This window comes from Klebsiella sp. M041 (genome assembly GCF_059759695.1).
On the sequence record NZ_JCAXWU010000005.1, the window covers coordinates 1 to 227,750 of the forward strand.

Annotated in this window: 205 protein-coding genes, 1 tRNA gene, 1 other RNA gene, 2 pseudogenes and 1 other annotated feature (1 of these 210 running past the window's edge); of the genes and pseudogenes, 97 read left to right on the forward strand and 112 right to left on the reverse strand. The window is 60.0% G+C overall.

Annotated elements, in window-relative coordinates; genetic code table 11:
• Positions 1-496: 496 nt before the first annotated feature.
• Positions 497-1,738 (reverse strand): enterobactin transporter EntS, encoded by a 1,242-nt coding sequence (entS, locus tag AC6CWS_RS07325; protein WP_048334354.1) that lies wholly within the window; start codon positions 1,736-1,738, stop codon positions 497-499.
• A 112-nt stretch (positions 1,739-1,850) separates the two neighbouring features.
• Here entS and fepD point away from each other — a divergent pair, with 112 nt between their 5' ends.
• The 3 genes from fepD to fepC are packed head-to-tail and all read left to right on the forward strand — an operon-like array spanning position 1,851 to position 4,638.
• On the forward strand, positions 1,851-2,858 hold the full coding sequence (fepD, locus tag AC6CWS_RS07330; RefSeq protein ID WP_023288781.1) for a Fe(3+)-siderophore ABC transporter permease: 1,008 nt from the start codon (positions 1,851-1,853) through the stop codon (positions 2,856-2,858).
• Positions 2,855-3,847: an iron-enterobactin ABC transporter permease gene (gene fepG / locus AC6CWS_RS07335; RefSeq protein WP_065882562.1), complete on the forward strand. Its 993-nt coding sequence runs from the start codon at positions 2,855-2,857 to the stop codon at positions 3,845-3,847. The genes fepD and fepG overlap by 4 nt, the downstream gene beginning before the upstream one ends.
• Complete coding sequence (gene fepC / locus AC6CWS_RS07340) at positions 3,844-4,638, forward strand: iron-enterobactin ABC transporter ATP-binding protein (protein ID WP_032455067.1); 795 nt, start codon at positions 3,844-3,846, stop codon at positions 4,636-4,638. Before fepG ends, fepC begins: the two co-directional genes overlap by 4 nt.
• A 64-nt stretch (positions 4,639-4,702) precedes the next feature.
• Here the strand turns inward: fepC and entF are convergent, their stop codons facing one another.
• The 3 genes from entF to fes are packed head-to-tail and all read right to left on the reverse strand — an operon-like array spanning position 4,703 to position 10,034.
• Positions 4,703-8,584 carry an enterobactin non-ribosomal peptide synthetase EntF gene (entF, locus tag AC6CWS_RS07345; protein WP_065882563.1) on the reverse strand — a complete coding sequence of 1,294 codons (3,882 nt, stop codon included), beginning with the start codon at positions 8,582-8,584 and terminating at the stop codon, positions 4,703-4,705.
• Positions 8,585-8,594: 10 nt separating this feature from the next.
• On the reverse strand, positions 8,595-8,798 hold the full coding sequence (locus AC6CWS_RS07350) for an MbtH family protein (RefSeq protein ID WP_032455062.1): 204 nt from the start codon (positions 8,796-8,798) through the stop codon (positions 8,595-8,597).
• A 27-nt stretch (positions 8,799-8,825) separates the two neighbouring features.
• Positions 8,826-10,034, reverse strand: a complete 1,209-nt coding sequence (gene fes, locus AC6CWS_RS07355; protein ID WP_065882564.1) for an enterochelin esterase — start codon at positions 10,032-10,034, stop codon at positions 8,826-8,828.
• A gap of 259 nt (positions 10,035-10,293) precedes the next feature.
• On the opposite strand from fes, the gene fepA reads away from it, so the two are divergent.
• Positions 10,294-12,522, forward strand: a complete 2,229-nt coding sequence (fepA, locus tag AC6CWS_RS07360; protein ID WP_048296999.1) for a siderophore enterobactin receptor FepA — start codon at positions 10,294-10,296, stop codon at positions 12,520-12,522.
• Between the two features lie 66 nt (positions 12,523-12,588).
• Positions 12,589-13,218 carry an enterobactin synthase subunit EntD gene (entD, locus tag AC6CWS_RS07365; protein ID WP_065882565.1) on the forward strand — a complete coding sequence of 210 codons (630 nt, stop codon included), beginning with the start codon at positions 12,589-12,591 and terminating at the stop codon, positions 13,216-13,218.
• Positions 13,219-13,252: 34 nt separating this feature from the next.
• Here entD and AC6CWS_RS07370 read toward each other — a convergent pair whose 3' ends face one another.
• Positions 13,253-14,188 (reverse strand): transketolase family protein, encoded by a 936-nt coding sequence (locus AC6CWS_RS07370; protein WP_032455057.1) that lies wholly within the window; start codon positions 14,186-14,188, stop codon positions 13,253-13,255.
• A complete protein-coding gene (locus AC6CWS_RS07375) occupies positions 14,181-15,011 on the reverse strand; it encodes a transketolase (protein ID WP_032455056.1) in 831 nt (276 codons plus the stop codon). Before AC6CWS_RS07375 ends, AC6CWS_RS07370 begins: the two co-directional genes overlap by 8 nt.
• 382 nt (positions 15,012-15,393) lie before the next feature.
• Between AC6CWS_RS07375 and AC6CWS_RS07380 the strand changes: the two genes are divergently transcribed.
• The 8 genes from AC6CWS_RS07380 to AC6CWS_RS07415 all read left to right on the forward strand — a co-directional run bounded on the left by AC6CWS_RS07380 (position 15,394) and on the right by AC6CWS_RS07415 (position 24,335).
• Positions 15,394-16,344 (forward strand): sugar-binding transcriptional regulator, encoded by a 951-nt coding sequence (locus tag AC6CWS_RS07380; protein ID WP_002893602.1) that lies wholly within the window; start codon positions 15,394-15,396, stop codon positions 16,342-16,344.
• Positions 16,345-16,691: 347 nt separating this feature from the next.
• On the forward strand, positions 16,692-18,212 hold the full coding sequence (locus AC6CWS_RS07385; protein WP_065882567.1) for an FGGY family carbohydrate kinase: 1,521 nt from the start codon (positions 16,692-16,694) through the stop codon (positions 18,210-18,212).
• A 160-nt stretch (positions 18,213-18,372) separates the two neighbouring features.
• The gene (locus AC6CWS_RS07390; RefSeq protein ID WP_023288769.1) at positions 18,373-19,308 is read left to right on the forward strand and encodes a D-ribose ABC transporter substrate-binding protein; all 936 of its coding nucleotides are present in this window, start codon (positions 18,373-18,375) and stop codon (positions 19,306-19,308) included.
• Between the two features lie 43 nt (positions 19,309-19,351).
• Positions 19,352-19,972 carry a DUF2291 family protein gene (locus AC6CWS_RS07395; protein WP_032455053.1) on the forward strand — a complete coding sequence of 207 codons (621 nt, stop codon included), beginning with the start codon at positions 19,352-19,354 and terminating at the stop codon, positions 19,970-19,972.
• A gap of 1 nt (position 19,973) precedes the next feature.
• Complete coding sequence (locus AC6CWS_RS07400; protein WP_023288767.1) at positions 19,974-21,518, forward strand: sugar ABC transporter ATP-binding protein; 1,545 nt, start codon at positions 19,974-19,976, stop codon at positions 21,516-21,518.
• A gap of 17 nt (positions 21,519-21,535) precedes the next feature.
• Positions 21,536-22,603, forward strand: coding sequence for an ABC transporter permease (locus AC6CWS_RS07405; protein WP_023288766.1), 1,068 nt, complete (start codon positions 21,536-21,538; stop codon positions 22,601-22,603).
• Positions 22,604-22,663: 60 nt separating this feature from the next.
• A complete protein-coding gene (locus AC6CWS_RS07410; RefSeq protein WP_002893589.1) occupies positions 22,664-23,461 on the forward strand; it encodes an SDR family oxidoreductase in 798 nt (265 codons plus the stop codon).
• 88 nt (positions 23,462-23,549) lie between these two features.
• Positions 23,550-24,335, forward strand: coding sequence for an SDR family oxidoreductase (locus AC6CWS_RS07415; protein ID WP_023288765.1), 786 nt, complete (start codon positions 23,550-23,552; stop codon positions 24,333-24,335).
• Between the two features lie 52 nt (positions 24,336-24,387).
• Here AC6CWS_RS07415 and AC6CWS_RS07420 read toward each other — a convergent pair whose 3' ends face one another.
• Positions 24,388-24,993: a glutathione S-transferase family protein gene (locus AC6CWS_RS07420; RefSeq protein ID WP_032455047.1), complete on the reverse strand. Its 606-nt coding sequence runs from the start codon at positions 24,991-24,993 to the stop codon at positions 24,388-24,390.
• 253 nt (positions 24,994-25,246) lie between these two features.
• Here AC6CWS_RS07420 and AC6CWS_RS07425 point away from each other — a divergent pair, with 253 nt between their 5' ends.
• Positions 25,247-26,140 carry a LysR substrate-binding domain-containing protein gene (locus AC6CWS_RS07425; protein ID WP_065882569.1) on the forward strand — a complete coding sequence of 298 codons (894 nt, stop codon included), beginning with the start codon at positions 25,247-25,249 and terminating at the stop codon, positions 26,138-26,140.
• Here AC6CWS_RS07425 and AC6CWS_RS07430 read toward each other — a convergent pair.
• Positions 26,137-27,393 (reverse strand): mechanosensitive ion channel family protein, encoded by a 1,257-nt coding sequence (locus AC6CWS_RS07430; RefSeq protein WP_023288762.1) that lies wholly within the window; start codon positions 27,391-27,393, stop codon positions 26,137-26,139. The two genes, AC6CWS_RS07425 and AC6CWS_RS07430, sit on opposite strands and share 4 nt — an antisense overlap.
• 225 nt (positions 27,394-27,618) lie before the next feature.
• Here AC6CWS_RS07430 and ivy point away from each other — a divergent pair, with 225 nt between their 5' ends.
• Positions 27,619-28,065, forward strand: coding sequence for an Ivy family C-type lysozyme inhibitor (gene ivy / locus AC6CWS_RS07435; RefSeq protein ID WP_023288761.1), 447 nt, complete (start codon positions 27,619-27,621; stop codon positions 28,063-28,065).
• A 46-nt stretch (positions 28,066-28,111) separates the two neighbouring features.
• Here the strand turns inward: ivy and betT are convergent, their stop codons facing one another.
• Positions 28,112-30,145 carry a choline BCCT transporter BetT gene (gene betT / locus AC6CWS_RS07440; protein ID WP_023288760.1) on the reverse strand — a complete coding sequence of 678 codons (2,034 nt, stop codon included), beginning with the start codon at positions 30,143-30,145 and terminating at the stop codon, positions 28,112-28,114.
• Positions 30,146-30,273: 128 nt separating this feature from the next.
• Here betT and betI point away from each other — a divergent pair, with 128 nt between their 5' ends.
• The 3 genes from betI to betA are packed head-to-tail and all read left to right on the forward strand — an operon-like array spanning position 30,274 to position 34,025.
• Complete coding sequence (gene betI, locus AC6CWS_RS07445; protein ID WP_065882570.1) at positions 30,274-30,861, forward strand: transcriptional regulator BetI; 588 nt, start codon at positions 30,274-30,276, stop codon at positions 30,859-30,861.
• 13 nt (positions 30,862-30,874) lie between these two features.
• Positions 30,875-32,347: a betaine-aldehyde dehydrogenase gene (gene betB / locus AC6CWS_RS07450; RefSeq protein WP_065882571.1), complete on the forward strand. Its 1,473-nt coding sequence runs from the start codon at positions 30,875-30,877 to the stop codon at positions 32,345-32,347.
• A 13-nt stretch (positions 32,348-32,360) separates the two neighbouring features.
• A complete protein-coding gene (gene betA, locus AC6CWS_RS07455; RefSeq protein WP_065882572.1) occupies positions 32,361-34,025 on the forward strand; it encodes a choline dehydrogenase in 1,665 nt (554 codons plus the stop codon).
• 140 nt (positions 34,026-34,165) lie between these two features.
• Here betA and AC6CWS_RS07460 read toward each other — a convergent pair whose 3' ends face one another.
• Positions 34,166-34,861: a GNAT family N-acetyltransferase gene (locus AC6CWS_RS07460; protein ID WP_023288756.1), complete on the reverse strand. Its 696-nt coding sequence runs from the start codon at positions 34,859-34,861 to the stop codon at positions 34,166-34,168.
• A 205-nt stretch (positions 34,862-35,066) separates the two neighbouring features.
• On the opposite strand from AC6CWS_RS07460, the gene AC6CWS_RS07465 reads away from it, so the two are divergent.
• The 5 genes from AC6CWS_RS07465 to AC6CWS_RS07485 all read left to right on the forward strand — a co-directional run bounded on the left by AC6CWS_RS07465 (position 35,067) and on the right by AC6CWS_RS07485 (position 40,131).
• Positions 35,067-36,635 (forward strand): ABC transporter substrate-binding protein, encoded by a 1,569-nt coding sequence (locus tag AC6CWS_RS07465; protein ID WP_065882574.1) that lies wholly within the window; start codon positions 35,067-35,069, stop codon positions 36,633-36,635.
• 120 nt (positions 36,636-36,755) lie between these two features.
• Positions 36,756-37,778: an ABC transporter permease gene (locus AC6CWS_RS07470; RefSeq protein WP_065882575.1), complete on the forward strand. Its 1,023-nt coding sequence runs from the start codon at positions 36,756-36,758 to the stop codon at positions 37,776-37,778.
• Entirely contained in the window at positions 37,778-38,611 is an 834-nt protein-coding gene (locus AC6CWS_RS07475; protein ID WP_065882576.1) for an ABC transporter permease, read from the forward strand. The genes AC6CWS_RS07470 and AC6CWS_RS07475 overlap by 1 nt, the downstream gene beginning before the upstream one ends.
• Positions 38,604-39,440 (forward strand): ABC transporter ATP-binding protein, encoded by an 837-nt coding sequence (locus AC6CWS_RS07480; RefSeq protein ID WP_080901318.1) that lies wholly within the window; start codon positions 38,604-38,606, stop codon positions 39,438-39,440. The genes AC6CWS_RS07475 and AC6CWS_RS07480 overlap by 8 nt, the downstream gene beginning before the upstream one ends.
• Complete coding sequence (locus tag AC6CWS_RS07485) at positions 39,427-40,131, forward strand: ABC transporter ATP-binding protein (protein ID WP_032455040.1); 705 nt, start codon at positions 39,427-39,429, stop codon at positions 40,129-40,131. The genes AC6CWS_RS07480 and AC6CWS_RS07485 overlap by 14 nt, the downstream gene beginning before the upstream one ends.
• Before the next feature lie 749 nt (positions 40,132-40,880).
• Here the strand turns inward: AC6CWS_RS07485 and AC6CWS_RS07490 are convergent.
• Complete coding sequence (locus AC6CWS_RS07490) at positions 40,881-42,218, reverse strand: aspartate aminotransferase family protein (RefSeq protein WP_032455038.1); 1,338 nt, start codon at positions 42,216-42,218, stop codon at positions 40,881-40,883.
• A 180-nt stretch (positions 42,219-42,398) separates the two neighbouring features.
• Here AC6CWS_RS07490 and AC6CWS_RS07495 point away from each other — a divergent pair, with 180 nt between their 5' ends.
• Positions 42,399-43,163, forward strand: a complete 765-nt coding sequence (locus tag AC6CWS_RS07495) for an SDR family NAD(P)-dependent oxidoreductase (RefSeq protein WP_023288749.1) — start codon at positions 42,399-42,401, stop codon at positions 43,161-43,163.
• Positions 43,164-43,216: 53 nt separating this feature from the next.
• On the opposite strand, the gene AC6CWS_RS07500 is transcribed toward AC6CWS_RS07495, so the two are convergent.
• Genes AC6CWS_RS07500 through AC6CWS_RS07515 form a run of 4 tightly spaced genes read right to left on the reverse strand, consistent with a single transcriptional unit; the run spans position 43,217 to position 46,191 of the window.
• Positions 43,217-43,978 carry an amino acid ABC transporter ATP-binding protein gene (locus tag AC6CWS_RS07500; RefSeq protein WP_498256397.1) on the reverse strand — a complete coding sequence of 254 codons (762 nt, stop codon included), beginning with the start codon at positions 43,976-43,978 and terminating at the stop codon, positions 43,217-43,219.
• Positions 43,971-44,636: an amino acid ABC transporter permease gene (locus AC6CWS_RS07505; RefSeq protein WP_065882578.1), complete on the reverse strand. Its 666-nt coding sequence runs from the start codon at positions 44,634-44,636 to the stop codon at positions 43,971-43,973. The genes AC6CWS_RS07500 and AC6CWS_RS07505 overlap by 8 nt, the downstream gene beginning before the upstream one ends.
• Positions 44,637-44,650: 14 nt before the next feature.
• Complete coding sequence (locus AC6CWS_RS07510; protein WP_002893187.1) at positions 44,651-45,292, reverse strand: amino acid ABC transporter permease; 642 nt, start codon at positions 45,290-45,292, stop codon at positions 44,651-44,653.
• Positions 45,293-45,339: 47 nt separating this feature from the next.
• A complete protein-coding gene (locus tag AC6CWS_RS07515; RefSeq protein WP_022631237.1) occupies positions 45,340-46,191 on the reverse strand; it encodes a transporter substrate-binding domain-containing protein in 852 nt (283 codons plus the stop codon).
• A gap of 240 nt (positions 46,192-46,431) precedes the next feature.
• Between AC6CWS_RS07515 and pdxR (AC6CWS_RS07520) the strand changes: the two genes are divergently transcribed.
• Positions 46,432-47,895, forward strand: coding sequence for a MocR-like pyridoxine biosynthesis transcription factor PdxR (pdxR, locus tag AC6CWS_RS07520; RefSeq protein WP_023288747.1), 1,464 nt, complete (start codon positions 46,432-46,434; stop codon positions 47,893-47,895).
• On the opposite strand, the gene AC6CWS_RS07525 is transcribed toward pdxR (AC6CWS_RS07520), so the two are convergent.
• A complete protein-coding gene (locus AC6CWS_RS07525; protein ID WP_065882579.1) occupies positions 47,892-49,226 on the reverse strand; it encodes an aminotransferase-like domain-containing protein in 1,335 nt (444 codons plus the stop codon). The two genes, pdxR (AC6CWS_RS07520) and AC6CWS_RS07525, sit on opposite strands and share 4 nt — an antisense overlap.
• Before the next feature lie 124 nt (positions 49,227-49,350).
• On the opposite strand from AC6CWS_RS07525, the gene AC6CWS_RS07530 reads away from it, so the two are divergent.
• On the forward strand, positions 49,351-50,259 hold the full coding sequence (locus AC6CWS_RS07530; protein ID WP_065882597.1) for a DMT family transporter: 909 nt from the start codon (positions 49,351-49,353) through the stop codon (positions 50,257-50,259).
• A gap of 34 nt (positions 50,260-50,293) precedes the next feature.
• On the opposite strand, the pseudogene AC6CWS_RS07535 reads toward AC6CWS_RS07530, so the two are convergent.
• The 6 genes and pseudogenes from AC6CWS_RS07535 to AC6CWS_RS07560 form a co-directional block, all read right to left on the reverse strand.
• Positions 50,294-51,562, reverse strand: a pseudogene (locus AC6CWS_RS07535) (Zn-dependent hydrolase).
• Between the two features lie 97 nt (positions 51,563-51,659).
• Complete coding sequence (locus AC6CWS_RS07540; protein WP_044521499.1) at positions 51,660-52,670, reverse strand: ABC transporter ATP-binding protein; 1,011 nt, start codon at positions 52,668-52,670, stop codon at positions 51,660-51,662.
• Positions 52,660-53,697, reverse strand: coding sequence for an ABC transporter ATP-binding protein (locus AC6CWS_RS07545; RefSeq protein ID WP_065882581.1), 1,038 nt, complete (start codon positions 53,695-53,697; stop codon positions 52,660-52,662). Before AC6CWS_RS07545 ends, AC6CWS_RS07540 begins: the two co-directional genes overlap by 11 nt.
• A gap of 3 nt (positions 53,698-53,700) precedes the next feature.
• Positions 53,701-54,594, reverse strand: coding sequence for an ABC transporter permease (locus AC6CWS_RS07550; RefSeq protein WP_023288741.1), 894 nt, complete (start codon positions 54,592-54,594; stop codon positions 53,701-53,703).
• 2 nt (positions 54,595-54,596) lie between these two features.
• Positions 54,597-55,550, reverse strand: coding sequence for an ABC transporter permease (locus AC6CWS_RS07555; RefSeq protein WP_023288740.1), 954 nt, complete (start codon positions 55,548-55,550; stop codon positions 54,597-54,599).
• Between the two features lie 18 nt (positions 55,551-55,568).
• Positions 55,569-57,236 (reverse strand): ABC transporter substrate-binding protein, encoded by a 1,668-nt coding sequence (locus tag AC6CWS_RS07560; protein WP_023288739.1) that lies wholly within the window; start codon positions 57,234-57,236, stop codon positions 55,569-55,571.
• Positions 57,237-57,561: 325 nt separating this feature from the next.
• On the opposite strand from AC6CWS_RS07560, the gene AC6CWS_RS07565 reads away from it, so the two are divergent.
• Positions 57,562-58,677 (forward strand): YbdK family carboxylate-amine ligase, encoded by a 1,116-nt coding sequence (locus AC6CWS_RS07565; protein WP_023288738.1) that lies wholly within the window; start codon positions 57,562-57,564, stop codon positions 58,675-58,677.
• A gap of 47 nt (positions 58,678-58,724) precedes the next feature.
• Complete coding sequence (locus AC6CWS_RS07570; protein ID WP_065882582.1) at positions 58,725-59,444, forward strand: phosphodiester glycosidase family protein; 720 nt, start codon at positions 58,725-58,727, stop codon at positions 59,442-59,444.
• A 759-nt stretch (positions 59,445-60,203) separates the two neighbouring features.
• Here the strand turns inward: AC6CWS_RS07570 and AC6CWS_RS07575 are convergent.
• Genes AC6CWS_RS07575 through AC6CWS_RS07585 form a run of 3 tightly spaced genes read right to left on the reverse strand, consistent with a single transcriptional unit; the run spans position 60,204 to position 67,165 of the window.
• Complete coding sequence (locus tag AC6CWS_RS07575; protein ID WP_065882584.1) at positions 60,204-63,296, reverse strand: efflux RND transporter permease subunit; 3,093 nt, start codon at positions 63,294-63,296, stop codon at positions 60,204-60,206.
• Between the two features lie 13 nt (positions 63,297-63,309).
• Positions 63,310-64,389, reverse strand: a complete 1,080-nt coding sequence (locus AC6CWS_RS07580) for an efflux RND transporter periplasmic adaptor subunit (protein WP_023288735.1) — start codon at positions 64,387-64,389, stop codon at positions 63,310-63,312.
• A gap of 52 nt (positions 64,390-64,441) precedes the next feature.
• Positions 64,442-67,165, reverse strand: a complete 2,724-nt coding sequence (locus tag AC6CWS_RS07585) for a cation-transporting P-type ATPase (protein ID WP_065882585.1) — start codon at positions 67,163-67,165, stop codon at positions 64,442-64,444.
• 501 nt (positions 67,166-67,666) lie between these two features.
• On the opposite strand from AC6CWS_RS07585, the gene AC6CWS_RS07590 reads away from it, so the two are divergent.
• Entirely contained in the window at positions 67,667-67,915 is a 249-nt protein-coding gene (locus AC6CWS_RS07590) for a DUF1158 domain-containing protein (protein WP_002893037.1), read from the forward strand.
• A gap of 17 nt (positions 67,916-67,932) precedes the next feature.
• Here AC6CWS_RS07590 and AC6CWS_RS07595 read toward each other — a convergent pair whose 3' ends face one another.
• Together AC6CWS_RS07595 and AC6CWS_RS07600 are read right to left on the reverse strand one after the other, a co-directional pair.
• Positions 67,933-68,274: a RamA family antibiotic efflux transcriptional regulator gene (locus tag AC6CWS_RS07595; protein WP_004202492.1), complete on the reverse strand. Its 342-nt coding sequence runs from the start codon at positions 68,272-68,274 to the stop codon at positions 67,933-67,935.
• Between the two features lie 30 nt (positions 68,275-68,304).
• Positions 68,305-69,420 carry an MBL fold metallo-hydrolase gene (locus tag AC6CWS_RS07600; RefSeq protein WP_074442613.1) on the reverse strand — a complete coding sequence of 372 codons (1,116 nt, stop codon included), beginning with the start codon at positions 69,418-69,420 and terminating at the stop codon, positions 68,305-68,307.
• A 179-nt stretch (positions 69,421-69,599) separates the two neighbouring features.
• Between AC6CWS_RS07600 and AC6CWS_RS07605 the strand changes: the two genes are divergently transcribed.
• The 3 genes from AC6CWS_RS07605 to nfsB all read left to right on the forward strand — a co-directional run bounded on the left by AC6CWS_RS07605 (position 69,600) and on the right by nfsB (position 71,322).
• A complete protein-coding gene (locus tag AC6CWS_RS07605; RefSeq protein ID WP_023288732.1) occupies positions 69,600-70,184 on the forward strand; it encodes a TetR/AcrR family transcriptional regulator in 585 nt (194 codons plus the stop codon).
• The gene (locus tag AC6CWS_RS07610; RefSeq protein WP_004202487.1) at positions 70,181-70,549 is read left to right on the forward strand and encodes an MmcQ/YjbR family DNA-binding protein; all 369 of its coding nucleotides are present in this window, start codon (positions 70,181-70,183) and stop codon (positions 70,547-70,549) included. The genes AC6CWS_RS07605 and AC6CWS_RS07610 overlap by 4 nt, the downstream gene beginning before the upstream one ends.
• A 119-nt stretch (positions 70,550-70,668) precedes the next feature.
• Positions 70,669-71,322: an oxygen-insensitive NAD(P)H nitroreductase gene (gene nfsB, locus AC6CWS_RS07615; protein WP_023288731.1), complete on the forward strand. Its 654-nt coding sequence runs from the start codon at positions 70,669-70,671 to the stop codon at positions 71,320-71,322.
• Between the two features lie 156 nt (positions 71,323-71,478).
• Here nfsB and AC6CWS_RS07620 read toward each other — a convergent pair whose 3' ends face one another.
• From AC6CWS_RS07620 to AC6CWS_RS07635, 4 genes are all read right to left on the reverse strand, one after another.
• Positions 71,479-71,766, reverse strand: a complete 288-nt coding sequence (locus AC6CWS_RS07620) for a helix-turn-helix domain-containing protein (protein WP_049013658.1) — start codon at positions 71,764-71,766, stop codon at positions 71,479-71,481.
• The gene (locus AC6CWS_RS07625) at positions 71,759-72,076 is read right to left on the reverse strand and encodes a type II toxin-antitoxin system RelE/ParE family toxin (RefSeq protein ID WP_049013659.1); all 318 of its coding nucleotides are present in this window, start codon (positions 72,074-72,076) and stop codon (positions 71,759-71,761) included. The genes AC6CWS_RS07620 and AC6CWS_RS07625 overlap by 8 nt, the downstream gene beginning before the upstream one ends.
• A 184-nt stretch (positions 72,077-72,260) precedes the next feature.
• Positions 72,261-73,304 carry a DUF2157 domain-containing protein gene (locus tag AC6CWS_RS07630; RefSeq protein WP_065882587.1) on the reverse strand — a complete coding sequence of 348 codons (1,044 nt, stop codon included), beginning with the start codon at positions 73,302-73,304 and terminating at the stop codon, positions 72,261-72,263.
• A 515-nt stretch (positions 73,305-73,819) separates the two neighbouring features.
• On the reverse strand, positions 73,820-74,686 hold the full coding sequence (locus AC6CWS_RS07635; RefSeq protein ID WP_023288725.1) for a helix-turn-helix transcriptional regulator: 867 nt from the start codon (positions 74,684-74,686) through the stop codon (positions 73,820-73,822).
• 108 nt (positions 74,687-74,794) lie between these two features.
• Between AC6CWS_RS07635 and AC6CWS_RS07640 the strand changes: the two genes are divergently transcribed.
• Entirely contained in the window at positions 74,795-76,222 is a 1,428-nt protein-coding gene (locus AC6CWS_RS07640; RefSeq protein WP_048296961.1) for an MFS transporter, read from the forward strand.
• 70 nt (positions 76,223-76,292) lie between these two features.
• Positions 76,293-77,537, forward strand: a complete 1,245-nt coding sequence (locus AC6CWS_RS07645) for a mechanosensitive ion channel family protein (protein WP_023288723.1) — start codon at positions 76,293-76,295, stop codon at positions 77,535-77,537.
• A 2-nt stretch (positions 77,538-77,539) separates the two neighbouring features.
• Here AC6CWS_RS07645 and AC6CWS_RS07650 read toward each other — a convergent pair whose 3' ends face one another.
• Positions 77,540-78,520, reverse strand: coding sequence for a LacI family DNA-binding transcriptional regulator (locus AC6CWS_RS07650; RefSeq protein ID WP_017900840.1), 981 nt, complete (start codon positions 78,518-78,520; stop codon positions 77,540-77,542).
• A gap of 248 nt (positions 78,521-78,768) precedes the next feature.
• Here AC6CWS_RS07650 and AC6CWS_RS07655 point away from each other — a divergent pair, with 248 nt between their 5' ends.
• Positions 78,769-79,185, forward strand: coding sequence for an Exc2 family lipoprotein (locus AC6CWS_RS07655; protein WP_023288721.1), 417 nt, complete (start codon positions 78,769-78,771; stop codon positions 79,183-79,185).
• Positions 79,186-79,218: 33 nt separating this feature from the next.
• Here AC6CWS_RS07655 and AC6CWS_RS07660 read toward each other — a convergent pair whose 3' ends face one another.
• The 5 genes from AC6CWS_RS07660 to AC6CWS_RS07680 form a co-directional block, all read right to left on the reverse strand.
• Complete coding sequence (locus AC6CWS_RS07660; protein WP_065882588.1) at positions 79,219-80,370, reverse strand: Gfo/Idh/MocA family protein; 1,152 nt, start codon at positions 80,368-80,370, stop codon at positions 79,219-79,221.
• A 1-nt stretch (position 80,371) separates the two neighbouring features.
• Positions 80,372-81,394: a sugar phosphate isomerase/epimerase family protein gene (locus tag AC6CWS_RS07665; protein ID WP_065882589.1), complete on the reverse strand. Its 1,023-nt coding sequence runs from the start codon at positions 81,392-81,394 to the stop codon at positions 80,372-80,374.
• Positions 81,395-81,410: 16 nt separating this feature from the next.
• A complete protein-coding gene (locus AC6CWS_RS07670; RefSeq protein ID WP_072096478.1) occupies positions 81,411-82,616 on the reverse strand; it encodes an MFS transporter in 1,206 nt (401 codons plus the stop codon).
• Positions 82,617-82,803: 187 nt separating this feature from the next.
• Positions 82,804-84,180 (reverse strand): phenylalanine transporter, encoded by a 1,377-nt coding sequence (gene pheP / locus AC6CWS_RS07675; RefSeq protein WP_065882590.1) that lies wholly within the window; start codon positions 84,178-84,180, stop codon positions 82,804-82,806.
• Between the two features lie 229 nt (positions 84,181-84,409).
• Positions 84,410-85,894 carry an aldehyde dehydrogenase family protein gene (locus AC6CWS_RS07680; RefSeq protein WP_065882598.1) on the reverse strand — a complete coding sequence of 495 codons (1,485 nt, stop codon included), beginning with the start codon at positions 85,892-85,894 and terminating at the stop codon, positions 84,410-84,412.
• A gap of 159 nt (positions 85,895-86,053) precedes the next feature.
• Between AC6CWS_RS07680 and AC6CWS_RS07685 the strand changes: the two genes are divergently transcribed.
• The 4 genes from AC6CWS_RS07685 to AC6CWS_RS07700 all read left to right on the forward strand — a co-directional run bounded on the left by AC6CWS_RS07685 (position 86,054) and on the right by AC6CWS_RS07700 (position 90,092).
• Positions 86,054-87,355, forward strand: a complete 1,302-nt coding sequence (locus tag AC6CWS_RS07685; protein WP_023288715.1) for an NAD(P)/FAD-dependent oxidoreductase — start codon at positions 86,054-86,056, stop codon at positions 87,353-87,355.
• Positions 87,356-87,368: 13 nt separating this feature from the next.
• Positions 87,369-87,734, forward strand: a complete 366-nt coding sequence (locus AC6CWS_RS07690) for a cupin domain-containing protein (protein ID WP_002892824.1) — start codon at positions 87,369-87,371, stop codon at positions 87,732-87,734.
• A gap of 287 nt (positions 87,735-88,021) precedes the next feature.
• Positions 88,022-89,521, forward strand: coding sequence for an APC family permease (locus AC6CWS_RS07695; RefSeq protein ID WP_065882591.1), 1,500 nt, complete (start codon positions 88,022-88,024; stop codon positions 89,519-89,521).
• Positions 89,499-90,092: a DUF3156 family protein gene (locus AC6CWS_RS07700; RefSeq protein ID WP_065882592.1), complete on the forward strand. Its 594-nt coding sequence runs from the start codon at positions 89,499-89,501 to the stop codon at positions 90,090-90,092. Before AC6CWS_RS07695 ends, AC6CWS_RS07700 begins: the two co-directional genes overlap by 23 nt.
• Positions 90,093-90,098: 6 nt before the next feature.
• Here AC6CWS_RS07700 and AC6CWS_RS07705 read toward each other — a convergent pair whose 3' ends face one another.
• The 3 genes from AC6CWS_RS07705 to AC6CWS_RS07715 all read right to left on the reverse strand — a co-directional run bounded on the left by AC6CWS_RS07705 (position 90,099) and on the right by AC6CWS_RS07715 (position 93,205).
• Positions 90,099-91,214: a class II histone deacetylase gene (locus AC6CWS_RS07705; protein ID WP_023288712.1), complete on the reverse strand. Its 1,116-nt coding sequence runs from the start codon at positions 91,212-91,214 to the stop codon at positions 90,099-90,101.
• Complete coding sequence (locus tag AC6CWS_RS07710; protein ID WP_023288711.1) at positions 91,211-92,404, reverse strand: MFS transporter; 1,194 nt, start codon at positions 92,402-92,404, stop codon at positions 91,211-91,213. Before AC6CWS_RS07710 ends, AC6CWS_RS07705 begins: the two co-directional genes overlap by 4 nt.
• A 117-nt stretch (positions 92,405-92,521) precedes the next feature.
• Positions 92,522-93,205 (reverse strand): helix-turn-helix transcriptional regulator, encoded by a 684-nt coding sequence (locus tag AC6CWS_RS07715; RefSeq protein ID WP_032454931.1) that lies wholly within the window; start codon positions 93,203-93,205, stop codon positions 92,522-92,524.
• Between the two features lie 425 nt (positions 93,206-93,630).
• Between AC6CWS_RS07715 and AC6CWS_RS07720 the strand changes: the two genes are divergently transcribed.
• The 4 genes from AC6CWS_RS07720 (at position 93,631) to AC6CWS_RS07735 (ending at position 98,276) form a co-directional block, all read left to right on the forward strand.
• Entirely contained in the window at positions 93,631-94,818 is a 1,188-nt protein-coding gene (locus AC6CWS_RS07720) for an anaerobic sulfatase maturase (protein WP_065882593.1), read from the forward strand.
• A 43-nt stretch (positions 94,819-94,861) separates the two neighbouring features.
• The gene (locus AC6CWS_RS07725) at positions 94,862-96,595 is read left to right on the forward strand and encodes an arylsulfatase (protein WP_023288708.1); all 1,734 of its coding nucleotides are present in this window, start codon (positions 94,862-94,864) and stop codon (positions 96,593-96,595) included.
• Positions 96,596-96,682: 87 nt separating this feature from the next.
• Positions 96,683-97,459, forward strand: coding sequence for an SDR family NAD(P)-dependent oxidoreductase (locus AC6CWS_RS07730; RefSeq protein ID WP_065882594.1), 777 nt, complete (start codon positions 96,683-96,685; stop codon positions 97,457-97,459).
• Between the two features lie 25 nt (positions 97,460-97,484).
• Positions 97,485-98,276: a MoaF C-terminal domain-containing protein gene (locus AC6CWS_RS07735; protein ID WP_065882595.1), complete on the forward strand. Its 792-nt coding sequence runs from the start codon at positions 97,485-97,487 to the stop codon at positions 98,274-98,276.
• A 1,320-nt stretch (positions 98,277-99,596) separates the two neighbouring features.
• Here AC6CWS_RS07735 and AC6CWS_RS07740 read toward each other — a convergent pair.
• The 3 genes from AC6CWS_RS07740 to AC6CWS_RS07750 form a co-directional block, all read right to left on the reverse strand.
• Positions 99,597-100,550, reverse strand: a complete 954-nt coding sequence (locus AC6CWS_RS07740) for an aldo/keto reductase (protein WP_023288705.1) — start codon at positions 100,548-100,550, stop codon at positions 99,597-99,599.
• A gap of 128 nt (positions 100,551-100,678) precedes the next feature.
• Positions 100,679-101,455: a lysine/arginine/ornithine ABC transporter substrate-binding protein gene (locus AC6CWS_RS07745; RefSeq protein WP_065884038.1), complete on the reverse strand. Its 777-nt coding sequence runs from the start codon at positions 101,453-101,455 to the stop codon at positions 100,679-100,681.
• Positions 101,456-101,474: 19 nt separating this feature from the next.
• Entirely contained in the window at positions 101,475-102,653 is a 1,179-nt protein-coding gene (locus AC6CWS_RS07750) for a M20 aminoacylase family protein (RefSeq protein ID WP_065884040.1), read from the reverse strand.
• A 233-nt stretch (positions 102,654-102,886) separates the two neighbouring features.
• Here AC6CWS_RS07750 and AC6CWS_RS07755 point away from each other — a divergent pair, with 233 nt between their 5' ends.
• Entirely contained in the window at positions 102,887-103,474 is a 588-nt protein-coding gene (locus AC6CWS_RS07755) for a lipid-binding SYLF domain-containing protein (RefSeq protein WP_048296942.1), read from the forward strand.
• Positions 103,475-103,534: 60 nt separating this feature from the next.
• Here the strand turns inward: AC6CWS_RS07755 and AC6CWS_RS07760 are convergent, their stop codons facing one another.
• Entirely contained in the window at positions 103,535-103,990 is a 456-nt protein-coding gene (locus AC6CWS_RS07760; protein ID WP_023288701.1) for an RcnB family protein, read from the reverse strand.
• Positions 103,991-104,168: 178 nt separating this feature from the next.
• The gene (locus tag AC6CWS_RS07765; RefSeq protein ID WP_023288700.1) at positions 104,169-104,558 is read right to left on the reverse strand and encodes a KPN_00521 family repetitive protein; all 390 of its coding nucleotides are present in this window, start codon (positions 104,556-104,558) and stop codon (positions 104,169-104,171) included.
• A gap of 269 nt (positions 104,559-104,827) precedes the next feature.
• Between AC6CWS_RS07765 and AC6CWS_RS07770 the strand changes: the two genes are divergently transcribed.
• The 3 genes from AC6CWS_RS07770 to AC6CWS_RS07780 are packed head-to-tail and all read left to right on the forward strand — an operon-like array spanning position 104,828 to position 107,829.
• The gene (locus tag AC6CWS_RS07770) at positions 104,828-105,946 is read left to right on the forward strand and encodes an ABC transporter substrate-binding protein (RefSeq protein WP_065884043.1); all 1,119 of its coding nucleotides are present in this window, start codon (positions 104,828-104,830) and stop codon (positions 105,944-105,946) included.
• Positions 105,947-106,006: 60 nt separating this feature from the next.
• Positions 106,007-107,035, forward strand: coding sequence for a FecCD family ABC transporter permease (locus AC6CWS_RS07775; protein WP_072096506.1), 1,029 nt, complete (start codon positions 106,007-106,009; stop codon positions 107,033-107,035).
• Positions 107,032-107,829 carry an ABC transporter ATP-binding protein gene (locus AC6CWS_RS07780; RefSeq protein WP_065884045.1) on the forward strand — a complete coding sequence of 266 codons (798 nt, stop codon included), beginning with the start codon at positions 107,032-107,034 and terminating at the stop codon, positions 107,827-107,829. Before AC6CWS_RS07775 ends, AC6CWS_RS07780 begins: the two co-directional genes overlap by 4 nt.
• Positions 107,830-107,870: 41 nt before the next feature.
• Here the strand turns inward: AC6CWS_RS07780 and AC6CWS_RS07785 are convergent, their stop codons facing one another.
• The 3 genes from AC6CWS_RS07785 to AC6CWS_RS07795 form a co-directional block, all read right to left on the reverse strand.
• Positions 107,871-109,013, reverse strand: coding sequence for an HlyD family secretion protein (locus AC6CWS_RS07785; RefSeq protein WP_080901322.1), 1,143 nt, complete (start codon positions 109,011-109,013; stop codon positions 107,871-107,873).
• Positions 109,013-109,357, reverse strand: coding sequence for a DUF3302 domain-containing protein (locus AC6CWS_RS07790; RefSeq protein ID WP_065884049.1), 345 nt, complete (start codon positions 109,355-109,357; stop codon positions 109,013-109,015). Before AC6CWS_RS07790 ends, AC6CWS_RS07785 begins: the two co-directional genes overlap by 1 nt.
• Before the next feature lie 136 nt (positions 109,358-109,493).
• The gene (locus AC6CWS_RS07795) at positions 109,494-110,135 is read right to left on the reverse strand and encodes a Crp/Fnr family transcriptional regulator (RefSeq protein ID WP_072420810.1); all 642 of its coding nucleotides are present in this window, start codon (positions 110,133-110,135) and stop codon (positions 109,494-109,496) included.
• Between the two features lie 237 nt (positions 110,136-110,372).
• On the opposite strand from AC6CWS_RS07795, the gene cscK reads away from it, so the two are divergent.
• The 5 genes from cscK (at position 110,373) to AC6CWS_RS07820 (ending at position 116,887) form a co-directional block, all read left to right on the forward strand.
• Positions 110,373-111,296 carry a fructokinase gene (gene cscK / locus AC6CWS_RS07800; RefSeq protein ID WP_065884050.1) on the forward strand — a complete coding sequence of 308 codons (924 nt, stop codon included), beginning with the start codon at positions 110,373-110,375 and terminating at the stop codon, positions 111,294-111,296.
• 164 nt (positions 111,297-111,460) lie between these two features.
• Positions 111,461-112,978 (forward strand): carbohydrate porin, encoded by a 1,518-nt coding sequence (locus tag AC6CWS_RS07805; RefSeq protein ID WP_023288692.1) that lies wholly within the window; start codon positions 111,461-111,463, stop codon positions 112,976-112,978.
• Between the two features lie 104 nt (positions 112,979-113,082).
• On the forward strand, positions 113,083-114,453 hold the full coding sequence (locus tag AC6CWS_RS07810) for a sucrose-specific PTS transporter subunit IIBC (protein WP_023288691.1): 1,371 nt from the start codon (positions 113,083-113,085) through the stop codon (positions 114,451-114,453).
• On the forward strand, positions 114,453-115,853 hold the full coding sequence (locus tag AC6CWS_RS07815; RefSeq protein ID WP_044521387.1) for a sucrose-6-phosphate hydrolase: 1,401 nt from the start codon (positions 114,453-114,455) through the stop codon (positions 115,851-115,853). Before AC6CWS_RS07810 ends, AC6CWS_RS07815 begins: the two co-directional genes overlap by 1 nt.
• Positions 115,854-115,876: 23 nt before the next feature.
• Positions 115,877-116,887, forward strand: coding sequence for a LacI family DNA-binding transcriptional regulator (locus AC6CWS_RS07820; protein WP_017898803.1), 1,011 nt, complete (start codon positions 115,877-115,879; stop codon positions 116,885-116,887).
• A gap of 47 nt (positions 116,888-116,934) precedes the next feature.
• On the opposite strand, the pseudogene AC6CWS_RS07825 reads toward AC6CWS_RS07820, so the two are convergent.
• From AC6CWS_RS07825 to AC6CWS_RS07845, 5 genes and pseudogenes are all read right to left on the reverse strand, one after another.
• Positions 116,935-117,544 (reverse strand): annotated as a pseudogene (locus AC6CWS_RS07825) (hypothetical protein).
• Positions 117,545-117,729: 185 nt separating this feature from the next.
• Complete coding sequence (locus AC6CWS_RS07830) at positions 117,730-118,752, reverse strand: ABC transporter permease (protein WP_004152946.1); 1,023 nt, start codon at positions 118,750-118,752, stop codon at positions 117,730-117,732.
• Between the two features lie 19 nt (positions 118,753-118,771).
• Positions 118,772-120,256, reverse strand: a complete 1,485-nt coding sequence (locus AC6CWS_RS07835) for a sugar ABC transporter ATP-binding protein (protein WP_004202401.1) — start codon at positions 120,254-120,256, stop codon at positions 118,772-118,774.
• A gap of 32 nt (positions 120,257-120,288) precedes the next feature.
• The gene (locus tag AC6CWS_RS07840) at positions 120,289-121,212 is read right to left on the reverse strand and encodes a sugar ABC transporter substrate-binding protein (protein ID WP_002892597.1); all 924 of its coding nucleotides are present in this window, start codon (positions 121,210-121,212) and stop codon (positions 120,289-120,291) included.
• Between the two features lie 429 nt (positions 121,213-121,641).
• On the reverse strand, positions 121,642-122,661 hold the full coding sequence (locus AC6CWS_RS07845; protein WP_065882791.1) for a LacI family DNA-binding transcriptional regulator: 1,020 nt from the start codon (positions 122,659-122,661) through the stop codon (positions 121,642-121,644).
• A gap of 102 nt (positions 122,662-122,763) precedes the next feature.
• On the opposite strand from AC6CWS_RS07845, the gene AC6CWS_RS07850 reads away from it, so the two are divergent.
• Complete coding sequence (locus AC6CWS_RS07850) at positions 122,764-123,771, forward strand: Gfo/Idh/MocA family oxidoreductase (RefSeq protein WP_065882792.1); 1,008 nt, start codon at positions 122,764-122,766, stop codon at positions 123,769-123,771.
• 236 nt (positions 123,772-124,007) lie between these two features.
• On the opposite strand, the gene AC6CWS_RS07855 is transcribed toward AC6CWS_RS07850, so the two are convergent.
• Genes AC6CWS_RS07855 through iolE form a run of 3 tightly spaced genes read right to left on the reverse strand, consistent with a single transcriptional unit; the run spans position 124,008 to position 127,138 of the window.
• Complete coding sequence (locus AC6CWS_RS07855; protein WP_065882793.1) at positions 124,008-125,039, reverse strand: Gfo/Idh/MocA family protein; 1,032 nt, start codon at positions 125,037-125,039, stop codon at positions 124,008-124,010.
• Between the two features lie 9 nt (positions 125,040-125,048).
• Positions 125,049-126,221 carry a Gfo/Idh/MocA family protein gene (locus AC6CWS_RS07860; protein ID WP_023288684.1) on the reverse strand — a complete coding sequence of 391 codons (1,173 nt, stop codon included), beginning with the start codon at positions 126,219-126,221 and terminating at the stop codon, positions 125,049-125,051.
• Positions 126,218-127,138, reverse strand: coding sequence for a myo-inosose-2 dehydratase (gene iolE / locus AC6CWS_RS07865; RefSeq protein ID WP_064157809.1), 921 nt, complete (start codon positions 127,136-127,138; stop codon positions 126,218-126,220). The genes AC6CWS_RS07860 and iolE overlap by 4 nt, the downstream gene beginning before the upstream one ends.
• On the opposite strand from iolE, the gene AC6CWS_RS07870 reads away from it, so the two are divergent.
• Together AC6CWS_RS07870 and AC6CWS_RS07875 are read left to right on the forward strand one after the other, a co-directional pair.
• The gene (locus AC6CWS_RS07870; RefSeq protein ID WP_254915157.1) at positions 127,137-127,265 is read left to right on the forward strand and encodes a hypothetical protein; all 129 of its coding nucleotides are present in this window, start codon (positions 127,137-127,139) and stop codon (positions 127,263-127,265) included. The genes iolE and AC6CWS_RS07870 overlap by 2 nt on opposite strands.
• Positions 127,266-127,711: 446 nt before the next feature.
• On the forward strand, positions 127,712-128,137 hold the full coding sequence (locus AC6CWS_RS07875) for a hypothetical protein (RefSeq protein WP_065882849.1): 426 nt from the start codon (positions 127,712-127,714) through the stop codon (positions 128,135-128,137).
• Positions 128,138-128,213: 76 nt separating this feature from the next.
• Here the strand turns inward: AC6CWS_RS07875 and lysS are convergent, their stop codons facing one another.
• From lysS to AC6CWS_RS07910, 7 genes are all read right to left on the reverse strand, one after another.
• The gene (gene lysS / locus AC6CWS_RS07880; RefSeq protein ID WP_004202393.1) at positions 128,214-129,731 is read right to left on the reverse strand and encodes a lysine--tRNA ligase; all 1,518 of its coding nucleotides are present in this window, start codon (positions 129,729-129,731) and stop codon (positions 128,214-128,216) included.
• A 339-nt stretch (positions 129,732-130,070) separates the two neighbouring features.
• The gene (dtpD, locus tag AC6CWS_RS07885) at positions 130,071-131,546 is read right to left on the reverse strand and encodes a dipeptide permease DtpD (RefSeq protein WP_065882795.1); all 1,476 of its coding nucleotides are present in this window, start codon (positions 131,544-131,546) and stop codon (positions 130,071-130,073) included.
• Between the two features lie 59 nt (positions 131,547-131,605).
• Entirely contained in the window at positions 131,606-133,753 is a 2,148-nt protein-coding gene (gene cadA / locus AC6CWS_RS07890; protein WP_023288680.1) for a lysine decarboxylase CadA, read from the reverse strand.
• Between the two features lie 82 nt (positions 133,754-133,835).
• A complete protein-coding gene (gene cadB / locus AC6CWS_RS07895) occupies positions 133,836-135,170 on the reverse strand; it encodes a cadaverine/lysine antiporter (RefSeq protein WP_023288679.1) in 1,335 nt (444 codons plus the stop codon).
• Between the two features lie 365 nt (positions 135,171-135,535).
• Complete coding sequence (gene cadC / locus AC6CWS_RS07900; protein WP_044521381.1) at positions 135,536-137,104, reverse strand: lysine decarboxylation/transport transcriptional activator CadC; 1,569 nt, start codon at positions 137,102-137,104, stop codon at positions 135,536-135,538.
• A 290-nt stretch (positions 137,105-137,394) separates the two neighbouring features.
• Positions 137,395-137,667 (reverse strand): YdgH/BhsA/McbA family protein, encoded by a 273-nt coding sequence (locus AC6CWS_RS07905; RefSeq protein WP_002892402.1) that lies wholly within the window; start codon positions 137,665-137,667, stop codon positions 137,395-137,397.
• A 100-nt stretch (positions 137,668-137,767) separates the two neighbouring features.
• Positions 137,768-138,688, reverse strand: a complete 921-nt coding sequence (locus AC6CWS_RS07910) for a Kdo(2)-lipid IV(A) acyltransferase (RefSeq protein ID WP_065882796.1) — start codon at positions 138,686-138,688, stop codon at positions 137,768-137,770.
• 508 nt (positions 138,689-139,196) lie between these two features.
• Here AC6CWS_RS07910 and AC6CWS_RS07915 point away from each other — a divergent pair.
• Positions 139,197-140,063: a GNAT family N-acetyltransferase gene (locus AC6CWS_RS07915; RefSeq protein ID WP_023288676.1), complete on the forward strand. Its 867-nt coding sequence runs from the start codon at positions 139,197-139,199 to the stop codon at positions 140,061-140,063.
• A 72-nt stretch (positions 140,064-140,135) separates the two neighbouring features.
• Here AC6CWS_RS07915 and AC6CWS_RS07920 read toward each other — a convergent pair whose 3' ends face one another.
• Positions 140,136-141,440 (reverse strand): citrate synthase, encoded by a 1,305-nt coding sequence (locus tag AC6CWS_RS07920; RefSeq protein ID WP_065882797.1) that lies wholly within the window; start codon positions 141,438-141,440, stop codon positions 140,136-140,138.
• 45 nt (positions 141,441-141,485) lie between these two features.
• Positions 141,486-141,626, reverse strand: coding sequence for a hypothetical protein (locus AC6CWS_RS07925; RefSeq protein WP_032428644.1), 141 nt, complete (start codon positions 141,624-141,626; stop codon positions 141,486-141,488).
• A gap of 324 nt (positions 141,627-141,950) precedes the next feature.
• Here AC6CWS_RS07925 and AC6CWS_RS07930 point away from each other — a divergent pair, with 324 nt between their 5' ends.
• Positions 141,951-142,121 carry a hypothetical protein gene (locus AC6CWS_RS07930; protein WP_023288674.1) on the forward strand — a complete coding sequence of 57 codons (171 nt, stop codon included), beginning with the start codon at positions 141,951-141,953 and terminating at the stop codon, positions 142,119-142,121.
• 78 nt (positions 142,122-142,199) lie between these two features.
• Here the strand turns inward: AC6CWS_RS07930 and uraH are convergent, their stop codons facing one another.
• The 3 genes from uraH to AC6CWS_RS07945 all read right to left on the reverse strand — a co-directional run bounded on the left by uraH (position 142,200) and on the right by AC6CWS_RS07945 (position 143,735).
• Entirely contained in the window at positions 142,200-142,601 is a 402-nt protein-coding gene (gene uraH, locus AC6CWS_RS07935) for a hydroxyisourate hydrolase (RefSeq protein ID WP_008805473.1), read from the reverse strand.
• Between the two features lie 393 nt (positions 142,602-142,994).
• On the reverse strand, positions 142,995-143,288 hold the full coding sequence (locus AC6CWS_RS07940; protein WP_048296911.1) for a hypothetical protein: 294 nt from the start codon (positions 143,286-143,288) through the stop codon (positions 142,995-142,997).
• Between the two features lie 370 nt (positions 143,289-143,658).
• Positions 143,659-143,735: transfer RNA gene (locus tag AC6CWS_RS07945), tRNA-Arg, on the reverse strand.
• A gap of 340 nt (positions 143,736-144,075) precedes the next feature.
• Between AC6CWS_RS07945 and folD the strand changes: the two genes are divergently transcribed.
• On the forward strand, positions 144,076-144,942 hold the full coding sequence (gene folD / locus AC6CWS_RS07950; RefSeq protein WP_004143017.1) for a bifunctional methylenetetrahydrofolate dehydrogenase/methenyltetrahydrofolate cyclohydrolase FolD: 867 nt from the start codon (positions 144,076-144,078) through the stop codon (positions 144,940-144,942).
• A gap of 1 nt (position 144,943) precedes the next feature.
• Positions 144,944-145,156 carry a ribosome-associated protein YbcJ gene (gene ybcJ, locus AC6CWS_RS07955; protein ID WP_004143016.1) on the forward strand — a complete coding sequence of 71 codons (213 nt, stop codon included), beginning with the start codon at positions 144,944-144,946 and terminating at the stop codon, positions 145,154-145,156.
• Between the two features lie 45 nt (positions 145,157-145,201).
• Here the strand turns inward: ybcJ and cysS are convergent, their stop codons facing one another.
• Positions 145,202-146,587, reverse strand: a complete 1,386-nt coding sequence (gene cysS, locus AC6CWS_RS07960; RefSeq protein WP_004204706.1) for a cysteine--tRNA ligase — start codon at positions 146,585-146,587, stop codon at positions 145,202-145,204.
• A gap of 175 nt (positions 146,588-146,762) precedes the next feature.
• Between cysS and ppiB the strand changes: the two genes are divergently transcribed.
• The 6 genes from ppiB (at position 146,763) to mnmH (ending at position 151,287) form a co-directional block, all read left to right on the forward strand.
• Positions 146,763-147,257 carry a peptidylprolyl isomerase B gene (gene ppiB, locus AC6CWS_RS07965; protein WP_004151319.1) on the forward strand — a complete coding sequence of 165 codons (495 nt, stop codon included), beginning with the start codon at positions 146,763-146,765 and terminating at the stop codon, positions 147,255-147,257.
• A 3-nt stretch (positions 147,258-147,260) separates the two neighbouring features.
• Complete coding sequence (gene lpxH, locus AC6CWS_RS07970) at positions 147,261-147,983, forward strand: UDP-2,3-diacylglucosamine diphosphatase (RefSeq protein ID WP_065882798.1); 723 nt, start codon at positions 147,261-147,263, stop codon at positions 147,981-147,983.
• A 107-nt stretch (positions 147,984-148,090) separates the two neighbouring features.
• A complete protein-coding gene (locus AC6CWS_RS07975) occupies positions 148,091-148,429 on the forward strand; it encodes a hypothetical protein (protein WP_065882799.1) in 339 nt (112 codons plus the stop codon).
• 96 nt (positions 148,430-148,525) lie between these two features.
• The gene (purE, locus tag AC6CWS_RS07980; RefSeq protein WP_004151322.1) at positions 148,526-149,035 is read left to right on the forward strand and encodes a 5-(carboxyamino)imidazole ribonucleotide mutase; all 510 of its coding nucleotides are present in this window, start codon (positions 148,526-148,528) and stop codon (positions 149,033-149,035) included.
• A complete protein-coding gene (purK, locus tag AC6CWS_RS07985; RefSeq protein ID WP_065882800.1) occupies positions 149,032-150,099 on the forward strand; it encodes a 5-(carboxyamino)imidazole ribonucleotide synthase in 1,068 nt (355 codons plus the stop codon). Before purE ends, purK begins: the two co-directional genes overlap by 4 nt.
• A 111-nt stretch (positions 150,100-150,210) precedes the next feature.
• The gene (mnmH, locus tag AC6CWS_RS07990; RefSeq protein ID WP_065882801.1) at positions 150,211-151,287 is read left to right on the forward strand and encodes a tRNA 2-selenouridine(34) synthase MnmH; all 1,077 of its coding nucleotides are present in this window, start codon (positions 150,211-150,213) and stop codon (positions 151,285-151,287) included.
• Positions 151,288-151,404: 117 nt separating this feature from the next.
• On the opposite strand, the gene AC6CWS_RS07995 is transcribed toward mnmH, so the two are convergent.
• Positions 151,405-152,550 carry a porin gene (locus AC6CWS_RS07995; protein WP_065882802.1) on the reverse strand — a complete coding sequence of 382 codons (1,146 nt, stop codon included), beginning with the start codon at positions 152,548-152,550 and terminating at the stop codon, positions 151,405-151,407.
• A 91-nt stretch (positions 152,551-152,641) separates the two neighbouring features.
• Here AC6CWS_RS07995 and AC6CWS_RS08000 point away from each other — a divergent pair, with 91 nt between their 5' ends.
• Positions 152,642-152,755: a hypothetical protein gene (locus AC6CWS_RS08000; protein WP_032428640.1), complete on the forward strand. Its 114-nt coding sequence runs from the start codon at positions 152,642-152,644 to the stop codon at positions 152,753-152,755.
• Here the strand turns inward: AC6CWS_RS08000 and ybbP are convergent.
• Together ybbP and ybbA are read right to left on the reverse strand one after the other, a co-directional pair.
• Positions 152,732-155,146 carry a putative ABC transporter permease subunit YbbP gene (gene ybbP / locus AC6CWS_RS08005; RefSeq protein WP_080901324.1) on the reverse strand — a complete coding sequence of 805 codons (2,415 nt, stop codon included), beginning with the start codon at positions 155,144-155,146 and terminating at the stop codon, positions 152,732-152,734. The genes AC6CWS_RS08000 and ybbP overlap by 24 nt on opposite strands.
• Positions 155,143-155,829, reverse strand: a complete 687-nt coding sequence (gene ybbA, locus AC6CWS_RS08010; protein ID WP_102004594.1) for a putative ABC transporter ATP-binding protein YbbA — start codon at positions 155,827-155,829, stop codon at positions 155,143-155,145. The genes ybbP and ybbA overlap by 4 nt, the downstream gene beginning before the upstream one ends.
• On the opposite strand from ybbA, the gene tesA reads away from it, so the two are divergent.
• From tesA to AC6CWS_RS08025, 3 genes are read left to right on the forward strand one after another with little or no spacing between them, the layout of a single operon-like run.
• Positions 155,800-156,423 (forward strand): multifunctional acyl-CoA thioesterase I/protease I/lysophospholipase L1, encoded by a 624-nt coding sequence (gene tesA / locus AC6CWS_RS08015; protein ID WP_050533146.1) that lies wholly within the window; start codon positions 155,800-155,802, stop codon positions 156,421-156,423. The two genes, ybbA and tesA, sit on opposite strands and share 30 nt — an antisense overlap.
• Complete coding sequence (locus AC6CWS_RS08020) at positions 156,413-157,222, forward strand: SDR family oxidoreductase (RefSeq protein WP_072096484.1); 810 nt, start codon at positions 156,413-156,415, stop codon at positions 157,220-157,222. Before tesA ends, AC6CWS_RS08020 begins: the two co-directional genes overlap by 11 nt.
• A gap of 58 nt (positions 157,223-157,280) precedes the next feature.
• The gene (locus tag AC6CWS_RS08025; protein WP_101994825.1) at positions 157,281-158,135 is read left to right on the forward strand and encodes a co-chaperone YbbN; all 855 of its coding nucleotides are present in this window, start codon (positions 157,281-157,283) and stop codon (positions 158,133-158,135) included.
• An 81-nt stretch (positions 158,136-158,216) separates the two neighbouring features.
• On the opposite strand, the gene fetB is transcribed toward AC6CWS_RS08025, so the two are convergent.
• A complete protein-coding gene (gene fetB / locus AC6CWS_RS08030; protein WP_004204721.1) occupies positions 158,217-158,999 on the reverse strand; it encodes an iron efflux ABC transporter permease subunit FetB in 783 nt (260 codons plus the stop codon).
• On the reverse strand, positions 158,986-159,663 hold the full coding sequence (fetA, locus tag AC6CWS_RS08035; protein WP_065882804.1) for an iron efflux ABC transporter ATP-binding subunit FetA: 678 nt from the start codon (positions 159,661-159,663) through the stop codon (positions 158,986-158,988). Before fetA ends, fetB begins: the two co-directional genes overlap by 14 nt.
• A 140-nt stretch (positions 159,664-159,803) precedes the next feature.
• On the opposite strand from fetA, the gene AC6CWS_RS08040 reads away from it, so the two are divergent.
• On the forward strand, positions 159,804-160,721 hold the full coding sequence (locus AC6CWS_RS08040; RefSeq protein ID WP_004204723.1) for an SPFH domain-containing protein: 918 nt from the start codon (positions 159,804-159,806) through the stop codon (positions 160,719-160,721).
• On the forward strand, positions 160,718-161,176 hold the full coding sequence (locus tag AC6CWS_RS08045) for an NfeD family protein (RefSeq protein ID WP_065882805.1): 459 nt from the start codon (positions 160,718-160,720) through the stop codon (positions 161,174-161,176). Before AC6CWS_RS08040 ends, AC6CWS_RS08045 begins: the two co-directional genes overlap by 4 nt.
• Here AC6CWS_RS08045 and cueR read toward each other — a convergent pair.
• On the reverse strand, positions 161,173-161,583 hold the full coding sequence (gene cueR, locus AC6CWS_RS08050) for a Cu(I)-responsive transcriptional regulator (protein WP_004204725.1): 411 nt from the start codon (positions 161,581-161,583) through the stop codon (positions 161,173-161,175). The genes AC6CWS_RS08045 and cueR overlap by 4 nt on opposite strands.
• A gap of 106 nt (positions 161,584-161,689) precedes the next feature.
• Between cueR and copA the strand changes: the two genes are divergently transcribed.
• From copA to ybaK, 3 genes are all read left to right on the forward strand, one after another.
• On the forward strand, positions 161,690-164,191 hold the full coding sequence (gene copA, locus AC6CWS_RS08055) for a copper-exporting P-type ATPase CopA (protein WP_044521405.1): 2,502 nt from the start codon (positions 161,690-161,692) through the stop codon (positions 164,189-164,191).
• Between the two features lie 130 nt (positions 164,192-164,321).
• Positions 164,322-165,116: a TraB/GumN family protein gene (locus tag AC6CWS_RS08060; protein ID WP_065882806.1), complete on the forward strand. Its 795-nt coding sequence runs from the start codon at positions 164,322-164,324 to the stop codon at positions 165,114-165,116.
• A gap of 201 nt (positions 165,117-165,317) precedes the next feature.
• Positions 165,318-165,797, forward strand: coding sequence for a Cys-tRNA(Pro)/Cys-tRNA(Cys) deacylase YbaK (gene ybaK, locus AC6CWS_RS08065; protein ID WP_004204728.1), 480 nt, complete (start codon positions 165,318-165,320; stop codon positions 165,795-165,797).
• Between the two features lie 90 nt (positions 165,798-165,887).
• On the opposite strand, the gene ushA is transcribed toward ybaK, so the two are convergent.
• Positions 165,888-167,540: a bifunctional UDP-sugar hydrolase/5'-nucleotidase UshA gene (gene ushA / locus AC6CWS_RS08070; protein WP_032734896.1), complete on the reverse strand. Its 1,653-nt coding sequence runs from the start codon at positions 167,538-167,540 to the stop codon at positions 165,888-165,890.
• A gap of 369 nt (positions 167,541-167,909) precedes the next feature.
• On the opposite strand from ushA, the gene AC6CWS_RS08075 reads away from it, so the two are divergent.
• Together AC6CWS_RS08075 and ybaL are read left to right on the forward strand one after the other, a co-directional pair.
• Positions 167,910-169,130 (forward strand): MFS transporter, encoded by a 1,221-nt coding sequence (locus tag AC6CWS_RS08075; protein ID WP_023288656.1) that lies wholly within the window; start codon positions 167,910-167,912, stop codon positions 169,128-169,130.
• 225 nt (positions 169,131-169,355) lie between these two features.
• Complete coding sequence (ybaL, locus tag AC6CWS_RS08080) at positions 169,356-171,032, forward strand: YbaL family putative K(+) efflux transporter (protein ID WP_023288655.1); 1,677 nt, start codon at positions 169,356-169,358, stop codon at positions 171,030-171,032.
• A gap of 34 nt (positions 171,033-171,066) precedes the next feature.
• Here the strand turns inward: ybaL and AC6CWS_RS08085 are convergent, their stop codons facing one another.
• The 9 genes from AC6CWS_RS08085 to AC6CWS_RS08125 all read right to left on the reverse strand — a co-directional run bounded on the left by AC6CWS_RS08085 (position 171,067) and on the right by AC6CWS_RS08125 (position 180,453).
• Positions 171,067-172,371 (reverse strand): inosine/guanosine kinase, encoded by a 1,305-nt coding sequence (locus tag AC6CWS_RS08085; protein WP_023288654.1) that lies wholly within the window; start codon positions 172,369-172,371, stop codon positions 171,067-171,069.
• A gap of 63 nt (positions 172,372-172,434) precedes the next feature.
• Positions 172,435-173,397 (reverse strand): ferrochelatase, encoded by a 963-nt coding sequence (gene hemH / locus AC6CWS_RS08090; RefSeq protein ID WP_065882807.1) that lies wholly within the window; start codon positions 173,395-173,397, stop codon positions 172,435-172,437.
• A gap of 128 nt (positions 173,398-173,525) precedes the next feature.
• Positions 173,526-174,170, reverse strand: a complete 645-nt coding sequence (gene adk / locus AC6CWS_RS08095) for an adenylate kinase (protein ID WP_002892184.1) — start codon at positions 174,168-174,170, stop codon at positions 173,526-173,528.
• 222 nt (positions 174,171-174,392) lie between these two features.
• Positions 174,393-176,267: a molecular chaperone HtpG gene (gene htpG, locus AC6CWS_RS08100; RefSeq protein ID WP_023288652.1), complete on the reverse strand. Its 1,875-nt coding sequence runs from the start codon at positions 176,265-176,267 to the stop codon at positions 174,393-174,395.
• A 111-nt stretch (positions 176,268-176,378) separates the two neighbouring features.
• Positions 176,379-176,984 carry a recombination mediator RecR gene (gene recR, locus AC6CWS_RS08105; protein ID WP_002892177.1) on the reverse strand — a complete coding sequence of 202 codons (606 nt, stop codon included), beginning with the start codon at positions 176,982-176,984 and terminating at the stop codon, positions 176,379-176,381.
• A complete protein-coding gene (locus AC6CWS_RS08110) occupies positions 176,984-177,316 on the reverse strand; it encodes a YbaB/EbfC family nucleoid-associated protein (protein ID WP_008805448.1) in 333 nt (110 codons plus the stop codon). Before AC6CWS_RS08110 ends, recR begins: the two co-directional genes overlap by 1 nt.
• Positions 177,317-177,373: 57 nt before the next feature.
• Complete coding sequence (gene dnaX, locus AC6CWS_RS08115; RefSeq protein WP_102004593.1) at positions 177,374-179,281, reverse strand: DNA polymerase III subunit gamma/tau; 1,908 nt, start codon at positions 179,279-179,281, stop codon at positions 177,374-177,376.
• Positions 177,977-178,041 (reverse strand) — a sequence feature (DnaX frameshifting element). It overlaps the preceding gene by 65 nt.
• A gap of 92 nt (positions 179,282-179,373) precedes the next feature.
• A complete protein-coding gene (apt, locus tag AC6CWS_RS08120; RefSeq protein WP_023288650.1) occupies positions 179,374-179,925 on the reverse strand; it encodes an adenine phosphoribosyltransferase in 552 nt (183 codons plus the stop codon).
• Between the two features lie 150 nt (positions 179,926-180,075).
• The gene (locus AC6CWS_RS08125; protein ID WP_004204740.1) at positions 180,076-180,453 is read right to left on the reverse strand and encodes a DUF454 family protein; all 378 of its coding nucleotides are present in this window, start codon (positions 180,451-180,453) and stop codon (positions 180,076-180,078) included.
• 68 nt (positions 180,454-180,521) lie between these two features.
• Between AC6CWS_RS08125 and priC the strand changes: the two genes are divergently transcribed.
• The 3 genes from priC (at position 180,522) to AC6CWS_RS08140 (ending at position 182,202) form a co-directional block, all read left to right on the forward strand.
• On the forward strand, positions 180,522-181,049 hold the full coding sequence (priC, locus tag AC6CWS_RS08130; RefSeq protein ID WP_048296890.1) for a primosomal replication protein N'': 528 nt from the start codon (positions 180,522-180,524) through the stop codon (positions 181,047-181,049).
• A 12-nt stretch (positions 181,050-181,061) separates the two neighbouring features.
• Positions 181,062-181,235, forward strand: coding sequence for a pleiotropic regulatory protein RsmS (gene rsmS, locus AC6CWS_RS08135; RefSeq protein WP_065882808.1), 174 nt, complete (start codon positions 181,062-181,064; stop codon positions 181,233-181,235).
• Positions 181,236-181,302: 67 nt separating this feature from the next.
• Positions 181,303-182,202: an Rpn family recombination-promoting nuclease/putative transposase gene (locus AC6CWS_RS08140; protein ID WP_032454012.1), complete on the forward strand. Its 900-nt coding sequence runs from the start codon at positions 181,303-181,305 to the stop codon at positions 182,200-182,202.
• A 35-nt stretch (positions 182,203-182,237) separates the two neighbouring features.
• Here the strand turns inward: AC6CWS_RS08140 and mscK are convergent, their stop codons facing one another.
• Positions 182,238-185,585: a mechanosensitive channel MscK gene (gene mscK / locus AC6CWS_RS08145; RefSeq protein WP_065882809.1), complete on the reverse strand. Its 3,348-nt coding sequence runs from the start codon at positions 185,583-185,585 to the stop codon at positions 182,238-182,240.
• A 129-nt stretch (positions 185,586-185,714) separates the two neighbouring features.
• A complete protein-coding gene (gene acrR, locus AC6CWS_RS08150; RefSeq protein WP_023288646.1) occupies positions 185,715-186,365 on the reverse strand; it encodes a multidrug efflux transporter transcriptional repressor AcrR in 651 nt (216 codons plus the stop codon).
• Positions 186,366-186,507: 142 nt separating this feature from the next.
• Here acrR and acrA point away from each other — a divergent pair, with 142 nt between their 5' ends.
• The 5 genes from acrA to maa all read left to right on the forward strand — a co-directional run bounded on the left by acrA (position 186,508) and on the right by maa (position 192,698).
• Positions 186,508-187,701: a multidrug efflux RND transporter periplasmic adaptor subunit AcrA gene (acrA, locus tag AC6CWS_RS08155; protein WP_023288645.1), complete on the forward strand. Its 1,194-nt coding sequence runs from the start codon at positions 186,508-186,510 to the stop codon at positions 187,699-187,701.
• 22 nt (positions 187,702-187,723) lie between these two features.
• A complete protein-coding gene (gene acrB / locus AC6CWS_RS08160) occupies positions 187,724-190,870 on the forward strand; it encodes a multidrug efflux RND transporter permease subunit AcrB (RefSeq protein ID WP_065882810.1) in 3,147 nt (1,048 codons plus the stop codon).
• 483 nt (positions 190,871-191,353) lie between these two features.
• Entirely contained in the window at positions 191,354-191,728 is a 375-nt protein-coding gene (tomB, locus tag AC6CWS_RS08165) for an Hha toxicity modulator TomB (protein ID WP_002892066.1), read from the forward strand.
• A 26-nt stretch (positions 191,729-191,754) separates the two neighbouring features.
• On the forward strand, positions 191,755-191,973 hold the full coding sequence (gene hha / locus AC6CWS_RS08170; RefSeq protein WP_002892050.1) for a hemolysin expression-modulating protein Hha: 219 nt from the start codon (positions 191,755-191,757) through the stop codon (positions 191,971-191,973).
• Between the two features lie 158 nt (positions 191,974-192,131).
• Positions 192,132-192,698 (forward strand): maltose O-acetyltransferase, encoded by a 567-nt coding sequence (maa, locus tag AC6CWS_RS08175; protein ID WP_023288643.1) that lies wholly within the window; start codon positions 192,132-192,134, stop codon positions 192,696-192,698.
• On the opposite strand, the gene AC6CWS_RS08180 is transcribed toward maa, so the two are convergent.
• Positions 192,670-192,801, reverse strand: coding sequence for a hypothetical protein (locus AC6CWS_RS08180; RefSeq protein WP_032428629.1), 132 nt, complete (start codon positions 192,799-192,801; stop codon positions 192,670-192,672). The two genes, maa and AC6CWS_RS08180, sit on opposite strands and share 29 nt — an antisense overlap.
• A 33-nt stretch (positions 192,802-192,834) precedes the next feature.
• Here AC6CWS_RS08180 and AC6CWS_RS08185 point away from each other — a divergent pair, with 33 nt between their 5' ends.
• Positions 192,835-193,305: a YlaC family protein gene (locus AC6CWS_RS08185; protein WP_023288642.1), complete on the forward strand. Its 471-nt coding sequence runs from the start codon at positions 192,835-192,837 to the stop codon at positions 193,303-193,305.
• On the opposite strand, the gene pdxR (AC6CWS_RS08190) is transcribed toward AC6CWS_RS08185, so the two are convergent.
• The gene (pdxR, locus tag AC6CWS_RS08190; RefSeq protein ID WP_065882811.1) at positions 193,274-194,731 is read right to left on the reverse strand and encodes a MocR-like pyridoxine biosynthesis transcription factor PdxR; all 1,458 of its coding nucleotides are present in this window, start codon (positions 194,729-194,731) and stop codon (positions 193,274-193,276) included. The two genes, AC6CWS_RS08185 and pdxR (AC6CWS_RS08190), sit on opposite strands and share 32 nt — an antisense overlap.
• A gap of 100 nt (positions 194,732-194,831) precedes the next feature.
• Between pdxR (AC6CWS_RS08190) and AC6CWS_RS08195 the strand changes: the two genes are divergently transcribed.
• Positions 194,832-195,530, forward strand: coding sequence for a GNAT family N-acetyltransferase (locus tag AC6CWS_RS08195; protein WP_065882812.1), 699 nt, complete (start codon positions 194,832-194,834; stop codon positions 195,528-195,530).
• Here AC6CWS_RS08195 and ykgO read toward each other — a convergent pair.
• The 3 genes from ykgO to AC6CWS_RS08210 all read right to left on the reverse strand — a co-directional run bounded on the left by ykgO (position 195,527) and on the right by AC6CWS_RS08210 (position 197,117).
• Entirely contained in the window at positions 195,527-195,667 is a 141-nt protein-coding gene (gene ykgO / locus AC6CWS_RS08200; protein ID WP_002892018.1) for a type B 50S ribosomal protein L36, read from the reverse strand. The two genes, AC6CWS_RS08195 and ykgO, sit on opposite strands and share 4 nt — an antisense overlap.
• The gene (locus tag AC6CWS_RS08205) at positions 195,667-195,930 is read right to left on the reverse strand and encodes a type B 50S ribosomal protein L31 (RefSeq protein ID WP_004204754.1); all 264 of its coding nucleotides are present in this window, start codon (positions 195,928-195,930) and stop codon (positions 195,667-195,669) included. Before AC6CWS_RS08205 ends, ykgO begins: the two co-directional genes overlap by 1 nt.
• 116 nt (positions 195,931-196,046) lie before the next feature.
• The gene (locus AC6CWS_RS08210; RefSeq protein ID WP_023288639.1) at positions 196,047-197,117 is read right to left on the reverse strand and encodes a LacI family DNA-binding transcriptional regulator; all 1,071 of its coding nucleotides are present in this window, start codon (positions 197,115-197,117) and stop codon (positions 196,047-196,049) included.
• Positions 197,118-197,387: 270 nt separating this feature from the next.
• Here AC6CWS_RS08210 and AC6CWS_RS08215 point away from each other — a divergent pair, with 270 nt between their 5' ends.
• On the forward strand, positions 197,388-198,659 hold the full coding sequence (locus AC6CWS_RS08215; RefSeq protein ID WP_023288638.1) for a maltoporin: 1,272 nt from the start codon (positions 197,388-197,390) through the stop codon (positions 198,657-198,659).
• A 136-nt stretch (positions 198,660-198,795) separates the two neighbouring features.
• Here the strand turns inward: AC6CWS_RS08215 and AC6CWS_RS08220 are convergent, their stop codons facing one another.
• The 6 genes from AC6CWS_RS08220 to AC6CWS_RS08245 form a co-directional block, all read right to left on the reverse strand.
• Positions 198,796-199,110 carry a PTS sugar transporter subunit IIB gene (locus tag AC6CWS_RS08220; RefSeq protein WP_023288637.1) on the reverse strand — a complete coding sequence of 105 codons (315 nt, stop codon included), beginning with the start codon at positions 199,108-199,110 and terminating at the stop codon, positions 198,796-198,798.
• A 65-nt stretch (positions 199,111-199,175) separates the two neighbouring features.
• Complete coding sequence (locus AC6CWS_RS08225; protein ID WP_065882814.1) at positions 199,176-201,233, reverse strand: beta-galactosidase; 2,058 nt, start codon at positions 201,231-201,233, stop codon at positions 199,176-199,178.
• 30 nt (positions 201,234-201,263) lie between these two features.
• The gene (locus AC6CWS_RS08230; RefSeq protein WP_032453928.1) at positions 201,264-202,466 is read right to left on the reverse strand and encodes a glycoside hydrolase family 53 protein; all 1,203 of its coding nucleotides are present in this window, start codon (positions 202,464-202,466) and stop codon (positions 201,264-201,266) included.
• A gap of 4 nt (positions 202,467-202,470) precedes the next feature.
• A complete protein-coding gene (locus AC6CWS_RS08235) occupies positions 202,471-203,322 on the reverse strand; it encodes a sugar ABC transporter permease (protein WP_004204761.1) in 852 nt (283 codons plus the stop codon).
• Between the two features lie 10 nt (positions 203,323-203,332).
• On the reverse strand, positions 203,333-204,640 hold the full coding sequence (locus AC6CWS_RS08240; protein WP_048296875.1) for a carbohydrate ABC transporter permease: 1,308 nt from the start codon (positions 204,638-204,640) through the stop codon (positions 203,333-203,335).
• A 62-nt stretch (positions 204,641-204,702) separates the two neighbouring features.
• On the reverse strand, positions 204,703-205,935 hold the full coding sequence (locus AC6CWS_RS08245; protein ID WP_017898899.1) for a maltodextrin ABC transporter substrate-binding protein: 1,233 nt from the start codon (positions 205,933-205,935) through the stop codon (positions 204,703-204,705).
• Between the two features lie 354 nt (positions 205,936-206,289).
• On the opposite strand from AC6CWS_RS08245, the gene AC6CWS_RS08250 reads away from it, so the two are divergent.
• Together AC6CWS_RS08250 and pdeB are read left to right on the forward strand one after the other, a co-directional pair.
• The gene (locus AC6CWS_RS08250; protein ID WP_065882851.1) at positions 206,290-207,399 is read left to right on the forward strand and encodes an ABC transporter ATP-binding protein; all 1,110 of its coding nucleotides are present in this window, start codon (positions 206,290-206,292) and stop codon (positions 207,397-207,399) included.
• Between the two features lie 234 nt (positions 207,400-207,633).
• Positions 207,634-209,193 carry a cyclic di-3',5'-guanosine monophosphate phosphodiesterase PdeB gene (gene pdeB, locus AC6CWS_RS08255; protein ID WP_065882816.1) on the forward strand — a complete coding sequence of 520 codons (1,560 nt, stop codon included), beginning with the start codon at positions 207,634-207,636 and terminating at the stop codon, positions 209,191-209,193.
• A 62-nt stretch (positions 209,194-209,255) separates the two neighbouring features.
• Here the strand turns inward: pdeB and AC6CWS_RS08260 are convergent, their stop codons facing one another.
• Complete coding sequence (locus AC6CWS_RS08260) at positions 209,256-209,528, reverse strand: metal-sensing transcriptional repressor (protein WP_004204767.1); 273 nt, start codon at positions 209,526-209,528, stop codon at positions 209,256-209,258.
• A gap of 164 nt (positions 209,529-209,692) precedes the next feature.
• Between AC6CWS_RS08260 and AC6CWS_RS08265 the strand changes: the two genes are divergently transcribed.
• The gene (locus AC6CWS_RS08265; protein ID WP_065882817.1) at positions 209,693-210,535 is read left to right on the forward strand and encodes a nickel/cobalt efflux protein RcnA; all 843 of its coding nucleotides are present in this window, start codon (positions 209,693-209,695) and stop codon (positions 210,533-210,535) included.
• Positions 210,536-210,579: 44 nt separating this feature from the next.
• On the opposite strand, the gene yczE is transcribed toward AC6CWS_RS08265, so the two are convergent.
• Positions 210,580-211,194, reverse strand: coding sequence for a membrane protein YczE (yczE, locus tag AC6CWS_RS08270; protein WP_032453862.1), 615 nt, complete (start codon positions 211,192-211,194; stop codon positions 210,580-210,582).
• 88 nt (positions 211,195-211,282) lie between these two features.
• On the opposite strand from yczE, the gene yczR reads away from it, so the two are divergent.
• Entirely contained in the window at positions 211,283-212,710 is a 1,428-nt protein-coding gene (yczR, locus tag AC6CWS_RS08275; RefSeq protein WP_065882818.1) for a MocR-like transcription factor YczR, read from the forward strand.
• A 134-nt stretch (positions 212,711-212,844) separates the two neighbouring features.
• On the opposite strand, the gene AC6CWS_RS08280 is transcribed toward yczR, so the two are convergent.
• From AC6CWS_RS08280 to ffs, 3 genes are all read right to left on the reverse strand, one after another.
• On the reverse strand, positions 212,845-213,060 hold the full coding sequence (locus AC6CWS_RS08280) for a hypothetical protein (protein ID WP_004142688.1): 216 nt from the start codon (positions 213,058-213,060) through the stop codon (positions 212,845-212,847).
• Entirely contained in the window at positions 213,057-213,314 is a 258-nt protein-coding gene (locus tag AC6CWS_RS08285) for a hypothetical protein (protein ID WP_023288627.1), read from the reverse strand. The genes AC6CWS_RS08280 and AC6CWS_RS08285 overlap by 4 nt, the downstream gene beginning before the upstream one ends.
• A 309-nt stretch (positions 213,315-213,623) precedes the next feature.
• Positions 213,624-213,720: signal recognition particle sRNA small type (gene ffs / locus AC6CWS_RS08290), an RNA gene on the reverse strand.
• Positions 213,721-213,961: 241 nt separating this feature from the next.
• Here ffs and AC6CWS_RS08295 point away from each other — a divergent pair.
• Complete coding sequence (locus AC6CWS_RS08295) at positions 213,962-214,369, forward strand: hypothetical protein (protein ID WP_017898905.1); 408 nt, start codon at positions 213,962-213,964, stop codon at positions 214,367-214,369.
• Between the two features lie 65 nt (positions 214,370-214,434).
• Complete coding sequence (locus AC6CWS_RS08300) at positions 214,435-214,746, forward strand: MGMT family protein (RefSeq protein ID WP_023288626.1); 312 nt, start codon at positions 214,435-214,437, stop codon at positions 214,744-214,746.
• 37 nt (positions 214,747-214,783) lie between these two features.
• Here AC6CWS_RS08300 and AC6CWS_RS08305 read toward each other — a convergent pair whose 3' ends face one another.
• Complete coding sequence (locus AC6CWS_RS08305) at positions 214,784-215,275, reverse strand: YbaY family lipoprotein (RefSeq protein ID WP_023288625.1); 492 nt, start codon at positions 215,273-215,275, stop codon at positions 214,784-214,786.
• A gap of 216 nt (positions 215,276-215,491) precedes the next feature.
• On the opposite strand from AC6CWS_RS08305, the gene tesB reads away from it, so the two are divergent.
• Positions 215,492-216,355, forward strand: coding sequence for an acyl-CoA thioesterase II (gene tesB, locus AC6CWS_RS08310; protein WP_023288624.1), 864 nt, complete (start codon positions 215,492-215,494; stop codon positions 216,353-216,355).
• 51 nt (positions 216,356-216,406) lie between these two features.
• On the opposite strand, the gene amtB is transcribed toward tesB, so the two are convergent.
• The 5 genes from amtB to AC6CWS_RS08335 form a co-directional block, all read right to left on the reverse strand.
• Entirely contained in the window at positions 216,407-217,693 is a 1,287-nt protein-coding gene (gene amtB, locus AC6CWS_RS08315; protein ID WP_004204781.1) for an ammonium transporter AmtB, read from the reverse strand.
• Between the two features lie 33 nt (positions 217,694-217,726).
• Entirely contained in the window at positions 217,727-218,065 is a 339-nt protein-coding gene (glnK, locus tag AC6CWS_RS08320; protein ID WP_002891893.1) for a P-II family nitrogen regulator, read from the reverse strand.
• A gap of 243 nt (positions 218,066-218,308) precedes the next feature.
• Positions 218,309-220,087: a SmdB family multidrug efflux ABC transporter permease/ATP-binding protein gene (locus tag AC6CWS_RS08325; RefSeq protein WP_032453858.1), complete on the reverse strand. Its 1,779-nt coding sequence runs from the start codon at positions 220,085-220,087 to the stop codon at positions 218,309-218,311.
• Entirely contained in the window at positions 220,080-221,852 is a 1,773-nt protein-coding gene (locus AC6CWS_RS08330) for a SmdA family multidrug ABC transporter permease/ATP-binding protein (protein WP_023288622.1), read from the reverse strand. Before AC6CWS_RS08330 ends, AC6CWS_RS08325 begins: the two co-directional genes overlap by 8 nt.
• 43 nt (positions 221,853-221,895) lie before the next feature.
• The gene (locus AC6CWS_RS08335) at positions 221,896-222,354 is read right to left on the reverse strand and encodes an Lrp/AsnC family transcriptional regulator (protein WP_048296864.1); all 459 of its coding nucleotides are present in this window, start codon (positions 222,352-222,354) and stop codon (positions 221,896-221,898) included.
• 115 nt (positions 222,355-222,469) lie between these two features.
• On the opposite strand from AC6CWS_RS08335, the gene AC6CWS_RS08340 reads away from it, so the two are divergent.
• A complete protein-coding gene (locus AC6CWS_RS08340) occupies positions 222,470-223,522 on the forward strand; it encodes a PLP-dependent cysteine synthase family protein (protein WP_065882819.1) in 1,053 nt (350 codons plus the stop codon).
• Positions 223,523-223,566: 44 nt separating this feature from the next.
• Here the strand turns inward: AC6CWS_RS08340 and cof are convergent, their stop codons facing one another.
• Positions 223,567-224,385 carry an HMP-PP phosphatase gene (cof, locus tag AC6CWS_RS08345; RefSeq protein WP_065882820.1) on the reverse strand — a complete coding sequence of 273 codons (819 nt, stop codon included), beginning with the start codon at positions 224,383-224,385 and terminating at the stop codon, positions 223,567-223,569.
• Between the two features lie 127 nt (positions 224,386-224,512).
• Between cof and AC6CWS_RS08350 the strand changes: the two genes are divergently transcribed.
• Positions 224,513-226,210 (forward strand): SgrR family transcriptional regulator, encoded by a 1,698-nt coding sequence (locus AC6CWS_RS08350; RefSeq protein WP_065882821.1) that lies wholly within the window; start codon positions 224,513-224,515, stop codon positions 226,208-226,210.
• A gap of 66 nt (positions 226,211-226,276) precedes the next feature.
• Positions 226,277-226,978, forward strand: coding sequence for a 7-cyano-7-deazaguanine synthase QueC (queC, locus tag AC6CWS_RS08355; protein ID WP_065882822.1), 702 nt, complete (start codon positions 226,277-226,279; stop codon positions 226,976-226,978).
• Between the two features lie 128 nt (positions 226,979-227,106).
• Here the strand turns inward: queC and AC6CWS_RS08360 are convergent, their stop codons facing one another.
• Both AC6CWS_RS08360 and AC6CWS_RS08365 read right to left on the reverse strand, forming a co-directional pair.
• Positions 227,107-227,508 carry a YbgC/FadM family acyl-CoA thioesterase gene (locus AC6CWS_RS08360; protein ID WP_023288617.1) on the reverse strand — a complete coding sequence of 134 codons (402 nt, stop codon included), beginning with the start codon at positions 227,506-227,508 and terminating at the stop codon, positions 227,107-227,109.
• A 111-nt stretch (positions 227,509-227,619) separates the two neighbouring features.
• Positions 227,620-227,750: the 3' portion of a helix-hairpin-helix domain-containing protein gene (locus tag AC6CWS_RS08365; protein WP_023288616.1), read on the reverse strand. 238 nt of this gene lie beyond the right edge of the window; only the last 131 of its 369 coding nucleotides appear in the window; the start codon falls outside the window, past its right edge — the gene reads right to left on this strand; the stop codon is at positions 227,620-227,622.

Sequence of the window (227,750 nt, forward strand, 5' to 3'; positions counted from 1 at the left end):
GCCACCGGGCATCAGGACGGGTACGCGGTCGGAACACATTGCCGGGCGGCGCTACGCTTGCACCGGCCTACAATGCTTGCGCCCTCCAGGCCAGACCTTCGGCCCGGTAAGGCGCAGCCGCCACCGGGCATCAGGACGGGTACGCGGTCGGAACACATTGCCGGGCGGCGCTACGCTTGCACCGGCCTACAATGCTTGCGCCCTCCAGGCCAGACCTTCGGCCCGGTAAGACGTAGCCGCCACCGGGCATCAGGACGGGTACGCGGTCGGAACACCTTGCCGGGCGGCGCGGCGCTTGTCCGGCCTACTGAGCTTGCACCGACCTGCCGTACCCCAGGCCCGGTAAGGCGCAGCCGCCACCGGGCATCATGACGAGTATGCGGTCGGAACGCTTTGCCGGGCGGCGCTACGCTTGCACCGGCCTACTGAGCTTGCACCGGCCTGCCGTACCGTAGGCCCGGTAAGGCGTAGCCGCCACCGGGCAATCACACCGTACTCAGCTTTCGTTGACTATTTCCGGGCGCTGGAAACGGCGCAGCTCGCGTAGCAGCCCCACCAGCAGCACGCCGACGAGGGCCAGCGCCCAGCCGCTGGCGCTGGCGGAAGCGACCGGCGTCATCACCGCCCCTAACCCGCCGAGCAGCGCCGCGCCGATGGCGTCGCCGGTAACGTTCTGCGCGGTCCACAGACCGTTAATTCGCCCGAGCATATGTTCCGGCGTCTGGGTCTGGATCAGGGTGTACTGCAGCAGCGAGCTAATAGCGCTCAGCCAGCCAAACAGCGCCAGGCACAGCGCGCCCAACGCCCAGTGCGGCATCAGGCTGAACAGCGCAATGGCGACAAAGGAGCACACCGTCGTCGCCAGCATCAGCGCACCCGGCCGCACGGTCTGGGCCAGCTGGCCGCTGGTCAACGCCCCCAGCGCCGCGCCGAGCGGAATCGCGGCGTACAGCAGGCCAATCTGCCCTGCCGACATCTGCCAGCTCCCGGCCAGCGCCGGATAGAGCACCCGCACCGCGCTGGCCATGGTCAGCAGGCCGCCGAGCAGCGCAATCCCGCCGATAAGCGGACTCTGGCAGAGGAAGGTCAGCCCCGCCAGCAGGGAACGCAGCGGATGCTCGCGCGGCTGCGGAGGCGGCGGCAGCTGTGGCAGACGCAGCAGGGTTAAGGTGGTGATAAAGGTCCCCGCCGCCGCCAGGCCGAAATTCCAGGCCACGCCGCCGGAGGCCAGCAGCAGGCCGCCGATCATCGGCGAAATCACCGAGCCCAGACGCACCGTGAGCATAGTGATGGCCCCGGCCTGCATCAGATTTTCCCGCCCCACCAGCGCCGGCGTCGCCGCCAGCAGCGCGGTCACCCCCAACGAGGCGAAGAACCCATCCCAGATCCCCAGCAGGTAGATCGCCGCCAGCGACGGCTCCGGCAGCAGGGCGTTCAGACACAGGCCGACAAAGCCCACGCCGCAGGTGCCGCGCGCCAGCAGGATCAGGCGTTTGCGCTCATAGCGGTCGGCCAGTACCCCCCCCACCATCAGGCCAATAAACATCGACGCGCCAGTCAGCGTCACCGACAACCCGACCTGCCAGGTCGAATGGGTCATCATCTGGATCTGCACCGGGATGGCCACGCCCAGCAGGCCAAGCGACAGAATAGAGATAAAGCGAGCGATAAAAACGGCGCGAAACGCCGGGTGAGTTTTCAGCAGGCTGAGGTTGAGCAGCCAGGATTGTCGGTTCATTACAGCGCCTTGTCGTTATTTTTAATACCCTTTTTACTGTGGGTCATGCTACCATAGCTGAATAAAATCGATAACGATAATTACTATCATTATCATATCAGGGATGTCAGTTATGTCGTTTTCTACGACCGCGGTACGCTCTGTCGCCGTGCCCGGATTGTTGCTGTTACTCGCCTTAGCCGCCGCGCTTAGCCTGACCATCGGCGCCAAATCGTTGCCGATCGGCACGGTATTCACCGCCTTTAGCGGAACCTGTCAAAGCGCCGACTGCACCATCGTGCTGGACGCGCGCCTGCCGCGCACCCTGGCCGGTCTGCTGGCCGGCGTCGCCCTCGGCCTCGCCGGCGCGCTGATGCAAACGCTCACCCGTAACCCGCTGGCCGACCCCGGCCTGCTGGGGGTCAACTCCGGCGCCAGCTTCGCCATCGTCCTCGGCGCTGCGCTGTTCGGGATCACCTCCCCGCAGGAACAGCTGCTGCTGGCGTTTTGCGGCGCGCTCTGCGCCTCGCTGCTGGTGGCCTTCACCGGCAGCCAGGGCGGCGGCCAGCTGAGCCCGGTGCGCCTCACCCTCGCCGGGGTCGCCCTCGCGGCGGTACTGGAGGGGCTGTCCAACGGCATCGCCCTGCTCAACCCGGACGTCTACGATCAGCTGCGCTTCTGGCAGGCCGGTTCGCTGGATATCCGCACCCTGCAGACGCTGAAAATTGTCCTGCTGCCGGTGGCGATGGCGGGGATCGCCGCCCTGCTGCTGAGCCGGGCGCTTAACAGCCTGAGCCTCGGCAACGATACCGCCACCGCCCTCGGCAGCCGCGTCGCCCGCACCCAGCTGATCGGCCTGATTGTGATTACCGTCCTGTGCGGCAGCGCCACCGCCGTGGTCGGCCCGATCGCCTTTATCGGCCTGATGATGCCGCATATGGCCCGCTGGCTGGTGGGGGCCGATCATCGCTGGTCGCTGCCGGTCACCCTGCTGGCCACCCCGGCCCTGCTGCTGTTTGCCGACGTGATTGGCCGCCTGCTGGTGCCCGGCGAACTGCGGGTATCGGTGGTGAGCGCCTTTCTCGGCGCGCCGGTGCTGATCTGGCTGGTGCGGCGCCAGCCGCGCGGAGGTGGCCTGTGATTGCCCCGTCCCGCCGCCTGATAGCCAGCTGTCTGCTGCTGTTGGCCGCCAGCCTGTTGATTTCCCTGCTCGGGCTGGCGCAAGGCCCGGTGCCGCTAACGATTGACCAGGTCTTCTCCGCCCTGTTCGGCGACGCGCCGCGCAACGTCGCGATGGTGGTGAACGAATGGCGGCTGCCGCGGGTGTTAATGGCGCTGCTCATCGGCGCCGCGCTCGGCGTCAGCGGCGCCATTTTCCAGTCGCTGACCCGTAACCCGCTCGGCAGCCCGGACGTGATGGGCTTTAACACCGGCGCCTGGAGCGGCGTGCTGGTGGCGATGGTTCTCTTCGGCCAGAACCTGACGGCGATTGCCCTGGCGGCGATGGCCGGCGGGGTACTCACCTCGCTGGTGGTCTGGCTGCTGGCCTGGCGCAACGGGATCGAGACCTTTCGCCTGATTATTATCGGCATCGGCGTACGCGCCATGCTGGTAGCCTTCAACACCTGGCTGCTGCTGCGCGCCTCGCTGGAGACCGCCCTTTCTGCGGGCCTGTGGAACGCCGGATCGCTTAACGGCCTGACCTGGGGTAAAACCTGGCCGTCGGCGCCGCTGATCCTGCTGATGCTGGTGGGCAGCGCCCTGCTGGTTCGTCGGATGCGGCTGCTGGAGATGGGCGACGATACCGCCTGCGCGCTGGGCGTGCAGGTTGAGCGTTCGCGCCTGCTGCTGATGCTGGTGGCGGTGGTGCTCACCGCCGCCTCGACGGCGCTGGCCGGGCCCATCTCATTTATCGCGCTGGTGGCGCCGCACATCGCCCGCCGCCTGAGCGGCACGGCCCGCTGGGGATTGAGCCAGTCGGCCCTGTGCGGCGCGCTGCTGCTGGCGCTGGCCGATTACGGCGCCCAGCGGCTGTTTATGCCCTGGCAGCTGCCGGTGGGCGTACTAACCGTCAGCCTCGGCGGTATTTACCTTATTGCATTGTTGATTCAGGAGTCCCGCAAAAAATGAGTGCTGTCCCCTCCCGTTTGCGCGGCGAGCAGTTAACCCTGGCCTACGGGAACAAGACCATCGCCGAGTCGCTGAACGTGACCATCCCTGACGGCCACTTCACCGCCATTATCGGCCCCAACGGCTGCGGCAAGTCGACGCTGCTGCGCACCCTCAGCCGTCTGATGACGCCGGCCAGCGGCCATGTCTGGCTCGACGGCGCGCAGATCCAGCAGTACGCCAGTAAAGAGGTCGCCCGCCGCATCGGCTTGCTGGCGCAAAATGCCACCACCCCTGGCGATATTACGGTGCAGGAGCTGGTGGCCCGCGGGCGCTACCCGCACCAGCCGCTGTTCACCCGCTGGCGCAAAGAAGATGAAGCGGCGGTGAATAATGCGATGCGGGCCACCGGGATCAGCGACCTGGCGCTGCAGAGCGTCGATACGCTTTCCGGCGGCCAGCGGCAGCGGGCGTGGATTGCGATGGTGCTGGCCCAGGAGACGGCGATTATGCTGCTGGATGAGCCGACCACCTGGCTGGACATCAGCCATCAGATCGACCTGCTGGAGCTGTTGAGCGAGCTGAATCGCGAGAAGGGCTATACCCTGGCGGCGGTGCTGCACGATCTTAACCAGGCCTGCCGCTACGCCACCCACCTGATCGCCCTGCGCGACGGTAAGATCGTCGCCGAGGGGGCGCCGAAGGAGATCGTCACGGCGGATCTGATTGAACGGATTTACGGTCTGCGCTGCACGATCATTGAGGATCCGGTGGCGCATACGCCGCTGGTGGTGCCGCTGGGCCGCCGGTAATTTCCCCTTTCCCCGGCTTGCGCGACGCTGAGCCGGGCTACCTGCTGTAGCCCGAACTCAACCGTTATCCCAGAATCTCCCTGACTACCGGGCCGATGGCTTCAAAGGCCTGCGGGGAGATAATGTCGACGTGGGCGCAGTTCTGGCTGAACACCTCCAGCTCGCCCACCCACGGGCCCCATACGACCTGCGGATCCATCCCCGCCTGCCGCGTCTTCTCCGCCACGAACAGCGTCGCCTTACCGTCAAACTTCGCGCTGTGCGCGGTGGTTAACAGCCGCACCGCGTCGGCATAGTTGCCTTCGATGGCGCTGAACAGCTCGCCGGAGGCTTGCCCCTGCTGGGCGGCGAGGAACGCTTCGCGCTCGCGGGCAATTTCCGCCAGCACCGCCGGATCCAGCCCGTTCGCCTCTTTCTCCGCCCAGTTTTGCGTCTCCGGCGGCCAGGTATCCAGCAGGCCGAGGAAGGCCACCGCTTCGCCGCGCTGGCGCAAGCGGGCGGCAATGCCCTGGGCTAAGGTGCCGCCGAGCGAATAGCCGAACAGATAATAAGGACCGTGCGGCTGCTGCGCCAACAGCGTTTGCAGATGATGCTCACACACCTCGTCGAGGCTGGCGGCGCCGGCCATCGGCCCCTGCGGGCGCGGCGACTGAATACCGGTAATCGACCAGCGCGGGCTGAGATAGCGCGCGAGCACGCTGAACTGCCAGGCGAAGCCGGAGGCCGGATGGAAACAGAACAGCGTTGGGCCGTCGCTCTCGCGCAGCGGCAGAAGCGCATCCAGCCCCAGGCGCTGAGCCTGCTCATCGCTGAGATCGGCGGCCAGCAGCGCGCTCAGTTTGCCCACCGTCGAGGCCACCATCACCTGCCCCGGGGTCACCTGCCGCGCCAGCTGGCGGCTGAGCTGCGCCGCCAGGCGCATCGCCAGCAGCGAATGGCCGCCGAGGGCGAAGAAATCAGCGTCGATATCATTCACCTCGCAGCCCAGCAGCTGACTGAAGGCGGCGGCGACAACGGTTTCCATCCCGGGCTCCGGCGGCCGGCCGCTGCGCTCGCCGCCGAGGGTCGGCAGCGGCAGCGCTTTGCGGTCCAGTTTGCCATTGGCGCTGAGCGGCAGGTCGGGGAGCTGCATCAGCACCACCGGGACCATATGCGGCGGCAGCTGTTCCGCCAGCCGCGCTTTCAGCGCCGCGGTATCCAGCGGCAGGCCGGAGTCAGAGACCAGATAGCCCACCAGCTGCCGGGCATCGCCGCCGGTCGCCGCCGCCTGGTTGAAGACGCAGGCATGACTCACCGCCTGCGCCACGTCCGGCAGGGCCGACATCACCCGGTCAATCTCGCCAAGCTCGATGCGCTGCCCGCGGATCTTCAGCTGATCGTCGCTGCGGCCAAGATACTCCACCGCGCCGTTCGCCAGCCAGCGCGCCACGTCGCCGGTGCGATACATCCGCTCGCCGGGGGCAAACGGGTCGGCGATAAAGCGGCTGGCGGTGAGGTCCGGACGCCCCAGATAGCCCTGCGCCAGCTGAATGCCGGTGAGATAGAGATCCCCCGCCACCCCCGGCGGCACCGGGCGCATCGCGGCATCGAGAATGCGCAGCCCGGTGTTCCATACCGGCCAGCCAATCGGCACGCTGCTGCCGGTCACCGCCGCCAGCTCAGGCCCGCAGGCCGGATACCAGCTGACGTCCACCGCCGCTTCCGTCGGGCCGTACAGGTTATGCAGCGGCGCGCCGGTCAAGCGCTCCCATTCGCGGCACAATTCTGTCGGCAGCGCTTCGCCGCTGCAGAATACCCGCCGCAGCGTGCGGCAGGCGGCCACGCTGTCGGCATCCAGCGAGGCGACAAACGCCGCCAGCATCGACGGCACAAAGTGGGTGGTGGTCACGCCGTAGTGGGCGAAGAACTGCTGCATCGCCTGCGGGTCGCGGTGCGCCTCCGGCTCGGCCATCACCAGCTGCGCGCCGGCGATAAACGGCCACCAGAACTCCCACACCGAAACGTCAAAACTGCACGGCGTTTTCTGCGCCACCACGTCGTCGGCAGATAACGGATAGCGATCCTGCATCCACAGCAGGCGGTTGACGATGGCGGTCTGGCCGACCATCACCCCTTTTGGCCGCCCGGTGGAGCCAGAGGTAAAGATGATATAGGCGGTATGCTCCGGTTTTGACAGCGCCAGCGGCGCGTCATCCGCAACGGCCAGCGGCTGCTGGTAGCAGAGGCTCTCCAGCCCGGGGATATCGCTGAAGCGGGCCAGCTGCTCCTCCGTGGCGATCAGCAGCGACGGCCGGGCGTCTTCCAGCATCATCCGCAGGCGGTCGTCCGGGTAGCCAGTGTCCAGCGGCAGCCAGGCGGCTCCCGCCTCGACAATGCCGTGCAGCGCCAGGGTCAGGAACACCGATCGCGGCAGGGCCACCGCCACGCTGTCGCCCGGCTTCACGCCGCGCTGACGCAGCAGCTGCGCGAGCGCCACCACCTGCTGACGCATCTCACGATAGCTGAACTGCCAGTTAGCATCCGCCAGCGCCGGAGCATCCGGGGTCTTCCGCGCCTGGTCGGCCACCAGCGCGCTGAGGGTGGTGGCGGGCAGCGGCATAGCGGTATCGTTGACCGCCGCCAGCCGGGCCTGCTCGTCGGCGGAGAGCATCTCCGCTTCGCCGCAGCGTAGCGTCGGATCGGCAGCAAACTGCGCCAGCAGCGCGGTCAGTCGCGCCATGTGGCGACGCAGCTCGGCTTCATCGTACCGGGCCTTGTTAGCGAGGATCTCCAGCGACAGCCCGCCGGTCTCATCCGGGAACAGCGCCAGCTCGAGATCGTTGACCGGGCCGGTGGCGAGGGTGTGAGTCACCGCCTCGACGCCGTCGATATCCACCTGGTAATCAAAGACTTTGACGTTCAGCACCGGGCCGAACAGCGGTTCGTCCCCGGCCGCTTTGCCGCTGTCGCGGACGATCTGCTCGGCGTCATAGCGCTGATGGCGGCGCATCTTTTTCAGCTGCGCGGCGAGGCGCATCGCCAGATCCGCCAGCGTCTCCTGGGCGTCAATATGCACCGCCAGAGGCAGGACATTGAGCACCGGCCCCGTTGAGGTCAGCGCCGCTGAGCCCATCCGGCGCATAAAGATAAAGCCCGCCGCGTAGTCCATCCGGTTGCACAGGCGGCCCAGCCACAGCGTGGTGAGCGCCAGCGCCAGGTCAGCGGGCTGACACTGCGGCGCATGGCCGGCCAGGCGGCGGAAGGCGTCGGCGTTCATCGCCAGCTTCATCCGCCAGATATCGCTCCCGGCGGCGCGTCCGCCCAGCGGGGCGGCAGAGAGCGAGGCGGGAGCCGGTAACGCCTGGCGCTGGGCCTGCCAGAAGGCTTTATCCCGCTGCCAGGCCTCGCTGCCGGCGTAGCGCTGGTACTCGTCCACCACTTCAGCAAAGGGGGTGAAAGGCGATTCCGGGGTGGCTTCTCCACGCTGCCAGGCGCGGTAAATGGCGGCGATCTGTCGGGTAATCGCCGGGAAACTGAAGCCATCCACCAGCAAGTGGTGATAGCGCTGATACCAGTACCAGTGGTCGTCGCCGACGCGCAGCAGCTGATGGCACACCAGCGGGTTGCCGCCGTCGACGCGCAGATCCTGCGCCAGATCCGCCTGCATCCGCTCCGTGGCGGCGCGGTGCGGATCCGGCGCCGTACGCAGGTCAACGATCGGCGGTTCGCCAAAGGTGCGTTCCGCCGCCAGCCACTGCCAGACTTCCCCTTCCTCTTCCTCAAAGCGCAGGCTGAGGGTATCCGCCTGCTGCAGCCCGGCGACAATCGCCTTACCCAGCAGCGCCGGGTCGAGCGCGCCGCGCAGTTCAACATAGTGGGCCACGCTCCAGGCGCCAGGCAGAGTGGAGAGGCGCTCGGCCATCCAGATCCCCGGCTGCGCGGCAACCAGCGGTAAACGAGTGGTCATGGTCAGCTCCTTATGCCGCATGATGGGCGGGGGTCAGTGTCGGCCAGTTGGCCGCCAGCCAGGCGTTGCACGCCTCGACCGACTGCGGAGGACACACCACCGTCCAGCCGGCAGGCAGCGCGCAATGCCCCGGCCACAGGCTGAACTGCCGCTGGTCATTGCGCAGAATGTAAAACTGCCCTTGCGGATTGTCGAAGGGGTTACTGAATTGCATATCAAACTCCTGTCGTAAAGCGCTGTGCTAAGGGGGCGACAGCAGAGGCTGCCAGAGCTGGATCAGCCCCGCCGTCAGCCCGCCGCGCCAGCAAAGCGCATCATGCCCGCCGTCAACCTGACGCCAGAAAATCGTCTGCTGCGTTGTGGTAAGTTGCGCCAGCAGCGCCTGGTTGGCGCGAAAAATAATCGGTTCACGCTGGCCCGCTTCCAGCCAGATGCGCAGCCCGGCCGAGGACGCCTCGCCCTGGCGGAGACGTTCGCCGATAAAGCCCGTCCCGCTGCCATCGCGATGCGGCCACCAGTAGGAGCCTGACTGGCTGAGCACGCAGCCAAAGCGCTGCGGCCAGTTGAGGGCGGCGAACATTGCCGCCAGGCCGCCGAAGCTTTGCCCGGCCACCACCGTCCGCTCCGGGCGGTCGCTGAACGGGACGTGACCGCGGACCAGCGGCAGGAGCTCCTCCTGCACCGCCAGCCAGAAATCGCGATGACAGGGCAGCTCAACCCCGCGGCGCTGGTTGTCGATCGCGTCGATCAGCAGGTAGACCGCCGGCGGCAGCCTCCCCCCGCGGGTCAGCGCGGCCAGCGGCGACCACACCGGCATGCTTTCGGCCCAGAACTGGCCGTCAAGCAGGATCGCCAGGGGCCGCGTTTGCGGGTCGACGGCCTCGCCGGGGGTGTAGATCCAGACCCGGCGATGGTTGCCCAGACGCGCGCTGCGCCACTCAAGGCAACGGGCGGGAGGATGCGCCTCATTAAGCAGATCCCAGCCGGGTTGCGCCGGCGCCTGCGGCATCTCCAGGGCGGAGACGCCATGGCCGCGTCCGCCACGCCAGCTGTGCGGGTTCAGCGGATCGGCTATCGCCCGCGGCAGCAGTTTGCGCCAGCCTTCGCGCAGCAGCGCGCGGTCCGGCTTATCGGCGCTGAACACCTCAGGGGAAAAATCATCGTCACGGTCGGAGGGAATAAAGCAGTAGCTGCCGCGCCAGGTCGGCGACAGCGTGGTTCGCCAGCACCAGGCGTCGGTCCCGGGCAGACGTTGCAGCGATTGCGGTCGCGCATTTTGATGGTGGTCGGTCACGCCGGTGATATAGAGCCATACCCGACGGCGCGGAGAACGCGTTTCATCCCCCGCCAGATCCCGCCACCAGAACGTCACCTCGATGGCGTCATCCACCGCCCGGGACTGCGGCCCCTGCAGGGTTCGCCACCACTCCTCGCTTCCTGTCGTTAACATTCAGTCATTAACCCTATGTATCGCGTGACTTTTTTAATTAATTGTCATTCTTTATTGATAATATTATTGATAACTATTTGCATTTGCAATAGCGTATTAGCGCGCCGTGGGAAGCGCGTCTTTCACAACACATGTCGAAGAGAGCTTATTCAGCTAGCGACGGAGTGCCTTTGCCCTCTTCCGGCAACATTTATGCCGCCTCCCCTCCCGGTGGGAAGGGGCGTTTGGGGAACGTGGCGACAAAAAAGCAGGAATAACAATGAATAACAGGATCAAATCCCTGGCCTTGCTGGTCAATCTGGGAATTTACGGGGTTGCTTTTCCGTTAAGCGCAGCGGAAACCGCCACCGACGATAAAAACAGCGCCGCGGAAGAGACCATGGTGGTCACCGCCGCCGAGCAGAACCTGCAGGCGCCGGGCGTCTCCACCATCACCGCCGATGAGATCCGCAAACGTCCGCCGGCGCGCGACGTCTCGGAGATCATTCGCACCATGCCGGGGGTCAACCTGACCGGCAACTCCACCAGCGGCCAGCGCGGGAATAACCGCCAGATTGATATCCGCGGCATGGGCCCGGAAAATACCCTAATCCTGATCGACGGCAAGCCGGTCACCAGCCGCAACTCCGTGCGTCTCGGCTGGCGCGGCGAGCGCGACACCCGCGGCGACACCAGCTGGGTGCCGCCGGAGATGATCGAACGCATCGAAGTGATTCGCGGCCCGGCCGCCGCCCGCTACGGCAACGGCGCCGCCGGCGGCGTGGTGAATATCATCACTAAAAAAACCGGCGATGAGTGGCACGGCTCCTGGAACACCTATATGAACGCCCCGGAGCACAAAGACGAAGGCTCCACCAAGCGCACCAACTTCAGCCTCAGCGGCCCGCTGGGCGGCGATTTCAGCTTCCGCCTGTTCGGTAACCTCGACAAAACCCAGGCCGACGCCTGGGACATCAACCAGGGCCATCAGTCCGAACGTACCGGGATCTATGCCGACACCCTGCCGGCCGGGCGCGAAGGGGTAAAAAATAAAAACATCGATGGTCTGGTGCGCTGGGAATTCGCCCCGATGCAGTCGCTGGAGTTTGAGGCCGGCTATAGCCGCCAGGGCAACCTCTACGCAGGCGACACCCAGAACACCAACTCCAACGACCTGGTAAAAGAGAACTACGGCAAAGAGACCAACCGTCTGTACCGCAACACCTACTCGGTCACCTGGAACGGCGCCTGGGACAACGGGGTGACCACCAGCAACTGGGCGCAGTACGAACGTACCCGCAACTCGCGCAAAGGCGAAGGCCTCGCCGGGGGGACCGAGGGGATCTTCAACAGCAACCAGTTTACGGATATCGATCTGGCGGATGTGATGCTGCACAGCGAAGTCAGCATCCCGTTCGACTATCTGGTTAATCAGAACCTGACGCTGGGCAGCGAGTGGAACCAGCAGCGCATGAAGGATAAGGCCTCCAACACCCAGGCGCTGTCGGGGGGAGAAATTCCGGGCTACGACAGCACCGGCCGCAGCCCCTACTCGAAGGCGGAGATCTTCTCCCTGTTCGCTGAGAACAACATGGAGCTGACCGACACCACCATGCTGACCCCGGCGCTGCGTTTCGATCATCACAGCATCGTCGGCAACAACTGGAGCCCGTCCCTCAATCTGTCTCAGGGCCTGTGGGACGACTTCACGCTGAAGATGGGTATCGCCCGTGCCTATAAAGCGCCGAGCCTGTATCAGACCAACCCGAACTACATTCTCTACAGCAAAGGCCAGGGCTGCTACGCCAGTAAAGACGGCTGCTATCTGCAGGGGAATGAAGATTTAAAAGCCGAGACCAGCATCAACAAAGAGATTGGCCTCGAGTTTAAACGCGACGGCTGGCTGGCGGGCGTGACCTGGTTCCGCAACGATTACCGCAACAAGATTGAAGCAGGCTATGCTCCGGTCTATCAAAACGGTAAAGGTACCGATCTCTACCAGTGGGAAAACGTGCCGAAAGCGGTGGTGGAAGGCCTGGAAGGTACGCTGAACGTCCCGGTGAGCGAGACCGTGAACTGGACCAACAACATCACCTACATGCTGCAGAGTAAGAATAAAGAGACCGGCGATCGGCTGTCGATTATCCCGGAATACACGCTGAACTCCACGCTGAGCTGGCAGGTACGCGATGACGTTTCGCTGCAGTCGACCTTTACCTGGTACGGCAAACAGGAGCCGAAGAAGTACAACTATAAGGGTCAACCGGTCACCGGCAGCGAGAAGAACGAGGTCAGCCCCTACAGCATCCTCGGCCTGAGCGCGACCTGGGACGTGACCAAATACGTTAGTCTGACCGGCGGCGTGGATAACGTCTTCGACAAGCGCCACTGGCGCGCGGGCAACGCCCAGACCACCGGGGGCGCCACCGGCACGATGTACGGCGCCGGCGCCGAGACCTACAACGAATCGGGCCGCACCTGGTATATGAGCGTCAACACCCACTTCTGATAGCGGGTTCTCCCTGCCCCGCCCTTGCAGGATAAAGGGCGGGGACAACCACGGTATTCTTGCCCTATGCGCATCCATCACGCCCCCCTGCCGCTGGCCGGCTATACGCTGCAGCACGTCGACTTCGACCCGGCGACTTTTCAGGCTGCCGATCTGTTGTGGTTGCCCTACCACGCCAGCCTGAGCGGCTGGGGCCGCAAGCGGCAGGCGGAGCACCTGGCCGGGCGCATCGCCGCGGTGTACGCCCTGCGCGAGGTGGGAGAAAAACAGCCTCCCGCGATTGGCGATCGGCGCCAGCCGCTGTGGCCCGCGCCCTGGTTCGGTAGTATCAGCCACTGCGGCCAGCGCGCGCTGGCGGTGGTCGCTGACCGGCCGGTGGGCGTCGACATCGAGCGCCGGTTTACTCCACAGCTGGCGGCGGAGCTGGAGAGCAGCATTATCAACGAGGCGGAAAAAAAGGTGCTATTGCACAGCGGCCTGCCCTTCCCGCTGGCGCTGACGCTGGCCTTTTCGGCGAAAGAGAGTGGGTTTAAGGCGACGCCGACGGCAGGCCAGCGCGCGCTGGGGTTCACCGATTTCCAGATCGTGGAAATAACGGCAAGCACCTTAGCGCTTCGGTTTGCGGGGCAACGCTATCCGCTGTACTGGACAGCGTCGGAGGAGCAGGTCGTCACGCTTTGCGCATTGCAGCAGTAAACGCCCGCGCTTCACGCGACGGGCGTTCAGACCATCAGCCCCTGTTTTGCACCCGGGCGACGATGGCGGCGGCATCAAACCCGTGGTGTTGGCGCATCCAGCCGCGATCGGCGGCGGCGGCGTACTCCCCGTCCGGGATCCCCAACCGCTGCAGGGCAATGCCCACGCCCGCTTCCGCCAGCACCTCGGCCACCAGGCTGCCCAGCCCGCCGTTGACGTTATGCTCTTCGACGGTGATCACCGCTTTGCACGGCTTCAGCGCCGCCAGCAGCGCGGCGGTATCGCAGGGGCGGATCGACGGCACGCTGACCACTTTCGCCTGAACGCCGAGGTCGGCAAGCTGCTGCGCCGCCTCCACTACCTCATGCACTGTCGAACCGGTGGCTACCAGTGCGACGTCCTCGCCTTCGCGCAGAGTCAGCACGGCGCCGGGAACAAAGCGATACGACTCGTCAAGCAGCTCCGGCAGCGCCTTGCCATCGAGGCGAATATAGACCGGCCCCTGATAAGCAAGGGCATAGTCGATAATCTGCCGACATTCGCGCGGCGTGGAGGGGGCGAAGATCTGGATATTGCCGAAGCCGCGCATCACCGCCAGATCGTCAATCGCATGGTGGGTGCTGGCCAGCGGACCGTAGCTGGCCCCGGCGTTAAGGCCAAACAGCTTCACGTTGGTGTTGTTGTAACAGACATCCACTTTGATTTGCTCATTGGCCCGCGAAATAAGAAACGGCGCGGCGTTACAGGTCACCGCCACTTTGCCGCCCAGCGCCAGACCGGCGGCGGTGCCGACCATACTCTGCTCAGCGATGCCGACGTTCACCAGCCGGCCGGGAAATTGCTTAATAAAGGGGGCGATTTTAGCCGTCGACGTGGAGTCGGCCACCACCGGCACCAGATCGACACCGCTTTCCACGGCGGCGATAAAGGCCTCGACCATGACGTTAGCCAGGTGTTCTGCATTACTCATCTTTCAGTTCCTCCAGCGCCAGAGCGATCTCTTCACCTTTCGGCACCCGGTGGTGCCACTCCGGGCGCCCCTGGATAAAGGAGATCCCCGCGCCTTTCGTGGTGTTGGCAATAATGACGTTTGGTTTACCCTTCTGCTGCAGCCCCTCGATGGCCGCGACCACCGAGGCCATATCGTTACCCTGGCATTCGCTGACCTCCATGCCGAAGGCGCGCCATTTGTCGGCCAGCGGATCGGTATTCATGATTTCGCGCGTCGGCCCGGCCAGCTGGAGGTTGTTCTTATCATTAATAATGACCAGGTTATCCAGCCCGTAGTGCGCCGCCGCCAGGGCGGCTTCCCAGTTACTGCCTTCCGCCAGTTCGCCATCGCCGGTGATCAAAAAAATGCGGCGGGTGCTGTTGCTTTTCTTCGCGGCCAGCGCCAGCCCCACCGCAACAGGCAAACCGTGGCCCAGCGCGCCGGTGTTCAGCTCAATACCCGGCGTTTTCTGCCGCACCGGGTGGCCAGGGAGATGGGAATTGGCATGCTGGTAAGTCTCCAGCCACTCCACCGGGAAGAAGCCGGCTTCCGCCAGGACGCAGTAGTAGCAGCCCACTGCGTGGCCTTTCGACTGGATGTAGATATCGCGCTGCGGGTCGTCGAGCCGATCCGCCGCCACGTTGAGGACCCGGAAATAGAGCGCGGTTAACAGTTCGACCTGCGAAAGGTCGGCCCCGGTGTGGCCGCCGGCCGGACTATTGGCGTTTAAGCGCACAATGTGGCGCCGCACCGCGCGGGCTTTACGCTCCAGCGTCTGAATATCAAATCTGTAGGGATTCATTTCACACCTCTGAATTTATTTTCAGCATGGAATATTTATTCCAGCAAGAACTAAAAAAACCAGATATCCCTATGCCGGGTGGTAAGCCTTCTGCCACAGCGCCCTACTCAGGAACATTCTGCCTCCCGCTCCGGACTTAGCCCGGAGAAACACATTGACTTGAAATCGCCTTGAATATATATTCAATGATGATTCTTTATTCGATTATGACCTGGCTGTTTTGTTTTTGTCCATAGTCGATTTTGAGGATTGGCAAAAGTTAGACGCCTGTCACACTTAAGTGTGATTTTTTTTCGCGTATGATAGAAGCCTCTATACCCTAAATAAAATGGCTGCCGCTAAGCGCCTGAACACAGGCGATAAATGATTTTCGAGGATTAATATGGCTAAGCAGGATGAACAACGGCTATTGGTTAAGATTGCCACGCTTTACTACCTGGAAGGACGAAAGCAGTCTGATATCGCCCAACTTCTCTCGCTCTCACAGTCATTTGTCTCCCGCGCCATCACCCGCTGCCAGAAAGAGGGCGTCGTCAAAATCAGCGTCGTACAGCCGTCAAACATTTTTCTGAAGCTCGAAAAAGGGCTTGAGGATCGCTATGGTCTTAAGCAGGCGGTGGTGGTGGATACCGAAGAAGAGGCCAGCGATCACACCATTAAGCGGGCGATTGGCTCCGCCGCCGCCCACTATCTGGAAACCCGTCTGCGGCCAAAAGATCTGATTGGCGTCTCCTCCTGGAGCTCAACCATTCGCGCGATGGTCGATGAAGTTCATGCGCAGAACCTGAAGGCCAGCGGCGTGATCCAGCTGCTCGGCGGCGTCGGGCCCAACGGTAACGTGCAGGCGACGATTCTTACCCAGACCCTCGCCCAGCGCCTGAACTGCGACGCCTGGCTGCTGCCGTCGCAGAGCATTGAGGGATCCATGGAGGAGCGCAACCGGCTGCTGGCCAGCAAGGACGTCGCGGACGTGGTGTCGCGCTTTGACGAGGTGGATATCGCCATCGTCGGCATCGGCATTCTCGAACCCTCCCAGCTGCTGAAAACCTCCGGGAACTACTATCACGAAGATATGCTGCAGGTGCTGGCGGCGCGCGGCGCGGTGGGCGATATCTGCCTGCACTACTACGACAAAAACGGCCATCCGGTGTTACGCGATGATGAAGATCCGGTTATCGGCATGGCGCTGGAAAAGGTCAAAAAATGCCCGAACGTCGTCGCGCTGGCCGGTGGCACTGACAAAGTCGCGGCCATCAAAGGCGCCCTTACCGGCGGCTACATTGACGTTTTAATCACCGATTATCCTACCGCCCGCATGCTGGTCAGCGACTAACCTGCCGCGCTGTTTTTCCTCTCTGCCGCCCTGACGTGCTTTTTTAACCTCAGGGCTGGCTCTGTTAATACATTTAAATTCAATAATTTAGTCAACCAACCCAGCCGCCTGCCGCCGCTTTTGCCGATCGGCGAAATGTGATTGCCAGCACAATTGATGATTTTTCCGGTAGCCCGTCACCGGGTTTGTGGCTTAAGGTATCAAATAAATAATCACTATCGAATATATATTCAGTGATTAAAAAGATGATAACGAAATGTCACATCATGGCCTGCGTAGACGCATGAGACGGTGGAAAAGATCCCGTCTCCGCTGTTCCAGGACACCGGGTGACCGAGGAGAGCACGATGCAGGCGACAGCAAAAGAGTTCATCATTGCCCTGGATGAAGGCACCACCAACGCCAAAGCGGTGGTGCTGGATAGCCAGGGTAAGGTTATCGTCAAATTCTCGCAGCCGCTGGCGATCCAAACGCCGCGCGACGGCTGGGTGGAGCAGTCGGGCGAGGCGCTGGTGGCCGCCTCGCTGGCGGTGATCGCCAGTGCGATAGCCCACGTCGGCGCGGAAAACGTCGCCGCGCTGGCCATCAGCAACCAGCGGGAAACCGCCATCGGCTGGTATCGCGACAGCGGCGAACCGATTAACGCGGCCATCACCTGGCAATGCACCCGCAGCGCCGCGTTCTGCGACACGCTGCGTCACGATCGTCAGGAACAGCGGATTAAACAGGCCACCGGCCTGCCGATCGCCCCGCTGTTCTCGGCCTCCAAAATGCGCTGGCTGCTGGATGCGACTGCCGATGGCCACCTGCGCGCCGAACGCGGCGAGATTTGCCTCGGCACCATCGACAGCTGGCTGCTGTGGAATCTGACCGCCGGAGACGCCTTCTGCTGCGACTACTCCAATGCCGCCCGCACCCAGTTGTTGAATCTGCACCGCGGCGAGTGGGACGACGAGATGCTGGCGCTGTTCGGCATTCCGCGCGCGGCGTTACCAGAAATTAAACCGTCGAGCGGCCTCTTCGGCCATACCAAAGGGCTGGCCGCCATTCCGGACGGTATTCCCATTATGGCGATGATCGGCGACTCCCACGCGGCGCTGTTCGGCCACGCGCTCGGCGAAGCGGGCTGCGTGAAAGCCACTTACGGCACCGGTTCATCGGTGATGGCGCCAGTCAAATCGGCGCAGTGCGATATCGAGGCGCTGGCGACCACTGTCGCCTGGCACGATGGCGACCAGCTGGTGTGGGGTCTGGAAGGTAATATTCCCCACACCGGCGATGCCGTCGCCTGGATGGCGGACAGCACTGGCCTGAGCGAGCTCTCTGCCGCCGAGCTGGCCCATGAGCTGAACACCCTTCCCGCCTCCGTTGATTCGACCCTCGGGGTGTACTTCGTGCCGGCGCTGACCGGCCTCGGCGCCCCCTGGTGGGACGACAGCGCCCGCGGCGTGATCTGCGGCCTGAGTCGCGGGGTGAAACGCGCGCATCTGATCCGCGCGGCGCTGGAATCCATCACCTATCAGATTGCCGACGTGGTGGTGGCGATGCGGCAACATGAAGAGTTTACCCTAACGGCGCTGATGGTGGACGGCGGGCCGACCAACAATGACTGGCTGATGCAATACCAGGCCGATCTGCTCGGCTGCCCGGTGATGCGCAGCGACGTACCGGAGCTGTCCGCCATCGGCGCAGCGTTGCTGGCGCGCAAAGCGCTCCATCCGGGGTCGACCGCCGACCTGCAGGCCTTCTTAACCGAACACAGCACCTTTCAGCCCGACATGGCCCGCCACCAGCGCTTGCAAACTCGCTGGCAGGAGTGGCGCCATGCGGTCGACCGAACATTATGGAAACCGGACTCGCCAGCCTGACCGCCGGACTGCGCGACGACATGCATTCACTTATTACAGGAGAAACCCGGCCCATAACGATATCGCTAACCCTGAATGTATTCAGGGGAAATTTCAGACCGTAAAAGCCTGCCCGCTCAGGGGCTCATTTGTTCGAATATAAAAATACAGGAACAGAGTCATGAAATTACGTAAAACCCTTTTAACCGCTGCTACCCTGACCGCCTTATCCTTTGCCGCGCACGCCGCGGAGAAAGGCACCATTATGATCATGGTCAACTCGCTGGATAACCCGTATTACGCCTCGGAAGCCAAAGGCGCCAGTGAAAAAGCGCAAGCTCTCGGCTATAAAACCACCGTGCTGTCCCATGGCGAAGATGTCAAAAAGCAGAATGAGCTTATCGACACCGCCATTGGTAAAAAGGTGCAGGGCATTATTCTTGATAACGCCGACTCCACCGCCAGCGTCGCCGCCATTGAAAAGGCCAAAAAAGCCGGCATTCCGGTGGTCTTAATTAACCGTGAAATTCCGGTTGATGATGTGGCGCTGGAACAAATTACCCACAATAACTTCCAGGCCGGCTCCGAGGTCGCCAACGTCTTCGTCGAGAAGATGGCGGAGAAAGGCAAATACGCCGAGCTGACCTGCAACCTCGCCGATAATAACTGTGTCACCCGTTCTAAATCTTTCCATCAGGTCATTGACCAGTATCCGGATATGGTCAGCGTAGCCAAACAGGATGCCAAAGGCACCCTGATCGACGGCAAGCGCATCATGGACAGCATTCTGCAGGCTCACCCGGACGTGAAAGGCGTGATCTGCGGCAACGGGCCGGTGGCCCTCGGCGCGATTGCGGCGCTGAAGGCGGCCAACCGCAGCGATGTGATCGTCGTCGGCATCGACGGCAGCAACGATGAGCGCGACGCCGTGAAGGCCGGCACCCTGCAGGCGACCGTGATGCTGCAGGCGCAGGCCATCGCCGCTCAGGGCGTCACCGATCTGGATAATTACCTGCAAAAAGGCGAAAAGCCGGCTAAACAGCGCGTGATGTTCCGCGGCATCCTGATTACTCAGGATAACGCCGATAAAGTCCAGGATTTCAACATTAAGTCCTGAGTTCGGGTGGTTGCGCCCCTGCGGGGGCGCAGAGGAGAGCATTATGTTTAAGAAAACCTGTCTGACGCTGGCCGTGCTGGCGCTTGGGGGCTGTCGCATCGTCTCGCAGCAGGAGCTGGCAGACCTGAAATCGCCGCCCAACCCGCATATGGCAAATATGGATAAAACCTGGCAGCAGAGCATCGTACCGCAGGTGGTGACGAAAGCGCGCCCGGCGGCGGAATTGATGAGCGCGCTCAAGGCGGCAAAAGACATTGATAGCGCCTGCAAAACCCTCGGCTACCGCGCGCAGGACGAAAACCCCTGCATCTTCTACGTCAAGGTTTCAGGTACTGTCAGCAAACTCGATACCGCCTCGCGCAGCGGCAAGATGACCCTGTCCGACCCCAGCGTCGGCAAGGTGACGGTGCAGATTGGCCCCACCCTGCGCGGCACCCAGCTGCGCGACGGCTACAGCGGCGCCAGCTATCAGGACTTTAATGACCAGGTGCTGTTCGGCGAGTACAGCAAGAATATCAACAGCCAGGCAGTCAAAATGATTCAGACCGCCAACCTCAAAACCGGCGACAGCGTGGAGGTCTACGGCGTCTTCTCGGCCTGGGATATTCCGCCAACTCTCCCGGAAATTACCCCGGCGAAAATCGTTCACGCGGGGGGGCAATAATATGGCGCCGCAAGAACTCGTCGCTCCCCAGCCCGCTGAGTCCGAAGTGATTATCGAAACCCGCGGCCTGTCGCGCGTCTATCCCGGCGTGACCGCCCTGGATAATGTCAATTACCGGGTCTATCGAAATAAGGTCAACGTGCTGATCGGAGAAAATGGTGCGGGTAAATCCACCATGATGAAAATGCTTGCCGGTGTGGAAACGCCCTCCTCCGGGCAAATTATTCTCGATGGCGAAGCGGTTTCATTACATTCGACTCATCAGGCAGAAAAACTCGGCATCAGCATTATTTTCCAGGAGCTGAATTTATTTCCCAATATGAATGTGATGGACAACATCTTCATGGCAAATGAATTCTTTCAGAAAGGACGCATCAACGAAAAATACCAGTACGCGCTGGCCAAATCGCTGCTGGAGCGACTGGAGCTGGATGTCGATCCCTACACCCCGCTGGGCGAACTCGGTATCGGCCACCAGCAGTTAGTCGAGATTGCCCGCGCGCTGTCGAAAGACACCCGGGTGCTGATCATGGACGAACCCACCTCGGCGCTCAGCCAGTCTGAGGTGAAAGTGCTGTTCAAGGTGATCGCGCAGCTTAAGCGCCGCGGGGTGACCATTATCTATATCTCGCATCGCCTCGAAGAGCTGATGGAGATCGGCGACAACATCACCATTTTCCGCGACGGTCGCTTTATCAGCGAGCGTCACGTCAGCGACGCCAGCGTGCCGTGGATCATTGAGCAGATGGTCGGCGATAAGAAAAAACACTTTGATTATCAACCGGCGCCAAAAGGCAACGCGGTGCTTGACGTCAAGGGGCTGACCGCGCTGCATCCCAGCGGCGGCTACAAGCTCAATGACGTTACCTTCACTCTTAGCAAAGGTGAAGTGATCGGCATTTACGGCCTGCTGGGGGCCGGACGCACCGAGCTGTTTAAAGGTCTGGTGGGGCTGATGCCCTGCCAGCGCGGCGAGGTGCATCTCAACGGCGAAAGCATCGGCAAATCACGCTTTCAGCAGCGTCTGAAAAAGGGGCTGGCGCTGGTGCCGGAGGACCGCCAGGGCGAAGGCGTGGTGCAGATGATGTCGATTCAGGCCAACATGACGCTCTCTGATTTCAGCCTGCAGGGGTTTCGCCGCGCCTGGCGCTGGTTGAATCCGCAAAAAGAAGAGACCTGCGTGAAAACGATGATCCAGCAGCTGGCGATCAAGGTCAGCGACGCCAATTTGCCCATCACCTCGCTGAGCGGCGGTAATCAACAAAAAGTGGTGCTGGGTAAAGCGCTGATGACCCAGCCGCAGGTGGTGTTCCTCGACGAACCGACGCGCGGCATCGACGTCGGCGCGAAAACCGACGTCTATCACCTGATCGGCAAAATGGCCCAGCAGGGGCTGGCGGTGATGTTTTCATCTTCAGAGCTGGATGAGGTGATGGCCCTGGCCGACCGCATCCTGGTGATGGCCGATGGCCGCATTACCGCCGATCTACCGCGTCATGCGGTGACCCGCGAACAGTTAATCGCGGCTTCAACACCTCAAGATTAATCAGGCTGGAATCCATCATGAACCAGAAATATATGATTTATATGTACCTGCTGAAGGCCCGCACCTTTATCGCCCTGCTGCTGGTGATCGCATTCTTCAGCGTGATGGTACCCAACTTCCTGACCGCCTCTAACCTGCTGATCATGACCCAGCACGTGGCGATCACCGGCCTGCTGGCCATCGGCATGACGCTGGTCATTCTCACCGGCGGCATTGATTTGTCCGTCGGCGCGGTGGCGGGGATCTGCGGCATGGTGGCGGGCGCGCTGCTGACCAACGGCCTGCCGCTGTGGAACGGCGACATCCTCTTCTTTAACGTCCCGGAAGTGATCCTCTGCGTGGCGATCTTCGGCGTACTGGTCGGCTTGGTGAACGGCGCGGTGATCACCCGCTTCGGCGTGGCGCCGTTTATCTGCACCTTAGGCATGATGTACGTCGCCCGCGGCTCCGCGCTGCTGTTTAACGACGGGAGCACCTACCCGAATCTCAACGGTATGGAAGCGCTGGGCAACACCGGTTTCGCCACCCTCGGCTCCGGCACTCTGCTCGGCGTCTATCTTCCCATCTGGCTGATGATCGGCTTCCTGGTGCTGGGCTACTGGCTGACCACCAAAACGCCGCTTGGCCGCTACATCTACGCCATCGGCGGCAATGAGTCCGCCGCCCGCCTTGCCGGCGTGCCGATTGTGAAAGCGAAAATATTCGTCTATGCCTTCTCCGGCCTGTGCGCGGCCTTTGTCGGCCTGATCGTCGCATCACAACTGCAAACCGCGCATCCGATGACCGGCAACATGTTTGAGATGGACGCCATCGGCGCCACCGTACTCGGCGGCACCGCGCTGGCCGGCGGCCGTGGTCGGGTGACCGGCTCGATTATCGGCGCCTTCGTGATCGTCTTCCTTGCCGACGGCATGGTGATGATGGGCGTCAGCGACTTCTGGCAGATGGTGATCAAAGGCGTGGTGATCGTTACCGCCGTGGTCGTCGACCAGTTCCAGCAGAAGCTGCAGAGCAAGGTCATCCTGATGCGCCGCCATGAGGAGAAACTGGCCGCCCTCCCCCCCAACGGCGCCACCTCCAGCTAACCGGCAACGATTCACATCTTCCGCCGGGCCTGGTGCCCGGCTCAGCGAAAGGGAAAAAATATGCAACGAGATTTCCAGAACAAAACGGTGGTGATCACCGGCGCCTGTCGCGGCATTGGCGCGGGTATTGCCGAGCGCTTCGCCCGCGACGGCGCAAACCTGGTGATGGTCTCCAACGCCGAGCGCGTTCATGAGACCGCCGAAACCCTGCGTCAGCGCTATCAGGCGGATATTTTATCGCTGCAGGTCGATGTCACCGATGAAGCCCAGGTGCAGGGGCTGTATGAGCAGGCCGCCGCCCGCTTCGGCACCATTGACGTCTCGATTCAGAACGCCGGGGTCATCACCATTGATTACTACGATCGGATGCCAAAAGCCGATTTCGAGAAAGTGCTGGCGGTCAATACCACCGGCGTCTGGCTATGCTGCCGCGAGGCGGCCAAATATATGGTGAAACAGAACCACGGCAGCCTGATCAACACCTCATCCGGCCAGGGGCGTCAGGGCTTCATCTACACCCCGCACTATGCCGCCAGCAAGATGGGCGTGATCGGCATTACCCAAAGCCTGGCCCACGAGCTGGCGCCGTGGAATATCACCGTCAACGCCTTCTGCCCGGGCATCATTGAAAGCGAAATGTGGGATTACAACGACCGCGTGTGGGGCGAAATTCTCAGCACCGAGCAGAAGCGCTACGGCAAAGGCGAGCTGATGGCGGAGTGGGTCGAGGGCATTCCAATGAAGCGCGCCGGCAAGCCGGAAGATGTCGCCGGCCTGGTGGCGTTTCTCGCCTCCGACGACGCCCGCTATCTCACCGGACAGACCATTAATATCGATGGCGGTTTGATTATGTCCTGAGCACGGTAGCCCGGATTAGGCGCGACGCGCCGCTATCCGGGACGTCAGGCTCCCGACGTTCGACACTATATTGAAGAGAATAATCATTATGATCGGTAAAGACTTTGCACAACAGCTGTTTAGCCTGCAGGATCGCGTCGCCTTCGTTACCGGCGCCGGCAGCGGCATTGGCCAGACTATCGCCTGCAGTCTCGCCAGCGCCGGCGCGCGGGTGGTCTGTTTTGATCTTCGCGACGACGGCGGGCTGGCGGAAACGGTCAGTCATATTGAATCTATCGGCGGCCAGGCCTGCGCCTACACCGGCGACGTCCGCCAGCTGGCCGACCTGCGCGCCGCCGTCGCGCTGGCCAAAAGCCGCTTTGGCCGCCTCGACATCGCCGTCAACGCCGCCGGGATCGCCAACGCCAATCCGGCGCTGGCGATGGAGAGCGAGCAATGGCAGCGGGTGATCGATATCAATCTCACCGGGGTGTGGAATTCCTGCAAAGCGGAAGCGGAACTGATGCTGGAGTCCGGCGGCGGGTCGATTATCAACATCGCCTCGATGTCGGGGATTATCGTTAACCGCGGCCTCGACCAGGCGCATTACAACTGCTCCAAAGCCGGCGTGATCCATCTGTCGAAAAGCCTGGCGATGGAGTGGGTGGACAAAGGGATCCGCGTCAATTCCATCAGCCCGGGATATACCGCCACGCCGATGAATACCCGCCCGGAGATGGTGCACCAGACCCGCGAGTTTGAAAGCCAGACGCCGATGCAGCGGATGGCGAAGGTGGAAGAGATGGCCGGCCCGGCGCTGTTCCTCGCCAGCGACGCCGCCTCGTTCTGCACCGGCGTAGACCTGGTGGTCGACGGCGGGTTTGTCTGCTGGTGATCCTCTCCTGCTTCAGGGCGCCACGCTGCGGCGCCCCTCGCCTTCCCCGCCGTTAACTCAGCGGATACTGTTGAAACGCCGGCAGCGCCTCTCCTTTCTCCGCCAGCGCGCGGATATGCGGAAACGCCGTTGCCGGCACCACCGTCGGGATCATCAACTGGATAAAGGACCAGACCACCGTGCTGGTGACCAACACCTGGTCCGGCTGCGCGGCGGCAACGCGGTCTGCCAGCCGGGCGTCCCATTCCCGACAGGCGGCGAGCAGTTGACCGGTCACCCGGGCTATCCACGGCTGATGCTGCTTCTCCTCCGGCCGCAGACGGTGCTCATAAACATGCTGGACCGCTTTTTCACTGGCGGCGAGGATCACCCCCAGCAGGTGCAGGTCGCGGGCCAGCGCCTCGGGATGCGCGGGAAGCAGCCGGCGTCCGGCGGGATGGGTCGTTTCGAAATAGTGGAGGATCAGCGTGGAATCCATCAGCTGTGTCCCGTCATCGAGAACCACCGTCGGCGCCTTGACCACCGGATTAATACGGGAGAATTCATCAAAGCCGCTAAAGACCGACAGCGGCAGGCTCTCGAATTCCACGCCATAGAGCGCCAGAGAAACAGCCACGCGTCTTACATAAGGTGAATCCATCATACCAATGAGTTTCATCGTCACTCCTGCCTGCGATAAAGGGGTTGCTGGCTTACCTTACTGGAAAACCCGCCCCGCGAATATCAGGGGATGCTTACCGCAAAGGTTAGAAAAACTAACAAAATGGCGCCACGGGATAGTCCGCCTGTCTCCCCTGTGTTATACCGACTGAGAGCGCCTGAAGCCCGTCCACTGTCTGCTCGCGGCGGCTTTAAAACCCGCTAACCCGGTAGTAACGTTAACGTATCGACTCACTGACTGAGAGATCACCATGGCAGATTTTCCCCCTGTCGCCAGCCTGCGCAGCTTTGAGGCGGTGGCGCGCCTCGGCAGCGTGACGCAGGCCGCCCACGAGATGAGCGTGACCCATTCGGCGGTCAGCCAGCATATCAAACAGCTGGAAGCCCTGGTCGGCGTCACACTGTTTGTCCGCCACGGCCGCGGGGTGCGCATCACGGAAGAGGGGCGGCTCTATGCCCTGCAAATCCGCGAGGCGTTACAGCACATCGCCGACGCCACGCGGATGGTGCAGATCAAACCCCGCACGATGGAACTGACCCTGGCGACGCTCCCCTCCTTTGGCTGCCACTGGCTGCTGCCGCGGCTGGCGCGCTTTCAGGCGCGGCATCCGCAGATCGCGGTGCGCCTGCTGACCAGCCTGGCGGTGGTCAACCTGCAGCAGGAAGGTATCGATCTGGCCATTCGCATGGGGCAAGGCGACTGGGAGGGGATGGACAGCCGACATCTGTTTGCCGATGAACAGCTGGTGGTGGCCGCGCCGCACTATCGCGGCGGCGACCTGCCGACCACCCCGCAGGCGATCGCCGCCAGCGATATCGTTTTTTCCATGGAGTCCTGGAACGCCTGGTGCAGCCAGGCGGGGCTGGAAAAGACCATCGTCCCTGCGGGCCTGCGCCTGAACGACTCCAACCTGGTGCTGGAGGCGGTTCGCCTGGGAGCGGGCGTGGCGCTGGAGCGGCGCTCGCTGGTGGCGGGGGCGATAGCCCGCGGCGAGCTGGTGCAGCTCACCGCCGTCACCGTCCCCTACCCCTGGCACTACTGGCTGACCGTCTCCCCGCAGGCGGAGAACCGCCCGGAAGTCGCCCGGTTCATCGCCTGGCTGGAGGAGGAGATCGCCCTCTGGCGCCAGCAGCTCAGCGCTTAGCCTTCCGCCGACGGCGGCAGGCCCGCCCGGGCGGCGTGCTCCTGGGAGAGACGCCAGAAATCGTGCCCGGCGGGATACTGATAGAGGCGCAGGGAGAACTGCCCGGCCACCGCGGTAATGTACTCAAATATCGCCGACTGGGTGTTTTCGTAGTCTTTCCACAGCGTTGAGGAGGTAAAGCAGTAAATCTCCAGCGGGATGCCCGACGGCGACGGTTTCAGCGTTCTCGCCACAATGTACATCTCCTTAATAATATCTGGTCGCTCGGCGAGATAGTGCATCAGATAGTGGCGAAACAGGGTCAGGTTGGTCAGCCCGTTATCGACAAACCAGCGGTCGGCCACGCCGCCGGGATCCCGACCGTCAAGCAGCGTGGTCAGAGGCTCGCTTACCCCGCGGATAGTCAGCATCGAGGAGAGCATCTCCTGGTTGAGAAAACGCACTGAGTGCTGATCGATGGCGATACTGCGCATGATCCGCCGCGCCCCGGAGGAGAACATCGCCTGCCAGTTGGTATAGGTCTCGGTGAGGAAATTCTTGGTGGGAATACGGGAAATAGTATTGTCCCAGTTACGGATGGTAATGGTGTGCAGCGCGATATCCGTCACCTCACCGCTGAGGTTCTTGTCAGGCATTTCAATCCAGTCCCCCAGCTGGAGCACGTCGTTGGACGACAGCTGAACGTTCGCCACCAGCGACAGCAGGGTATGCTGGAAGACGATCATCAGCACCGCCGCCACCGCCCCGAGACTGGAGATAATAATGATCGGCGATTTGTTCGACATCACGGCGAGGATCATAATCGCCGCCAGGATGTGGACTAAGATTTTGCCTATCTGGATATAGCCCTTAATGGAATGATTTTTACGTTTGGTTTTTCGCAGATAAGAGCTGTTGACAATATCCAGCATCTCGTTGAAAAACACCGACATAAAAATAAAAAACAAGATCCCGCAGATGGTATTAATCGCCGTCACCAGCGATGCCGGCATCGCCGGCATAAACTGCAGAACGTAATAGACGATAATAACCGGAATGAAATTGGACAGCTTTTCGGCGATGCGTCGATCCTTCTCCAACGGCACGTCCTGTTTATGGCTACCAAAGAAGACCTTACGCACCACTTTAATCAGCAAGAACTTGCATAAAAGGTGGGCAAATATGCCAGAGAGCAGCAGCAGAATAAGGTTAAATCCCACCGCCAGCGCCGGATTACTCTCAATAAACGTCAGTAGATGATTCACATACGCCATGCTTTATCGCCTGAATAACTATGCCATTTCGCTAACTGCTTTATCACAAGGGCATATATTGGAAAATTTTAATCAATCCGCATCATGGCATATCGCTTAGCGTAACGTCCATGCGCGCACCGCTGCTAATCATTCACGGGATTTATGTCATAGTTTGCATTAATCATTATCTACGCTCACTATAAAGAGGCTTGTTATGAGGACGGAATAAGTCCAGGAGGAAACATGTTTAAAACGCTTACCGCTATTATCGCCTTAGCCGCCTCCGCCAGCGTCATGGCGCAAGGCGACGTCACGCTGAACAGTCTGGCTCACGATACCGCCACCCGGGCGTCGTTTAACCAGATGGTCAAAGGCCATCAGCTGCCCGCCTGGGTGACCACCGGCGGCACCGGGTCGCCGGCGCAGACGGTGAAGCTGGGTAGCGAATCCTGGCAGGTGCTAAGCGCCTGCAAACCCCACGACTGCGGCCATGAGCGTATCGCGGTGATCTGGTCGGAAAAAACCAAACAGATGTCAGGCGTTTACTCGGTGGTCGATGAAAAAACCGACCAGGAGAAGCTGACCTGGCTTAACGTCAGCGACGCCCTGTCCATTGATGGCAAAACCGTGCTGTTTGCCGCCCTCAGCGGCAGCCTCGACAACCATCCGGACGCTTTTAACTACCAGTAACGGCCCGTCGCCCCCGTCAGTCTTTCCCCGACGGGGGCTCCCCTGACTAGCCATCCGGGAACATCACGCTGTTCCCCGGCGCTTCCCTGTGCAGATGGATAAAGTTCAGGTGCCGCTCGTACTGGTCGAGAATATCGGTGATCACCTGCTCTTTGCTGTAGTCCATCAGGTCGTTACCCTGGCTGCCCTCCAGCAGGAAGGTCTCCAGCCGGTAATAGGTGGATTTCCCGCTGCGCGCCCGATAGGTAAAGCCCGGCACCGAGTACTGCTGCGGCCAGATCTTATAGATAAAGTTCTGCTCGTCGCCCATGTGCACCAGCAGATCGAGGTGACCAAGGTTCTCGCCCTCTTCCGGCGGCAGGCTCTTCAGTTCCACCGCGGCGCCGCGCAGCCGTAGTTCCTGGGCAACCTCCTCCATCGCCGGGAAGCACACCGTCTCCATCATCTGTTTGGTATAGCGCGTGCCCGGGTAATTCATCAGCCGCGACAGGCGCTTCTTCCAGCTCAGCCGATCCTGCAGGCCGAGCGGGCGCGGGGCAGTGTCGCGGCTGGCGCTGACCCGGCGGTAATCTTCCACCTTCAGGGACTTATACAGTCCGGCCATCACGAAGAAAATCACAAAGCTGAACGGCAGCCCCATGATCACCGTGGTGTTCTGCAGCGCCGAGATGCCGTTGGTCATCAGCATCCCGAGGGTCAACAGACCGATAGCCACCGACCAGAAGATGCGCAGCCAGTTCGGGGAGTCGCTGTTGATGTCCTTCAGCTTCGAGGTAAAGTTTCCCAGCACCAGCGCGCCGGAGTCGGCAGAGGTGACGTAGAACAGCAGACCGGTAATGGTCGCCACCGACGCGCTAAAGGTAAACGCCGGATACTGCGCCAGCAGGCTGTAGAAGCCGCGCTCCGGGTGGAGCATCGCCTCCCCGGCAAAGGCCGCGTCGCCGTGGATGATCTCATACAGCGCGCTGTTGCCGAACACCGACAGCCACAGCAGGGTAAAGGTGAACGGAATAATCAGGGTGCCCATCACAAACTGGCGGATGGTGCGCCCGCGCGAAATGCGCGCCAGGAACAGGCCAACGAACGGCGACCAGGCCACCCACCACGCCCAGAAAAAGAGCGTCCAGTTGTTCATCCACTCCACCGGGCGGTCGAAGGCGAAGCTGTTCAGCGTCATGCCCATAAAGCGGTTGACGTAGTCGCCGACGTTCAGCACTAACGCATTGAGCAGGAAGGAGGTATCGCCCATGAACAGCACGAACAGGATCAGCCCCAGCGCGAGCGCGACGTTCAGCTCGGAGAGCACGCGGATGCCCTTGTCCACCCCGGAGGTGACCGAGATGGTGGCGATGATCACCGACAGCGCTATCAGGGCCGCCTTCGCCGCCAGCGAGTCAGGAATATCGAACAGCACGCTCAGACCGTAGTTGAGCTGCACCACGCCAATGCCGAGGGTGGTGGCGATGCCGAAGATGGTGCCGATCACCGCCGCGATATCGACGCTGTGGCCGATGGGGCCATTAATCTTTTTCCCGAAGATAGGATAGAGCGCCGAGCGGATGGTGAGCGGCAAATTATAACGATAGCTAAAGTATCCCAGCGCCATGCCCATCAGGGCATACATCGACCAGCCGGTGAGTCCGTAGTGGAATAGCGTCCACACCATCGCCTGGCGCGCCGCTTCGATGGTCTGCCCCGCCCCTTCCGGCGGCTGCATATATTGCGTCACCGGTTCGGCGACCGAGAAGAACATCAGGTCGATGCCGATCCCGGCGGCGAACAGCATCGCCGCCCAGCTTAGCAGGCTGAACTCGGGCTTAGACTGCTCCGGCCCGAGCTTCACCGAGCCGAAGCGCGAACAGGCAATGCAGACGACGAAGACGATATACAGCGTCGCCGCCAGCAGATAGTACCAGCCGAAGGTTTTCGACACCCAGTCCAGGGTGCGCCCAATCCACTCGGCAGAAAAATCGCGAAAAAAGATCGTCATCAGGGAAAACAACAAAATCAGTCCGGCCGAGGTATAAAAAACCACCGGATTGATTTTGTCCTTTTCTCTGTTTTGCGAAAGATCTGTCATCCAGTATCCCCACTGTTTTTGTAACTATTAAAATTCAATAACGTAACAATTAAGACACATTTTATATTGAACGTCCAATCAAAAACCGCTTTAATAGTTAACCAACGCTGATGAATGGAGTGGCAAAAATGCCCAAACTGGGGATGCAGCCAATCCGGCGCAGGCAACTGATCGACGCCACGCTGGACGCAATAAATGAAGTCGGAATGCACGACGCGACCATCGCGCAGATCGCCCGGCGAGCGGGCGTATCGACGGGGATCATCAGTCACTATTTCAAAGACAAAAATGGTCTGCTGGAAGCGACCATGCGCGACATCACCAGCCAGCTGCGCGACGCGGTGCTTAACCGTCTGCACGCCCTGCCGGACGGCAGCGCCGGAGAGCGTCTGCAGGCGATAGTCGGCGGCAACTTTGATGAGACGCAGATCAGCAGCGCGGCGATGAAGGCCTGGCTGGCCTTCTGGGCCAGCAGCATGCACCAGCCGATGCTCTACCGCCTGCAGCAGGTGAGCAGCCGCCGCCTGCTGTCAAACCTGGTGTACGAGTTCCGCCGCGAGCTGCCGCGCGGGCAGGCCCAGGAGGCCGGCTACGGGCTGGCGGCGCTGATAGACGGCCTGTGGCTGCGGGCGGCGCTCAGCGGCAAACCGCTGGATAAGACGCTGGCGCAGTCGCTGACCAGCCACTTTATTCGTCAGCATTTACCGAACCCATAACCGAGGAGGCGTTATGTCCCGAATGGCAGAACAGCAGCTTTATATTAATGGTGGTTATACATCGGCCACCAGCGGTCGCACCTTCGAGACCATCAACCCTGCCACTGGCGAGGTGCTGGCGACCGTTCAGGCTGCCGGACGCGAGGATGTCGATCGCGCCGTTGAGAGCGCGCGGCGCGGGCAAAAAATCTGGGCGGCGATGACCGCCATGGAACGCTCGCGCATCCTGCGTCGCGCCGTCGATATCCTGCGCGAGCGCAACGACGAGCTGGCAAAGCTGGAAACCCTCGACACCGGTAAAGCGTTTTCCGAAACCTCAACCGTGGACATCGTCACCGGCGCCGACGTGCTGGAGTATTACGCGGGGCTGATCCCGGCGCTGGAAGGCAGTCAGATCCCCCTGCGCGAGACGTCGTTCGTCTACACCCGCCGCGAACCGCTGGGTGTGGTGGCCGGGATCGGCGCGTGGAACTATCCGATCCAGATCGCCCTGTGGAAATCGGCGCCAGCGCTGGCCGCCGGCAATGCAATGATTTTCAAACCGAGCGAAGTCACCCCGCTCACCGCCCTCAGGCTGGCGGAAATTTACAGCGAAGCGGGCCTGCCGGACGGGGTGTTTAACGTCCTGCCGGGCGTGGGTGCGGAGACCGGCCAGTACCTGACTGAACATCCGGGCATCGCTAAAGTCTCCTTTACCGGCGGCGTCACCAGCGGCAAAAAGGTGATGGCCAACTCCGCAGCCTCATCGCTGAAGGAGGTCACCATGGAGCTAGGCGGTAAATCGCCGCTGATTATTTTCGACGATGCGGATCTCGATCTCGCGGCCGACATCGCCATGATGGCCAACTTCTTCAGCTCCGGCCAGGTGTGCACCAACGGCACCCGCGTGTTCGTCCCCGCGAAGGTTAAGGCGGCGTTTGAGCAGAAAATCGTTGAGCGCGTGGGCCGCATCCGCGCGGGCGATCTGTTCGATGAAACCACCAACTTTGGCCCGCTGGTCAGCTTCCCGCACCGTGACAATGTGCTGCGCTACATCGCCAAAGGCAAAGCAGAAGGCGCTCGCCTGCTGTGCGGCGGCGACGTGCTGAAGGGCGAAGGCTTTGACAACGGCGCATGGGTGGCCCCGACGGTGTTTACCGACTGCAGCGATGAGATGACCATCGTGCGCGAGGAGATCTTCGGCCCGGTGATGTCCATCCTTACCTACGAGTCCGAAGAAGAAGCGATCCGCCGCGCCAACGATACCGACTACGGTCTGGCGGCGGGTATCGTCACTGCCGACCTGAACCGCGCCCACGGCGCCATTCATCAGCTGGAAGCCGGCATCTGCTGGATCAACAGCTGGGGGGAATCCCCGGCGGAGATGCCGGTCGGCGGCTATAAGCACTCCGGTATTGGCCGCGAGAACGGCGTGATGACCCTGCAGAGTTACACCCAGGTGAAGTCCATCCAGGTTGAGATGGGTAAATTCCAGTCCATATTTTAACCGGGAGGTTTTTTTGCAATTTGACTACATCATTATTGGCGCCGGCTCCGCCGGCAACGTTCTGGCGACACGACTGACTGAAGATCCAACCACCACCGTCCTGCTGCTGGAGGCCGGCGGCCCGGACTACCGGTTCGACTTCCGCACCCAGATGCCCGCCGCGCTGGCTTACCCGCTGCAGGGCAAACGCTACAACTGGGCCTACGAGACCGAACCGGAGCCCTATATGAACCACCGCCGCATGGAGTGCGGGCGTGGTAAAGGGCTCGGCGGCTCCTCGCTGATTAACGGCATGTGCTACATTCGCGGCAACGCTCTGGACCTCGATAACTGGGCCGCCGCCCCGGGACTGGAACACTGGAGCTATCTCGACTGCCTGCCCTACTACCGGAAAGCGGAAACCCGCGATATCGGGCCCAACGACTATCACGGCGGCGATGGCCCGGTGAGCGTCACCACGCCGAAGCCGGGCAATAATCCGCTCTTCGAGGCGATGGTTGAAGCCGGGGTGCAGGCGGGGTATCCGCGCACCGACGATCTCAACGGCTACCAACAGGAAGGCTTTGGTCCGATGGACCGCACCGTGACGCCGCAGGGCCGTCGCGCCAGCACCGCCCGCGGCTATCTCGACCAGGCGCGCGGTCGCCCCAACCTGACCATCCGCACCCATGCGCTGACCGATCACATTATTTTTGCCGGCAAGCGCGCGGTGGGCGTCGAGTGGCTGGAGGGGGAAAGCACTATCCCGTCAAAAGCGACGGCCAACAAAGAGGTGCTGCTGTGCGCCGGGGCGATTGCCTCGCCGCAGATCCTGCAGCGCTCCGGCGTCGGCAACCCCGAGCTGCTCAGGCAGTTCGATATCCCGGTGGTCCACGATCTCCCCGGCGTGGGTGAGAATCTGCAGGACCATCTGGAGATGTACCTGCAGTACGAGTGCAAAGAGCCGGTGTCGCTCTACCCGGCGCTGCAGTGGTGGAACCAGCCGAAGATCGGCGCCGAGTGGCTGTTCGGCGGCACCGGGATCGGCGCCAGCAACCAGTTTGAAGCGGGCGGTTTTATCCGCAGCCGCGCCGAGTTCGCCTGGCCGAACATTCAGTACCATTTCCTGCCGGTGGCGATTAACTACAATGGCTCCAACGCGGTGAAAGAGCACGGCTTCCAGTGCCACGTCGGCTCGATGCGCTCCCCCAGCCGCGGCCACGTGCGTCTGAAGTCGCGCGACCCGCACGCCCATCCGGCGATCCTGTTTAACTATATGTCCCATGAGCAGGACTGGCAGGAGTTCCGCGACGCCATTCGCATCACCCGGGAGATCATGAACCAGCCGGCGCTGGACAAGTATCGCGGCCGCGAAATCAGCCCGGGTATTGACTGCCAGAGCGATGCCGAGCTGGATGAGTTTGTGCGCAACCACGCCGAGACCGCCTTCCACCCGTGCGGGACCTGTAAGATGGGTTACGACGAGATGGCGGTGGTCGACGGCGAAGGCCGGGTCCACGGTCTGGAAGGAGTGCGGGTGGTCGATGCGTCAATTATGCCGCAGATCATCACCGGCAACCTGAACGCCACCACCATTATGATCGGCGAGAAGATGGCTGACGCCATTCGCGGCCGCCAGCCGCTGCCGCGCAGCACCGCGGCGTATTATGTCGCTGGCGACGCGCCGGTTCGCCGCTAATCGTTTAGGCCGGATGGCGGCTATGCCTTGCCCGGCCTACGATCCGGGCGGCCAGCGGTTAATGTAGCCACTTACGCTACCGGTATCGGCGGCGTCAAAATCGCAGAGGCGTTCCCGGAAGGTCGGGACAGCCTCTGATGTTAGCGAAACGCCTCCAGGCGTTTGATCTGCTGCCCGTCGGCAGCAAAGTTCTCCGCCGCCAGCCACGCCCGCAGCGCCGCATCGCGCGCAGGCCACTCGCCATCGATGATGGACAGCATATCGCTGTCGCGCGTCCGCCCTTTGCGCACCAGCCTCTGCCGCAGGCGCCCTTCCCAGCTAAAGCCCAGCCGCTCGGCGGCCCTGCGCGAGGCGACATTCATCGAATCGCATTTCCACTCCAGTCGACGGTAGCCATGATCAAAGCCGTTCTTCAGCAACAGCCAGACCGCTTCGGTACCCAGCGGGGTGTTTTTCATCCGTCGCGACCAGGTGACATGGCCGATCTCAACCGTGCCCATTTCCCGTTCGATCGCCATATAGCTGACGATACCCACCGCCTGCTCGCTACGCAGGTCAATCACCGCGTAGGGCACCAGAGCATCATCATTCACCTTGCCCGCGATCCAGTGGGCGGTCGCCGCCACGCTCTCCGGCCGCGTAGACGCCAGCCACGTCCAGTCGCTGTTGTCGCCGAGCGCATAGGCGGCAAACAGATCCGCCGCATGACGGTCAACGTCCAGCGGCTCCAGTTGACAAAAACGGCCATTTAACGCCGTTCGCCGCAGGACTCGCGCCCCCTGCCAGCCAGGGACAAGATCGTTCACCTGCTGGCCAAACTCATTGATTTCCGGCACACCCACCTCCTCGCAATAGACAATGCGTTATAGCAAGAAGCCAGCAGCCGAGAAAGGCGCTTCTGCACGCCTGGCAATAACCTGTCGTTCTTGATTATGCGTTTTTAGCATAAGGATATCCTTATTTTGACTTTACGCCTTTTGGCAAGCGGCCTAACGTAGCGAAGCATAAAAAATTAAAATAACCATTTTTCAGGGATTGCATATGACCAAGAAACTGTTGCCTTTACTGGTACTGACGGCGCTCTCCGCCGCCGTGCATGCCGCCACGCCGCCCAACACGCTGGTGGTCGCCCAGGGTCTCGACGATATCGTCAGCCTCGACCCGGCGGAAGCGAACGAACTCTCCAGCATTCAGACGGTGCCCAGCCTCTACCAGCGCCTGGTACAGCCGGACCGCAACAACCCTGAAAAAATCGTGCCGATCCTCGCCGAAAGCTGGCAGGCCGACCCGGCGACGAAAACCCTGACCATCAAACTGAAGCCGGATGCCAAATTCGCCTCCGGTAATCCGCTGCGCCCGGAAGATGTGATTTTCTCTTACACCCGCGCGGTGACGCTGAATAAATCGCCGGCGTTTATTCTCAACGTGCTCGGCTGGCAGCCGGACAACATCGCCAGCCAGCTGAAAAAGGTTGACGACCATACCCTGACGCTGCACTGGACTGCCGACGTCAGCCCGGCGGTGGCGCTGAATATTCTCTCCACTCCCATCGCCTCTATCGTTGATGAAAAACAGGTGGCGCCGAACGCGAAAAATAACGACTTCGGCAACGACTGGCTGAAGATGCACTCGGCGGGCAGCGGGGCCTATAAAATGCGCGTCTACCAGCCGCATCAGGCCATCGTGCTGGAGGCCAACGCCAGCTCCCCCACCGGCGCGCCGAAGATCAAGAGCATCATTATTAAAAACGTCCCCGACCCGGCTTCCCGCCGCCTGCTGATCCAGCAGGGGGATGCCGACGTGGCCCGCGATCTCGGCGCTGACCAGATTGCCGCCCTGCAGGATAAACCCGGCGTGAAGGTGCTGAGCATCCCGTCCGCCGAACAGAACTATCTGGTGTTTAATACCGCCAACAGCGCCAACCCGCTGCTCAATAATCCGGCCTTCTGGGAGGCGGCGCGCTGGCTGGTCGATTATGAGGGCATCACCAAAAATCTGCTGAAAGGCCAGTACTTTATTCACCAAAGCTTCCTGCCGGCCGGCCTGCCGGGGGCGCTGGAGACCAATCCATTCGCCTTCGACCCGCAAAAAGCTAAGGCTATCCTTGATAAAGCGGGCATTAAGGATGCGCACTTCACCCTCGACGTGGAGAACAAACCGCCGTTTATCACCATCGCCCAGTCGCTGCAGGCCAGCTTTGCCCAGGGCGGGGTGAAGGTGGATCTCCTGCCGGCCGCCGGCAGCCAGGTCTATGCCCGGGTGCGCGCGAAGCAGCATCAGGCGGCGATCCGCCTGTGGATCCCCGACTACTTTGATGCCCATTCCAACGCCAGCGCCTTCGCGTGGAACGATGGTAAATCCAGCACCGTGGCCGGGCTCAACGGCTGGCAGATCCCTGAGCTGAATAAAGCCACCCTCGCCGCGGTGGCGGAGCCGGACCCGGCGAAACGCCTCGACCTGTACAAAACGATGCAGGAAACCCTGCTGCAGCATTCGCCATACGTCTTTATTGACCAGGGGAAAACCCAGATCGTGGTGCGCGATAACGTGAAGGGCTATCAGCAGGGGCTGAACGCCGACATGGTCTGGTACGATAACGTGACCAAGTAAGCGGGTTATGTTACCGGGCACGGCGGTCTCGCCCTGCCCGGATGACCGTTTTTCCACCCGGACCCGGTGGGCGTCGCGCCGCCGGGAACCATGTTGATATACCAGGAATTTCCATTTTCCATGCCATCGTTTTCCACTCATCTTACCCGCCTGCTGCAGGGGCTGTTGACGCTGCTGCTGACGCTGTTCGGGCTGCTGCTGGTCACCTTCTCGCTCTCCGCGCTGTCGCCGGTCGACCGCGTACTGCAGATCGTCGGCGACCATGCCAGCCAGTCGACCTATGATCAGGTTCGCCATCAGCTGGGCCTCGACCAGCCGCTGCCGGTGCAGTTCTGGCACTATCTGGTCAACCTGGCCCATGGCGATCTCGGTATCGCCAGCGCCACCGGCCAGCCGGTGCTCCACGATCTGCTGGCGGTCTTCCCGGCGACCCTTGAGCTGGCGACCCTGGCGCTGATCGTCGGCGCGATACTGGGCATCGTCGCCGGGGTGCTGTGCGCCCGTTACGCCGGTTCGCCGTGGGATCTGGCGGTGCGCACCTTTACCCTGTTGGGCAACTCGGTGCCGATATTCTGGCTCGGCCTGCTGATGCTGGCCCTGTTCTACGCCCGGCTGCAGTGGGCGCCGGGCCCGGGTCGTCTCGACGATATTTATCAGTACACCGTCGAGCCGCGCAGCGGTTTTGCGCTGATCGACACCTGGCTCTCCGGCGATACAGCGGCTTTCAAAAATGCTATCGGCCATCTGCTGCTGCCGGGGCTGGTTCTGGCCTATTACTCGCTGGCGAGCATCACCCGTCTGACCCGCTCCGCCTGTCTCAGTGAAATGAACAAAGAGTACATTCTGCTGGCGCGGGCCAAAGGGGCCGGTGAGATGACGATTCTGCTGCGCCACGTCCTGCCCAATATCCGCGGCACCCTGCTGACGGTGACCGCCCTCGCCTGGACCTCAATGCTCGAAGGGGCGGTGCTCACCGAAACCGTCTTCTCATGGCCGGGGATCGGTCGCTACCTCACCACCGCGCTGTTCGCCGGGGATACCACGGCGATCATGGGCGGCACGCTGCTGATCGGCGTGAGTTTTGTGCTGATCAATAACCTGACCGACCTGCTGGTGCGGTTAACCGACCCGAGGGTGCGCTGATGCCGACTTATCTGTTTTTGCGCCGTCTGCGCCGCTCACCCGCCGCCTTCAGCGGCCTGACCCTGGTGATCCTGCTGGTGTTGACCGCGCTGTTCGCTCCGTGGCTGGCGCCGCACGATCCTAACTGGCAGGATGCCGCCGCCCGCCTGCAGGGCCCGGGCGCGGGGCACTGGCTCGGCACCGACAGCTACGGCCGCGATCTGCTGTCGCGCCTGCTCTACGGCGCCCGTCCGGCGCTGGGTCTGGTCGCGCTGGTGACCGCCATTACCCTGCCCGTCGGTCTGCTGGTGGGTATTCTCTCCGGCTACTATGGCGGGTGGCTGGAGCGGATACTGATGCGCTTTACCGACGTGGTGATGTCGATGCCGCGGCTGATCCTCGCCTTCGCGTTCGTGGCGATGCTCGGCCCGGGGCTGGTCAACGGCGCGCTGGCGTTAGCCCTGACTACCTGGCCGGCCTACGCCCGTCAGGCGCGCAGCGAAATTCAGCGCCTGCGCCATAGCGACTATCTCGCCGCGGCGGAGATGCTGGGCATCCGCGGCCGGCGGCTGCTGGTCGGCCATATTCTGCCGCTGTGTCTGCCGTCGGCGATTGTCCGGCTGGCGCTCGATCTGGCTGGCATTATCCTCGCCGCCGCCGGGCTCGGCTTTCTCGGCCTGGGCGCCCGCCCGCCGATGGCGGAGTGGGGAGCGATGATTGCCGACGGGATGCAGGTGATTTTCGATCAGTGGTGGATCGCCGCCATCCCCGGCGCGGCGATCCTGCTCGCCAGCCTGGCGTTTAACCTGCTGGGCGATGGCCTGCGCGATATTCTGGAGCCGCAACATGACTGACATCCGACTGACCGTCCAGGGACTCGCCGTCGACTACCCCACAGCCCGGGTGGTGGACAACGTCAGCTTCACCCTCGGCAACGAGCGGCTGGCGCTGGTGGGGGAATCCGGCTCCGGCAAATCGATGACCGCCCGGGCGCTGATGGGCCTGGTGCGCAAGCCCGGGGTGGTGAGCGCCGAACGGCTGGAGGTGCTGGGGCGCGATGTGCTGACCCTCAGCGCCCGCGGCTGGCGCGAACTGCGCGGCAACGATATCGCCATGGTGCTGCAGGATCCGCGCTATGCGCTGAATCCGGTGCAGTCCATTCAGACGCAGCTGGAGGAGGCGTTAACCCTGCATCAGCGTCTCAGCCGCCGCGCTCGCGCCGAGGCGGTCAAAGACGCCATCGCCGCCGTCGGTCTGGATCTCGCGGTCCTCAGCCGCTATCCCGGCGAGCTCTCCGGCGGGATGGGGCAGCGGGTGATGATCGCCCTCGCGCTGCTCAATAACCCGAGGGTGCTGATAGCCGACGAGCCGACCTCGGCCCTTGACGCCCGCCTGCGCAACCAGATCCTCGAGCTGCTGGTGGAGCAGTGCGCGCAGCGGCAGATGGCCATGTTACTGATCAGCCACGATCTACCGCTGGTGGCCGCGCATTGCGATCGCGTGCTGGTGATGTACCAGGGGAGACAGGTCGATGAGATGCCGGCGCGGGCGCTGCCGACCGCGACGCACCCTTATACCCGCACCCTGTGGACCTGCCGGCCAAATGCGCAAACCTACGGTCAGATGCTGCCGACCCTCGACAGAACCCAGGACTTTACGGAGACGACCCATGGCGATCGTTAATCTTAAGGATCTACAGGTAACATTCGGCGCGAAGACGGCGGTTTCCGCCGCCAGTTTCCGTGTCGACGCCGGGGAAACCTTCAGCCTGATCGGCGCCTCGGGCTGCGGCAAATCGACGATTTTGCGCGTGCTCGCCGGATTACAGCGCGAATGGCGCGGCAGCGTGGCGCTGCTGGGCCAGGCCATCGCGCCGGGCGCCCGCTTTCAGGGCGAGCTGCGACGCAATGTGCAGATGGTATTTCAGGATCCGTATGCTTCGCTGCATCCCAACCACACCCTGTGGCGCACCCTGGCGGAGCCGCTGCAGATCCACGGCATCCGCGACGTTGCCCCGCGGGTGACCACCGCCCTTGAGCAGGTGGGTCTGGCCGCCGACGCCGCACGCCGCTATCCGCACCAGCTCTCCGGCGGTCAACGGCAGCGCGTGGCCATTGCCCGTGCCCTGCTGCTGCGTCCGCAGATCCTGCTGCTGGATGAGCCGACCTCGGCGCTGGATATGTCGGTGCAGGCGGAAATCCTCAATTTGCTTAATCGCCTGAAACAGGAGCACGGCATGACCTATCTGCTGGTCAGCCACGATGCCGACGTCATCGCCCATATGTCCGATCGGGCGGCGTTTATGGCGGAGGGTGTGATCCAGCGCTTTTTCGATCGCGAAGCGCTGCTCAACGGGGAACACCGGATGAAGTGAGGTCAGCGGAGGAGCCGTCGTTTTGTCGGTGGCGCTTCGCTTACCCGACCTGGAGGGTTCGTGCGACCTGTCGTTGATTCACCCACTTGTGCGACTGAAACTGCCGGTGCTGACGGCCTCAAAATCGCTGAGACGTTCCCGGAAGGCCGGGGCCTGCAGGGATAAGTCGAAGGGACCGCGCAGCGGCGATTTTGCTGGCCGGAGCCCGGGGGCACAGGGGGCGGCGGCGACTGGCCGCCCCCTGTGCGCTCCCTGCGCCATAAGGGACATAACGCAGAAGACTAACCGGGAGCGCAATCTGCCCGGAATTAACATAGAAGTTGTAGCCCTGCCAGGCGCAGTGCGAACAAGGACATTTCCGGTTGTGCCGTTATTTTGCCGGGTGGCGGCTGCGCCTTACCCGGCCTACGTTCTTACGACCTGTCGTTAATTTATTCACCATTGTTGCTGAAACTGCCGGTGCTGGCGGCCTCAAAATCGCTGAGACGTTCCCGGCAGGCCGGGGGTACAGGGGGCGGCGGCGACTGGCCGCCCCCTGTGTGCTCCCTGCGCCGTAAGAGACATAACGCAGAAAATTAACCGGGAGCGCAATCTGCCCGGAATTGACATAACGCAGACGATTAGCCGGGAGCGCAAACTACGCTGAAGCCACAGATAACATAAAAAACCACACGGCAGCGCTTCCCCTCCCCCTGGCCCTCTCCCGGAGGGAGAGGGAACCGTCCGGCGGTCGCTTCCGCTACCCTCCCCTACTTCGCCAGGCTGGCAAAGCGGGCGAAGACCGCATCAAAAATCCCCAGCCCCTGCGCCACCTGCTCAGCAGTAATGGTGCACGGCGGTACCACATGAATGCGGTTCTCCACCACAAAGGCCAGCAGCCCGGCTTCGGTCAGGGCCCCTTTGATCGCGGCCATGTCGGCGGCGGTCAACGGCGTTTTTTGTTCACGGCTGCTCACCAGCTCCAGTGCCTGGAACAGGCCGCGACCGCGCACCTCGCCGATAATGGCGTGCTTCTCCGCCAGCGCCTCGAGACCGGGGCGCAGCACCTCGTTGCCGATATAGGCCGCGTTCTCAACCACCTTCTCCTCTTTCATCGCGTCGATGGTGGCGACAATCGCCGCCATCGCCAGCGGATGGCCGGAGTAGGTCAGCCCCCCGGCAAAGAAGTGATCGTCAAAATAGCGGGCAATCGGCTCGCTAATCAGCACCCCGCCCGCCGGCACGTAGCCGGCGTTAACCCCCTTGGCAAAGGTCACCAGATCCGGCACCACGCCATCCTGTTCGAAGGCGAACCAGCTGCCGGTACGACCAAAGCCGGCCATCACCTCATCGAGGATCAGCACGATGCCAAACTCGTCGGCCAGCGCGCGCACGCCCTGCATATAGCCTGCCGGCGGCACGAGGATCCCGGCGGTGCCGGGGATAGACTCCAGCAGGATCGCCGCGATAGCCGTCGGCCCCTCGCATTCAATGATCCGCCGCAGATGGGCCAGCGCGCGCTGGCACTCCTCCTCCTCGGTTGCGGCGTTGAACTCGCTGCGGTAAAGGTAAGGATTGAAGAAGTGCACATGGCCGCGGGAAAACTCATTCGGCACCCGGCGCCAGTCGCCGGTGGCGGCGATCGCGCTGCCGGTGTTGCCATGGTAGGAGCGATAGGCCGACAGCACCTTGTCGCGTCCGGTATACAGCCGCGCCATGCGAATCGCGTTCTCATTGGCATCCGCCCCGGCGTTGGTGAAAAACACCTTGCTGAAGCCCGCCGGCGCCAGGTCGACGATGCGCTTCGCCGCTTCGCCGCGGGCAAGGTTGGCGGTAGCGGGCGCGATGGTGACCAGGGTCTCCAGCTGCGCCTTCATGGCCGCCAGTACCCGGGGGTGCTGATAGCCAATGTTGACGTTCACCAGCTGGCTGCTGAAGTCGAGCCAGGTGTTCCCCTCATAATCCCATAGCTCGCAGCCTTGCGCCCCGGCGATGACCAGCGGGTTGAGATTGCCCTGCATCGACCATGAATGAAACACATAGGCGCGATCCAACTGCCGAACTTCGTCATTGCTTACCGCGACCTCGTTGTGAATTGCCAGCTTCATACCCTGCCCTCTCTCATGTCGTAGTGGTTGACTTCATCATTGGCCGCGGCCGCGCAAATCGGATAGAGCCAGTGTGCGCAAAACGATGTGACACGGTGTCACATTCCCGCCCGTCGTCTGGCCCTGTGCCTTGCCGTCCGGCGTTTTTATAGTGAAGGGACAACCGCACAGGAGAATGAGATGGCAACGAGCAACGTAGTGTTTATCACCGGGGCGACCTCGGGTTTTGGCGAAGCGGCAGCGCAGGTGTTTGCCGATGCGGGCTGGTCGCTGGTGTTGAGCGGGCGCCGCTATCCGCGACTGAAGGCCTTGCAGGACAGACTCGCCGCCCAGGTGCCGGTGCATATTATTGAGCTTGACGTTCGCGACAGCGAGGCGGTGGCTGCGGCGGTGGCGTCGCTGCCCGCCGATTTCGCCGATATCACCACCCTGATCAACAACGCCGGGCTGGCGCTGTCGCCGCTGCCGGCGCAGGAGGTGGCGCTGGAGGACTGGAAAACGATGATCGACACCAACGTCACCGGTCTGGTGACGATGACCCACGCCCTGCTGCCGACGCTGATCCGCCATGGCGCCGGGGCGAGCATTATCAATATCGGCTCGATCGCCGGGCAATGGCCCTATCCCGGCAGCCATGTCTATGGCGCCAGCAAGGCCTTTGTAAAACAGTTCAGCTATAACCTGCGCTGCGATCTGCTTGGCACCGGCGTGCGGGTCACCGATCTGGCGCCGGGGATTGCCGAGACCGAATTTACCCTGGTGCGCACCAAGGGCGACCAGGCGGCATCGGATAAGCTCTATCGCGGCACCACGCCGCTGAGCGCGCGCGATATCGCCGAGCAGATGTTTTATATCGCCACGCTGCCGGCGCATATGAACATTAACCGGGTGGAGGTGATGCCGGTGCGCCAGGCGTGGCAGCCGTTCGCCATCGACCGGGATTAAGCGAAACCCGACGCTCCCCCTGCCGGCGCTGCCGGCAGGGGGCACAGACCGGTCTAGCGGCTGCTTTGCAGAAACTTCCTGACGCGTTCGGAGTCAGGTTGCGTGAAAAACTTCTCCGGCGGCGCCTTCTCAATCAGCAGTCCCTTCTCCAGAAACACCACCTCATTGGACACCTGGCGGGCAAAATCCATCTCGTGGGTCACCACCACCATGGTGTAGCCCTCGGCGGCAAGGGCTTTCATCACCCCTAACACCTCGTTCACCAGCTCCGGATCCAGCGCCGAGGTCGGTTCGTCAAAGAGGATAACTTCCGGCGACATCGCCAGCGAACGGGCGATCGCCACCCGCTGCTTCTGCCCGCCGGAGAGAGTGATCGGGTAGACATTGGCTTTGTGCGCCATGCCGACTTTCTCCAGCTGCTGCATGGCCATGGCCTGCGCCTCGTCTCGTTTCATGCCCTTAACGCGCAGCAGCGCCTCGCTGACGTTCTGCTGCACGGTCAGGTGCGGCCACAGGTTAAAACTCTGAAACACCATCCCCACCCGCTCGCGAATTTTCGCCAGCTGGCGGTGCGACATCGCCCGGCCGCGCTGTTCATCAATCCCCAGCCGCTGACCGCCGATATGAATTTCGCCGCGGTCCGGCTGTTCCAGCCAGTTCATACAGCGCAGCAGGGTGGATTTTCCCGACCCGGACGAGCCGAGAATACTCACCACGGTCCCCTTCTCCACCGTCAGGTTAATATCCCGCAGGACTTCCACATTATCGAACTGCTTGGAGACGTTTTTGACGCTTACGGCAATAGACTCAGGCATGGCTCATTCCTCTTTTGGTTCCCCAGGCGGTCAGGCGCTTAATCAGCAGCTCCAGCAGAATGCTGATCGCCCAGTAAAGCCCAATGGCGACGATAAAGGCGTTAAACGGAATAAAATAGGTCGCCTGGACGCTGTTGGCGGCGGCGGTGATCTCCTGAACGGTAATAATGCTCAGGAAAGCGGTGTCCTTCAGGCAGATAATCAGCTGATTGCCGATCAGCGGTAAGGCGGAAGAGACGATATTGGGTAAAATAATCCGCCGAAAAATGGCATAGCGAGAAAAGCCCTGAGCAATGGCGGCTTCAATATACCCGCCGGAAAATACCCGCCGCTGGCTGCGCAATATTTCAAAGAAATAGGCGCCATGATAAATAATCAGGGCCAGTAAACCGGCGGTCCACGGCTCCATGCTAATACCGAGCTGCGGCAGTCCGTAATACAGCAGATAGGCGAGGATCAAAAAAGGGATCGCGCGCATCAGGCTGACGAAACCAATGATAACCCGGTTAAGGACTTTCTTTTGATATTCGCTAAAATAACACAGCGCAATACCGATAATAAGGGCCGCCAGGGCGGCGGTAATAAACAGTTCGAGGGTCGCGAATAACCCGGCAATAAAGCTATCGCGTACCGACCAGATAACGCCCCACTGATTCATAATACCTCCCGTTGCTAGCGCGCCAGGCGCCTGGCTTTCCGTTCCGCAATCCCCTGCAGCTTCAATAAACAGCCGATGATCGCCACATACAGCAGGCCGGCGGCGAGGATCGGCGACAGCGGCTCGTAGGTGACCGAGGAGATACGGTTGGTCACCCGGGTGAGATCCACCACGCCGATCACGGCGATCGCCGGGCTACCTTTGATCAAAAACGACATCTCATTGACCAGCGCCGGCAGGCTCTCGATCCACATCTGCGGCAGCATGATGTAGCGGAAGTAGGTCCAGCGGCGCATTCCCACCGATTCCGCCGCCTCCCGCTGTTCGCGCGGAAAGGTGCGGAAGGCGTTGCGCCAGATCTCAGCGTTAAACGCCGAGGTGTTAAGCGTCAGCGCCACGATGGCGGCCACGTTCTTGTCGAGGTTAATGCCCATCGTGGGCAGGGAAAGGAACAGAAACAGCACCAGCGTCACCAGCGGCGTCGCACGGGCCAGGCTGATATAGACCACCAACAACTGGTCGATAACCGGCAGGCGCAGCATCCGCACCAGGGCGATCAGCAGCCCCGCCACCACCCCGAAGGCGATAGCGATGGCCGAAATCCAGAGGGTCGTCCATGCGCCTTCGATTAATAACTGCCAGGAAATTGCATCCATGAGGCCCTCCTTCTCAGCAACAGGCGGCGGTCGCCCGCCGCGGAACATTACAGACCGGCAAGCTTATGAAACTGTTCCGGGCTGGTGATCGCCTCGGTGGGCAGGTTGTCATAGGTTTCGCCAAACCACTTTTTCTGCAGCTCGGCGAGCTTGCCGGTCTCCTTCATGTGGTTCATAAACTTGGTCATATAGGCCAGCAGCTGCGGCGAGTTTTTCGGGATCGGCCACGCCATATAGCCCGGTCCGGAGACGGCCAGCCCTTTGGCGAAGACCTTCGGTTTGGCTTTCGCCAGGTCGTTTACCGAGATCACCACGTTAATCACGTAATCCAGCCGCTTATTCGCCAGGTCGGCGTAGGCTTCCGGATAGGAGGGGTACTCCACCACCGGCCCCAGCTTGCCGCCGGTCTTCTCCAGCATCGCCTTCAGCTCCGGCAAACGCGCCAGCAGCGCGCTGCCCGCCTGCACGCCCACTTTTTTGCCGCTGAGATCGGCAATGGTGTTTAGCGAGGTATCGCCAGCGCGTTTGACGAAATAGTGCTGCGCGGAGGCCCACGGCGGGGTGAAATCAAAGACCTTCAGCCGCTCATCGGTAATAACCGCCCCGGTCAAGGCCATATCGTATTGTCCGGTGGAGACGGCCGCTAATAATCCGGTCCACGGTAATATGCTCTGGTCGACATGAAATTTGGCGTATTTACGTAACTCCTCAAGCATATCTTTGTTAAAGCCATCGGCCTGACCATTATTCATAAAGTTAAATGGCGCATAATCATCTTCCGTCGCCACTTTCAGGGTGCCGGATTTTTCTATTTCCGGCAGATCGGCCGCGACGGCGTGATAAGAAAAAGCAACCGTTAATACAGCGCTCAGACACATTGATGCCAATGATTTTTTCATTATTTCACCCCTGATGGATGGGCCAGACGGGTTCATTCCAGAACGCGAAAAGGTTTATGCAAAATAGAGGCCGGGAGGTTCCGGTCCGCGGCGGCTGAATGCGTTTTTAATGTGGGAGCGTTTTGCAATTCCGTATAGAGCCAGATGGGCCGCATCGCTGTGTCAGATGGCGGAAGGGTGGTATGGAATTTGCTGAGCTTATGGGGTGGTCGCGATGCGTTATTGCCAGAGGAGCCCCGTATGATCCGTCACCTGTTACACGTTGATTTTGAGCCTGGCCGCGGTTTGCAGGAGCAGGTGCGAGAGACGCTGGTGAATGCCATTCTCAGCGGGATCTTCGCCGCCGACACCCCGCTGCCCTCCTGCCGCCAGCTGGCCAGCCAGCTGCGCGTCTCGCGCAATACCACCGCCCTGGTGTTCGAAAGCCTGGTCAACGAGGGCTATCTGATAAGCCGCCCGCGAAGCGGTTACTACCTGCATCCCGACTATCACGACGCTTCGCCTCCCGCGGTCGAGAGTGCACCGCAGCGCGAAGCGGCTGCACCACGCTGGGGCGACCGGCTGCAGATGACCCCCAGCCAGCAGGAGTCGATCCTCAAACCGGCGGGCTGGATGCACTACCGCTACCCGTTTATCTACGGCCAGCCCGATACCCGGCAGTTCCCGCTGGCTACCTGGCGCTCGGCGGCCAACTGGCTGCACGGCGGGGTGCGCGATCCGGCGTGGGTGGTCGACCATATTGACCAGGATGTGCCGATGCTCATCGAGCAGATCCGCACCCGGGTGCTGCCCAAGCGCGGCATTGTCGCCGCCCCGGACGAAATTCTCATCACCCTGGGCTCGCAAAACGCCCTCTACCTGCTGACACGGCTGCTGCTCTCTTCCACCACCCGCATTGGCGTCGAAAACCCCTGCTTTCGCGAAGCCATCAACACCTTTCTGCTCGCCGACGCCGAGGTAGCGCCGCACCCGGTGGATGAAGAGGGGATCGTGCTTAATGAGCGTCCCTGCGATTACTACTATGTCACCCCCGGCCACCAGGTGCCCACCGGCGTGGCGATGAGCAGCGCGCGCCGCCGCCAGCTGCTGGAGCATGCCGCCCGCCATGACGCGGTGATCATTGAAGATGATTATGACTCGGAGAGTAACTTTACCCAAAACCCGCTGCCGGCGCTGAAGGCCAGCGATCGCAGCGGCCGGGTGGTGTATGTCAGCAGCCTGTCAAAGGCGCTGTCGCCGGGGCTGCGGCTGGGGTTTATGGTCGCCGACCCGGACCTGATCGACGAGGCGCGCGCCCTGCGCCGGCTGGTCTATCGCCATCCGCCGACCAACATTCAGTACCAGATGGCCCACTTCCTCGCCCAGGGCCATTATGAAACCCATCTGCGGCGCTACCACTACGACTCCGCCCAGCGCTGGGAGCGCCTGCACGCCGCCCTGCAGCGCTACCTGCCGTCGTGCCGCGCGCTGGCGGGGAGCGAACACGCTAACGCCTTCTGGCTGCAGACCCCGGCGCAGATCAACACCCAGCAGCTTACCTGGCGCGCCGCCCACGCCGGCGTGCTGATTGAGCCCGGGGCGCGCCATTTTCTCAACGCCGCGCCGCCGGATAACTACTTTCGCATGGGATTCCACGCCATTAACCCCGACGCCATCGCCCGGGGGGTGGAAGTCCTGCGCGGCCAGCTGGAGCAGATGGGTTAGCGGGATTGCTCATACTCGACGGCGTCACGCACGTTGAGCAGCGCCGGGCGCAGGCTGTCGAAAGGCACCGAACCGAGCGCGATGCGCAGCGCCTGTGGGATCGTGGCGGAGACGCAGAACGGCTCGGCGGTCGACACCGAAATACGGCGTTCCATCAGCGCATTCGCCAGCCGGTCGGCCCGGCTCTCTTCGCCCAGCGGCAGCCAGACGAAGTACGAATCGGGATGACTCACAACGGGAAGGCCGCAGAGCACCTCGCGGGCCACCTGCTGCCGCTGTCGCGCATCCTGTCGTTTCTGCGTTTCAAAGCGGGCCACCGTGCCATCTTCAATCCAGGCGCAGATCAGCGAACTTATCAGCGTCGGCGTATTCCACGTCGTGGCCCGGATGGCGCGCTCAATCTCCGGCCGATAGCGCGGCGGAGAAATCACCACCCCCACGCGCAGTCCGGTGGCGATATTTTTCGAAAATCCGGTGACATACACCGTTCTTTCCGGCGCATAGCTGACCACCGGCGGCGGCGGACGGCTCACCAGCCGGGCGTAGGCGGCATCTTCGATAATCAGCAGATCGTGCTGGCGCGCGAGGTCGGCCAGCGCCTGCCGCTGCCCGGCGTTGAGCACCCAGCCCAGCGGATTGTGCAGCGTCGGCATGGTATACACCGCCCGCACCCGCCGCTGTTGGCACAGCGTGTGAAGCGCCTGCAGGTCAGGCCCCTCGGCCCGACAGGGGATCGCCGCCAGCTCCAGATGATAGAGCGCCGCCAGCACCTTGAAGCCCGAATAGGTCAGCGCATCCACCGCCACCACATCCCCCGGACGTAACAGCCCCATAACGGTCACCGCCAGCCCGTGCTGCGCGCCGTTGACGATCAGGACATTTTCCGCGTCCGGCGCAAAGTGCCGGCAGGTCAAATGGCGGGCGATGATTTCCCGCTCGGCGAGCCGCCCGGCGTGAGGCTGATAGCGCAGATGCGAGTCAATATCGCCCGCCATCGCCAGCTGCCTGAGCGCCTCGCGCAGCGCATCGCCCTGCGCCGGCAGCGAAGGGTAGTTGAAGTTAAGATCCACGACGTCGGCGGCCACCGCCTGCTGGTCGACCCCATGCCCCGGCGGCAGCGAGAGGTCCCGCACGAAGGTGCCGCGCCCGGTTTCGCCACTGACCAGCCCCATCTCCTCCAGTTCACGGTAGACGCGCGTGGCGGTGGCCAGCGAGAGGCGTTCCTCGGCGGCCAGGGTACGGTGCGTCGGCAGACGGCTGCCGGCGGGCAGCTGCCCGCTGCGGATCGCCTGCGCGTATCGGTCGACAACGGCTTTGTATCGGGCTTTCATCGTGAAATGTATCTATGACAATAATTTGATTGTATCAGATTGGCCACATTACCATCGCCGCTGACGATGCTCAAGCGGGCGCAGCCCAATCAGATAACGCGAGGTTAACGTGGTAGATTCAACACTGGATAAATCGGCGCCCGGCCCCTGGTCCGGATGGCTTCATGGTTTACTGGGGGTGATCATTTTTAGCGGTTCGCTGCCCGCGACGCGGCTGGCGGTGCAGGATATGGATCCGTTGTTATTGACCTTTCTGCGCGCCTCCATCGCCGGGCTGCTTGCCGTCGCCCTGCTGGTCGGCTTTCGTCAGAAACGCCCGCGCCTGGCGCAGCTTGTGCCCCTGATCATCGTCTCATCCGGGGTGGTGATCGGCTTTCCCCTGCTCACGGCGCTGGCCCTGCAGCGCATCACCTCGGCGCATTCGATTGTGTTTATTGGCCTGCTGCCGCTGATGACCGCCCTCTTCGGCGTACTGCGCGGCGGCGAACGTCCGCGGCGGGCTTTCTGGATCTTTTCGCTGCTGGGCAGCCTGCTGGTGATGGGATTCGCCCTGACGCAAAGTGCGGCGGCGTCGCTCAGCGGCGATCTGCTGATGCTGGCGGCGGTGATCGCCTGCGGCCTCGGCTATGCGGAAGGGGCAAAGCTGACCCGGGAGCTCGGCGGCTGGCAGGTGATTTGCTGGGCGCTGCTCATTGCCCTGCCGTTGATGCTCCCCGCCTCGCTGATGGTTCAGCCCGCCTCCTGGCGCACCATATCGACCTCCTCCTGGGCCGCGCTGGGCTATGTGTCGCTCTTCAGCATGCTGATTGGTTTTATCTTCTGGTACAAAGGGCTTGCCGCGGGCGGGATCGCCGCCGTCGGCCAGCTCCAGCTATTGCAGCCGTTCTTTGGGCTTGGCCTGTCGGCGGCGCTGTTGCACGAAACCGTCAGCCCCTTGATGCTGGCGGTCACCCTCGGGGTGGTGCTGTGCGTGGTGGGCTCGCGCAAATTTGGCCGCCAGCGGGTTGGCGCAGGGAGCGGGAGCCGCGCCTGACCTGACGCGTCGCCCCGCCGGGGAGGATGAGCGCCTACACCGGCCGGGCGTACTGGAGCATCACCTGCAGCAGCACGTTGGCCCCGGCGGCGACGTGCTCCGGCGAGGCATACTCCATTTCGTTATGGCTGATCCCGTCCTTGCAGGGAATAAAAATCATCCCGGTCGGCGCCAGGTAGCTCATATACACGGCGTCATGCCCGGCGCCGGAGACAATCGGTCGCGCCGGGTAGCCCAGCCGCTGCGCGGCATCGGCAATGGCCTGCTGGCATTCGCTATCGAACGGCGCCGCCGGATAATGGCTCACCTGCTTCAGGGCCACCTGCAGACCGCTCTCCCGCTCAACCTCCGTGATAAACGCCCGCAGCTGGCGATCCATTTCATCCACCAGCGCATCGCTGAGATTGCGCATATCAATGGAGAAGGTGACCTCCCCGGGCACCACGTTGCGGCTGTTGGGCCACACCTGCACGCTGCCGACGGTGCCGCGTCCCTCTTCGCTGCGCCCGGCAATGGCGACCACCTCCTGCATAATGCGGGTCGCCACCTGCAGGGCATCCTGACGCAGGCGCATCGGCGTGGGTCCGGCGTGCGACGCCTGGCCGGTCACCACGCAGTCGTACCAGCGGATCCCCAGCACGCCCTGCACGATACCGATGGTTTTCGCTTCATCTTCGAGAATCGGTCCCTGCTCAATGTGCGCCTAAAAATAGGCGCCGATGGGATGCTCTCCCGGGGTCTGCTCGCCGATATAGCCGATCTGCGCCAGCGCCTCGCCGACGCTGATGCCCTCTTTATCCGTGACGGCCCAGGTCTCCTCCAGCGGGAAGACCCCGGCAAAGACCCCGGAGCCCATCATCACCGGCACGAAGCGCGACCCCTCTTCGTTGGTCCAGAACACCACCTCAATCGGCGCCTCGGTGGCAATCTGCCGATCGTTGAGCGTGCGCACCACCTCCAGCGCCGCCAGCACGCCGTAGTTGCCGTCAAATTTGCCGCCGGAGGGCTGGGTGTCGATATGGCTGCCGGAGACGATGGGCGGCAGGCTGGGGTTGCGCCCTTCCCGGCGCATAAACACATTGCCGATTTTATCGATGGTGACGCTCATCCCGGCCTCCCGCGCCCAGCCAATCACCCGGTCCCGCCCCTGGCGGTCGAGGTCGGTGAGGGTCAGACGGCGGCAGCCGCCCTTCGGCGTGGCGCCGATCTGAGCAAGATCCATTAACGACGCCCACAGGCGGTCGCCATTGATGCGCCAGCGGGTGGTGTCGGTGGCGGGGGTAAAAAGTACATCACTGCTCATGGTGGTCTCCTGACATCAAGGTCGCCGCCAGCGCAACCGGCGGTGGAAAATAAGGCATCAGCGCCTGGCCTTCATCTGTAGAGTGTGTTGCCGTCGGTCAGACGGCCAGGGCCTGCGCGTGGGCGTCAATCGCCAGCTCGCGCCAGCGGTGGCAACTCACCGTGTGGCGCTCCGCTGCGGCCTCCGTCGGCGGCAGGCTCTGCTCGCAGACCGGGCGACGGTGCGGACAGCGCTCGGCAAAGGCGCAGCCGGGGGGCAAGCGCGCCAGATCCGGCGGCGCGCCGGGAATGCAGTGCAGGGCATCGCCTTTCTTGAGCCCCTCTTTCGGCCGGCTGCCCAGCAGCACCCGGGTATAAGGATGGCGCGGGTGGCGCAGGATCTCGCTCATGGCGGCCTCCTCAACGATCCGCCCGGCGTACATCACCGCCACCCGGTCGGCAATCTCCACCGCGGCGCCGATGTCGTGGGTCACAAACACGATCGACAGCCCGCGCTGCTTTTGCTGCTCGCGCAGCAGGATCAGGATCTGGATTTGCACCGTGGCGTCGAGGGCGGTGGTCGGCTCATCCGCCAGCAGCAGCTGCGGGTTACAGGAGAGCGCAAGGGCGATCATCGCCCGCTGGCGCATCCCGCCGGACATCTCGTGCGGGTAAGCCTCCAGCCGCCTTTCGGGGCTGGGAATGCGCACCTGGCGCAGGGCCTCCAGCGCCCTGTCCCGGGCCGCCTGGCGCGACAGCCCTTCGTGGCGACGCAGCCCTTCTATAATCTGCTGGCCGACGGTGTAGACCGGATCGAAGGCCAGAAGCGGCTCCTGAAAAATCATCGCGCAGCGCCCGCCGCGATAGCGCCGCAGCTGGCTGGCGTTCATCGTCAGCACCGCGTCGTCCCCCACCCGCAGGGTGCCGGAGAGCTCACTGCTCCCCGGCGGGTGCAGGCGCATCAGCGCCCGCAGGGTCACGCTCTTGCCGGAACCCGACTCGCCAATCAACGCCATCACCTCCCCCTTTTGTACGTCAAAGGAGACCCCGTTGACCGCGTTGATGGTCTGTCCGTCGCGGCGAAAGACGACCCGCAGGTCGCGCACATGGACAAAGGCGTTATGCGACATGGCTGACCTCCTTAAGAGGGATGCTCTGATGCCAGGGCGAGGCCGGCTGCGCCATCAGGCAGGCGCTCTGGTGCCCCTCCCCGACCGCCTCCAGCCGCGGTTTCACTTCGGCGCAGACCGCCTTCGCATGCGGGCAGCGGGTGTGAAAGCGGCAGCCGCTCGGCGGCGCGATGGGGCTGGGGGGATCGCCGCTCAGCGGCGAGGTCAGGGTGCGGTTTTGCGGATCCATGGAGGGCATGGAGCTTAACAGCGCCCGGGTATAGGGATGGGCGGAGGCGGTAAACAGCTGCTCCGCCGGGCCGATCTCCACCACTTCGCCAAGGTACATGACGAGGATCCGATCCGACAGCCAGCGCACCACGTGCAGATCGTGGCTGATAAACACATAGGTCAGATCGAGGGTCCGCTTCAGCTCCTGCAGCAGCTGCAGCACCTGAGCTTCCACCGATTTATCCAGCGCCGACACCGCTTCATCAAGAATGACCAGCCGCGGCTTCATCGCCAGCGCGCGGGCGATATTCACCCGCTGCCGCTGGCCGCCGGAGAGCGCATGGGGATAGCGGTCGGCGAAGCGCGCCGGCTCAAGGCCAACGTGCGCCAGCAGATAGCGGGCGTATTCGCTGGCCTCTCTGGCGCTGACGCCGTGGACCCGCTGGCCGAAGGCGATGCTCTCCTCCATGGTCAGGCGCGGATTGAGCGAGGCATAGCTGTCCTGGAAAACCATCTGCACCTGGCGACGGTAGGCTTTCAGCGGCAGACGCGACGAGCCGACCCCCAGCCCGTCGAAGATCAGTTCGCCGCTGTCCTGGGTGAGCAGCTGCATCAGCAGCCGGGCGGTGGTCGATTTGCCGCAGCCCGACTCGCCGACCACCCCCAGGGTTTCGCCTTTCATCACCGTGAAGCTGATATCGTCCACCGCCTGGACCACCTCCCGGCCTTTGCCGCCGCGGAAGTACTTCAGCAGGTGATTGACCTTCAGCAGCGGCTGCGCCGGCCCGCCGAGGTCGATATTGGTAAAGGGTTGCATCGCTTACTCCTTAATCGCCATTGCCGCACGCAGGCGGTCCGCGAGGATATTGAACGAAATGGAGGTGATAAAAATCATCAGGCCCGGCAGGGCGGCCACCCACGGCTGGGTATAGATTGCCGTGCGCAGCGTATTGAGCATCAGCCCCCACTCGGGCTCCGGCGGCCGCACGCCGAGGCCGAGAAACGACAGGCCGGAGGCGAGGATCATGCACACCGAAATCAGCCCGGTGGAGAAGACGAAGATCGGCCCGAGCACGTTACCCAGCACCTGGACGCGGATAATGGTCAACGCGCTGGCGCCGGTGGCCCGGGCGGCGTCGATATAGTCCATATGCCGTACCTGGGCGGTCACGCTCTCGGCAATCCGCGCCACCTGCGGGACAAACACCAGGGTCAGCGACAACAGCGCATTGCCGATGCCCGCCCCCAGCGCCCCCGACAGCGCAATCGCCAGCAGGACCGAGGGAAAGGCATAGAACACATCCACGGTGCGCATGATCAGGGTATTGATTTTGCCGCCCATGTAGCCAGCGATGATCCCGATGGCGCCGCCGATAAAAAAGGCGAACACCACCGGGACAATCCCCATAAACAGCGACAGCCGGGTGCCGAGGATCAGTCGCGACAGCATGTCGCGCCCCAGCTCATCAGAGCCCAGCGGGAAGCCGTCGCTGCCGATGGGCTTCAGGCGCAGGAACATCGACGTTTGATAGGGGTCTTTGACGATAAGCCACGGCCCGAACAGCGCCAGGGCCAGCAGAACGAGAATGATCGCGCCGACGAATACCCCGCCCGGGTCGCGCAGTAAGCGGCGCAGCACGCCGCGCCAGTAACCTTGCCGGGAAGCGTTGGCCGGCGCGGCCGGGACCGCTTTCGTCGTTGCCGTATCCACCATGGTCAGCTCCTCTTTATGCGCGGGTCGAGGGTGGTCTGCAGAATATCCACCAACAGGTTGAGCAATACGAAAAACAGCGCCAACACCCAGATGGTGCCCTGCAGCAGGGGCAGGTCGCGCTGAAAAATGGCGGTGTTGAGCAGCAGTCCGGTTCCCGGCCAGGAGAAGACGGTCTCCACGAGGATCGAGCCGCCCATCAGATAGCCCACCTGCAGCCCCATCACCGCCAGCGCGGTTGGCGCGGCATTTTTCATGACGTGGACAAAGATGCGCGACTCGTTGAGCCCGCGAGCGCGCAGGCCAACGATGAACTCCTGGCTGAGGATATCGGCGACCTGCGAGCGCACGGTGCGGGCGATAATCCCGGTCGGGATCACCGACAGCGTGATGGCCGGCAGCAGCATGAACTGCAGGTGCGCCCAGTCCCATTGCCAGCCCACCTCGCCTATCGGCCCGCCGCCGGTGGCCGGCAGCAGCGCGAACTTGACGCTGCAGAGGATCACCAGCAGCATCCCCAGCCAGTAGTGCGGCACACTGACGCCAAACACCGACAACACCGAGGCCAGACGGTCAATGACGCTGTTGCGAAAATAGCCGGCGACAAAGCCGAACAGACTGCCGAGGACGAAACCGATCGCCGTCGCCAGCAGCGCCAGGCGCAGGGAGTAGCTTACCGCGGTCATCACCTCGTCAATAACCGGGCGGCCGGTGGCGACCGACATACCGAGGTCGCCGTGCAGCGCCCGCCACAGCCAGTGGATAAACTGCAGGGGCAGCGGCTTATCAAAGCCGTAAGCCTGCATCAACGTCTGGCGCAGCGCCTCCGAAGCGTCCGGCGGCATTACCGACACCAGCGGGTCGCCAGGCGCTATCTGCACCAGCATGAAACAGATCACCGCCACCCCAAGCATGGTGGGGATAGCCAGCAGAATGCGGTATAGCAGCGTATTGATCATCGGTCGCCCCTTTCGCGATTACTCTTTTTTGCTCACCAGACTGAGGTCGATAAACCAGCTCTGCGGTTGCACCACCCCGGTCACCGCGGGCGAAATCGCGCGCGGCCCGACGTCGTGGGCGACAAACAGGAACGGCACCTGATCCACCAGCGCGGCGTGTAGCTCGCCGGCGGCTTTATTCATCGCTTCCGGGGTAAAGGCGTGCTTGACGGCGGCGGCCAGTTTTTCCGTCTCCGGAGTGGAGAAGTAGCCCCAGTTGGTCGCCACCGGCGGAAACGCTTTGGCGGTGGAGAAGCGGATCAGGCCAAAATAGGGATCGTTGACCGCGGCGCTGACGTTGATCGCGTCGATCCCTTTTGCCGAGGGATCCCGGGCGCCCAGACGCCAGTTGGTGAACAGGGTGTTCCATTCCACCACTTTGATATCCACATTGAAGAAGCAGCTCTTCAGGCTCTGCTGGATATACTCGTTCATCGGCAAGGGCTGCATCTGCCCGGAGCCGGAAGCCGAGGTCGCCACCGTGACGTGCAGCGGCTTGCCGGCGCTGTATCCGGCCTCGGTCATCAGCTGACGGGCGGCGTCCGGGTCATATTTGATCTGGAAGGTGGGTTTGCCATGCCACGGGCTGTCGGCCTCGTAGACCCCGGTGGCCTCGGTCATATAGCCGCCGAGGTAGCTCTTCAGCTCGGCGCGGTTCAGACACAGGTTGGCCGCTTTACGCACCCGAATGTCCTGCCACGGGGATCCTTTTTCAAAGGAGAACTGCCAGGGCCACAGGTGCGGCTGGGTGTTGGCGTAGAGGTGAAAACCCTGAGACTTGATCTGATCGATGGCGTCCGGCGCCGGGGCTTCAATCCAGTCCACCTGCTTCGACAGCAGCGCCGCGGTGCGGGCGTTAGCCTCCGGCAAGGGGATCAGCACCACCTTATCCACCCGGGGAATGCGATCTTTATTCCAGTAGTCGGGATTTTTCGCGAGGATCAGCTGCTGACGCGGCACCAGCTTCTCCAGTTTGAACGGGCCGCTGCCCACCGCATGGGCGGCGAAGGCGGTCCACGCCTGTTTGCTGCGCGCGGCGCTATCGCCCGCGCTGGCCGGCACCGCGTCATACTGCTTCTGCCACGCCGTGGGCGAGACAATAAACAGGTTGGTGATGTTGTACGGCAGCAGCGCGTCCGGTTCCGAGGTGGTCAGCGCCACGGTGTGATCGTCAATTTTCTCCGCGCCGGCGAGGGTCGGCATCCGCGACAGGGTGTTGCCGATCTGACCCGGGGCGTACTGTGGCGCTGCTTTATTGAGCACCTTATCCACGTTCCAGACGATGGCGTCGGCGTTCACCTCGCTCCCATCATGAAATTTCACCCCCGGACGCAGGGTGAAAATCCAGCGGCGGGTGTTCTGCGGATCGATGTGCCACTCGGTCGCCAGCCCCGGCACCAGACCGCTGGGCTTTTCCCCTTGCGACAGATCCCACTCCACCAGCGCGTCGTACAGCGGGATGCCGGTAAAGCGGTTGCCCTCATAGCCCTGATCCGGCTGGCCGAGGGTCAACGGAATATCCGCGGCGGTCATGGCGATCCGCAGCGTGGAGGCGTTGGCAGGTAAGGCGGCGCCCGCCAGGGCCAGTGCGCCGCTCACCGCCACGGCGAGACGACCGGCACGCGAAAATAACGTCGTTTTGTGCATCACATGATCCCTGTTAAATAAAGTGTCACTGATTAACAGGCAAAATGCGTACCAGTTCTGGTGCGGGCGGAAATAGGACAAAACCGACCGATAAAATAAGAAGGACTTATATTATCACCATGATAATTATGGGAAAATAATTCAACCTTATTCTGCCGCACCGCCAGCGGGAAATATGTTGCAGAATTGCACCAGTCGCTATATCGCAAAATTTAAATAATCACGTCGCGTCACTTTTTATGCTTCCCCCTCCCCCGCCGCGGCGTATTCTCCGCCGGGAACAATCCCTTCTATACTTCAGAGAACACATCGACCGGGAGAGACTATGCCATTAGCCGATTTTCACCGCTCCGATCCGTTTACCCTCGGTATCGAACTGGAGCTGCAGGTGGTGAACCCGCCGGGTTACGACCTCAGCCAGGATGCCTCGACTCTGATTGCCGACGTCCAGCATGAACTGACCGTGGGAGAAGCCAAGCACGATATCACCGAGAGCATGCTGGAGATCGCCACCGGGGTGTGTCGCGACATCAGCCATGCGCAAGCCCAGCTCAGCGCCATCCAGCAGGCGGTCCAGCGCGCGGCGCTGCATCATCATCTGCAGATCTGCGGCGGCGGTTCGCACCCCTTTCATGCCTGGCAGCGCCAGCAGATCAGCGACAATCCGCGCTATGTCAAAACCGTCGAGCATTTTGGCTATCTGGCGCAGCAGGCGACGGTCTTTGGCCAGCATGTGCACGTCGGCTGCCAGAGCGGCGACGACGCCATCTATCTGCTGCACGGCCTGTCGCGCTTTGTGCCGCATTTCATCGCCCTCAACGCCGCCTCACCGTGGTTCGACAGCACCGACAGCCGCTTCGCCTGTTCGCGCCTCAACCGCTTCTCCTCTTATCCCGACAACGGCCCGATGCCGTGGGTGGCCGACTGGCAGGGGTTTCGTCGCCTGTTCCGCCAGCTGAGCTACACCAGCATGATCGACAGCATGAAGGATCTGCACTGGGATATTCGCCCCAGCCCGCAGTTTGGTACCGTCGAGGTGCGGGTGATGGATACCCCCCTGACCCTCGCCCAGGCGATCCACATCGCCGGCTTTATTCAGACCCTGGCCTGCTGGCTGTTGACGGAGCGTCCTTTTAAGCACCAGCCTGACGATTATCTGCTGTACCCTTTTAACCGCTATCAGGCCTGCCGCTACGGGCTGGACGGGACTCTCACCGATGTGCGCGGCGGGGAGCAGCGCAGCATCCGCCAGGAGATCCTGCAGCTCGCCGACCGGCTGGCTCCTTTCGCCCATCAGCTGAAGGCGACGGCGGCGCTGGAGGCGGTGGTTCGCCAGGCGAAATCGTCGCACAGCGAAGCGCAGCAGATGCGCGAGTTTATCGCCAACGGCGGTTCGCTTTCCGGGCTGGTGCAAAAACACTGTGAGATTTGGGCGGCATAAGACAGCGAGGCGGGTATACTCGGCGCAGACCATAGAAAGGACCGCCCATGTTATTACGCTGCCTGCTCCCCCTGGCGCTGCTGCCCCTGGCCACCCTCGCCAGCGCCGCCTGTACCCTCACCGACCCGACGCTGACCCTGCAGAGCTATCGGGTGGATGCGCAGAAAGAGCGCATTGCGATGTACTGGCAGGATCGGCACGGCAAAGCCTGGGGTTCCCTGCGTTCGCTGCTGGCGGGTATCGATGGCGATGGCCGGGTGCAGATGGCGATGAACGGCGGCATTTACGATAAGGCCTACGCGCCGCTGGGGCTGTATATCGAAGACGGCAAGCGCCTGACGCCGGTAAACCGCTCCGCCGGCGGCGGGAACTTCTTTATCCGCCCCGGCGGCGTATTCCTGGTGGAGAACGGCCGGGCGAAAATCGTGCCGCTGCCGGCGTTTAAACGCTCTCCCGCCATCCGCTATGCGGTGCAGTCCGGCCCAATGCTGATTGAAAATGGCGCTATCAACTGGCGGCTGAAGCCCTCCGCCAGCTCGCGCAAACTGCGCAACGGCGTTGGCATCGATAAGCAGGGCCGGGTGGTGTTTATGCTCAGCGATCGCGAAACCAACTTCTATGATTTTGCCTGCTATGCGCAGTCAAAACTTGGGGTACGGCAGATGCTTTATCTCGACGGCACCCTGTCGAAGATGTACCGCAAAGGCGGCAGCGTGCCGTGGCAGTATCATCCGTTCGTGACCATGATAACGGTGGAGAGGAAATAGCGGGCGCGTTTGGGGGCGGCCATTCCAGCCAGGAGAGTGAATAAATTAACGACAGGCCGGGCAAGGGATTGCCGCCGTGCCCGATGTCCTTGCCCGGTGGCGCTGCGCTTACCGGGCCTACAAAGTCTGCTCGCTATGGTATGGCCCTGAAAACTACGGGCGTGCAGCGGGGTCGATTCCCGCTGAAATCGGCTCTCCCCCAGAGGAGAGAGGACCGCCCGGTAGTCGTTGCAGCCCCGGTATACACAGCGGGGCCACGGAGAAAGGCACATACAATTTTTAACGTATATATTCTGATCGCTATGGTATGGCCTCTGAAAACTACGGGCGTGCAGCGGAGCCGATTCCCGCTGAAATCGGCGAACCGGAGGTCGGGCTGGCCGCCACGGAGGGCGGCCAGAGGCGATTCGAGACACGACAAAATTGCCGGGAGCAATTTTGAACAGCGCTTGCGCTGGCCCCGCAGGGGCGAGTCCCAGGGATGGGACGAGTAGTATCGAGTTGAGCCGACCGCAGGCGGACGACCGGGAGGTGAGCGTAGTGCGCAGCACCGATTTCTCTGCGGGACCGGGGGGATTGTAAAGGGGGAGACGGTTTTCTCCCCCTTTACCCGTTCACCAGCGAAGGACTACCCTTTTCTGCCAAACGCAACGTGAACGGAAAATTCCCCCTAACCCCGGCTCTCCCCAAAGGGAGAGGGGACCGCCCGGTAGTCGTTGTAGCCTGGGGTATCCCCGTTACCGACCGGTAGCGCCGCGCTTACCCCCGCCGATGCGCCCACTCGCGCATACGCTGAAACAGCACATACAGCGAAGGAATAAACAGGATGCCAACCATCGTCGCCACCAGCATCCCGCTGAACACCGTGGTGCCGATGATCCGCCTACTCTGCGCCCCGGCGCCGGTGGCGAGCATCATCGGCATGATGCCGATAATAAACGACACCGCGGTCATCATCACCGCGCGGAAGCGGCGGGTGGCGCCCTCGCGCGCGGCGTCGACTATCGACAGCCCCTCCTCGCGCCGGCTGCGGGCGAACTCAACGATCAGAATCGCATTCTTCGCCGCCAGGGCGATCAGCAGCACCAGCCCTATCTGGACATACACATCGTTGGCATAGCCCGCCGTCCACAGCCAGACCAGCGCTCCGCCGATGGCGAACAGCACCGAGAGCATGACGCTCGCCGGCAGCGTCCAGCTTTCATACTGCGCCACCAGGAACAGCCACGCCATCGCCACCGCCGCCAGCACGATCCACACCGCCTGATTGCCGGTCTGCTGCTCCTGCCAGGAGATCCCGCTCCAGGCGTAGTCATACCCCGGCGGCAGATGGGCCTGCAAAATCTGCTCCATGGCCGCCATCGCCGTGCGGCTGCTGACCCCCTCGGCCGCTGAACCGCTCACCGACACGGACGGGAACTGGTTGTACTGCTGAATAAACGGCGCCCCCACCGTCGGCGTAATGGTGACCAGATTGCTCAGCCGCACCCGCTCGCCGTCGCGGCTGCGGACGTACAGCTCGCTAATCTGCTCAGCCCGCTCGCGCCACTGCATCTCATTTTGCATCACCACATGATAGACACGGTTGTTAAGACTGAAATCGCCGGCGCGCGTGCCGCCGAACGCCGTCTGCAGGCTGCTGAAGATCTGCGCCACCGGCACATCCAGCAGCGCCGCCCGATCGCGGTCGACCGTCAGGGTCAGCTGCGGCACGTTGCTGCTCCAGGTGGTAAATACCCGGCTCAGCTGCGGATGCTGGTTCGCCAGCTGAAGGATCTCCCGCGTCACCTGCTCCAGCTCCGCCGACGACTGACCGGCCTGCGCAAGAATGCGCAGATCAAACCCCGAGGCATTGCCCAGGCCCGGCAGGGTCGGCGGCGCGAAGGTCATGATCGTCGCCTCCGGCAGCGACAGCAGCTGGCGCTGAATATCCGCCATCACCGTATCCAGCGGCGGCCGCTGATGCCAGTCCTTGAGCATCACCGAGATAAACCCGCCGTTAGCGGCGCTGGTGCCGTTGAGAATGTTGAAGCCGGACACCTGAATCACATCCTCCACCGCCGGGTTAGCCGCCAGCAGCTTGCGCGCCTGGGCCATCACCGATTCGGTGCGCTCCAGCGACGCCGCCTCCGGCAGCTGCACACTGGCAAACAGGTAGCCCTGATCTTCCTGCGGCAGGAAGCCTTTCGGCATCGAGGTGAAGCTGAACGCCACCAGCGCGCCCGCCGCCACCGTCGCCGCCAGCGCCAGCCACGGGCGGCGGTTCATCCACCCCACCAGCCGGCCATAGCCGTCGCGGGTGCCGTCGAGAAGACGGTTAAACGCCCGCCACACTGCCGCCGGCCGGGCGGGTCGCGGGCGCAGCAGCAGCGCGCAGAGGGCCGGGGTCAGGGTTAACGCCACCAGGCTCGACAGGGCCACCGCGGTGGAGAGCGTCACGGCAAACTGCCGATACAGCTCGCCGACGATCCCCGGGAGCAGCGCCACCGGCACAAACACCGCCAACAGCACCAGGGTCGTGGCGATCACCGGCCCGGCGATCTGCCGCAGCGCCTGGGCGGTGGCCTGCAGGCGATCCAGTCCTTCCGCCATTTTGGTTTCGACATTCTCCACCACCACAATGGCGTCATCCACCACCATCGTCAGGGCGAGAATAATCGCGAACAGGCTGAGGGTGTTGGCGCTGTAGCCCAGCAGATAGAGCACCGCAAAGGTGCCGATCAGTGACACCGGGATCGCCAGGGCCACGATCAGCGTCGCCCGCCAGCTCTGCAGGAACAGCGACACCACCACCACCACCGCCAGCAGGGTCAGCGCCAGCGAGACGCCGATCTCTTTGATCGTCGCCGCCACAAAGCGGGTGGTATCGAACTTCACCTCCCAGGTGAGATCCGCCGGAAAGCGAGTGTGCAGGCGGTTAAGCTCCGCGCGCACCGCGCTGGCGACCTGCAGGGCGTTGGCGGTAGGCGTCGGATAGATCCCCAGATAGGCCGACGCTTTACCGTTCAGCTGCGCGCCGGAGCTGTAGCTGCGGGCGCCCAGCTCGATGGTCGCCACGTCGGCGAGGCGCACCAGCTGCCCCTGCGCGCCGCGGCGGAGGATAATCTCGCCAAAGCTGGCCGCCTCGTTCAGACGCCCCAGTCCGTTGATGGTCAGCGTCTGCTGCTGGCCGTTGAACACCGGCGGGGTGCCCACCTGCCCCGCCGCCCCCTGCACATTCTGCTCGCGCAGCGCCTGGGCAACGTCATCCGTGGTGATGTTGAGGGCGTTCATGCGGTCCGGGCGCAGCCAGATGCGCATGCTGTAATCCCGGGCGCCAAACATCTGCACCTCGCCGACGCCGGGCAGGCGGGCCAGCGCCTCGCGCACCTGGGTGCTGGCGTAATTGCTGACAAACAGCGGCGACAGCGTGCCCAGCGGCGAGTAAAGGCTTACCCCCATCAGCAGGTTGCTGGCGCGCTTGCGCACCTGGACGCCATTCTGCTGCACTTCCGCCGGAAGTTGCGCCAGCGCCTGCGCCACCCGGTTTTGCACGTCGATCGCCGCCAGATCGGCATCGGTGCCTGCCGCGAAGGTGATACTCAGGCGGTACGTCCCCTCGTCCGAGCTGGTGGACTCCATATACAGCATATGATCGACGCCGTTGAGCTGGGTCTCCAGCGGGGCGGCGATGGCCTCCGCCACGTCTGACGCGCTGGCGCCCGGCCAGCTGGCGGTGACGTTCACCACCGGGGGCGTGATCGCCGGGTACTGCTCCACCGGGATCAGCTTCAGCGATACCGCGCCGACAAAGGTCAGCAGCAGCGCGATCACCATCGCAAATCGCGGACGACGGATAAAAAAGGTCAGCATCCCCTCTCCTTAGCTAGTTCAGCACCTGCACCGCGGCGCCTTCGCGCAGCCGCTGCGCGCCGTCAGTGATCACCTGCTCGCCCGCCTGCAGCCCTTTCTCGACCGCAAACTGCTGCCCCTGTTGCCCCGCAAGGGTCAGACGACGCTGCCCGGCGGTGTGGTCCGGCTTCAGCACCCAGCTGAAAAAGCCCTGCGGATCCTGCTGCACGGCGGCAGCCGGGATCATCACCCGCGACGACAGCGCTTGCGGACGGAACAGGATCGTCACGCTGCCGCCCGGCAGCAGACGGTGCTGCGGATTGGCAAACTCCGCCCGCACCGCCACGCTGCCGGTGCGGGCGTCGATCCGGTTATCGATGGAGGTCAACACGCCGTCGCGCCGTTTGCCATCCACGTCAATTTGCGCCAGCCATGCCTGCTTCAGGGCGTGGATGTCGGCATGCTGGCCGGTTTTGCTGAAAAACGCGGCTTCGTCGAGGGCAAACGACACCCGTACCGGATCGAGCTGCACGATGTCCGCCAGCACCCCGCTGGACGGGTTGACCAGCGTCCCGACGTGAAAGGCGCTGTGGCCCACCCGCCCGGTCACCGGCGCCGCAATCCGGGTATAACCGAGCACAATCTGCTGAGCCTCGACGCGGGCTTTCGCCTGCTGCACGGCGGCGGCGGCGACGTCGCGCTGCATCCGGGCCGTGTCGAGGTCGTTGCGGCTGATGGAGTGGTTGTTGATGAGCCGCTCATAGCGAGTGAGCAGCTGCTGCGACTGGCGTAACGAGGCTTCGGCGCTTTTCAGCTCGGCCTGCGCCAGGGCCAGCGCCGCGCGGGGCTGCGCGTCGTCGAGGGTAAACAGCAGGTCGCCCTCGGTCACATACTGCCCGTCCTGGAAGTGGCGCTGAACAATCACCCCTTCGGTGCGTGCGCGAATGTCGACGGCGCGGATCGCCTCGACCCGCCCGGGGATGGCGCGTTCTTCAGCGTGAGGAGCCCGTTCTACCGTGGCGACGCGGACCGGCACCGCCGGCGCGGCGGTCGCCGTCAGGGCGCTGCCGCCCAGGACGCAGGCCAGCAGCGCAAAGCGAAAGGTGTTAATCATAGAGGATCCTTGCGAAAGTAACGCGCGCCTGCAGCCAGGCGCGCGAGATCGATCAGGCCGTTTTGCGGAACCGGCGCGTCAGACGCTTCTCGACTTCCACCACCAGGAACATGGCGATGCCGATGACCAGGGTGACAAACCAGTAGCGCAGCGGCAGCGCTTCCGTGCCAAACATGTTCTGCATCAGCGGGACATAGATAATCACCAGCTGCATCAGCAGCAGGACACCGGTCACCAGCCAGATGCCTTTATTGCGCAGCAGGCCCATGCTCAGGGAGAAGCTGTCGCTGCTGCGGCAGTTGATCATGTAGACCCACTGAGCCGTCACCAGCATCTGCAGCAGCACGGTGCGGATAAACTCCGGACTGTGGCCGCGCGGCGCCAGCCAGGCCTCAAGGATAAAGGCGGCAATCGCGATCATCGACCCGACGAAAGCCACCCGCCACACGGCGAAACCATCCATCACGTGCTGGCCGGTTTTACGCGGCGGGCGGTTCATCACGTTGCGCTCCGCGGCCTCAAAGGCCAGGCCGAAGGAGAGCGTCGCCGACGTCGCCATGTTCATCCACAGGATCAGCACCGGGGTCAGCGGAATCATGTTCCCCGCCAGCAGGGCGATGATGATCAGCAGCCCCTGCGCCAGGTTGGTCGGCATGATGAAGAGGATGGTCTTCTTCAGGTTGTCATAGACCCGACGGCCCTCTTTTACCGAGCTGGCGATGGTGGCGAAGTTATCATCGGTCAACACCATGTCAGCCGCCTCTTTGGTGACTTCGGTGCCTTTGATGCCCATGGCGATACCCACGTCGGCCTGGCGCAGCGCCGGCGCGTCGTTGACGCCGTCGCCGGTCATGCCGACCACTTCGCCGTTATCCTGCAGGGCTTTCACCAGGCGCAGCTTATGCTCCGGGCTGGTGCGGGCAAAGATGTCGTACTCCACCGCCGCCTTCGCCAGCGCCGCATCGTCCATGTGCTCCAGCTGGTAGCCGGTCATGGCCTGGCTGCTGTTGGTGATCCCCAGCATCTGGCCGATGCTCATCGCCGTCTGCGGGTGGTCGCCGGTGATCATCTTCACGCGGATGCCGGCGGTCTGGCAGGCGTGGATAGCGTCAATCGCTTCCGGACGCGGGGGATCCATCATCCCGGCGATGCCGAGGAAAATCAGTCCCTCCTGCAGGTCCTCATGGTTCAGCGTGGTGGCATCAACGCTGGCCGGCTTACAGGCCGCCGCCACCATGCGCAGCCCCTGACGGGCGAAGCGCGCCATCTCCTCTTCCCAGTACTGCGCCTCGAAGGGCACCGCGCCCTGGCGGGTCATCTGCTCGCGGCACATGCCGAAGATGACGTCCGGCGCACCGGTGATTAACACCCGGGCATCGCCATCAATGTGCTGCAGCGTCGACATATATTTGTACTGCGAGTCAAAGGGGATCTTGGCCACCAGACGGGCCTCCACCGCCGGGAGCTGCGCTTTCGCCGCCAGCACCTTCAGCGCCCCTTCGGTCGGCCCGCCGGTGATCCCCCACAGGCCGCGCTCATCCTGGGTAAGCTGGCTGTCGTTGCACAGGTCGATGGTGCGCAGCCAGGTCTCCAGCACGGTACCCGGCTGAACCTGCACGGGCTCATCGCTCCCCTCAAGGAAGATCCTCCCCTGCGGCTCATAGCTGTCGCCTTCCACCCGATAGCAGCAGTCGGCGGTGATGATCGCCTTGACGGTCATTTCGTTCATCGTCAGGGTGCCGGTTTTATCCGAGCAGACCACGGTCATGGCGCCGAGGGTTTCCACGGTCGGCAGCTTACGGATAATCGCCCGCTTGCGCGCCATCGTCTGGACGCCGAGCGACAGAATAATCGAGATGATCGCCGGCAGCCCCTCCGGTACCGCGGCCACCGCCAGGCTAATCAGCGACAGCAGCAGTTCGCCCATCGGGATGTCCCGCAACGCGAGGCTGAAAATAAACAGCGCCACCATCATGGCGAGGATAATGACGAAAATCGCTTTGCCGAGCTTATCCATCTGCACCAGCAGCGGGGTGCGGTGCTTCTCAATGCCCGCCATCATCTGGTTGATATGGCCGAGTTCGGTCTGCGCGCCGGTGGCGGTCACCACGCCGACGCCGCCGCCGGCGCTGACGGTGGTCCCGGAGAAGACCATATTCACCCGGTCGCCCAGCGGCAGGTCGCCCTCCAGCGCGTCGGTGATTTTATCCACCACCGTCGACTCGCCGGTGAGGATCGCCTCTTCCACCCGCAGGTTGTGCGTTTCAATCAGCCGCATATCCGCCGGCACGCGGTCGCCGGCGCGCAGGATAACGATATCCCCCGGAACCAGGTCGCGCGTCGGGATAGTCTCATGTTTGCCGTTACGCTGGACGCGGGCATCGCTGGAGAGCATGTTGCGGATCCCCTGCAGGGATTTTTCGGCGTTGCTCTCCTGGATATGGCCGATCAGGGCGTTAATCACCGTCACGCCAAGGATCACCAGGGTATCGACCCAGTGACCCATGATGGCGGTGAGCGCCGCGGCGGCCAGCAGCACATAAATCAGTACGTCGTTAAAGTGGGCGAGAAAGCGCAGCCAGGCCGGTTTTCCCTTCTTTTCCGGCAGTGCGTTCGGCCCGCAGGTATTCAGGCGCTCGGCGGCATCTGCGGAACTTAACCCAGCGGCCTGGCTTTTGGTCTGCGCCAGCACTGCGTCAACGGTCTGCTGCCAGACCTGCCGTGGCGCGGTGTCGCCCGAGGGCGTCGTAAACTTTGGGTTATTCATCTTGGTCAAATTACATTTTCCTTATAAATTCCGTGAGTCGGAAAGCCTGAAATCATTCCTGGCCAATGCAATAAAAGGTGGCGAAAAAGCCGATAAAAATGTGAACCATTACAAGCCTAAATTTTTCGCAAAATAAAAAATATGTGGTAAGTTAATTCCACAAACCAACTATTACAGAATATTAATAAACCAAAACTAAACGAGGTCAAATATGTTTGGAATCTACCGCGGACGCCGTCTGGCGCTGTACATCCTGCTGGCCATCATCGCTGCCACGCTGGTTGGGTATAGCACTTATAGTTTTGTAAAAGCGCTGGCATAATAATGACGTTAATTTACAAGCAACGAATTTTAATTTAATTACAAATTATTTCAGATTAATTAACACGAGAAGACAATGCAGGCAATAATATTAAAAAGAGGCGTATTAAGGCGAGTAAAATACAAAGCATATTGCGTTAGGTGTTATTTTGCCGGACAATATGTTTTTTAACTGATGATTAACATGACATGAAACATCCGCTGGAAACGCTCCTCTCCGCCGCCGGGATCTTACTGCTGGCCCTGCTCTCCTGTCTGCTGTTGCCCGCGCCGTCGCTGGGCCTGACGCTGGCGCAAAAGCTGGTTGAGACATTCCATATGATGGATCTCAACCAGCTTTATACCGTGCTGTTTTGTCTGTGGTTCCTGGCGCTGGGCGCCATTGAGTATCTGGTGCTGCGCTGGGTGTGGCGTCGCTGGTTTTCCCTCGAACGCTAAATCAGGAAGGGCGCGCCTCAGTGGGCGCGGCTGTGGTTCTCTTTACGGTAGGCGCCCGGCGGCAGATTGAAGGTCCGGGTGAAGACGCGGGTAAAGGTCTGTTGTGAATCGAAGCCATACTTCAGGCAGATATCGTAGACCCGCTGATCGGTGTCGCGCAGATCGCGGGCGGCCAGCAGCAGCTTCCTTTCGCGTATATAGCGCCCCAGGCTCTCCCCTTTATACTGTAAAAACAGCCGTTGCAGATGCCATTTCGAATACCCGGCATGGCGAGCGATATCATCAATACGCAGCGGTTGATGCAGGTTGTCATCAATCCACTCGACGATAGTGTCAATCACCTGAGCGGAAATCGTCATATGCTCTCTCCTCTGATGCTGCACTGGCGCTTAGCGCCACCAGGCGTTAAATGATTGCGTCTTATCGGCGACCCACACCGGCTCGCCCTGCACAGGCGTCAGCAGACGCCAGGCCCTTCCTTCGCTGGCAGCCGCCAGCCGTTGATACGGTTCATCCCAGCTGTGTTTCGCCAAAACGAATCGTCCTGCATGCCCAGGCAGCACCGCGCCAGCGCGCAGGTCGTCAGCAGCCTGAGCCGTTTCATCCGGCATCATGTGGATATATTTCCAGTCCTGGTCATACTGTCCGTTCTCCATGATCGCCAGATCGATCGGACCGAACTCATCGCCTATCGCTTTAAAGTGCGGCCCATACCCGCTGTCGCCGCTGTAATAAATCTTTTGCTGCGGGGTAACGAACAGAAAACTGGCCCACAGCGTCTGGTTGCGCTTCAGCCCACGGCCGGAAAAGTGCCGCGCCGGCAGGACGTGGACGCTGAGCTCATCGCTAACCGGAATCGCCTGCTGCCAGTCCGCTTCGGTAATCAGCGCCCCGTCCATTCCCCAGTAGCGCAGGTGTGAACCAACCCCCAGCGGCGTAATGACCCGCTTAATTTTCGGCAGCAGAGCGCGGATGGTGGCGTAATCCAGATGGTCGTAGTGATCGTGGGAGACGATCAGCAGATCGATCTCCGGCATCCCTTCCGCCCGCCACGGATAATCGCCGGGGAAGGCTTTATTGATAAAGGAGAACGGCGCCGCGTAATCGCTGAACACCGGGTCGATCAGGATGCGTTTTCCCGCCAGCTGCAGATACCAGGAAGAGTGGCCGAGCCAGACCATCACGTCCTGCCCGAGGGGCAGCGTCGCCAGGTCGGTTTTCACCAGCGGCAGCGGCTGCGCGGGACGGGCGTTTTCCCGTTTGGTCATCAAAAAATCCCACCACGCCGCCAGCATATTTTTCTGCCCGGTAAATCCCGGCGTGGGCAGCTGGTTATGGAACTGGCCGTCCCGGTAGTGGGGAGACGCTTCCACCTGGCTAAGCTGTGCCCCCTGCGGCGCCTTACCAAAACCGGCATTGAGGACAAACGGCAATGTCGTTGCTGCTGCGAGTAACATGATGGCGACCACGCTGAAAGTGACACGGTTCATATCCTGACCAGACAAAAGCCCCCATCCCGGAGGCTTTATGATATAACTTGATTATGAGTGAGTACGCACTCATTATTAGGAATGTGATGAAAGTCGTCAAGACGATTTTCAATTTTTGCGTTCCGCCGTTGCAGCGACCTGGTCAGACGTGCAAAGATCGGCGGTTTGTTTAAACCTGCGTGAGGAAAAATGTAGTGGCTCGTCCAAAGAGTGAAGATAAAAAGCAAGCGTTACTGGAAGCTGCCGCCGCGGCTTTCGCCCAGTCCGGCATCGCCGCCTCAACGTCGGCCATCGCCCGCAGCGCCGGGGTTGCCGAGGGGACGCTGTTTCGCTATTTCGCCACCAAGGATGAGTTGCTCAACGAACTGTACCTCGCCATTAAGCTGCGCCTGGTGCGGATGATGATCGCCGGGCTGGATCCGGACGAAAAGCGCCCGAAAGAGAACGCGCGCAATATCTGGAACAGCTATATCGACTGGGGCGTGCGCAACCCGATGGAGCACAAGGCGATCCGCCGGATGGCGCTCAGCGAGCGCATCACGGACGAAACCCGCCGCCAGGTGAAAGAGAGCTTTCCGGAGCTCAACGAAATGTGCCAACTGTCGGTGAAAGAGATATTCCTCAGCGAAGCGTATCGCGCCTTTGGCGATGCCCTGTTTCTGTCGCTGGCGGAAACCACTATCGAATTCGCCAGCCACGATCCGCAGCGCGCCCGGGAGATTATCGCCCTTGGCTTTGAAGCCATGTGGAACGCCCTGCATGAGGCGGACGCCAAATGACGCCGGAAACGCTGCACCCCTGCGCCCACCGTATCGCCCTGACCTACCCGTTTACCGAGCACTGCTGGCCCTTTGGACCGGAGTACGACGTGTTTAAGGTCGACGGCCGCATCTTTATGATCACCATGACCATTCGCGGCCGGGCGCTGGTCAACCTCAAGGCCGAGCCGCAGAAGTCGCTGCTCAATCAGGAAATTTATCGCAGTATCGAACCAGGCTACCATATGAACAAGAAACACTGGATCACGGTGGTGCCGGGGGACGACATCAGCGAGGATCTGCTGGCCGAGCTGATTGACGACTCATGGCATCAGGTGGTGAACAAGCTGAGCAAAAAGGCCCAGCAGCGCCTGCGTCCGCGCTGATTTTCAGCCAAACGCGATAAGTGTTATCGCATTTTTCACCCTTATCATTTGGCGATCTTCGCTGTACTCTTCCTCTCCTGAACGCACCGGTAAGGTGCTGTAAACTGTGAGGAAGAGTTATGGATATCGTATCGGTCGCTTTGAAGCGCTATTCCACCAAGGCCTTTGACGCCACGAAAAAGCTGACTGCCGGGGAAGCGGAACAGCTGAAAACGCTGCTGCAGTACAGCCCGTCTAGCACCAACTCCCAGCCGTGGCACTTTATCGTCGCCAGCACCGATGAAGGGAAAGCCCGCGTGGCGAAAGCCGCCAGCGGTACCTACGTGTTCAACGAACGTAAAATTCTCGACGCCTCGCACGTGGTGGTGTTCTGCGCGAAAACCGCGATGGACGACGCCTGGCTGCAGCGCGTCGTGGATCAGGAAGAGGCCGATGGCCGTTTCGCCACCCCGGACGCAAAAGCCGCTAACCACAAGGGTCGCACTTTCTTTGCCGATATGCACCGCAAAGAGCTGAAGGATGACGATCAGTGGATGGCGAAGCAGGTGTATCTCAACGTCGGCAATTTCCTGCTGGGCGTAGCGGCGATGGGTCTCGACGCCGTGCCGATTGAAGGGGTTGATTTTGCGATCCTCGATGAGGAATTTGACCTGAAAGCCCAGGGCTACACCAGCCTGGTGGTGGTCCCGGTCGGCCATCATAGCGTTGAAGACTTTAACGCCTCCCTGCCGAAGTCGCGTCTGCCGCAGTCGACGACCATTACCGAGATCTAATCTCCCCACAAGGCGCCTTTAACCGGGCGCCTGTGGTGTCGCTTGTCAGTGCCGGGTGGCGGCTACGCCTGACCCGGCCTACATAACCATGTCTATATCAGCTGGTTAGCCCTCACCGTAGGCCCGCGCAAGCGCAGCGCCGCCGGGCGCGTTAATTTAATAAAGTAAAACTTGCGGGTGCTTTATACCGCAGGCTAACGCGTATCGCGTTAAGGTATCCAGACTGGCGCGGGTGATATTGGCTTCCATTCTGGAGACCGTTGGCGCACTCACCCCCATCCTCTGCGCCACCTGGGCTCGGGTCAGCCCCGCCTGCTCGCGCCATTGCGCCAGCATAGTACGTAATCGATGTTGACGTTCTTGCGCATCGAACGCAGCCTGAACCTCAGGCTGGCTGAGCAGTTCCGTTTTTAACGTATCCCAGTCAATGATCTTTTTACTCATTGCGCATCTCCTCTAATCGCTTCAGCGCCAGGCGAATTTCCGATGACGGGGTTTTTTGCGTTTTCTTGACAAAAACCCGTAGCAGAAAGAGCGTCTTGCCTTGCTGAAAAACGTAAATCCCCCGCCCCTGTACCGAACCTAACGCCCGAATTTCGAATAGCCCCTGCCCCAGCGGTTTACTATCAGGTTCTCTCAGCGCGGTGGGATTTTGGCGTAACTTGTCTAATTGCCTGATCATCTTCGCCTGGACAATGGCCGGAAGCGCCTGCAATTCCTTTTTAACGTCCACGTGCACAACCATTCTGAACATCAGACTCCCTTCCTCTAAATGTTAGCATATAAGGCAAATTGCCTTAAAGGCTAATTTTGCCGATGCCCGGCAAGCGTATGCGCATTTGCTGCCAATCGCAGAAAAACGTGCTGAAACTGGAATCATGGACGAAAAAAAGCCGCGACTTAGCGCGGCCTGAGTGGTTAGCGTTCTCAAAGCGAGGTTAGTTGTTCTCCACCTGCCTTTCACCCGCGTGCCAGATGCGCTCGGCATAACGGCCAATCACCGCCAGCGAGACGGCAAGGATCAGGAAAAACAGCACCTTGTGCATCCCGTTCCAGAAAAACTCAAAGAAGCGGGTATAGAGATTGATCGCCAGGAAGGTTAACCCGAAGCCGCGCAGCATTGCGTCATCGGTTTTCAGACTGATAAAAATGCAGACGCCAGCCGCCGCGGCAAACAGCAGCCCCCACGGCAGGAGTCGCGCCTGGCTCACGTTGTACCAGCTGTCAGCGTCGTAATTACCTAAAATCGACAGGATCCACAGCGCAATAAACAGATACGTGAGGCCCATCGCCTTGCTGACGGTAAACAGCTGCCGCTGGCGAAGCAGGGACTGCGCGCCGTAGCAGAGCGCCAGCAGCGCGCCGCCGAACAGGACGAAGCGAATCGGGTAGTTCATGCCCAGCCAGTAGGCGCCCCACCCCGAGACATAGCCGGTTTCCGCGCCAAACCAGTTGCCCAGCGCCAGCAGAAAAAAGAGCCACACCAGCCCGGAGCGGGCAGCATAGCCGATAGCGCCGTAAATCACGCATCCGGCCAGAAACAGCGGCGCGATATGGCCGCTGCCGTTATCCAGCCGTTCGCCAAGCTGCCATAGCGCCACCGCGGTAAAGACAACGCCCAGAAACAAAATCGCCTCGGTGCTGTAGTGCCACTGCGTTTCCCGCCGCTGGCGGCGAAAACCCCAGGCGTAGCAGGCCACCGCCAGCAGCGCAGGCAGCAGGATCCGCGTCAGCGCCGAGCGGCTGAACAGGCTCAGCAGCCACGCCACCAGTTCATTGTCGGCGAACAGACTGCCCAGAGCAATCAGCACGCAGGCCAGCGCGGTCCAGAAGGCATAGCGGCTCAGGCGCCGCCAGTCGAAGGGGGAGACGCGCAGCGTTTGCGCCAGCCGCTGGCTGTCTGCCGGGGTTAACTCCCCGCTGGCCTGCCAGGCGTTCAGCGCGCGCTGAATAATGCGCTGCTCTTTTCGGGTTACGTTCATAGGCATTCCTTGAGACTGATGACAAACCTGTTTTCGCTAATGTGCTCGCCTTTCTGCGGGTGGCAGTTGCGCCTGACCCGGCCTACGGTCCCAGCCTGGGGCTGCTGAAACTGCCGGTGTTGCGGCCTCAACATCGCTGAGACGTTCCCGGCAGGCCGGGGCAGCCCGCATGGATGCGGGCTGAGGGCCGTGTTTTGCACGGACGCTGCCTCGGCCCGACCCGAAGCCTGCAGGGATAAGTCGAAGGCACCACGCAGTGGCGATGTTGCTGGCCGGAGCCCGGGGGTGCAGGGGGCGGCGGCGACTGGCCGCCCCCTGTGCGCTCCCTGCGCCATGAGAGATATAACGCAGAAGACTAACCGGGAGCGCAATGTGCGCTGAAGTCGCAGATAACATACAGGACTTCCCGACAGTGCTTTCCCTCCCCTATTCCCGGGGGGAGAGGGAACCGTCCAGCAGCGCCAGCCGGGCAATACCCGAAGATGGCACATTGCCAGCCATCTGATTCCTTGTGATTAATGTTGGTCCAGCCACGCCAGCGCCTGCTCGCCCGCCTCGTCCATCGGCAGGTAGACCAGCAGGCGCGAACCGTTGCGCGGCGCCGAATACCAGTACATCTGCTGCAGGCTGAATCGCCCGAGCTGCGGGTGGTTAAAATGTTTAATCTGGTTTTCCACGCCGCGCACCTCGTAGCGCTGATGCCACAGCGCTTCAAACTCCGACGAGGCGGCGAAAAAGCGCGCCAGTTTGTTTTCCCATGCCGGATCGCCGCGGTGCTCGGCCATCGCGGCGCGGAAATAGGAGACGAAGGTCGGCAGCACATCGCGATTTTCGATCCGGCTGCGCCAGGTCTCATGGGTCAGATACAGATAAATGCAGTTGCGATCTTCTTCCGGGAGGGTGGCGAAATCGATGCCCATCAGGCGGCAGAAGCTGTCGTTCCAGGCCACAATATCAAAGTTCGGTTTCTGAATACTGGCCGGCTGCGGCATCAGGCTGTCCAGCATTCGCCGGGTGCCGGGGCTGATGCCTTCGCATACCGTCACCTGGGTCGCTTCCGGCGGGGTCAGCCCAGCGAGCACGAACAGGTGCCGGGTCTCCAGCGGGCTGCACTGCAGGGCATTCGCTACCCCCACCAGCACCGCTTCCGACGGATTCACCTCCCGCCCCTGCTCCAGCCAGGTGTACCAGGTGACGCCGACGTCGGCAAGCATCGCCACCTCCTCCCGGCGCAGACCCGGCGTGCGCCGGCGGCCCACCCGGGGCAACCCCAGCCGCTGCGGATCGAGGCTCTCACGCCGGGCGCGCAGAAACGCCCCCAGCTGTTTGCGCCGATCGTCCGGCACGGCGAACGTCGACTCTCGTTGCGGCATCGTGGTCATCACCCCTCCAGCATGGTAGTTCCAGTACCAGTATAGACAGGAACTGGTACCCGTTTAATTTATCGGTAATGCTACGTCGGTCTGCTGAATGACGCAATGGAGGACCCCATGAAAACGTCTGCTGTTTCACCCGGCCGCGCCGGTCTGTGGCTGCTGCTGGGCGGCCAGATGCTGCCGCTTATTGATACCTCGATCACCAATGTGGCGCTGGACGCCATCACCCACACCCTGGCGGCCAGCGCTACGCAGCTGGAGCTTATCGTCGCGCTCTACGGCGTCGCCTTTGCCGTCTGCCTGGCGATGGGCAGTAAGCTTGGCGATAACTATGGCCGCCGTCGCCTGTTTATGTGGGGCGTCGCTCTCTTTGGCATCGCTTCCCTGTTGTGCGGCATGGCGAACAGCATCAGCGCCCTGCTGGCCGCCCGTACACTGCAGGGCGCCGGGGCGGCGCTGATTGTGCCGCAGATCCTCGCCACCCTGCACGTCACCCTCAAAGGCCCGGCCCACGCCCGGGCCATCAGCCTGTATGGCGGGATCGGCGGGATCGCGTTTATCGTCGGTCAGATGGGCGGCGGCTGGCTGGTATCGGCGGATATCGCCGGGCTGGGCTGGCGCAACGCCTTTTTTATCAATGTGCCGATCTGCCTGCTGGTGCTGGCCCTGAGCCGCCGCTATGTGCCGGAAACCCGTCGTGAGACGCCGTCGCGGATTGACTGGCAGGGTACCCTGTACCTCGCCCTCATCCTCTGCTGCCTGCTGTTCCCGATGGCCCTCGGTCCGGAGCTGCACTGGCCGCTGTGGCTGCAGCTGATGCTGGTGGCGGTCCTGCCGCTGCTGTTCGCCATGCGTCAGAGCGCCCTGCGCCAGCAGCAGCGCGGCGACCATCCCCTGCTGCCGCCGCGTCTGCTGCAGTTGACCAGCATCCGCTTCGGGATGGCCATCGCCCTGCTGTTCTTCAGCGCCTGGTCCGGCTTTATGTTCTGCATGGCGCTGACCATGCAGGAGGGGCTGGGGATGGCGCCGTGGCAGTCCGGCAATAGCTTTATCGCCCTCGGCGTGGCCTATTTTATTTCGGCGCTGTATGCCCCGCGGCTTATCGCCCGCTACAGCATGGGGCGGATCCTGTTGACCGGTCTGACGGTGCAGATCGCCGGGCTACTGCTGCTGTGCGCCACCTTCTCCCGCTTCGGCATCGCCACCACCGCCCTGACGCTGGTCCCCGCCACGGCGCTGATCGGCTACGGTCAGGCGCTGATCGTCAACAGCTTTTACCGGATTGGCATGCGCGATATCAGCGCCAGCGACGCCGGGGCCGGGAGCGCCATCCTCAGCACCCTGCAGCAGGCGACCCTCGGTCTCGGGCCGGCTATCCTCGGTTCGCTGTTCCTGGCGCTGGCCCGCCGCGGCGGCGGAAACTATCCGCAGGCGCTAATTGATTTTCTGCTGGTCGAGGTGGCCATGATGCTGTTGCTGGGGGCCATCGCGCTGTGGCTGCGCCATCATCTCAACCGACAGCCGGCGACGGCGGCGTCGTAATACCGGCGGCGGTAATTTGCATAATCGTTATCCAGCGGTCATCATACCCGCTGGATATTCAGGAGACGTTATGCAGGAATTAATATCGCAAATTGCCGCCTTAGGAATCGAAATAACCCCCACCCGCTCGCTGATGATTATCTTCGGCATTATCTTGTTCACCGCCGTCGTCGTGCATCTGATATTGCACAAAGTGGTCCTGCGCGCTTTTGAAAAACGGGCGTTGGCCAGTAGCCATCTGTGGTTGCAAATCATCACGCAGAATAAACTCTTTCACCGACTGGCCTTTACCCTGCAGGGGATCATCGTTAACGTGCAGGCGGTGCTGTGGCTGCAAAAAGGCAGCGAGGCCGCAGAAATATTAACCACCGTGGCTCAGCTATGGGTGATGATATATGCCATGCTGTCCTTCTTCTCGCTGCTGGATGTGATCTTAAAGCTGGCGCAGAAATTTCCCGCCGCCTCTCAGCTACCGCTGAAGGGGATATTCCAGGGAATTAAGCTGGTGACGGCGATTATTATCGGTATCCTGATTATTTCCCTGCTGATAGGCCAGTCGCCAGCGATCCTGATTAGCGGGCTCGGCGCGATGGCCGCGGTACTGATGCTGGTATTTAAAGATCCGATCCTTGGTCTGGTGGCCGGTATCCAGCTCTCGGCCAACGATATGCTCAAGCTTGGCGACTGGCTGGAGATGCCGAAGTACGGCGCCGACGGCGCGGTGATCGATATCGGCCTCACCACGGTCAAGGTACGCAACTGGGACAACACCATCACCACCATTCCGACCTGGTCGCTGGTCTCCGACTCGTTTAAAAACTGGAGCGGGATGTCGGCCTCCGGCGGCCGCCGCATTAAGCGCAGCCTCAACATCGACACCACCAGCATTCATTTCCTCGATGAACAGGAGCAGCAGCGCTTGATCCGGGCGAAGTTGCTTAAACCCTATATGGATTCGCGCCACGAGGAGATTAGCGCCTGGAACCAGCAGTATGCCGGGGAGCAATCGGTCCTCAACGAGCGCCGAATGACCAATGTCGGCACCTTCCGCGCCTATCTGCAGGAGTATTTACGTCATCATCCGCGCATCCGCCAGGATATGACCCTGATGGTGCGCCAGCTGGCGCCGGATGCCAACGGCTTGCCGATCGAGATCTACTGCTTCACCAACACCGTGGTGTGGGCGGAATATGAGGGGATCCAGGCGGATATTTTCGACCATGTCTTCGCCGTGGTGGAGGAGTTTGGCTTACGCATTCATCAAACGCCCACCGGCAACGACATTCGCGCGCTGGCGGGGGCCTTCCCCCGCTGACCTCAGGCGCTGGCGCGGGCTATCACGCGCCAGTCCATCATCACCCGCTCGACGGCGGCGTCGGGATCGTCGATGCGTTTCATTAACAGATCCACCGCCGTGCGGCCGATCGCCCGGGAGGGCTGTTCAACGGTGGTCAGCTGCGGAGAGACCACTTCCGCCAGCTCGGTGCCGTCGAAGCCGATCACCGCGATATCCTCCGGCACCCGCAGCCCGGCCTGGTCAATCGCCCGCAGCGCCCCGGCGGCAAGGGAGTCCGATACGGCAAATACCGCGTCGGGCTTCTCGTCTTGCGACAGCAGCTGCTCCATCGCCCGTTTACCGGCCGCCGCGCTAAGATCCTGCGCGTAGGTCACCTGCTGATACGCCAGACCGTGCACGTGCAGCACGCTTTTATAGCCGCGCTCGCGCAGACGAGCGTAGCGATAGCTGAGGTCGTGATTAATGAGCGCAATGCGCCGGCGGCCGCCGTCGGCCAGCCGGGACACCGCCCCCTGGGCCGCCTCGACGTCGTTAATCCCGACGCAGGAGATGCTGCCGGTGTCGGCATACTCCGCACACTGTACCCAGGGCGCATCGCCAATCATGGTGGTCAGTTCCGGCAGGCTGGAGAGCGCGTTCATGGTGATAATGCCATCGACCATTTTGCCGGAAAGCAGCTGCAGGCCGGAGGTCGAGCGGGCCAGATCCGACCCGGAGTTACACAGCAGAATGCGGTAGCCGTTCTTTTCCGCCTCTTCTTCTATCCCTTTCACCACCTCGGCGCAAAAGGGGTTAGCGATATTGGAGACCATCACCAGGATCATATTGCTGCGGGCGGTTCGCAGCTGTCGCGCCAGCAGGTTCGGCTGATAGTTGCTCTCTTTGATCGCCTGCAGCACGCGCTCACGGTTTTTGGCTTTTACCGTATCGCTGTTGTTCAGCACCCGCGACACCGTGGCCACCGAAACGCCGGCCAGACGAGCAATTTTCTGAATAGACATAAACCCTGCACTTCCTGCGATAGAGGTGGATCCTGCAGGCTATCATAAATGACCTCTGGTTGGCCTGCCAGCCTGGCGCGCAAGCGCGGCTCAGTAAGACGGTGTCTCGGGAAACTATTAATAATCAGGGCTTCTCTCCCGCCGCGTTAACGCGCATCCTTTTGCCGTTTCATATGCTTATTAGCGCAGGAGGCGCAACAGACCGCCTGCGCCCCATTTGTGCTTTTATGATTAAGGATGATATCCCCATGAGGCTCTCCACCGCGATTCTCGCCCTCAGCTGTGCCCTGGTAACGATCACCGGCTGCACCTCGTCAAAATCGTCACCGGAACGCCACGCCTATGCGTTCGTCGCCCACCGCTCCGATTTTGTCGGCGGCAACTTCACCGTCAACCGTCAGGAAAATTACCGTTTAAACCTGCCGACCTTCACGGCGATGTACGCCCGCGGCCAGCAGGATAAAGCCGCTGGCATGAGCGAAAGCGACGCCCGCCGCACCGCCGAGGCCATCAAACAGCAGGCGGCGCAGGGCACCCGCACCGAGCACGCCTTTACCGGCAACGCCAGCGACAAATGGGATAATGCGATGGAAAATAAAGATGCCGTCCTGTTCGGCAATGAGCTCTCCGGGGCCTATCTCGACGGCTATCTTGGGGTGAAATAACCCGGCGGCGCGCGTCCTGCGCCCCGCCAGAATTCAGCGTTCGACGCTCATCCAGCGCTGCTGCTGATGGCTTTTGACGATCGCTTCGATGATGTACATCACATCGGCGCCGTCGTCGAAAGCGGCGAAGCGCCGGGCCCCGGCCTCCGGCATCTTCCCGGCGCGCACCGCCTGATAAAAATGGCCCATCATATTCTTAAAGGCGTCCGGCCAGCCCTCAATATGGCCGCCGGGGTAATGGGCGCTGTCAGCGATCTCCGGCCGCAGCAGGCTGGGGTCGTCGCTGAGCCGCCGATCTGACTGCTCGCGGTGGCCAATCCACAGCCGCTGGGGCACTTCCTGATCCCAGGCCAGAGAACAGCGGCTGCCGTTAATCTCCACCGCCAGACGGTTTTTCCGCCCGGCGCTCACCTGAGAGACCATAAAGCTGCCTTTGCTGCCATCGTCAAAACGCAACAGCACCGAGCCAAAGTCCTCGGTATCGACAGGCCGGGTTTCATATCCCTGCGCCTCGTGAACGGCGCTGAAGGTCGCTTTGCCATTCACTGGCGCTTTACGCGTCGGCCAGACGATAGACAGATCCGCCATCACCTCGACAATCCGCCGACCGGTCATAAACTGCACGGTATCGCACCAGTGGGAGCCGATGTCGGCCACCGTTCGCGACGCGCCGCCCTGCGCCGCATCAACCCGCCAGTTGTAGTCGGTCTCCAGCAGCATCCAGTCCTGTAAATAGCTGCCGTGCGCCGCGAAGATTCTGCCGACATCGCCATGGCGGATCATCGCCGCCGCCTGCTGGACCATGGCGAACTGGCGATAGACGAAGCTGACGCCGTGCACCACGCCGGCCCGGGCGGCAAGCGTCACCAGCTCCCGCGCCTCCTCCGCCGTCATACACAGCGGTTTTTCGGAGAAGACGTGCAGCCCGGCGGCGAGGATCTGCCGGTTAATCTGGGCATGCAGATGGTTCGGCGTACAGTTATGCACCACCTGCAGCCCCGGATGGGCCAGCAGCGCCTCCACGCTGTCGTAGGCATGGGCAATATTCAGCGCTCGCGCCTTGCGCTGCGCCGCCTCAAGGCTGCTGTCGCACAGCGCCACCACCTCGATATCCCCTAGCCGCCGCAGCGCCTCCAGATGCGCCGGACCAATAAACCCTGCCCCAATAATCGCGACCTGAATCATATTATTCCCTCCCGCCGGCGGCAAAGTCATCGAAGGCCCGCCCGGCAACGGGAATGATATGGCGACGAATAAACTCGCTGCCCTCGCGCGCGCCGGTCTCGGCGTCCTTCAGGCAGCACTCCCACTCCAGCACCGCCCAGCCGTCAAAATCATATTCGGTCAGCTTACTGAACACCCCTTTGAAGTCGATCTGCCCGTCGCCGGGAGAGCGGAACCGGCCAGCCCGCTGCTGCCAGGGCTGATAGCCGCCGTAGACGCCATTGCGCCCGTTGCGGCGAAATTCGGCGTCCTTGACGTGAAACGCTTTAATACGCGAATGATAGATATCGATATAGGTCAGGTAGTCCATCTGCTGCAGATGCAGGTGGCTCGGGTCATAGAGCATATTGCAGCGCGGATGGTTATCCACCCGCGCGAGAAAACGCTCAAAGGTCACGCCATCGTGCAGGTCTTCGCCGGGGTGGATCTCGTAGCAGACATCAACGTCCTGCTCGTCGAAGAGGTCCAGCAGCGGCCGCCAGCGCCGGGCCAGCTCGGCAAAGGCCTCATCCAGAAGCGGCTGATTATGCGGCGGCCATGGATAAAAAAAGGGCCATGCCAGCGCCCCGGAAAAGGTCGCATGGGCCTTCAGCCCCAGGCGACCGGAGGCCACCGCCGCCTGCTTGACCTTCTCCACCGCCCAGCGCTGGCGCGCCTGCGGATCGCCATGCAGCGCCGCCGGAGCAAAGGCGTCAAACGCCGCGTCATACGCCGGATGCACCGCCACCAGCTGTCCTTCAAGGTGGGTGGACAGCTCGCTGATCGCCAGCCCATGCTCCGCCAGGACACCGCTGACCTCGTCGCAGTAGGTCTGGCTCGCCGCCGCCCGCTCGACATCGAAAATCGCCGGGTGGTTGCAGGGGATCTGCAATGCCTTGTACCCCAGGCCGGCGGCCCACTGCGCCACCCCCTCCAGCGTGTTGAACGGCGCCTGCGGGCCGATAAACTGCGCCAGAAAAATGCCCGGTCCCTTAATCGTTTTCATACCCCCTCCTGAAAAATTAGTGCGGCTCTTTCTCGTTGTACTGGAAAGAGAAAAGGAAAATCAGCGCGATAACCGCGGCGGCCACCGCCGGGATCCACCAGAAGGTCACCCAGGCCTGCGGCACGCTCTGCCCGGCCACCAGATGGTTATACAGCGCGCCGGAGATCTGCGAGCCCAGCAGCATGCCGATCCCGTAGGTGAACATCACAATCATGCTCTGCGCCTGGCCTTTGACCTTCTCGCCCGCCACGCGGTCGGTGTAGATAAAGCCGACGACAAAGAAAAAGTCATAGCACACGCCGTGCAGCAAAATGCCGAGATAGAGCAGGAAGCGCCCCTCTTCGCTGACGCCGAGGGCGAAAAAGGCATAGCGCACAAACCACGCCGCCATGCCGATAAGCAGCATGTATTTCACCCCAAGGCGACGGAACAGCAGCGGGATCACCAGCATAAAGACGATCTCTGACATCTGGCCGAAGGACATCGCGGTGCTGACATCCTTAACGCCGGCATCCGCCAGATACGACGCGGTATAGGCGTAATAGGTACCTAACGGCACGGAAATTAAGGTGGCGCAGAGGGAGAAAATCAGGAAATGGCGCGTTTTCAGCAGCGCGAAGGCGTCCGCGCACAGCAGATCGCGAAACTGAACCGGCATGCCTTTGGCCGGCGCCGGGGTGTGGGGCAGCGTCAGGCTGTAGATCGCCAGCGCCACCGAACAGAGCGCCGCCAGGGTGAAGATGCCGGTGGTGTCAGAGATGCCGGTCACCCCGATGCAGATCCCGGCGATAATCCAGCCGATGGTGCCGAACACGCGGACCACCGGAAAGGTTTTATCGACGTTAGCCAGGCTGTGGAAGGCGATATTGTTGGTCAGCGCCAGGGTCGGCATGTAGCACAGCGTATAGCCGAACAGCAGGCCAATCAGCAGCGCACCGTTCTGCGCCACCAGCGCCTGGGGGACAAACCACAGGATCGCCGCCCCGGCCAGGTGCATCACCGCCATCACCTTCTGCGAGGCGAAAAAGCGATCCACCAGCATCCCCAGCACAAAGGGAGACAGGATGGAGGCGATCGGCCCGGCGGAGAACGCATCGCCGATCAGCAATGACATCTCATAGCGGGTCATGACCAGCCCCAGGGTCACCGACCAGCTGCCCCAGATAAAGAACTGCATAAACATCATTAACGACAGCCGCGGCACCAGAAAACGGTGGCTCACGCGGACACTTTCCCGACCTTCTGTTGTTGTGACCATGTTGCTCGCCCTCAGAAAAGTAATCGATTACAAAATCGCTCAAAACAAAAGTAATCGATTACAAAAAGAAGATCGCCAGGCAAATGCGCCACCTGCGAAGAGGATCACAATAAAAAGGCAGGCAGCCCCGCCGGACGGCGGGGCATCTCGCTTACGCCGGGCGGCGCAGCAGTTTGAAGGCGATAAACAGGAACAGGATCCACACCGGCAGCAGGATCGCCGACAGGCGCATCCCGTCGATCGTGCACATCAGCGCCAGAATCAGCCCAAGGAAAGCAATGCAGAAGTAGTTGCTGGCGGGCGCCAGCAGCGCTTTAAACTTCGACTCACGCCCTTTACGGCGCTGGGCGGCGCGGAACTTCAGGTGCGCCATGCAGATCATGATCCAGTTCAGCAGCAGCGTCGCCACCACCAGGGCCATCAGCAGTCCCAGCGCTTCATGCGGCAGCAGGTAGTTCAGCACCACCACCAGCGAGGTGATAATCCCCGAGAGCAGCAGAGAGTTCACCGGCACGCCGCGCTTGCTGACGCGGGCGAGGAACGTCGGCGCATTGCCCTGCACCGACAGGCCGAACAGCATCCGGCTGTTGGAGTACACGCCGCTGTTATAGACCGACAGCGAAGCCACCAGAATGACGAAGTTCAGCGCGGACGCCACCAGGTTGCTGTCGAGATTATGGAAAATCATCACAAACGGGCTGCTGTCGGATTTGATCTCCACCCACGGGTAGAGCGCCAGCAGCACCACCAGCGAACCGATATAGAACAGCAGGATACGATAAACCACCTGGTTGACCGCTTTCGGAATGCTCTTTTCCGGATTTTGCGCTTCCGCGGCGGTGATGCCGATAAGCTCCAGCCCGCCGAAGGAGAACATGATCACCGCCAGCGACAGGATAAGACCGTGCCAGCCGGTGGCGAAGAAACCGCCGTGCTTCCACAGATTATCGATACCCGCCTTGCTGCCGCCGTGGCCGCCAAACAGCATCCACAGGCCAAAGGCAATCATGCCGATAATCGCCAGCACTTTTATCAGCGCGAACCAGAACTCCGCTTCGCCATACAGGCGCACGTTGACGAGATTGACGGCGTTAATAATGAGGAAGAAGGCCGCCGCCCAGATCCAGGTCGGAACGTCGGGCAGCCAGTACTGCATGTAGATCCCGGCGGCGGTCAGCTCCGCCATTCCCACCAGCACGAACATCACCCAGTAGTTCCAGCCGGACAGGAAGCCGGCGAACGGGCCCCAGTATTTGTAGGCAAAGTGGGCAAAGGAGCCGGATACCGGCTCTTCCACCACCATCTCGCCCAGCTGGCGCATGATCAGAAAAGCGACAATCCCGGCCACCGCATAGCCCAGCAAGACCGCCGGGCCAGCCATTTGAATCGCCGGACCAATGCCGAGAAACAGGCCGGTGCCAATCGCGCCGCCAAGGGCGATAAGTTGAATGTGTCGGTTCTGTAAACCGCGATGAAGCGTCGGGCCGCTCTCTTCTACGGCATCCGACGACGTTGACGCGTCTTTCACGTCGTTCCCCTGTGTGTTTTTGCGAAGGGGCACCTTTTATCACTTAGGGGGGATTGTCGCAAGTTGCGTGGGGCTATGGCGGCGGCTAGATTCCCCCCACGCTTGCACGATCCCAGGCCGGGCAAGGCGTCGTCGTCCGGCACACACGCGGCTGACTACCCGCTCTCTTTGCCCGCTGGCGCTGCGCTTACCGGGCCTACGCAGACGCCTGTAGCCTGGTCAGGAAAACTTAATATCGCACCATTACTGACTTCAGCTCCGTGTAGTCATCGATAAACGCGCTGCCGAATTCGCGACCGATGCCCGAGCCCTTCATGCCGCCGAACGGCACCGCCGGGTCGAGGAAGGTATGCATATTGACCCACACGATGCCGGCGTCTATCGCCTCCGAGTAGCGCAGCGCCAGGCGAATATTATCCGACCAGACGCTGGCCGCCAGGCCATACGGCGAGGCATTCATCCGCGCCAGCGCCTCGTCTTCACTGTGATAGCCGATAAAGCTGCACACCGGGCCGAAGGTCTCCTCGCGCATCAGGGTGCTCTCTTCACTGCGCACTTTGACCGCCGTCGGCTGCAGGAAATAGCCCTCCCCCGGCAGGGCTTCGCCGCCGCAGACGATGGTATCGCCCTCGTCGCGTGCGGTCTGAATGAGCCGCAATACTTTTTCATGCTGCTGGCGATTGGCCAGCGGCCCCATCAGCGTGCGCTCATCCAGCGGCGATCCCGGCGTGAAGGCGCTGAGTCTTTCTTTCAGCAGCGCCAGCACCGCATCCAGTTTGCCCTGCGGCAGATAAAAGCGCTCCGCGGCGGCGCAAATCTGCCCCTGGTTCAGGTAGCCGGCTTCAAGAATGCCGTTGACCATCGCCTCCGGCGTCAGGTCGTCAAGAAACAGCGCGGCGTTTTTGCCCCCCAGCTCAAGGGTCACCCGTTTACCGAAAGCGCCAGCCGACTGCTGGACTTTCTCGCCGGTAGCCACCGAGCCGGTGAAGCTCACCTTGGCGCAGGCCGGATGGGTAATCAGCCGCTGAGCAATCTCGCCGCCGGCGCCGTTGACCACGTTAATCACCCCGTCCGGAATACCCACCGCTTTCGCCAGCTCCGCCACGCGCAGCAGCGTCAGCGGCGTATACTCGCTCGGCTTGAGGACGATGGTGCAGCCACAGACCAGGGCCGCCGCCAGCTTCCAGACTGCAATCATAATGGAGAAGTTCCACGGCACGATGCCCACCACCACCCCCAGCGGCTGGCGGCGGGTGAAGGCGGTATATTTCTCCCCGGTCATCGACGGCAGCGACACATCCAGCGTTTCGCCGGTCACTTTCCCCGCCCAGCCGGCGAAGTAGCGCAGGAACGCGACCGATTGATCCAGCTCTAACATGCGTGCCAGCGTGATGGTCTTACCGGAGCAGAGACTTTCCAGCTGCGCCAGCGCTTCGCGATGCTCAGCCAGGGCATCCGCCAGCTTCAGCAGCAAGGTTCCGCGCGCCAGCGTCGGCATTTCGCGCCACTGACTAAACGCCAGGCGGGCGCTCTCTACCGCGCGGTCCGCCTGGTCGCTATCCGCCGCGGTGACCTCGGCGATCGCCCGCCCGGTGGCCGGGTTGATCACCGCAAACGGCGCGCCGCGGCCCGCCTCTCGCTCACCGGCGATAAACTGCCCGTGCGGCTGGCGTAAAAAGGCGGTCACTTCCGCCAGTAAGGTTATCTCGCTCATCGTCAGTACCCGTTTTTTCAGCAACGTTGGCCCATCACAGCACGGCTTCCCGCCGCCGCCCATCGTTCTAAAGAACGTCATTCTTCCGGACGATATTCAACGCCCGCGCGGCGTGCTGTGATGAGGAACTTGAGCGAGGCAAGACCACAGGGTAACGCGATGAACATCAAAATCGATGCGCTGAACTACTACGGCGCGACGAAGAAATACCACCTCCATTTTCCGGCGCTGCGGGAAGATATTGAAGCCGACGTGGTGATTATCGGCGGCGGCTTCTCCGGCATTAACACCGCCCTTGAGCTGGCGGAACAGGGCATCACCAACGTGGTGGTGCTGGAAGCACGCCATCTCGGCTACGGCGGCACCGGGCGCAACGGCGGCCAGGTGATGGCCGGTATCGGTCACGATATCGAAGCGGTAAAAAAGCACGTCGGCAAAGAGGGGCTGGAGACGCTGTTTAAAATCGCCAACCTCGGCGCAGGCATCATTCGCGAGCGCATCCGCAAATACAACATCGACGCCGATTTCGTCCCCGGCTACGGCTACCTCGCCTATAACCAGCGGCAGCTCAAAACGCTGCGCCAGTGGGAGAAAGAGTTTAAGGCCGCCACCCCGGATGAAGATATCGAACTGTATACCGGGAAAGAGGTGCAGCAGGTGGTCGGCTCCGAGGTCTACTGCGGCGCGCTGAAACATATGGGCGGCGGGCAGATCCATTCGCTCAATATGCTCCTCGGCTCGGCGCAGGCCGCCCATTCGCTGGGGGTGAAGATCTTCGAATCCTCGCCGGTGGTGGAGGTGAATTACGGCAAACAGGTGCGGGTACGGACCGCGATGGGCAGCGTCAAAGCCGCCAAACTGCTATGGGCCTGCGACAGCTTCCTCAACAATATGGAGCCGGAGATCTACAACAAAACGCTGGTCACCTACTCCTACCAGGTATCGACCGAGCCGCTCTCCGATGAACTGATCGAGCGCATCAGCCCGCTGCGCGGCGCCTTCAGCGATATTCGCCCGGTGATTAATTATTACCGCGTCACCCGGGAAAACCGCCTGCTGTTCGGCAGCGCCACCCGCTTTGTGGAGTATACGCCGAACGATTTCGCCGCCTGGAACCGCACCCTGCTGGCGGAGGTCTTCCCCTATTTGAAGGATGTGAAGATCGATTTCGCCTGGGGCGGGCCGATGGCCTGTAGCGCCAACCTGTTCCCGCAGATCGGCACCCTACGCGATCACAACAATGTCTTTTACGTCCAGGGGTACTCCGGCTTCGGCGTCACCCCGTCGCACATCGTGTGCAAAATCCTCGCCGAAGGGATCAACGGCGGTTCCGACCGCTATCGTCTGCTGAGCAGCATCCCCCACGCGACCATCCACGGCCGTGACAGCCTGCGCTTGCTATTAGTCACCGCCGGAAAACTGATGCATCAAACCGCCGGTTTCTGGAAAGGCCGGAGTTAACCAGGAGAACGCTATGCACGCTTTTAAACTTAAACACCCGGTGCCCGACCTGCAGCCGATCGGCAGCGTCAGCCTGCTCGGCGCGACGCCGACCGCCGGCGACCCGCAGGTGGCCGGGGCGATGATCTACGGCGAGCCGCAGGATGCCTTTACCTGCGGACTGTTTTCGTCCACTGAGGGGAGCTTTACCATGACCTATCCGTTTACCGAACACGCCACCGTGCTGGAAGGCGAAGTGGAGCTGACCGTCGCCGGCGGCGAGCCGCAGCGCTTTGCGCCGGGCGACAGCTGGTTTGTTAAACAGGGTACCGAAGTGGAGTGGAAAATCCTGACGCCGCGCTTTGTGAAGCACTACCTGGCGAACGTCGAGACGCGCTAACGCGCTGCGCTTGCCCGGGCCGGGGGGACGAATGCCGTCGCCAGGCCGGGTCAGGCGCCAGCCGCCACCCGGCAGAAACAGGCGCAATGTGGCAAGACGGATGGCCCCGGTTTTCGGGGTCATGTTGTTTATCCACCCTCACATTCATCGACGGCGTCACAGAATCATGCGCCGCCCTCCACCTTCCGGACGATATTCGTTGAGCAGGATGCCCGCCTAAATTATGACTATCCGGGAGTGGCGCTGGCTATTCCCTGCCCTCCCCCACTATTGTGCAGAGGTTGACTATGTTTAGTAACAGACTTGCCAGCCATCTTGAGCGCGGGGTCGTCGGCTTCCCGACCACTCTCGCCAGCTCCGTCGGGCTGATTATGGCCAGCCCGGTGATCCTGACGGTCACCAGCGGCTTCGGCATGGGCGGTGATACCTTCGCGCTGGCGGTGCTGCTGGCCTTTATTATGATGCAGGCGCAGGTCACCACCTTTGCCGAGGCGGCGACGCTCATTCCTACCACCGGTTCGGTGTACGACTATATCTCCTGCGGCATGGGACGCTTCTTCGCCATCACCGGCGCGCTGTGCGCCTATCTGATCGTGCATATTTTCGCCGGGACGGCGGAGACGATCCTGGCCGGCATTATGGCGCTGGTGAACTTCGAATCGATCAACGCCCAGATGGCCGCTCACCAGAACACCTGGATTGTGGGCGTCGGCATGGTGGTGGTTTTCGGCCTGTTGAACGCCATCGGCGTGGAAATCTTCGGCAAGGTCGAAGTGGTTCTGACCTTCGGCATGTGGACCACGCTGACCATTTTCGGCCTGTGCGGCATTTTTATGGCGCCGGTCACCCACCTTTCCGGCTGGTTCGGCACGCCGCTGAACGTCAGCGATATCCATGGCCTGTTCGGCTATATCGGCATGGCGATGTTTATGTTCGTCGGTTGCGAACTGGTGACGCCGATGGCGCCGGAGATCAAACAGGCTCACCGTACTATTCCGCGAGCGATGGCGCTGGGCCTGCTGGGGGTCGCCAGCTGCATGTTTATCTACGGGGCGGCGATCAACCGCCAGGTGGAGAACACCGTGCTCGACGCGGCCAACAACGTCCATCTGCTGGATACGCCGATGGCGATCCCGGCCTTCGCCGAGCGGGTGATGGGCCACGCCGGCCAGTACTGGCTGGGGGTCGGGCTGCTGCTGGCGGGCTGCGCCACCATCAATACGCTGATGGCCGCGGTACCGCGCATTATTTACGGTATGGCGCTGGACGGCGCGCTGCCCCGCTTCCTGACCTGGCTGCATCCGCGCTTTAAAACACCGGTGATCGCCATCGCCATCGGGGTGGCGATCCCCTGCCTGCACGCCTGGTATCTGAACGGCGATTTGGACCGCATCGTGCCGCTGATCCTCGCCGCGGTCTGCGCCTGGGGCGTCGCCTATCTGCTGGTTACTCTGTCGGTGGTGATGCTGCGCATTCGCCGCCCGGACCTGCCGCGCGCCTACCGCTCGCCGTGGTTCCCGCTGCCGCAGATTATCTCCAGCGTCGGGATTATCATCGCTATCGTCAATATCACCCCGCCGGGGATGGACAGCCGTCAGGTGCTGGTGCCGTTCGGCATTATGCTCGGCCTGACCGCCGCCTACGCCCTGTTCTGGACGGTGTGCGTACAGCGCGTCAATCCGTTCAAGCCGCTGGTGGTGGAAGAGGTGGTCGACCGCGCCATCAGCAACTACGAAAAACAGACCCGCGGGGAGATGACGCCAGATGTCCTCCGTCCCCTGGTTTGAGACGCCGTTAATGAACGCGGTGCAGCGCGATCTGGCTGGCTGGCCCTGCGAAAAGCTGAGCGAGCGCAGCGCGCTGCTGCGATTAAACGACGCCACCGCCGTCACCTTCAGCGTGCGTCAGAAGCGGCTGTTTATGGCCAGCATTCACAGCTGCGAATTTGTCGTCGCAGGGCCGGTCACCCGGCCCCTGCGCGGTCACATTCGCGCCCATCAATCCGGCTGGTGGAAACGCCAGCCGATCCGCTTTATCGGCGGCAAAGGCAGCGAGGAACTCGCCAGCTATCTCAACGGGTTTCCTAATCTCCAGCAGACCCTAAGCGAACTGGACTACCGCCGCTTTTCGTTGACCTTTGACGGTAACGGCTGGCGCTGCAGTATTGAACCCTGGGCCGCCAGCGAAGTGGTCTGCAAAATGCCGCCGCTGCGCCGCTATCTGCGGCTGGAAGCGCAGCAGCGGATGCTGCTGCTCAGCGTGCTGGCGATGATCGATCAGGCAGTCAGTCAGTGGATGCGCGGTGAAATCGTAGATGAGAAAGCATTTTCTTCCCCGCCATCACAGCGGGGAAGCTGAGCCGGTTTACTGCAGGCCAAACCGTTGCGCCAGCCGATCGATGGCCTGCCTCTGGAACTGCGCAAACTCCGCCCGCGGCTGCTGCTGCTGAATAAATTCCAGCAGCGGATCCTGGACCGCGGTGCGAATGCCGCTCAGGGCTTCCATCACCGCCAGGCCGCAGAACGGCACGTAGGATTCGGCGTAGCCGCCCTCGTGCACCATCACCAGTTTCCCGCCGCACAGACGATCCGCCGCCTGCTGCACCAGCCCGGTCATCGCCCGGAAGCTGTCGCTGTGCAGCTGCATCCGCGCCAGCGGGTCCATGGCGTTGGCATCATAGCCGCAGGCAATGATAATCAGCTCCGGCTCAAAGCGCGCCAGCGCCGGAATAACGATGGTTTCCAGCGCATAGCGCCAGCTGTCGTCCCCCGCCCCGGCCAGCAGCGGAATATTGATGTTGTAACCTTCGCCCGCGCCCGCGCCGCGATCGTCCTCACCGGCATAACCGGGTGGGAAGCAACCGTCCTGATGCAAGGAGATAGTCAGCACGTCGTCGCGCTGCAGGTAGATATGCTGGGTGCCGTTGCCGTGATGAACGTCCCAGTCAATGATCGCCACCTTGCCGAGCCCCAGCAGCGCTTTCGCCCGCTCGACGGCAATCGGAATATTGGCGAGGAAACAGAAGCCCATCGACTGGTCCGGCAGGCAGTGGTGTCCGGGCGGTCGCGACAGCGAATAGGCATTATCCAGCTCGCCCTTCAGCACCGCTTCCACCGCCGCGCAGGCCAGGCCGGCGGAGAGACAGGCGATTTCATAACTGCCCGGCCCCAACGGCGCCTCTTTGCCCAGCATGCCGCCGCCGTTATCGCTTATCGCCTTGAAGCGCTCAAGATAGCTGTCGGGATGGATCCGCCGCAGGTCCGCAAGGCTTGCCGGCGCCGCGCTGCGCAGCGCCAGCTGCGGCGTCAGCCCGGAGACGTCCATCAGGTTTTTCATCCGCCGTTTGGTCTCCGGCGATTCGGCATGACCGCCGCCGGCGGGCGGTTGCACCCACCCGCCCACCGGCAGCGTCACCGCGTGCAGACCGGTACTGTGCCAGAAACAACGTTCATCAAAGAAGAAACCGGTTTTTCTTTTCACTCTATCCTCCCGTTGGCTAAGCCTTTGCCGGCGGCCGACGCCGCCGCAATCAAAATCAGTGACAGCAGCGCGCAGCCCCCTGCCGCCAGCAGCAGCGGATCGGCGCTGGCAAAATGCTGCAGTAAAGCCCCGGCTAATGCCGGACCGGCCGCCATGCCGCCGCCGATCACCAGATTAATGCTGTTCATCAGCCGGCCGTTGTTATCGAGCCCGGCGACGCGGGCGAGAATAAAGGGCAGCACGAAGGTCCAGGTGAACTTAAACAGCAGCGCCGCGATGGCGTAGCGCGCCAGCAGCGGCTGGCCGATCAGCAGCCCGACGCTGAGGATCAGCAGGCCGTAGCCCAGCCACACCGGCAAACGATCGGCCCGCCGGGTGCCGCGCAGGGCCGCGCCCCCCGCGCCGATAATGCCGCACACCGTCGCCGCCGCCAGCACCAGGCCGACCTGCGTCGGGCTCAGGCCCGCCGCCGCGCCGAGGGTGCCGATAAAAGTCCACACCGCGCTAAGGCTGATATAGAAGGTCAGCACCGCGAGGACCGCCAGCGCCTGACGCCACAGCGCCGTCGGCGGCTGCTGGCGCGAGACGGACAACGGTTGAAAGCGCGGCGGGAAAGCCGACACCAGCGGCAGGCAGCAGAGCATAATGGCGGCGAGGATCAGATAGACCACCTTGAGGCCAAAGCTGGCAAACAGCCCGGGCAGCACCAGCAGGCCAAGCATCCCCAGCAGCAGTTGCCCAAGCACCCAGAAGGCATAGACTCGCGACGGGTTCGAGGTTCCCGCCGCGCAGCTGATGCACAGAATCATCAGCGTGCCGCCCGCCAGCGAGGCGAGAAAGCGCACCGCCAGCAGCGTCTCATACTGGGTCACCGCCGCCGAGGCGAGATTGGCTGTCAGAAACACGACCCCGGCCGTCAGGGCGACCCGCCGCCAGTCGAGGCGACTCATCCACCACCACGCCGGCAGCGTCGCCAGGCTCATCGCCCCCAGTTCCGCCGAGAACAACCAGCCGATCTGGCCGGGTTTTAGCTGCCATTCGCTGGCCAGCTGCGCCGCCACCGCCGGCGCGGTCATCAGAATACCCGGCGCAATAGCGGCGAAAATCACAATCGCCGCCAGCAAACGCAGGGACACGACCAGCCCGGCGGGCCGGGAAAGCGCATGTTCAGTGAGAGGGGTACTCGACATCGTAGGGCGTGCTCCGGTCAAAAAAGCCTCCCCCCGGAGGGGTCTCCAGGGAGTGATACCCACAGGCATCAGGAAAACGCCGTGCTGCCACGGCGCGCGCGGGATGCGATAGTCAGATCACAGATGCAGCGTACGCTGAGCGGCCGGCATCCAGGTTCGGGAAACGAGTTCAGTACGATTGACCACTTCGGTCTTAGCGAAAATATTGCGCAGGTGCGTTTTCACCGTCGAGAGCGAGATATCCAGCCGGCGGGCAATCAGCTTATTGCTGGCCCCTTCGCGCACCATGCCGACGATTTCCCGCTCTTTGGCCGTCAGGATGGCGGGCAGGTCATCTTCGTCCTGCAGGCAGTCGCGGATCGCCAGCTCCACCAGCGGCAGCACCGCCTGGGCCCGATGACGCTCTTCGCTGGAGAAAGGCACGTCGCGCATCAGCGAGATACCGGCGACGATCCGCCGCTCGCGGCGAATAAAGATCTCGGTCATGTCGCGCACATTATTCGGCAACATAAATTCATGATAATAATGCCGGTTGCGGTCGCAGAGCCGCGGCGTCATCGCCGCCATGGTGGTGTTCTGGTGGCTAAAGCGCGACGGCAGCAACGGATCCAGCGGCTGGAAGTTTTCCAGATATTGTTGGTGCGTATTATCAGAAATATTATGCAATATATAGTTTTCGGGTTTTAACCGATTATTTACTCGATAAAATACCGCCGAAGACAGTGGAATTAACTGGGAAATAGTCTGTAAACAACGGGCTATTATCGCATCATTACGGCTGGCTTTTAACAAAGCAGACATGATAGGGCCTCCCCGTCGAGGTGCTGGTACATGAAACATGAATGACTACCGATTATTGAAGCATACATTTCACATTTAAGTAACACAATCATTAACATATTAACAGTGTGATAGCCGTTACAAAATTTTCAGCAATCCATTGTTATATAAAGCATTTAAAAAACACACCCGCCATGCTTTACGATAGCGGCGTTAAAACATAAACAAAAAAGATTAACACCCGGCGGACAGGCCCCTGGTGATAAAAAAACCCTATCCCGGACGCGTCTCTCTCATCCTTAAGAACGATGGATTTCTGTTTTTTTTCACTTATACCTCTAACAGGATGCAATTAATTTTCGCCGCGGCTTAATCATGTGATTACGCCTGACCCGCTGTTGCCAAAATAATATCAACAGCGCCGGTCATTAACCGAGGATAAGCCGATGCTGAATATCGCCGCCCTGCGCCAGCAGCAAATTCCGCTGGCCGCTGAGCCGCGCTCGCCGGTGCCGTTTCATATTCTGATGAAGCCGATTGGCCCCGCCTGCAATCTCGCCTGCCGCTACTGCTATTACCCACAGGATGAAACGCCGGTCAACAAGATGGACGAGGCGCGGCTGGAGCAGTTTATCCGCCGCTATATCGCCGCCCAGCCCGCCGGCGCGCGGGAAATCAACTTTGTCTGGCAGGGCGGCGAGCCGCTGCTGGCCGGCCTGAGCTTCTACAAAAAAGCGCTCGCCCTGCAGGCGCGTTATGCCCCCGACGGCGTCACCATCAGCAACAGCCTGCAGACCAACGGCACGCTGATCAACGACGCCTGGTGCCGGCTGTTTCGCGAGCATCGCTTTATTATCGGCTTGAGCCTCGAAGGCAGCGAAGCGCTACAGGACCAGCATCGTCCGGATAAACGCGGCCGGGCCACCTGGCCGGCGGCGCTGCGCGGCATCGACCTTCTCCACCAGCATCAGGTGGAGTTTAACCTGCTGGTGGTGGTGCATAACGAGATGGCGGCGCACGCGGCGGCGATTTATGACCGGGTGGTCAGCCTCGGCGCGCGCTATCTGCAGTTTCAGCCGCTGATGAGCGAAGGCGCAGCGCTGCGCGAGGGCTATCAGCTGAGCGCCGATAACTGGGGGCGTTTTATGGTCGGCATCTGGCGGCAGTGGCAGAAGCGCTGCGACAAGGGGCGGGTGTTCGTCATCAATATCGAGCAGGCGTGGGCGCAGTACTTCACCCACACCAGCGGCAGCTGCGTGCACAGCGCCCGCTGCGGCAGCAATCTGGTGATGGAGCCCGACGGAGAGCTCTACGCCTGCGATCATCTGATCAACGCCGAGCATCGGCTGGGCCGCCTCGATGAGCAGACGCTCGCCGCCGCGGTCGACGCCTCGGTGCAACTGCCTTTCGGTCAGCAGAAAAGCCTGCGCCGCGAATGCCAGACCTGCGCGGTCAAAATGGTCTGCCAGGGCGGCTGTCCTGCGCATCTCAACGCCGCGGGCAACAACCGCCTCTGCGGCGGCTACTACCGCTTCTTTAGCGAAATTCTTGCGCCCGTGCGCCCCTTTTCCCGCGACCTTGAAGGGCTGCAAGCCTGGCGGGCCGCGTTTGTCGGGGCCGCGCATCCGGCGTAGCCCGTTGCTCTGAAGCTATCCCTTTGAAACAGGAGAATCCGTTGTGAATAAAACAGCCATGGCCGCGGCGGTCAGTGTCATCCTCGCCGGCGGCGCGCACGCCGCGCAGCAGGAGCGTCCGAACGTCATCGTCATTATCGCCGATGATATGGGCTACTCGGACATTAGCCCCTTCGGCGGCGAGATCCCCACCCCCAACCTGCAGGCGATGGCCGAGCAGGGGATGCGCATGAGCCAGTATTACACCTCGCCGATGTCGGCCCCGGCGCGCTCCATGCTGCTCACCGGCAACAGCAACCAGCAGGCCGGGATGGGCGGCATGTGGTGGTATGACAGCACTATTGGCAAGGAGGGCTACGAGCTGCGGCTGACCGACCGCGTCACCACCATGGCCGAGCGCTTTAAAGACGCGGGGTATAACACTCTGATGGCCGGCAAGTGGCACCTCGGTTTTGTTCCCGGCGCCACGCCGAAGGACCGCGGCTTTAACCACGCTTTCGCCTTTATGGGCGGCGGCACCAGCCATTTTAACGACGCTATTCCGCTGGGTACCGTTGAAGCGTTTCACACCTACTACACCCGCGACGGCGAGCGCGTCTCCCTGCCGGACGATTTCTACTCCAGCGAGGCCTACGCCCGGCAGATGAACAGCTGGATTAAAGACACGCCGCAGGAACAACCGGTCTTCGCCTGGCTGGCCTTTACCGCCCCGCACGACCCGCTGCAGGCGCCTGACGAATGGATCAAGCGCTTCAAAGGCCAGTATGAGCAGGGCTACGCCGAGGTCTATCGCCAGCGTATCGCCCGCCTGAAAGCGCTGGGGATTATCCATGACAACACCCCGCTCCCGCACCTTGAGCTGGATAAAGAGTGGGACGCGCTGACCCCGGAGCAGCAGAAATATACCGCGAAAGTGATGCAGGTCTACGCGGCGATGATCGCCAATATGGACGCGCAGATCGGCACCCTGATGGAAACGCTGAAGCAAACCGGTCGCGACAAAAACACCCTGCTGGTGTTCTTAACCGACAACGGCGCCAACCCGGCACAGGGCTTCTACTACGAATCCACCCCGGAATTCTGGAAGCAGTTTGACAACAGCTATGACAACGTTGGCCGCAAAGGCTCGTTTGTCTCCTACGGCCCGCACTGGGCCAACGTCAGCAACGCCCCTTACGCCAACTATCACAAAACCACCAGCGCTCAGGGCGGCATTAACACCGACTTTATGATCGCCGGCCCCGGGATTACCCGCCACGGTAAAATCGACGCCTCGACGATGGCGGTGTATGACGTGGCGCCGACCCTGTATGAATTCGCCGGTATCGACCCGAACAAATCGCTGGCGAAGAAGCCGGTGCTGCCGATGATTGGCGTCAGCTTTAAGCGCTATCTCACCGGCGAAGTGCAGCAGCCGCCGCGCGGAAACTACGGCGTCGAGCTGCACCATCAGGCGGCGTGGGTCGATGGCGAATGGAAGCTGCGGCGGCTGGTGCCGCGGGGCTTCACCGCCGGCGACGCGCCGTGGCAGCTGTTTAATCTGCACGACGATCCGCTGGAAACTCATGACGTCGCGGCCCAACACCCCGATCGGGTCAAAGCGATGAGCGAAGCCTACGAGGCATTCGCCAGACGCACCATGGTCACCCGGGCGCAGGGCAAAATGATCGATTACGTCGGCATCGACAGCAAGACCGGACGCTATCTGGCGGTCGACCCCGCCACCATGAAGCCGGTTCCGGCGCCGCAGGCGATCCCGGTGAGCGAGCTCCATTAACCGACCCGGCTATCGTTCTTCCGGGCGATAGCCGGGAGCTGGCGCGCTTTTTAAGGTAACCGGAAACCCCATTACAGGAGAGAGCGAATGGCGAGAGTCGTGGTGATCACCGGCGGCGGAACCGGAATTGGCGCCGCCTGCGCGCGGCTGATGCGCGCCGCGGGCGACCGGGTGTTTATTACCGGACGGCGCGAGGCGCCATTGCGGGCGGTCGCCGATGAGACCGGCGCCACGGCGCTGATGGGCGATGCCGCCGACGGCGAGGCGTGGCGCCAGCGGCTACTGCCGGCCATTCTCGACCAGGCCGGCGGTATTGATGTCCTCATCTGCAGCGCCGGCGGGATGGGCAACAGCCCCGCCGCCGATACCAGCGACCGCCAGTGGCGCGAGGCGCTGGACGGCAATCTCACCAGCGCCTTCGCCAGCGTTCGCGCCTGCCTGCCCTCGCTGATTGCCCGCCGCGGCAATGTGCTGTTTGTCGCCTCCATCGCCTCGCTGGCCGCCGGTCCGCAGGCCTGCGGCTACGTCACCGCCAAACACGCCTTAATCGGCCTGATGCGCTCCGTCGCCCGCGATTACGGCCCGCAGGGGGTGCGAGCCAACGCCGTCTGTCCCGGCTGGGTCACCACGCCGATGGCGGATGAAGAGATGCTCCCGCTGATGCAGGCGGAAGGGTTGTCGCTGACTGAGGCGTATCAGCGGGTCTGTCGCGACGTTCCGCTGCGCCGACCCGCCAGCCCCGTGGAGATAGCCGAGGTCTGTCAGTTTCTCTGTTCGCCGCAGGCCGCCATCATCAGCGGCGCTACGCTGGTCGCCGACGGCGGCGCCAGTATCGTCGATGTTCCCACTCTGGCGTTTGCCTAACGCCCTACTCTGTTCAGGAGCCCCTATGACTTCAGAAGCCGTATTTATCCAGGTCGGCGCGCTGGCCGATGGTTTTGCGCCACACGGTAATTTACTCGCCACCGCCAGCCTGCCCGCAGACGAGCGCTTTACCTTTTATGTCGCCGGGAGCGAGCCGCAGCAGTTGATCATCGAAGATGAGCAGACGCTAAGCTGGAACGGCACGCGCACTCCCTGGCGGGCGACCGCCCTGCGCCCGGATATTCTGTTTATCGACTTCCTTGACCCGGAGCGGGATAACGCCAGCATCAGCGCGGTATGTAACCTGACGCAGCGCAACGCTACCCTGGTCTATGGCCAGCTGCCGGACGAAGCCGCCGCGCGGCTGGACGCCTTCAGCCGGGTGGAGCGAGGCCTGCCGCTGACCGCGGTAGAAGCGCGCTTTGTCTTCGCCCGCCTGGATGCGCAGCCGGGGCCGCTGCCGGGCTTTACTCCTGCGCTGGTCGGCATGCGCAATCAGTACACCTACAGCCCGACCGAGCGCTATGAGCACATCTATCTCAACGATAATTTTTACGCCTGGCAGTGTCTGGACGGCGTGGAAAAGGGGCTGGCGGATGTCGACCGCTGCCACTATGTGCTGGTGGCGGAGGATCTCTATCTGTTTGTCTGGCGCGAGAAAATCATTCCGACGCTGGGGGTGATCCTGATCGATCTTCAGCAAATGCGCACCGACGGCAAGATCATGGGCTATCAGGGCAGCGACTTCGGCGCCCTCAGCAATTTCCCGGTCGGCGCCAGCGCGAAGATCCTCAACGTCACCCGCCATCAGGAATAAAGGGGCGCCGCCGGGCACGCTTTCAGGCACCATGCCCGTCATATTGCCGGGTGGCCGCTGCGCCTTACCCGGCCTACGGGGTCCTCTCACAGGCTGACACATCGTAGGCCCAGCAAGCACAGCGCCACCGGGCGCTGACAGCAGGCACAGAGCCGCTTTTATGCCGGGTGGCGGCTGCGCCTTACCCGGCCTGGAGGGTCCTCTCACAGGCTCATACCTCGTAGGCCCGGTAAGCACAGCGCCACCGGGCGATGACAGCGGGTACGGAGCCGCTTTTATGCCGGGTGGCGGCTGCGCCTTACCCGGCCTGGAGGGTTCGTGCGACCTGTCGTTAATATATTCACCATGGTTGCTGAAACTGCCGGTGCTGGCGGCCTCAAAATCGCTGAGACGTTCCCGGAAGGCCGGGGCAGCCCGCATGGATGCGGGCTGAGGGCCGTGTTTTGCACGGACGCTGCCTCGGCCCGACCCGAAGCCTGCAGGGATAAGTCGAAGGTACCGCGCAGTGGCGATTTTGCTGGCCGGAGCCCGGGGGTACAGGGGGCGGCGGCGACTGGCCGCCCCCTGTGCGCTCCCTGCGCCATAAGAGACATAGCGCAGAAGACATATCGGGAGCGCAATCTGCCCGGAATTGACATAGAAGTTGTAGCCCTGCCAGGCGCAGTATGCACAGGGAAATTGACGCTTGTACCGTTATTCCGCCGGGTGCCGGCTACGCCTTACCCGGCCTACGGGGTCCTCTCACAGGCTCATACCTCGTAGGCCCGGCAAGCGCAGCGCCACCGGGCGATGACAGCGGGCACAGAGCCGTTTTATGCCGGGTGGCGGCTGCGCCTTACCCGGCCTACGTTCGTACGACCTGTCGTTAATTTATTCACCATTGTTGCTGAAACTGCCGGTGCTGACGGCCTCAAAATCGCTGAGACGTTCCCGGAAGGCCGGGGCAGCCCGCATGGATGCGGGCTGAGGGCCGTGTTTTGCACGGACGCTGCCTCGGCCCGACCCGAAGCCTGCAGGGATAAGTCGAAGGTACCGCGCAGCGGCGATTTTGCTGGCCGGAGCCCGGGGGTACAGGGGGCGGCGGCGACTGGCCGCCCCCTGTGCGCTCCCGGCGCCATAAGAGACATAGCGCAGAAGACATATCGGGAGCGCAATCTGCCCGGAATTGACATAGAAGTTGTAGCCCTGCCAGGCGCAGTATGCACAGGGAAATTGACGCTTGTACCGTTATTCCGCCGGGTGCCGGCTACGCCTGACCCGGCCTGCGGTCCGCGCCATTTATAGCCCTTCCCCCTCTCCCCGCCGGGAAGAGGGAGTGACTCAGGCGCTGGCGCTGTCCAGCCGCGCCACCTGCTCCGCGCTCAGGCTCAGCGCCGCCGCGCGGGCAAAACTTTCCACCTGGGCCACGCTGGTGGCGCTGGCGATCGGCGCGGTCACCCCTTCGCGGCCGATCAGCCACGCCAGGGCCACTTCCGCTGGCTTCGCCCCCAGCTCCTCCGCAACCGCCACCAGGGTATCGATAATCCGCATCCCGCGCGGATTCAGGTACTTACCAATCTTTCCTCCGCGCTGACTCTGCGCCAGATCCGACGGCTGACGGTACTTACCGGTTAAGAACCCCGAGGCCAGGCTGTAGTAGGTCACCACCCCGATATCACGGCTGACGCAGAGATCGCACAGCGCGCCTTCAAAGGCGGAGCGGTGGTAGAGGTTATATTCCGGCTGCAGCACCTGCCAGGCAGGCAGGCCGCCCTTACGCGCCACCTCCAGCGCCCCCGCCAGCTGCATCGCATCGAGGTTAGAGGCCCCCATCGCGCGAATTTTCCCCGCCTGCTGCAGGCTGTGGAAAGCCTCCAGCGTTTCCGCTACCGGAGTTTGCGGATCCGGCCAGTGGGAAAAGTAGAGGTCGATGTAGTCGGTATTAAGGCGGCGCAGGGAGTCGTCTACCGCCTGCTGGATCCAGGCTTTGCTGAGTCCCTTATGGCCAGGAAGGCCGAGATCGGAGCCGACTTTGGTGAAGATTTTGACCTTATCGCGCATGCCGGGACGCGCCTGCAGCCAGCGGCCGATAATGGTTTCGGATTCGCCGCCCTGGTTGCCCTCCGCCCAGCGGGAATAAACATCCGCCGTGTCGATAGCGTCAAAACCATGGTCAACAAAAGCATCAAGAAGGGCAAAACTGGTTTTTTCATCAATGGTCCAGCCAAAGACGTTACCGCCAAACACTAACGGGGCGATGGAAAATCCGGTTTTGCCCAAGGGACGTGTCATCATGCCGAGTACTCCTTAGCTTATATTCTGCTTCCCTCAGGTAACCACAGGGGTCAGGAGAGGAGGTCGATTGGATAATCAGAAAAGGAATCTTACGGCGGGCGATCCTTGCCCGCGGGTACACTCAGACATTATGTCCCGGAATAAACATCAAAGCTAAAATATTTGCTGGCTAATTTTTTATAGGTGCCGTCGGCAAGGATCTTCGAAATCGCGCCGTTTATTTCCTGACGCAGCGCCTCATCGTCTTTACGCAAGCCGATCGCCGCCCCGGCGCCAAACAGCGTATCATCCTGCAGATGGCCGCCGACAAAGGTGAATGCCTTACCCTGCGGCTGCTGCAGGAAGCTGTAGTCGGCCATCATCCCGGAAAGCACCGCGCCGTCGATGCGCCCGGACTCCAGATCGCGCACCACGCTATCGGCCCCCTGGTAGGCCACAATGTTGATCCCCTGCGGACGCCAGTGCTGATTGACGTAAGTCTCCTGCGCCGAACCCTGCTCGACGCCGATGGTTTTGCCCTTCAGCTGCGCCGGCGTATTGCCTTGCAGGGTATTTTTACGCGCCACGAGGAACACCGGCCCGTTATACAGCTTGTCGCTAAAGGCAATCTGCGCTTTACGCTTCTCGGTCATGTACATCCCGGAAAGGATGGCGTCGAATTTCCGCGCCTTCAGCGCCGGGATAATGCCGTCGAAATTGCTTTCCACCCACACGCATTTCGCCTGCAGCTGCTGGCAAATGGCGTTGCCTAGATCGATATCAAACCCCGCCAGCTTGCCCTGCGGATCCTTCCATTCAAACGGCGCGAAGGTCGGGTCGACGCCGAAGCGGATCGCCTTTCCCCCGTCGGCCAGCGCCGACGTCGACGCCATTAACGCCAGCCATAGCAACAGTGATTTTTTCATTCCAGTTCTTCTCCAGAGGTTAACGGCAGTGCTTTTCCACCAGGCGGGCGAACAGCGTCGCGCCGGTGGTGATAATGTCATCATTGAAGTCGTAGCCGGGGTTATGCACCATGCAGCCGCCCTTCTCCCCCTGCTCGCCGTTGCCCAGCAGGAAGTAGCAGCCCGGACGTTCGCGCAGCATAAAGGCGAAGTCCTCGCTGGCGTTCATCGGCGAGACCGACTCCAGCACCCCCTCGCGACCAAACACCTCCAGCGCCAGCGCCCGGGCGAAATCAGTCTCTTCGGGGCTGTTGGTTAATACCGGGTAGGAGTCGTAAACCTCTACTGCGCTGCTGGCGCCATAGCTTTTGGCGGTAAATTCGCTGAGCTCGTGAATACGTTTGATCAGCAGGTCGCGGATTTCCGGCTTCATCGCCCGCACGCTGAGCTCCATCACCACGCTCTCCGGAATAACGTTGGAGGCGATACCGGCCTGGAAGGTGCCGACGCTGACCACCGCCGTTTCGCCCGGCGGCACGTTGCGCGCCACGATGCTCTGCAGAGCCATCACCAGCGCCGCGCCGGCGACGATCGGGTCGACGGTGCGCTCCGGATGGGCGCCGTGGCCGCCGTAGCCGGTAAGGGTGATTTTGACGGTGTCCGCCGAGGCCATAAAGTTACCGGCGTAGAAGCCCAGCTTGCCCACCGGCAGCCCCGGCATGTTGTGCAGACCGAAAATGCGTTCGCAGGGGAACTGCTCAAACAGGCCGTCTTTAATCATTAAATCGGCGCCGCCGATAGCCTCTTCCGCCGGCTGAAAAATCAGATGCACCGTGCCGTTGAACTGACAGGCCGGCGAGGCGATATATTTCGCCGCCGCCAGCAGAATGGTGGTATGACCGTCATGACCGCAGGCGTGCATTTTCCCCGACACCGTGCTGGCCCAGGGTAAACCAGTGGTTTCATGAATCGGCAGAGCGTCCATATCGGCGCGCAGGCCGATGGTGCGCGGCGAGTCGCCTTTGCTCAGGCTGCCGACCACGCCGGTCTTGCCGAGGCCGCGCGTCACCAGGTAGCCCCACTCGGTCAGCTTGCCGGCAACCAGTTCGCTGGTATTAAACTCTTCCAGACTTAATTCCGGATTGGCATGTAAATAATGACGCAGAGAAATCATTTCCGCTTCCGTCGCTTTAATTTCTGGAATTACATAATCACTCATGCCGCTCTCCGGGAAATATCGTAAGGACTTAACACGGTATCGTGGTGAAAACTTTATGCAAGCAGGATTTCTAATACCGGCGATGGCGGCATCTTATTTAATAATGCGTTCACAACAGTGTAATAAGCATTAAAAACGGCGAAGTTTAAAAATAAACGTTTATTTTATGGAGAATTAACCATTATTTACCCTACCATCCCCGGCCATATTCAGATTTAAATAAAAAGATTTCTATGAAATTACAGACGCTTTTCCTCGTCGCCATGACCGCGCTGGCGGGCTGCAGCGCGCAGGGCGATACCGCCAGCCAGCAGCGGGCCAGCATTCAGAAGATGCGCAACGAAACTCTCAATAAACTTTACACCCTGCAGCCCGAGGCCCGCAGCGATATTCAGCATGCGAAGGGTTATGCGGTATTCGCCAATAACAGCAGCAAGATCCTGCTGTTCGGATTTGGCAGCGGCTACGGCGTGGTGCGGGATACGGCCTCCGGGAAGGACACCTATATGAAAATGGCCCAGGGCGGCGCCGGTCTGGGAATAGGGATCAAGCAGCAGCGCACGGTGCTGGTCTTCCATGATAAAGCGGCCCTGGATCGCTTTATCCGCCAGGGATATATGGTCGGCGCCGATGCGAACGCCGCGGCGAAATATGATGACAAAGGCATCGCGCCGATCGCCGCCTCCGCGAACGGCGTAGCGAAGGACACCTCCTCGCTGCCGTCAAAAGTGAACGTCTATGAAATCACCGACAAGGGCCTGGCCGCCCAGGCGATGGTCAATGGCTATAAATACTGGCCGGATGACGAACTGAACCCGTAGCCCCGGCGATGATCCATCGCCGGGTCAGGTGTTCCCTGCCCGGCGTTGGGAGACGTGCATTTAGTGGCCGAGGGCGCCGCTCACCAGAATCGAGGTGATGATCCCGGTCGCCGCGGCGATCAGCACATAGTTACCGTCGATATAGGACCAGTGATGGCCCTCCGGCGGGGGCGGCAGGCCGCGGTCGCTCCAGTCACGGACGCGATACTCATCGCCACGGAACGGCGCCGGAGCCGGGTGGCCTTTGCGGAAATCGTTACCGCGCCAGGCGAAATGGTCCTGCTCATGACGTGCCTGATCGCGTTTGTCATGACCGTCACGATCCGGGCCACGCTGGTCATGGTCACCCTGATGATGCGCGTCAGGTCCGCCCTGCGGCGCATGCCCATTATGATCCGGACCGTTCTGCCACACCGTTGGCTGCCCCGGGCGATGGCCGTCGTTCGGGCCATCGGCAAAGGCCGGGACGCTCAGCACAGTGGATAACATTACCGCCAGAGAAATCATCTTTTTCATCGTACACCTCCTGATTGAAGTTCTTTGTAACGGGAAAATGTGAAGAAAGAGTGAGTATCCGCTTAACCAGGACGATTCCTGGCACCTGGGGTTTCTGCTGTCGGCGAAGGCATTATGGGGGAGGACGAGCAATAAAAAAGGCCGCTCTCGCGACCTTTATTCAGACTGCTATCAGGACTTACTCAGTCACTTTATTTTTTAACTCTTCAGCGCCGGATTTGGTTTTATCCCAGCCCTTTTCTGCGCCGGATTTGGTGGCGTTCCAGCCTTTTTCGCTGACCTCTTTGGTCTTATCCCAACCTTTCTCAGTCCCTTCTTTGGTCTTGTTCCAGGTCTTCTGCGCGCCTTCGCTCACCTGGCTGCCGACGCTATCCTGTTTGCCTTCGGCCGCATGTTTCGCCTTCAGCTGCTGCTCTTCGCCCTCGTGCTGGGCCTGGTGCAGCTTCTCTTTGGCGGTGTTGGCGTTGGCATTGGCCGCCGCGACGGTATCATCTGTTGCATGTGTTGTCGCAGCAAAAACCGGAGCCGCAACCAGAATAGCCGATAACGCAATCATTGCTTTTTTCATAATATCCTCTCTCACATGTCATGTTATGAGTCGCATTCAGGATGGCACAGCGAACCGGGGATGACATTAGGAATTAGCCTGAAAAACGTTTTCGACCTCCAATCATGGCAGAAAATGCTGCCGCCGCGCGCCCTGTCGACGTTCACATAATTTCCAACACGTTTGTTACATTTCGTGAAATTTGCCCTTGATATACTTGCCGTTGAGGTTTACTCGAGAATAATTCTCAGAATCATTATATTTATAAATTGGCAAACGGAACTCCTTTTATGGCAAGAAAATCAGTAAGATCGCTGTTGCTTACTGCGCTGATCGCGACGCCCTTCCTCAGCTATGCGACCCAATATCCGCTGACGGTTACCGACCTTGACGGCCGGCAGGTCACCCTGGTCAAAGAGCCGCAGCGTATTATTTTGCAGGATGGTCGCGACATTATGACCCTCGCCCTGCTGGACCGGGACAATCCGTTTAAGCGGCTGGTGGCATGGAATAATCTGGCGAAAAAGCAGGATGTTGCCACTTGGCAGATGCTGAAAACGGCGTGGCCGCAGTCGGCTACGATTCTGGACATGGGCTTCAGCGACAAGGGGAACGTCGATCTTGAAAGCGTCATCGCCCGCCAGCCGGATCTGATGATCGCCCAGCTGCGCGCCAGGCCTGCGCTGATGGAGAGCGGGGTCATTGACAAGCTTAGCGCCCTGCACGTTCCGGTGCTGTTTGTCGACTATGAGATCGACCCGGCGAAAGATACCGCCCCCAGCATCGACCTGCTGGGCAAAGTGCTTAACCGCGAGAGCCAGGCCAAAGCCTTTACCGATTACTATCGCCATCAGCTGCAGACAATTCGTCAGAAAACCGCAGCCATCACGCCGAAGGCCAACGTCTTCGTGGAAGCGCTGGCCGGCAACAGCGACGCCTGCTGCTTTACTCATGGCCACAGCGGCTGGGGCGGGCTGGTGGAGGCGGTCGGGGCGAACAATATCGGTTCGCAGCTGCTGCCGGGCGCCTCCGGGTTCGTCTCGCTGGAGAAAATCATCAGCATGAAGCCCGACGCCTGGATCATGACCGGCTCGAAGCGTGGCAACAGCCAGGTGCTGCCCCTGGGCTATGAAGTCAAGCCGGAGTCGGTGAAGGCCCAGGCGCAGACGCTGCTGGCGCGGCCAGGGGTCAGCCAGATCCCGGCGGTACAGGAAAAGCGAGCGTATGGCGTCTATCACCACTTCTATAACCACCCGTGGAATATTGTCGGCATGGAATATCTGGCGAAAGATATCTATCCGCAGGCCTTCCGCGATCTCAACCCGGATGAGACTTATCATTATATCGTGCGCCATTTCACCGACCTGCCGGACCAGCCGTTCGTCTTTTCCTGGCAACAGAGCGAGTAATCCGGCATGCGTTTAACTTCCGACTCCGTTCTGGACGGGCTGCCCGCCGGGACGCCTGGCGTGATGGATCATTATCGCCATATCGTGCGTCGCCGCCTGCTGCTGATGCTGCTGCTGGCGCTGTTGATTGTCGCTTCGCTGCTGCTCGATTTTATGCTCGGCCCCTCCGGACTGCCGCTGCAGAGCCTGTGGCAGACGTTAACCGATCCGGCCAGCGCCGATCCGGGCACTCGCGCTATCGTCTGGGACATCCGGCTGCCCTATGCGGTGATGGCGATTATCGTTGGTCTGGCGCTGGGACTAGCCGGTGCCGAAATGCAGACCATCCTCAATAACCCGCTGGCCAGTCCGTTTACCCTCGGCGTCTCCTCGGCTGCGGCGTTTGGCGCCGCGCTGGCGATTGTACTGGGTATTGGCCTGCCCGGTATTCCCGGCCAGTGGTTTATCTCGGCCAACGCCTTTATCTTCGCCCTGCTGGCGGCCCTGCTGCTGGACGGCATTACCCGCTGGACCCAGGTGGCCACCTCTGGCGTCATTCTGTTCGGCATCGCGCTGGTCTTTACCTTTAACGCCCTGGTCTCGATGCTGCAGTTTATCGCCAATGAAGACACGCTGCAGGGGCTGGTGTTCTGGACCATGGGCAGCATCGACCGCGCCTCCTGGAGCAAAGTCGCCATCCTGCTGGTCGCCCTGGCGCTGGTGATGCCCCTGTCGCTGCGCAGCGCGTGGAAGCTGACCGCCCTGCGGCTGGGCGAGGACCGGGCCATCAGCTTTGGCATTAACGTTCGCCGTCTGCGCCTGGCCACACTGCTGCGGATCAGCATTTTGTCGGCGCTTTCGGTGGCCTTTGTCGGGCCAATCGGCTTTATCGGCCTGGTGGCGCCGCATATTGCGCGGATGCTCTTCGGCGAAGACCATCGCTTTTACCTGCCCGCCAGCGCGCTGATCGGCGCCCTGGTGCTCTCCCTGGCCTCCATCGCCTCGAAGAACCTGATCCCGGGGGCCATTATTCCGGTGGGGATCGTCACTTCCCTGGTAGGGGTCCCGTTCTTTTTAAGCATTATTTTACGTCACCGGGGGCAGGTATGAGCGACCAGACGTTATCCGGGCTATCGCTGTCTCACTTCAGCGCCGGCTACCCCAGACGCAAGGTGATCGAGAACCTGACGGTTCCCCATCTGCCGCGGGGGAAAATCACCGCGCTGCTGGGGCCAAACGGCAGCGGTAAATCGACGTTAATGCGGGCGATGGCGGGTCTGGGCCCCTGCCGCGGCGAGCTGCTGCTGGAGGGGGAAAATCTGCTGACGCAGCCGTTCGCACGTCGCGCGGAACAGGTGGTCTATCTTCCGCAGACGCTGCCCGCCGGCGTGCATCTGCATGTGCTGGAGTCGATTATCGTGGCCCAGCGCGCCGCCGGAGGACGCCACAGTCCGCAGCACCAGGAGGAGGTGATGGCGCTGCTGCGCCAACTGGGAATTGCCCACCTGGCGATGAGCTACCTCGATCAGCTCTCCGGCGGGCAAAAACAGCTGGTGGGTCTCGCCCAGTCGTTGATTCGCCAGCCGCGCCTGCTACTGCTTGACGAACCGCTCAGCGCGCTTGATCTCAACTATCAATTTCACGTGATGGATCTGGTGCGCCGGGAGGCCCGACGGCGCAACATCGTGACCCTGGTGGTGGTGCACGATATCAATATTGCCCTGCGTCACGCCGACCATGTGCTGATGCTCAAAGCGGGCCAGCTGCTCGGCGACGGCACCCCGGCCGCGGTCATCACCCCCGAGACCCTGGCGGCCGTCTACGGCGTGCGCGGTCGTATTGAGCCCTGTTCGCAGGGGGTGCGGCAGGTGATTATTGACGGGCTGGTGGACAGCGAGGCCTGACCGCGGCGTGGGGAGGGTACGGCCTCCCCGCGCCCGCCGGCTTAGTGATCGAGATAGATATAGTTTTCCCAGCTCTTCATGCGGATCAGGATCTTCCGGATCAGCGACAGCTCTTTCAGATGATCCGAGTAGACCGCCGCCTCGAGGGTGGCCCCCTGCGGCAGGGCGTATTCGGCAAAACGCGGATCGGTCACCTTCAGCACCACCAGCGCCCGGCCATGGGTATTGAGCGCGTCCGTGGTCAGCAGTTTGCCCTGGCCCTGAAACTGACTCTCGCCAATCGCCGGCAGCACGTCGGCCACTTCCCCGCGGAAGACGGTGCCCGGAATGGCCGGAAACATCAGCTCCGCGGGCTCGCCTTTGTGCAGACGCTGCAGGGCGTTCTGGCGAAATGCCGCGACATACTCCCGCGAGGCGTCGCCCTCCACCGGCACAAAGGTCATCACTGGCAGCATCCCCAGCGCGGTGGACATGGTGCCTGGCCGTAAGCCGACGGTGCTGACATAGCCGTCTTCCGGGGCGCGGACGACGGTGTTATCCAGCTGAAACTGCGCCTTCTGCAACTGCGCCAGCAGGGAGGCCACGGTGGTATTTTTGCCCTTCACCACCGAGTCCAGCGCGTTACGCGCCTGAACCACGTTCGCCTGAGCCGCGCTGACGCTGGCTTCATCGGCTTTCCACGTCTGCAGACGGGTATCGACCATTTGATCGGAGAAGGCGCCCTGGGCATGCCCCTCCCGAAAGCGGGCATACTCCCGCCGCGACTGGTCGCGCTGGGCCACCGCTCTGTTCAGCTCGGCCTCCGCCTGGCTTAACGCGGCGTTGAGGGAGAGCGCATCCTGACTGGCCGCTTTAATTTGCGCCTGCAGATCGTCCACCTTTGCCTGGAACGGCGTCGGGTCGAGAGTAAACAGCACATCACCCTTATGCAGCCTCTGGTTAGGCTTCACCGGTACGGTCTGCACCCGACCGCGCACCTGCGACACAATCGGCACGGTGCGAAACACCTGATTACCGACGTCGGTATAGGGGAAGTTGTAGTTCATCCCGAAGATCACCGCGCCAATCAGGGCGATACCGCCGAGCACCGCCGTCGGCACGGTCCACTTATTGAGCGGAATGCGGAATACTTTAAACACCACGATGCATAGCGCGGCGTAGGTCAGCAACATTAACGTTTCCATTATTTTGCCTCCTTCGCTTTAAGTTCCTCGACCTCGCGCTGCACCTGCTCCAGTCGCTGAGTGACCGTCTCCAGACGCTGATGCAGGGCCTGCTGATCGTCGGCGATGCGGCGCATTCCCCATCCGCGGTCTTCGCGCCATAGCGTCGCCCAGATCCACAACAAGGGCCACAGGGCATGCAGGGTGAATAAGCTGACCCAGCCGGCATAATGAATCGCATCCTGATGAGGATGGCGCCGCTCTTTGGCGATTTCATAAGGAATATCGTGAATAACAATCACGCCATAAAAAAGTATTAAGGCCACGGCGATGAGAATGGCCAGCGCCACATAGTCCAGGGTCATAAAATAACTCCAGAGTGAAAGGTTAAATAAATAAAACGGCCAGGTTCAGGCGTAACGGGGCCGGGGAAAACGCGCGCGTAGCGCTTTCCCCGGGCGGGTTTTAGCGACGTTATGTCGGGGAGCCGACGAACCTGAATCAGAATTTCTCAGGAATATGACGGTCGATGGAAATCAGTTTGCCTTTTTTCACCGTGATATATCCTCCCTCGCGCAGGGCGGCCAGCACCTGATAAACATAGCTGCGCGAAAGATTGGTTCGTTTAATAATAAATGCCGACAGGCTTTCATGCTGACCACCATCGATTCCTCCACGATATAAATAGCGCGACAGCATTGATTTAATGGTCTGAAAGCTGGTCTGGCTGCCGCGTTCATAGTGGGCATCAAGGGCAAATATGCCCATATAGGCCAGGATCGTGGTCAGCTCTTGCATATAGCCCGGCGACGAATGAAAGAATATCCGTTCAAAATCGCTGGCAGATATTTTCGCCAGCTGGCATTCGCCCAGACACCGATAATAGAGCGCCACCGACGGACAATAATGTTCAAGCAGCCCTAACGGCATATGCGCGATAACAATCCCGAGCAGGTTCTGCTCATCACCAAAGGCCAACGTCATTTGCCCCTGCAGCAAAAAATAGAGATAGCCCGGCTGCGGCAGAAATGGCTGGTCTTTACTCAGGCTCAGGGTTTCACTGCAGGCGATGACCGCCGGCAGGTGCGTGGTCAGCGACAGCTTCTGGTACCGATCGTAAATATCGCCAAAACTGGGGTTCATCGCGCTACGCACTCCTTCACCTTTTATCACCGCGGCGGGGTTAACCGCGGCCTGTGGAACTATACCTAAGCGGGTCAGGAAGGAAAAGTCCAGATCTGGAGTGGCGAAATATTCCGCCTGGCTCACATTTTTTACCCTCGCCCCGCCCTTTCATCCACCAATCGTTCCGCTTGCCGCCAGGCTGTGCTTTAATTAGCTAAACCGGTTTAACAAAGTTTAGCTAAGAGGAGCTGTCCTATGAATAGTAAAATCTGGGTACTCGGCGATGCGGTCGTCGATCTCCTGCCCGACGGAGAGGGCCGCCTGCTGCAATGCCCCGGCGGCGCGCCGGCCAACGTCGCGGTCGGCGTGGCGCGGCTCGGCGGCGACAGCGGGTTTATCGGCCGCGTCGGCGACGATCCGTTCGGTCGCTTTATGCGCCACACCCTGGCGCAGGAACAGGTCGATGTGGATTTTATGCGCCTCGACGCGACGCAGCGCACCTCCACGGTGGTGGTCGATCTCGATCGGCACGGGGAGCGCACCTTTACCTTTATGGTTCGCCCGAGCGCCGACCTGTTTCTTGCGCCTGAGGATCTTCCGCCGTTCGCCGCCGGCCAGTGGCTGCACGTCTGCTCTATCGCCCTCAGCGCGGAACCGAGCCGCAGCACGGCATTCGCGGCGATGGAGGCGATAAAGCGCGCCGGGGGCTATGTCAGCTTCGACCCCAATATCCGCAGCGACCTGTGGCAGGATCCGCAGGAGCTGCGCGACTGTCTCGACCGGGCGCTGGCCCTCGCCGACGCCATAAAACTGTCGGAAGAGGAGCTGGCTTTTATCAGCGGCAGCGACGACATCGTCAGCGGCATCGCCCGGCTGAACGCCCGCTTCCAGCCGACGCTGCTGCTGGTCACCCAGGGCAAAGCGGGAGTCCAGGCCGCGCTGCGCGGGCAGGTTAGCCACTTCCCCGCCCGCCCGGTAGTGGCCGTCGATACCACCGGCGCCGGCGATGCCTTTGTCGCCGGGCTGCTCGCCGGGCTCGCCGCCCACGGCATCCCTGACAACCTCGCCGCCCTGGCGCCGGACCTTGCGCTGGCGCAAACCTGCGGCGCGCTGGCCACCACCGCCAAAGGCGCCATGACCGCCCTGCCCTACAGGGAGGATCTTCAGCGCTCGCTGTGATCCCGTTGGGCCGGCTAACGGCCCACTTTGCTGGCGACATCACAATTCTTAAACCGGTTTAGCAATTTTTATTTTCACTGCGTTACCGACATGTTTACCATATCAACTAAACCGGTTTAGCAAACGTTAGCACACTCACTGATTTACCTTTGGATGTCACCAACATGTATAAAAAACGGAAGTTAGCCATTCTTATTGCTTTGCTAACCGGCGCCGCCGCCGCCCATGGGCAGACAGACCTGAACAGCATTGAAGCGCGTCTCGCCGCCCTGGAAAAACGTCTGCAGGATGCCGAGACCCGCGCCAGTACCGCCGAAAGCCGCGCCGCCTCAGCGGAGCAGAAAGTTCAGCAGCTAACCCAGCAGCAGCAGCAAACCCAGGCCACCACCCAGCAGGTGGCCAAGCGCACCACCCAACTGGAAGAAAAAGCCGAACGGCCCGGCGGCTTTGAGTTCCACGGCTACGCCCGCTCCGGGGTGATCATGAACGACTCCGCCGCCAGCACGAAATCCGGGGCCTATATGACCCCCGCCGGGGAGACCGGCGGCGCCATTGGTCGTCTTGGCAACCAGGCCGACACCTATGTGGAAATGAACCTCGAACATAAGCAGACCCTGGACAACGGGGCGACCACCCGTTTCAAAGTGATGGTGGCCGACGGGCAAACTACCTATAACGACTGGACGGCGAGCAGCAGCGACCTGAACGTGCGCCAGGCGTTCGTCGAGCTCGGAAACCTGCCGACCTTCGAGGGTCCGTTCAAAGGCTCGACCCTGTGGGCCGGGAAACGCTTTGACCGCGACAACTTCGACATCCACTGGGTTGACTCGGATGTGGTGTTCCTTGCCGGGACCGGCGGCGGGATCTACGACGTGAAGTGGAACGACAGCCTGCGCAGCAACTTCTCGTTATATGGCCGCAACTTTGGCGATATCGCCGACAGCAGCAACAGCGTGCAGAACTATATCGTCAGCATGAATAACTTTGCCGGCCCGGTGCAGATGATGGTCAGCGGGATGCGGGCGAAAGATAATGACGACCGCCAGGACGCGAACGGCAATCTGGTGAAAGGCGATGCCGCTAACACCGGGGTTCATGCCCTGCTGGGTCTGCACAATGAGAGCTTCTATGGCCTGCGCGACGGGACCAGCAAAACGGCCCTGCTGTATGGCCACGGACTGGGCGCCGAGGTTAAAGGCATCGGTTCCGACGGCGCGCTGCGTCCGGGGGCCAATACCTGGCGTTTCGCCAGCTACGGCACCACGCCGCTGAGCGATCGCTGGTTTATTGCCCCGGCCGTGCTGGCGCAGAGCAGTAAAGACCGCTATGTCGATGGCGACAGCTATCAGTGGGCCACTCTTAACCTGCGTCTGATTCAGGAGGTCACGCAGAACTTCGCCCTCGCCTGGGAGGGCACTTATCAGTACATGGATCTGCAGCCTGAAGGCTACAACGATCGCCATGCGGTCAACGGCAGCTTCTACAAGCTGACCTTCGCCCCGACCTTCAAGGTCGGCAGCATCGGCGACTTCTTCTCGCGCCCGGAGATCCGCTTCTACACCTCGTGGATGGACTGGAGCAAAAAGCTGGATAACTACGCCAACGACGACGCGTTAGGCAGCAACGGATTCAAATCGGGCGGCGAATGGTCGTTCGGTATGCAAATGGAGACCTGGTTCTGACGTGAACCCGGAAGACAGGGTAAGTCACACATAAATATAAGGTTCGCGGTGCCTGCCACGGCCGGCGCCGCCCACGCCATATCATCATGCATTCAGAGGGTACTATGGATTTTGAACAGATTTCCCGCTCACTGCTTCCCCTGCTGGGCGGCAAGGAAAATATCGCCAGCGCCGCGCACTGCGCCACCCGCCTGCGGCTGGTGCTGGTCGACGACGCGCTCGCCGACCAGCAGGCGATTGGCAAAATCGACGGCGTGAAAGGCTGCTTTCGCAATGCCGGCCAGATGCAGATCATCTTCGGCACCGGGGTGGTCAATAAAGTCTATGCCGCCTTTATCCAGGCGGCGGGCATCAGCGAATCGAGCAAATCCGAAGCCGCCGATCTGGCGGCGAAAAAGCTGAACCCGTTCCAGCGCATCGCCCGCCTGCTGTCCAACATCTTCGTGCCGATTATTCCGGCCATCGTCGCCTCCGGCCTGCTGATGGGCCTGCTGGGGATGGTGAAAACCTACGGCTGGGTCGACCCGGGCAACGCTATCTATATCATGCTGGATATGTGCAGCTCGGCGGCGTTTATCATTCTGCCGATCCTGATCGGCTTTACCGCCGCCCGCGAATTTGGCGGTAACCCTTATCTGGGCGCGACCCTCGGCGGGATCCTCACCCACCCGGCGTTGACCAACGCCTGGGGCGTCGCCGCCGGCTTCCACACCATGAATTTCTTCGGCATCGAAGTGGCGATGATCGGCTATCAGGGCACGGTCTTCCCGGTGCTGCTGGCGGTGTGGTTTATGAGCCTTGTCGAGAAACGGCTGCGCCGCATTATCCCTGACGCGCTGGATCTGATCCTCACGCCGTTCCTGACGGTAATTATCTCCGGCTTTATCGCCCTGCTGCTGATCGGCCCGGCCGGCCGCGCGCTCGGCGACGGCATTTCGTTTATCCTCAGCACGCTTATCAGCCACGCCGGCTGGCTGGCGGGCCTGCTGTTTGGCGGCCTCTATTCGGTGATCGTCATTACCGGTATCCATCACAGCTTCCATGCCATCGAGGCGGGCCTGCTCGGCAATCCGTCGATCGGCGTCAACTTCCTGCTGCCGATCTGGGCCATGGCCAACGTCGCCCAGGGCGGCGCCTGCTTTGCGGTGTGGTTTAAAACCAAAGATGCCAAAATCAAAGCTATCACCCTGCCGTCGGCGTTTTCGGCGATGCTGGGGATCACCGAGGCGGCAATCTTCGGGATTAACCTGCGCTTTGTGAAACCGTTCATCGCCGCGCTGGTGGGCGGTGCCGCCGGCGGCGCCTGGGTGGTATCGATGCACGTCTACATGACCGCGGTGGGCCTGACGGCGATCCCGGGAATGGCCATCGTGCAGGCCAGCTCGCTGCTGAACTACATTATCGGGATGGCGATCGCCTTCGCCGTGGCCTTCACGCTCTCTCTGACGCTGAAATACAAAACGGACGCTGAATAATGTCATTACCGTCACGCCTGCCTGCGATCCTGCAGGCCGTTATGCAGGGCCAGCCGCAGGCGCTGGCCGACAGCCATTACCCGCAATGGCATCTGGCGCCGGTCAGCGGACTGCTGAACGATCCCAACGGCTTTTGCCAGGTCGCCGGGCGTTACCACCTGTTTTATCAGTGGAATCCGCTCGCCTGCGACCACACCTACAAGTGCTGGGGACACTGGAGCTCAGCCGATCTGCTGCACTGGCGGCATGAACCTATCGCCCTGATGCCGGATGAAGAGTATGACCGCAACGGCTGCTACTCCGGCAGCGCGGTCGAGTTCGAGGGCGCCCTGACCCTGTGCTATACCGGCAACGTGAAATTCCCCGACGGCGGGCGCACCGCCTGGCAATGTCTGGCGACGGAAAATGCCGATGGCACCTTCCGCAAGCTGGGGCCGGTGCTGCCGCTGCCGGAAGGCTATACCGGCCATGTGCGCGACCCTAAAGTGTGGCGACAGGACGGGCGCTGGTACATGGTCCTCGGGGCGCAGGATGTGCAACAGCGCGGCAAAGTGCTGCTGTTTACCGCCAGCGACCTGCGGGATTGGCGCCTGGTGGGCGAGATAGCCGGGCATGACGTTAACGGCCTGGCGAACGGCGGCTACATGTGGGAGTGCCCGGACCTGTTTCCGCTGGCGGACACCCACCTGCTGATCTGCTGCCCGCAGGGGCTGGCCCGCGAAGCGCAGCGCTTTCTCAATACCTATCCGGCGGTGTGGATGGCAGGCCGTTTCGACGCCGAACGCGGCGCCTTCGACCATGGTCCGCTGCACGAGCTGGACAGCGGATTTGAGTTCTACGCGCCGCAAACCATGCTGGCCGAGGATGGCCGCCGCCTGCTGGTCGGCTGGATGGGCGTCCCGGACGGGGAAGAGATGCATCAACCCACCCGCGCGCAGGGGTGGATCCACCAGATGACCTGCGTGCGCGAGCTGGAGTGGCAGGCGGGCACCCTGTATCAGCGCCCGCTGCGCGAGCTGGCCGCCCTGCGCGGCGAAGCCGAGGGCTGGCGCGGACAGACCCTGCCCCTCGCCCCGATGGAGCTGGCCTTTGACATCGCCCCCAACAGTACGCTGGGGCTGGATTTTGCCGGCGCCCTGCAGCTCACCGTTAACCGCGACGGCCTGCGCCTGTCGCGCCGCGGGCTGCAGACGGCGGAGATGCATCACCGCTACTGGCGCGGCGAGGCGCGGCGCCTGCAGATCTTTATCGACCGCTCCAGCGTGGAGATTTTCATCAACGATGGCGAAGGGGTGATGAGCAGCCGCTTCTTCCCGGGCTATCCGGGGCAGTTAATCTTCAGCGGTGCGACGCCGGTGGCATTCTGCCGCTGGCTGCTGCGGCCATGCATGGTAGAATAACCGTTTTGCTTTCAGGCTCCCGGGTGCTGATGAAAACCAAACGCGTAACTATCAAAGATATCGCCGAACTGGCGGGCGTCTCCAAAGCGACCGCCAGTCTGGTGCTTAACGGTCGTGGCAAAGAGCTGCGCGTGGCGCAGGAGACGCGCGAGCGCGTGCTGGCGATCGCCCGCGAGCAGCACTATCAACCCAGCATTCACGCGCGCTCGCTGCGCGATAACCGCAGCCATACCATTGGCCTGGTGGTGCCGGAAATCACCAACTACGGGTTTGCCGTTTTCTCCCATGAGCTTGAGACGCTCTGCCGGGAAGCCGGCGTGCAGCTGCTTATCTCCTGCACCGACGAAAACCCCGGCCAGGAGAGCGTGGTGGTCAATAACATGATTGCCCGCCAGGTCGACGGCCTGATCGTCGCCTCGTGCATGCACAGTGATGCCGACTACCTGAAGCTCAGCGAACAGCTGCCGGTGGTGCTGTTTGACCGCTCCCCCAGCGACAGCGCCCTGCCGCTGGTGATGACCGACTCGGTCACCCCAACGGCCGAGCTGATCTCCCGCATCGCCCCTCAGCATGCGGACGAGTTCTGGTTTCTCGGCGGCCAGCCGCGGCTATCGCCATCGCGCGACCGGCTGGCGGGATTCACCCAGGGCCTGGCTCAGGCGGGGGTCACGCTGCGTCCCGAGTGGGTGATCAACGGCAACTATCACCCCAGCTCCGGCTATGAGATGTTCGCCGCGCTCTGCGCGCGGCTGGGCCGGCCGCCGAAGGCGCTGTTCACCGCGGCCTGCGGCCTGCTCGAAGGGGTCCTGCGCTATATGAGCCAGCACCATCTGCTGGACTCCAATATTCATCTCGCCAGCTTCGACGATCACTATCTGTACGATTCACTTTCCCTGCGCATTGATACCGTGCAACAGGATAATCGCCAGCTGGCCTGGCACTGCTACGATCTGCTCAGCCAGCTGATCGACGGCCAGGCGCCGGAGCCGCTCCAGCGCTATCTGCCCGCCACCCTGCAGTTTCGCCATGCCTGACGGCGCCGTCGGCAATTAGCGTTTTCGCCGGGCGCGCGCCGCCCGCCTCACCGCCAGCAGCGTGCCGGCGAGCACCGCGCCGAGGCCAATCGTGACCGGCCAACGGTAAGCCATCAGCAGCGAAGGCAATCCGCTGTCCGGCGCCAGCATCACGAGATTCCAGCCCGCCAGGCCCGCATTGCCGTTCAGCGCCCGGCTTAACATCCGCTGATGCGGGGCGAAGGGCTGAATGGTCTGGTAATGGCTGCCGAACAGCGGCGGCTGCATCTCCCTGGGAAATTGCGCCTGAACCTGGGCCAGCACGCTGGCCGGCAGCGCATGCGATGCCGCCAGCAGATGCCCGTCGCTATTCACCAGCAGCAGCTGATAATGTCGCTGCCGGGCCAGGGCATAGAGATCCGCGCGCATCACCGCCAGCGGCCAGGTGGCTTCCCGCTGCCGCGCCGGCGTGTTCATCCGCCGTTCGAGGCGTGACGCCACCCACTGCGCATCCTTCTCCAGCTGCCGGGTATACATTTCGCGGCAAACCTCTCTGGCCAGAAAATGCCCGCCCCGGCCGATGATCAGGATCGCCAGGCCAACGAGCAGCGTGACGATCACGCCCCTTCTTCCCGGTCGCCAGACCGGCGAGGATTTGCCTATGGATGGTGTATTCATACGACTCCAGAAACAAGGGGGCAAGGCGTGGCCCCCTGGCGAATGGACAACAAAAGTCGCGAAACTGTACAGGATGCGCAGCGCGGGAAAAATAGACAGCCTGCGCCAGGCGGGGAGTATTTTGTTTATTTCTGGACAGGGCTGGCGGCAACGACGCGCTTCGCCGTTGCCGCCAGTTGATAAGATTAGTGTTTTTTCCGGTTGCGGCGCATGTCGATGGTCACCGCCGCGACGATAATGATCCCTTTAATAATATCCTGCACGTAGGCATCGACGCCGACAAAGGTAAAGCCGCTCTTGATCAGGCCAAGGATCATCGCGCCAATCAGGGTGCCGGTAATGCGCCCCACCCCGCCCATTAAGCTGCTGCCGCCGATCACCGCTGCGGCAATCGCGTCCAGCTCGTAGGACATCCCCATGCTGGACTGGCCGCTGCTGACGCGCGCCGCCAGCACCACCCCCGCCAGCCCGGAGAGCGCCCCGGCGATGGTGTAGACAATCACCAGGTACTTATTCACGTTGATGCCGGACACTTTGGCCGAGGTCATGTTGCCGCCGATGGCATACACATATTTGCCATACCGGGTATGCTTCAGCGCAATGTGAAACACCGCGGCGATCACGAAGAAGATGATCACCGGCATCGCCCCCTGGCCTATCGCCGTAAAGCTGTCGGAGAGGAAGCTTATCGGATTGCCCTGGGTGTAATACTGCGCCAGACCGCGCGCCGAGACCATCATCCCGAGGGTGGCGATAAACGGCGGGATACCGGTTCGCGTCACCAGGAAACCGTTGGTCAGCCCGCACAGCAGGCCGACGCCGATCCCCGCGCAAATCGGGATCACCGCCGGCAGGTTGACCAGCGCCGGGAACATCGGCGACAGGCTGTCGGAGGTTTGCGCCAGGCTCGCCGCCACCACCGCCGCGAGGGCGATAACCGAGCCGGAGGAGAGGTCAATCCCGGTGGTGATGATCACCTGGGTGACGCCGACGGCGATGATGCCGATGATCGCCACCTGCAGCACAATCAGCACCAGGCGGTTGGTATTGAGCAGGAACGACTGGTCGCGAACATACCAGCCGGCGATTTCAAATGTCAGGGCAATCACCAGCATCACCACAAAGATGCCGGTATCTTTCGGCATTTTATGCCGCAAATTAGCGAAGAAGGAGGAACCCTCGCTGGCCGGAGCCGCCGTTAATTTCATATTACTCATTCTCTGTGCCTCAATGGGATGCCAACGACAAAATGGTTTCCTGGTCGGCTTCGTCTTTTTCCAGGATGCCTGTGATACGACCTTCATGCATCACCATGACCCGGTCACTCATGCCAAGGATTTCCGGCAGCTCAGAGGAGACCATAATGACCGCCACCCCCCGGTTCGCCAGTTCACTGATAAGATGATAAATTTCCGCCTTCGCCCCGACGTCGATGCCGCGGGTCGGCTCATCGAGAATTAAGATTTTCGGTTGCGCTAGCAGCCAGCGCGCAATCAGGACTTTTTGCTGATTCCCCCCGCTGAGGTTATTAATAATTTGATCCATCGTCGGCGTTTTAATATTGAGCCGGCGGATTTGCTCCATGCAGTCTTCGGCCATTTTCACGTGCTGGACAAAACCGCTCTTGCCGATATATTCCGGCATTTTGACGATACTCATATTTTCCAGCACCGACAGCACCAGAAACAGGCCCGACTTTTTGCGGTCTTCGGTTAATAACGCCATCCCCTTTTCAATCGCCACGGAGGGAGAATCAATGGTCACCGGCGCCCCGTCGATCAGCACTTCACCGCTGTCGAAGCGTTCCATACCGAACAGGCTTTCCATCACCTCGCTGCGCCCGGCGCCCACCAGCCCGGCCACGCCGAGGATCTCGCCGCGACGCACCGTAAAGCTGACGTCATGGAACACGCCCTGGCGCGTCAGGTTGCGCACCGTCAGCACCTCTTCGCCGATGGTGTTATTAAATTTCGGGAACAGCTGGGTTAATTCGCGGCCCACCATCTGGGTGATCAGCGACTGGCGGGTAAATTCAGTGGTGTTTTTGCTCCCCACCCAGGTGCCGTCGCGAAAGACGCTGATCTCATCGGTGATGGCGAAGATCTCATCCATTTTATGGCTGATATAGATGATCGCTTTGCCCTGGGCCCGCAGGTCGCGGATGATGGTGAACAGGTGAGCCACCTCGCCTTCGGTCAGTGCCGAAGTAGGCTCATCCATAATCACAATATCCGCGTTCCATGAGACCGCTTTGGCAATCTCCACCATCTGCTGGGCGGCGATGCTCAGGTCGCCCACCAGCCGGTCGGCAGTTAAGCGAATATTCAGCTTATCCAGCAGCGCCTGGGTCTGGCGGGTCAGCTGGCCGTGGTCGACAAAGCCGTACTTCATCGGCTCGCGCCCCAGCCAGATATTTTCCGCCACCGTCATATGTGGCACCAGATTCAGCTCCTGGTGAATCATCGAGATCCCCGAGCGCAGCGCATCCATGGTGTCGGTAAACTCCACCGGCTCCCCTTTCACGCGAATCGATCCTTTATCCGGGCGATAGATACCGATCAGGCACTTCATTAGCGTGGATTTACCGGCGCCGTTCTCGCCCATCAGGGCGTGCACCGTTCCCGGGCGCACGCGTAATGAGACATTGTCGAGCGCCTTCACGCCGGGGAAGAACTTACTGATACCTTCGGCTTCAAGGGCAAAAGCGTTCATACATCCACCTCCGTACCACAGGTTGGCCAGGATTATTTCTGATTACGATTGGTAAATTCAGCCATGTTCTCTTTGGTGATCAGCTGATACGGCACGTCGATGATCTTTTCCACTTTCTCGCCGTTCGCCAGCTTAATGGCCGCGTCTACGGCGCCCTCGCCCTGGCCTTTCGCATCCTGGAAGATGGTGGCGATCATCTTGCCGCTCTTCAGCATCTGCAGCGCATCCGGGGTGCCATCCACGCCGGCAATGAGAATATGGTTCGGGTTTTTACCCAGCGCCTGCAGGGCGCCGATCGCCATTTCATCGTTGTTGGAGGCGATGGCCTGGATATCCTCGCCGCTGGTCATCCAGTTGCTGACCACATCCACGGCGTCATTGCGGGTAAATTTCGCGGTCTGCTTCTGCACGATTTTGATGTTCGGGTATTTCGCCACGACCTCTTCCACCCCTTTGGTGCGGTCGCGAGTGGATTCATTCGCCAGGTCGCCGAGCAGGATCGCCACATTGCCCTTGCCGTTCATCGCCTTCGCCAGCGCTTCCATCTGCAGACGACCGGCGAGAATCGAATCCGACCCCACATAGGCCATCTTGTCGGTCAGCTCCGCCTGCGGGCGACGGTTTACAAACACCAGCGGGATCCCGGCTTTGGTGGCCTGATCCATGATCGGTTTCACCGCGTTGGTATCCACCGGGTTGACGATAATGGCGTCCACGCCCTGGCCGATAAAGTTCTGCACCTGCTGCAGCTGCTGGGAGACATCCCCTTTCGCGTCCTCGATCTGTGATTTCACCCCATCTTTTTTCATCTCTTTTTGCATCGAGGTACGCAGGATCGTCAGGAAGTTATCGTCAAACAGCGCCATCGAGACGCCAATGGAGACATCTTTTGCCATAACCACCGCAGGCAGCATGCAGGCTAACAAAGAGGCAACAATCGTTTTCTTAATATTCATAGTTGATCCTTGATTTTGTAGGTACGCCGGTGAATGAAACAAAATGAAAAATTAATTTCAGTCAGATTGCGACAAATGTCTGTTGTGACGGCGACGGCGCTGCGGGGTTTTCCGCATTTCGTCGTGATCGGAATCACAAATAATGGCTGTATTATCATCACTTTTTTGAAACATCAGTCCATTTATGCCACACCGTGAATTCCAGACCATTTATTTCATTAACAAGACATTTGAAACTTTTATAAGTAAATAACTGAAATGAAAATTTTAAAACCATGCAGTAACAGAATTTTGACAGACATCTAACATTGCTGCATAAATGAGCGAAAAATGAGAGGCAGACAACGCTTTACAGCGATCGCCCCCGGCGGGGTTGGCATTTACCCGGCGGGGAGATCCGCGTTGTCAGGAAGGGAGGCGCCGCACGCCTTAGTCGACGTTCTCGGCGCTGTAGAGGATAAAGTCGACTTTCCCGTCGGCATAGGTTTGCGGCTGATAGCCGGACTCCAGATGGCGCAGCATCAGGTCGATCGCCAGCTGGGCGTGCTGGCGGGTGTTCTGATCGAGCGTTAACGCCAGGCTGCCCCTGGCCAGCTGCTGGCGGGTGGTATTGTAGCGCTCATGGGTGATCCAGCAGACGTCGCCTTCGCGGCGGTGGCGAGCCAGCGCCTCGGCAATCTGAGTATTGCCAAGTCCGGTGTTATAGATCCCGACAATATGCCGGCTGCGGCACAGGGCCTGCTCCAGCAGGCGGGTGATCTGCTCCCGCCGCTCCTCGCCCGCCAGCACCTCGTTGAGCTGCAGATGGGGAAAGCGCTGGCTCAGCACCTCGCGGAACCCCTGGATGCGCAGGCGATGCGCGCTGTAATCCTCCCGGCCGCTCACCATCAGCACCTCCCCGGGCCGCGGCGTCATTCTCCCCATCATTAACCCCGCCGTGCGGCCAGCCTGTAACTGATTGATCCCGACGTGGCAGAGCCGGTCGGCGCCGGGCAGATCTGTCGCCAGGGTAATGACGGGGACGCCCGCTTCCCGACAGCGGCGCAGCGCGTCATGCACCACAGGATGGTCATTGCCGAAAACGATGATCCCCTGACGCTGCTGGCCGCTGCGCATAATGCGCCGGGCCAGGGTCGCCGGCTGCGACTCCGGGACAAAGGTGCGGTGCAGGGTCAGACGACGATAGCCGAGGCTATCCGCGACGGCGGCGAAATCCTGCGCCAGCTGCGGAAAAAAGAAAGAGTCATTGCTGCTGAGAAAGAGCTCAATCTGCCAGGGAAAGCGGTGCTCCTCCGGCAGGATCCGCTTCAGCCCCGCCTCCCGCGCCGCCTGCAGCACTTTGCGCGTGGTCTGCGGCGATACGCCGCCGCGTTCGTTCAGCACCCGGTCAATGGTGGCCACGCCGACGCCAATCTGTCTGGCCAGCATCGCCAGTGACATGTTTTTCATCGCCCCTCTCTTCAATGATGGAAATACATCAAAACGGCAGTGTCAGTGAGTTTAGCAAACCGATTATGGTGGCAGCGTCCCCTCGCCATTCTGGAGAATAAAATGAAGTGCAAACGTTTTGCCCTGGTAGGCAGTGGTTTTATCGGTCAGGTTCATGCCGCCAGCCTCGCCCGTCACGACGGGAGCGAGTTGACGATGGTGGCCGATGCCGCGCCGGAGCGCGCCCAGGCGCTGGCCGCCCGCTATGGCGCCCGGGCGGTGACGGTGAGCGAGGCTCTCCGTAGCGACGCCATCGACGCTGTGCTGATCGCCAGCTCGACCCCGTCGCATGCCAAACTGCTGGAAGCCGCCGCCCGGGCGGGCAAGGCGGTCTATTGCGAAAAACCGATCGACCTTTCCCTGGCGCGCGCCCGCGAGGTGGTGGAGCGGGTGCTTCCCCTTAAGGTGCCGGTCACCGTCGGCTTTAACCGGCGCTTTGACAGCAGCCATCAGCAGTTGCGCCGCCAGCTGGAGCAGGGAGCGATCGGCAGGGTCGAGCTGGTGCAGATGGTCTGTCGCGCCTCCAGCATGCCGCCGCTCGACTATCTGCGCAGCTCCGGCGGTCAGATGCGCGATCAGGCGATCCATTTCTTCGATCTTCTGCGCTTTCTCACCGGCGATGAAGTGCATACCGTAGCGGCGATGGGCGCGGCGCTGGCCCTGCCGGAAATCGCCGAATTTGGCGATGTCGACACCTCCATTCTGATGATGCAGATGCGCGGCGGCGCGCTGGCGCAGCTGGACAACACCCGCCGCACCGGCCACGGGTATGATGAACGGATCACCCTGCTGGGAGCAGAGGGCGCGCTGGAGTCCGGCAGCCAGTCGCCGGCGGGCCCTACCCTGTGGCGCGGCAATCAGCGCATTGAGCCAGGCCTGTGGCCGGACTGGTTCAGCCGGGTGCAAGGATCTTATTACCAGCATCTTGACGCCTTTATCCGCTCTCTGAATGGTGAAACCGTGGCCGACCTGCCCGGCCTGGTGGACGGCCTGCAGGCGCAGGCCATTGCCGAAGCGGCGGTTCAGTCTCTGCAGCGCGGCCAGTTTGTCGCCGTTGACGACTGTCGGTGAGTGGTTGCGTGGCAACCGCTATCAGGCTCTGAACCTGCCTTTATGCCGGGCGGCGGCGACGCCTTGCCCGGCCTACGGGCATGATAACCATCCATATCACACAGTTGCAGTGACATCCCAGGCCCGCGCAAGCGCCGCGCCGCCGGGCAGCAGATATCCGGCACCGTGCGCGTCCCGGTGCCGGGCAATGGCGTGCACGCTCGCGCTGTCTGCAAAACCAAAGCCCGGCCGGCCTCTTAACGTTCTTCGTTAAACACCGCACCCACCTGGCGCCGCACCTCATCCATCACCTGCAGATTCTGCAGCACCTGACTGAGCGGCCGCAGCGGCGAGTCCCGCAGCCCCTGACCGACACACCAGGCAAAATGCTCCGCCTGCCAGAACAGCTGGTCGTAGCGATTGCGCGGCTCTTCCCAGCGCAGCGCCTGCCCGCCCTGGCTGGCGGCGAGCGTGAACCCGCCGGGGGCGTAAAACTGACCGTCGATCGTCAGGGTCGCCTGGCGTCCGGCCACCACCGCCCCGCCCGGCGTGTTGCTGAACAACGTCGTGTTTAACAGCCCCTGCATCCCGTTCCGCCAGCTGAACAGCATTGACGTCTGGCCGTTAAGCCCCTCCGCCGTCGCGTGGCCGCGGGCGACAATCTCCTGCGGCATGCCGCCCACCATCAGCGCAAACGAGGTCAAATAGCTGCCGAGATCCATCATCGGCCCGCCGGCAAGGTCGGCATTAAAGATGCGGTGATCGGTAGTGAAATACTCGCCGTGATCGGCCAGCAGGGTATGCAGATCGCCGAGTACCCCATCCTCCAGCAGCTGGCGGATCACATCATACTTCGGCGCGTAATCGCACCACATCGCCTCCAGCGCCAGCTTCCCCTGGCGGGCGGCTTCGGCCTGCAGTTCACCTCCTTCGCCGAGGTTGAGCGCGAAGGGCTTCTCTATCAGCACATGTTTGCCCGCCTTCAACGCCTGCATGCCGTCGGGAAAGTGATGGTTGTGCGGCGTCGCAATATAAACCGCATCAATATCCGGACGCGCCAGCATCTCCTCCACCCGGCCGTAAGCCTGGGGGATCCCCCATTCCGCGGCTACCCGGTCGGCCTTCGCCTGGCTGCGGGAGGCAACGGCCACCACCTGCTGCCGGCTCTGGGTTTTCAATGCGTGCACAAAGCGCTCGGCGATCCAGCCCGGACCAATGATGCCCCAGCGCAGGGAGGGAATGCTCTGCGCCGCCGGGCGGCGCGGGGTCGGTAATTGTGAGGGAAACATAGCGGCTCCTTAATCCTTAACCACGTTAACCCAGCGACGGCTGACCATCGAGGCTTCAATCGCCGACAGCACGCGCTGATTCTGTAAACCAAATTCAAAGCTGGGATAGCAGTCGTCGTCCCCACAAATCCCCTGCACCAGGTCATGCACTTCCATCACCTTGACGTCAAAATAGCCCAGCCCGCCGCCGCCAAAATCGAAGCCGAAGAAGCCGGCATAGGCCGGGATCTGGCTCCCGGCATACAGCGTTTTAAAGCCGCGGTCGTGTTTGTCATCCCGGAAGCGATACACCTGCAGTTCGTTAAAGCGCTCCCCGTCCATATACAGCGTGCCTTCGGTGCCGGAGACCTCCCAGAACACGCCGAAGATGCGCCCGGCGGCGATGCGCGAGGCCTCAATCACCCCCGCGGCGCCGCTGTCGAAATTGACCAGGCACTGAACCTGATCGTCATTTTCCACTTCCCGCCACTCGGCATCGGCCGCGACCCGGCTGGCATACCCGGCATCGGTCTGTGGCACCGGACGCTGGCGCAGGCAGGTTTGCGCGCTGGCGGTCACTTCACGGATACCGCCCATCAAAAACTGGGCGACGGACAGGGTATGGGCGCCGAGGTCGCCAAGCGCCCCGCTGCCGCCGAGGGTTTTCGAGCAGCGCCAGGACCAGGGCAGGTTCGGGTCGTTATAAAACCCCTGATCAAAGGTGCCGCGGAAGCGCACCGGTTCGCCAATATCGCCCCGGGCGATAAGCTGCTTTGCCAGCAGCGCCGCCGGGGTTTTAATGTTGTTAAAGGCCACCATGGTCTTCACCCCCGCGCGCCGGGCCGCCTGCGCCATCTCCTGCGCCTGCTGCTCGTTAACCGCCAGCGGTTTCTCGCAATAGACATGTTTACCCGCCGCGATCGCCGCCATCGCCATCGTGTAGTGCAGATGGTTCGGCGAGGTAATATCCACCACGTCCACCAGCGGATCGTTCACCAGTTCGCGCCAGTCACCGTAAGCTTTCTCCGCCCCCAGCTTCACCGCATGACGTTCAGCCAAAGCCTGATCCTGATCCGCCAGCGCGTAAAGATAGGGGCGCTTCGGCAGATCGGGATAGAACATGGCCGCGCGACGGTAAGCGTCGGCGTGCGCCTGGCCCATAAAACCGGAGCCGATAAGACCAATATTTAACCGCGCGCTCATGATGCGTGCTCCTCTGATGATGACGGGGACGAAAAGTGGTGCGCCAGCCAGGCGAAGGCGCGGCGGGCGGTGGCAAACGGCGGCGCCATCGCCGGGTCCTGCTCTGCTTCGATAATCAGCCAGCCGCGATAGTCGCTGTCCCGGGCAAAGTTGAGGATCGGCGCATAGTCGATGCAGCCGTCGCCAGGGATGGTAAACAGTCCGGCGCGCACCGCCTCGTTAAAGCTCAGGTTTTCGCGATACAGGCGCCCCAGCACCTGCGGACGGACGTCTTTCAGATGCAGATGGCGGATACGGTGGCCATATTTCTCCAGCACGCGCGGGATATCGACCCCGGCGACGAAGGCGTGTCCGGTATCAAACGCCAGCCCGACGTTGTCATGGGTCTGGGACAAAAACCGCTCCAGCTCGTCGTCGTGCTCCACCAGCATCATCAGATGATGGTGATAGGCCAGCCGGAGGCCGTAGTCCCGCAGCAGCAGGTCGGCAAAGGTATTTAGCTTATGGCAATACGCCGTCAGGCTGACGCGGCTTAACGGCGGCGAGAGCGAGATCGGCTCATCAAGCGGCGTTTCACCGGGCAGTTGCCCGCACTCGCCATAGACCATTACCCTGGCGCCGAGCTGCTGCAGGAGCTGCGCGTGGCCCCGCACCGCCTCCAGCTCCGCTTCCACGCTGCGGTCGGCCAGCAAGCCGCTGTACCAGCCGGACGCCAGGCGCAGGTCAGCCGCCGCCAGCAGAGGCCCCAATGTCTCCGCCTGGCGGGGAAACTTCCGCCCTAACTCAATTCCCTGAAACCCCGCCTCCCGCGCCTCGCGCAGACACGTGTCGAGAGGGATATCGCCGCCTAAATCCTCCAGCACATCGTTGGTCCAGCACAGGGGGCTAATGCCCCACTGCAGGTGCTCTGTCGCCATGTTTATCTCCTTTTCAGCCAGTCGTCTGGTGTGCCGTCACTATAAGCAGGCGACGACCAGCGATGAAAACGGAGAAATGATGGAAATCCATCATTGCCGCGGACGAAATATCCGCTGGCGCGAGTAGCCCTGAAAAATAAATGGAAATAATGCTTGCCGCAGGCTTATTTTGCGGATAAAAATTACTGGCTTAATAACCCGCTTCAGAGGTTATCCCTTTCATTCGAAATATGATGATAGCAATATGAAAAAATCTCAACACCGCAGCGGCGCGGGCTTTAGCCCTGCGCCCAGGCCTGGCCTGCTGTTATTTGCGTAAGTGACAAATAGTCCCTTTTAAAACATCAATTACTTAACATTCTCTCTGCAATAATATGACATGTAGCGGGAAGGTACGGTGATAAATAAGCTCAGGGTAATGATGTTTTTACAAATAAATAACCCCTCTCCTTTCTGCTCGTTATTTATCAGGAATGGCTGCGGTTATATTTATTCGGACGCCCCTGGAGAATGCACCAATGTATATCAACCTTTATGACAATGCGCGCCGCTATCGCGATGAGAAACAATAAGATGAATAAGACCTGGCTTTTCACCATCCTCACCCTGGCGCTGGTCGCCGCCGCGCCGGCCCACGCCATTAGCGCGAAATACCGGGAACAGCTTGAACGCTCCGGTTGCACGCAGATGACCGACGGGACCACCTGCGATATTCATAAAACCAAAGCCGAGAATGCCGCCGCCGCGCATCAGGCCAGCAGCGGCTTCGGCCCCTGGGTGGGCACCTGGTATGTATATACTGACTATGGCAATAAAATTGATGAGATTACCATCACCGCTAAAACGGTGAAAACCCATGGTCATCTGGTCGAGGACGCGAAAGCCAGCCAGGGTAAATTGACGTTCCGGGTGAAAAGCTCAGCCTTTACGCTGAACGACGCCTTTAACGGCGTATGGGCAAACGGCAGCCAGCGCGGCACGTTGCAAAAAGTCCTGTAATAACATTGCCCTGCCGACAGGATGGGGATAATGCAGGAAGAACCTCCCGGCGCAGGCCGGGAGGGAGTGCAACGGTTTACTTCTGCGGACGCATCGCCGGGAAGAGGATCACGTCGCGGATGGTGTGGCTGTTGGTAAACAGCATCACCATCCGGTCGATACCGATGCCCAGACCGGCGGTCGGCGGCAGGCCGTACTCCAGCGCGGTGACGTAGTCTTCGTCATAGAACATCGCTTCGTCATCGCCCGCCGCTTTGGCGTTAACCTGATCCTGGAAACGCTGCGCCTGGTCTTCGGCGTCGTTCAGCTCGCTGAAACCGTTACCGATTTCGCGGCCGCCGATGAAGAACTCGAAGCGATCGGTGATTTCCGGGTTGACGTCGTTACGGCGCGCCAGCGGGGAGACTTCCGCCGGGTATTCGGTGATGAAGGTCGGCTGGATGAGGTGCGCTTCCGCCACTTCGTCGAAGATTTCGGTGACGATGCGCCCCAGACCCCAGCTTTTCTCTACCTGAATACCGAGAGATTCCGCCAGCGCTTTCGCCGCGTCGAAGTTATCCAGATCCGCCATGTTGGTTTCCGGACGATGTTTTTTGATCGCCTCGCGCATGGTCAGTTTTTCAAACGGCTTGCCGAAGTCAAACACCTGGTCGCCATACGGCACCTCGGTTTTGCCCAGCACCGTCTGCGCCAGGGTGCGGAACAGCGACTCGGTCAGTTCGATCAGGTCTTTGTAGTCCGCGTACGCCATGTACAGTTCCATCATGGTGAACTCTGGGTTATGGCGTACCGAGATCCCTTCGTTGCGGAAGTTACGGTTGATTTCAAACACGCGTTCGAAGCCGCCGACCACCAGACGTTTCAGATACAGTTCCGGCGCGATGCGCAGGTACATATCGAGATCCAGCGCGTTGTGATGCGTGATAAACGGACGGGCGGAAGCGCCGCCGGGGATCACCTGCATCATCGGGGTTTCCACTTCCATAAAGCCGCGGGCTACCATGAACTGACGCATGGTCGCGAGGATCTGCGAGCGGATGCGGAACGTATGGCGCGACTCTTCGTTAGCGATCAGATCCAGATAGCGCTGGCGATAGCGGACTTCCTGATCCTGCAGGCCGTGGAATTTATCCGGCAGCGGGCGCAGGGCTTTGGTCAGCAGGCGCAGCTCGGTGCAGTGGATGGAGAGTTCGCCAGTTTGCGTTTTGAACAGCTTGCCGCGGGCGGCGATGATGTCGCCAAGGTCCCATTTCTTAAACTGTTCGTTGTAGACGCCTTCCGGCAGGTCATCGCGGGCCACGTACAACTGGATACGGCCGCCGACGTCCTGGAGGGTGACGAAGGAGGCTTTACCCATCACGCGGCGGGTCATCATCCGGCCGGCCACCGCAACTTCAACGTTCAGGGAAGCGAGTTCATCGTTATCCTTCGCATCGAATTCAGCGTGCAATTGGTCAGAGGTATGATCGCGACGGAAATCGTTGGGGAAAGCTACGCCCTGCTCACGCAGCGCAGCCAGTTTTTCGCGACGAGTTTTCAGTTCATTATTAAGGTCAATGGCCTCATCGGCACCTTGTGCTTGTTGTTCAGACATATGGGTTCCTCATAACCTTGCTTTCAAACTAGCTTCGATAAATTGAACCAGGTCACCCTTCCGCGCGGCCTGTCTCCGGCTTCACACCGAAGAACAAGAGTAACGAATCTGGCTTCTCTTCAAGCTGATCTCACTCAGCTATGCCTTCACTAACGGTATTTTTTATCGTTGGCTTCCGCGCCTGCCAGAATATCCTCCTTCTGCTCACTACGCTGTGCAAGGAGCGGCTTTGCGCTCCGCTGTGGATGGAATGCCCCGGTCGCGCTGCGCTTACCGGGGCGATAATTGACGCTGGCCGATAGCCCGGCGGAGGCGGTTACGCCGCAGCCGGGACGCGCGTCAGGCGCCGCCGCCGGGAAGTTCGCCAGCCGCCGCGCGGCGTTTGCCAACGCTACAGGCTGCGGCAAAGGCGATAATCACCATCACCGCCACGCAGCCGAGGGTCCATTCCCCCATCTGCGAGAAGAAATGCTGATAGGCGGCAATCGCCGTATCGCTGATTTGCGATTCGGTGGTCTGCTGGGCGACCACGCCGGCCAGCCAGTTGGCCACCGCGCCGGTGGCCAGCATATAAATACCGGTCAATACCCCGGTGACGCCGGGCATGTTCAGGCGGGTGATTTGCGCCATCGCGACCGGGTCGATAAACAGTTCGGCAAAACCCATCATCGCCAGTCCAGCGACCATCATGCCCATCGAGGCCTGACCCTCAGCGGCGCCGTGGCGGGCGTTGAGCGCCAGCAGCATAAAGCCGCCGCCCATCAGCAGCAGGCCAAAAGCGAATTTCAACCAGACGCGCAGCACCGAACGCGCGCTGCCTTCCGGGCGCATCAGCCACGCCAGCGCCACGCCGGCCGCCATCACCGCCACCGCGTTAACCGACTGGAACAGCGCCGTCGGCACGTCCCAGTTCAGCAGGCGGCGGTTAACAAAGTGATCGATAAACAGGCTAATCGAGCTTCCCCCCTGCTGCGCCAGCACCCAGAACAGCGTCCCGGCAAGCATCAGCAGGACGATCTGCCACAACGCGCGACGATGCTCCGGGGCTTTGATCATGATCCGCGCCACCATCTGGGCGGCGAACAGGCAGACGACCGCCAGCAGATAGCCGGACCAGTTGTTTTGCAGCAGCAGCGTGAAGAACACCGGCGCCAGGCAGAGCATCACCAGCAGCCAGCCCCAGGTCGGCAGCAGGAATTTCACCGCCCGCAGCGCCGGTTTATCGACGCCGCGGGTATGCCGGAAGTGGCGGCTGCCGCTTAAGAAAATCATCAGGCCGATGAACATCCCGATCCCCGCCAGGGCGAAGCCGATATGCCAGCCGTACCACTGAGCCGCCAGCCCGCAGGCGATGGGCGCGGCGATGGAGCCGACGTTGCCGGCGGCGTACAGCAGCGAGAAGCCGCCGTCGCGACGCGGATCGTCGTGGGCGTAAAGTTCGCCAAGCAGGCAGCTGATATTGGATTTGAACAGGCCGTAGCCGCAGATAATGATCGCCAGCGCGACGTACAGGCTCCATGCGGAGGTCGACTCAACGCCCAGCACCACGTGGCCGAGGGTCATCAACAGCGCCCCGGCAATCACCGCCGTGCGGTTGCCGAGCAGGCGGTCGGCAAGCCAGCCGCCAAGAATAGGGGTAACGTAAACCAGAGAGGCGTAAGCGCTGAACAGGCTGATGGCGTGGCTGTCGTCGAAGCCAAGCTGGTGGGTGAGGTAGAGGATGAGTAAGGCGCGCATGCCGTAAAAACTGAAGTACTCCCAGATCTGGATCGCAACGATGTAGTAAATCGCGCGCGGCTGTGAGGGTGTTTTCATGTGTTCTCCTTGCAGCGTGAAAAAGGGAAGTGGCAAGCCACTTCCCTGGTGTGCGTCTATTACTTGTTATTCTCTTCTTTCAGCACTTTAACGGTGTAACGACCATCCGCCTGACGATAGGCGCCGTGGATATCGGTTTCGAAGCCCGGATAGTGGGCGCCGATTTCGCACAGCATCTGCAGGAACTCCAGCACCGGACGGCTCTCTTCGGTGATCATTTCACCCGGCATCACCAGCGGCACTCCCGGAGGATACGGCAGGATCATGTTGGCGTTGACGCGGCCGACCATCTCTTCGAGGTACACTTCTTCCGTCTGACCGTGCAGCTCTTTCTGGAACGCGGCATACGGGGTCATCACCATGGATGGCAGCACTTCAAACGCGCGGAACATCAGGTCCGGCAGGTTGTGATGCTCAACCAGTTTGTGAATATTCTGCGCCAGGTCCTGAATACGCATGTTTTCATAGAATTCAGGATCTTCACGGTACAGCGACGGCAGCATGTTTTTCACCCGCAGGTTCAGGTCGAACGCGCGTTTGAAGTCGGTCAGCGCACGCAGCAGGCTCAGCGCTTTGGTTTTGTCGATACCGATGCTGAACAGGAACAGCAGGTTGTACGGACCGGTTTTCTCCACCACGATGCCGTGTTCGTCGAGATACTTCGCCACGATGCTGGCCGGAATACCGAACTCATCCATGGTGCCGTCTTTCTTCATCCCCGGGGTCAGCAGAGTGACTTTGATCGGGTCGAGATACATGTGCTCGTTGTCGATGTTTTTGAAACCGTGCCATGCGCTGTCGGAGCGCAGCGGCCAGCATTCAGGACCGTCGATATGTTCCGGCTGCCATACGTCGAAGAACCAGCCGTCAGACTCGCCTTTCAGACGTTTGATCTCTTTACGGAACTTGATGGAACGTTCGATAGAGCCGTCGATCAGGCGCTTACCGGCGTTGCCTTTCATCATCGCCGCCGCGGTTTCGGTGGACGCCACGATCCCGTAGTGCGGGGAGGTGGTGGTGTGCATCATGTAGGCTTCGTTAAAGGTCTCTTCGTTAACATCGCCTTTCACGTGGATCATCGATGCCTGGGAGAACGCCGCCAGCAGTTTGTGCGTGGACTGGGTTTCGTAAATCACCTTCCCTTCGACGCGGCCGCCGCTCATCCCGCATTTGCCTTCATAGATCGGCGAGAAGTTGGTGTAAGGCACCCATGCGGAGTCAAAGTGGATGGATTTCACATCCAGGGTTTTCTTGATGAAGTCAGTGTTGTACAGCAGACCATCGTAAGTCGAGTTGGTGATAACGGCGTGTACCGGCCAGGTCGCGTTCGGCGTCTCTTTCACACGCTTGGCGATAGTCGCGTGCTGGAATTCGCTCTGCGGGATACCGCCGAGGATGCCGTAGGCGTTACGGGTCGGACGGAAGTAGATCGGCGTAATGTCGCTCATCATCATCAGATGGGTCAGCGATTTGTGGCAGTTACGGTCAATCAGCACGGTGCTGCCGGCCGGCGCGGAGTACATACCGACGATTTTGTTGGCGGTCGAGGTGCCGTTGGTCACCATGTAGCTGCGTTCGGCGTTAAATACGCGAGCGATATACTCTTCCGCTTCTTTGTGCGGGCCGCTGTGGTCCAGCAGGGAACCGAGCTCAGAAACTGAAATCGAGATATCGGATTTCATGGTGTTGGAGCCAAAGAAATCGTAGAAGATGCTGCCTACCGGGCTTTTCTGGAAGGCGGTACCGCCCATGTGGCCCGGGGTACAGAAGGTGTATTTGCCTTCACGCACATATTTGAACAGCGCTTTGGTCAGCGGCGGCAGAATGGTGTCGATGTATTCGTCAGTGTTCTGTTTGATTTTGTTCGCGATATCTTCCGCAGCGCCCAGCGCATATTCGAAGAAGCGAACCTGCATGCGCAGATCGTTCAGGCTAACGTCCAGCGTGGAGTAGGTGTTAGCGAACGCATACAGCGGCATGTACTCGTTCATTTTGCTGATTTCTTCGCACAGCTCGAGATTGTATTTATCCCAGTCGAAGATCACGCCGCACAGACGAGAGTTGTTTTCGATCAGTTTTAATAAGTCGTCACGGTCGTTCGGGTAGACAATGCGGAAGTCCAGGCGTTCGAGAGCACGATGCAGTTCACGGATGGGTTCTTCTTTGAAGTAAACCCCCATGTGATTCATGATTGCAATAACGTTCATAGTCAAATCTCCAGATGTAGAAAGCCCCTCCCGTCGCGCTATGACAGGTGATGGAAGGAGCCTCAGGAAAAAGGGTTACTGATTAGTGCGCGTTAGCGGGGCTGTTGCTATCCGATGCGTTGCTCTGGCGCTGGTGCATTTTGCGGCCGTAGAACATCAGGATAATCAGGCTAACGATAAAGGTGCCGGCCAGTTCGAAGGAGCTTGCGCCCATCAGCGCGATGAAGCAGAACACGCAACCCAGTACCGAACAAATCAGGCTGACGAAGTTACGGATGTTGATGCCTTCGAAACGAATCAGGTCAACACAGGAGTAGAAGTAAGGCAGCATGGTCAGCAGTACTGCGATACCGGTCAGTTCGCCGAACAGGTCAGAAGCTTTACCACCGGCGGAGTTCATCAGGGTAATCAGCACCATCAGCGCGGTCATTTTCACCGCGGCCAGCAGCAGGCCTTTTTTCGGGATACCGTTGCTATCGACTTCGCCATACACTTTCGGGAAGTTGCCATCGTTGGCGGCACGCACACCCGCCTGGCCAACCAGCATCATCCACGAGCCCAGAGAAGTCAGGCAGGCGAAGGCGGTGAAAGCGGATACCATCGGCGCAGCCCAGCCGCCGAGGATGGTGGAGGCGCTAATCGCGAACGGCGCACCGGACGCTGCCATCTGAGAAGCAGGATACATACCCGCGATAACCTGAGTCGCGGCGATGTAGACGATACCGGCCATCGCGGTACCCAGCATGGTGGCCAGCGGCACGGTACGTTTCGGGTTTTTCACCATCCCGGTACTCACGGCGGCGGATTCTACGCCAACGAAGGCCCACAGGCAGAGCAGGATACTTTTGATGACCGCGTGGCTATCGGTGGTGCTGGAGGTGTTCCAGTTCGCCTGATAGGTAGCGACATCAAACCAGTGCCAGCCGACGACCGCGGTCATGACTACCGGAATAAGCACCAGCACCAGACCAATGGTGGTCAGACGGCTGACCCAGGTCCCGCCGAGCATATTAACGAAAGTAAAGATCCACACGATGGCAATACAGGCAATCCCTGCTGGCACCGGGTTATTTAAAATAGGGAAGAACGTAGACAGATAAGAAACTGCGGTAATCCCGATAGCCAGGTTACCAATCCAGTTTGCGTGATAATAAAGTACACCGGTCTGGAAACCGAATGCCGGAGATATTTCCCCTGCGTAAGCAATGGGACCACCCTGCTGCGGGTTTTTAGTGGCCAGTCGGGCATAAACATAAGCCAGAGACATCGCACCAATAATTGAAATTACCCAGCCCCAAATGGCAATACCACCGATGCTGGCCAGGTTCGCAGGTAATAATGCAATACCGCTCCCCATCATATTACCGGCGACGACACCGGTACAGGCAAATAGCCCGATCTTCTTGGCAGAACTCATGGTTGTTTTTCTCCTAAGTTTATTTGGGAGGTACAGATCATGATACAGAACCATTAATTGACCCGACCAACTGCCAACAAGATTACTGATTTGTACGAGATAAGTCCTAAAGATAAAGTGAAATAACAACAAACATCAGACAAATGATATTTTGACCTTTTTCGCTTAACATATAAACATGACAACAGGGTGTCAGAAAAAGATAAACATTGTTGTTTTACATGAACTTAGATGAGATGCGATGTGTTGCTGAACTGTTATTCAAAGCCTCCTCAATGCTAAATATAAATAACAACAGGAGGCTTCATGAGAAACATAAATTTAACCTCACCATGCCAAAAACCTTTCACATGATGAGGGTTTACTTATTCTGAAGAGAGGAAATTATCGAGATACGGAACAACCCGGTTGACCGACGTCTGGAAAACTCCGTTTTCAATCCAGTACAATGTATCTCCACCGGGTCGTAAATTAAACGCCGTAATGTAAGAATCCGCTGCCAGTCGGTTCTCACCTTTCATCTCATAGACTTTGCCTAACAGCACATAATTCAGCCACGACATCTCTAAATCGATCGCATGGTTAATCGCTGTGTTCGCTTCGTCAACTTTTCCCTTTCCCAGCAAATCCACTGCGTTTATTTGATAATAAATCGCCATATCTTTTATACCCGGCATCTCCCCTACCCGCTCAACTTCGCTGTAAAGGGCTGCCAGCTGTTTATCATCCAGCGGCTGTTGCGAATGGCGTAATACATCTACCAGCGTTTTTTCGGCATACGCGTAAATAAAATCAGGCGCCCGCTTAATCACATCATCCAGCAGGCTGCTGGCCTTGCTTAATGAATCAACATCGCCCTTCATTAACAGCTGATGCGACTGGTAGAAATAGGTTAACGCCACGCTTTGCGAGGGCTGATATTGCCTGAGCATCGCCTGCATTCGCGCCGGCCACGGCTGCGCCAGCGCGTCCGACAGGCTGTTCATCAGATCGTTCTGGATGGTGAGCTGGTTGTCATTGGTCACAAAGTAGCGCTTATCGAGCATCGTCGAGCTGTCGGCGTTATCCACCAGCTGGACCGACATAAAGCATTGCTGCGCCCGGTAGTGGCGCTGATTGACGAATTCAATGGTCAGCGTTTTACCGGAACTGCTCGGCTCATTGATGTTGTAGTCTGTTTTGTCATGCACCATAAAGGTCGAGAAGGTGTTCAGCGAGGTGGTGATCAGGCTGGCCAGGCCGACCGCGTAGGAATGCTGCGAAGACCAGTTGGTGCAGGAGTTACCATTGACCAGGTGGATATCGATATCGCGCGGGTTGAGTAGCAGGCGCGCCTTGTTGACCGGCGGCCGCGATTCCATGCTCGACAGCGCCACCAGCGCCACGCAGGTGCCCAGCGCCAGCAGAAACAGCCCCCACACCAGGGCGGTGGTGAGCCGTTTACGCACTGACGGCGCGCTGGCACCTGTCGGCGCGGGAGCTGGCGCGGCGGGATCGGCGGTGGAGATGGGCGCGTCCGGCGGCGCACCGGCGGCCGGCGGCGCGGGAGCGGCGACCGATGGCGAAGGCGTCAGCGCCTCCATCTGCGGGGCGAGTTCCTCCCCCTCTTCGGTGCACCAGATCACCGGCACCGTGAGCTTATACCCCCGTTTGGGTACCGTCGCGATGTACTCAAGGCTAACGTCGTCGCCGTCTTTGAGCGACTTGCGCAGTTCGGAAATACTCTGCGTGACGACGTGGCTGGTCACAACGTTCCGGGTCCAGACGTTTTCGATAAGCTCGTCCCGGCTAAGCACTTCCCCCGGATGGCGAGCAAAAAAGACCAGAAGGTCGATTAAACGCGGTTCAAGGGTAAGCTGGCGCCCCTTCCTGCTGATTTGGTTTACAGAGGGGGTTACCAGCCATTCACCGACGCGAACAACAGGTTGTAGCATACAAGAAAGCCCCAGACAAAAAGGGAAAGGCGCGATGATAACACATTTGTCCTACCTATTTTTGCCAGGGGTCACTCCCTCAGGCATTAGGCTGGAATTCGCCTTTTAGCGACAATAAAAAGCAATATTTCATTAACATCGTGATCATCAAAACTATATATAGCGATAAAAATGCGTTTTCGCTGTCGCTTAGCCGGTGGAACGCGGGCGGCGGAAAAAAAATAAGCCCGGAGGCGTAACGCGCTCCAGGCTCAGTCAGTGGCGTGCCGTTACGGCAGCGGCACAATCGATTATTTATACACTTCCGCTGTGGCTTCAAAGTTAGGGCCATGCTCACGCGCAGCAGTAATCACGTAGTACTTTCCGCCTTTCTCATCGGCCAGCTTAGAGAGCTGATCGTGCAGATCGGAGGGCGAAGAGAACTCACCGCCGGACGGCCCCACCGAGATCGGTCCGACCTTGGTCAGTTTGAAGTGTTTCACTTCTTCTTTGGTGATCAACTGCGCGGCGGAGGCGCCAAATGCAACGGCTGAAAGGGCTAACGCGACTATCACTTTTTTCATCCTAAAATCTCCTTGGAATAGGCCTTCAGTCAGGCCCTTTCAGTATAGACGGCGATTTACTAAGCGTGCTACCGATGCGCTGATTTTTTGGCCGCAGCGTTTAGTAACGCGGCGGTACCCCTTCCGGGCGGGTCTTAAAACGCCGGTGCAGCCACATATATTGCTCGGGCGCCATCAGGATGCACTGTTCGATAATCTGGTTCATCCACGCCGCCGTCGCCTCGGCGCTTGCCAGCGGCGGCGTGCGCTCCGGCGTCAGGGAGATCAATTCATATCCCCTACCGTTGGGCTTGCGTCGGGGAACAAACGGCACAATCGTCGCCCCGGACATTTTCGCCAGCATCCAGGTGCCGGTGGTGGTCGCCGCCTGCTCGACGGCAAACAGCGGCGCAAAAACGCTGCTGGCCGGGCCGTAATCATGATCCGGCGCGTACCAGAGGATCTCCCCCTCTTTTAGCGCCCTGACCATCCCTTTCAGATTTTTTCGATCCAGCATGGTCTTGTTCGAGCGCAAGCGTCCCCAGGTCTGCAGCCAGTCAATCAGCGGGTTATCATTGGGCCGGTAGACGCCGATGCCCGGGGTAAACATGCCATACATCCGCGCCCCCATCTCGAGGGTGAGAAAATGAATGCCGATCAGTAAGATGCCCTGCTTTTGTTCGAGGAGGTCGACCACCTCGTTCACGCCGCTGGTCTCGGTCCAGCGCGCCACCCGGTGCGTCGGCCAGAACCAGGCCATGCCGGTCTCCATCAGCCCCATGCCCAACGATTCAAAGTTTTTCACCAGCAGCGCCTCACGCTCGGCGACGCTCATCGCGGGAAAACAGAGTTCCAGATTACGTCTGGCAATCCGCGCGCGACTTTTCATCACCCGCATTGCCAGCCGCCCGAGCGCCGTGCCCAGTCGGTAGATCACCGGATACGGTAATTGCACCAGTAGCCATAACAAGCCAATTCCCAGCCATAATAGCCAGTAACGCGGGTGCAATAGCGCGCGGGAAAATTTGGGTAAATTTGACATAGTAATCCTGTTAATTCACTCAATAATAGCTGAGCAAAAACCGCGAAATAAAGTAGCGGATCCTGCAGGTTATATTTTTCCAATTCGTGCGGTAATACTCAGTCACAAAGCGCGTTATTATAAGCCGATTCCATGATAATTTCAGCCCTTGCGCTGGGGTTACTCTCGTATTAGACACTTAGCGTAAAATTTCCTGATTTGTGCATAAATAAATAAACCTAACCTCTACGACGCGGCCGATTGCCGATAAAATCGCCAGTGCCTTATCCTCAGCCTCTCGCTCAATGCTTTTTTACTCACGCTTTATTATGGCGATAGCCAACGCAAACAGGCCGTTTCGCCCGGTCTAACATGGCCAGCATGCGGTTATTTGTGACTCGGGCAAAGGTTAAGCATCGCCAATGCGGATCCTTTTCCCAGATATGCTACGTTTACAGCGCTCATTCGACGCAAGTGCCTTTGCCGACGTCGTCGCTTTCAGAAGCCATAGTGAGAAGGAACTATGACAATGAATTATCAATTAGTGAAGCAAGTCAGAGAAAATAACACATTAAGAAAAAGCTTCATTGACCTTGCCGTTAAGACTTTCGACCTGTCTTTTGAAGAGTGGTATCAACAAGGTTACTGGACTGACGCCTATATCCCCTACGCCTTTGTCGAACGTAATAAAATTATCGCTAACGCCTCGGCCAACATCATCGATCTGCGCTGGCAGGGCGAACCCCGGCGTTATATTCAGATTGGCACCGTGATGACCGAACCGGACCATCGTAATAAGGGATTAGCCGGTCAGCTTATCCATCACATCCTGCAGGACTGGCAGCAGGAGGCAGACGCCTTCTTTTTATTTGCCAATCCCACCACGGTGGATTTTTACCCCAAATTTGGTTTCACCCGCAGCGAAGAGCATCAATATATTATGCCGGTCTCTCCGCGCGCCGGTGATTTTCGCAAGCTGGATATGGACCGCGCGGACGATGTCGCCCTGCTCCGCCATTACTATGAAAAATCCAACCCGTTCTCACCGCTGCGGGTGGAGCACAACTTTGGCCTGCTGATGTTTTACTGCTCCGCCTTTATGAAGCATTTCGTTTACTATTCGGCAAAAAATGAGGCGGTGGTTATCGCCATGCAAAACGGCCCGGTGCTGATCTGCTTTGACCTGTTCTGCGACACGGGCAAAAGCCTGTCGACGCTGGTCAACGAGCTGGCCGATGACCATGTTTACCAGGCCATCCTCGGTTTTACCCCCAATGAAGACCGGCTCGGCGAGTACGAGAAGATTGAGGGGGAAGATATCCTCTTTGTCTATGACCACAAGGAAAACCTGTTTAAAGACAGGAAGTTGATGTTTCCTTTACTGGCGCATGCCTGACGGCGCCGCGCCGTCAGGCCGATCAGTTATAGGTCACCACGAAGGTCGCGCTGGCGTTCGCCTCGCCCGCTGTCAACGCGAGCCGGTCGGCGGCTCGCCGCGCCGTGAGACGTAATCCCGATAGTCCTCGCCAACATAAATCTGCCGTGGCCGGTAGATGGTCAGCGGCGCCTGGTGCATCTCGTTCCAGTGCGCCACCCAGCCGACCGTCCGTCCGACCGCGGTGACCACCGCAAACATCGACGAAGGCAGATTCATCGCCTTGAGGATCACCGCGGTATAAAAATCCACGCTCGGCGACAGGCCATTTTCCACAAAGTAGGGGTCGGTCAGCGCCACGTCCTCAAGGGCCATCGCCACCTGCAGCAGACGGTCGGACATTCCTACCTCCGCCAGTACCCGATGGCTGGTTTCACGCAGGATATCGGCGCGCGGGTCGCGGTGACGGTAGCGTGAGTTGCCAAAACCGAGGCGGCGAAATGCCTGCGGGTCGCGTTTTGCCTGACGCAGAAACGCCGGAACCTGATCGACGCTTTCAATCTCTTCCAGCATCCGCATGCTCGACTCATTGGCGCCGCCGTGCATCGGTCCCCACAGCGACGCTAGCCCGGCGGCGACGCAGGCGAATAAGTTCGCCCCGGAGGAGCCCGCCGCGCGCACCGTGGTGGTGGAGGCGCACTGCCCGTGATCGGCATGCAGGACCAGGATCTGGTTCATCGCCTGTTCGATGACCGGATTGAGGACGTATTTCTCGGCCGGGATAGCAAACAGCATCTGCAGGAAATTGCCGGCATAGGAGAGATCGTTGCGCGGATACGCGGCGGGTTGTTCAATGGTGTACTTGTAGCTCATGGCGGCGATAGTGGGCATTTTCGACAGCAGCCGCGTGGCGGCCAGCGCCCGGTGCTCCGGATTTTCCACATCCAGGACATCATGATAGAACGCCGCCAGCGCCCCCACCAGGGCACACATCAGCGCCATCGGGTGCGAATCGCGACGAAAGCCGCTGCACATGCGGGCTATCTGCTCATGCACCAGGGTATGGCGGGTGATGGTTTCGCGAAACGTTTGATAGCTGGCCTCATCCGGCGCGTCGCCCCGCAGCATAATGTACGCCACCTCGAGAAAATCACACTGGCGGGCCAGCTGGTCCACCGGATAGCCGCGGTGCAGCAGCACGCTGTTTTCCGTATCGATCCACGAGATCGCCGACTGGCATCCGGCGGTGTTGGCGAAGCCGGGGTCGTAGCTGCAGAATCCGGACTGATTCAGCTCGCGTATGTCGACCCCCACGTGGCCCCGGCTTCCCGGCACCTGCGGCAGGGTGATGGGCGTCGGTTGCCCGGCAATAGAAAGCGTTAACGGTGTGGTGCTCATCCTGTCAGTTCCCCCAGCAGCTTATCAGCGACCTGAAGTCATTCTTCAGGCGGAAAGACCAACATAACCAATGTGATGCAGCTTATTCATTGATGTCATCACTATAACGCTGACAAAGAGGATATTTTGCTGGCCTTCCCGGGGAAACAGGCCGTCTTTCCCCACCCCACCGCTGGATAGCGGCACAAATCGCCAAGGATAAAGGCGATCAGCGCTGTCAAAATTTACGCTGAGTAAAGAAAGGATGAAGAGGAGCTACCATGAATTTTGTGCTGTCGATGACCCTCATCTGCATCGCTATCGCCTGGCTGATGATGAGCCTGCTGCCGGTGTAGACGCAGCGCTAACCGCCACGCCAGTGGCCTGGATAACGCCTCATTCAATGGATTTCCGCCGTGGTCTTCGCCTCTGAAGTTTCAGCAGAGTCATACAAGAGGTACTGGTTGCATATCAGGCTGTTGCGGTTTCCCGGCGAGGGGTAGGCTAAAGGCCCACTGTTAAGGAGGTGATATGTCTGGACTGATCAACCCACATGCGGCCCCGGAAGAAGCAGCCTATGCGCTGATAATTGAGCTCGTTCGCGCCCAGCGCGTGCCGCAATATGAAGGCGATATTTCCGGCCTGCTGGCGATGTACGACGAAGCCGTTAACCATTTTAAAGAGAAAGAGACCAAGCGTTAGGCGTGGGCGTCGTTGTGCAGGGGAAGGGTGACGCCTGCGGGAGACGCGCAGGCGTTGGCTGGATAACGGCTTGAGTTATCAGCTGCCGCGGTAGGTAGAGTATCCGTACTGACTGAGCAGCAGCGGGATATGCAGTTTTTGATTTTGCTTTGTGACATTGAAAATAACCGGAACCACCGGGAAGAACGTATTCATGTTTTGGCTTTTAAAATAGTCACCGGTTTTAAACGTCACTTTATACACCCCCGGCTCCATATTTTCCGCCTGCGGATAGAGCGATTTAATCCGCCCATCGGCATCCGTTTTGCCGGTGGCGATATGCTGCCAGCTCTCCCCTTGCTGCTTATCCAGCTCAATCTGCACTCCCGGCGAAGGGAGCCCGGTTTGCTGATTAAGAATGTGTACGCTGAGCGTGCCCTCTGGCGCCGCCAGCGCGCTGAAGCTGAGCAGGGAAATTACGGAGGCGATAACTAATTTCATAATCGTGACCTTTTGGGCAAGTGAAAGTGCCCTAACTATAGTCAGCGCGGCGGGGAAAAAAATTAAACTTTTTGTTATCAGATTGCGGTGATGGGGACTGTCTCCATACACAACACGCCAAACCGGTTTTGTCGTGAGAAGAGGAAGTGTCTTATGTGTAAGTAACCCCGTGCTCTGCGTAACAGGATACGGGGCACTTAAACTGTCAGAGAGGGGAAATAGATTAGCTCGGGTCAAATATCACAAGGTTAAAGAATATACGCCGTGGCCTCTCCCCCCTCTAACAGAACAGTGCTCACTGAAAATGGCCTGCCGTATTCGAAATAATCATTTAATATTATTTAAACGACTATTCCAGTGGAAATAATCACCTGGCGCAGATATTAATTATTATCATTGATTCTCTTGTCGCCACGCCTTCACCATCTCCTTTGTTACCTCTTTCTTGTAGCAAATGGGTGAATACCCACCCGCTTTGCTCCAGGCACTGCGGCCACCGCACGAGCTGCCGTTCCGCGCGGTATTGAAGGGACAGGCACAGGTGCCGGGGTAGGATGCGACAGAGTCATCAATAATTCTTTGCCTGACCTGATCATCGCTTAAGGCATTCGATTTGGCGATAGAAATATCTGATGCAAAGACAAACACAACAGCGAATACGGAGATGGTGACGAATTTGATGTTCATTTGGATCTTTCCAGGTCGAAGATGAACATCGAGGGTATGCTTTCAAAAAGCATTGAATATTGATCTTTAGCAACTGTCATTCGCGCCAGCTTAAAATGCGATACCTAGCCCCGGTAGCATAAATTAAAGTTATGAAGAGTGTTAGCCTGTTTATTATTTGCCTGCACACATTTTAATGCAGAGGAAATATTTTTCAGAAAATGAAATTAATCAATAAGGTGACCAGATTACGGAAAATCGCTATCCAGGATACTAACGTGTGAGACGCTAGCTCCAAGACAATGACGCCTTTTTTGCCGCCAGCGACACAAAGATGACACAGAGAGGAAAATAGTCTGGATGAAGATTGGTATAACGTTTTGATTCAAAATGGCACGCCCTACAGGATTCGAACCTGTGACCTACGGCTTAGAAGGCCGTTGCTCTATCCAGCTGAGCTAAGGGCGCCCTGAGAAGCGAGTGCTTCGCGGAGTGAAACGCCTGGAATTATACGGTCCACGTCGGTTGAGTCAATCCATTTTGCCAGGAAACTGCGGGGCTTATACGACGCTGGCGAAATATCCTCCGCCAACTGTACAAGAAGCATACCACCGGGGCTCTTACGCCAGTAAATCGACTGAGTGGCCAGGCGCAATACACCAATAACCATGCAATGAAAAGGGTCAAAAACCGGCTAAATTTGCCCCAGACAGGATAAAACAGCAAACGAGGACTGACAGCGAGGCCGGCTTCTGACAAAATATCCTCATCCCCCTTTCGTAAAGATACAGATGGAATCCTCTCTCTGATGGCAGCAAAAATTATTGACGGTAAAACGATTGCGCAGCAGGTACGCTCTGAGGTTGCGGAAAAAGTGAAGGCTCGCGTTGCGGCCGGAAAACGCGCCCCTGGGCTGGCCGTCGTGCTGGTCGGCAGCAACCCGGCCTCGCAGATTTATGTCGGCAGCAAGCGCAAAGCATGTGAAGAAGTGGGCTTCGTCTCCCGCTCTTACGATCTCCCGGAAACCACCAGCGAAGCCGAGCTGCTGGAGCTTATCGACACCCTGAATGCCGATAAGACCATCGACGGTATTCTGGTTCAGCTGCCCCTGCCGGCAGGGATCGATAACGTCAAAGTTCTCGAGCGCATCGCGCCGGATAAAGACGTCGACGGCTTCCATCCTTACAACGTTGGCCGCCTGTGCCAGCGGGCGCCGCGCCTGCGTCCGTGCACCCCGCGCGGTATCGTGACGCTGCTGGAGCGCTACAATATCGACACCTACGGCCTGAATGCGGTGGTCATTGGCGCGTCCAATATCGTCGGCCGCCCGATGAGCATGGAGCTGCTGCTGGCCGGCTGCACCACCACCGTCACCCACCGCTTTACCAAAAACCTGCGCCATCATGTCGAAAACGCCGACCTGCTGATCGTCGCGGTGGGTAAACCGGGCTTTATTCCTGGCGAATGGATCAAAGAAGGGGCGATTGTGGTCGATGTCGGCATTAACCGTCTGGAAAGCGGCAAAGTGGTCGGCGACGTGGTGTATGAAGATGCCGCTGAACGCGCATCCTACATCACCCCAGTGCCCGGCGGCGTTGGCCCGATGACCGTCGCCACCCTGATTCAGAACACGCTGCAGGCGTGCGAAGAGTACCACGACGTTGAGGAGGCCTGAGATGGCGACATTTTCCTTAGGAAAACACCCGCACGTTGAGCTGTGCGATCTGCTGAAGCTGGAAGGCTGGAGCGAAAGCGGCGCCCAGGCGAAGATCGCCATCGCCGACGGGCTGGTAAAAGTCGACGGCGCGGTGGAAACCCGCAAACGCTGCAAAATCGTCGCCGGTCAGACGGTGAGCTTTGAAGGCCAGAGCGTAACCGTCACGGCCTGACCGCGAAAAGGAAAACTCCCGCTTAAGCGGGCGTTTTTTTATGACTTACTTCCGGCGCCAGGTGGTGCCCTGCGGGCCATCTTCCAGCACGATCCCCATCTCGTTAAGACGATCGCGCGCCGCATCCGCCGCCGCCCAGTCTTTCGCTTTACGCGCGTCCAGACGCTGCTGGATAAGCGATTCAATTTCCGCCACTTCCGCGTCGTCAGCCTGCGCGCCGCTCTGCAGGAAGGCGTCCGGCTCCTGCTCCAGCAGCCCCAGCACCGACGCAAGCTTACGCAGGTGGGCCGCCATGGCGTTCGCCGCGGCCGCGTCCTCGGTTTTCAGGCGGTTTACTTCGCGCGCCATATCGAACAGCACCGAGTAGGCTTCCGGGGTGTTGAAGTCATCGTCCATCGCCTCGATAAAGCGTGCTTCGAAGGCTTCGCCGCCCGCCGCGTCGACGGATTTGTCGGTCCCGCGCAGCGCGGTGTACAGACGCTCCAGCGCCGAGCGCGCCTGCTTGAGGTTCTCTTCGCTGTAGTTCAGCTGGCTGCGATAGTGGCCGGACATCAGGAAGTAGCGAATGGTTTCCGCATCGTAATACTTCAGCACGTCGCGGACGGTAAAGAAGTTGCCCAGCGATTTCGACATCTTCTCGCGGTCGACCATCACCATGCCGGAGTGCATCCAGTAGTTAACGTACTCGCCGTCATGGGCGCAGGTGGACTGAGCGATTTCGTTTTCGTGATGCGGGAACATCAGATCGGAACCGCCGCCGTGGATGTCAAAATGGTTGCCCAGCTGTTTGCAGTTCATCGCCGAGCACTCGATATGCCAGCCCGGACGGCCCGCGCCCCACGGCGACGGCCAGCTTGGCTCGCCCTCTTTCGACATCTTCCACAGAACGAAGTCCATCGGGTTACGCTTGACGTCAACCACGTCGACGCGCGCCCCCGCCTGCAGCTGATCGAGATCCTGACGCGACAGCAAACCGTAGTTCGGGTCCGTCGGCACATCGAACATCACGTCGCCATTATCCGCCACATAGGCATGGCCTTTGGCGATCAGCTGCTCGGTAATCTCGATGATTTCCGCAATATGATGCGTCGCGCGCGGCTCGCTGTCGGGACGCAAAATATTCAGGGCGTCAAAATCCTTGTGCATTTCGGCGATCATCCGATCGACCAGCGCGACAAAGCTTTCGCCGTTTTCATTAGCGCGCTTAATGATTTTGTCATCGATATCGGTGATATTGCGCACGTACTTCAGCTTATAGCCGAGAAAACGCAGATAACGCGCCACAACGTCAAAGGAGACGAAGGTACGCCCATGGCCGATGTGACAGAGATCGTAAACGGTAATACCACACACGTACATGCCGACTTCCCCGGCATGGATAGGTTTAAATTCCTCTTTCTGGCGCGTCAGTGTATTAAAAATTTTTAACATCGAAGATTCCGTGTAGACGTGTGTGGGTAATGAAGCCTCTATAATACCCATAATTCACACAGGACGCAGCACACATTGCAAGGTGCATCGACCCCCGCGGTTATGCTATAACACCCCCCTATATCTCACCCGACACCGGGTGCTGGCACCACACTCATCGGAACAGGATGCAAAAATGGTTACTTTCCACACCAATCATGGCGATATCGTAATCAAAACGTTTGACGACAAAGCGCCGGAAACAGTTAAAAACTTCCTGGACTACTGCCGCGAAGGTTTCTACGACAACACCATTTTCCACCGTGTTATCAACGGTTTCATGATTCAGGGCGGCGGTTTTGAACCTGGCATGAAACAAAAAGCGACCAAATCTCCGATTCAGAACGAAGCGAACAACGGTCTGAAAAACACCCGCGGCACGCTGGCGATGGCCCGTACTCAGGCGCCGCACTCTGCAACCGCGCAGTTCTTCATCAACGTGGTTGACAACGACTTCCTGAACTTCTCCGGCGAAAGCCTGCAGGGCTGGGGCTACTGCGTCTTCGCGGAAGTGGTTGAAGGCATGGACGTGGTTGATAAAATCAAAGCGGTTGCCACCGGCCGCAGCGGCATGCACCAGGATGTGCCGAAAGACGATGTGATCATCAAAAGCGTCACCGTCAGCGAGTAATTCGTGGCGACACTTTTTATTGCAGATTTGCACCTGCAAACAGAAGAACCGGCGATCACCGCCGGTTTTCTGCGTTTTTTACAGGGGGAAGCCCGTCAGGCGGACGCCCTGTATATCCTTGGCGATCTGTTCGAGGCATGGATCGGCGATGACGATCCGAACCCGTTGCATCAGCAAATCGCTACGGCAATCAAAGCCGTCGTCGACGCCGGCGTGCCCTGCTACTTCATTCACGGCAACCGCGATTTTCTCGTCGGCCAGCGCTTCGCCCGCCAGAGCGGGATGATCCTGCTCGCCGAAGAAGAGCGACTGGACCTCTATGGCCGTGAAGTCTTGATTATGCATGGCGACACGCTGTGCACCGATGACCCGGGCTATCTGGCGTTTCGCGCGAAAGTCCACACCCCGTGGATCCAGCGCCTGTTCCTCGCCCTGCCGCTGTTTATCCGCCGCCGTATCGCCGCCCGCATGCGCGCCGACAGCAAAGCCGCCAACAGCAGCAAATCAATGGAAATTATGGATGTGAATCCGCAGGCGGTGGTTGACGCGATGGAGCGGCATCACGTGCAGTGGCTGATCCACGGCCATACCCATCGCCCGGCGGTCCATGACCTGATGGCCAACGGCCAGCCCGCATGGCGCGTGGTGCTTGGCGCCTGGCACAGCGAAGGATCGATGGTCAAGGTGACACCGGACGACGTCGAACTGATCCACTTCCCGTTCTAATTCCTGCGCGAGCATAATTCCGAAACCGCCTTTTGCCCGGGCGGAGGTATGCGCCTCCCGGCATTCCGCATGCTAGTCTTCCTCGACATCACTCTCAAGGAACGAGCATGAACAGGAAAAAGTGGAGCCAGCCGCTGATCTGGGGAATGATCATCGCGCTCCTCAATCCGTTAGGGATAAGCTATATCGCCTTAATCGGCGTCGCTCTCGGCAACACGCTGACGTTTGTCTGGTGTGCGATGCTGGCGTGGGCTATTTATTTCTATGCCATTTATTTGCTCTGCACCCGCCCTCACGAGAGCCGGTCAGTACAGATCTTTTTACTGATGATGGGCACCCTGATGCTCCCCTGGGGGCTCGTGCTGCTTATCACCTGTATCATGAATGAGAGAAGTGTCGATAAGCCGCGATCGCCGTCCTCGATAAGCGAGACAAAAGACGGCTAACCATGCGCACGCAACCGTTTTCCTTGCCGGCAGTTCATGCTATTCTCTGTGGCCTCTAAAGCAGTGTGAAACACACCCACAGGAGTTTTAAGACGCATGTCTTCCCGCAATAATTCGGCGCGTATCGCCATCGTGATGGGGTCCAAAAGCGACTGGGCTACCATGCAGTTTACCGCAGAAATCCTTGATGCCCTGAACGTTCCGTACCATGTCGAAGTGGTCTCCGCCCATCGCACGCCCGATAAGCTGTTTAGCTTCGCTGAAAGCGCCGAAAGCCACGGTTATCAGGTGATTATTGCAGGGGCAGGCGGCGCGGCGCATCTGCCGGGCATGATTGCGGCGAAAACCCTGGTGCCGGTGCTCGGCGTACCGGTTCAGAGCGCGGCCTTAAGCGGTGTCGACAGCCTCTACTCCATTGTGCAGATGCCGCGCGGTATTCCGGTCGGTACCCTGGCCATCGGCAAAGCCGGGGCTGCAAACGCCGGTCTGCTCGCCGCGCAGATCCTCGCCCAGCATGATGCTGAACTCCACCAGCGCCTGAGCGCCTGGCGTCAGGCGCAAACCGATGAAGTGCTGGATAACCCGGACCCGCGGGGTGCGGCATGAAACAGGTATGCGTGCTCGGTAACGGCCAGTTAGGCCGTATGCTGCGCCAGGCCGGCGAGCCGCTGGGTATCGCCGTCTGGCCGGTGGGGCTGGAAGCCGATCCGGAAGCGGTGCCGTTCCAGCAGAGCGTCATCACCGCAGAAATTGAACGCTGGCCGGAAACCGCCCTCACCCGCGAGCTGGCCCGCCACCCGGCGTTCGTCAACCGCGACGTCTTCCCGATTATCGCCGATCGCCTGACGCAAAAGCAGCTGTTCGATAAGCTGGGCCTCGCCACTGCCCCGTGGCAGCTGCTGGCGGATAAAAGCGAGTGGCCGGCGGTGTTTGCCCGCCTTGGCGAACTGGCGATCGTTAAGCGTCGCGTCGGCGGCTACGACGGCCGTGGCCAGTGGCGTCTGCGGGAAAACGAGATCGATCAGCTACCGGACGATAACTACGGCGAGTGCATCGTCGAGCAGGGGATTAACTTCTCCGGGGAAGTGTCGCTGGTAGGCGCCCGCGCCCAGGACGGCAGCACCGTCTTCTACCCGCTGACCCGCAACCTGCATCAGGACGGTATTCTGCGCGCCAGCGTCGCCTTCCCGCAGGCCAATGCCCGCCAGCAGGCGCAAGCGGAAAGCATGCTGACGGCGATCATGAACGAGCTGAACTACGTCGGCGTGATGGCGATGGAGTGCTTCGTCACCGCCGAGGGGCTGCTGATCAACGAGCTGGCGCCGCGCGTACACAACAGCGGCCACTGGACGCAAAATGGCGCCTCCATCAGCCAGTTTGAGCTGCATCTGCGAGCGATGACCGACCTTCCTCTGCCGCCGCCGGTGGTTAACAGCCCGTCGGTGATGATCAACCTGATCGGCACCGATCTCAATTACGACTGGCTGAAGCTGCCGCTGGTCCACCTGCACTGGTACGATAAAGAGGTGCGCCAGGGTCGTAAAGTCGGCCACCTGAACCTGACCGACAGCGATACAGACCGTCTGAGCGCGACGCTGGAAGCGTTGAAGCCGCTGCTGCCAGCGGAATACGCCAGCGGTATCGTCTGGGCGCAGGCGCAGCTCAGCTAAGCCCTTCGTGCCGGGGATTTGATCTATCCCCTTCCCCGGCACACCTTGAGGCGCGTACAATCCCCCCCTTGCTGTAAAGCCCATTTCTGTTTTGACTTCAGAGGATACCCCATGACCAATGGGACGGATTATCGCGCCATTCTCGCCAGCGATACGCCACTGATTGACGTGCGCGCCCCGGTGGAGTTTAGCCAAAGCGCGATGCCGGCGGCGATCAACCTGCCGCTGATGAATGATGAAGAACGCGCCGCGGTCGGCACCTGCTACAAGCGCCAGGGGCCGGAAGCGGCGCTGGCGCTCGGCCATAAGCTGGTCCAGGGCGACCTGCGCGCCAGCCGGATCCAGGGCTGGCTGGAAGCGTGCGCCCGTTACCCGCACGGTTTCCTGTGCTGCGCTCGCGGCGGCCAGCGCTCGCATATCGTCCAGCAGTGGCTGAAAGAAGCTGGTGTGGATTACCCCCTGATCGTCGGCGGCTATAAAGCGCTGCGCCAGGCGGCGATCCAGGCCACCGACGCGCTGGTACAGCGACCGATCGTGCTGATTGGCGGCTGCACCGGCAACGGCAAAACCCAGCTGGTTTGCTCGCGCCCGGACGGTATCGATCTGGAAGGCCATGCCCACCACCGCGGCTCTTCGTTTGGCCGCACGCTACAGCCGCAGCATCCGCAGGCCACCTTTGAAAACCATCTGGCGGTTAGCCTGCTCAAAAAAGCCGAACAGCAGACGCGCTGGGTGCTGGAAGATGAAGGCCACATGATCGGCGCCAACCATCTGCCGGAGTGCCTGCGCATCCGCATGGCGCAATCGCCGCTGGCGGTGGTGGAAGATCCGTTTGACGTTCGCCTCGAACGGCTGCGCGAGGAGTATTTCGATCGCATGTATCGCGACTTTATCGCCGCCTATGGCGAAGAGAAAGGCTGGCAGGCATATGGCGAGTATCTGCATCACGGCCTGTTCGCCATCCGCCGTCGCCTGGGACTGCAGCGTTTTGCTCAGCTCACTGAACGCCTCGATGAGGCGCTGGCGCAGCAGCAGCGCACCACCAGCACCGAGGCGCACTTCGCCTGGCTGGTGCCGCTGCTGGAAGAATACTACGACCCGATGTATCGCTATCAGTTGGGGAAAAAAGCCGGGAAGATTATTTTTCGCGGCAACTGGCAGGAGGTCGCTGCCTGGCTGGCGGAGTAATCACACCCTCTCTTGTCCCGGCTTGCGGCGTAAACGCCTTAGCCGGGCTACGGGTCCGCAGACGGCGGTGAACCTGTAGCCCCGGTAAGCGCTGCGTCACCGGGGAATGGTTACCGCTTAGAAGTCGTAGCGCAGACGCACCAGGTTCATATCGCCCAGGTTGTCGGTGCTGGAGGTAAACACGTGCTCGTAGTCAACGCGGAAACCATAATCCAGCTGGAAGCTGATCCCCAGACCGTTATCAATACGCTGGTAGTTACGGCCGTTCACATATTCCAGGCGGTCGCCCATAAAGTACGGCTGAATAGATTTAACGGCATATTGATTGATCGGGAATTTATAGCCCGCAAAATATTCAATCCCCCAGGCGTCGCCGGCGAAGTAATTATGGACATCGGTTTTTTTGGTAGTGAGGAAGTTCTGATACCAGCCGCCGCCGAAGGAGAAAGTCCAGTTATCCGGGGTCCAGCTCAGCGCGGTACCGACGATGTTCTGGTCATAGGTTTTGCTGTCGGAACTTGACGGGTCGCGCATTTCGGCGCGGGTGTAGTTCCACGCGGTCCCCCAGGTCAGATCCCTCATGATGTGGTAGTCCGCGCCAATAGAACCGCCGCCTTTACGTTTATAGCGCAGACCATTACCCGGCAGGTATTCGCTGTCTTCGAACAGATAGGAGCCGTAAAGATCGACATCGCCAACGGTTTTCTTATATTTCAGCATATTACGTGAACGATAAGAACCATCATAATCGCCGTTAATACCGTTGCCCGGCGCCTGGGCAATCATATCGTAGTCCCAGATATCGGTTTTCACCCCGACCACATCATAGTAAATACTGTTTTGCTGACCGTAGGTTAACGTCCCCCAGGTATCGCTTTTCAGGCCGGTATACAGCATGCGGCGGGTGGTATTGTTCGCCCCTTCCGCGTAGTGATTATCCCAGTCGAACAGCGCCGGAATATTCACCCCCAGCTCGTAGTAGCTGATCCAGCTAATATCATCGAACAGATAGTAGTCCGCGGCGAAACGAAAGCGGGTGCCGCCGTCAAAACCGTTGCGCTTATAGGAGCCTTTATCCCCGTCGCCGGTCATCATATTGAACTGCGGGCGGATACTTCCGCCGACGGTAAAGTTAAGCCGGCTTAACGGATCCCCCGCCTGCGGATCCTGTTTTAGCAGGGTGATCTCCGCGTGGGCAGCCAATGACGTTAACGCTAATGCTGCGCCGATCGAGATCGCCAGCGTTTTTATTGTGTGTGCCATAGTTTTTCCTTGATTAATAAGCAACCTTATATTTTCCAGTTGAATATTAACCGCGAATCAGCACAGCGTGTTGCTGGGTTTTTAATGTTTCGTGCGCTTAAAAATCAATGGTTTATCAATTTGTGCGCTTAAAATAAAAGCGCCGCCAAAAACGGCGGCGCATCATCAACATGTAATATTCTTACTGGCTAAACTGACGGAATAGCGCTTTCCCTTTTAATAAACGCAGCCCCAGCCCGCCGCCGCACAAGGATAACAACACCGCTCCCGTCAGCGGCAGCATCACCCACAGCCGCCAGTCCGGCGCCCAGGGAAAATCAAAGACTTTAGTCTGCAGCATCGCCAGCGCCACTTCGGCGCCTATCGCCGCCACCAGGCCGGAGACCAGCCCCAACAGGGCAAACTCCGCCCACAGCGTGGCGCGCAGCAGCGATTTCCCGGCCCCCAGCGTGCGCCAGACCACCAGCTCCTGATGACGCTGACGCATACCGACCTGCACCTGCGCCAGCAACAGCAGCACGCCGCAGGCCGTCACAAGGCCTACCATCACCTCCAGCGCCCGGCTGACCTGGGAGAGCACCTGGCCGACCTGGCGCAGGATAGCGCCAATATCCAGCAGACTGACGGTGGGAAACTCGCGGTTCAGCTGGGTCAACATCGCAGGACCGTTATCCCAGCGGAAGCTGGTGAGCCAGCTCTGCGGCTGCCCGTCCAGCGCCCCGGTGGGGAAAATAAAGAAGAAGTTTGGCCGCAGGCTCTCCCAGTCGACTTTGCGCACGCTGCTCACCTTCGCGCTGAACTCCTGCGTATCGCCGGTAAAGGTCACCGTATCGCCGATTGTCACTCCCAATCGCTGCGCCAGCCCCTCCTCAATCGATACCTCGCCCTGCTTCGGCGGCCAGCTGCCGGCCACCAGCGGATTATGATCCGGACGCTGTTCGCTCCAGGTGAGATTAAGCTCGCGATTCAGCGCTTCGTCTTTATTCCCGTCCGTGGACTGGCCGTTGATCTGCGTCAGACGAGCCCGGACGATCGGATAGAATTCCGCCGCCCGCGTCTGATGTTCGGCGAGGAAGGTCTTCACCGGCATTATCTGCTCAGGGGCGATATTGATCAGGAAGTAGTTCGGGCTCTCCGGGGGCAGCTGCTGCTGCCAGCGGTCGAGCAGATCGCCGCGCAGCACCAGCAGGAGCGCCAGCAGCATAAACGACAGGGAAAACGCCGCCAGCTGGCTGAGGGTCGACCACGGCTGGCGAAGCAGGCGATTCACCGCCAGACGCAGCGGCAAGGCTCTGAGCGTCAGGCGTTTGAGCAGCCACAGCAATCCCCAGCCCACCAGGCCGCACAGCAGCGCCAGCACCACCGCCCCGGCCAGCACTGACCACAGCAGCGGACTGCCGCCCATCAGCCACGCCAGCAGGCCCACCACCACGGCGCTGACCGTCGGGATCCAGATTTTTAACGGCCAGACGCTGGCCACCACGTCCTGGCGCAGCACTCGCAGCGGCAGGGTCGCCAGCAGCAGCCGATACGGCCGCAGGCCCACCAGCAGGGAAATCACGCCGGTCGCGCCCACCGCCCACAGCCACGGCCAGCCGCTGGCCGGCGGGAGCGCGGCGGGCAGAACCGGTTTGAGCACCAGCAGCAGCAGGCGCTCCAGCGCCAGCCCCGCCACCCCGCCGGTTATCACCGACAGCGCCAGCAGCAGCAGCCACTGACCGACAATCAGCTTGCGCAACTGCACCCGTCCGGCGCCCAGCGTCTTGAGTATGGCGACCAGATCGTAGCGGCTGCGGCAGTAGTGGCCCATCGCCACGGCCACCGCCGCGACGGCCAGCAGCAGCGTCAACAGCGCGGATAACAACAGGAATTGCTGCGAGCGTTCGAGGGATTTGCCCAGCGCGCTGTCGTCCTGTTCAAGACCAATCCAGCGATGCTCCGGGCCGAGTTTCGGCAGCAGCCACTGCTCATAACGGGCCAGCTGTTCAGCGTCGCCGGCGAACTTATATCGCCATGCGACGCGACTGCCGGGCTGCACGGCGCCGGTCTTTGCCACGTCGGCCATATTCATCATCAGCCGCGGCGCCATCTGGAAGGGGTTAAACCCCGCATCCGGCTCCTGAATCACTTCCCCGGCAATGCGCAGCGTGGCGTCGCCAACGTCAATCGTATCGCCGGTTTTCAGGTTCAGCAGCGCCATCAGCCTTGGCGCCAGCAGGACGCTGCCCGCCCGGGGCTTCAGCCCCGGCGGCTGCGTCTCGAGAGTGCCATACAGCGGATAGCGGTCATCCACTGCCTTGACGTCCGCCAGCTGCGGCGTATCGCCCGCAAAGGTCATGGTGGCGAAGCTCAGCTGTTCGCCGACGCTCAGCCCTGACTTCCGCGCTTGCGCGATCCACTCAGCGGGCACCTCGCGCGAACTGCGCAGCGTCCGGTCGCCCGCCATAAACTCACGGCTTTGCTGGCTGAGGCCTTTCTCCATTCGATCGCTTATCGACCCCAGGGCCAGCACGCAGGCCACGGCGAGGCTTAACGCCAGCCAGACGATCAGCAGCGACGGCGAGCGCCATTCGCGCCAGAACCAGCGGGCGATCATGCTTCCTCCCGCAGCTGGCCATCCACCAGACGCAGACGGCGGCCGCAGCGCGCCGCCAGCAGCGGATCGTGAGTGACGAGGATCAGGGTGGTGCCGTGTTCGCGATTAAGCGAGAACAGCAGATCGGCAATTTTGTCCCCGGTCTGGCGATCGAGGTTGCCGGTGGGCTCATCGGCGAACAGAATGGCCGGACGCCCATTGAAGGCCCGGGCCAGCGCCACCCGCTGCTGTTCGCCGCCGGAGAGCTGCGCCGGCAGGTGGTGCAGGCGTTTGCCAAGCCCCAGTTGCTCGAGCAGCGCCCGGGCATCGCCCCGGCTCTGGCTATCGCTGGCGCCGCGCAGCAGCGCCGGCAGCTCGACGTTCTCCAGGGCGCTGAGCGTTGGGATCAGCATAAACGACTGAAATACAAAACCGACGTGCTGCGCCCGCAGCGCCGCCCGCGCCTCCTCATCCATCCGATGCAGCGGTTTGCCCAGCATCGATACTTCCCCGCTGCTGCCATCGTCCAGGCCGGCGAGGATCGCCAACAGGGTCGATTTACCGGAGCCCGACTCGCCGATCAGGGCGATGGTCTGCCGCGGTTTGACAACCAGCTCAACTCCGGTAAGGATGGTGAGCTGATGCTCCCCCTGACCGACGGACTTCTTAAGATGATGAACTTCAAGTATGTTTTCCGCTGGCATGTGCCTTTCCTGTTTTTGTTCCTGTTTACCTGCCGCGCGATGGCGGCGGACACGCTGCTGATCCTCGGCGACAGCCTGAGCGCTGGCTATCGGATGGCGGCCAACGCCGCGTGGCCTGCGCTGCTCAATGAGAAGTGGCAGGCGAAAACGCCGGTGGTGAACGCCAGCATCAGCGGCGATACCTCCCAGCAGGGACTGGCCCGTCTGCCAGCGCTGCTTAAGCAGCATCAGCCGCGCTGGGTGCTGGTTGAGCTCGGCGGCAACGACGGGCTGCGCGGATTTCCGCCGCAGCAGACCGAGCAGACGCTGCGCACCATCATTCAGACGATCAAAGCGGCCAACGCCGAGCCGCTGCTGATGCAAATTCACCTGCCGGCGAACTATGGCCGCCGCTATAATGAAGCCTTCGGCGCGATTTACCCGGCCCTGGCCAAAGAGTTCGCTATTCCTCTCCTGCCCTTTTTTATGGAGGAGGTGTATCTGAAACCCCAGTGGATGCAGGACGACGGCATTCACCCAAATCGCGACGCGCAGCCGTTTATCGCCGACTGGATGGCGAACCGGCTGGCTCCCTTAGTTAATCATGACTCCTGAACGCCAGGGGTCGCTGACAGGTAAAGTTATGCAAAAAACGGTTTTAGTGACAGGCTGTTCCAGCGGAATTGGTCTGGAAAGCGCGCTGGATTTAACCCGCGAGGGCTTTCGCGTGCTGGCAGCCTGCCGCAAAGCGGAGGATGTGGCGCGGATGCAGGAGCTGGGGCTAACCGGTATTTTGCTCGATCTGGACGACCCGCAGAGCGTGGAGCGCGCGGCGGCGGAGGTGATTGCGCTGACCGATAATCGTCTCTACGGCTTGTTCAATAACGCCGGATACGGCGTCTATGGCCCGCTGAACACCATCAGCCGCCAGCAGATGGAACAGCAGTTTTCCGCCAACTTTTTTGGCGCCCATCAGCTCACCATGCTGCTGCTGCCGGCGATGACCCCGCACGGCGAAGGGCGCATCGTGATGACCTCCTCGGTGATGGGGCTTATCGCCAGCCCCGGCCGCGGGGCCTACGCCGCCAGCAAATATGCCCTTGAGGCATGGTCCGATGCGCTGCGCATGGAGCTGCGCCACAGCGGTATTCAGGTCAGCCTGATTGAACCGGGCCCGATCCGCACCCGCTTTACCGATAACGTCAACCAGACGCAAAGCGACAAGCCCGTTGAAAACCCGGGCATCGCCGCCCGTTTTACCCTCGGGCCGGAGGCGGTGGTGGAAAAAGTGCGCCACGCTTTTACCAGCGATAAGCCGAAGCTGCGCTACCCGGTCACCCTGGTCACCCACGCGGTGGCGCTGCTCAAACGCCTGCTGCCAGCCCGCGCGATGGACAAAATTATCCACGGCTGAGTTGAAGCGCGGAATGCCGCCCCCATGTAAAACAGAAATCGACTAACGAGAAATGCCCATGTCCGAACAGAATATTGTCAACATTAGCGAAGCGAACCTGCAGCAGACGCTACAGCAGTCTATGAACGTCCCGGTGCTGTTTTACTTCTGGTCTGCCCGCAGCCAGCACTGCGAACAGCTGACCCCGGTTCTTGAGCGTCTGGCCGCGCAATACAATGGCCAGTTTACGCTGGCGAAGGTCGATTGCGACGCTGAGCAGATGCTCGCTTCACAGTTTGGTCTGCGCGCCATCCCTACGGTTTATCTGTTCCAGAACGGCCAGCCGGTGGACGGTTTTGAAGGCCCGCAGCCGGAAGAAGCGATCCGCGCCCTGCTGGATAAAGTCCTGCCCCGCGAAGAGGAGCTGAAAGCTCAGCAGGCGCTGGCCCTGATGCAGGAAGAAAAATACGCCGATGCCCTGCCGCTGCTGAAGGAAGCCTGGCAGCTGTCGAATCAGGAGAGCCAGATTGGCCTGCTGCTGGCGGAAACGCTGATTGCCCTGCACCGTTCCGATGAAGCGGAAAGCGTGCTGAAAACCATCCCGCTGCAGGATCAGGATCCCCACTATCAGGGTCTGGTGGCGCAGATTGAGCTGCTCAAACAGGCCGCCGACACGCCGGAAATCCAGCAGCTGCAGCAGCAGGTGGAACAGAATCCGGAGGATGCGCTGCTGGCCTCCCAGCTGGCGCTACAGCTGCATCAGGTCGGGCGTAACGAAGAAGCGCTGGCGCTGCTGTTCAGCCATCTGCAGAAGGATTTAGGCGCCGGCGACGGCCAGGCGCGCAAGATGCTGCAGGAGATCCTCGCCGCCCTCGGTACCGGCGATGCGCTGGCCGCCAAATACCGCCGTCAGCTCTATTCGCTGCTGTACTAATCCGTTGCCTGCCCCGGATAGCGCTGCGCTATCCGGGCTATGCGAACGAGGCGCAACGTAGCCTTAGCAACCCGGGATCGTTCACGGGCGTTTTTTCAGCTGCGTCACCACCAGCTGATGGCGGGCGTTGAAGAACTTCCGGTAGGTCAAATAGCCGGCGATAATCGTCGACAGGCTGGCGGTCGACAGCAGCATAAAAGTTACCATGATCTGGTACTTAATCGCCTTCACCGGGTCAATACCGGCAAAAATTAGTCCCGACATCATCCCTGGCAAACTCACCAGGCCGACCGTTTTCGCTGAATCGACGGTGGGAATCAATGACGCGCGGATGCTGTCGCGGATCAGCCGCGCCGAGGCCATCTTCGGCGTCGCGCCGAGGCTGAGCTTCTCCTGAATCTGCTGCTGCTCGCTGCTGAAGCGCTGGCCCATATTGTTGTAGCACAGCCCCACCGCCACCATGGCGTTCCCGGCCACCATCCCGGCAATCGGGATCACCTGCATCGGCACGAAGGCTATCGAGCCAGAGAACACCAGCACCGCCAGCGTCAGCCCGGCGCCGGTGGTGATGGCGATAAATGACGAGACAAACGCCTTATCGATATATTTACTGCGCTTTTTGGCATTCCACGCCGCGTTAAAGCAGATAAACAGCACCATCAACAGCGTCAGAACCGCATGGTTGACGTTAAAGATATATTTCAGCACATAGCCGACGATAATCAGCTGCACGATCGCCCGGCAGATGCTCCAGAGAATATCTTTTTCCAGCGCCAGCTTTTCCCGATAGCTCACCAGAATAGCGATCAGCACCAGCACCATCGACAGCGCCAGCGATTCGTTCGTAATGTTATGCCCGTTCATGCTGTGCCTCCCGCATGTTTCCGCCGGCAGGTTGCAGCGTAATTACTTCATCGGCATGCGAAATTTCATTGCGATCGTGGGTGACCCAGAGAACAGCGACCTGTTTTTCCGTCGCGTAGCCATGAATAATGTCATTCACATTCTGTTTATTACTCTCATCCAGCGCGCTGGTAATTTCGTCCAGCAGCAGCACGCGCGGCAGAAATTGTAAATTGCGAATCAGCGATACGCGCTGCTTTTCACCGCCCGACAGTTCGTTAATCGATTTTTCCAGCATATTTTCGCTAAGACCAAAGCGCTGCAGATCGGCCACCAGCGCCTGCGGATCCGGTTGTTTATTACGGATCTGCCACGGAAAAATCAGGTTATCGTAAACCGAATCCCCGAACAGCGCCGGCGTCTGCGCACAATAAGAGACCTGCTGGCGATACCTTTCCGGCGACAGCGTCGCGACATCGGCATCATCGAAAAACAGACGTCCGGAGGTCGGGCTGAGCAGCGAGGCGATAATTTTCAGCAAGGTGCTTTTCCCGCAGCCGGAAGGCCCGGTAATCAACTTGAATTCCCCGGGTCTGAGCTGAAGGTTGATATTATGTAAAATAACTGCGTCGTCGGTCTTAAATCCCACATCCTCGAGACGCAAAAGCGCGTTATTTTCCTTCATGAGTCTTCCTGATTATTTTCTGAAACACCGCTAGTTTACCCCACTTTCCTTTCTCCAGGATGAGGAGAAAGATATACTCAATTTAAACATGCGCTATTTCCTTGTAGCGCCCCACCAGGCAACAAGACAGGAGGTTTTTGATGCTGATTTTTATTCCTATCCTTATTTTCGTCGCGCTGGTCATTGTGGCCGCGGCGGTGAAAATCGTCCCGCAGGGCTACCAGTGGACGGTGGAGCGCTTCGGGCGTTTTACCCAGACGCTGCAGCCGGGATTAAGCTTAGTCGTGCCGTTTATGGACCGCATCGGCCGCAAAGTGAACATGATGGAGCAGGTGCTCGACATCCCGTCACAGGAGGTGATCTCCCGGGATAACGCCAACGTCACTATCGACGCCGTTTGCTTTATTCAGGTGGTTGACGCGCCGAAGGCCGCCTACGAGGTCAGCAATCTTGAGCAGGCGATCGTCAACCTGACGATGACCAACATCCGTACCGTGCTCGGCTCGATGGAGCTGGACGAAATGCTCTCCCAGCGCGACAGCATTAACACCCGCCTGCTGCATATCGTTGACGACGCCACCAACCCGTGGGGGGTGAAAATCACCCGCGTCGAAATTCGCGACGTTCGCCCACCGGCGGAACTTATCGCCTCGATGAACGCCCAGATGAAAGCCGAACGAACCAAGCGCGCTTATATTCTCGAGGCCGAAGGGGTGCGTCAGGCGGAAATACTGAAAGCGGAAGGGGAAAAGCAGTCGCAGATCCTCAAGGCGGAGGGCGAGCGGCAGTCCGCGTTCCTGCAGGCGGAGGCCCGCGAGCGTTCCGCTGAAGCGGAAGCCCGCGCCACCCAGATGGTCTCCTCGGCGATCGCCTCAGGCGATATTCAGGCGATCAACTACTTCGTGGCGCAGAAATACACCGATGCGCTGCAGCAGATTGGTGCCGCCAACAACAGTAAAGTGGTGCTGATGCCGCTGGATGCCAGCAGCCTGATGGGATCGATCGCCGGGATCAGCGAGCTGATCAAAGAAGGCGCTGGCGATCGGAAAAAATCATGATCGACCTGATCCTCGCCCACCCCCATCTGTTCTGGCTAAGCCTCGGCGGGCTGCTGCTGGCGGCCGAGATGCTGGGCGGCAGCGGATACCTGCTATGGAGCGGCGTCGCCGGCGTGGTGACCGGCGCCCTGACCTGGCTCCTGCCGCTGAGCTGGGAATGGCAAGGCACGCTGTTTGCCGTCCTCACCCTGCAGGCGGCGTGGCTGTGGTCGAAGTGGCTGCGCAAGCGCGTCAAACTGCAGCGTCCTGCCGATGCTCAACTCAACCAGCGCGGGCTACAGCTGATTGGCCGCCGTCTGACGCTGGATACCCCCCTGGTAAACGGCCGCGGCCACGTGCGCGTGGGCGACAGCTCCTGGCCGGTGATGGCTGACGAGGACCTCGCCGCGGGCAGCAAGGTCGAAGTAGTCGCCGTGGAAGGGATTACGCTGCGGATCAGACCCGTTGTTCGTTAAGCCTGCGCCTTGCGATGACAGCAGCCGGAAAGATTATCGATAATCGGGCACTCCGCGCTGTCGTCGCCGGGGCAGGATTCAGCCAGCGCCAGCAGGTGCGCGCGCATATTTTGCAGCTCGCGGATATGGTTCTCGATATCCGCCACTTTCTCCAGCGTGCGTTTTTTCACATCGGCGCTGTGCCGTGACGGGTCGTTGAATAGCGCCACCAGCTCGCGGCACTCTTCCAGATTAAACCCCACCTGCCGCGCCTGACGCAGCAGCGTGAGCTCATCGAGATGCTGCTGACCGTAGGTGCGGTAGCCGTTTTCGCTCCGCAACGGCGGCGTCACCAGCCCCTTCTCTTCGTAAAAACGAATCGCTTTGCTGGTTAAACCGGTTTTTTTCGCCACATCGCTGATATTCATTTTTTCTCCTTGACCTTCCCCTTGCTGGAAGGTTTAACCTTCTTAATACTCGATGAAAGAGTGGTTCTGGTCAATCGTTGACCGGAAAATTATTCAGGAGTTATTTATGTCTAACACTATCGACCTGACGCTGGATGGCCTCTCCTGCGGCCACTGCGTTAAACGCGTGAAAGAGAGTCTGGAGCAGCGTCCTGACGTTGAGCAAGCGGAAGTCACCCTCACTGAAGCCCATGTGACGGGCAGCGCCAGCGCACAAGCGCTGATTGAAACCGTTAAACAAGCCGGATACGGCGCGGAGCTCAGCCACCCAAAGGCTAAACCGCTGGCAGAATCATCAATCCCGTCGGAAGCACTGACAGCGGCCACTCCTGAGCTTCCGGCAGCCCATGACGAAGATGACAGTCAACAGCTGCTGATCAACGGCATGAGCTGCGCCAGCTGCGTCTCCCGGGTACAAAACGCGCTTGCCGCGGTGCCGGGCGTCTCACAGGCGCGGGTTAACCTGGCGGAACGCACGGCGCTGGTGATGGGCAGTGCGTCCGCCGCAGAATTAGTGCAGGCGGTGGAGAAAGCGGGCTACGGCGCGGAGGCGATCGAGGACGATCTGGAACGCCGCGAACGGCAGCAGGAAACCGCCATCGCCACCATGAAACGTTTTCGCTGGCAGGCGATTGTCGCCCTGCTGGTCGGCGTGCCGGTGATGGTCTGGGGCATGATCGGCGATAACATGATGGTCAGCGACGACAACCGTTCGCTGTGGCTGGTCATCGGCCTCGTCACCTTGGCGGTGATGGTCTTCGCCGGCGGCCACTTCTACCGCAGCGCGTGGAAAAGCCTGAAAAACGGCACTGCCACCATGGATACGCTGGTGGCGCTCGGTACCGGCGTCGCCTGGCTGTACTCGATGAGCGTCAACCTGTGGCCACAGTGGTTCCCGATGGAAGCCCGCCATCTCTATTACGAAGCCAGCGCAATGATTATCGGCCTGATTAACCTCGGCCATATGCTGGAGGCCCGCGCCCGCCAGCGCTCCTCAAAAGCGCTGGAAAAACTGCTCGACCTGACGCCGCCTTCGGCGCGGGTCGTTACGCCCGAGGGCGAGAAAGATCTGCCGCTCGCTGAAGTTCAGGCCGGCATGACGCTGCGCCTGACGACCGGCGACCGCGTCCCGGTCGACGGCGTGATAAGCCAGGGGGAAGCCTGGTTTGATGAAGCGATGCTCACCGGCGAACCGGTACCGCAGCAAAAAGGCGACGGCGACGCCATTCACGCCGGCACCGTAGTGCAGGACGGCAGCGTGCTGTTCACCGCCAGCGCCGTCGGCAGCCAGACAACGCTGGCACGTATTATCCGCATGGTGCGCCAGGCGCAGAGCAGCAAGCCGGAGATCGGCCAGCTGGCGGATAAAATCTCCGCGGTGTTTGTCCCGGCGGTGGTCGCCATTGCGCTGATTAGCGCTGCGATCTGGTACTTCTTCGGCCCGGCGCCGCAGATCGTCTATACCCTGGTGATCGCCACCACGGTACTGATTATCGCCTGTCCGTGCGCCTTAGGCCTGGCGACGCCGATGTCGATTATCTCCGGCGTTGGCCGGGCGGCGGAATACGGCGTGCTGGTGCGCGACGCCGATGCTCTGCAGCGCGCCAGTGAACTCGACACCCTGGTGTTCGATAAAACCGGCACCCTGACCGAAGGCAAGCCGCAGGTGGTGGCGGTGAAAACTTTCGCAGACGTTGATGAGATGACCGCGCTGCGTCTTGCCGCCGCGCTCGAGCAGGGTTCAAGCCATCCGCTGGCGCGAGCGATCCTTGATAAAGCCGGAGACAGCCCGTTGCCGGAAGTGAGCGGCTTCCGCACCCTGCGCGGCCTTGGCGTCAGCGGCGAAGCGGAAGGCCATCGCCTGCTGCTCGGTAACCAGGCATTGCTCAACGAGCAACATATCGCCACCGGCGATATAGAAAGCGAGATGATGGCGCAGGCCTCGCGCGGGGCTACGCCGGTGCTGCTGGCGGTAGATGGTCAGGCGGCCGCGCTGTTCGCCATCCGTGACCCGCTACGCGAAGACAGCGTCGACGCTCTGGCGCGCCTGCATCGTCAGGGCTACCGCCTGGTGATGCTCACCGGGGATAACCCCACTACCGCGAATGCTATCGCCAAAGAAGCCGGCATTGATGAAGTGATTGCCGGCGTGCTGCCGGACGGTAAAGCCGACGCCATTAAGCGTCTGCAGAGCCAGGGGCACAAAGTGGCGATGGTGGGCGATGGGATTAACGACGCCCCGGCGCTGGCGCAGGCGGATGTCGGGATCGCCATGGGCGGCGGCAGCGATGTCGCCATTGAAACGGCGGCGATCACCCTGATGCGCCATAGTCTTCACGGCGTGGCCGATGCGCTGGCGATTTCGAAGGCGACCTTACGCAATATGAAGCAGAACCTGCTGGGGGCCTTTGTCTACAACTCGCTGGGCATCCCGATTGCCGCCGGGATCCTCTGGCCGCTGACCGGCACGTTGCTCAATCCGGTGGTCGCCGGCGCGGCGATGGCGCTGTCGTCGATTACCGTGGTGAGTAACGCTAACCGCCTGCTGCGCTTTAAACCAAAAGCGTAAGCGCTGTCCAGGAAAGCGGGCGCTGACAGGGTCGGCGCCCGCTTTTTTACCGGGACAAGAAAAGCCCGCTGGAAGGGTGACGTGTATCACCATATGCGCTAGCATGAATGCCTCACACTTCGGAGCGCGTATGGGCCTGTTAAACCGGATAAAAATGCTGTGGCGAGCCGCCGTCGGCTCGTCTTATTCCTGGCCTGCGATGGATATCGTCCTGCCCGGCGAACGCTATCTGCACCTCGTCGGCAGCATCCATATGGGCACCCGCGATATGGCGCCGCCGCCAGCGAAGCTGCTGAAAAAAATACGCCAGGCCGATGCGTTAATCGTTGAGGCCGATATCAGCGGCAATGAAACCCCGTTTAGCCATCTCCCCGCTTATCCGCCGCTGGCGGAGCGCCTGAGCGACGCGCAGCTGAGCGAGCTACAGACGCGAGCCGGTGAACTCGGCCTGTCGGTCGCGCTATTCGACAGCCAGCCGCTGTGGCAGGTGGCGATGGTTCTGCAGGCCACCCAGGCGCAGAAGCTGGGGCTGAGGCCGGATTACGGTATCGATTATCAGTTGCTGATGGCCGCCCGCGAGAGCAACATAGCGGTGATGGAGCTGGAAGGCGCCGACAGCCAGATCGCGCTGCTGCGCGACCTGCCCGATGGCGGAATGGCGCTGCTGGAGGATACGCTGACCCACTGGCGCACCAACGCCCGTTTACTGCAGGTCATGATCGGCTGGTGGCTGGAGCAACCGCCGTCGCGCGGCGCGGTATCGCTGCCGACGACCTTCAGCCAGTCTTTGTATGATGTGCTGATGCACCAGCGCAATCTCTCCTGGCGCGAGACGCTGCTGGCCCTGCCGCCGGGCCGCTACGTGGTCGCCGTCGGCGCGCTGCATCTGTATGGCGAAGGGAATCTGCCGGATATGCTGACATAAAAAAATGGCCAATATTGCTATTGGCCCGTCAAAGAGGAATTTCATCATTATTATTATCCCGGGATTTGCATCCCGGATCGTCTGATTGTCGCTCAAAGTGACCATCACTGCCAACACTATTGCGCAAGATGGTACTATTTTTTAGACAACCTGCGGGCGTATTCTAACGTCACGCAAAACCGGTTGGTAAGAAGGATAGCTATGACTCCCGCCGTTAAATTACTCGAAAAAAACAAAATCCCCTTTCAGATCCACAGTTACGATCACGATCCCAATGAGACCAACTTCGGTGATGAAGTGGTGCGCAAGCTCGGCCTCAATGCCGACCAGGTTTACAAGACCCTGCTGGTCGCCGTAAATGGCGATATGAAGCATCTGGCGGTCGCCGTCACCCCGGTCGCCGGGCAGCTGGATTTGAAGAAAGTGGCGAAAGCGCTGGGCGCCAAGAAAGTCGACATGGCCGACCCGATGGTGGCGCAGCGTATCACCGGCTATCTGGTGGGCGGTATCAGTCCGCTGGGGCAGAAGAAGCGCCTGCCGACGGTGATTGACGCCCCGGCGCAGGAATTTGCCACCATTTACATTTCCGGCGGCAAACGCGGGCTGGATATTGAGCTGGCGGCCAGCGATCTGGCGCAGCTGCTGGATGCGAAGTTCGCCGATATCGCCCGCCGCGATTGATGACGCGCCCCGTCGCCCGGTGAGCGCAGCGCCACCGGGAAAGCGCCCGGATAGCGACGCAGCGCGCTTTATCCGGGCTTCCCCTCAGGGTTACTGCCAGCTCACCTCGCCTTTCGGCTCATAGGCGGCGGCATCCAGCGGCGAGTTCTTCTCGATATACTCTTTCAGCACTTCGGCATCGATAAAGCCGGTATTCACATACCCGGGTTTATCGGCGATGTTCGGATAGCCATCGCCGCCGGTGGCGTTAAAGCTCAGCGTCGCCATCCTGTAGGTCTTCGCCGGATCCACCGGTTCGCCTTTGATTTTCAGATCGTTCAACTTGCCGTCTTTGGCCACAAAGCTGACGTTCGCAAACTGCGGATAGGCGCCGGAATCCGGCTTCATCTGCGCGACGGCGGTCAGGTAATCCACCACCTCTTTGCCGCTCATATCGACATAGGTCAGCACATTGCCGAACGGCTGGACCTTCATCACATCCTTGTAGGTGATATCGCCCGCCTCGATGGAGTCGCGGATCCCGCCGCCGCTCATCACCGCGAAATCCGCGTTACTGCGCGCCATCTGCGCCGCCAGCAGCAGGTGGCCCATATTGGTCTGTACGAAGCGCACTTTACTGCGATCGCCCTCCAGATGACCATTCACGCTGCCGATCTTGACCTGCAGTTGCGCCTTACCTTTGTTCTGGAACGGCGTCAGCAGCGACATCATCTGCGGGTTCTCCGCGATCTGCGGCGTATACAGCACCCGCTCGCTTTGGCCGTTATCGTATGTCACTTTTTTCTTCAGGTTGACCGGGATCAGCTGATAGTGCACCAGCTTCATCTCACCGTTGCGGAACTCAAAATCGGCGCGGCCGACGTATTTGCCCCACTCATGCGCCTGGACGATCCAGATACCGTTCTGGCGATCCGGGGCGCACGGCGTCCCTGGCACATAGTCGACCTGTTTTTTATTTTCCGAAGCCATGCACACCGGATCCTGCGAGTGACCGCCGACGATCATCGCCAGCGAGCCCGCGGGTAAACTCCGCGCCATCTCGACATCCCCCGGCGCGTTAGACCCGTGGTTGCCGTTGTCATAGTGGCCCATATGGGTGGTGGCCAGGATCACGTCCGGCTTTTCATTCTGCTGCAGCTCCTGGATCACCAGCTTCGCCTCTTCCGCCGGTTTGCGGAATTCGATATCGGTGAAATATTCCGGATTGCCAATCTTGGCCGTATCGTCAGTGGTTAAGCCAATTACCGCGATTTTTAACCCGCCGCGTTTAAACAGCGCCCAGGGTTTGAACAGCCGTTCGCCGGTGCTTTTCTGATAAATATTGGCCGACAGGAACGGAAACTTCGCCCACTTTTCCTGCTGGCGCAGCACGCTCAGCGGATTATCAAACTCATGGTTCCCCACCGCCATCGCGTCGTAGCCGATCAAGTTCATGCCGCGAAAATCGGGCTCTGCATCCTGTAAATCAGACTCCGGTACCCCGGTATTGATATCCCCGCCGGACAGCAGCAGAACGCTACCGCCTTCGGCCGCCACCTCTTTACGAATACCGTCCACCAGCGTTTTTTGCGCCGCCAGGCCATATTCGCCGTAGTCATTGCGCCAGAAATGGCCGTGGTGATCGTTGGTGTGCAGGATGGTAATTTTATAGGTTTTATCCTGCTCATAGGCCTGCGCGGACAGGCTGCCCAGCGATAAAGCGGCGAATAACGCCAGCGCCACGCTGTGTTTGAAATAATGCATGCTTCACTCCCTGACTTAATCCCAAGTGCCGAAAGTATAGCGAGTTAGCCGCGTTGACAAATATGTTTTCAGAATTGCGACTTCCTTCAAACCTTATCAACAGGTATGTTAGTCGGATAATAATTCTACCCGTCATACTTCAAGTTGCATGTGCGTTGGCAATAACTCGGCCCATCCCTGGGCCTCGCCCTTACGGGCGCAGTGAACTGCGTTCAAATTCGTTCCTGACGAATTTGTCCTCGCTCACCCCAGTCACTTACGAGAGTAAGCTCCTGGGGATTCGCTGCGTCGCCGCCTGCCTGCAACTCGAATTATTTAGGGTAACAACCTGCATTCTCTACAACAAATCGAACTCGCTGAAGTGAACCTATGACAACCAACCAATCCGCTCAGACCTTACCCAGTACCGACGCGCCGCCGCAAAAAGCGCGCACCTCGTTTGGCATCTTAGGCGCGATCAGCCTGTCCCATTTGCTTAACGATATGATCCAGTCGCTCATACTCGCTATCTACCCGCTGCTGCAAGCCGAGTTCTCCCTTACCTTCGTGCAGATTGGGATGATCACCCTCACCTTCCAGCTCACCTCATCGCTGTTCCAGCCGGTGATTGGCTACATCACCGATAAACGATCGATGCCGTGGTCGCTGCCGGTGGGCATGTGCTTTACCCTCTGCGGTTTGATCCTGCTGGCGCTGGCCGGTAGCTTCGGTATGGTGCTGCTGGCCGCCGCGCTGGTGGGTACCGGCTCCTCGGTTTTCCATCCGGAATCATCCCGCGTGGCACGGATGGCCTCCGGCGGCCGTCACGGCCTGGCCCAGTCGCTGTTCCAGGTCGGCGGCAACTTCGGCAGTTCGCTTGGCCCGCTGCTGGCGGCGGTGATCATCGCCCCGTATGGTAAAGGCAACGTCGCCTGGTTCGTGCTGGCCGCCCTGCTGGCTATCGTCGTGCTGTCGCAAATCAGCCGCTGGTACGCCGCGCAGCACCGGATGAATAAGGGCAAACCGAAGCCGGCGATCGTCAATCCGCTGCCGCGCAATAAGGTGATTCTGGCGGTAGGTATTCTGCTGATGCTGATTTTCTCGAAATACTTCTATATGGCGAGCATCAGCAGCTATTACACCTTTTATCTGATGCATAAGTTCGGCTTATCGGTGCAAAACGCCCAGCTGCATCTGTTTGCCTTCCTGTTCGCGGTGGCCGCCGGGACGGTGATTGGCGGGCCCGTTGGCGATAAGATTGGACGAAAATATGTTATTTGGGGCTCTATCCTCGGCGTGGCGCCTTTCACCCTTGTTTTACCCTATGCCAGCCTGGAATGGACCGGGATTTTAACGGTGATCATTGGTTTTATCCTCGCCTCGGCCTTCTCCGCTATTCTGGTCTATGCCCAGGAGCTGCTGCCGGGACGTATCGGCATGGTTTCAGGCCTGTTTTTCGGCTTCGCCTTTGGTATGGGCGGCCTTGGCGCCGCGGTGCTGGGCCTGCTGGCGGACCATACCAGCATCGACCTGGTATATAAAATCTGCGCCTTCCTGCCGCTGCTGGGATTCCTGACGATATTTCTTCCTGATAACCGGCAAAAAGCCTGATTATCCGGCGGCCAAAGTGTAACGCTGGCCGCCGTTACCCCTTGCGCCATCGGCCTGATGCGCGCATTCCTCTCTCGATTTTTCCTTCTGTGCCTTTTCAGCGGCCAATTGCATTTTTTTGCACAATTCAAGAATTATTCATAAACAAAGTGAACGTTTTTGTCATAAACTATTACGCGGACAGGGTAGCAAAATGGACCGATTCACCACTGGAAAGGAGACGGAATGCACCACGCAACACCGCTAATCACCACCATTGTCGGCGGCCTCGTGCTCGCCTTTATTCTCGGCATGATTGCCAATAAGCTACGTATTTCTCCTCTGGTGGGATATCTCTTAGCGGGCGTGCTGTCCGGACCTTTCACCCCTGGCTTTGTTGCTGACACCAAACTGGCTCCGGAACTGGCGGAGCTCGGCGTGATCCTGCTGATGTTCGGCGTCGGCCTGCATTTCTCCCTCAAGGATCTGATGGCGGTAAAGTCGATCGCCATTCCCGGGGCCATCGCCCAGATAGCCGTGGCGACGCTGTTGGGTATGGCGCTCTCCGCCGCCCTTGGCTGGTCGCTGATGACCGGCATCGTCTTTGGTCTGTGCCTCTCCACCGCCAGTACCGTGGTGCTGCTGCGCGCCCTGGAGGAACGACAGCTGATTGACAGTCAGCGCGGGCAGATCGCCATCGGCTGGCTGATTGTGGAAGACCTGGTGATGGTCCTGACGCTGGTCCTGCTGCCGGCGGTGGCCGGTATGGCGGAGAAAGGCAACCTCGGCTTCGCTTCCCTGGCCCTCGACCTCGGGATCACCATTGGCAAAGTGGTGGCCTTTATCGCCATTATGATGCTGGTCGGCCGTCGGCTGGTGCCGTGGATCATGTCGCGCAGCGCGGCCACCGGCTCGCGCGAGCTGTTCACCCTGTCGGTGCTGGCCCTGGCGCTGGGCATCGCCTTCGGCGCCGTGGAGCTGTTTGATGTCTCCTTCGCCCTCGGCGCCTTCTTTGCCGGCATGGTGCTTAACGAATCCGAGCTGAGCCACCGTGCCGCTCATGACACCCTGCCGCTGCGCGACGCCTTCGCGGTGCTGTTCTTTGTCTCCGTCGGCATGCTGTTTGACCCGATGGTGCTGGTCCAGCAGCCGCTGGCGGTGCTGGCGACGCTGGCGATCATTATCTTTGGTAAATCCGCAGCCGCCTTTTTCCTCGTGCGTATGTTTGGCCACTCGCCGCGTACCGCACTGACCATTGCCGCCAGCCTGGCGCAGATAGGTGAATTTGCCTTTATTCTCGCCGGCCTGGGGATGGCGCTTAACCTGCTGCCGCAGGCCGGGCAAAACCTGGTGCTGGCCGGAGCGATCATCTCGATTATGCTCAACCCGGTACTGTTCACTCTGCTGGAGAAATATCTCGATAAAACCGAAACCCTCGACGAGCAGACCCTGGAAGAGGTGCTGGAAGACGAGAAGCAGGTGCCGGTCGATATCTGCAACCACGCGCTGCTGGTCGGTTTCGGCCGCGTCGGCAGCCTGCTGGGCGAGAAGCTGATGGCCCAGGGGATCCCGCTGGTGGTGGTTGAAACCTCGCGCACCCGCGTGGATGAGCTACGCGAGCGCGGGATCAGCGCGGTGCTGGGCAATGCCGCCAATGAAGAGATCATGGAGCTGGCGCATCTCGACTGCGCCCGCTGGCTGCTGCTGACCATTCCCAACGGCTACGAGGCCGGCGAGATTGTCGCTTCCGCACGGGAAAAATGTCCGCATATCGAGATTATCGCCCGCGCCCATTATGATGACGAAGTGGATTACATTATCGACCGTGGGGCCAATCAGGTGGTGATGGGCGAGCGGGAAATTGCTCGCGCCATGCTGCAGCTTCTGGAAACGCCACCCGCCGGTGAAGTGGTCACCGGCTGATGTTCTGCCCTCTCCCGTCGGGAGAGGGACTCGCTTACCGATCCCAGTACGCCTCTTCCAGGCTGTCCTCACGTTCCGGCAGGCCGCGGGTTAAGCGCGGCGAGTGCTGGTTCAGCACCTGATAGCTCACGCGGTTGGCATATTTACACACCTGCGCCAGCGAGGAGTAGGTCAGCCATTTGCATTTGTGTTTGCTGGAGTTGGGGACGTTATTGCGATGGTAGTTATTGGCGGTGATGTCATGCAGCAGCGCCGCCAGCGCGCCGTCCCCTGCGCCGTTGGTGTTCATGATCTTCTCCGGGCCGCCCATATACGGCGCAATGTGCGAATAAATCCGCAGCGGATTGACGCAGTCCTGGTGACGCATCGCGCGACTGAATTCGAACTGGTTAAATTCCGGGATCGCCCCCGGCAGCAGCGGATGCTGGGTCTTACGCTTCGCCTCTTCTTCAGTGAAGCCCGCCATATACAGCCCCGCCGGTCCGGCGGTGCACAGCACCAGGTCGACCCAGTCCAGCGCTTTATCCGCCGCCGTCAGCGGATCGGCAAAGCCGGTCAGTGCTTCCCCTTCCTCTTCATTCATCGCCAGAATCGAGACATGCTCCTGCAGGAACTGCTGCCACCACGCCGGGTTATCGGCAATCACGTATTTGGTTCCAAGAGTTAACACCACCGGCACATCATGCTTTTTGGCATACTCGATGGCTTTCATCGTCGCGTCCGGCATCGGCTCGCCCGGCTTGCAGCGTACCAGGTAGGAGGTCAGCACCAGCGCCGAGGCGCCGGCGATCACCGCTTCCGGAATGCTTTCCGGGCGCAGCTTGTTCATATGACCCGGGCTGATGGCGAAGGTGCGCTCGCCGCTGTCGCTGATCAGGGTGAAGCAGCGGCCAATGGCGCCGTCGACGCCCTGCAGATAGTTCAGATCGGTACGGCTGGAGGTATTGCACAGGTAGCGATAGGCATAGCCGCCGATTTCGATATTGCTGCACATGACGCCAAGCAACACCGAGCGATCGTCCGCCAGCACCGAGTAGTTGTGCATGGTATTGCCGATCGTGCCGCCGGCAAACTGATGGGTAATAAGATTATTGCGCACCAGCTCCTGGTACAGCGCCTCGGCGACGTCATCTTCAATCACCAGCGAGTGGCCCGCGCTCAGGCCGTAGCGCACGATAAACGCCTCATCCACTTTCGCTTCGATATCCACCAGCGTCTGGTCGATACCCACCACCCAGGAGACGCTGGATTCATTCTCCGGCTGAATTTGCTGCAGCAGCGGGTCGCGGGCGTTAACGGGAAAATAGTGTTTGGATTTGCGTTTACCGGGAAATTTCATAGTGGCGCTTAAATAACAGGGAACAAGCGGGAAATAGTAGCATATTCCCCGCCCTGCGCGCGATCAGCGATAAGGCGCCGTCAGGTTGACCATCATCTCAATATGCGCGGCGTCCGCGTTAAGCGCCGGAATGTATTCATATTGCTTTCCGCCCGCTTCGAGGAATATTTCCCGGTTCTGGACGGCGATCTCTTCCAGCGTTTCGAGACAGTCGGCGGCAAACCCCGGGCACAGCACCTGAATATGCTTCGTCCCTTTCTCGCCGAGCATCTTCAGCGTCTCATCGGTGTACGGCGTCAGCCAGGGTTCCCGACCAAAGCGCGACTGGAAGGTCATCATCACCCGCTCCGGCGGCAGCCCCAGCGCGGAGACCAGTTCCCGCGTGGTATCGCGACAGCGCTGAGGATAATCATCCCCCTGATTGGCATAGCGCTGCGGGATCCCATGATAGGAGAGCAGCAGCAGATCCGGTTCCCCATGAACGGCAAACGAGGCGCGCACGCTGGCCGCCAGGGCATGGATATAGTCCGGGTCCCCGGCGTAATCGCGAATAAACGAGATACCGGGAATGGCGCGTTTCTTCGCGAGGATCCGCGCCAGCTCATCCCAGACGGCAGCCACCGTCGAGCAGGAATATTGCGGATACAGCGGCAGCACTACGATGTGCCCCACCCCCTGCGCCAGTAAATCATCCACCGCGCTGGCCAGCGACGGCGATCCATAGCTCATGCCCAGCGCCACCGGGGTATCCGGCAGTCTGGCGGCCAGCGCCTGCTGCTGGCGACGGCTGTATACCATCAGCGGCGACCCCTCTTCCATCCAGACGGACTGATAGAGTTTAGCCACGCGGGGAGAGCGAATCGGCAGTATGACGCCGCGCAGCAGCGGCCACCATAGCAGACGAGACGTATCCACCACCCGTTTGTCGCTGAGGAATTGTCGCAGATAGCGCTTCACCGCACCGGGGGTGGGCGCATCGGGAGTGCCTAAATTGGCCAGCAAGATACCTGTTTTCGTCTGATGCATTACCGCCTCTTAACCATTTGAATCGCAGCCAATTGTAGCTGAAATGGCGCTAAACGGAACCAATCATAGCAAAAGGTAGGAATGAGAGAAGTTCTCATCCTGCCGCAGCAGGATGAGAAAAGGCTTTATCAGCCGAGGATTTTTTCCAGTTCGGCGCGCACGTCAGCCACCGCTTTGGTGCCGTCGACTTTGGCGTATTTGGTGTTGCCCGCCTGCGCTTCTTTGGTGTAGTAGCCGATCAGCGGCGCCGTCATCTGATGATATTCCACCAGACGCTTACGCACGGTCTCTTCCTGGTCGTCTTTACGGGTGGTCAGCTCTTCGCCGGTCACGTCGTCTTTGCCTTCCACCTTCGGCGGATTAAATTTGATGTGGTATACGCGACCGGATGCCGCGTGAACGCGACGGCCAACGATGCGGTCGACGATCAGTTCGTCCGGCACATCGAATTCCAGCACGTAATCAACGGTAATGCCCGCTTCTTTCATGGCGTCAGCCTGCGGAATAGTGCGCGGGAAGCCGTCCAGCAGGAAGCCGTTACGGCAATCTTCCTGGGCGATACGCTCTTTAACCAGCGCGATAACCAGCTCATCGGTCACCAGCTTGCCGGCGTCCATGATGTCTTTCGCTTGCTTACCGAGCTCGGAGCCGGATTTTACCGCAGCGCGCAGCATATCGCCGGTGGAGATTTGCGGAATACCGTATTTCTCCATGATGAACTGAGCCTGAGTTCCTTTACCCGCGCCCGGAGCGCCAAGCAGAATAATACGCATTACGAAAATCCCCTCAAAAGTCGATTCAATTTTTCAAAAACGCTAAACCATACCACCAGAACGGCGATGGCTCAAGGAAGGCGGTGCGGCTGAAACGGTTAATGGTGAGATATTTTATGCCATCCAATGTGAAATGCCCCGCCGGAGCAAATCGCTCAGACGGGGCATTTATCCCGTTCCCGGCGTCGCGTCGCTCGGCCGGGCTACTCATTCAGGTTCGCGTCAGGAAGCCAGCAGCTGGTTCATACGGCGGATAAACTGGTTCGGATCTTCCAGCGTGCCGCGCTCGGCCAGCAGCGCCTGATCCAGCAGCAGTTCCACCCATTCGCCGAACTGCGCGTCATCCTGGGTATCGGCTGCGCGTTTCACCAGCTGATGCGCCGGGTTCAGTTCGAAGATGTATTTCACTTCCGGCGCCGCCTGGCCCGCAGCCGCGAACAGCTTCGCCATCTGGGTGCTCATCTCGTCGGCATCGGTGGTGACAATCGCCGGGGTGTCGGTCAGACGATGGGTCAGACGCACCTCTTTGACCCGGTCGCCAAGCAGGTTTTTCACACGCTCAACGAACGGCTCCAGCGCTTTTTCGGCTTCTTTGGTGGACTCGTCCACTTCGTCCGCCAGTTTGTCCAGCGACTCGTCGGCTTTAGCGACAGACTGGAACGCTTTGCCGTCGAATTCGGTCAGGTAGCTCATCATCCACTCGTCGATGCGATCGGAGAGCAGCAGCACTTCGATCCCTTTCTTACGCAGCAGTTCGAGGTGTGGGCTGCTTTTCGCCGCCGCATAGCTGTCGGCTGTGATGTAGTAGATCTTCTCCTGACCGTCTTTCATACGCGAGACGTACTCTTCCAGCGACACGGTCTGCGCGGAGGAGTCGGTATGGGTGGTCGCGAAGCGCAGCAGTTTGGCGATCGCCTCCTGGTTGCTCGGATCTTCCGCCGGGCCCTCTTTCAACACCAGGCCGAACTGTTTCCAGAAAGTCTGATATTTTTCGGCGTCGTCTTTCGCCAGCTTATCCAGCATCTGCAGCGCGCGTTTGGTCAGCGCGGTGCGCAGGTTACGGGTCACGCTGCTGTCCTGCAGGATTTCACGGGAGACGTTCAGCGGCAGATCGTTGGAGTCTATCAGGCCGCGTACGAAGCGCAGGTAGTTCGGCATAAACTGCTCGGCGTCGTCCATAATGAACACGCGCTGGACGTACAGCTTCAGGCCGTGTTTATGATCGCGGTTCCACATATCCCACGGCGCCTGCGACGGGATATACAGCAGGCTGGTGTACTCCTGCTTACCTTCCACGCGGTTGTGGCTCCAGGTCAGCGGGTCGCTGTAGTCATGGGCAATGTGCTTATAGAACTCTTTGTACTCGTCGTCGTTAACTTCAGACTTGCTGCGGGTCCACAGGGCCTGCGCCTTGTTGATTTTTTCCCAGCTGATAACGGTTTCGCCGTCTTTCTCTTCCTGTTTTTCAATCTCAACCGGCAGCGCGATGTGGTCGGAATACTTGCTGATGATGGAGCGCACGCGCCAGTCGTTGAGGAAATCGTCCTCACCTTCACGCAGATGCAGGGTGATTTCGGTCCCGCGATCGGCTTTGGTGATGTCGGCCACGGTATATTCCCCTTCGCCGGCGGATTCCCAGAACACGCCGTTTTCAGGTTTATCGCCTGCCGCACGGGTGCGCACGGTCACTTTATCTGCCACGATGAAGGCCGAATAGAAGCCGACGCCGAACTGGCCAATCAGCTGGCTATCTTTTGCCTGGTCGGAACCCATGGATTCCAGGAACGCTTTGGTGCCGGATTTGGCGATGGTGCCGAGATGGTCGATAACCTCTTCCCGGTTCATGCCGATACCGTTATCGGCGATGGTCAGGGTACGGTTGTCTTTATCAAACGAAACCCGCACGCGCAGCTCGCCGTCTCCCTCATACAAATCCGGCTGCGACAGCGCGCGGAAACGCAGCTTATCGGCCGCATCAGAGGCGTTGGAAATCAGCTCACGCAGAAAGATTTCTTTGTTGGAATAGAGGGAATGGATCATCAGGTGCAGAAGCTGTTTTACTTCTGACTGAAAACCACGAGTTTCTTGTCCTTTCATCTGATTCAACCTCAACAATGCCATTTTAAATGGGTAAAAAACCGTTGAGTGGGAGATGGGGACAGCGGGGAAATTTTTCAAGCGGAGGCGGCGATGGCCGCCTCCATTTGCTCAGAAAGTAATCTTGTGGCGACCGGCCAGCGAGTGGGACAGCGTGGTGCCGTCGACCATCTCCAGCTCGCCGCCCACCGGCACGCCGTGGGCGATTCGGCTGGCGTCGACGCCATACTGCGCGCACAGCTCAGCGATGTAGTTGGCCGTCGCCTCGCCCTCAACGGTCGGGTTGGTGGCAAGGATCACCTCGGTGATCGACTCCGCCTCCAGCCGTTGTTCCAGGCGATCGAGCCCGATGTCGTCAGGCCCGATGCCGTCGAGCGGCGACAGGTGCCCCATCAGCACGAAGTAGCGGCCGGAATACTGCCCGGTCTGCTCAATGGCGTAGATGTCCGCCGGACTCTCCACCACGCAGATTTGGCCGTTTTCCTGGCGACGCGGGTTGCTGCAGATATTGCACACCTCCTGCTCGGTGAAGGTGCGGCAATCGGCGCAGTGGCCGATCTCCGACATCGCGCGCGTCAGCGCCTGCGCCAGACGCATCCCGCCGCTGCGATCGCGCTGCAGCAGGGTAAACGCCATGCGCTGCGCGGACTTCGGGCCGACGCCCGGCAGACAGCGCAGCGCTTCCATAAGCTGAGTTAACAGCGGGCTGGTTTGCATCAGAACGGCATCTTGAAGCCTGGCGGCAGCTGCATACCGGCAGAGACGGAAGCCATCTTCTCTTTCTGGGTCTCTTCGATACGGCGCGCGGCGTCGTTGAACGCGGCAGCCACCAGATCTTCCAGCATCTCTTTGTCATCTTCCAGCAGGCTTGGGTCGATCTCCACGCGGCGGCAGTTGTGCGCGCCGTTGATGGTCACTTTCACCAGACCCGCGCCGGACTCGCCGGTCACTTCCAGCTGAGCGATCTCTTCCTGCATCTTCTGCATTTTGTCTTGCATCTGCTGGGCCTGCTTCATCAGGTTACCCAGGCCGCCTTTTCCACCAAACATAGGCTTCTCTCTCAGTCAGTCATCATTAAAGGTACTGACTGCAAGTCAAACTTGCAGTCAAATGGGGCGGATACTCTCTTCATCCAGATCGGCGTCGAAGAAACGACGCAGGGTCTGAATGTTATTATCCGCAATAATCGCGTCGCGCGCCTGCGCGAGCTTCTCTTCATAAATAGCCTGCCGCCACTCCAGCGGCGTGCGCATCGCGGGATTATCGTCTTCCACGATGGTCAATTCAACCGGCGTACCGTACAACACCCCCAGCGCTTCAGCCAGCTTTTGCTGCGCGCCGGCGGAATTGAGGTGGCGCTGACTGGGGCGCAGATGCAGACAGACGCGATTGCCCTCCTGCTCTTTCCACGCGTTGAGCGCCACCTGCTCGACCAGCTTCGGTACCGCCAGCTGGCTCACTTCCGCCGCCCAGCTGTCGCGCTCGACCGCTTCAACGGCAAGCTTAGCCGCCAGCTCCGGCGTTTTTTCATGCTCCAGCGCTTTTTTCAGCGCTTTAGGCGTGGCGACTTCGACTTTGGTCTCTTCAACCACCGTCGTCGCCTTCCAGCGATAGGCCTCTTTCTTCGCCGGGGCCTGCTCCAGCGCCGCCGCGGCCGGACGAGCCTGGACGCGCTCGGTAATCGAACTCAGTCGCTCCAGCGCAGCGTTATTCACCGGCCGCGCGCGGGAAGCGGCTGCCGGTTCACTCTTTTTTGGGGTGGTTGCTCCCTGGCTGCGCTGCAGGTGGCTGCGGGCCGCCAGCACCTGGCTGGTGGTCGGCGGCAAACTCTGCGGCGGCTGCGGCGGCGGCGCTGCGGGGGAAACCGGCTGGCGCGGCGCGGGCGCGGCGGCCTGTGCCGGCTGCACCTCCGGCTCGGGCAGCGGCTTACGCGGATGAAACGCCAGGGCGCGCAGCAGCGTCATTTCGACGCCCATCCGCCGGTCCGGGGCATAGGGCAGCTCTTTGCGGCCAATCAGCAGCGTTTGGTAGTAGAGCTGAACGTCGCCCGGCGGTACGGTGCGCGCCAGTTCGCGCATTCGCACTTCGACCGCGGCCATGTCGGCGCCCAGCGCCGAAGGGGACAGCTGAACCATGGCGATGCGGTGCAGCAGGCTCTGCATCTCCACCAGCAGCGCCTCCCATTCAACGCCGCGCGCGGCGGCGTCATTGACGCCCGCCATGACCCGCTCGCCATCGGCGGCGGCCAGGGCTTCAATCAGCGACAGCGCCTGATCGTCATCGAGGGTGCCGAGCATGGCGCTCACCGACGCCGCCGTCAGTTGCCCTTCTCCACTGGCAATAGCCTGATCGGTCAGACTTAAGGCATCACGCAGGCTGCCGTCGGCGGCGCGCGACAGGAGCTGCAGCGCGCGGGGCTCGGAGGCAATCTGCTCTTCGCCAAGAATATGCTCCAGCTGATGGCGGATCTGTTCAACGTCCAGCGCCTTCAGGTGGAACTGCAGGCAGCGGGATAAGATCGTCACCGGCAGCTTCTGCGGATCCGTCGTCGCCAGCAGGAATTTGACGTGCGCCGGCGGCTCCTCCAGCGTCTTTAATAACGCGTTGAAGCTGTGGCGCGACAGCATATGGACTTCGTCGATGAGATAGACCTTAAAGCGGCCGCGGGCCGGCGCGTACTGGACGTTATCCAGCAGGTCGCGAGTATCTTCGACTTTGGTTCGCGAGGCGGCGTCAATCTCAATCAGATCGACAAAGCGCCCCTGTTCTATTTCCCGGCAGTTATCGCACACGCCGCAGGGGGTGGCGGTGATGCCGGTTTCACAGTTTAACCCTTTCGCCAGCAGGCGGGCGATGGAAGTCTTACCGACCCCGCGGGTACCGGAAAAGAGATAAGCGTGATGAATGCGCCCTAACGACAAGCCGTTCGCCAGTGCGGTCAGCACATGTTCCTGGCCGACGACGTCAGCAAAGGTTTGTGGGCGCCATTTACGGGCTAAGACCTGATAACTCATGGGCTGGCTCTGAAACGCTGGAAGGTGAAATCACGAAGGGGTCATGCTATCACAGCCCCGCCCGATCGGCGAGGCTATGTGGAGGGATTTGCTTAGTGGCCCGGGAACGGCACCAGACTGTAGCAGTGGACCCCCAGCTTCTCCAGGCGCTGTTCGCCGCCCAGATCGAAGAGATTGATAATGAAAGCGGCATCCTGTACTTCGCCGCCGAGACGGCGGATCAGTTTGACCGTCGCGTCGATGGTTCCGCCGGTCGCCAGCAGATCGTCCACCACCAGCACTTTGTCGCCCGGTTTGATGGCGTCAACGTGGATCTCCAGCTGATCGGTGCCGTACTCCAGCTCATAGCTCTCAGCGATGGTTTCACGCGGCAACTTACGCGGCTTGCGTACCGGAACAAAGCCCACGCCCAGCGCCAGCGCAACCGGTGCGCCGAAAAGGAAGCCACGCGCCTCAGTCCCTACCACTTTGGTAATTCCCGCGTCTTTGTAGCGCTCGGTCAGCAGTTCAATGCTGAGCGCGTAAGCTTTCGGGTCTTCCAGTAAACTGGTGACATCGCGGAAAAGAATGCCAGGTTTTGGATAATCCTCGATACTCTGGATGCTGTTCTTCAGATATTCAAGCTGCTGTGCAGTTGCGGTCATAAGTGTATGCCTGATTGAAACGGTGTTACCCACGGGCGTGCAAAAGGGGCCAAAGAAACATTTGTTTAACCTTTGACCAGGCTTACCCGCGCTCGAAAACGCCAGAATTTACTGGCTGTCAGCAACAATTGCAACAGGCATTATTGCGCATCAGTGCTTTTGTTGCTTTGCGTCAACCACCGGAATGCGCCACATAAAGATCAGCAGACAGGCCAGAATGACCAACAGCATGATGCGCACCCACGTAAGCTTAACCAGCCACAGCGAAATAGCAAAAGTCGCCACGATCATGGCAATGGCGCGCGGCTTGGCGCCGCGGGGCATTGCGCGGTACTGCTGCCAGTGGCGAAGATAGCCGCCGAACCATGAGCGATACAGCAGCCACTGGTGAAAGCGTGGCGATGAGCGGGCAAAGCACCAGGCGGCGAGCAGAATAAACGGCGTCGTCGGCAGCAACGGTAAGAAGACGCCCAGCGTACCCAGCGCTACCGCCAGCCAGCCGATAATGGTTAAAATAACAGGTGGCATAATGCGAATCGTTATCAACAGATACGGCTACTGTAGCACAGTTGGCTGATGGAAAATGGAGGGGGTGGGTGAAAACAGCTCAACTTTTACAAACGCTGAACAATCAGCTCAGCGAGCTGGCCGCGCTGGTGGCGCCGCTGGCGGAGCACGCGACCCTCAGCCCGCGCTTTGACCGTCAGCTCTTCCACACCCGCAGCACGCTGATGCAGGCCTATCTGGCGGAAGCCCAACACAACTTCAGCCAGCTCCGCCAGGCTGTCGAGCGCCAGCAGCTGCCGCAGGTAGCCTGGATCGCCGAGCGGCTGGCGGCGCAAATCGCCGCGCTGCGTCGCGAAACCGCCACCTGGTCGCTGCGCAGTTGGGACCATGCCTCGCCAACGCTGAGCCGCTGGCAGCGCCGTCGCCTGCAGCATCAGGAGTATGAGCGCCGCCTGCTGGCGATGCGCGACCAACGCCAGCGCCAGCTGACGCAGGCTACCAGCCTTGACGAGCAGCAGCGGCTGGCCAGCGAAGTCGAGGTCTACAGCGGACGGCTGGCGCGCTGTCGACAGGCGCTGGACAAGATTGAAAACGTACTGGCGCGGCTGACGCGCTAACAGGAGAGTCCGATGTCGCTGGAAAATGCCCCCGATGAGGTCAAACTGGCCGTCGATTTAATCATGTTGCTGGAGTCGCATCAGATCCCAGCGCAAACGGTGTTGGACGCGCTGGAAATTGTCAGGCGGGATTATGCAAACAAGTTAAAAAACACGGAAAGCGCCTCGCAAACGCCGCAGAAGTAAGATGTTGCCCACGACGACGTGCTGGCAGAGTGCTCCTCTGCGCATGACGCCGATGGAGGCAATATTGATGGAAAAGGTCAGTCAAACCCCGCACGATGCGGTTTTTCGCCAGATGCTGATGCATCAGGCGGTGGCGAAGGATTTCCTGCAGCTGTATCTGCCCGCGCCGTTTCTGGCAATTTGCGAGCTGGATTCACTGCAGCTGGTCTCCGGTAGCTTTGTTGAAGAGGACCTGCGCGCCAGCTATTCCGATATCCTTTACTCACTGCGCACCCGCCACGGACCGGGCTATGTTTACGCGCTGATTGAGCACCAGAGTACCCCGGACAAGCTGATGGCGTTTCGCCTGCTGCGCTACGCGCTGGCCGCCATGCAGCGTCATCTGGACGCTGGCCACGACACGCTGCCGCTGGTGGTGCCAATTCTGTTTTATCACGGCAAGGTCAGCCCCTGGCCCTGGCCCCGCAACTGGCAACAGCTATTCGCCGAACCGGCGCTGGCGAAGGCGCTCTATAGCGGTGATTTTCCGCTGGTGGACCTCACCGTTATGCCAGATAATCAGATCGTCCGTCATCGGCGTATGGCCATGCTGGAGCTGTTGCAAAAGCATATCCGCCATCGCGATCTGGCCGAGCTGCAGGTGCCGCTGATTGCGCTGATGACGCAAGGCTATCTGACAGAAGCGCAGTTAAATACGCTGCTGCGCTATATGTTGCAGGCGGGTACCACGGAACATCCGGGGGCGCTGATCCGCGCGCTGGCGGCGCAGTCGCCCAGACATAAGGAGCTGATGATGACCATTGCCGAATGGCTGGAAGAGAAAGGCCGTAAACAGGGGCAGCAGGAGGGCGAGCAGGAAGCCACTCGCAGCATCGCCGCCAGAATGCTGGCGCGCGGCCTCGAACGTCAAATCGTGCGGGAACTCACCGGGCTTAGCGACGAAGAGCTCGCCGCGCTGACGCCCTGATGCAGCAGGGGCGGCTTTGCGCCGCCCCTTTTCAGTTAAGACGCGACGGAGGGAGCTAAATCGTCACCCTTTCCGTCCCGCTTCACTTCCGTGACCTCGTCGCCCTTTTCATTTCGCAGATGGACTTCCAGCTGGTTAAAGGCAATGTTGATGTCATTCTCCCGGCACAGACGGTCGATGGCGCGGTTGAGCTCATCCACCGTGTAGCTGCGATCGCGCAGTTCACGGACATACAGACGCAGTTCATGATCCAGGGTACTGGCTCCGAAGGTGGTGAAGAAGACCGCTGGCGCTGGCTCCTGCATCACTTTCGGATGATCGTGCGCGACCTTCAGCAGCACCTCCTTCACCTTATCCAGATCGGAACCGTAGGCGACGCCGAGGCGGATCACCACACGGGTCACGGTGTCGGAGAGCGACCAGTTGATCAAGCGCTCGGTAACGAACGCCTTGTTCGGGATGATCACCTCTTTACGATCGAAGTCGGTGATGGTGGTGGCGCGAATACGGATTTTGCTTACCGTACCGGAGAAGGTGCCGATAGTCACCGTATCCCCAATGCGCACCGGACGTTCGAACAAAATAATCAGGCCGGAGACGAAGTTACCGAAGATCTCCTGCAGACCAAAACCTAAACCAACCGACAGCGCGGCCGCCAGCCACTGCAGTTTATCCCATGAGACGCCCAGCGACCCGAATACCGTCATCGCCCCGATGGCGATAATCGCATAGTTAAGAATGGTGGTGATGGCGTAGGAAGTCCCCTGGCGCATGTTGAGCCGCGACAGGACCAGCACCTCCAGCAGCCCCGGCAGGTTGCGGATCAGCGCCCAGGCAACCATCGACGCCACAATGGCAAACAGCAGGCTGCCCATCGTGACGCTGCGCACCACGCTGGCCCCTGCCTCGGTGCCGTTGTAATGCCAGAGAGTAATGCTGTCGAGGTAGGCGAAAACGGTGATCAAATCCGACCAAATCGCCCAGAACATGACCGCGAACAGCGCGATCATCACCAGCATGGTGATGCGTAACGTCTGCTGGTTGACCTGCTCGAGGGCGATAGTCGGCTCCTCCTGCGGCTCGGCGCCTTCCGCGCCCTCCTTCACCAGATGCTGACGGCGCGCCAGCGCCCGGCGCCAGGCGATGCGCCGCGCCGCCACGCTCAGGCCGCGCAGTACAGTCTGGTACAGCAGGTTCCAGATCATGACCAGATAGACGGTCTCGATCCAGCGTCCCGCCAGGCGCAGCGTGGTGTAGAAGTAGCCGGTCGCCGTCAGCACCATCAGGGCCACCGGAACGATAGACAGCACTGTGATCGTCAGCAGGCGCAGGCTGTGCGACTCTTTATCGCGCCAGCTTTCCCGGCACATCGGCCAGACCAGCACCGCTATCAGCAGTAAGTTGAAGAAAATCACCAGCTGCCCCAGCACGTCGTCCATCAGGTTCAGCGGCGACAGCTCGGAAATCACCGACCAGAAATTCAGCGGCAGCAGCGCCAGGCTGACGCGAACAATCTGCCGCCGCCAGTGGCTGGTCAATTGCGCCGGCATATTAAAGTGGCTGACCGCTACGCCGTTCTTTTCCAGCACTTTCCAGCACAGGCCAAACACCAGCCAGAACATCGCCAGCTTTTTACTGTACGCCCACAACAGAGCACTGATATTGAGCTGCATGGTGAGTAAGATCAGGCCAATCGCCAGAATCACCAGCACCACCGGTAAGGCGCGGATCAGGTCGATAAGGATCGCCTTCGGCGTATGCAGTTGGGTATCATTGCGCAGCTGGCCTACCTGGGAAGCAAGCTTTGCCTGATAATCCTTGAGCCACTGCAAACGCCAGCGGATCAGGCCGGCAATCAGCAGCAGCGGTAATCCGGCAAGAAAAGCGACAAACACCGCCGGCCACGCTTTTTCCCAGTTCACGGTGATTTTCATCGCCTTAAACTGACCTTTCAGCGCTTCCGGGAAGGCCTTAATCCACTCCCAGTCCATCGGTTTATTGCTGTTCACCCAGAAAATTTGCTGGGTCAGAATTTCTTTCAGGCTGCTCGAGACGCTCATCAACTGCTGCTGGTTGATCTGCAGGTTGATGGCAATCATCAGCTGATTCCCCAGCTGTTTATTGAACTGGTCGAGCAGCTCCCGGCGCATGTCGATCACTTCCAGCAGCGCGGCGTGCACTTCATCGTTTACTTCGGCGCTGTGCCCCTCTTCCAGCTTAGCGACATAGGCATCGCTCTGGAACAGCGCGTCGCGTTTCTGATTCACCTCGAACTGTTCGAGCCGCAGATCGGCAATGCGATTGGTCATATCCTGCAGCTCATCCGCCGACGGCAGCGTCTGCTGCTGCTGGTAGAGAATGCGCGACAGCAGCAGGCTGCCCTTGAGCACGGAAATTTGCTCTTTAATATCCCGCTCAGACTGCAGGGCGCGGTCGAGCCAGTTCTTCACCTGAATATTGCGCTGCACCAGCTGGTTGCCGTTCTCCGTCGCCTGAATCAGTTTCTCGCTCAGCTGGTGGTTGATATCCAGCTCCTGCTTGACCAGCGGGTTGGCCTGAATACGCGCCGTTTCGTCGGGCGTGACCGCCTCCTGGGCGGTTTTCTCAGTCAGCGTCAGCCGCTTGCTGTTCACCGCCTCCTGCAGCAACTGCAGCTGATGCTCCAGCCGGTTGCTCCAGGCGGTGACGTAGTCACGCTGCTTCTGCAGGGTATCCTGCAGCACCGTATTGCCTTCGAGGCTCTTGCGCTGCTGCTCGATCTGCGCGTTAAGCAACGCCTGCTGGGCCTGCAGCAGCACCAGCTGGGTCGGACGCAGAGTCTCATCGCCCACCGAGGTGCCATTCAGACGATTGCGGATCTGCTGCAGCTGCTGGGAGGCTTTGTACATCGCATTTTGCACGCGTTCCGGCTGCGTTTGCAGGGAAACCAACTGGCTGTTGTAGGTCGCCAGGTCGTTTTGCGCATTCTGCAGATCGTCCAGCGTTTGGGTGACGCGCGATTCCAGCTGACGCAGGGAGAGCGTGCTCAGCGTTTTGCGCGTCGCGTCGTCGTTCGGGACATCACTCAGATTGTTAAGGCTGTCCACCGCCTGGCGCAGCTTCGCCGGGGCTTGCTCGACCTGCTGGCGGAGCTGCGTCGTCTCGCTCTTGATGCGATCGATTTTATCCAGCGTTTCCAGGGTCTGGGTCAAATCCTGCTGGACCAGTTTGTCCTGCGGAGTCAGTTCTTTTTGCTTGTTTAAGGTATTGAGCTGACTCTGCACCTCCGCCCGGTCAGGGAGGTCCGCGGCGCGGCCCTGAACTGGACTGAAAAGGCCAATAAAACAGAGCAGCATAATGATAAAGATGAACGTGGCGCGTTGCCTGGAGATCGTGTGCAGCATAGTTAATATGAATGAATGCAAATGCCGGAGAATACCGGGGGTCGTCGCAAGCGCGAAGAATAGCACTTCTCATCGCTGGCGAATAGCGGCGAACGGCGCTAAAAATTCACGTCCCCCCGCGCGCGACGTTTACGCTGACAGGTTCTCCGGGCCGCGCAGCGTGGGGCAGAACTGATACATCTCCAGCAGGATGGCGACATAGTCGCGCGCTTCCGCATGCAGGTCGAACGAGTCGGGGGCAAACAGCCAGTTCTCCATCAGGCCGGAAAGATAGCTGCGCATTAAAATCGCCGCTCGCCGGGTGAGTAAATTGGCGGGCAACAGCTTCGCGGCGATGCACTCTTTCAAGGTCTGCTCGATGCGTTCGTAGCTCGCCAGGGATAACTGCCGCTGGGCCTGCTGCACCACGGTCATTTCACCGACGAATTCACACTTATGGAAGATAATCTCCATCATCAACCGACGGCGCTCCTCTGTCACCGTCGCTTCAAGAACATAGACTAATATCTCCCTGATAACAGAGAGTGGATCGTTAGGGAATTTTGCCCGATACTCAATTTCGAGATCGCTAATACTGGCGTCTGACAGCTCCCAAATTTCGTTGAATAAATCTGATTTATTCTTGAAATGCCAGTAGATAGCCCCCCTCGTTACACCCGCAGCTTTTGCAATTGTTGCCAACGAGGTAGATGATACGCCTTGCTGCGAAAACAGACGCAGAGCAACATCCAGAATCAGTTGCCGGGTTTCACGTGCCTGTTGTTTGGTTTTTCGTGCCATAGGTTAATGACTTTACAGAGGTTACGTTTACATACATTTGTGAATGTATGTACCATAGCACGACCATAATAGAAAGACTGTAGTGGGTTTGTGGTTGTTTGAGCCACTGAACATTTTGAAATTGGACACTCGAGGTTTACATATGAACAAAAACAGAGGGTTAACGCCTCTGGCGGTCGTTCTGATGCTCTCAGGCAGCTTAGCGCTAACAGGATGTGACGATAAACCGGCTCAACAGGGAGCCCAGCACATGCCGGAAGTCGGTATTGTGACGCTCAAATCCGCACCTCTACAAATGACCACCGAACTGCCAGGCCGCACCAGCGCCTATCGCATTGCGGAAGTCCGCCCTCAGGTCAGTGGCATTATTTTGAAACGTAACTTCGTCGAAGGTAGCGATATCCAGGCGGGCGTCTCCCTGTATCAGATCGATCCAGCCACCTATCAGGCCAGCTATGACAGCGCCAAAGGCGACCTGGCAAAAGCCCAGGCGGCGGCAAACATGGATCAACTGACGGTCAAGCGTTATCAGAAACTGTTAGGCACTAAGTATATCAGTCAACAAGACTACGATACCGCCGTCGCGACGGCGCAGCAGAGCAATGCGGCCGTGGTCGCGGCAAAAGCGGCCGTGGAAACCGCGCGCATCAATCTGGCCTACACCAAAGTCACCTCGCCGATCAGCGGCCGCATTGGTAAATCCGCGGTGACCGAAGGGGCGCTGGTGCAGAATGGTCAGTCAACCGCTCTGGCAACCGTTCAGCAGCTGGATCCGATCTATGTTGACGTCACCCAGTCGAGCAATGATTTCCTGCGCCTGAAACAGGAGCTGGCCGATGGCCGTCTGAAACAGGAAAACGGTAAAGCGAAAGTGGAGCTGGTGACTAACGACGGTCTTAAGTATCCGCAGTCCGGCACCCTGGAGTTCTCGGATGTGACCGTCGACCAGACCACCGGCTCTATCACGCTGCGCGCCATTTTCCCCAACCCGGATCACACCCTGTTACCGGGGATGTTTGTCCGCGCGCGTCTGGAAGAAGGGGTTAACCCTGACGCCCTGCTGGTGCCGCAACAGGGCGTGACCCGTACGCCGCGCGGTGACGCCAGCGTCATGGTAGTGGGTGAAGGCGATAAGGTCGAAGTCCGCCAGGTCACTGCTTCTCAAGCGATTGGCGATAAATGGCTGGTCACTGACGGTCTGAAATCCGGCGATCGCGTTATCGTCACCGGCCTGCAAAAAATCAAACCAGGCGTGCAGGTAAAAGCGCAGGAAGTAGCTTCTGATGATAAACAGCAAGCCGCAGGCAACGCGCCATCAGAACAAACCAAGTCTTAACTTAAACAGGAGCCGTTAAGACATGCCTAATTTCTTTATCGATCGCCCCATATTTGCATGGGTGATCGCCATCATCATCATGCTGGCTGGGGGATTATCGATCCTCAAATTGCCGGTGGCGCAATATCCGACGATTGCGCCGCCAGCAATTTCCATTACCGCCATGTACCCCGGTGCTGACGCCGAAACCGTGCAGAACACCGTGACTCAGGTTATCGAACAGAATATGAACGGTATCGATCACCTGATGTACATGTCCTCGAATGGCGACTCCACCGGTACGGCGACCATCACCCTGACCTTCGAATCCGGTACCGATCCGGACATCGCCCAGGTTCAGGTCCAGAACAAGCTGGCCCTGGCCACCCCTCTGCTGCCGCAAGAAGTACAGCAGCAAGGGATCAGCGTTGAGAAAGCGTCCAGCAGCTTCCTGATGGTTGTCGGCGTCATTAACACCAACGGCACCATGAACCAGGACGACATCTCGGACTACGTGGCGGCCAACATGAAGGACCCGATCAGCCGTACCAGCGGCGTCGGCGACGTTCAGCTGTTCGGTTCCCAGTACGCGATGCGTATCTGGATGGATCCGAATAAACTGAATAACTTCCAGCTCACGCCGGTGGACGTGATCAGCGCGCTGAAAGCGCAGAACGCCCAGGTCGCCGCTGGTCAGTTAGGCGGTACGCCGCCGGTGAAAGGCCAGCAGCTCAACGCCTCCATCGTCGCACAGACGCGTCTGACCAATACGGAAGAGTTTGGCAACATTCTGCTGAAGGTGAACCAGGATGGTTCCCAGGTTCGTCTGCGTGATGTCGCCAAAATTGAACTGGGTGGCGAAAGCTATGACGTGGTGGCGAAGTATAACGGCCAGCCTGCGTCCGGTCTGGGTATTAAACTGGCTACCGGCGCGAACGCGCTGGATACCGCCAACGCGATCCGCGCTGAACTGGCGAAGATGGAGCCGTTTTTCCCGTCGGGGATGAAAATCGTTTACCCGTATGACACCACCCCGTTCGTGAAAATCTCTATTCACGAAGTGGTTAAAACGCTGGTGGAAGCGATCATCCTGGTCTTTCTGGTGATGTATCTGTTCCTGCAGAACTTCCGCGCCACCCTGATCCCGACCATCGCGGTGCCGGTGGTCCTGTTAGGGACCTTCGCGGTGCTGGCGGCGTTTGGCTTCTCGATAAACACCCTGACGATGTTCGGGATGGTGCTCGCCATCGGCCTGCTGGTGGATGACGCCATCGTGGTGGTCGAGAACGTCGAGCGCGTCATGGCCGAAGAAGGCCTGCCGCCGAAAGAAGCGACGCGTAAATCGATGGGGCAGATTCAGGGCGCGCTGGTAGGTATCGCCATGGTGCTGTCGGCGGTATTTATCCCGATGGCGTTTTTCGGCGGCTCAACCGGGGCCATCTATCGCCAGTTCTCCATCACCATCGTTTCCGCGATGGCGCTATCGGTACTGGTCGCGCTGATCCTGACGCCAGCGCTGTGCGCCACGATGCTGAAGCCTGTTCAGAAAGGCAGCCATGGCGCGACCACGGGTTTCTTCGGCTGGTTTAACCGCATGTTCGATAAGAGCACGCACCATTACACCGACAGCGTAGGCAACATTCTGCGCAGCACCGGTCGTTATCTGGTGCTGTATCTGATCATCGTGGTGGGTATGGCGTGGCTGTTCGTTCGTCTGCCGAGCTCGTTCCTGCCGGACGAAGACCAGGGGGTGTTCCTGAGTATGGCCCAGCTGCCTGCCGGCGCCACCCAGGAGCGCACGCAGAAAGTGCTGGATGAGATGACGAATTACTATCTCACCAAAGAGAAGGACAACGTGGAATCCGTGTTTGCGGTTAACGGCTTCGGCTTCGCCGGCCGCGGCCAGAACACCGGTATCGCGTTCGTCTCGCTGAAAGACTGGAGCCAGCGTCCAGGCGACGAAAACAAAGTTGAAGCGATCACCGGTCGGGCGATGGGCTACTTCTCGCAGATTAAAGACGCGATGGTCTTCGCCTTTAACCTGCCGGCTATCGTTGAACTGGGTACCGCGACCGGCTTTGACTTCCAGCTGATTGACCAGGGCGGCCTGGGACACGAAAAACTGACCCAGGCACGTAACCAGCTGTTTGGCATGGTGGCGCAGCATCCTGACGTGCTGACCGGCGTGCGTCCTAACGGTCTGGAAGATACACCGCAGTTCAAAGTCGATATCGATCAGGAAAAAGCCCAGGCGCTGGGCGTCTCCATCAGCGACATTAACACCACGCTGGGCGCCGCCTGGGGCGGAAGCTATGTCAACGACTTTATCGACCGCGGCCGCGTGAAGAAAGTGTACATCATGTCCGAAGCGAAATACCGTATGCTGCCGGAAGACATCGGCAAGTGGTATGTTCGCGGCAGTGATGGCCAGATGGTGCCGTTCTCCGCCTTCTCCACCTCGCGTTGGGAATACGGTTCGCCGCGTCTGGAACGCTACAACGGTCTGCCATCAATGGAAATTCTTGGCCAGGCAGCGCCAGGCAAGAGTACCGGTGAGGCGATGAGCCTGATGGAAGAGCTGGCGGGTAAACTGCCGTCGGGTATTGGCTACGACTGGACCGGGATGTCTTATCAGGAGCGGCTGTCCGGTAACCAGGCCCCTGCCCTGTATGCCATCTCGCTGATTGTCGTCTTCCTGTGTCTGGCAGCGCTGTATGAGAGCTGGTCGATTCCGTTCTCGGTCATGCTGGTCGTACCGTTAGGTGTGGTCGGCGCGCTGTTAGCCGCCACCTTCCGCGGTTTAACCAATGACGTTTACTTCCAGGTTGGCCTGTTGACCACCATCGGCCTGTCGGCGAAGAACGCGATACTGATCGTTGAATTCGCCAAAGACCTGATGGAGAAAGAGGGCAAAGGGCTGATTGAGGCGACGCTTGAAGCGGTACGTATGCGTCTGCGTCCGATCCTGATGACCTCCCTGGCGTTTATCCTTGGGGTTATGCCGCTGGTTATCAGCTCCGGAGCAGGCTCCGGTGCGCAGAACGCCGTAGGTACAGGCGTAATGGGCGGGATGGTAACCGCGACGATCCTGGCAATCTTCTTCGTGCCGGTGTTCTTTGTGGTGGTGCGACGCCGCTTTAGTAAGAAATCGGAAGATATTGAGCACAGCCATCAGGTTGAGCATCATTAATCTGCACTGCTGAACAAAGGGCCGCTACTGCGGCCCTTTTTTTGATCATTACCCACAGGGCACATATTGCCATTGTTTATTTTTCGCGCTGCATTTAATATATATTGATGTGTTCCCGGCTATATCTATCACGCTGTTTAGCCCTTAGGATCTTCTCACGCTCATTTACCAGGAATAATCCTAATATCATCATCACGGCCAGCGGTTTCTGAACGCGACGACTGCCTGCCTTAAGCCAATGATTGATAAGACATCTCTATTTTTCAGGCTGCGCGCCCGGGCCGGAGAATTTAATTCGTCTATTTTTAAGATAATTTCTCTCTGATAATTGTAATTTTTCGTAATAGCACGATGAAATCTGTTGGAGAGTGGATTATAGTTAAATCAGCAGGATTACTCAGTTAGTGTCAGGTCAGTTAGTCGTGTTCATCCCACAACGGTGTTTGTTAGTCGTCGTTTAAACCACTCAAAAGGGGATGCGTTATGGACGAATACTCGCCAAAAAGACATGATATCGCACAACTACGCTTTCTCTGCGAAACGCTGTATCATGACTGCCTTGCAAACCTGGAAGAGAGCAACCATGGCTGGGTCAACGACCCGACTTCGGCTGTCAATCTCCAGTTAAATGAACTGATCGAGCACATTGCCACATTCGCCCTTAATTATAAAATTAAGTACGCTGAGGATAATAAGCTGATCGCTCAGGTTGACGAATATCTGGACGATACATTTACGTTGTTCAGTAACTACGGCATTAACTCTACGGATTTGCAAAAGTGGAAAAAATCCGGTAATCGGTTATTTCGTTGTTTTGTCAACGCCAGCCGGGAAAATCCGGCCAGTCTTTCGTGTTAGGATTATTACAATCAAAAGGTGGAATTATGTCTGATAAGCCATTAACTAAAACAGACTATTTGATGCGCTTACGCCGTTGCCAGACAATTGACACGCTGGAGCGCGTCATTGAAAAAAACAAATATGAACTTTCTGATAATGAGCTGGCGGTATTTTACTCAGCCGCCGATCATCGTCTGGCTGAACTGACCATGAATAAGCTGTACGATAAGATCCCGACGTCCGTCTGGAAATTTATCCGCTAATTACCGCGCCCGACGCGGTCTGCTGACCGGACGGTCATCGCCAGCCTCTGCAGGGTATCTTTGTGATAGTCATCACATCATTTAGCCAACAGCAAACCTGTAACCGGTTTCTTTTTTATACTGCTGCGGCCATCTAACGTCAGGTATAAGGAAGACCAATGAGTGAAGAAAAACGCAAAATGATCGCCGGTGAGCTCTATTTATCTGGCGACCCAACGCTACGCGCCGATCGCCTGCGCGCCAGACAGCTGCTGCACCGTTATAATCATTCCGCCCCGGATGCGCAGGAAGAACGTCAGCGTATTCTCGCCGAGCTGCTCGGTCGCGCTGGCGATGCGTATATCGAGCCAAGCTTTCGCTGCGACTACGGCTACAATATCTTTCTCGGCGCCGGTTTTTACGCCAATTTTGACTGCGTGATGCTGGACGTCTGCCCTATCCATATTGGCGATAACTGCATGCTCGCCCCGGGCGTCCATATCTATACCGCCACCCATCCGCTGGATGCTGAGGCTCGAAACAGCGGCCAGGAATATGGCAAACCGGTGACCATTGGCCACAATGTGTGGATTGGCGGTCGGGCGGTGATCAATCCCGGGGTGACCATTGGCGATAATGCGGTCATCGCGTCCGGAGCGGTGGTCACTAAAGACGTCCCCGCCAGTACCGTTGTCGGCGGCAACCCGGCGCAGATCATCAAGCGCCTTCCGCCGCCAAATGCGTAACTGTTATGCTTTTCTGTAACTGATCTGTTACTTTCTCCGCAGAATACTGCAACATAAAATAGCCTTCAGGCTGAGCCTGCCACGCCCGAGCCACCGGGCGCACGGTGCAGGCTTATTGCAGAATTCGGGGACCAAGATGACAGAAATACAACGCCTGCTAACTCACACCATTGACGAACTGAACGTGCAGGAAAAACGCGATAATCGCCCGCGTTTTAGCATCAGTTTTATCCGTAACCATCCGGGCCTGTTTGTTGCCATGTATGCCGCATTTTTGGCGACGCTGGTGGTGATGCTGCGCTCTGAAACGCTGGTGGATTCGGTCTGGTTGTTGGTGGTGCTGTTCATCCTGTTCAACGCTTTTTTCTTCTTTGACGTCTATCCACGCTATCGTTACGAAGATATCGATGTCCTCGACTTTCGCGTGTGTTACAACGGCGAATGGTACAACACCCGCTTTGTCCCCCGACAGCTGATCGACCGCATCCTGCAGTCGCCGGACGTCGATAGCGAGCAGAAGGCGCAGCTTAAAAAAATGGTCGACACCAAAGGAGATCTCTCCTTTTACGATGTCTTTACGCTGACCCGAGCCGGTACTGCGCAATAAGACGATTCAGCGTCCGCAGCGCCAGCGGATAGCGGGAAGCAGAAGTATTGCCATACCCCAGCACCAGCCCGCTCCGCCCCTGCCGCGGGTCGAGATAGAAATGACTTAGCGCAGCGGGCGCCAGCTGAAACTGACGCGCCTGCTGCGCTATCGCGCGATCGTCGATCCCCTCTATGGCCAGCGTCAAATGGAGCCCCCCTTCCCCACCAAGGACTTCGCACGGCACGGTGATCTCTTGCGCCAGCGCCTCGCGCAGCAGCTGCTGACGTTTGCGGTACAGACGACGCATCGCCGCCAGATGACGCGCATAGTGCCCCTTCTCGATAAAGCTGGCCAGCGCCCGCTGTTCAGCGCGGTGTCCCCCGCGCAGCAGCGTGCCAATGGCCTCCTGAGCGGCATCCGCCAGCGCGGGCGGCATTACCATAAAACCGATACGCAGCGCTGGAAAAAGGGTTTTGCTGAAGGTGCCGAGATAGACCACCGGGGCATCCGGGACCATTCCCAGCATCGCCGGGATCGGCTCTCCGCTGTGGCGAAACTCGCTGTCGTAGTCATCCTCCACAATCCACGCGCCGTGCCGATGGGCATACTCCACCAGCGCCAGACGCCGCGCGGCGCTCATAACGCTCCCAAGGGGATACTGATGAGAAGGAGAGGTGAAAATCAGCCGGGGTGGCTCTGCCGCGCCGTTGGCCATACACATCCCTTCATGATCGACGGCCATCCCGCAGACCTGCAGCCCCGCCCGCTGGAAACCACTCCTGGCGCCCAGGTATCCCGGCTCTTCCTGCCACACGGTGTCGCCCGGGTTGGTCAACAGCGAGGCGCATAAGTTGACCCCTTCCAGCGCCCCCTCGGTGATGACGATCTGCCGGATATCGCACTGAATACCCCGGGAGAGCGCCAGATGGCGAGCGATAGCCTCCCGCAGTTGGGGATCGCCCGCGGCCTCACCGTAACCCAGCAGCATGCTGCCCTCGTCGCGCAATGCCTTATCCATTAACCGCCGCCACAGCGGCAGCGGGAAATAGTTCACCGCCGGCATGCCAGGCGTAAACGGCAGCGCCGGCGAGTCACGGCGCATAGCGGCTGGTAGCCCCTGCAGCCGCTCAGACAGCACAACGGGTGGCGCGTTTACCTCCTGCCGGCGGCTGGCGGCGAGCGGCACAACCTGCGTCCCCTGACGGCTTCGCGTCAGGTATCCTTCCAGCGTCAGCTGCTCGAGTGCGGCATTCACCGTATTGCGCGACAGATGCAGTCGACCGGCAATCACGCGCGATCCTGGCAAACGGCAGCTGGCCGCCAGGGTTCCCTGCAGGATGGCATGGCGCAAAGTGTGGTAAAGGGCGCGCTGCAGGGTTTCGTCCGTTCGCTGCCGCATCCCCTGCGTCACCAATCCATAAAACGCATCGTCCGGTATGTTCATGTCACCTCCTCGTGGATCCATAAAAACATACTCTGGTGGCACTTTTTAGGGAACCAGCCAGCGCGTACGCTGCCTGTACATCCCCAATAAGGAAACCGCAATGTGTGAATACAATCAGTTTGGACAGGCGCTCGGCGCCGCGCTGCCCGACTGGCAACCCCGCCCCTGGCCAACGCGGCAGGTACTGCAGGGCAGCCGCTGTCGGCTCGAACCACTCACCCCCGCCCACGCCAGCGATCTGTTTGCTGCCCACCAGCTGGCGCCCGACGCCCGCAGCTGGACGTGGCTGCTGCGCGAACCGGAAAGCAGTCTGGCTGAATTTAGCGCCTGGGTGGCGCAGGTTGCGACGCTGACCGATCCTATCCATTTCGCCGTCGTTGACCAGCAGCGCGGGACGGCGGTCGGGTCGCTGGCGTTAATGCGCATCGATGCCAACCACGGCGTGATCGAGGTGGGGCATGTCCATTTCTCTCCGTTGCTGAGCCGAACGGCTATGGCGACCGAAGCGCACTGGCTGTTGATGCAGTATGTTTTCGGGACGCTCGGCTACCGTCGCTATGAATGGAAATGCAATAGCCTCAATACGCCGTCAGGTCGGGCGGCAAGGCGACTGGGATTTCAGTACGAAGGACGTTTTCGTCAGGCGCTGGTGAGCAAAGGACACAACCGGGACACGGACTGGTTTTCAGTGATTGATGGCGAATGGCCGGAGCTGGATAGCGCCATGCGCCAATGGCTGGCCGCCGACAATTTTACCGCCGACGGCCAGCAGCGCCGCCCCCTGGAAAGCTTCCGTTAACGACGTTTTTTGCGCCCCTGCACCGCTTTAAAGCGGGGGTTGCTCTTACAGATCACGTACAGCCGCCCTTTGCGTTTGACCAGCTGGCAATCCGGGTGGCGCTGTTTGGCGCTGCGTAATGAGTTAACGACCTGCATCATGCCTTCCTTTTTGCATCAATAAAGCCGCCGAAACGCTGGCGGAAACGGGCCGCGCTACCCTCGCTGGCGAACGTTTTTTGTTTGCCGGTGTAGTAAGGATGCGATTTCGATGAGACATCGATCGTCACATACGGATACGTCTCACCGTCGAGCTCAATCACGCGTTCGGTGCGGATGGTTGAGCCAACTTTAAAATATTCATTGGCGCTGGTGTCGTGAAACACCACCGTGCGATAGGGAGGATGGATATGGGCTTTCATGATGACCTCATCATTATGTTATAACATAACAATTAAGTTACGCCGTTCCACGACAAAGATCAACCATGGTCATAGCAGGGGTAATAACAAAGAGGCGAGTTTCCTCGCCTTTGGCTTCAGGGCGCCAGACGGTGGGCGATAGCGCGAAGTTGCTCCGCGATGGCCTGCAGATCTTTCCCCTGCTCGACTCTGGCGCCGCTGGAATGGCGAATCACCAGGCGCGCCGGCAGGATGGATGAGGTATGCGCCGCGCCGCTGGTACTGGCGAGGATCCGCCGCACCGCCTCTTTACCCTGCAGGTCGAGGTCCAGCGATACCGTACTCAATGCCGGATAGAAAAAGGAGCTTTCATAGGTATCGTCATAGCCAATCACCGATTTCTCTCCCGGCACCGCCACCTGATGCTGATGGAAGGCGCTGAGCACCCCCAGCGCCATCTGGTCATTGCCCACCAGCACAGCGCTGAAGTTCGGCGTTTCACGCAGCATCTGCAGCGCGCCGGCGTAGCCGCTTTGCGCATCCCAGTTGCCGTGCAGGACGGTCACCGGCTTCAGACCGTAGCCATCCAGGGTCTCCAGCCAGCTTTTCAGCCGCAGTTTGGCCGATACGGAGCTGTCCGGCCCCGCCAGCAGCGCGATCTCCCGATGCCCCATCTCGTAGAGATATTTGACGCTGGCCCGGGTGCCGTCCGCCGGGTTAAACGAAACGTTAAACACGGAGCTGTAGGGATCAACATCGAGAAACAGGCAGACGATATCATCGTTGTCAGCGGCGATTTTCTGCGCCTGTTCGGTCTCCAGCGGCACGTTGATAATGACCTTATCCACCCTCTGAGACTTCAGCTCATTGATGGAATCCTGGATGCTTTGGTTGACGCTCTCATCGATCATCGAAATCAGGACCTGGTAACCTTCCAGATTGGCATAGCGTTTTACCGCCGCCGCCACCTGGGAGGGGGCATGCCAGGCCAGCGAAATCGTCACCAGCCCCACCGTCTGGCTCTCCTTTCCCACCAGCTGCTGCGCCAGCCGGTTGGGCACATAGCGTAGAGCCTCTATCGATTTCTCCACCTTGCGGCGCGTCGCTTCGGATACATTGGCAGATTTGTTGAGTACCCTGGACACGGTCTGGTAAGAGACACCCGCATGACGTGCGACGTCTTCCAGAGTAGCGCTTTTAGACTTCATGGTCCGGTTCCTTATGTTGTTATCCCATGATTGTAACAGGGGCCATTTGAAAAAACGCTCACCGCCACTTCTCACCGCAAAATTAGACCACAAAAAGTATTACGTTCACAACCGGGTTAATTGTGAATCACCTCACTCATCACAACAAAAACCAGCGTTATTATTTGCACTTAGTCACACAATAATCATATCTCGTTTGCCTGAAGTTACATTTAGGCATTTTATGACATCAGTTATGTGAACGTAATACAAAACAATAAGAGGATAGAGATGAATACGACACTGCGCGCCCTTTCCACAGCATTAGCCGCTGCGCTAATCACCCCTTCCGCCTTTGCGGCTACCGCTGCGATCCCGACCGTTGATTTTCATGGCTATTTGCGCGCCGGGGTTGGGGTCTCCGGCGACGGTAGCGAAGCGGAATGGCAAAAGAACAAGCTGGGCCGGTTGGGGAACGAATCGGATACCTATGGCGAACTGGAATTGGGCTCCGAGGTCTACAAAAAAGATGATGTCAGTTTCTATCTCGACAGCATGGTCAGCATGGTCTCCGATGGCTCTAACGATAATGAAACCACGTTGAACGATGACGCGCAGTTCGGCTTACGTCAGCTGAATCTGCAGATCAAAGGGCTGATCCCGGGCGATCCGAATGCGGTGATCTGGGGCGGCAAACGTTACTATCAGCGTCACGATCTGCACATCATCGATACCAAATACTGGAACATTTCCGGCTCCGGGGCCGGGGTGGAAAACTACACCCTTGGCCCGGGCGCCGTCTCGCTGGCGTGGATCCGCGGCGATGCCAACGACGTTGACTATCGCGTCGATGGCGACAGCAACGTCAATATCAACTATATCGATTTACGCTATGCGGGATGGAAGCCGTGGTCCGGGTCGTGGACCGAATTCGGTATCGACTACGCCATGCCGAACACCACCAAAAAACAGGACAGCTACGGCGGGCTGTACGATGCCGAAAATGGCGTGATGCTAACCGGTGAAATCAGTCAGGATATGCTGGGCGGCTATAACAAAACCGTGCTGCAGTATGCCAACAAAGGGCTGGCGCAGAATATGGTCTCCCAGGGCGGCGGCTGGTACGATATGTGGAACTACGTGAATGACGCCACCGGCTATCGCGTGATTAACACCGGTCTGATCCCCATTACCGAGAAGTTCTCCATCAACCACGTTCTGACCTGGGGCTCGGCGGATGATATTACCGACTACACCGACAAAACGCGGATGCTGTCGCTGGTCGCCCGCGGGCAGTATCAGTTCACCGACTACGTGCGCCTGATTGGCGAAGTCGGCGGTTTCTATCAGAAAGACAGCTACAACAATGGCACCAGTTACAAACAGGCCGGTGAGAAATATACCATTGCTCTGGGTCTGGCGGACGGGCCGGACTTTATGTCACGTCCGGAATTACGTATTTTCGCGTCGTATCTGAATGATTCAGAAGATGGTAAACCATTTGAAGACCAGACGGCGAATAATACCTGGAATTTCGGCGTGCAGGTTGAAGCCTGGTGGTAATATCGCTCTGGTAAGAAAAATACGTTATTGATATCTCCAACGCTAAGGTCATTAATTACCCTCCGGTAATCATTATTGCCACTGCTGTCTTTGTCTTATTTTCGGGATAACCTGTTTTCAGGTTATCCCGTTTTATTTATTTCCGCGCGGCAAAATGGTCATCCAGCAATTGACGTAGCGCATCGGACTGCTTACCGAAAATAGCATGAACCTGCTGACCAAGAATAATGACGCCCAGCGCGCCCTGCTGCTGCAAAGCGTCAGAGTCCACGGCCGCCAGATGACGAACCGTTACCCGCAGACGAGTAATACAGGCGTCCACTTGGGTAATATTCGCTTCACCGCCGAAGGCCTGAATCAGCGCCTCGATTTGCTGTTTTTCCGCTTCGCTTAACGGCTGTGCCGGACGCGCAGGCGAGAAATAGTGCAGGAAAGATTTTAAACTCACCATCATAAACTCCAGGGTAATAGATAAAAAAAAAGCCTGCTCGGCAGAGCAGGCGTGGAGAAAAAGGATTACGCGTGGCGACGGAGAATACGGCAATCCCATGCTGACAGGGTCAGCGGGTCCGCCACCGCCGCGTCGGTCAGGCAATCCCGATACCCTGGCGGCAGGCTCAGGGTATGGCTTTGCGCGCTGTAGTTCTGCAGGAAGACAAACGTACTCTCACCGTCGGTGCGCGCGGTGGCCACCACTCCGGGCGGTAAATCCGCCGCGATCGCCCGCGGCAGCGCCAGCTCTTTGCTCAGGGCGGCAAAAAAGTCGCGCTGGAAGGCCAAATCGTTGCGGGAGGCCACATGCCAGGCTTTACCTTTCCCGAAGCCGTTCACCGTCACCGCTGGCCTTCCGGCATAAAAATCATCCCGGTAGGTGGCCAGCGTCTGCGCGCTTTCGGTATGGATCAGTTCACAGAGATGGCGCACCTGATAGGGGCCCTGAAGACCGCACTGATTCCCGGCCAGGCCCTGCACCAAATTAAACTCGCCGTCATTCAGACAATCGATCTCCTCCGCCCAGATGCCCAGAAGATTGCGCAGCGGGCCCGGGAAGCCGCCGAGATAACAGAGATCGGACTCGTTGACGATGCCGGTCCAGTAGGTAGTCACCAGATGGCCGCCGCTGGCGACGAACGCCTCCGCCCGCCCGGCAAAGCCGTCGCGCACCATGTATAACATCGGGGCGATCACCAGCCGGTACGGCGTTAAATCAGCGTCGGCGTCAATCACATCGACGGCGATGCCATGCTCCCAGAACGGACGGTAGTGCTCATTGACCGTCTTCTCATACTCCATGCCCAGATTGCGCGGCCCCTGGGCGTCATCAAGCGCCCAGCGGTTCTGCTGGTCGAAGATAATCGCCACTTTCGCCTCGGTGCGACACCCCCTCACCGCCGGCAGCTTGCTGAGGATCTCGCCGAGCTGGCTGACTTCACGGCCAATGCGGGTATCAATATGCCCAACGTGGTCGACCACCGCGCCGTGGAATTTCTCAACCGAACCACGGCTCTTGCGCCACTGGAAATACTGCACCGAGTCGGCGCCATGCGCCACCGCCTGCAGCGAAGAGAGAATATGCATCCCCGGTTTCTTCAGTTTGCTGGTCGGCTGCCAGTTGGTGGCGCCCGGCGTGGACTCCATCAGCACAAACGGCTGGCCGCCCTTCAGGCTGCGCATCATGTCGTGATACATCGCGGTATAACAGGCCAGCGCGGTTTCGTCTTTGTCGCGGTGCCACATCGGATAGCTGTCCCAGGAGATAAAGTCCAGCACCTCCGCCAGCTGCCAGTAGTCGTAATCGTAAAAATACTCCATAAAGTTGGTGGTCACCGGCAGGGCGGCATTCGCCGCCTTCAGCGGGGCGATTTCATGGCGGCAGAAATCGGTCACCTGGGCGGTATTAAAGCGATGCCAGTCCAGATTCAGGCCGTGGATCGACACCTCGCCCTGCGGCGCAGGCGATTCAATCTGCGACCAGTCGCTGTAGGTATGGCTCCAGAAAGTGCTCCACCAGGCCTGGTTGAGATTCTCCAGGGTCTGGTACCGCGCCTTCAGCCAGTCGCGAAAGCGAGTCTGGCAGCGCTCGCAATGACATTCGCCGCCATATTCATTGGAAATATGCCAGCCCAGCACCGCCGGATGCGCAGAATAGCGCTCCGCCAACAGAGTATTGATTTTAAGGGTCTTCTCACGATAAACCGGCGATGACATACAGTGGTTGTGACGGCCCCCGTGCAGGGCTGGCACCCGATCGCACCCCACCCGCAGAACCTGCGGATAGCGCTGTGACATCCACGCCGGACGCGCGCCGCTCGGCGTGGCCAGAAAAACATGAATGCCGGCGGCATACAGTTTATCGAGGATAGTATCCAGCCAGGCGAAATCAAATACCCCTTCGCGCGGCTCAAGTTTCACCCAGCTAAATATTCCCACCGACATCACATTGCATTTTGCCTGCTGCATCATGGCAATGTCTTTATCAATAATATCGGGGTCATTCTCCCATTGTTCCGGGTTATAATCTGCGCCATGCAGCAGCGTATTAACCTTTGGATGTAAAGGTGCAAATTTATTCATAATAAACTTCCTGAAAAGAACGACAAAAAATTAATTAAATACTTTTACCGACGGCAATACTTTTCCCTGGCAATCAAATAGCGCCTGATTTTCACGCGCATTGCCCTCTTTCCATTCGTCATGGATATATTTCATCCCCGCCGGGGTGGCCCAGGTATTTCCCGGAACGGCAATCCACGTGGGCTCCCAGTAAAAAATCCCTTTGCCGCGCTGGTCGGGAACATCGATGACCGCCTGCATCAGATCGTGGATATAGCGATATTGTCCCTGCACGCTGGCGGGATATCCCCCGTCCTTTTCCTCTTTGGCCTGGAAACTATTTTCCGCGTTATCGCAATTGGCCAGGGTATAGGCATAGGCCGCCTCGACGACAATAACGTCTTTGTTATAGCGTTTGCTGATGTCATCCATATTGGCCTTCAGGGCGCTGATCGGCCCGTTCCAGTAGGTGTACATCGACAAACCGATCACGTCATACGGCACATGGCGTTTCTCTATTTCGTCAAACCACCAGCGGAAGGTATCGTTTTTGGTCCCTTCAGCCAGATGCAGCATGATTTTCACCTGCTCGCCGTTGTGCAGGTTCGCCTTCAGGCCATCAATGGCCGCGTTCAGCAGACCAGCCAGCCGGTCGAACTCTCCGCCCCCCTGCCCCCAGCTTTTCCCTTCCGGCCACAGCATACCGCCATTGATCTCATTGCCGATCTGCACCATATCCGGCAGGACGCCCGCCTGCTTAAAGCGGGCGATGGTATCCCGGGTATAGTCATGAATCGCCGTTTTCAGCTGCGGGTAATCCATCTTTTCCCAGGCCTTCGGTTTGAACTGCTTGCCGGGATCGGTCCAGAAATCGCTGTAATGAAAGTCGAGCAGCAGCTTCATTCCCTGGGCTTTCGCGCGTTTCGCCAGCGCCAGGGTCGTGGCCAGATCGTTATTCCCGCCGCCATAGCCCTCGCCGCTTGCCGATTGCGGATCCACCCACAGGCGGAGGCGAACATAGTTGACGCCGTTCTCTTTCAGAATGGCGATCGGATCCTTACGCCGGTTATTCTGGTCGTAGAAGGTCGCCCCGTGCTTTTCAGCATCCAGCAGCGTGGAGATATCCGCGCCTTTAATAAAGTCCGCCGGCATGCCCTGAAAGGCGCGGGTTTCAAGCGCGTCCGCCGCCAGCGAAGGGGGGGAAAAACTGCATGCCAGACAAACCGCAAGCCATGCGGGTGTAAATCTTTTCATGTGCTTATCCTTTAGTACTGCCCGAGGTCAGGCCGGAGACGAAGTATTTTTGTAACGCCAGATAGAGGATCGCGACCGGCACGGCAATCAGCACCGCCCCCGCCGCGTAGGTGGTGTAGCTGGCCCCCATTTTTTGCGCCACCAGGTTATACAGACCGATAGGCAGGGTGTATTTATCCGGGGTACGCAGGATGGTGCTGGAGAGGATGAAATCCCCCAGCGGGCCGGTGAAGGAGAACAGCGCCACCACCGCGAGGATCGGCCTCGACAACGGCATGATGATCTCGATAAAGATGCGAAAGCTGCTGGCGCCGTCCATGCGGGCGGACTCATCCAGATCTTTGGGGATCGCGTCGAGATACCCCTTCATCAGCCAGGTGTTCATCGGGATCATTCCCCCGACGTAGATCAGCACCAGCGCCAGATGGCTGTTAATCAGGCCAAGCAGTTGCGACAGCACAAAGATGGCAATCAGCGCGGAAAACTGCGGGATCATCTGCAGCAGCAGGAACAGCATCAGCCCGTTCTGCCGCCCTTTAAAGCGGAAGCGGGAGAAGGCGTAGGCGGTAAAGCTGACGCTAATCAGGGTCAGCACCATAGTCAGGAAGCTGATTTTCATCGAGTTCCAGTACCAGGTAAGGTAATTCACATTGCCATTGAACAGATCGGCATAGTGCTGGAACGACAGATTTTCCGGAATGATCGAGGTACTCAGCAGGCTATTGCCGGCGTTCAGCGACGCCCCGACGGTCCAGACCAGCGGATAGATAATCACCACCGAGACCAGGATAACCACCAGCCAGGTGAGAGAGAGTCGGATCCACTTTTCGCGTTTAATACTGGGTGATTGAGCCATGTTGCTTCCCTTACGCCATGTCGTCATTTTTGAAGGATTTGGTGGCGCGGAACTGCCACAGCGCCAGGCCGACGACGAAGATCGACAGCAGGATAGTGATGGTCGCCGCGATGGCGTACTGCGACGAGGACATCGTCAGCTTATAGATCCACGACACCAGAATATCCGTCCCGCCGGCGTTAGATCCCGCCACCGCAGGGCCGCCGTTGTTAAACAGATAAATGATGTTGAAATTATTAAAGTTGAAGGTGTACTGGGTGATGATGATCGGCGCGATCGCGTACAGCACCAGCGGCAGGGTGATGGTGCGCAGGCGGGTAAAGGCGCTGGCGCCGTCCATCGTCGCCGCTTCATACAGATCGTCCGGGATCGCCTGCAGCACGCCGGTGGTCATGGCAAAGACAAACGGGAAGCCAAGCCAGGTCTGCATCATGATCAGCGCGGTTTTGGTCCAGAACGGGTCGGTCAGCCATGCCTTTGGACTGATGCCGAAGAATGACAGGATCGCGTTGTTAATCACCCCGAAGGAGTCATTGAACATCCCGGCAAAGACGAGGATGGTGACAAACCCCGGCACCGCCCACGGCAAAATAAAGATAGTGCGGATCAGCGGCTTAAAGCGCAGATCTTTTTGGTTCACCAGAATCGCCAACAGCACGCCCACCGTACACTGCAGGGTGGTCGCCAGCAGCGTCCACACCACGGTCCACTGCAGCACATCCAGGAAGGTGGAGCGCCAGATGGAGAGGGTGAAAATATTGACGAAGTTTTTCAGGCCCACCCAGTCCACCAGCTTCGCCGGCGGCGTGTGGTACAGGTTATAGTTGGTGAAGGCGATGGCGAAACCAAACAGAATGGGAAAGATCACCACAAAGACCAGCAGAATAAAGCCTGGCGTGATCATCAGGTACGGGAAGCCATCGCTCAGCAGCATCTGGTACTGCTTACGCACGCTGTTCAGCGCGACCCCCTCATCGCGTTTTTTGCCGTTCAGCCACGCGTCCCGCAGCGAGAGAAAATAGATCAGCACGCCAAAAGCGACGATCAGCACGCTGATAATCCCCTCCGCTAACAGGAAGATAGAGTTATCCCGGGGCACCTCTTCACCCAAGGTATAGAGCCCCCACAGCCCCTCGCGCAGGAAGTCATAAAAAATACCCAGAAAGCTGCTCAACAACACCAGGAAGACCAGCCCCTTCAGCCACTGGCGATGATAAAACTGACCGAAACCCGGCACGATTGCCAGCAGCAGGCCGCACCACGCATGGCGCCCGGGCCCGCGCGCGTCGCTATAATTTTCGCTGGAATGGATGCTCACACTCGACTCCTTCTACAAACGGGAGGTCCCCCTCCCGCTCGGTGACTTCACGTGACGGTAAATTACTGATTGCTGGCCTGCATCGCTTCGATCTGCATCTTGATCTGTTTCACCGCGTTATCGAGCGCGGCCTGCGGCGCCTGCTTGCCGGTGAGGCTCAGTTCAAGCGCGGCATTAGCCGGCCCCCACACTTCCCCCATCTCCGGAATGCCCGGCATGGCCATCGCCCGCGCCGACTGTACGGCGACGGCGCTGGCCTTTTCGTCATTTTTAATCACCGGGTCGTCAATCATCGCCTTCAGCGGCGGGATTTCGCCGGTGGCGACATAGCGGGCTTTTACATACTGCGGCTGGTTGATGAACTCGATAAACTGTTGCGCCAGCGCCTTGTCTTTACTCCAGGTCGATACCACGTAGCCCTTAACGCCGAGGAAGGAGCTCATCGGCTTGCCGTCCGGCAGGGTCGGCAGCGGCACCACGCCATAGTTGATACCGGCGGCTTCATACGGCTGGAAGGCCCAGGGGCCGTTGATCACCGCCGCCGCTTTTTTCTCGGTAAACAGCGAATCAATGGCGTTCAGCCCGTTATCGCCGAGGATCCCTGCAGGGAAGGCCTTCTCGGCATAGAACTTTTTCAGGAAGGTCACGGCTTCCACGGCGCCGGGAGTATTGAGCCCCACCTGCTGCGGGTTGAAACCGCCGCCGTCGTTCTTCGCGAAGATATAGCCGCCCATCGGGCCAATGGCTCCCCAGCTGTAGTAGATCTGATCAAACTTCGCCAGCAGGCCGTATTTGTTCTGCTCACGCTGGGTCTTCGAGTAGTCCAGCCAGGCCTGCAGGCTGTCCAGCGGCTTGTCGATCAGGTCCTTGTTGTAGATAAGCACCAGGGTTTCCACCGCTTTCGGGATCCCGTACAGCGCGTTGTCCATGCGGAAGGCATTGATAGAGGCTGGCGTAAAGGCATCCTGTTTCGCCTGCTCGACGTTGAGCGGCGAGAGAAGCCCCTGAACGACGGCGCCGCCGAGCTGGTCATTCGGGATCACCAGCACGTCCGGCCCAATGCCCGCCGGGCCGTCGAGGCGCAGCTTTTCCAGCTGCTGGGCATAAGGCATCTCCTGCAGATTGACCTTCACGTTGTACTGCTTCTCAAAATCGCTGACCGCGGTTTTGATGCCAGTGGATTTTTTAATGTCTTCCCAAACGTTGAGCTGCCCGGCGGCATGCGCCTGCAGGCTGGTAAGTTGCCCCGCCGCGAGGGTGGTAAGGATCAGTGCAGCAAGCGTGTTCTTTTTCATTATCAACCTCATGTGAAGGTATAACAATTTAATGGTTTTTATTTGAATTACGTCTGCCAGTTAGAAAAAAAATCATTTCAAACTGGGTTGTTACATAGAAAACAGACGCTGATTCGCTTTTGTTATACGCTACGCTTTGATTGGGGATAAAACTACCATAAGCTGCCAGTTGTGTGATCATCCTTGCAGAAATGAAACGCCGCTGTATGGCGCAAAATCCGCGGAAGTTATAGTCAGGACATGATTTTAGCGCTGTTGAATATCGTCACGCTGTTTTGTTACACGTAATACAATTTCACTCAACTCAGCGACACGCCAACGGCAAACAACGGCTACTCACTTCGGGGAATGTGGATGTCCAATATACGACTGAGGAATGTCACCAAAAGGTTCGGCAGCACGGTGACGCTGCACCAGGTCAATCTCGATATTGAAGATGGCGAGTTTGCGGTCTTCGTCGGCCCTTCCGGCTGTGGAAAATCGACGCTGTTACGTATGATTGCCGGGCTGGAAGAGGTTAGCGACGGGGAAGTGCTGATCGGCGATGAGGTGATGAACGATGTGGTCCCCGCCCGCCGCGGCGTAGCGATGGTTTTTCAGTCCTATGCGCTCTACCCGCACATGACGGTGGCGGAGAATATGGGCTACGGGCTGAAGGTGAATAAAGTGCCGAAAGCGGAGATCCGTCGCCAGGTGGAAATGGTGGCCAAAACGCTGCAGCTCTCTCACCTGCTGGACCGTAAACCGAAGCAGCTCTCCGGCGGCCAGCGGCAGCGCGTGGCCATTGGCCGCGCTATCGTGCGTAATCCCCGGGTGTTTATGTTCGATGAGCCGCTTTCTAACCTCGACGCGGAACTGCGCGTCGATATGCGCCTGCATATTGCCCGCCTGCACCAGGAGCTGAAGACCACCATGGTGTATGTCACGCACGATCAGGTGGAGGCGATGACTCTCGCTGATAAAATCGTGGTCATGAACTACGGAAAGGTTGAACAAATGGGTTCGCCGATGGCGCTTTACTACAATCCGGTCAACAAATTCGTCGCCGGTTTTATCGGCTCGCCAAAGATGAACTTTTTACCCGCCACCGTCAGCGACTGGCAGCCAGAGCGTTTAACGGTCACCCTCGCCCAGGACCATCAGCTCACCCTGAACGTTGCCACCCAACCGCTTAAGCCTGGCGCCGCGGTAACGCTGGGGATCCGGCCAGAGCATCTCACGCCTGAAGTCTCCACCGGTACCGTGGTGGAGTTTCAATGTGAAGTGGTGGAACGTCTGGGCAACAATACCTACCTGTTCGGCCAGTGCTATGGTCACGATAACGTCAAGGTTCTGCTGCCCGGCGACGTCCATTTCCGCCCGTGGCAGAAGATTAATCTGGCCTTCGATGACCGCTTCTGCATGGTGTTTGATGAGAACGATCTGCGCATCAGCGCCGATATCACGGCGCCAGACGCACACTAAGCCAACATATTGCTGTCATCTGCGCAGCGTATGCTGCTACTGAATGCCGGAATACATCCTGCCGGCATTCACACCCTCATTTTTATTCTGCTGCATCGGAATCATCCTTCTCTCCCGGCATCGCAGGCTATTGTGATGCCGGTTTTTTTCCCCGCACAGCGCGATTTCTCCCACTGCGCCCGGTTTATCTTTCGCATATACTGATGACACCCGGCGAACGATAAGGACACAGGCATGAGGACCCGGCATCTGATGGCGCTGTTTACAGGGGTGCTGATACTGGCCATCATCCTGCCCATCTCGCTCAGCATCTGGCAGGCGGCGCGGCAGGCCAAAATGCAGTTCTATCGTGAACTGGATGATTATTCCAACCACATCGTCGCCCGCACGCTGCAGGTCGCCGATCAGGCCCGGGAAGCGCTGCGGGAGGCCGATGCACATACAGCCTCGTCCTGTAGCCCTGAACATCTGCTCATGCTCCGCCGGATCGCCTATACCCACCGCTACGTTCAGGAAGTGCTCTGGCTGCTGAATTCCGTTCCGCAATGCTCCTCCCTGGAAGACCATAGCGTCGCGGTGACCTTCCCGCCACCGGACCACATTGCCTCCGACGGCTATCGCACCTGGCTGACCTCGATTAACGATCTTGGCCTCAATCACCAGATGACGGCCATGGCCAGCCAGCAGCATATGGTAATGATCGATCCCATCTCCTTCATTGATGTGGCGCCCGTCAGCGAGGAGAAGATCCATAGCATGCTGTTTGGTTTGGACCATCTGAAAATGGTGATCAGCAGCCAGCCGCTGCCGGCGAAGGCCTGGCAACGGATTAAAGACCCGCACCTGAATATGCTTACCCTGGATAATACGGTCTACCGGATCCAGCGCATTCCCGAGCTGGGATCCGGCATTGTGACCTGGTCATCCACCCTGCCCCTGCAGCAGCACATACGGCAGCAGTTGATCTTCTGGCTCCCGGCCGGCATCTTCACCAGCCTGCTTGCCACCTGGCTGCTGCTGCGCCTGCTGAGACACCTGCGTTCACCGCGTAACAGTATGCTGGACGCCCTCCATTCCCAGGCGATTCAGGTTCACTATCAGCCGATTATTTCATTGCAGGACGGGAAAATCGCCGGAGCCGAAGCGCTGGCGCGCTGGCAGCAACCCGACGGTACCTATTTATCGCCGGATATCTTTATTCCCCTGGCCGAGCAGACCGGACTGATCACCCAGCTGACGGAAGATATCGTCAGGAAAATTTTCGCCGATCTGGGCCCCTGGCTGAGGCAGCGGCCGGAAGTGCATATCTCCATCAACCTGTCGGTGGATGACTTACGCTCTCCCACCCTGCCCACGCTGTTACACGATCAGCTGCAGCACTGGGGGATCGCCGCCGAACAGATCATCCTTGAGATCACCGAGCGCGGGTTTGTCGACCCGGAGACCACCATGCCGGTGATCGCTCACTACCGTCAGGCTGGCCATCGGATCTCGATTGACGATTTCGGTACCGGCTACTCCAGTCTGAGCTATCTGCAGAAGCTGGACGTCGACACGCTGAAAATCGATAAATCCTTTGTCGATACCCTCGAGTACCGGCCGCTGACGCCGCACATTATTGAAATGGCCAAGGCGCTCAATCTGACCACCGTCGCCGAAGGGGTGGAAACCGAAAGCCAGCGCGACTGGCTGCGACAGCATGGCGTTCAGTACGCCCAGGGGTGGCTGTACAGCAAAGCGCTGCCAAAAGAGTCATTTATTCAGTGGGCGGAAGATAATCTCCATGCGCATTAAGCGGCAGGCAGCCTGCGCAGAAGGTCAGCGGGCGCGGCCTCTTCGCCGCCCTCTGCCGGAGGCTACTTCAGATAGGATTTAATCACCTGCATCACCGTCTCCAGATCCGCTTCACGCTGCGTCTCATCTGGCTCTTTCACCACATGGTCGGTCAGATGCCCCTGGATAACCTGCAGCATCATGCCATTGACCGCGCCGCGGATCGCCGCCAGCTGCTGTAGCACCTCAGCGCACTCATGCTCGCGATTAAGCATTTTCTCTAATGCGGTACTCTGCCCCTGAATTTTCTTCAGCCGGGTCAGTAACTTCTTTTTGTCTCTCACTGTGTGTGACATTGCGCGATCCACCGTTTTATTCTGCCGTCATTGCCCGACCTTCGACGCCGGCAACGCCTGCCAGCATAGCATGATCCCTTTTATCAGCCTCTTTTTCTACTGGGGGGTAGTATTTTACTACTGGGGGGGAGTAGCATAGAGCCACTTTTGGCAAGGATCCCGATATGAACGATTTCACTTCCCTTCTGCAGCAGGGCAATGCCTGGCTGTTTATTCCCAGCGCGATACTGCTCGGCGCGCTGCACGGCCTTGAACCCGGCCACTCAAAAACGATGATGGCCGCCTTTATCGTGGCGGTACGGGGAACCTTAAAGCAGGCGGTTCTGTTGGGGCTGGCGGCGACGGTCTCGCATACCGCGGTGGTCTGGCTGATCGCCATGGCCGGCCTGTGGTTTGGCCGCGGCTGGAACGCCCAGACTTCTGAGCCCTGGTTTCAGCTGATCTCGGGGGTTGTCATTGTGTTGATTGCCTGCTGGATGCTCTGGCGCACCTGGCGCGAATCGCGGCCCCACGCCCACCCCCATCATCATCAGCACGGGCACGACCATGACCATCACCATGACCATCATCATCATGAACATCATGACCACCATCATTCTCACTCCCCTGGCGCGCCGCTGGTGGCGGAGGAGTGGCAGGACGCGCATCAGCGGGCCCATGCTCAGGAGATTAACCGGCGCTTCGATGGCCGCCAGGTGACGACCGGGCAGATTGTGATGTTTGGCCTGACCGGCGGGCTGATCCCCTGCCCGGCGTCCATTACCGTGCTGCTTATCTGTTTACAGCTGAAGAAATTCTCGCTGGGCGCCACGCTGGTACTCGGCTTTAGCGTCGGTCTGGCGCTGACGCTGGTGGCTTCCGGGGCTATCGCCGCCCTGAGCATGAAACATGCCACCCGCCGCTGGCCGTGGCTTAACGACATCTCGCGCAAAGCGCCCTGGATCTCAGGCTTACTGATTATTGTGGTGGGGATCTACATGATGCTTCATGGCCTGAGAGGCCTGTAAACCACAATGCGCCCTCTTCTTGACGACGAGGGCGCGGGTTCCCTTCAGGAGACGCTCTCCCGGGGAGTGCTGACCGCCCGGCGGCGGACGGGCTGGCTGAACCACGGCAGGCACAGCTGGATCAGCGGCCCAATCGACAGCGCGTAAATGACGGTTCCGACGCCAAACTTGCCCCCCAGCAGACAGCCAATCAGCAGTACGGAGAGCTCGATCGCCGTACGGATACCGCGCAATGACCAGCCGGTGCGAGCGTGCAGGCCGGTCATCAGGCCATCGCGCGGACCCGGGCCAAAGCCCGCGCCAATGTACATCCCGGTGGCGATAGCGTTCATCACAATCGCCACCACCAGCAGCGCACTGCGCGCCACCAGCGACTCCAGCGGAGGCAGGACGGCCAGCGTGGCGTCCGCCGCCAGCCCCAGCACGATAACATTACTCACCGTGCCGAGCCCCGGCATCTGCCGAATCGGGATCCATAGCAGCAGCACCGCGGCGCCGGTCAGGATAATCACGGTCCCGAAACTGATCCCCAGCTGTTTAGCCACCCCAAGATGAAAAACGTCCCACGGATCGGCGCCGAGATTAGCATGCACGAAGAGCGCCGTGGACACGCCGTAGAGCACCAGACCGATATATAACTGCAGCAGGCGACGAAGCATATTTTTTCCTCAACATCATTGCGAATGCCCTCATCATCAGCAAAAATGGACTGATAATTAATGGCCAGTTTTGGAAAAGTGGATCGCTATGTCAGCCCGACGCTTTGGAACACAGTCCCTGGTACGCCTGCTTGGCAACTGGCAGGAGTCCAGTTCCCGCACACCGCTATGGCGCCAGCTGGCGGAAGCGCTCCGCCTGCTGATCCTCGATGGCCGTCTGACGCTACAGACGCGCCTGCCCGGCGAGCGCGAGCTGGCGGCGGCCCTCAACGTCAGCCGGACGACCATAGCCAGCGCCCTCGGTCAGCTGCGGGAGGAGGGGTTTCTCCATAGCCGCCAGGGGAGCGGGTCGCGCATTGTCCTGCCGGAACGCCCTGCCGATCTGCCGCCGCCCTCTGCGACCCCCTCGACGATCAATCTCTCTACCGCTGCCCTCAGCGCCGGTCCGGAGCTCCATCAGGCCTTCCAGCACGCCATGACCCTGCTGCCGCCCTATCTCACCCAGACCGGCTACGATCAGCAGGGGCTCCCGGTGCTGCGGGAAGCGATTGCCCGGCGCTACAGCGAACGTGGCCTGCCGACGCGGCCCGATGAAGTGATGGTGGTCAACGGCGCGCTCAGCGCCTTCGCGCTGATCCTGCGTCTGTTCACCGGCCCCGGTGACCGGGTGGTCATTGACGCCCCGACCTATCCAATGGCCATCAGCGCCATTCAGGGCGCCTCCTGCCGGCCCGTCGGGGTCGCACTCCCCCAGCAGGGATGGGACTGTGATGGATTAGCGGCGACCATTGCGCAGACCGCGCCGCGTCTGGCATGGCTGATGCCGGATTTTCACAACCCTACCGGGCGCTGTATGGATGCCCCTACCCGCCAGCGGGTCGCGGACATCGCGGCCAGGACGCGAACAACGCTGGTGATCGATGAGACCATGGTCGACCTCTGGTATAACGCCCCGCCCCCGCCGCCGCTGGCCTGCTTTAATCCCGACGCCGCGGTGATCACTATTGGTTCGGCCGGGAAAAGTTTCTGGGGGGGACTGCGCATCGGCTGGATCCGCGCCAGCGCGCGAACGATCGCCTCGCTGATTCAGGCCCGCGACTCTCTGGACCTGGGTACGCCGCTGCTGGAGCAGTTGGCCTGCAGCTGGCTGCTGGCAAACGCCGCCACGCTGCTGCCGCCGCGACGGGAGATGCTGCAGGCGCGCCGGGACATGTGCGAAGTGCTGATGAAAGAGTATTTTCCCCGCTGGCGCTTTACGCCACCGGAAGGCGGACTCTCTTTTTGGGTGGAACTCCCTGACATGCTGGCCACCCTGTTCTCTGCGCGGGCGGAAAGCCAGGGGATCCATATCGGCACCGGGACGCGGTTTGGTCTGGAGGGCGCGTTCGATCGCTATTTACGTCTGCCGTTTACCTTGCCGGACGAAGCATTGCGTCAGGCCTTCTCCACGCTACAACCATTGTGGCATAGCCTTGCAGAACAGCGGGAAAATACGCGTTTGCGGAAAATAATATAAGAAAATATCGACGGGCTGGCTTCAGCCCGTCAAAAGTCCGTCATCCATGAGGTATATGAGATGTTTTTATAAAATTGCCTGAGTATCCTGCCATCTGGTTATGGCAACCCGGTGACGGAAATAAGGCAATTTCATTAATGCTGGCGCGGAATAGGAAACCCTTTCAGGGAAATAATAAAGCCATCTTCATCTTTTTTAATTTTAGCGCCGGTGTCACACCAGTCGGATGCAATGCGAAAGAACTCATCACTACCGATATTCCAGTTCAGGCGAACGTGTTTTACGTATCCTGAGCGCAACATATCGCAGGCTTCGCTATAGTTGCTGGCTGTAGAGAATTGTTGTTTCATTTTTTCTTCTTCAGAAGTTTTCTTAATGCTTTGATTTCTTTAGGGGTTAATGGCGTCGCCTCCTCTTCGGTATGCTGGCTGTCAATGTCCTCTTCCGTCACCCCCGCCTCACCTGCTGATGCCTCCAGCTGAAAAGCCAGCTGCAGCAGCTTTTCCGTTGCCGTACCCAGGTTCTCGTTATTCACTTCCGCATAATGACGCAACTTCTCTTTTAACTCAGCGTCAATTTTTACATTCAAAACCACTGTGGTCATAGCTACGCTTCCCGTGCAATAAAATCATCATAATTAATACACGAAGTTAACATGCTGATCCAGAGATATATTTTATAGCATGGATCTGGCAACAAATTCCCAGTAATAAGATGCTCTTTATTTATGACACGAAAATGACATTAATATTGCAGTAGCATTTCAGATTTATGACAAGTCAATATTATGGAATAAAAACGGGTTGTTTTAGCAACAAAAAATAATATGTGATCTGTATCAGGTATTAAATATAGCAGGAATAAAGACCGGGAAAATATAAGGGATATATCATGAGGGCGAAATGGGTGGGGGCCCTGCCAGCTACATCCCGGCACACACGTCGTCTGCTCTGGCTGCTTCCTTCCGGACCTGACCTGGTAAACAGAGTAGCGTTGCGGGAGAACCAACAGAGCCCCCATTGAGAGCGTTGTTACCCAACGCGCTGGCGCATTATCCCTGCTGACCTGGTGAATTGCAAGCGCGCCCCGACTGCCTGCTGGTTTATTGCGCAATAACGCGAATAAAACCAGTCACTCACGCTCAATCTGTGAGAGTGAGAGCGTGCGCTCAGCACACTGCCAGGATATCCACCATACTTATCCACCTTATGTTCTCTTTTATCATCAGCGCATTGTCTCTACGGTAATCGAATGACTGACTCATCACCACAGACCATCACTCTGCCTTTGCCCGCCATTGAAGGGATGACCATCGCCTTTCAGGGGGTGAATTATCTGCGCCCTGAAAAAATGCTCGACTTCGTGACTATCAGTCAGGCGCCGGTGCGGGCGGTCACGCCGCTGGCGCTGCTCTATTCCACCGTCGGCGTGCTGCGTCAGGTGGAACTGCGCAAGCTACCGGTCTACATCAGCGGTCGGGTGGTATACCCCATCTCGTCGCTGACCATGCCGGGCCTGCGCGCGAAGCTGATCATCAACGCTACCTCGCAGCGGTTAAAATTCCTGGAGAGCCTCATCGCCAGTTCACCTTCCGACAATGTCCATGGCATGCAGATCCTCGGCCTGGCCCTGACGTTCACCGTCGAACAGCCCGCCTGATCTGCAGGCTGTACAGCCTGCAGATCAGCGCTTATGCTGGCGTTTTTCGGGTAACAGGACTGAATATGGATCCGCTCGATACATTTCCCCAACGTGTCTGGCACATTGTGGCGTCAATACCGGAAGGGTATGTCACGACCTATGGCGATGTCGCCAGGCTGGCCGGTTCTCCGCGCGCGGCGCGCCAGGTGGGCGGTGTGCTGAAGCGTCTGCCGGAAGGGTCCACTCTGCCCTGGCATCGGGTGGTCAATCGCCATGGCGATATCTCCCTCACCGGCCCCGATCTGCAGCGGCAGCGTCAGGCATTGCTGGCCGAAGGGGTACAGGTCTCCGGCAGCGGCCATATCGATCTCCAGCACTATCGCTGGGTTTACTGAAGACAAAAAAAAGCCCCCATCCGGGGGCTCATCGAGCTTACTGTGCGACAGGCACGGCGGTCTGCTGAACCGGAACCAGCGTCAGGTCGGCATGGGTGCCCCCCTGGTTGATCACCGTCTGCACGGTATCGGTAATGAACATCAGCTGGCCATTAACCGTAATCGCAGCGCTCAACAGAATGCGGGCGTTCGGTTGAATATCTGCCGGGTTGTAAGGCAGGGCAAAGTTAAATGGCGCCTGCTTGCCTTCGGTACGCACCGCTTTTTGCGACAATACGCGGGCTGGCGCATCTGCCAGAGAAGCATCCGACAGGGTCACCGTCAGCACCGCATCCGGCGGTAATGCGATTCTCTGGCGGATATTAATCGTCCCCGTGACGCTCGGCTGCTGCTGCGCCACGCTCAGCGTCGCAATACCGTAAGGGTCGGGTGCGGCTGCCTGAGCGGAAGAACTGGTGGAGTGGTGATTAGCACAGGCGGTCAGCGTCGCGGCGACGGCTAAGGCACTAAACATATAGGCAAATTTCATGATGTTCTCCTTATCATCCCTTTATACCCAGGAGGATGTTCCGCCGCTTCGCCGGCAGGAACTTTCGTGTCGTCAATAAGTGTGGCACAGATCTCAGATTTCTTCCTGTTGACCGGTTGTTATTCAGATTATTACACCCATCGGACCACTTGCGATTCCAGGTTATACTTTGCCACATTACGCGCACGGCGCCGCCATTGTTAATTGAGGATAAGTATGAGTCAGGCACTCTCTAACCTGCTGGCATTATTAGATCTGGAAAAAATTGAGGAAGGGTTGTTCCGTGGACAGAGCGAAGACCTGGGATTGCGCCAGGTTTTTGGCGGCCAGGTGGTGGGCCAGGCGCTGTATGCCGCAAAAGAGACCGTGCCCGTTGAACGTCTGGTGCATTCGTTTCACAGCTACTTTCTGCGCCCCGGCGACAGTCAAAAACCGATCGTCTACGATGTGGAGGTCCTGCGCGACGGCAACAGCTTTAGCGCCCGCCGGGTCGCCGCTATCCAGAACGGGAAGCCGATCTTCTATATGACCGCCTCCTTCCAGGCGCCAGAGCACGGCTATGAGCATCAGAAAGCGATGCCGGCCGCCCCCTCCCCTGACGGACTGCCTTCGGAAACCGACATCGCCCGCAAGCTGGCGCATCTCCTGCCGCCGCAGGTGAAAGACAAATTCCTCTGCGATAAGCCGCTGGAGATCCGCCCGGTGGAATTTCATAACCCGATGAAAGGCCATATCGCCGAGCCGGCGCGCCAGGTCTGGCTGCGCGCCAACGGCGCCGTTCCCGACGATCTGCGCATTCATCAGTATCTGCTGGGCTATGCCTCGGACTTTAACTTTCTGCCGGTGGCGCTGCAGCCGCACGGCGTTGGTTTCCTTGAGCCCGGCATGCAGGTCGCCACCATCGACCACTCAATGTGGTTCCATCGGCCGTTTAATATCAATGAATGGCTGCTGTACAGCGTTGAAAGCACCTCGGCCTCCAGCGCCCGCGGCTTCGTTCGCGGCGAGTTTTACACGCAGGATGGCACGCTGGTTGCCTCAACGGTCCAGGAAGGGGTGATGCGCAACCGCAACGCATAAAAAAAGCCTCCCTGACGGGAGGCTTTTTGCTACATGGAGAAGGGTTTTCTGTCAGGCGTTGTAGGCGTTTTCGCCATGGCTGTTGACGTCCAGCCCTTCGCGCTCCTGCTCTTCCGGTACGCGCAGCCCTACGGTCATATCCGCCACTTTGTAGCCGATGAAAGCGACGACGCCGGACCAGACCACGGTAATGCCGATACTTTCCAGCTGCACCAGCAGCTGATGGCCCATGGTGACGCCTTCCGCATAACCGACGCCGCCCAGAGAAGTCGCCGCGAAGATACCGGTCAGGATACAGCCGACGATGCCGCAGACGCCGTGGACGCCGAAGACGTCGCAAGGGTCATCCACACGCAGCCAGCGTTTCAGCGCAGTCACGCCCCAGATACCCGCCAGGCCAGAGGCGATACCGACGATCAGCGCGCCGCCGACACCGATATAACCACACGCCGGCGTAACGCCAACCAGACCGGCAATTGCCCCGGAGCAGGCGCCCAGCAGTGAAGGTTTGCCGCGCAGAGCCCATTCGCCAAAAGTCCACGCCAGGATAGCCGCGGCGGTCGCCACGACGGTGTTAACGAACGCCAGGGCCGCGATTTCATTCGCTGCGCTGGCAGAGCCGGCGTTGAAGCCGAACCAGCCCACATAGAGGATAGCGGTGCCGGTGAACACCATCGGCAGGTTATGCGGTTTGAACGCTTCTTTGCCGAAGCCCACGCGTTTGCCCATCATATAGGCGCCCACCAGCCCGGCGACCGCGGCGTTGATGTGCACAACGGTGCCGCCGGCGAAATCCAGCGCGCCATGGGTCGCCAGCAGACCGCCGCCCCAGACCATATGCGCAATCGGCACGTAGGAGAGCGTCATCCACACCACCACGAAAATCAGCACCGCGGAGAAACGGATACGTTCAGCCAGCGCGCCGACGATCAGCCCGACGGTGATGCAGGCGAACGAGCCCTGGAAGGCGACGTGGATATACTGATAGAAGGTGCCCATCAGCGCTTTCAGTTCAATATTTTTCAGCATCACCCAGTCAAAGCTGCCGAAGAAGCTGCCGCCGGTGCCGAAGGCCAGGGTATAGCCATAAATGACCCACAGTACGCAGACGAGGCCAAAGGTGACAATCACCTGCGTCAGCATGGAAAGAACGTTCTTACCGCGGATCAGCCCGCCGTAAAACAGCGCAATCCCCGGGATAGTCATAAACAGAACCAGCGCGGTGCAAATCATCATAAACGCATTATCGGCTTTGTCCGCCACCGCAGGCGCGGCCATCGCCAGCCCCGGAAGAAGGGCTAACGCCCCCAGACCCGATTTCATTGTTGCCATTTTCATTGTTTCGTTCCCCATCACTGTGTGGTCTGGAAATTACAGTGCCGCTTCGTCAGCTTCGCCGGTACGGATGCGAATGACGCGCTGCAATTCAGCGACAAAAATTTTGCCGTCGCCAATTTTTCCGGTGTAAGCCGCTTTGCTGATGACATCGATAACTTCATCCAGCTGATCGTCGGCGATCGCCACATCAATCTTCACTTTTGGCAGAAAGTTGACGCTATACTCGGCGCCGCGGTAGAGCTCCGCATGACCTTTCTGACGGCCAAATCCTTTGACTTCAGTGACCGTCAGGCCCTGAATGCCGATGGAAGACAAGGCTTCACGCACGTCTTCCAGTTTGAATGGTTTGATTACCACGGTAACCAGCTTCATAAGTCCCCTCCAGTCAGTATTCGGTAATGGCCGCAGCTAACACGATGGATATAAAGCAAGGGCTATGCCAGAAATGAAAAAAGGCCGCTGAGCGGCCCTTTGATGGCAAAAAACAGGCGAGAGGTCAGGCATTAGCCTGCGTAAAGGCGTTTAACGGGCAAAAATGCACCACGGCGGTGCATTTGATGTAACGTTTTTGCACCACGACAGGCCGACCCGCCTTCGCTGCCTGCTGGTGGTGCATCAGGCGCTGAGCGACTCTTCTCTGGCGCTGGCCGCCAGCTCTTCACCAGCCAGCTGTAGCTGATACATCTGCCAGTAGCGGCCTTTCGCCGCCAGCAGCTGCTGATGGTTGCCCCGCTCGACGGCCTGACCGCGATGCAGGACCAGAATGGTATCCGCCTCAACGATGGTCGACAGACGATGGGCGATAACCACCAGGGTGGTATGCTGGCGAACCTTCGCCAGCGCCTGCTGGATCGCCTGCTCGGTGCCGGAGTCGATGTTCGCCGTCGCCTCATCCAGAATCAGAACCTGCGGGGTCTCCACCAGCACGCGCGCCAGCGCCAGCAGCTGCTTCTGTCCGACGGAGAGATTATTGCCCTGCTCGCCCAGCTGGGTATACAGGCCGTCGCGCATGCTGCGCGCCACCGCCGCCAGCTGCACCGCCTCCAGCGCTTCCCAGACCTGTGTTTCGCTGATGTCCCGGCCCAGCGCGACGTTGGCGTAGAAGGTATCCGCCAGCACCACCGGATCCTGTTGCACCATCGCGATGCCCCGACGCAACGCGCTGTGGCTGAGAGAAGAGAGCGGCCGGCCATCGATGCGGATCTCCCCGTGGGTTAACGGGTAATAGCCCATCATCAGACTGGCGAGGGTACTCTTCCCACTGCCGGTATGCCCGACCAGCGCCACAAAACTGCGGGAAGGGATATCCAGCGTGATATCCTGGAGGACCAGACGATCCCCGCGGTAGGCAAAGGAGAGATGGTCGATTTCCACCCGACCGCTGCTCAGCGGCGCGTCATCGGCGCCCCACGCCTGGCGCGGACGGTCCATCAGTTCGAAAACGCGTTCGCCGGCGACCACCGCCTGCTGCAGCATCGACTGCTGGGTGGTCAGCTCAATGAGCGGCTCGTTGAGGCGTCCGAGATAGCTGATAAACGCGTACAGCACCCCGACCTCAATCGTGCCCGCCGCGCTAAAGCCGAACAGCATCAGCAGCCCGCACAGCACCAGCGAGGAAAAGAGGCTCAGCAGCGGACGCAGCAGAAAACCGTCCAGGCGCAGCGTCTGCATCCGCGCCAGGTAGTGGGCGTAGCTGGCCTCGCGCATCCGTTCGCCAAAGCGCGCCTGCTGACGGAACTGCTGGATGACCCCCATGCCGTTGATCACTTCGTTAAAACCATCGTTGATGTCGGCAAGCCAGGCGCGCACCCGGCGCACGATCGGCGTGCTATAGCGCTGATAAATGATCATCACGATCAGCACCGCCGGGAAAATCGCGATCGCCACCAGCGCCATCCGCCAGTCGAGGCTAAACATCGCCACCAGCATCGCGCCGATCAGCGCCGCGCTGCGGAGCACCGTCGCCACTACCGTCACATACAGGTCACGAATGACTTCGGTATCGTTGGTCACGCGTGAGATCAGCTGCCCGACCGGCTGAGTATCAAACTCGCTGAGCGGCTGATGCAGGGCGGCATCCATCACATCGCTGCGTAACTGCTGGACCACGCCGACCGCGGCGCGGTTAAACAGCAGCGACTGGTTATAATGCAGTAGCGCCGCCAGCAGCTGCAGACCGATATAGGCTGCCGCCAGGCCTGCCACCAGCTTCAGCGGCAGAGTCTGTTTCGCCACCATATTGTCAATGAAATAGCTGATAAGCAGCGGGCCGCTCACCTCCGCCGCCGCCGCGATCCACATCATCGCCACCGCGATGGCCAGCGGCTTACGCCACGGTGAACCATAGGCCAGCAGGCGTCTAAGCGTCGGCCAGAGTTCGGTAAAGCTACGCATCCAGGGCCTCCTCTTGCTCCTGGGGAACCTCGTCGAGCGCGGCTTCCAGCTGCTGATACCGATACATGTCGCGGTACCAGCCGGGCTGCACCGCCAGCGCCTCATGGCGGCCGCGCTGGGCGACATGCCCATGCTGCAGCACCAGGATTTCGCTGGCCTCAGTCAGCGCCGACAGGCGGTGGGCGCTGATGATCACCGTCCGCCCCTCTCCCCACTGGCGCAGGTTATGCAGGATCTGGTGTTCGGTGCGGCCATCCACCGCGGATAAAGCATCATCAAGGATCAGAATTTCGGCCTCCAGCAGCAGGGCGCGGGCAATCGAGATGCGCTGTTTCTGGCCGCCGGAGAGCATCACGCCGCGCTCGCCCACTTCGGTATCGTACCCCTGGGGCAGACGCAGAATGTCGTCATGCACGCTGGCCAGCCGCGCCACCCGCTCAATCTGTTCCGGCGTCGCGTCCGGTTTTCCCAGCGCGATATTATTGGCGACGGTATCGGAGAATAAAAACGGCGTCTGATTGACCACCGCCAGCCGTTCGCGCCAGCTGTCGAGCTGCAGACGCGGTAGCGGCAGATCGTGAAAGCGGATCTCGCCGCTGGTGACGTCAAAATGGCGCTGCAGCAGGGCCAGAATGGTGCTTTTGCCAGCGCCCGTCGGCCCGCAGATGCCCAGCATTTGCCCCGGCTGCAGGGTAAAATTAACCTGTTCCAGCGAAGGTTTGCTCGCCTGCGGATAGATGAAATCGCGGATAGCGACCTGCAGGACGCCGCGGCCAGCCGGTACCGTCTCGGTCCCGTCGTCCACCGCCGGCGCCTCTTCGAGCATGGTGCGAATACGACCATAGGCCGCGCTACCGCGCTCCACGATGTTAAACATCCACGCCAGCGCCAGCATCGGCCAGATCATCAGACCAAGGTACATCACAAAGCTGGTGAGCTGACCCAGCGTCAGGCTACCGTGGATCACCATCCAGCTGCCGCCGCCGATGGCCAGCAGATTCGCCGCCCCGATGGCGATATAGATAGTAGGGTCGAAGCGAGCGTCAATGCGCGCCACGCGCATATTTTTCGCTCCAGTATCGGCCGCATCGGCGGCAAACTGCGCCGACTGGCGATCCTCCAGCCCGAACGCCTTAATCATGCGGATGCTGGTCAGACTCTCCTGCGTGCGATCGTTGAGGCTGGAAAAGGCCGCCTGGGCAACGCGAAAACGTTCGTGAAGGGCATCGCCGTTGCGTTTAATCGCCAGGGCCATCAGCGGCATCGGCAGCAGCGCCAGCAGGGTGAGCTGCCAGCTAATCTGCGTCGACATCACAATCAACACCGCACAGCCCATCACCAGAGAATCCACCAGGGTTAACACCCCTTCACCGGCGGCAAACACCACCCGGTCCACGTCGTTGGTGGCGCGGGCGATCAGATCCCCGGTGCGATGGCGCAAATAGAACGCCGGATGCTGGCGGCTCAGCTGCCGGTAAAAGTCTTCCCGCAGTTCAACCGCCAGCTGGTAAGAGGCGCCGAACAGCAGCACGCGCCAGACATAGCGCAGCAGGTAAACCATCACCGCGATCAGCACCAGCGCGCCGATCCACATCCACACCTTCTCCGCGGTGTAATGTTGTTGCGTCACGCCGTCGACCACAATGCCCACCACCTTCGGCGGAACAAGCTGCAGGACGGCAATAATGGCCAGCAGGGCAATGGCGCCAAGATAGCGGCGCCACTCCCGGCGGAAATACCAGCTGAGTTGTGCAAATAATCGCAAGCAGTAAGATCCTGATTTTGTTATGGGTTACGGCGCAATACCGTTATTCGACAGGCAAGGCGGTGGTGTATTTTATCTGTTCCATGGCAAAACTCGAAGTGACATCCGACAGCCCCGGCACGCTGTTCACCAAACGTTTATAAAAGTCGTCATAGCGCTTCATATCGGCCACCTGCACCCGCAGCAGATAGTCATACTCCCCCGCCATCCGCCAGAAGCCGAGCACTTCAGCCATCTGCGTCACTTCGCTCACAAAATGGCAATACCAGTCGCTGCTGTGATGTTGGGTCTTGATCAGGACAAACGCCGTCAGCCCCAGCCCCACCTTTTCCGCATCCAGTAAGGCGACGCGCCCGCGGAGAATACCGTCATCCTCGAGTCGTTTCAGGCGTTTCCAGCAAGGGGTCGTGGTCAGATTAACGGCATCAGCCAGCGCCTGCAAAGAGAGGGTGCAATCTTCCTGCAGCAGCGCCAGCAGCTTACGGTCAATTTTATCTAACATAAGGCCACCAGAGAGAATAATTTACTCCTGCAATTGTAATTGAAAGGCTAAATAGCAACAATTTTTCCCGCACAATCCGCTAAGCTGGGCACAAAATGACAAACAGGAATCCGAGATGAATAGCGCCTGGGTAAAACACGCCATTAGTGAAATTAACGCCGACTATCAGCGTTCCGCCGATACACACCTGATTCGCCTGGCGCTGCCTGGTTTTCCCGGGATCCCGATTTATCTGAAGGATGAAAGTACGCATCCGACCGGTAGCCTCAAACACCGTCTGGCGCGGTCGCTGTTTCTCTATGGCCTGTGCAACGGCTGGATCAAAGAAGGCACCACGATTATCGAATCGTCTTCGGGTTCGACCGCGGTTTCTGAAGCCTATTTCGCCCGCCTGCTGGGGCTGCCGTTTATCGCCGTGATGCCCTCCTGCACCGCCAGACGTAAAATCGAACAGATCGAGTTCTACGGCGGACGCTGCCATTTTGTGCAGAACGCCTGCGAAATCTATGCGGCTTCCGAAACGCTGGCGCGCGAGCTGAACGGTCACTATATGGATCAGTTTACCTTCGCCGAGCGGGCCACCGACTGGCGCGGCAATAACAATATCGCCGACAGTATTTTCCGCCAGATGAGCCATGAGCCGCACCCGCAGCCATCGTGGATCGTGATGAGCGCCGGCACCGGCGGCACCTCAGCGACCATTGGCCGCTATATTCGCAGCCAGGGCTACGAGACGCAGCTGATGGTTGTCGACCCGCAAAATTCGGTGTTCCTCGATTACTGGCAGACACGCGACGCCAGCCTGCGCAGCCCGGTCGGCAGCAAAATTGAAGGCATCGGCCGCCCGCGGGTCGAACCATCGTTTATTCCCGACGTTGTAGATGAGATGCTGCGCGTGCCGGATGCGGCAAGCGTGGCCACTGCTTTGTGGCTGGAAACGCAGCTTGGACGGAAAGTCGGCGCCTCGACCGGAACCAATATGTGGGGGGTGCTGCAGCTGGCCGCGCGGATGCGCGAGGAAGGACGCACGGGTTCCCTCGTGACCCTGCTGTGCGACAGCGGCGAGCGTTATCTGGAAAGCTATTACAACCCACAGTGGGTGGCGGCCAACATCGGCGATATCGCCCCCTGGCAGGCGGAGCTAGCCCGGCTGGTCAGCAGAACATAAAAAAAGCCAGATAGAATGCTATCTGGCTTGCTGGAAGGGTCTCTCTATTCGGGGGAATAAGGAAGATCAGGATTATCCAGCCAATGCGTTAAAAAATGGGAGACCGCCTGATGCCGGCAGTCGCCGATAACCGGGAGATGCGGCAGCTCGGCTTTCAGCTGCGGCATCGCGTTGCCCATGATGAACCCCCGCCCGACGCTGCGAAGCATCTCGCGATCGTTCATCGCATCGCCGAAGGCCATGCACTCCTGTAGGGTGAGGCCCAGGTGCTGGCTCAGCCTCGCCAGCGCCGCGCCTTTATTGCAGCCAACCGGCAGCACTTCCAGACAGTCCAACGCCGAGAAGCAGAGAAACGCGCGCTGGCCCAGCGCCTCATTCAGTTGGATCCGCAGGCGGCGCAGATCGTCATGATCGCCGCAGAAGCAGATCTTGGTGACATGATGCGCCGACATACGTTTCGGATCACACAGTTGATAGCGAAACCCGCTAAAGACATGCGCCTTCAGCAGCTCAGGCCTTGCCTGGCCGGTGAACCAACCGCCGTCATTAAACACGTGCATGCTGGCCCGGGTATCCCATCGACTATGCAGCACTTCTTCCGCTACCTCGGGATTGAGATCCTGACGGTACAGCTCCTCCCCTTCCAGCGAGTGGATGCGCGTCCCGTTGCCCGTGATCAGAAAGGCGTCCAGGGAAAACTCACCCATCACATGGTGCATCTCCAGCGCATGGCGGCCGGTGGCGAACGTCAGGGTGATATCGCGTTCCCGCAGCCGTTTCAGCGCGGTGAGCGTCTTTTCTCCGAGACGATGGTCCGGCATCAGCAAGGTGCCGTCCATATCAAATGCTGCCAGTTTTGCCATGGTGTTTTCCCCAATGTGTGATGGGCTTCGCTTGTGCTGCAGTATCACCTGGGATATACGGAAGTAATAGTGAATAGATAATATAAATTGTTCCGGGTTTATTACGGCCCGGTGGACGACAGCGCTTATGCGACTCTTACACCGTTTAAATCAGTACCAGCGGCTGTGGCAACCCTCAGCCGGGGCGCCGCAGCAGGTCACCGTCGGCGAACTGGCGGAACGCTGTTTTTGCAGCGAACGCCACGTCCGTACCCTGCTGCGTCAGGCGCAAGAGGCCGGATGGTTAAGCTGGCAGGCCCGCTCCGGGCGCGGCAAGCGCGGACTGCTCTCTTTTTACAAAACGCCGGAACGTTTGCGCAATGAGATGATGGAGCTGGCGCTGCATAAAGGTCAGCAGCAAAACGCGCTGGAGCTGGCGCAGCTGGCCGCGGTGGAGCTGAAAGCCCTGCTCCACCCCTTTCTGGGCGGTCAGTGGCAAAATAATACCCCGACGCTGCGTATTCCATACTATCGCCCGCTGGAGCCGCTACGCCCCGGCTTTCTGCCCGGACGCGCCGAGCAGCATCTGGCCGGGCAGATCTATGCCGGGCTGACGCGCTTCGACGAAGGCGACACTATGCCGATCGGCGATCTGGCGCACCACTGGCAGGTCTCCCCTGACGGCCTGCGCTGGCAGTTTTATATCCGCTCCACGCTGTGCTGGCACAACGGCGATGCGGTGGAAACCGCACAGCTGCGGCAGCGCTTACTGCTGCTGCTGGATCTGCCCGCCTTGCGGACCCTCTTCGCCAGTATCAGCCGCATCGATGTCACTCACGCCCAGTGCCTAACCATCACGCTGCATCGTCCTGACTACTGGCTGCCGTTCCGCCTCGCCAGCTATTGCAGCGTGCTGGCCCATCCTGACGATCCGGCCATCGGCTGCGGACCGTTCCGCCTGAAGCGGTTTAGTCCGGAACTCGTCCGCCTGGAGAACCATCCCCGCTACCATCTGCGGCATCCGCTGATCCAGGCGGTGGAGTACTGGATCACCCCCCAGCTCTTCGATCGCGATCTCGGGACCAGCTGCCGCCACCCGGTGCAGATCACGATTGGCGATCGCGAAGAGCTCCATAACCTGCGCCAGGTCAGCAACAGCATCAGTCTTGGCTTCTGCTATCTGACCCTGCGTCACAGCCCTCGGCTTAGCAAAGCGCAGGCCCAGCGGCTGGTATCGATAATTCACCGCTCATCGTTGCTGGAAACGCTGCCGCTCGACGAGGATCTGATTACGCCAAGCCATGAGGTGTTGCCGGGATGGTCCATCCCGCAGGGGCCGGAAAACAGCGCGGTGCCGCTGCCGGCCAGGCTCACGCTGCTCTACCATCTGCCGGTCGAACTCCACGCCATGGCCGAACAGCTGAGACAGCGGCTGGCTGTGCTGGGCTGCGAGCTGACGCTTCTGTTTCATGACGCCAAAAACTGGGAGGGCTGCCAGCATCTGGGGCAGGCCGACCTGATGATGGGCGACCGCCTGATCGGCGAAGCGCCAGAGTATACCCTGGAGCAGTGGCTGCGCTGCGATATGCTGTGGCCCAATTTGCTGACCGGGGCGCAATATGCCCATCTGCAGGCGACATTAGACGCGGTACAGGCGCAGCCGGAAGCCCGCAGCCGCAACGATGCGCTGCGCAACGTATTCAACAACCTGATGGAAGACGCCATCATGACGCCGCTGTTTAAATACAACTATCGGATCAGCGCCCCGCCGGGTGTCAATGGCTTGCGCCTCAACGCCCGCGGCTGGTTCGACTTCGCCAGCGCCTGGCTGCCGGCGTCGACGTGAGAGAGCTGGTGGTGGCGGGCGTCTGGCGCTACCATATCGCCTTTACTCATTAAGTCAGGAATTGCCATGAAACGCGCCGTAGTTGTCTTCAGCGGAGGACAAGATTCAACCACCTGTCTGGTGCAGGCTCTGCAACAGTATGATGAAGTGCATTGCGTCACTTTTGATTATGGCCAACGCCACCGCGCGGAAATCGACGTTGCGCGCGAACTCGCCCTGAAACTTGGCGCCGTCGCGCATAAAGTGCTGGACGTTACCCTGCTCAATGAACTGGCGGTCAGCAGCCTGACCCGCGATAACATTGCGGTACCGGACTATCAGCCTGATGCCGAGGGCATTCCCAATACTTTTGTCCCGGGGCGCAATATTCTGTTTTTAACCCTGACGGCAATCTACGCCTATCAGGTAAAAGCCGACGCTATCATCACCGGCGTGTGCGAGACCGATTTCTCCGGCTACCCGGACTGCCGCGATGAGTTTGTCAAAGCGCTGCACCACGCCGTCAGCCTTGGGATGGCGAAAGACATTCGCTTTGAAACCCCGCTGATGTGGCTGAACAAAGCCGAGACCTGGGCGCTGGCCGACTACTGGGGTCAGTTGGATCTGGTGCGCCGGGAAACCCTCACCTGCTACAACGGCATTAAGGGCGATGGTTGCGGCCAGTGCGCCGCCTGCAACCTGCGCGCTAACGGGCTCAACCAGTATCTGGCCGATAAGGTCGGGGTAATGGCGGTGATGAAGCAAAAAACCGGCTTGACACAGGCATAGCCTCCGAAGAGGTATCTGCCCGAAGCTTCAGTTCAAATTCCCCGGTGGCGCTACGCATACCGGGGCAAGGGGTTGATCACCTTCCGGAGGTCGAAGCGCGCCACCGCCCGGCACGCACGCGACGGTTGTCAGCGCAAGTTCATCTGGTCGAGTTTCTCACGCAGTTCCCCTTCCAGCGGCAGCGCCTTCTGGGTTTTCAAATCAATACAGACGAAGGTGATCAGCGCATCGGCCACCACCTCGCCATTGGGGTTGAGGGTGACCACCTGGCTGAGCGTGCCGCTTTTGCCGTTGAGTTGCTCCAGTTTGCTGCTCACCGTCAGCACATCGCCCAGGACCGCCGGACGGCGGTAGTTGATATTAATATTCACCACCACGAAGGCGATGTTTTTCTCGGTCATCCACTGAAACGCCGGGCTATTTTCCAGACCATCCCAGCGGGCCTCCTCAAGGAACTCCAGGTAGCGTGCGTTATTCACATGCTGGTAGACGTCCAGATGATAGCCGCGAACTTTAATTTGTGTTTGCATAGCATCAATGCCTTTCTGTTATTGTTGTTTGTGAGGTAAGAGGTCACACCACTTAATGCAACCTCTTTATCCTGGCAAAAAATCACCGCTGTGCAAGCGCTGACATAAAATTTACAGCGTCAGATGGGCTAAATTCCGCTCCACCAGCGCACTGCCCATCCCCGGGACCTGCTTCAGGTCATCAAGGGTTTTAAACGGCCCGTACTCCTCACGGTAGCTGACAATCGCCTGGGCTTTTTTCA

Excerpts from the sequence above, each read along its gene's own strand:
- AC6CWS_RS07850 (WP_065882792.1), top strand. The coding sequence starts at position 122,764 with ATGAAGTGCAAACGTTTTGCCCTGGTAGGCAGTGGTTTTATCGGTCAG.
- AC6CWS_RS08060 (WP_065882806.1), top strand. The coding sequence starts at position 164,322 with ATGGGCCTGTTAAACCGGATAAAAATGCTGTGGCGAGCCGCCGTCGGC.
- adk (WP_002892184.1), bottom strand. The coding sequence starts at position 174,170 with ATGCGTATTATTCTGCTTGGCGCTCCGGGCGCGGGTAAAGGAACTCAG.
- fepD (WP_023288781.1), top strand. The coding sequence starts at position 1,851 with ATGTCGTTTTCTACGACCGCGGTACGCTCTGTCGCCGTGCCCGGATTG.
- AC6CWS_RS07630 (WP_065882587.1), bottom strand. The coding sequence starts at position 73,304 with ATGAACGTAACCCGAAAAGAGCAGCGCATTATTCAGCGCGCGCTGAAC.
- AC6CWS_RS07810 (WP_023288691.1), top strand. The coding sequence starts at position 113,083 with ATGGATTTTGAACAGATTTCCCGCTCACTGCTTCCCCTGCTGGGCGGC.
- AC6CWS_RS07940 (WP_048296911.1), bottom strand. The coding sequence starts at position 143,288 with ATGAACATCAAATTCGTCACCATCTCCGTATTCGCTGTTGTGTTTGTC.
- purE (WP_004151322.1), top strand. The coding sequence starts at position 148,526 with ATGTCTTCCCGCAATAATTCGGCGCGTATCGCCATCGTGATGGGGTCC.
- AC6CWS_RS07655 (WP_023288721.1), top strand. The coding sequence starts at position 78,769 with ATGAGGCTCTCCACCGCGATTCTCGCCCTCAGCTGTGCCCTGGTAACG.
- apt (WP_023288650.1), bottom strand. The coding sequence starts at position 179,925 with ATGACCGCAACTGCACAGCAGCTTGAATATCTGAAGAACAGCATCCAG.
- AC6CWS_RS07510 (WP_002893187.1), bottom strand. The coding sequence starts at position 45,292 with ATGGATGCAATTTCCTGGCAGTTATTAATCGAAGGCGCATGGACGACC.
- AC6CWS_RS07830 (WP_004152946.1), bottom strand. The coding sequence starts at position 118,752 with ATGAAATTAACGGCGGCTCCGGCCAGCGAGGGTTCCTCCTTCTTCGCT.
- AC6CWS_RS08350 (WP_065882821.1), top strand. The coding sequence starts at position 224,513 with ATGCGACTCTTACACCGTTTAAATCAGTACCAGCGGCTGTGGCAACCC.
- AC6CWS_RS07515 (WP_022631237.1), bottom strand. The coding sequence starts at position 46,191 with ATGAAAAAATCATTGGCATCAATGTGTCTGAGCGCTGTATTAACGGTT.
- AC6CWS_RS07405 (WP_023288766.1), top strand. The coding sequence starts at position 21,536 with ATGAACCAGAAATATATGATTTATATGTACCTGCTGAAGGCCCGCACC.
- AC6CWS_RS07575 (WP_065882584.1), bottom strand. The coding sequence starts at position 63,296 with ATGCTGACCTTTTTTATCCGTCGTCCGCGATTTGCGATGGTGATCGCG.
- iolE (WP_064157809.1), bottom strand. The coding sequence starts at position 127,138 with ATGGCGACAGAGCACCTGCAGTGGGGCATTAGCCCCCTGTGCTGGACC.
- tomB (WP_002892066.1), top strand. The coding sequence starts at position 191,354 with ATGGACGAATACTCGCCAAAAAGACATGATATCGCACAACTACGCTTT.
- purK (WP_065882800.1), top strand. The coding sequence starts at position 149,032 with ATGAAACAGGTATGCGTGCTCGGTAACGGCCAGTTAGGCCGTATGCTG.
- AC6CWS_RS07505 (WP_065882578.1), bottom strand. The coding sequence starts at position 44,636 with ATGAATCAGTGGGGCGTTATCTGGTCGGTACGCGATAGCTTTATTGCC.
- entD (WP_065882565.1), top strand. The coding sequence starts at position 12,589 with ATGCGCATCCATCACGCCCCCCTGCCGCTGGCCGGCTATACGCTGCAG.
- queC (WP_065882822.1), top strand. The coding sequence starts at position 226,277 with ATGAAACGCGCCGTAGTTGTCTTCAGCGGAGGACAAGATTCAACCACC.
- AC6CWS_RS07695 (WP_065882591.1), top strand. The coding sequence starts at position 88,022 with ATGTTTAGTAACAGACTTGCCAGCCATCTTGAGCGCGGGGTCGTCGGC.
- AC6CWS_RS08085 (WP_023288654.1), bottom strand. The coding sequence starts at position 172,371 with ATGAAATTTCCCGGTAAACGCAAATCCAAACACTATTTTCCCGTTAAC.
- AC6CWS_RS08325 (WP_032453858.1), bottom strand. The coding sequence starts at position 220,087 with ATGCGTAGCTTTACCGAACTCTGGCCGACGCTTAGACGCCTGCTGGCC.
- AC6CWS_RS07470 (WP_065882575.1), top strand. The coding sequence starts at position 36,756 with ATGCCATCGTTTTCCACTCATCTTACCCGCCTGCTGCAGGGGCTGTTG.
- hha (WP_002892050.1), top strand. The coding sequence starts at position 191,755 with ATGTCTGATAAGCCATTAACTAAAACAGACTATTTGATGCGCTTACGC.
- AC6CWS_RS07680 (WP_065882598.1), bottom strand. The coding sequence starts at position 85,894 with ATGAGCGAGATAACCTTACTGGCGGAAGTGACCGCCTTTTTACGCCAG.
- AC6CWS_RS07640 (WP_048296961.1), top strand. The coding sequence starts at position 74,795 with ATGAAAACGTCTGCTGTTTCACCCGGCCGCGCCGGTCTGTGGCTGCTG.
- AC6CWS_RS07635 (WP_023288725.1), bottom strand. The coding sequence starts at position 74,686 with ATGACCACGATGCCGCAACGAGAGTCGACGTTCGCCGTGCCGGACGAT.
- AC6CWS_RS07845 (WP_065882791.1), bottom strand. The coding sequence starts at position 122,661 with ATGAAAAACATGTCACTGGCGATGCTGGCCAGACAGATTGGCGTCGGC.
- cadC (WP_044521381.1), bottom strand. The coding sequence starts at position 137,104 with ATGCTACAACCTGTTGTTCGCGTCGGTGAATGGCTGGTAACCCCCTCT.
- betI (WP_065882570.1), top strand. The coding sequence starts at position 30,274 with ATGCCCAAACTGGGGATGCAGCCAATCCGGCGCAGGCAACTGATCGAC.
- AC6CWS_RS07565 (WP_023288738.1), top strand. The coding sequence starts at position 57,562 with ATGCCATTAGCCGATTTTCACCGCTCCGATCCGTTTACCCTCGGTATC.
- amtB (WP_004204781.1), bottom strand. The coding sequence starts at position 217,693 with ATGAAAATGGCAACAATGAAATCGGGTCTGGGGGCGTTAGCCCTTCTT.
- rsmS (WP_065882808.1), top strand. The coding sequence starts at position 181,062 with ATGTCGCTGGAAAATGCCCCCGATGAGGTCAAACTGGCCGTCGATTTA.
- AC6CWS_RS07625 (WP_049013659.1), bottom strand. The coding sequence starts at position 72,076 with ATGTTCAGAATGGTTGTGCACGTGGACGTTAAAAAGGAATTGCAGGCG.
- AC6CWS_RS07480 (WP_080901318.1), top strand. The coding sequence starts at position 38,604 with ATGACTGACATCCGACTGACCGTCCAGGGACTCGCCGTCGACTACCCC.
- betB (WP_065882571.1), top strand. The coding sequence starts at position 30,875 with ATGTCCCGAATGGCAGAACAGCAGCTTTATATTAATGGTGGTTATACA.
- AC6CWS_RS08185 (WP_023288642.1), top strand. The coding sequence starts at position 192,835 with ATGACAGAAATACAACGCCTGCTAACTCACACCATTGACGAACTGAAC.
- betT (WP_023288760.1), bottom strand. The coding sequence starts at position 30,145 with ATGACAGATCTTTCGCAAAACAGAGAAAAGGACAAAATCAATCCGGTG.
- AC6CWS_RS07995 (WP_065882802.1), bottom strand. The coding sequence starts at position 152,550 with ATGGCACACACAATAAAAACGCTGGCGATCTCGATCGGCGCAGCATTA.
- ybbP (WP_080901324.1), bottom strand. The coding sequence starts at position 155,146 with ATGATCGCCCGCTGGTTCTGGCGCGAATGGCGCTCGCCGTCGCTGCTG.
- AC6CWS_RS07385 (WP_065882567.1), top strand. The coding sequence starts at position 16,692 with ATGCAGGCGACAGCAAAAGAGTTCATCATTGCCCTGGATGAAGGCACC.
- AC6CWS_RS08045 (WP_065882805.1), top strand. The coding sequence starts at position 160,718 with ATGATCGACCTGATCCTCGCCCACCCCCATCTGTTCTGGCTAAGCCTC.
- entS (WP_048334354.1), bottom strand. The coding sequence starts at position 1,738 with ATGAACCGACAATCCTGGCTGCTCAACCTCAGCCTGCTGAAAACTCAC.
- uraH (WP_008805473.1), bottom strand. The coding sequence starts at position 142,601 with ATGAAATTAGTTATCGCCTCCGTAATTTCCCTGCTCAGCTTCAGCGCG.
- AC6CWS_RS07715 (WP_032454931.1), bottom strand. The coding sequence starts at position 93,205 with ATGTCTGCTTTGTTAAAAGCCAGCCGTAATGATGCGATAATAGCCCGT.
- AC6CWS_RS07550 (WP_023288741.1), bottom strand. The coding sequence starts at position 54,594 with ATGGTGGATACGGCAACGACGAAAGCGGTCCCGGCCGCGCCGGCCAAC.
- AC6CWS_RS08260 (WP_004204767.1), bottom strand. The coding sequence starts at position 209,528 with ATGTCACACACAGTGAGAGACAAAAAGAAGTTACTGACCCGGCTGAAG.
- AC6CWS_RS07475 (WP_065882576.1), top strand. The coding sequence starts at position 37,778 with ATGCCGACTTATCTGTTTTTGCGCCGTCTGCGCCGCTCACCCGCCGCC.
- folD (WP_004143017.1), top strand. The coding sequence starts at position 144,076 with ATGGCAGCAAAAATTATTGACGGTAAAACGATTGCGCAGCAGGTACGC.
- AC6CWS_RS07710 (WP_023288711.1), bottom strand. The coding sequence starts at position 92,404 with ATGTCGAGTACCCCTCTCACTGAACATGCGCTTTCCCGGCCCGCCGGG.
- AC6CWS_RS07815 (WP_044521387.1), top strand. The coding sequence starts at position 114,453 with ATGTCATTACCGTCACGCCTGCCTGCGATCCTGCAGGCCGTTATGCAG.
- AC6CWS_RS07490 (WP_032455038.1), bottom strand. The coding sequence starts at position 42,218 with ATGAAGCTGGCAATTCACAACGAGGTCGCGGTAAGCAATGACGAAGTT.
- AC6CWS_RS08245 (WP_017898899.1), bottom strand. The coding sequence starts at position 205,935 with ATGAAAAAGAACACGCTTGCTGCACTGATCCTTACCACCCTCGCGGCG.
- AC6CWS_RS07375 (WP_032455056.1), bottom strand. The coding sequence starts at position 15,011 with ATGAATCCCTACAGATTTGATATTCAGACGCTGGAGCGTAAAGCCCGC.
- AC6CWS_RS07905 (WP_002892402.1), bottom strand. The coding sequence starts at position 137,667 with ATGAAAAAAGTGATAGTCGCGTTAGCCCTTTCAGCCGTTGCATTTGGC.
- AC6CWS_RS07380 (WP_002893602.1), top strand. The coding sequence starts at position 15,394 with ATGGCTAAGCAGGATGAACAACGGCTATTGGTTAAGATTGCCACGCTT.
- AC6CWS_RS07545 (WP_065882581.1), bottom strand. The coding sequence starts at position 53,697 with ATGCAACCCTTTACCAATATCGACCTCGGCGGGCCGGCGCAGCCGCTG.
- AC6CWS_RS07595 (WP_004202492.1), bottom strand. The coding sequence starts at position 68,274 with ATGACGATTTCCGCTCAGGTGATTGACACTATCGTCGAGTGGATTGAT.
- yczE (WP_032453862.1), bottom strand. The coding sequence starts at position 211,194 with ATGCTTCGTCGCCTGCTGCAGTTATATATCGGTCTGGTGCTCTACGGC.
- AC6CWS_RS07785 (WP_080901322.1), bottom strand. The coding sequence starts at position 109,013 with ATGGAAACGTTAATGTTGCTGACCTACGCCGCGCTATGCATCGTGGTG.
- AC6CWS_RS07835 (WP_004202401.1), bottom strand. The coding sequence starts at position 120,256 with ATGAACGCTTTTGCCCTTGAAGCCGAAGGTATCAGTAAGTTCTTCCCC.
- AC6CWS_RS07540 (WP_044521499.1), bottom strand. The coding sequence starts at position 52,670 with ATGTCGCATAACGCCTTTGTCCATGTGCGCGACCTGCGGGTCGTCTTT.
- AC6CWS_RS07765 (WP_023288700.1), bottom strand. The coding sequence starts at position 104,558 with ATGAAAAAAGCAATGATTGCGTTATCGGCTATTCTGGTTGCGGCTCCG.
- acrB (WP_065882810.1), top strand. The coding sequence starts at position 187,724 with ATGCCTAATTTCTTTATCGATCGCCCCATATTTGCATGGGTGATCGCC.
- AC6CWS_RS08040 (WP_004204723.1), top strand. The coding sequence starts at position 159,804 with ATGCTGATTTTTATTCCTATCCTTATTTTCGTCGCGCTGGTCATTGTG.
- AC6CWS_RS07720 (WP_065882593.1), top strand. The coding sequence starts at position 93,631 with ATGCTGAATATCGCCGCCCTGCGCCAGCAGCAAATTCCGCTGGCCGCT.
- AC6CWS_RS07690 (WP_002892824.1), top strand. The coding sequence starts at position 87,369 with ATGCACGCTTTTAAACTTAAACACCCGGTGCCCGACCTGCAGCCGATC.
- AC6CWS_RS07420 (WP_032455047.1), bottom strand. The coding sequence starts at position 24,993 with ATGAAACTCATTGGTATGATGGATTCACCTTATGTAAGACGCGTGGCT.
- AC6CWS_RS08020 (WP_072096484.1), top strand. The coding sequence starts at position 156,413 with ATGACTCCTGAACGCCAGGGGTCGCTGACAGGTAAAGTTATGCAAAAA.
- ybbA (WP_102004594.1), bottom strand. The coding sequence starts at position 155,829 with ATGCCAGCGGAAAACATACTTGAAGTTCATCATCTTAAGAAGTCCGTC.
- AC6CWS_RS08110 (WP_008805448.1), bottom strand. The coding sequence starts at position 177,316 with ATGTTTGGTGGAAAAGGCGGCCTGGGTAACCTGATGAAGCAGGCCCAG.
- AC6CWS_RS08205 (WP_004204754.1), bottom strand. The coding sequence starts at position 195,930 with ATGAAAGCCCATATCCATCCTCCCTATCGCACGGTGGTGTTTCACGAC.
- ushA (WP_032734896.1), bottom strand. The coding sequence starts at position 167,540 with ATGCATTATTTCAAACACAGCGTGGCGCTGGCGTTATTCGCCGCTTTA.
- AC6CWS_RS07580 (WP_023288735.1), bottom strand. The coding sequence starts at position 64,389 with ATGATTAACACCTTTCGCTTTGCGCTGCTGGCCTGCGTCCTGGGCGGC.
- AC6CWS_RS08360 (WP_023288617.1), bottom strand. The coding sequence starts at position 227,508 with ATGCAAACACAAATTAAAGTTCGCGGCTATCATCTGGACGTCTACCAG.
- AC6CWS_RS07570 (WP_065882582.1), top strand. The coding sequence starts at position 58,725 with ATGTTATTACGCTGCCTGCTCCCCCTGGCGCTGCTGCCCCTGGCCACC.
- AC6CWS_RS08235 (WP_004204761.1), bottom strand. The coding sequence starts at position 203,322 with ATGGCTCAATCACCCAGTATTAAACGCGAAAAGTGGATCCGACTCTCT.
- AC6CWS_RS07500 (WP_498256397.1), bottom strand. The coding sequence starts at position 43,978 with ATGCCTGAGTCTATTGCCGTAAGCGTCAAAAACGTCTCCAAGCAGTTC.
- dtpD (WP_065882795.1), bottom strand. The coding sequence starts at position 131,546 with ATGAAAACACCCTCACAGCCGCGCGCGATTTACTACATCGTTGCGATC.
- cscK (WP_065884050.1), top strand. The coding sequence starts at position 110,373 with ATGAATAGTAAAATCTGGGTACTCGGCGATGCGGTCGTCGATCTCCTG.
- AC6CWS_RS07740 (WP_023288705.1), bottom strand. The coding sequence starts at position 100,550 with ATGATGACACGTCCCTTGGGCAAAACCGGATTTTCCATCGCCCCGTTA.
- AC6CWS_RS07415 (WP_023288765.1), top strand. The coding sequence starts at position 23,550 with ATGATCGGTAAAGACTTTGCACAACAGCTGTTTAGCCTGCAGGATCGC.
- AC6CWS_RS07350 (WP_032455062.1), bottom strand. The coding sequence starts at position 8,798 with ATGCAATTCAGTAACCCCTTCGACAATCCGCAAGGGCAGTTTTACATT.
- tesA (WP_050533146.1), top strand. The coding sequence starts at position 155,800 with ATGAACTTCAAGTATGTTTTCCGCTGGCATGTGCCTTTCCTGTTTTTG.
- AC6CWS_RS07560 (WP_023288739.1), bottom strand. The coding sequence starts at position 57,236 with ATGCACAAAACGACGTTATTTTCGCGTGCCGGTCGTCTCGCCGTGGCG.
- AC6CWS_RS07610 (WP_004202487.1), top strand. The coding sequence starts at position 70,181 with ATGACGCCGGAAACGCTGCACCCCTGCGCCCACCGTATCGCCCTGACC.
- pdxR (WP_065882811.1), bottom strand. The coding sequence starts at position 194,731 with ATGAACATACCGGACGATGCGTTTTATGGATTGGTGACGCAGGGGATG.
- AC6CWS_RS08230 (WP_032453928.1), bottom strand. The coding sequence starts at position 202,466 with ATGAAAAGATTTACACCCGCATGGCTTGCGGTTTGTCTGGCATGCAGT.
- AC6CWS_RS08295 (WP_017898905.1), top strand. The coding sequence starts at position 213,962 with ATGACTGACTCATCACCACAGACCATCACTCTGCCTTTGCCCGCCATT.
- fepC (WP_032455067.1), top strand. The coding sequence starts at position 3,844 with ATGAGTGCTGTCCCCTCCCGTTTGCGCGGCGAGCAGTTAACCCTGGCC.
- AC6CWS_RS07465 (WP_065882574.1), top strand. The coding sequence starts at position 35,067 with ATGACCAAGAAACTGTTGCCTTTACTGGTACTGACGGCGCTCTCCGCC.
- AC6CWS_RS07860 (WP_023288684.1), bottom strand. The coding sequence starts at position 126,221 with ATGAGCGCGCGGTTAAATATTGGTCTTATCGGCTCCGGTTTTATGGGC.
- cadA (WP_023288680.1), bottom strand. The coding sequence starts at position 133,753 with ATGAACGTTATTGCAATCATGAATCACATGGGGGTTTACTTCAAAGAA.
- AC6CWS_RS08280 (WP_004142688.1), bottom strand. The coding sequence starts at position 213,060 with ATGAAACAACAATTCTCTACAGCCAGCAACTATAGCGAAGCCTGCGAT.
- AC6CWS_RS07645 (WP_023288723.1), top strand. The coding sequence starts at position 76,293 with ATGCAGGAATTAATATCGCAAATTGCCGCCTTAGGAATCGAAATAACC.
- AC6CWS_RS07485 (WP_032455040.1), top strand. The coding sequence starts at position 39,427 with ATGGCGATCGTTAATCTTAAGGATCTACAGGTAACATTCGGCGCGAAG.
- AC6CWS_RS08025 (WP_101994825.1), top strand. The coding sequence starts at position 157,281 with ATGTCCGAACAGAATATTGTCAACATTAGCGAAGCGAACCTGCAGCAG.
- cysS (WP_004204706.1), bottom strand. The coding sequence starts at position 146,587 with ATGTTAAAAATTTTTAATACACTGACGCGCCAGAAAGAGGAATTTAAA.
- AC6CWS_RS07650 (WP_017900840.1), bottom strand. The coding sequence starts at position 78,520 with ATGTCTATTCAGAAAATTGCTCGTCTGGCCGGCGTTTCGGTGGCCACG.
- AC6CWS_RS07930 (WP_023288674.1), top strand. The coding sequence starts at position 141,951 with ATGTCTGGACTGATCAACCCACATGCGGCCCCGGAAGAAGCAGCCTAT.
- AC6CWS_RS07555 (WP_023288740.1), bottom strand. The coding sequence starts at position 55,550 with ATGATCAATACGCTGCTATACCGCATTCTGCTGGCTATCCCCACCATG.
- AC6CWS_RS08300 (WP_023288626.1), top strand. The coding sequence starts at position 214,435 with ATGGATCCGCTCGATACATTTCCCCAACGTGTCTGGCACATTGTGGCG.
- AC6CWS_RS07910 (WP_065882796.1), bottom strand. The coding sequence starts at position 138,688 with ATGTCAAATTTACCCAAATTTTCCCGCGCGCTATTGCACCCGCGTTAC.
- AC6CWS_RS08225 (WP_065882814.1), bottom strand. The coding sequence starts at position 201,233 with ATGAATAAATTTGCACCTTTACATCCAAAGGTTAATACGCTGCTGCAT.
- fetB (WP_004204721.1), bottom strand. The coding sequence starts at position 158,999 with ATGAACGGGCATAACATTACGAACGAATCGCTGGCGCTGTCGATGGTG.
- AC6CWS_RS07795 (WP_072420810.1), bottom strand. The coding sequence starts at position 110,135 with ATGAACCCCAGTTTTGGCGATATTTACGATCGGTACCAGAAGCTGTCG.
- AC6CWS_RS07495 (WP_023288749.1), top strand. The coding sequence starts at position 42,399 with ATGGCAACGAGCAACGTAGTGTTTATCACCGGGGCGACCTCGGGTTTT.
- AC6CWS_RS08195 (WP_065882812.1), top strand. The coding sequence starts at position 194,832 with ATGTGTGAATACAATCAGTTTGGACAGGCGCTCGGCGCCGCGCTGCCC.
- fes (WP_065882564.1), bottom strand. The coding sequence starts at position 10,034 with ATGTTAACGACAGGAAGCGAGGAGTGGTGGCGAACCCTGCAGGGGCCG.
- maa (WP_023288643.1), top strand. The coding sequence starts at position 192,132 with ATGAGTGAAGAAAAACGCAAAATGATCGCCGGTGAGCTCTATTTATCT.
- pdeB (WP_065882816.1), top strand. The coding sequence starts at position 207,634 with ATGAGGACCCGGCATCTGATGGCGCTGTTTACAGGGGTGCTGATACTG.
- ivy (WP_023288761.1), top strand. The coding sequence starts at position 27,619 with ATGTTTAAAACGCTTACCGCTATTATCGCCTTAGCCGCCTCCGCCAGC.
- AC6CWS_RS08125 (WP_004204740.1), bottom strand. The coding sequence starts at position 180,453 with ATGCCACCTGTTATTTTAACCATTATCGGCTGGCTGGCGGTAGCGCTG.
- cadB (WP_023288679.1), bottom strand. The coding sequence starts at position 135,170 with ATGAGTTCTGCCAAGAAGATCGGGCTATTTGCCTGTACCGGTGTCGTC.
- AC6CWS_RS08220 (WP_023288637.1), bottom strand. The coding sequence starts at position 199,110 with ATGGTGAGTTTAAAATCTTTCCTGCACTATTTCTCGCCTGCGCGTCCG.
- AC6CWS_RS08140 (WP_032454012.1), top strand. The coding sequence starts at position 181,303 with ATGGAAAAGGTCAGTCAAACCCCGCACGATGCGGTTTTTCGCCAGATG.
- AC6CWS_RS07750 (WP_065884040.1), bottom strand. The coding sequence starts at position 102,653 with ATGAGTGATTATGTAATTCCAGAAATTAAAGCGACGGAAGCGGAAATG.
- AC6CWS_RS07975 (WP_065882799.1), top strand. The coding sequence starts at position 148,091 with ATGAACAGGAAAAAGTGGAGCCAGCCGCTGATCTGGGGAATGATCATC.
- AC6CWS_RS08210 (WP_023288639.1), bottom strand. The coding sequence starts at position 197,117 with ATGAAGTCTAAAAGCGCTACTCTGGAAGACGTCGCACGTCATGCGGGT.
- ybaK (WP_004204728.1), top strand. The coding sequence starts at position 165,318 with ATGACTCCCGCCGTTAAATTACTCGAAAAAAACAAAATCCCCTTTCAG.
- AC6CWS_RS08340 (WP_065882819.1), top strand. The coding sequence starts at position 222,470 with ATGAATAGCGCCTGGGTAAAACACGCCATTAGTGAAATTAACGCCGAC.
- AC6CWS_RS07840 (WP_002892597.1), bottom strand. The coding sequence starts at position 121,212 with ATGAATATTAAGAAAACGATTGTTGCCTCTTTGTTAGCCTGCATGCTG.
- acrA (WP_023288645.1), top strand. The coding sequence starts at position 186,508 with ATGAACAAAAACAGAGGGTTAACGCCTCTGGCGGTCGTTCTGATGCTC.
- AC6CWS_RS07525 (WP_065882579.1), bottom strand. The coding sequence starts at position 49,226 with ATGAAAGCCCGATACAAAGCCGTTGTCGACCGATACGCGCAGGCGATC.
- cueR (WP_004204725.1), bottom strand. The coding sequence starts at position 161,583 with ATGAATATCAGCGATGTGGCGAAAAAAACCGGTTTAACCAGCAAAGCG.
- AC6CWS_RS07700 (WP_065882592.1), top strand. The coding sequence starts at position 89,499 with ATGTCCTCCGTCCCCTGGTTTGAGACGCCGTTAATGAACGCGGTGCAG.
- AC6CWS_RS07390 (WP_023288769.1), top strand. The coding sequence starts at position 18,373 with ATGAAATTACGTAAAACCCTTTTAACCGCTGCTACCCTGACCGCCTTA.
- ykgO (WP_002892018.1), bottom strand. The coding sequence starts at position 195,667 with ATGCAGGTCGTTAACTCATTACGCAGCGCCAAACAGCGCCACCCGGAT.
- AC6CWS_RS07855 (WP_065882793.1), bottom strand. The coding sequence starts at position 125,039 with ATGTTTCCCTCACAATTACCGACCCCGCGCCGCCCGGCGGCGCAGAGC.
- AC6CWS_RS08305 (WP_023288625.1), bottom strand. The coding sequence starts at position 215,275 with ATGAAATTTGCCTATATGTTTAGTGCCTTAGCCGTCGCCGCGACGCTG.
- fepA (WP_048296999.1), top strand. The coding sequence starts at position 10,294 with ATGAATAACAGGATCAAATCCCTGGCCTTGCTGGTCAATCTGGGAATT.
- hemH (WP_065882807.1), bottom strand. The coding sequence starts at position 173,397 with ATGCATCAGACGAAAACAGGTATCTTGCTGGCCAATTTAGGCACTCCC.
- AC6CWS_RS07770 (WP_065884043.1), top strand. The coding sequence starts at position 104,828 with ATGGCAAGAAAATCAGTAAGATCGCTGTTGCTTACTGCGCTGATCGCG.
- mnmH (WP_065882801.1), top strand. The coding sequence starts at position 150,211 with ATGACCAATGGGACGGATTATCGCGCCATTCTCGCCAGCGATACGCCA.
- AC6CWS_RS07915 (WP_023288676.1), top strand. The coding sequence starts at position 139,197 with ATGAATTATCAATTAGTGAAGCAAGTCAGAGAAAATAACACATTAAGA.
- AC6CWS_RS07370 (WP_032455057.1), bottom strand. The coding sequence starts at position 14,188 with ATGAGTAATGCAGAACACCTGGCTAACGTCATGGTCGAGGCCTTTATC.
- AC6CWS_RS07395 (WP_032455053.1), top strand. The coding sequence starts at position 19,352 with ATGTTTAAGAAAACCTGTCTGACGCTGGCCGTGCTGGCGCTTGGGGGC.
- AC6CWS_RS08215 (WP_023288638.1), top strand. The coding sequence starts at position 197,388 with ATGAATACGACACTGCGCGCCCTTTCCACAGCATTAGCCGCTGCGCTA.
- AC6CWS_RS07400 (WP_023288767.1), top strand. The coding sequence starts at position 19,974 with ATGGCGCCGCAAGAACTCGTCGCTCCCCAGCCCGCTGAGTCCGAAGTG.
- AC6CWS_RS08335 (WP_048296864.1), bottom strand. The coding sequence starts at position 222,354 with ATGTTAGATAAAATTGACCGTAAGCTGCTGGCGCTGCTGCAGGAAGAT.
- nfsB (WP_023288731.1), top strand. The coding sequence starts at position 70,669 with ATGGATATCGTATCGGTCGCTTTGAAGCGCTATTCCACCAAGGCCTTT.
- AC6CWS_RS07590 (WP_002893037.1), top strand. The coding sequence starts at position 67,667 with ATGAAACATCCGCTGGAAACGCTCCTCTCCGCCGCCGGGATCTTACTG.
- AC6CWS_RS07780 (WP_065884045.1), top strand. The coding sequence starts at position 107,032 with ATGAGCGACCAGACGTTATCCGGGCTATCGCTGTCTCACTTCAGCGCC.
- AC6CWS_RS07665 (WP_065882589.1), bottom strand. The coding sequence starts at position 81,394 with ATGAAAACGATTAAGGGACCGGGCATTTTTCTGGCGCAGTTTATCGGC.
- copA (WP_044521405.1), top strand. The coding sequence starts at position 161,690 with ATGTCTAACACTATCGACCTGACGCTGGATGGCCTCTCCTGCGGCCAC.
- AC6CWS_RS08285 (WP_023288627.1), bottom strand. The coding sequence starts at position 213,314 with ATGACCACAGTGGTTTTGAATGTAAAAATTGACGCTGAGTTAAAAGAG.
- AC6CWS_RS07730 (WP_065882594.1), top strand. The coding sequence starts at position 96,683 with ATGGCGAGAGTCGTGGTGATCACCGGCGGCGGAACCGGAATTGGCGCC.
- glnK (WP_002891893.1), bottom strand. The coding sequence starts at position 218,065 with ATGAAGCTGGTTACCGTGGTAATCAAACCATTCAAACTGGAAGACGTG.
- yczR (WP_065882818.1), top strand. The coding sequence starts at position 211,283 with ATGTCAGCCCGACGCTTTGGAACACAGTCCCTGGTACGCCTGCTTGGC.
- cof (WP_065882820.1), bottom strand. The coding sequence starts at position 224,385 with ATGGCAAAACTGGCAGCATTTGATATGGACGGCACCTTGCTGATGCCG.
- AC6CWS_RS07755 (WP_048296942.1), top strand. The coding sequence starts at position 102,887 with ATGAAATTACAGACGCTTTTCCTCGTCGCCATGACCGCGCTGGCGGGC.
- fetA (WP_065882804.1), bottom strand. The coding sequence starts at position 159,663 with ATGAAGGAAAATAACGCGCTTTTGCGTCTCGAGGATGTGGGATTTAAG.
- acrR (WP_023288646.1), bottom strand. The coding sequence starts at position 186,365 with ATGGCACGAAAAACCAAACAACAGGCACGTGAAACCCGGCAACTGATT.
- AC6CWS_RS07805 (WP_023288692.1), top strand. The coding sequence starts at position 111,461 with ATGTATAAAAAACGGAAGTTAGCCATTCTTATTGCTTTGCTAACCGGC.
- AC6CWS_RS07920 (WP_065882797.1), bottom strand. The coding sequence starts at position 141,440 with ATGAGCACCACACCGTTAACGCTTTCTATTGCCGGGCAACCGACGCCC.
- dnaX (WP_102004593.1), bottom strand. The coding sequence starts at position 179,281 with ATGAGTTATCAGGTCTTAGCCCGTAAATGGCGCCCACAAACCTTTGCT.
- AC6CWS_RS07430 (WP_023288762.1), bottom strand. The coding sequence starts at position 27,393 with ATGGCGTATGTGAATCATCTACTGACGTTTATTGAGAGTAATCCGGCG.
- htpG (WP_023288652.1), bottom strand. The coding sequence starts at position 176,267 with ATGAAAGGACAAGAAACTCGTGGTTTTCAGTCAGAAGTAAAACAGCTT.
- AC6CWS_RS07620 (WP_049013658.1), bottom strand. The coding sequence starts at position 71,766 with ATGAGTAAAAAGATCATTGACTGGGATACGTTAAAAACGGAACTGCTC.
- mscK (WP_065882809.1), bottom strand. The coding sequence starts at position 185,585 with ATGCTGCACACGATCTCCAGGCAACGCGCCACGTTCATCTTTATCATT.
- lysS (WP_004202393.1), bottom strand. The coding sequence starts at position 129,731 with ATGTCTGAACAACAAGCACAAGGTGCCGATGAGGCCATTGACCTTAAT.
- AC6CWS_RS07660 (WP_065882588.1), bottom strand. The coding sequence starts at position 80,370 with ATGATTCAGGTCGCGATTATTGGGGCAGGGTTTATTGGTCCGGCGCAT.
- AC6CWS_RS07875 (WP_065882849.1), top strand. The coding sequence starts at position 127,712 with ATGAATAAGACCTGGCTTTTCACCATCCTCACCCTGGCGCTGGTCGCC.
- AC6CWS_RS07745 (WP_065884038.1), bottom strand. The coding sequence starts at position 101,455 with ATGAAAAAATCACTGTTGCTATGGCTGGCGTTAATGGCGTCGACGTCG.
- AC6CWS_RS07870 (WP_254915157.1), top strand. The coding sequence starts at position 127,137 with ATGTTTATCTCCTTTTCAGCCAGTCGTCTGGTGTGCCGTCACTATAAG.
- AC6CWS_RS07410 (WP_002893589.1), top strand. The coding sequence starts at position 22,664 with ATGCAACGAGATTTCCAGAACAAAACGGTGGTGATCACCGGCGCCTGT.
- AC6CWS_RS07760 (WP_023288701.1), bottom strand. The coding sequence starts at position 103,990 with ATGAAAAAGATGATTTCTCTGGCGGTAATGTTATCCACTGTGCTGAGC.
- recR (WP_002892177.1), bottom strand. The coding sequence starts at position 176,984 with ATGCAAACCAGCCCGCTGTTAACTCAGCTTATGGAAGCGCTGCGCTGT.
- AC6CWS_RS07685 (WP_023288715.1), top strand. The coding sequence starts at position 86,054 with ATGAACATCAAAATCGATGCGCTGAACTACTACGGCGCGACGAAGAAA.
- ybaL (WP_023288655.1), top strand. The coding sequence starts at position 169,356 with ATGCACCACGCAACACCGCTAATCACCACCATTGTCGGCGGCCTCGTG.
- AC6CWS_RS08250 (WP_065882851.1), top strand. The coding sequence starts at position 206,290 with ATGTCCAATATACGACTGAGGAATGTCACCAAAAGGTTCGGCAGCACG.
- AC6CWS_RS07790 (WP_065884049.1), bottom strand. The coding sequence starts at position 109,357 with ATGACCCTGGACTATGTGGCGCTGGCCATTCTCATCGCCGTGGCCTTA.
- AC6CWS_RS08265 (WP_065882817.1), top strand. The coding sequence starts at position 209,693 with ATGAACGATTTCACTTCCCTTCTGCAGCAGGGCAATGCCTGGCTGTTT.
- AC6CWS_RS07425 (WP_065882569.1), top strand. The coding sequence starts at position 25,247 with ATGGCAGATTTTCCCCCTGTCGCCAGCCTGCGCAGCTTTGAGGCGGTG.
- ppiB (WP_004151319.1), top strand. The coding sequence starts at position 146,763 with ATGGTTACTTTCCACACCAATCATGGCGATATCGTAATCAAAACGTTT.
- AC6CWS_RS08075 (WP_023288656.1), top strand. The coding sequence starts at position 167,910 with ATGACAACCAACCAATCCGCTCAGACCTTACCCAGTACCGACGCGCCG.
- ybcJ (WP_004143016.1), top strand. The coding sequence starts at position 144,944 with ATGGCGACATTTTCCTTAGGAAAACACCCGCACGTTGAGCTGTGCGAT.
- entF (WP_065882563.1), bottom strand. The coding sequence starts at position 8,584 with ATGACCACTCGTTTACCGCTGGTTGCCGCGCAGCCGGGGATCTGGATG.
- tesB (WP_023288624.1), top strand. The coding sequence starts at position 215,492 with ATGAGTCAGGCACTCTCTAACCTGCTGGCATTATTAGATCTGGAAAAA.
- pdxR (WP_023288747.1), top strand. The coding sequence starts at position 46,432 with ATGATCCGTCACCTGTTACACGTTGATTTTGAGCCTGGCCGCGGTTTG.
- AC6CWS_RS07735 (WP_065882595.1), top strand. The coding sequence starts at position 97,485 with ATGACTTCAGAAGCCGTATTTATCCAGGTCGGCGCGCTGGCCGATGGT.